This window comes from Streptomyces decoyicus (genome assembly GCF_019880305.1).
GTDB lineage: Bacteria > Actinomycetota > Actinomycetes > Streptomycetales > Streptomycetaceae > Streptomyces > Streptomyces decoyicus.
The window spans coordinates 1-230,686 of record NZ_CP082301.1 but is presented as its reverse complement, the minus strand read 5'-3'; the positions used below and the strand labels follow the sequence as shown (position 1 = coordinate 230,686).

Genomic DNA, 230,686 nt, shown 5'->3' with positions numbered 1-230,686 from the left:
GGCGCCCAGCCGCCGGTCGGGCTGCCGGACGAGCGGCCGGTCCGGGCCACCGTGCGCACTCCGTGCGCGCCCGTGCGGCCTGCTGTGCAAGGCGCGGTGGCGGCCGGGAGGGGTGCATGATGGAGGTAATCGAATAAACGCACGTGAAGAGGCGTCATTCGTGAGCGAAGGATTTCTGGAGACCGGATACGAGAGCGATGAGGCCGCCCCCGAGGGCACACGGCCCGATCGGGAGGGGCAGGCCGAGGCGTTCGACGCGATCGGCGACCGCTACGACGAGGCGTTCCCGTACAAGAAGGGGCAGCTCACCGCCGCCGAGTGGCTGATCAGGGCGCTGCCCGCCGGGTCCCGCGTGCTGGATCTGGGCTGTGGAACCGGCCTCCCGACCGCCCGGCAGCTGGTGGACGCGGGGTTCGAGGTGGTCGGCGTGGACCTGTCCCGGGGGATGGTGGACCTCGCCCGGGAATATGTGCCCCGTGCAACGTTCCACCGGCTCGACATCGCCGACCTGGGACCCGACGGCGCCCACGACCTGGGACGTTTCGACGCGGTCGCGGCCTTTTTCTCCCTGCTGATGCTGCCGCGCGCCGAGATCCCCGGGGCGCTGCGGACGATCCACGGCCTGCTGGTTCCCGGTGGCCTGTTCACCCTGTCGATGGTGGAGGCCGATGTGGACTACTTCACGATCCCGTTCCTCGGCAACACCATCCGGGTGTCCGGCTACCTGCGGGACGACCTGCGCACGGTCATCGAGGAGGCGGACTTCGAGATCGTCGAGGAGTCCTCGTACACGTACGCCCCCGCGATCTCGGACGTGCCGCCCGAGGAACAGCTTTTCCTCAACTGCTCGCGACGCGGCTGAGGCCGCCCCGCGGTCCCTGGCGCCCACCGGACGGACGAGACGAGCAATGGACCCCCGCACCCCCGATCAAGGCCCCGGCAGGCTCTCCGCCGGGACGGAGGGTCGTCGTGTGCCCGAGGACCTGGCAGTGAGCGCGGCGCCCGTGGACACGGGCGCGGCCCCGGCATCCCGGCCGCCGTCTCCCGGAAGCGGCCGTCCCGACAGCGTGCCCCCGGAGGACCCCGCCCCGCCCGGCCGCGGCACCACCCGGCCGGGCCCGGACCCGGACGCCGCCGAGCGCCCCGCGGAGGGCGTCCGGGACGAGGCGGAGCAGGCCCCCGGCACACCGACCGACCGGCTTCGGTACCTCGAAGCCGCCACGCGGCGGATCGCCCGGGGAATCGACCTGGACGAAACCCTCCGGGAACTGTGCCGGGCAGCGATCCCCACGTTCGCCGACGCGATCCTCGTCCACCTGCGTGATCCACTTCCGGCCGGGGAGGGGCAGCCGGCCGAGCCGCTTGTCCTGCGGCTGCACAGCATCGCTCAGGGGCCGGAGGATTCGGTCACCGCAGCGCCTCCGGGAGCCGCGGACTTCGTGCAGCTGACGGTCACCGGCCGGTTCGCCGAGCTACTGCTGACCGGGCGTCCCGTGTTCGGCGACGCCCCGGAGACCGCGCCCGCGGTGACCGAACTGCTGGAGCCGGTGGCGAGCATGCCGACGTCACCGTCACCCGGCCGACGGCTGATCATCGCCCCGCTGTACGGCCGCCGGCGCCTCATGGGAACCGTCGCCCTGCTGCGCGGCGCGGGGCGGATCGCCTTCACGGGGGACGACCTCCTCGTCGCCTCCCAGCTCGCCACCCACACCGCCTTCGGCGTCGACAAAGCGGCGCTCTACGGGCACGAAGCCTCGATCGCCGACGCGCTCCAGCTCACGATGCTGCCCTCCTCGCTCCCCGAGACCACGGGTGTCCGGCTGGCGAGCCGGTACCTGCCGGCCGCCGAGACCTCCCAGGTGGGCGGCGACTGGTACGACGCGATCCCGCTGCCCGGCAACCGCGTCGCGCTGGTCGTCGGTGACGTGATGGGCCACTCCATGACCTCCGCCGCGATCATGGGGCAGCTGCGCACCACCGTGCAGACCCTCGCCGGGCTCGACCTGCCGCCGGAAGAGGTCCTGCACCACCTCGACGAGCAGGCCCAGCGTCTCGGCAGCGAGCACATGGCGACCTGCCTCTACGCCGTCTACGACCCCATATCGCAGCGGCTGCTGGTGGCCGACGCGGGCCATCTGCCCCCCGTACTCCTGCACCCGGACGGGTCGGGCGAAGTACTCCGGATCCCGCCCGGCGCGCCGATCGGTGTGGGCGGCGTCCCCTTCGAATCCGTGGAGATGCCCGCGCCCACGGGAGCGACCCTGCTCCTGTACACCGACGGTCTCGTCGAGTCCCGGGGCAGGGACGTCTGGACAGGAGTGGAGCTGCTGTGCGACCGCCTGCAAGCCGCTGCCGCCGTGGTCGCCTCCCCGCCGCTGGAAATGCTCTGCGACGCGGTGCTGACCATCCTGGACCAGGACGCCCGGGACGACGATGTCGCGCTGCTCGCCGCCCGGTTCGACGGTTTTCCGCCGCGCAATGTCGCGTACTGGTTCCTCAACCCCGAGCCGCAAACGGCCGGCCGGGCCCGGCAACTGACCCGCAGAGCGCTGCACCGCTGGGGCCTGGACCCACTGCTCGATACGACCGAGCTCCTGGTCAGCGAGGTGGTGACGAACGCGGTGCGCTACGCCAACCGGCCGATCGCGCTGCGGCTCCTTCGCACCGATGTGCTCCGCTGCGAAGTGGGCGACGATTCACCGCAGGTACCCCGGATGCGACGAGCTCAGACGGGTGACGAGGGCGGACGCGGTCTGTTCCTGGTCGACCGGCTCGCGCAGCGCTGGGGAGCGACACGACTGAGCACCGGCAAGGTCGTCTGGTTCGAGCAGCCGATCCCCGAGGAATACCGCCCGAACGGACGGGATGCGCCGTAACTCCGGTCTGTTACTCCGTCCGTAACTCCCGTCTGTGGCTACCCGCGCGAGACCCCGTGGCCCCCTCTGCACCAACTCGCCTGCGCGGGCGGGCACATCGACCGGGCCGCTGCGTTTCGGTGGTGGTGTGCCGGGCACACGCTCTGTAGTCCCCGACCGGCCCCCCGTCCGGCCGGGGACGCCCCTCCGGCCGCAGCGCGCACACCATCACACTCCCGGAGGCACCGCGCGTCGTACCGGCGACAGCGGCCCCCGGAGAAGCCGTATGGACGCCGAACGGACGGGGCGGCGCGGCGGCCACACGGGCCGCCGATGAGCGCGGTTCACGGTGACTACGTGTCGGATGATCGGCCAGGTGTTCCACCGGCGCATTCGGTCCGATGCCTCGCGCGCCCGGCCGGTGGGAGGAATCTGCCGCCTAAACCTCCGCCCCGCCTGTCGCGTTTTCCCTCACGGCTCGTTGTCGCTCACATGATTCCCTGTAGCGACCCTCTCTCGGGTGCCAAGACGATGAACAGACCGATGAGCGTCAGCTGGGCCGGGCGCATCGCCCTGGTCGAGCCCGCCCCCAAGCCGGCCCGCTACGCCCGCTATCTGGCGCCCCATTGGAAGGGCATGGCGCGCCTTGACAGCAACAATGGAATCGGTGCTCTACCGGCCGCCTTCCTCCTTCTGCTCGCCGGGGCGCTGCTGTTCGGAGCCGGCGGGGCCGGCGCAGCCCTGGCGGTCCGAGCGGCCTGCGGCCGGCCCCCTCTGCTACAGCTCTGGCTGGCCTTCGACACCGCCACTGCTCTCATCCTGACCACCGCCTACTGGCTGGTGAGCCGCTACGGCCTGCGGTTCTACGACACAGAACCCGCCGACAACGAGATCTGGCGCCTGGTGACCGTGGCCAACACCGCCTGGCGTGCCCTTCCCCGCTCCCACCGCCGCATCCACCAGGCCCGGCTGCGCGCCGCCAACACCGCGGCCCGCTTGCTGCTCACCGACCACACCGATACCCGCACCCGTCAGGTCCTGGCCGCCCATACCGAGCTGCTGCGCCATCTGTCGATTACCGTTCTGCCGGACACCCAGCCGCACGGTCAGGCGGACGAAGCCCTCAGCGCCGTTCTCGCCCACCACGACGCGGACGAATGCCAGATCCTCGACGCCGCCACCCCCGCGCCGCCCACCCAGCTTCCGTCCCTGGCCGCCGCCTCGGCATAGCGCCCACGCCACACGCGTCCGTCGCCCCTCAGCTCCGCTGCCCGCGGCACTTCATGGTCACCACCGCCGCAGGTCCGTCACCGCAGGACGTGGTGTGCCGCCGGGGCGTCGCGGGCCTGCCGTGGCAGCCGAGCCGACTCCTTCACTGCCGGCCTCGGCCTCCGCTCTCCCCGGGGAGGGCTTGACGACCGCGCCGCAGAAAGTCACGCTCCGCCGCGTTCTCGGTGCGGGCGAGCGCCTTGTCGTACGCCAGGCCGGCCTCTGCGTTGCGGTCGAGGCGGCGGAGCAGCTCGGCGCGGACGGCGTGGAACACGTGGAAGCGGTCGAGGGTGAGGCTGTCGACAAGGGCGAGCGCCTCCTCCGGCCCCCGGACCTCGGCCACCGCGACCGCACGGTTGAGGGCCACGACGGGGCTCGGGTCGAAGGAGAGCAACTGGTCGTACAGCTGGAGGATCTGGCGCCAGTCGGTGACCGCCGCGGTCGGCGCGTTGCTGTGGACCGAGTTGATCGCCGCCTGGATCTGGTACGGACCCGGCTGGTTGCGTCGTAGGCACCGGCGCACGAGGGCGTGGCCCTCCGCGATGAGGCCGTGGTCCCAGCGGCCGCGGTCCTGGTCGGCCAGCAGCACGAGGTCGCCGTCCGGGCCGGTGCGGGCGGCGCGGCGCGATTCGGTCTCGATGGGGAGGGTGGTGGCACGGGCGAGCTTGCGGCCCCATTCGAGCGCGGCATCGAGATCGGGTGCCTGGATGACGGTGAAGCCGCCGATGTGCTCCTTGCCCTCGATGTACGGCCCGTCGGTCGTCAGCATCTCGTCGTCCTTCACCCGCACCACGGTGGCCGTGCTCGGCGCGTGCAGACCTCCGGCGAACACCCAGGCGCCGGCCTCCCTCAGCTCGGCCTTCAGGGCCTCGACGTCCCGCATGATCGGCTCCAGGAACTCCGGCGGCGGCGGGGTCCCGTCCCCGTCGGGCTGGTAGATGCTGAGCAGGTAGTGCGTCATGGTGGGCCTCCTCGGCCGAGCGTTCCGCCGGCGCCTTGCCGGCCTCTCACCCTCTATACGAATGACCTCGTCCCGGATCGACACCGGGAGTCGACCGGCCCGGGATTTTTTACGCCCGCTCCTACGGCGGGGGAGCGGAGGCGCCCTCACCTCCCAGCTTGAGCCCTCGGGCGAAGCACCGGGGCGGAGGGCCCGTACGGCGGCGAAATCGTCCTCGGCGGTGTTCGGAGGCCCATGGAGGGGGAGCCCCCGGGGTCGTCAGCCGTTGCCAGCCGCCTGACCCATGCCAGCCGTGCCAGCCGTCTTAACCCATGCCAGTCGTGCCAGCCGCCTGACCCATGCCAGCCGTGCCAGCCGTCTTAACCCGTGCCAGTCGTGCCAGCCGCGTCAGCCGCGCCAGTCCGGCCGGAGCCCTTCCCCTGCCGCGTGCCTTTGGGGGAATACGGGCCCGCACACGTTCGAAGAACGTTCCGGGGTGATACCACCTGGGGTATGCGCGGAGGGCGGGCGCCTGTCCCTCGCGCGGCAGGCGTCCCCCTTCCGGCCCTGGGCACGGGAGGGGTGGGAGGCGGTGGCGGCCAAGTGCGGAACCGATCCGGCAGGAAGCGCGGGCGTTCCCCCGCCGCCCCCGAGGGCAGGGCACGGCGGCGCAGGAAGAGCACGGCGCGACCGGCCCGCGGGGCGCGAGCCGTAGGCGTGCGCTGGTCGGTGGGCGAGAGGCCGGGCCGTCCGGGGGAGGCCACCGAAGTCTCTCCGACGCTGCGGGTGGCGGCGGCGTATGGCTGGCGCCTGATCATCGTGGGTGCGGCCGTCTACGCGATCTTCGCGGCGCTGGGACGCTTCCAACTGGTGACGCTGGCGGTGTTCCTGGCCATGGTGCTGACGGCTCTTCTGGAACCCCTGGTCAGTCTCCTGAATCGCTGGGTACCACGCTCGTGGGCGGTAGCGGCCGGTCTGCTGATCGGCATTGTGCTGCTCTTCGGCGTCCTGAGCCTGATCGGGGCGAATGTCGCCGGTGAGTGGCAGGGGCTGCGCCGGGAGTTCGTCGGAGGCGTGGCCAGGATCGAGCGTTGGCTCGAAGGTCCGCCATTCCGCCTGCGCCCGGGGACTCTCTCGGATGTGCAGGAGCGGGTGTCGCGATTCGTGTCGAGCCACCGTGCGAGTCTGATCAGCACCGCGCTCAGCGGCGTGAGCCAGCTCGTGGAAGTCCTGGCGGTGGGGGCGCTGTCGCTGTTCTGCTCGGTTTTCTTTCTGCATTCGGGCGACCGGATGTGGACGTGGTTCGGCAGCCAGCTGCCGCGGCGCGGGCGTCGGCCCGTGCGTGTCGCGGGGCGTGCCGCGTGGGTGACCTTCACGGGGTACACCCGCGGGATCGTGGTGGTGGCCGCGAGCAATGCGGTCCTGGTGGGAGTAGGGCTCTTCGCCCTGGGGGTGCCCCTCGCCGTCCCACTCGCCGTACTGGAGTTCTTCGCCGCATTCATCCCGCTGGTGGGTTCGCCGGTGGCGCTGGCCGTGGCCGCCGTGGTGGCACTGGCCGCGAAGGGGCCGCTGGTGGCCGCGGTCGTCGTGCTGCTGATCGTCGTCATCGGACAGATCGAAGGACATGTGCTGCACCCCCTCGTGATGAGCCGGGCCGTCCGCATGCACCCGGTGGTGGTGGCGCTCTCGGTCGTCTGCGGCAGCGTCACGGCAGGCGTGCCCGGAGCGGTCGTCGCCGTACCGCTGATCTCGGTGGCCTGGTCCGTGTACGGCGTGCTGCGTGCCCACCCGCCCCCGCCCGCGCCCTCGACCTCCCCGGGACGCTGAGCGAGCCCGCTGCCCGACGAAAGGCGGCATCTCGCACGGCAAGACGGCTGTGGGGTGCACCGGCGCGTCGGTGGACCAGCCCCCGCCGCGTCCGACGACCCGACGCTCGGCCCCGCCGTCCAGGGTCCTGCCATCCACGGTCCCATCCACGGTCCTGCCACCCACGGTCCCGCCACCCACGATGCCGGTCGGGATACCTCGTCGATCGTGTACGCAGCCGAGCGGGCGGCAGAGACTGCCGGGTGCGGTCTGGGCAGGACCGAACCGCGGAGCGGAGGACCCGGGGCACTGCGCCGCGATCGAGCAGGAACGAACAGAAGCCGCCTCGGCTTTGAAGTCCTTGCGCGCTGTGTGAAGATCGCTGGTCGCGGCTGCGGGGGCCATCAGGCAGGTCAAAGGACGAGTAGTGGGCAATTCGGTCTGGTCGGGCGCGACGGAGAACTCCGTTGCTTCGCATGAGGAGTCGGCATTGCGGCCGCGAGGACTGGTGGATCTGCGGGGCCCGGGAGACATTCCCGCGCGGTTGTCGTATCCCGCGGGGGCGGTGGTGGTGGTCTCCGGATTGCCCGGGAGCGGTAAGAGCACCCTGCTGCGACGTTGGTCCAGGGCCGCCGCGGCCGTCATAGATCCGCGAGCCGTCCACGTCGCCTGTGAGGCGGCGATGCCGGCCCGGCTGCCGTACGCGGTGTATCGGCCCTGGGTGCGGTGGAGGTACTTCCGGTGGCTGCGTACGGCGGTACGCGACGGCGAGTCCCTGCTGGTCCACGACTGCGGTGGGCGCCCGTGGATGCGCCGGTGGCTGGCCAGAAGTGCCGGACGTCAAGGACGCGAACTGCACCTGGTGGTGCTGGACGTAGGGGTGACCGAGGCGCTCTCGGGCCAGGAAGCCCGAGGCCGGTGGGCCCCGCAACGCGCCTTCGCCCGGCATCACCGGGGCCTGGACCGCTTGCTCAAGGCTCTGTCCGGACCCGGCGCGCCACAGCCACGTGCCCCATGGACGGCCGACGAAGCCGAGACTCCATCAGCATCAGCACATACCCTCGGGTTCCCGGGGCCGCCCGCACAATCGACGGACCCAGCCGCCGGCCCGGTACCAGAGGCCATATCAGTGGTCCTGCTGGATCGCGGTTCGCGGGAGCAGGTGGCGGCAGTGGAGTTCGTCTCCGCACAGGTCCAGCCGCCGGCACAGCTGTTGGGCGACAGAACAGTGCCCCGGCCGGCCTGAGCCTGCCCCTGAGCCCTCACCGGTACCGCTCCCAGCCGGTGAAGCGCCAGCGGGTCTGGCTGAAGCGCTCACCCGAACAACTGTTCTGGACAGCCCGTGCAACCTGCTCCGTGAGCTCCACATGGCGTACGGCGTGGCCCGCCGCGCACTGCGGCGGAGAGTTCCGCTGCGGCACGGCGAGGGCGACAAGCGCCACCTGACCAGCCTTGAAGGGCTCGCCGCGCTGTCCTTGGACGCGCTCAGCTCGGTCGCGTACGGGCCCGAGGCGATCGTGATCGTGCTGATCGCCGCCGGGACCGGGGCGCTGACTGCCACCCTTCCCATGACGCTGGTCATCGCCGGGCTGCTCGCGGTGTTGCTGGTCTCGTACGGTCAGGTGATCGCCGCGCAGCCCGACGACGGTGGCGCTTATGCCAGTCGTCGTGGGCAGCGCCCAACCTGTCCATGTCACCAGACGAGGTGCCAAACAATTCCGTGACGGGTGAACTTGATGACATCGGGCTGCCCCGACTCTCTGACGTGGGAGACGGGGGTGGTCCGCTCCCGTCCATGCTCCTACCCCTCGCGCTCCCGCTCCTGCTCCCACTCCCGCCCCTGGGCCTCTGTCTGTTCGGCGGTGACAGAAGAGCGTTCGAGCGTGACCGGTTCGGGGATGTTGCGGTAGACGGCTCCCCGGCTGGGGCATTCTCTCGTGTGGCATCTGCCGCACGCTTGGCGAAGGGGCGCGGCACTGGAGCGCACCACCAGCCGGGTCGGCCGTGAAGCCGCCTACGCTCAGGATCTTTCTACTGGAGAGGAGTTGACCGTACGCTGCCCGACACCTCGTCTTCACCGGCTCCGGTACCCACTGCGCTCGGGCTCCCGCTCACGGGCAGGCTCGACCGCCGGGTCGGGAATAGCGATGCATGGAGCCCACGTGGTCCACATGTACGCCACCCTTTGGCATCGCCTATGGAGTGCAAAGCCGCGATGAGGAACTTGGCCCCGGGCGTCCGGCAGTGGTTGGGTCATGAGCTGTGCGCTGCGGGGCACACGAAGGAAATGGCCCATCACAGCGACATCGCATCGGTGCCGTCCCACACAGAACCCGAAGGCCCCGTCTGGGCACGGTGGGTGTATCTGGGACTGACAGTGCTGGCCGGTGCCCAGCTTCTGGCAGCCGCGCTCGAGGAAGGTGGTGGTGAGCCGGCCGTGGTCTCCGGTCTGGTCGGCGTCATCGCATTCCCGGCACTGGCCGCCACCGCCTTCCTGCGGGCTCGAGGCCGGGGCTGCTCCTGCTCCGGCAAGCAGCAGGCTCGACCCAAGCCAACCAGGTCTGGGTCTTGAGCTCGTTCTTCAGCCCGGGACGAACGGGGACGTGAACCTCGCGCGGCCGTAGGCGTGCCAGACCAGCCGCTCGGCCGAACACGGTGCGTCCGAACAGTCCGTCCCAGCACGAGGCGAAAGACTCGTACAGGCACGTTCGGAAGCGAGACAGGCGAGGGTTCGCCTCCCGATGCGTGCGTTGGCCGGACGGCACGCACGACGACCTGCTCGCCGAGAACAGGGACCGCATTCAGCTTCTCCAGTCGGACTGGATCGCGTAGCAGCACCCCAGCTGGGCGACAGGCGTGGTGACAGTGGGATCACCGCCGCACCGCGAGGAACCCGCACCGCGAGGAACCCGCGCCGCGAGGAATCGCGCGCGCGACCTGCGCCTAGCGCACGGTGTGGTCGCCCTCGCCCGCCGGTGTGAGGGCGTCGAGGTCATCGGCGTAAGAGCGGATCTGGATGTCCCGGTGGGCGCGGGTGGCGGCGATCACGGCGGCGAACGCCGGGTATGCGTGCGGGTGTTCCTCCAACAGGCCCACGGCGGCGACGGCACCGCACTCCGCGGTGTCCTCGTCTTCCGACCGGGTCAACCGTAGGCAGATCTCCGCTGCACGGGCCGGGTCGGCCATGGCGATGAGTGTCTCTGCCAGCGGGTTGTCCGACCAGCGCCATTGTTCGCCTTCGATGACATCACCGTTGAGCACGTCGCCGTGCTCCCAGGCCTCGGCGACGGCGGTGGTCGCCTCGGCATTCCACGGTAGTCCGGCTTGGGCGATGCCCCACGCCGCGGCGGCGCGCACAGCGGGCGTGTGACGGGAGGCCAGGGCGCCGGAGAGCCACGCGGCGCGGCCGGCGACGTCGTGCCGGGCGACGCCACCGGTCATGACCGCCGCGATGAGCGGGTCCGGTTCACAGAGGACGCGCTCGCTCAGCGCGCGTACGGCGAGCTCCTCGTGGCCGGTGCGCAACCCCGACACGTAGGCGACACGGTGCCGCACTTCACGGACCGGGTCGGCGAGGAGGGGGAGCAGGCGGTGAGTTGCCCGTGCGTGGGCCGCACGGATCTCGTGGTGCACGGCTTCGGTCTCCGCGATGCCGATGGTGATGCCGAGCAGCAGGTCAGCGAGGGTTGCCCGGCCAGGTGCCGTGGGGTCGAGCAGGAGGTCCACGAGAACCGGGTACGCCGTGGCCGACCCCGCGTAGACGCTTCCCTGGTGGACCAGGCAGTTGTGGAGAACGTCAACGGCCCGCTCGGCGCGGTCCGGGTCCTCGCCGCAGGCGTCGAGAAGCCACTTGAGGGTGTCCGCTCCGTCGCCGTAGGCGTGCCCCGCCCCGGTCCAGTCGATGTCGTGTAGTTCGATCCGTGCCCGCATCGTTGCTTTCGTCCCTCCGAGGTGTGCGCACTGTCGCGCCATCGCTCGCCAAGGCTAGGGTCTTTCGTTCGGAACAGGCCCCGGATCAGGTTGGATCTGGCGATAGGGGTAGGGGTTGGGGCGAGCGGCGGCTCGGCAACCGGAGCGGTCCGGCCATGAGCAAGAGCACCAGGACGGCAGGAACGTTGCAGGAGTCCATGTCGCGGGTGCGTGCCGTCCCGTCACCCTCATCGAGATGAACCTGAACCTGGTGCGCTGCGTCGCCCGGCATTTCTCCGGCTGAATCCGAGTGGTCATGAGCATCGGTGACGTTGAGCAGCTCTCGCTTCAACCTACTGACCGCTCTGCTGGTTGAAGGCCGTTTGGTCGGCGTTTTCCTGTGTGAGGGCTTCGTGCCGGCCGGGTCCATCCGGTGGCCTGGCGCAGCCACTCGCATTCGCGCTCCAGGGTGGTGGCGGAGGTGGTGCTGGTGTCGGTGCTGATGGTGACCGGCAGTCCGTCGGCCGGGAGTGGGGTGGCGGGGTGGTTGGTGAGGCTGGGGACGGCGCCGGTCTGCACGTTGCTGGTGGGGCACACTTCCACGGCGATGTTGTCGGTGCGGAGCCGGCACAGGAGTGCGCGGTGTTGGAGGTCCAACGCGCACCGTGGCCGATGCGACGGGCACCGAGGACGTTGATCGCCTCCCACACGCTTCACGACCCGCGGCATCTCCGGCGTGTACGGGGCAGGGCAGGCCGACACGGTGGGTGAGGTCGAAGGCGACCGATGAGGCTCGGCGGTCTACAGGTCTCGTGACCGGCGAGGTCGAGGCCGGCGACGACGCCTCGGTGCCGCAGGGCGGGCTCGGCGACGGCGACGCTTTCGTCCGGACTCTGGTGGCGCATGCAGCACAGCAGCAGCCCGGGGCGCACGCCGGTGGTGACCCGGTCCTGGGCCAGTCCATCGGCCACCGCTTGGACGGCTTCGTCGGGGGTCATGCCGTGGCGGACGTGCAGTTGCGGGGTGAAGCGGACTTCGCCGTGGACGTCGCCGTCCGTCTTCCAGTCCTCGACCAGTTCTCGGGCGGTGCGGGTGCGGGTGCGGATGCGGGTGAGGGTGTCGGGAGTCGGAGTCCGTAGGACCTGCAAGGGGGGCGATGTGGGGTCGATGTGGGGCAGGAAGGTGGTCAGGCTTCCGCAGTGGGCCGACGCCACGACCAGGTCCTCGACCGGCCGGTCGAGGGCGATGCCCTGTTTGCGGGCGAGGTCGGCGACGGTGCCCGGACGGACGGAGCCGTCGAGGTGGCAGTGCAGTTCGTAGGGCGGCATCCGCGCGGCGTGGGTGCTCATGAGGTCGGTCGGGTACAGGAGGTCGGTCGGGTACAGAGGGCGGAAGGAGCTGAATCTTCGGTGCCAGGCCCAACATCGCCGAGACGGGACAACCGGTGCCGGGCTGTTACGACAGCCCGGCACCGGTTGTCCCGTCTCAGTCGATCCGGCCCGGCCTCGGTCTCACATGAACTGGTCCGCTTCGCTCGTAGCCTCAGACGATGTGGTCTGCCAGCTTGTTCGTTGTCCTGTCTGGTGAGATCGCGCGGCTGCCTCGGACGTGTCGGTGCGCAGGCCCGGACAAGGCCGGTTCGCAGGCCCGGGACAAAGCCGGTGCACAGGTCCGGTCGGGTTCAGGGCGAGGCTACGCATCGGTTGGCCGGTTGGCTGGTGGGCCGGTGCGTCACGGTCTGCGCTGTGGATTCCGCAGTGCGGGCGGTCCGAGCTTCACCCGGGCCTCATGATCCGGTGGGCTGCTCCGCGACGCTGCCGTCCTGGGCGCCGGCGGCAACGATCCGGCGCGGCAGTTTCGCGGCAACGACGATGGTCACCAAGGCGAGAGCGGCGGCGACACCGAAGGCCAGCTTCATCCCGCTCAGCTCTGCGGGCGCGGCGGCGACGCCGTCGGCGACCAGGTGACCGGTGCGCGCGGTCATCACGGTCACCACAAGCGCGGTCCCGAACGCTGCGGCGACTTGCTGCAACGTCCCGAGCATCGAGCTGCCGTGCGAGTACAGATGCGGGGGAAGCACGCCCATGCCAAGCGTGAAGACGGGAGTGAAGGTCGCCGCAAGGCTCACCATCAGCAGCGCGTGCAGTCCCAGCACTTGCCAGTACGGCATCGTCATCGAGACCTGGGTGAAACCGCCGAGGGCGATCACCATGCCGATCGAGCCGGGCAGTACCAGCGGCCGACTGCCGAACCGGTCGAACATCTTTCCCACGGTCGGTCCGAGCAGCCCCATGGCCAGACCGCCCGGCATGACCAGCAGGCCGGTCTCCAGCGGGCTGAGCCCGCGCATGTTCTGCAGGTACAGCGGCAGCAGGATCATCGACCCGAGCATCGCCAGGAAGCCGATGGATATGAGGGCCAAGGACAGGCCGAAGGTGCGGTGCCCGAGGGTGCGCAGGTCCATCAGCGGCACGCCGGTGCGTTGCAGCTTGAGCTGGCGGATCACGAAAACCGCGATTGCCGCGACCCCGGCGACGACGATGCCGATGCCGAGCCCGACCCTGCCACCGGTTTCGCCGAGGAGGCTCAGGCCGTACACCAGGCCGCCGAAGCCGAGCGCCGCCACGGAGACACTGAGCCAGTCGATGGAGCTCACCTGCGGCTCGCTGATGTTGTCGACCTTGCGCAGCCCGAACAGGGTCACCAGAGCGGCGATCGGCAGGACGGCCACGAACAGCATTCGCCAGGAGCCGACCTGGAGGATCAGCCCGGACACGGCAGGTCCGAGCGCGGGCGCCACCGAGATCGCCAGAGTGACGTTGCCCATCACCCGACCGCGGTCCTGCTCAGGCACCACGATCATCAACGTGGTCATCAGCAGGGGCATCATCACGGCTGTACCTGCGGCCTGCACGATCCGACCCAGCAGCAGCACCTCGAAGGACGGCGCGACGGCTGACAGAGCGGTACCGGCGAGGAACACGCCCATCGCGATGGCGTAGGCCTGGCGGGTGGTGACCCGCTGGAGGAACCAGCCGGTGACCGGAATCACGGCGGCCATGGTCAGCATGAACGCGGTGGATACCCACTGCGCCGACTGTTGGGTGACGTGCAACGACTCCATCAACCTCGGGATGGCGTTGATCAAGATCGTCTCGTTCAGGATCACCACGAACGTGGCCAGCACCAGCAGCCGCACCACGGTCGGTATGCGGCCCGCCTGCACGGGCGGTCGTTCTTGGATCACAGCTGACATGCAGCACCTCGCTGGGGTTCCTGGTCACAGTCGCCTCGCAGCCAGGGGCTGTCGGCACGGACGTGGGTGGTGATTGTAGGAAGAGACCGGCACTCGTAGTAAAACTCATCGGTCAGCGCGAGTGTTTCGCATCGTCGCGCCGATCTCACCCGAATTTCCCCCTGCTCACGAAGCCACCCGTCGGCGACGCCGTGGCAGACGGCCCGCGCTTCATCGACGCGTGCTACGACGCCGGGGACCTGCACCAGGGCACCTCCCGCCGCCTCGTCGTGAGGGCCATCACGTGAGGGAGAACAGTTCGAGGACGGTAAGGACGGAGAGGTTGGAGAGGACGGAGAGGCCAAGACACTCACGGATGGGGGCTGCTGGTCGTAGTGGGCCCGCCGACGCCAGTGGCGGTCCAGAAGGTTCCTGATATCCAGAAAGGGGGGCCGATGTGGTCCAGGAGGGCTGTCACAAAGGCGGACATGGCGGTGATCTCGCCCAAGGGCCGCGGCGTGCTGCTGTTCCGCCTACTCGGTCAGTGTGTGGACGGCGCGTGCGCCGGGTTTCCGGCCTTGGCGTCCGTTGCCGTCGGCCGTCGGCCGCCGGGCTCGCGGCCCCGGCCTCCTCCAGCTCCGTATCGCCGGAGTGCCGGCGCAGTGTTGCGGTGGCGATGTCCAGGAAGTCCGGTACGGGGCCCGCGCAGCTGCTCTCCGGTGCCGCCAGGCAGGTCTCGACAGGCAAGGCATCGGTCACGGGCAGGTAGACGAGGTCAGGGCGGGAGTATGAGCCCGCGACGCTGAGGGGGACGAGCGCGAGGCCCTGCCCGGAGGCGATGAGCTCGAACTTCTCCTCCAATGAGGACGTCCGCCGCGTCCTGACGTCGAGGATCGGCTCACCGTCGAGATCGGCCGACGTGAGTGTGTGACGGTCGGCCAGTGGATGCGTCACGGGCAGGCAGGCGACCTTGGTCTCGTGGCCGATGGGGACGGTGCGCAGCCCCGAATCGTCGAAGGGGTGCCGGAGGTATCCGACGTGGGCTCGGCCGTCGCGAAGCGGTGCGTCCTGCTCCCACCAGCGCAGCGGAAAGACATCGATCTGGACCTTCGGGTGGCTCGCCGTGAACGCCCGGATCGCGTCCGACACGTGAAGGCCGGGGGAGAAGGCGATGACGAGCCGCTGCTCGCCTCGATCGGCCTCGTGCACGCGCCGCAGGGCCGTGTCCACCACCGTGGTGATCCTTCGCGCTTCGTCGTACAGCTGCCGCCCCGCGGGCGTCAGTTCAACGCTGCGCGTGGTCCGCGTGAACAGCAGACATCCCAACTCCTGCTCGAACGCGCGGATCTGCCGGCTGAGGACCGGCTGCGCGATGAACAGCGCTTGTGCCGCCCGGCCGCCGCACGAACCGGTCCGCGAACTCCCGTCTCGATGGTGGGTGGCCATCTGTTGATACGGGCGACAGCAGGTGCGGCGGGAGATGTTCGGGTGAAAGCTGGGGACATGGTGAAGCAAGCCCCTCTTCATGTCTGTCCGCCCGCCAGCGACGGAGGCCGTCCGGTGACTCTCGGCGGGGTAGCTCTCGGTGTGGCCTACAGCACCACTGACGTGGTGCGGTTCCTGCGGCAGGCCGGAATCGACGACAGTCTCATCGCCCTCGATGACCATAGCCTGATCGAGTGGCAGGGCGGTGGGCCCGAGGTGTGGGATTAGGCAGCCGTACCCGATGTTCTTGGTCCCCCGTCGCGGCTGCGGAGGGCATGGGCCGTTGGTGCGCCTTCGGCTGGCGGCCCGGCTGGCCGACCCGCCAGCCCGCCACGCCCGCCAGCCGGCCAGCCGGCCGACTGGCGGACGTGGCGGGTGGAGTGCTGGAGGAGACGGCGGTGCAGCTCCATTGCGGTCGCTGTGGTCGCTGTGGTCGCCGTGGTCGCCGTGGTCGTCTCGGCTGTGTCCGGCTGTTGTCTCCGCCCCGGGTGGCGACGGCGGATGGGCCGTGCTCTCGGCCGGGCCGCGGAACCGGGCAGGGGGAGTGCCGACCGCAGATCGCCCGATGCTCTCGTGGCCGGCCCACTGATGCTGCTGTGGCCGGACGAGGCCCCGGCGCGCCTCCGAACCGGATCGGGGGGCGTTGCACCGCATGCGACCTCAGGGTCGGGGGGCCAGCAGGTCGTCCAGTTCGGCCGCGAAGAGCAGGGCGGGGTCGAGGCCCATGCCGGTGAAATGACCGGCGAGCTCCAACGACAGGACGCCGTGGAGGCGGGTCCAGAAGGTCAGGAACCGGTGGAGGGCCTCGGGTGAGGCGGGGTGGCCGGCGGCCCAGTCCCGGTGGTCCTCCAGGTAGGTGCCGAAGGGTGTCGCGGTGCCGCCCGGTGTGACCGCCGTGCACGCGTCGAGCAGGGTCGTCATGATCTCGGAGGAGATGGCCGTGGTGTCCGCGGGCGCGTGGTAGCCGGGGATGGGGGTGCCGTAGACGAGGAAGTACCGCTGAGGGTCCGCCAGGGCCCAGTCGCGCAGGGCGTGCGCCAGCCCGGCCAGGTCGGCACCGGTGGCGGAGGCCGTGCGGAGAGTTTCGGCGAGGCTTCGGTACGCCTCCCGGACGAGTTCGGTGATCAGGTCGTCGCGGCTGGCGAAGTAGCGGTACAGCGCCGGCCCGCTCATGCCCATCTGCTTGGCGATCGCGTTGAGGGAGAGCGCGGACGCTCCCGCCGTGGCGATCTGCTCCCACGCGCGTTGCGTGATCTCCGCTCGCACCTGGGTCCGATAGCGCTCCCGCGGGGTGTTCGCGCCTGTTGTCGTCATGGCCTGCCATCGCCCCCATCCATCCGGCTACATCCTCAAGGGTTGGTTAGAAGCTATCACGCACCCATTGACCTGCCGCTCCGCGCGACGTTATAACATCTAACGAACGCGTGAGCTTCTATCCGGGTGGGCTGCGCGGTGTGACCGACAGGCGTGCTCACCCCGACCGACAGAGGAGAACTCCATGTCCGGCATCCGCAGCACCAGCTTCCGCGCCGCCCTGTTCCCCATCCCGCTCGTCCTCGGCGTCCTCGGCACCGCTGCCGCACCCGCCGGGGCCGTCGGCTCCCACGCCTCCCACACCTCCCACACCTCCCACCCCGGCAAGTCCCTCACCTGCCGCGGGAAGGGCGTCGACCCCGACGCTCTCGTCCGCCACCGGACCGAGACCGTGATCAACGCCCCGCTGCGCACCGCCTGGAAGCTACAGACCGACGTGGAGCGCTGGCCGTCCTGGCAGACCCCCGTCGAGACCGTGGAACGCCTCGACCACGGCCCCTTCCGCAAGGGTTCGGCATTCAGGTGGACGATCCCGATACCCCCCAACCCCTCGACTCCCGCCACCAGCTTGGAGATCACCTCGACCGTCCAGCAGATCAAGCCCAACTCGTGCATCCGCTGGACCGGCCCCGCGATCGGCGAAGGACTGCGCATCGACGGCGTCCATGTCTGGAACTTCACCAAGGTCAAGGGCGGCGTCCGCGTGAGCACCGAGGAAACCCACACCGGCGCCCAGGTGGAAGCGGACGTTCCCACCGCGACCAAAATCCTCCGCGAGGGCCTCGAAGCCTGGCTGCGCGACGTGAAGTCCGCCGCCGAAACCCGCGCCCACAACCGGTTCCTCCAGGAACACGCGTAGGCGCGAGTACGCGTGCACGTGAACTGGCCTCTGTGCGGCCCCCTTTGAGGCCCTGGGGCGGTGCCGACGGGGCCTTCGGAGCCCCGACGGCGTGCCGGTGGGTCCGCACCGAGGCGGAGTTGGCACCGATGTCCCGGTCGATGCGGCCCTTGGCGTCGACGACGGCCCTGGATGCGCTGGAGCGGCCGTTCCCAGGTGTCGTCCGCCGACCACAACTGTTGCCGCTTGGGCACGGTCTGCCAGGGGACGTAGCGTTCCGGCAGCTCGCGCCACTGGCGGCCGGTGGTGAGCCGGTGGATGAACCCGTTGACACCTACCTGTGTTTCCGTCGCCGGCCGTACCGGTTGGTGATCTTCGGCAGCAGCGGCGCCAGCACAACCCACCCGTCGTCAGTCAGGTTTCCCCCTGCTGAGGATGACCAGAACAGCGAGCTACGGCTCGAAGGGAGATGTACTAAGGGCTGAGGGGCGGCAGCGGAAGCGGTAGCGAGGTGCGCCTGGTCGCCCTGGCCACCGCCGACCCCACACACGCCCACTGGTTCGTACACGACCTGCTCGGCCCCCTGGCCTCCAACAGCACCCGGGTAGGGGAACTGCGCAAAACCCTGTGCGTGTACCTCGCCGAGGGACGCAGCCTGCGCGCCGCCGCCGGGCGGCTGCACGTGGCCCGCAACACCGTCACCTACGGGGTCAAACACGCCCAGGAACTCCTGCCCCCGACAGCCCTCACGGACAACGCCTTGGAGCTGCGCCTGGCCCTGGAGCTCGCCCGCTCGCAGTTCGGCTGACGGCAGGCCAGGTCTTCCCTGCACCTATGCCGGTCCCGCCGGGGACGCAACGGGGGTGCCGTCAGGCCTCTCGGTGGTCGGCGCGGCGACACCCCCGGGCTTTGAGTGTCGGATCCCTCCGACTGGTCCAGTCTGCCTCCTCACCTCTCCGGTAATTGCTTCCACCACCACGGGGCCGGTTTCGTCGTCACTGGGCATGCGGCGACCGCCAGCAGGCATGCCTGCGTGATGGGTGGGCCGGGGCGTAGGAGCGAGGGAAGGTCGTTCACCGCCGTGCGGGGGCGTGGAGGCGAAGACCTGCCGATCACGCTCGGCTGTCTCATCGGTCTGCCCCGGCCGTCGAGGGCCAACTCGAGCGCGTTGCACTCGACCCGGCTGACCGGAAGCTGCACAGCACGCAGTCGGCGGTCTGGGGAGCCGGCGGCTTCGTGGCCAGGCGGTCCAGTTCCTCGACGGTAATCAGCCTCCGTGAAGCCGGATCAGGTGCCCGTCCCGTCCGTACGTGCTCAGGTGCCCGGCCGCTGCCGCATCCTCCAGGACGGCGAAAGCCTCGCGCAGCACGAGTGGCAGCACGGCCCTCTGGTCGGTGCGCTCGGGCCTTGTGGAAGAAGACGGGGAGGTCGGAACAAGCGTGGCCGAGAGCGAGCGGCACGGTGGCGCTCCACCCGGCGGCGCACCTACTCGGCCGCCAGGCTGTGCCCTACCTGAAAACCTGGTGCCTCTCCTGTGCAGGCGTTGCTAGCTTCGACCGTCGAAGATGGCGGCATCTGTCTGGAACTCGAGGGCTTCCTGAACACCGGTGCAGGTACGCGCAATCCAACTGCACGGGGCGGAGGGGCAGCAGGGGGCTCACTGGCCGCACCACTGTTCCAGCAGCGCTTGCGCTCCGCCGGCTTCAGGCTGGTGGTGCAGCCATTATCCGCCAACGCGCCCTGAGGGGCTGGCTCCGGAGCCGCGGGAGGCCGACCTTGCTGCTCTTGAGCCGGTTGTGGCTTCCACCGTGCCCCGGCCTCGCCTCGACCCCGGTTGGTGAGCCTCACCAAGAACGCCGCGGACATGGTCGCCGCGTGCACGCCCTGCCTGTGGACACGAGGATTACGTGGCAAGTCGAACTCCAGACGCTGGGTGCCGGATCGACACCCTTGCCGAGGAACAGATCACGTACCCGCACTCTTGGGATCGGAGCAGCGCCTGACGGCTCTTCAGCAGCCTTGACGGCTTCTCTCTGCACTGCACCGGCCGCGGTGGTACGGGCGGGCTGCCTGCCGCGGCCCGGTCTCGCGGAGCAGTGTCCCTTCTTCGATGCAGAGGGTGCTCTCCCCCGCGCGTCGTCGTTTCGCTGCTGCACCGGAACGCGCCTCACCACGCACACGGAAAGGCAAGGTGAGGCATGCTCGGCGACGCGCCAAGTCACCGAGGCAAACGATGAGTTGAGGGGCCGGGGGATGCCGTATGGACGTTGATGCCGCTGTATTCGATGTTTTCGGGACGATGACCGACTGGCGCTCCAGCGTGACCAGGGAGCTGGCCGATATCGGCGGCCGGGCCGGACTGGATGCCGACTGGCCCGCTGTCACCGACGCCTGGAGACGCCGCTACCGCCCGGTGCTGGAGCGGGTCCTGGGCGGAGAGCTGCCTTGGCGGCCGCTGGACGATCTGCACCGGCTCATGCTCGACGACGTCGTGGCCGAGCACGGCCTCGACGAACTCGGCGAGGCCGAACGGGACGCGCTCGTGCAGGCCTGGCACCGTCTGCGCCCCTGGCCCGACGCCGCAGCCGGTCTGGAACTGCTCCACCACACCCGTGTGATCACCGCGACGCTGTCCAACGGAGGTGTCGGCCTGCTCGCAGGCCTCACCAAACAGGCAGGGCTGCGGTTCGACTGCATTCTGTCGGCCGAGCTGGCCAGGTCCTACAAGCCCGACCCCCGTGTCTACCGCATGGCCGCAGAGCTGCTCGAGGTGGAGCCGCGACGGCTCCTCATGGTGGCCTGCCACCCCGACGACCTCGAAGCCGCCGCCGAGGCCGGGCTGCGCACCGCCTATGTCCCACGCCCGCTGGAGTGGGGGCCGGACGCCGAGCGGGTCGACCCACCCGCTGGGGTCGACCTCGTCGCCGACGACGTGATCGGCCTGGCCCGGGCCCTGGGAGCGACGGGTTGACCAAGGCCGGCCACAGGACATCCCGAGGAAGCGGGGACAGTCGGCACGGCCCGGCACGGCCCGGCACGGCCCGGCACGGCCCGGCGGTAGCGCGGCTGCCGCGGGCCGGAAGAACGCGACGGTGACGCTTGCGCCGGCTCCCCACCGGGCAAAGGAGGGCTGCGCCTACTCGCCTCCTGGGCCGCCACACAAGCAACCGGCTCGCCCTCGCAACAGGCAGCCGGCTGACCGTCCACTCAGGGAGGTCTCCGACGGCTTCCGCAACAGACACCACATCCAGGGTGAGATCGAGCGGGTCTTCCGCGACACACCCGGCCGGGCCGCGTGCCCCCGGCGTCTGGGTGCGCGTGCCCGGCGTCCGGGGCCGCGTGCCCCGGCGTCTGTAGGAACTGCGACCTTGCCCGAGCCTGCCGACTGCACAGCACCTCAGACGTCGGGCGTGGCCTGCCGCGGGAAGCGACAGGCCACGCCCGACTCGTTTCTCCATGCGGGCCTGGCGGGCAAGTGGTTCAGCGGCCGACGGCCCGGCGCAGTTGGTCCTTGTTCATGGTGGAGCGGCCTTCGATGTTCTTCTTCCTGGCCTCTTCGTAGAGCTGGTCTCTGGTCGGGCTGACGGGTCCGCGGTGGGAGCGTTCGCCGCCATGCTGGGGTGCGGATTTCGGATCGCGGATGGAGGTCTTGCTTGCGGTTTTGGCTTCGCCGGAGCGGGCGCGTTCCTTGTTCACCGTGCGGGCGGCGATCTCCTTGGCCCGCTTCTGCGAGGTGCCACGCTCCTCGGCCTGTTCCTTGATGTGCTCGTACTGCCGTTCACGTTTCTTACTGGATCCTGCGGGCACGGCTGCTCACCCTTTCTTCGGTCAGCTTTCCGGCGGCTCTGCCGGGGCAATACCAGTCCACGTCTGGTGGGCATGCGTCGCCACCCGGGCGGCGCATGCCGACGTCAGCCGGGGGAGAGGGTGCCGAGGAGGCCGCCGACCTGGGCCCGCGCAGGACGCGGGCAACATTGACCAGCGCCACCGATCCGACCGGGCGGTGCCCGTCGAGGACCGGCAGGCCGCGGACCCTGTGCCGGGTATGGAGCGCCGGAGCTCACGATCACGCGTGTCCGGAGCCAGTGTCCGCACTGCACGCAGGCTGGGTGCGCTGCGCCGCGCAGCCTCGGACGCTTGACCTTGCAGTTGCTGTAAGGGCAAACATGGCGTCATGTTGTCGATCAGTGAATTCAGCGAAATGTGCCATCTGACGCCGCAGACGCTGCGGTACTACCACTCCGAGGGTCTGCTCGTCCCGGCCCACGTCGATGAGCAGACCGGCTACCGTTCGTACCTGTTGGAGCAGGTCGAACAGGCCATGCTGATCACCGTCCTGCGGGGGACCGGGATGAGCGTCAAGCTCGTCCGGCGTGCTCTCGACGAGCCGGACGCGACCCCGGCCCTGTTGCAGCAGCACAGCGCAGAGGTAGCGCGCCAGCGGCAGGCTCAGGACGAGGCGATCCGGGACGCGCGCACGTTCTTCAACTCGTGGCCGGAGGTGCGCCGGCGCCACGCACCCGAGATGACTGTGGTGTCGAAGCCGGTGCCCGGCACGTCAGCTGGGCGCGACCAGCACGAGTGGTACGAGGCCGATGCCGCCATCGCCGCCACCGTTCAGGACATGGTCAAGACCGTGGAGTCCTGCGGAGCCGTGGTGTCGGGGCCTGCTTGGCACACCCTGGCCGGCGAGACCCCGGAGCAGAGGAGGCAGGCCCGCACCGGTGAGGGGCCGTGCTGGCTGGTGAAGGTTCCTATCACGGCGGACGAGGAAGCCCTGGCGGCGCTGCCCGGCGACGTCGAGGTGCAGATTTTCGAGGCCCGGGACGAACTGTCGATATTCATCCCGGGCAAAACCTCGATCGCCAAATACTGCACCGCGCTCTCGCGCCTGGCCCCGCGTCCCCTCGACGGCGCTTACGTCGACATCACCCGCATGCGTCACCTGCTGCACGACGACGGTGTCGAAACCACTGCGGCGATCTGCAAGCTCGACGAGATCAGCACGGACGGGTGAATCGACGAGCGGCGACCCCTGCGCACCGAGAAGCATCGAAAGTATCCGCCCACCACCCGTACCCACTTGCAGGACTGCCGAGGCTGCGGGCCCGTGAACGAGGTGACCCACTCCGGCCGGGACGCCGAGACCACCTGCACCGCGCCGTGATCGCCTGCTGCAGCGGCCACCGATCACCGAGTGGGGAGACATCCCCGAGGGCGTCGCCATGAAGAGGACCTGCTCGCTCATCCCGAGGCCATGGCCGCCCCGAGCAGGATGGCGTAGAGCAGGGGGAGCATCGCCAGGCCGAGCGCGGTGCCCGCGGCAGCCATGCGCAGGCCGCGCACGGAACGGCGGTGGGGGAGGAGCCAGGACCCGGCAAGCAGCACCATGGCGATCACGATCGCCCTCTCGATCCCGCTGGTATAGCCGTCGGCCCGGAACGTCATGTACTCCCACACAAGTGCGGGCAGACCAGGAAGCGACGCGACCAAAGGCGCCTTCCACCAGGTGGCATGGATGGGGGACTGGACGTCATCAATGACCATGCTGCCCACTCCAGCAGCAGTGCAAGGGGAACGCATCAGGTCTCGTACTCACCCCTCCGGGGAAAAGTACCCAATGCCATCCACCCACAGGAACAAGGCGGACCGGCCCACCCCAGGCGGGCTGGCACTTCGAGATGGAGACGACGGAGCAGTTCGGCTGAGACACGTCCCGCCATCCCTATCGATCGAGGGCCGCGAGCAGTGCCTCAGGATGTGCTCTCGTACGGACCGCCCCGGAAGTACAGGGCACGATAGGGCTGAGGGCGGTCCCCACGTTCATGGGCGGCATCGGACCGATCGGCGGGAGTTGACCGCTGGGCCAGCACGCGCAGCTTCTCCAGGCCGGCCAGGACATCAGAGCGGTTGTCAGACCTATTCATCCACCGTGGCAGCCGCGTGAGCATCGCCCTCTTCGGACTCGCCCCGTGCTCGCGCAAGGTGGCACCGACATAGGCCGACAGTTCGTTGACGTGCTCCTCGTTGTAGGCCCACAGGATCTGGCCGACACAGCGGGTCTGCAGCCACAGCGGCCTTCGGAAGAATGGATCCTCTGTGCCACCGGGAGCTGCTGCGGCCAGCCCGGCATCCCGAACTTCCGGCTCCCAATCAGTGACGGCACCACACCCTCGGCAGGCCAGGCGGCGTGGCTGGTACAACAACTCATTGACGTATTTGCGCTCAGGGAGGCCTGGCCGGGGAAGGACGAGAGCGCAGCCGCCGCATCGAGGACAGACCACAAGTATGTGGCCGGTGAACTGAGCCAGCCATCCTCCCCGGTCGTAGTGGCGGGCGGGACCGGTGCTCGGCTCAGAGTCCATGGCACACACCATTGCAGGTCCGCCCATGCTGTCCGCCCCCGGTCCTGCGGGCGCTGCCGCCGCCGCACTCACGCTCGGTGTCACGTTGCCGGCCTCCGCCGGCGACGCTCAGCCTTCCGCCGGGCGGTCCCACGCGGTGGCCGCCGACCACACCGCTGACCTCGGGGCATGGCCAAGAAGAAAACTCCTGCCCGGCGGGCGTGCGATAGGTTGGCCGCCATGACTGAGCTCGGCCCCGTCGCCTGGCCACCTGCCCCGATCAGGACAGCGCGGCTCGTGCTCCGTGAGCCCGAGGCCCGGGACCGTGCGGCGTTCATCGAGCTGTTCGCCACGCCAGAGGTGGGCACCTACATCGGTGGCCCTAGACCGCGTGATGAGCTCGAGCGCGCGGTGCCTGAAGTGCCCGGGCGGCGCCCTGGCCTCTTCGTGGTCGATCTCGACGGAGCGATGATCGGCATGATCACGCTCGATCGGCGCGAGGCAGCGCGTCCGGGGGACTGCCATCCGGATGCCGGGGAGGCCGGGCTCGGCTACATGTTCCTGCCGGAGGCGTGGGGATGATGCGGGTACGCCGCCGAGGCGTGCGCAGCGGCACTCGACTGGTTCACCGGCGCGCTTCCCAGCGAGCCGGTGGTGCTCTGCACCCAGACCGCCAACGACCGCTCGATGCGCCTCGCGGCGAAGCTGGGGTTCACCGAGGTGGAGCGGTTCGAGGAGTACGACGCCGAGCAGTGGTTCGGCGTGTGGACCTCGGTCACGCCGTCCGGCTGAGCTCGTGCCCGACAGCGCGACGGATCCACGAGGTTACCGATCGGTCGCCGGCCTCGGAATGGCGCCTGACCTCGTGGAACACGTCGGAGGGGGAGCGTACGGGGATGGGCAATGTCAGCCGCGCTGCGCGCTCGCCAACCAGGTTGAAAATGCCTCAGTATGGCGGGGTGTCTGATCTGCTGTGGGATGACGTTGCGTACTTCTTCGATCCTGATCTGATGGGTTCGCTGCCGGACGTGCATGTCCCGGATGCCTCGGTGGAGGACTGGCAGGCACTCCTCGATCTCGTCGGTGAGCGCGGCTGGAAGTGCCAGTACTCCGAGGGCGAGACGGTGCTGCCGTTGCCGAGGGCGGAGACGGTCCTCTCCCGCCCGGCCGACGCCGAGTTCCCTGAGCTGCGGGTCTGGCCCTCTACCGAGGTACTGGCGATCTTCCGTTTCCATGCGGCGGAGGAGATCGACTTCGATGTGGACCTGCGGGAGCTTCAGGGACAGGAACGGCTCGACGTCTTCTGCCGTTTTCTGCGGGATATCGGTCGGCGGCTGGGCAAGCCGGTGCTGATGGAGCCCGAGGGCGACGACGGTCATCCGGTGCTCGGATTCGATGTTGAAGCCGATCGTGTGGCTTCCATTACTTCAGCGACAGCTGTTGTGGATGAGTTTCAGCAGCAGTTGGCCGTCAACCTGCGCGGGAATGTTCACGAGAAGTGACGGCAATGCTGTGCCGCCGAGACGGACGGGATCGGTCGGCGTACGCGAGGAGACTCTGCTGCCCGAGTCCAGTCCACCGCGCTGCGCTACTTCGCCCGGGACAGCACCGACCACCGCAGCCACACAGAGCAAGGCAGCCTGGTCCGCCGCTACCTCATCTGGCGAAACCGACACGCCGACGACACCTCCCCCAAGCCGTCGGCTTCGCTCGAGCAGGGGGCGCCCCCTTCGTCAGGTCATCGCCCGAGCCGATGTGGCCGACCAGCGACTGCCCGAACGACCAGTCCTCAGCCCGCGGCCCTGGTTTTGATGAGTGGCACGTCCCGCGTGAACTGCCGGAACCCGACGCTGTAGTACAGCCCGCGCGCCTGGGGATGCCCCGGCGCACCCAGGCACGCGACCGTCATATGAGTGGCCCCGGCCGACCGCGCCAGATGCATCCCGTGCAGAAGCATCGCCCTTCCCAGCCCCCGACGCCGGTAGCCCGGATGCGTCCCTACCGGCTCGAACTCAGCAGTCCTGTTCGCTTCGTCGAGCCACATGATCGTTGAGGACGCCATCGTTCCGTCCGGCGCCTCCACCAGGATGTGCAGGTCGCCGCGATATGGCGCCGTCTTCCGGACGCCCTGGTAGCCCTCCGCCGTGTACGTCGACGGAGCCCAGGCGTCCAGATGGGCCTGGACCGCGGCCTTCGGCCCGGCCTCATCGGCGGTGCGGAACCGGAATCCGTCCGGCAGTACCGGCTGTTCCACGTCGGTGAGGTCCCGCTCGTTGAGCTGGGTCCAGGTCCCGGCGTCGCCGAGCGAGGCCGGGTCGGTCACGTAGTCGTGCGCCGCCCACCGCTTCAGGGCGAACTCATCGGCGGCGCTCGGCATCACCGTACGCTCGATGTCCGCCGCCGTGCCGTCGTACCAGTCGATCACCTCGTCAACCAGTCCGGCGTGGTCGGGATGGACCTGATACGCCAGATAGGCGCCGGTGACGTCCTTCACCGACCCGTCGCTCCGCCTCACCTGGTGCGGAAGACAGGCCCAGCTCCACGCCACCAGGTTCCCGCTGGAGAACCACAGTTGACGCGGCCAGCTCGCGCCGTCGCCGGCGTGCCCCTTCCCCCAGTTCCAGGCCAGCTCGCCGAACGTCGCGTCGCCGTTCACCAGGTCCGGGCGGGTGGCGGTGACACGCTGCGCCAGACCCTGCATGAGCTGCACATCAGCGGCGGTCACAAGCTCGAAGTTCGGCATAGTGCGCCACTGTGTCAGGACACCGCAAAACCGTCGAACCGTTTTCCGGGCACGCCGATCGCGGCAGTCAACAGCACAACGCCCGAAGCGCATCGTCGTGGTGGCGGAGCCGATGGCGGGCCGGGCAGCCATGCCCCTCCAGTACACCGTCCGACTGCGGACATCGACCGACGCGCGTCACGCCCCACAGAGCGAACGTTGCCTGATACGGCGCCAGTTGGCCTCGGCTACGGCTACGGCTACGGCTACGGCTGCGGCTCAGACTCGGGTGCAGGCGAGGCGGTAGGAGTCGGTGCCGGTCTCGATGATGGTGCCGTTGAAGGTGGGCCGGTCGACGATGGCCGGGCAGAGCCGGGGACGGTGAAGGTCTTCGTCCAGCCGCCGAACGACTCGTATGAGGCGATGGCGATGCTGTTCTTCTCCTCGCGTTCGGTGAGGACCGGGACGACGAATTCGGCGCCGTGGCGGTCGAGTTCCACGCGCCCGAGTTCGCCGATGCAGAGCAGGCCGACGCGGCCGTAGCGGGGGATGGTCTCGTTCAGTTGCCGCTCGTCGGCGGCCTCGACCAGCTCGTTCACCAGTTTCGTGGCGAGTGTGTAGCGGACGCGGTAGCTCCTCATCGCCGCCTCGGTGCCCCGGGCGATGAGCATGTCGGACTTGCCAGTGCCGGAGTCGCCGCGCAGGCAGAGCGGCGGGCTCTTCTTGATCCATTCGCAGCCGGCGAGGGTATGGGTAGGGGTGGCCGCATGGGGCCAAGGTGGTCGAAATCGCGGTCAGTTGCGGACTTCGAGACGCCGGACAGCGGGGGTCAGCTGTCACATCGTCGAGTTCGTGCGTCAGTAGGCCGCCGCCACCAGCAGTACACGGTCCTCCAGCGCAAGGCTCCACGGCCGGCCCTTGCGGATCGCGTCCGCGCGCTCACGCCGCGGTGCGGTCACCAACTTGGTGCAGGGCGGCGGTCCGGTTGTGCAGCGCGGCAGTCCGGGGCGGCCGCCGGATGGTGGTCAGGAGACGAAGTCGTGGAGGGCAGGCAGCGGAGCGGCCGCCTCGATCGGGCCTATGTAGACGACGGCCTCCTCGAACTGGAAGTAGGAGAGTCCTTCATGGCGTGGGCCGATGACGAGCAGGTTGTCCCCGCAACGCCAAGCTGCGTGGCGCCAGTCGCCCTCTCCCATGGCAAGGGTGCCGCCTTCGGCCGTGACGTCGTGCTCCGGTGGACCGAGCCGTTGGGTGAACGCGGCGACAGCCGCATCGATGTGCGCGTCGAAGACCTCACGTCCGGCGTCTGCCTGACTGGACCAGCCCGGCAACGTGCCCCACAAATCCTCGCCCCAGGCGTCGCCGTCCACCCAGTAGAAGTGGGCGAATGACAAGGCAAGGGCGTCCCCGAGATGGGCGAGATGCCCCTCGGCGGTGACGAATGTGTCTTCCCACGGCAAGTCGTCGCCGGCTTCGCACCAGCCCAGACGCCGCATCGCCGCCTCGGAGACTGCCCAGTCGCCCAACGGCAGTCCGGCCAGGCCGACGATCTGCTCCACCAGACGCGGGGTGATGGGGCATGCGGCGACGTGATCGGCAGGGTCTTGAGGTTCTTCGTCTGTCATGGCAGGACGATATCCGGCCGTACGTGCGTTCGGCGGTGGCCCCGCTGGACGACCTGGCCGCGACCGTATTGCGTACCGAAGGAGGCGAGCGTTCTTTTCGACGGACGCGAGCGGCGCGCACAAGCAGACCCTCAAAGCCTTTGCTCAACAGCTCGGCGAGATCATTCCCGGCCTGCGCAAGGCGCTGATCGCTTCGATCGTGTCCCACCGAGCCGTAGGCGGCGGCTGGAGCTGACGATCGAAAAGCCTTGGAGGGTGTCTCACGTGGCAAGTTTCGCGAGCTTCTTGTAGCAGGTCAGGGCGGCGGCCAGGCCGAGGAAGGCGAGGAAGTGCGAGCCGTTTCGTTCGTATCGGACGTTCGATGGATCAGCACCCACGACCGGCAGCATGCCGCACGAACATCAAGTCACGTGAGACAACCTCTAAGCCTTGATTGGTGCGGCCGACCTGGCGGCCTGCTCGATCTTCGCGCAGTAGGCTGCACGGGCTTCCTCGTCGATCTGCTTCTCGTGCTCGGCGCGCAACCCGGTCCGGCCGTCGAGGCCCTCGCGCAGGATATCGGCGTGCCCGGCATGCCGGATGGACTCGCCGAGGACGTGGACCATGATGGCGAACAGGTTCGTGTCGGCATAAGGCTCCGGCCACCACGGCACGTGGCCGGGGGCGTCGAGGGGAAGCTCGTTGATCGTCGCGTCCGAGTGTTCCCACGTGCGCCGGTAGAACCCGGTGATCTGATCGCGGGTCTCGTCCTCGGTCGCCCACAGATCGCTGCCGTTGGAGTCCTGCCACCGGGGCAGCGGTTCCGGGGAAGGGCGGTCGAAGACCTCGCCGAAGTACCTGGCCTCGACGGTGGCCACGTGTTTGACCAGGCCGAGGAGGTTGGTCCCGGTCGCTGTCAAAGGCCGGCGGGCGTCGTATTCGGACAAGCCGTCGAGTTTCCAGAGCAGCGCCTTGCGGTCCCGCCGCAGTCTCCCGTGCAGGTTGTCTTTCGCGAATTCATCGATCATGCGGCATGAGCCTGCCATGGGCTGCTCGTGGTCTCAAGATCCCGTATGTGGTCCGGAACGACTGGCAGAGCCGAGGCCTGGCCATGGCCGCCGCCCTGACCTGCTACAAGAAGCTCGCGAAACGTGCCACGTGAGACACCCTCTTAGCCCCGCCCGCGCGCGAAGTCGGACGCGTCCTGTCTGGCAGATGAGCAACGCCGAGACCCGAGTCGCCACCGAGTGCGGCTGGTCCGAAGCGGCGTGAACGGTGTGCTGGGGAGCGTGGGCACATCATGGCAATGACCCGTTCGAACTCCGCGCGCCCTCCCGGTGGTCACGGGCCGCAGCAATGATGAGCAGACCGCACGTGATCCAGGCGACTCCGCACACCTGCCCTTTGGCGGGTGGACATGCAGTGGAAGGAATTCACGTTGTTGCTTCTCATCTCCCCGGACAGCGTCGAGGAGGCCCTCGACTGCGCGAAGGCAGCGGAGCACCTCGACATCGTCGATGTCAAAAAGCCCGACGAGGGCTCGCTCGGCGCGAACTTCCCGTGGGTCATCAGAGCGATCCGCGATGCGGTCCCGGCGGACAAGCCGGTGTCCGCCACGGTGGGAGACGTACCGTACAAGCCCGGCACGGTGGCCCAGGCGGCGCTCGGTGCAGCTGTCTCCGGAGCCACCTACATCAAGGTCGGCCTCTACGGATGCACGACGCCCGATCAGGCCGTCGACGTCATGCGAGGGGTCGTCCGGGCAGTGAAGGACTATCGGCCGGACGCGTTCGTCGTCGCCTCGGGTTACGCCGACGCCCACCGGATCGGCTGCGTCAACCCGCTCGCGTTGCCCGACATCGCCCGCCGCTCCGGCTCCGACGCGGCCATGCTCGACACCGCGGTCAAGGACGGGACACGGCTCTTCAACCATGTTCCGCCCGACGTCTGCGCGGAGTTCGTCCGGCTGGCCCACGAGGCTGGTCTGCTCGCCGCCCTCGCGGGCAGCGTCAAGGTGGCAGACCTCGGAGTGCTGACCCGCATCGGCACGGACATCGTGGGGGTGCGCGGGGCGGTCTGCGAGGGGGGCGACCGCAACACCGGAAGGATCCAGCCGCAGCTGGTGGCCAACTTCCGGATGGAGATGGACCGGCATGCCCGGGAATACGCAGCCGTCGTCGCCGCGAGCTGACCGCCGGCATGGGCCCGGCTCCTGCTTCGCCCCGACGATCCTGGCCGCTGATCCCTCCGACAGCCCGGTGGTGACGCAGAAGCAGTTCGGTCCGGTGCTGCCGTACGGAAGCCTCGGCGAAGCCGTCGAGGCGGTCAACGACGCCGGCTTCGGGCGGGGCGGCTCGGTGTGGGGGACCGGCCTCGACCGGGCCGAGGCGGTGGACGTCCGGCTGGAGTGCGGGACTGTGTGCATCAACCACCACGCGGAACCGTCCCCAGCTCGGCCCTTCGCGGGCATCAAGCAGAGCGGTGTCGGCGTCGCGGGCGGGCCGTGGGGGCTCTACGGGGACCTCAGGCCGTTCGTCGTGCACCGTCCGCAGGAGGCGGGACGATGAGGTTCCATGCGGCGGTACTGCGCTCGTACGAGAGCCGGTTCGCCGTCGAGGAGGTGATCTTGAACGCGGGTCCGGCCGACGGCGAGGTCCTGGTCAAGATCGCGGGCTGCGGGATGTGCCGGACCGATCTCGCGGTCCGGCGTGCGGCGGGCCGCTCACCGCTGCCGGCGGTGCTCGGCCACGAGGGAGCCGGGGTCGTGGTGGAGACGGGCGGCCCGGACACCGGCCTGAGGGTCGGTGACCATGTCGTGCTGAGCTTCGACTCCTGCGGACACTGCCGGAGCTGCATGGGAGCGGCCCCCGCCTACTGTGACTCCTTCGCCTCGCTCAACCTCTTCGAAGGGCGCAAGGAGAACGCGGCGCGGTTCACCGACGCGGCCGGGGGCGAACTGGCCCCCCGGTGGTTCGGCCAGTCCTCGTTCGCCGAGTACGCGATGGTCCCGGCCCGCAACGTCGTCCGGGTCGACCCCTCGCTGCCCATCGAACTGCTCGGGCCGCTCGGCTGCGGCTTCCTCACCGGCGCCGGAGCGGTCTTCAACTCCTTCGGCGTCGGCCCCGGCGACACCCTCGCGGTCTTCGGCGTGGGAGCGGTCGGCCTGGCCGCGGTGATGGCGGCCACCGCCGCCGGGGCCGTGACCGTGGCCGTCGACCGGCACCCCGAACGGCTGGCCCTCGCCGAACGGCTCCGCGCAATCCCGCTGAACGCCGCCTCGTCCGACCTACCCGGCCGCATTCAGCAACTGACCGATGGCGGCGCCCAGTACGCGCTGGACACCACGGGATCGGCCCAGCTGATCAACGACGCGCTCCGGGCCCTGCGCCCGACCGGCCACCTCGGCCTGGTGGCACGGCTCCACACCGTGCTGCCGCTCGAACCGGGGGCACTGGACCGGGGCCGGAGGATCTCCCACCTCTGCGAGGGGGATGCGGTGCCGGGACTGCTGATTCCACGGCTGACCGGGCTGTGGCAGGCAGGGCGGTTTCCCTTCGACCAGCTGATCCGTACGTACCCGCTCGCCGACATCAACGAGGCCGAACGTGACTGCGACGCGGGCCGCGTGGTCAAACCCGTCCTGGTTCCGGAGGGGAGGGATCGATGAGCGAGGCGTTCAACGTCGCTCCCCATCTGATCGACTCTGATCGACCGCCATCCGGCGCCCGGCCGCGCACGCCGCACCGCCGTGGTCGGCCCGTCCGGCGAACTGCCCCACGACAGCCGGACGGAGTGATGAGCCGGGTGGCCGCAGGGCTGCGCGCCATCGGGTACGCCTCGAGGAACGGGCCGCCCAGAGCTGTGGCGTCGTGCGTTCACCGCGGATCCACCATTCGTATTCCGCGCTGTCCGGGGTCTCCGCTCGCTTTACGCTAAAGGGAGGACACATGGTCGGCACAGTCCATCGGAACACCGGTGTGGAAGACGTGGAAGGGGGTGTCGGCCTGACCGCTCTCATGGTTGCCGCGGCACGGGCGATCGAGACCCACCGCCACGACAGCTTGGCGCGGGACGTCTACGCAGAGCACTTTGTACTCGCCGCACCGGCGTCGGCGGACTGGCCGGTCCGCATGCAACAGGTACCGGACGGGGACGCGGACCCGCTGTGGGGTCGTTTCGCGCGTTACTTCGGCCTGCGGACGAGGGTCCTCGACGACTTTCTCCTCCGGTCGGTGCATACGGGCGCCCGCCAAGTAGTCCTGCTCGGGGCGGGGTTGGATTCGCGGGCGTTCCGCCTCGACTGGCCTCCCGGCTGCGTGATCTTCGAGATCGACAGGGAAGGCGTGCTGGCGTTCAAGCACAAGGTGCTCGTCGGACTGTCGGCCACCCCGAAGGCAGCGCGCGTACCCATCCCGGTCGATCTGCGCGCCGACTGGGTCGGAGCGCTGACCGACGCCGGCTTCGACACGGACGCACCGAGCGCCTGGCTGGCCGAGGGGCTGCTGTTCTATCTGCCCAGCGCCGCCGAGATGTACCTCATCGACACGGTGGACCGGTTGAGCGCGGGGGGAAGCGCCCTGGCGTTCGAGGTCAAGCTCGAAAAGGACTTGCTGGCATACCGCGACAGCCCGCTCTACACCTCGACGAAAGACCAGATCGGCATCGACCTGCTCCACCTGTTCGACGGAGAGCCGCGGCCCGACTCCGCAGGTGAGCTGGCGGGCAAGGGCTGGTCCACCTCGGTCCGTACCCCCTTCGACTTCACCCGCGAGCACGGTCGCGGCCCGCTACCCGAGCAGAACGACGCGCTGGCGGGCAACCGGTGGGTGTTCGCGAACAAGCCTTGGGCGGTGGGACACGACTGACCGGCAGAGCATCCGTCGCCCTCGCCGCCTTTGAGGGCCGGAGCATTCAGGCGCCGCCGCCGGCCGCCGCCGACGAAACGTTCTGCGACCACCAGTCATCGGGAACCTCTGAAGAGACAACGACATTGGCGTGGGCTTCAGGTCAGCACACCCGGACACTCCGAGCCGCAGGAAGCGAGCAGAGGAAGGCGAGCAGCACGTCACAGACGTACGACGTTGGGCACCGCGAAAGCACCGGCAGGACGGGTTCAGTGAGATAACTGGGCCGGCACCGTAGAGTCGAGGGCCTCTGCCGGGGCTCAGCAGGCCCACCACACACAGCCGTCAGTCCGTTGGCGCGGTGGTGGAGCGATCGCCGGGGCGGCCCGTCAGTCCTTCGGCCTCGCCGACGCCCTGGTGCAGAGGTATGGACGCGCGAGCAGCAGGCCGGTGCCGGTTATGGCGATGCCGAAGTAGACCGGCGCGAGGTGGATGAAGTCCAAGTAGTGGATCGCGCCGTGCACTACGACAGCCGGCAGGAAGCCGGCGGCCGCCGCCACGGCCAGGGTCCAGAACACCCAGGCTTCACCCCGTCGCCAGCCCCACGCGCTGAGCAGGACGATCGCCACCGCGGCGGCCATCAGGGCGCCGCCGAACCCCGCGCGGTCGTGGGCGACGAACGGCACAAGCCGAGGGCTCACGGTTTCCAGCGTCTGCGTGCTGGTGTCCAGGAAGGTCAGGTCGGTCGGCACGAAGACACCCGTCAGACCGACCACCGAGATCACTGCTCCGCCGACGAACAGCCCCGCTCCCGTGACGATCAGCAGCAGTTGGCCGACCAGCGCCCGTCGGCGCTCCGGCTCAGGCCCCTCGGGCGCCAGGCGCCACCGCGGCGCGTGCGGGGTCCGCCGGACCGCGGCCACGAACATCGGGAACAGCACGATGGCGGTGGCCGTGTGCAGGGGCTCCACGAAGTCGGTAGCCAGGAAGTAGAACAAGGTGGGGAAGCCGATCACCCCCGAGAGCAGATACACCTCACGGGCCCAGGGCCAGCCGCGTCTGATCCCGCCCACGGCAAGGCCGGTGTAGAGGGCGCCGATCGCTACCATCGTGCCGGCCATGGTGATCCGGTCGTGCTGGAGGAAGTGCACGAGGTGATGGTTGGCGGCATGCAGTTCGTGCAGCGTCATGCCGAGGTAGTCACGGTCGTACCAGAGGAGCACCGGCCCGAGTGTGATCGCCGCAGCGCCGAGTCCGGCGCCCGTCATACCGAGCCCGACCAGCAGGGCCCACCACCAGGCGGGCCAGCGGCGGGGATCGCGGCCGACCTCCCGTAGCAGCGGAGCGGGCGCGGTGGGTGTGGCTGCCTCGGTGACCCGTGCGAACCAACCGGGTCCGGCCGCGACGAGCACCCGGGGCCGGGCGAGCACCACGGCGCCTGGCTCCTCGATCGTGGCGGCCGCGGCGGTGACCGACGGGTCGGCGACACGGACTATGTGCGGATCCTCGCTGTCGGTGAACCCGTCGACATGGGGTTTGAGGGCGGTCTCGGCCTCCGGGTCGCAGGCGCGGACAACCAGCGGAATCGAGCGGCCGGCAGCGGCCTCGCGTACGGTCTCCACGTCGGCTGCCGAGACGGGCCCCACCTCGACGACACCGGCCCCGAGCGGGGACATGGCGCGTACCGTGTCGCGGGCGAGCGAGGGCGGGACGGATATGCCGAGGCGGACAGTGACGGGCACGCCGGCGATCTCGCCGGCGAGCCGCTCGGGCGGATGACGGTGGCCGAACCCTCGGGCGATCAGTCGCGCGCCGGCGGGACGGGAGCCGATCGAGGCCAACAGCCGCAGCGCGGTGCGCTGCGAACGGCGCCGGCCGAGGACGGCAGCGGCCAAGCCGCGCAGCGGGTGGTATGTCCAGTCCGGCATCAGGGTCTCTCGCTCTCCGTCGCGGTCACCGGGCTCCCGGGCGCAGTCCAGTCGAGCACCGGCGTCATGGAACGCAGCGTCGCCCGCGTCGGCATCAGCCGGGCGGCCGTGTCGCGCAGCAGCACCGCGGGCAGCCACGACAGCTGGCCGACTGCGCCGAGCCGGGCGGAGCGGCGTGTGATGGCCTGGGTCCGCGGGCGGCGCAGCAGGTCGTACGAGCGGAGCGCGGCAGCAACGTCCGGGGGGCCGTCGAGGCAGTGGGCGAGGGTGACCGCGTCCTCGAGTGCCTGGCACGCGCCCTGGCCCAGATTAGGGGTCATGGCATGGGCCGCGTCGCCCAGCAGCGCGACCCGGCCGCGGACGAAGGAGGGCAGCGGCGGCAGGTCGTACAGGTCGTGCCTCAGCACCGCGTCGGCGGGGACGGCGGCCAGCAGGGCGGGGATGGGAGCCGGCCAGGACCCGAACCGGCGCAGCAGTTCGGCGTACTCGGACGAGCCTGAGGCTGCTCCCGCCGGCAGCGACGCGGTCGCGAAGCAGTACATCCGCCTGCCCGGCAGCGCTGTGTATCCGAACCTCTCCCCGCGGCCCCAGGTCGCGGCGCCTTCGGAGGGCGGCTCGGCGAGGGGCTCGGTGACCATGCGCCAGGCGGTGTAACCGGCGTACCGGGGGCCGGCCGCGTCGGACCACAGGGCGCGACGGACCGCACTGCGCAGCCCGTCGGCGCCGACCACGAGGTCGGGCCGGGACTCGCCCTGACGGTGAACGACGACCGGACGGTGACCGTCGTCGCGGACCGCGGACACCTCGCTGCCCGACCGCAGGCTGTCGGCGGGCAGCGCCTCGGTGAGCACCCGCAACAGGTCCGCGCGGTGCAGGACCACCAGAGGATGGCCGAAGCGACGCGTCAGCTCCGCGTTGTCCGTACGGGACAGCCAGCGGCCCCGGCGGTCGCGTACGCCGCCGGTGGCCTCGACGGCGCCGAGTGCCCGGACGGCGCCGGCCAGGCCGAGCACCTCAAGTGCTTGCAGCGCGTTCGGCCACAGGGAGATGCCGGCGCCGATCTCAGTGAACTCCCGGGACCGTTCCAGCACCTCGACGCGCCAGCCCCGGCGGTGCAGGGCGATGGCCGCCGCGAGCCCGCCGATCCCGCCGCCGACGATGGTCGCGGCGCGCTGCGGCATGGGTCCTCGCTCTGGCTTCGGGTGCGCCGCCCCGGTCAAGTGGCGGTCGATTCGGTGCCCGAGCGGCATGTGCGACGCGACGCAGGTCCGGCTGAGCAGCGCCTCATAGCAACATGTCGACAGACGCCTGTCAACGTGCCGAGGGCGGACCGGCCAGGAGCAACTGGATCTCGCGGACGGCCTGGTAGAGCGTCAGGCCGGCACCGTTTCTTTTGGGGCTCCGGTCTTTTGGGGCTCCGGGCCGGTCGCTGGAGTGTGCAGAAGGCCTGGGCGGCGGAGACGAGGGTGACGTGGTGATGCCAGCCGTTCAGGTGCGGCCCTCGAAAGGGGCCAGGACCAGGGCCTGTTCCCTCTCGCGGTAGTCACGCTCGATCCGCCGGCGGAACTTGGCCAGCCGCACGAGCATAGTGAGCGGGTGCCGTCGGGCAGGTTGGAGACCCAGAACTGCACCTCCCGGTGGGCGGGCGAGGTCATCGGTGGCGCCGGCATCTCCGGCGGCAGCTACGAGCAGGACCAGCGGGTCGCAGAAGCCGCGCTCAGCTCGCTTGGCTTCGAGATCCCGGACGGTTCGGCGGCGTCCAGGAGCTGTGGTGACGGCGCTGATCTCAGCGGGGGTCTCGGCCGCGGTGAGCCCAGCCCTGGCCGGCCGGTGAGCTGTGCCGCTCAGCCGCCACACGGTGCGCCGCAGGCCCGTGCGCCTGCGCGCCCCGCTGCGTCCGGCTTGCCGGGAAGAGCCGCGAACGCGTCTGCCCATGCCGCGGACCCCGTGAGTCCGCCTCGGGGGGCCAGTAGACAGCCGGAATGAATGCCGGCAGGACCGGACGCGTTGGCTCCACCCGCTCGAACTCCACGGCAGTGTCCTCGCAGCCGACGGCGAGCTGCAGCAACGTGTTGCACTCGATGCCGCCGGCGGTGAGAGACCAACGGAGCTCACAGGACGGGAGTGTTTGCGGGCCGCTCGTGGTCGTTGCCGCGTGCCGTCGCGAACTCCGGCGATGCAGGTCACACCGTCCGCAACCGCTACGCCAAGCTGGACGTCGCCGTGCAGCGTTTCACTGAAGCGGCGGCGCGCTTCCTCGCCGACACATGACATCGCCGCCACCGCAGCCGGCCGCAGCGCCCGCGGCGGGAGCTGAGGCCGTGGCACCGGTCGTCTGAACCGTGGCACGGCCGTCGGTGGCCGTCGCTCTCGCCGCGTGACCTCGCCCTTGCGTGGCGGGCCCGGCTCCGCGTTTCGTGTGAATCAGCTGGTCGTTGGTCCTGGTGTGCCGTTAACGGATGCGCAGGGGGCGCGAATCGAGCCGTTGCTTCCGGGCCGGACGCCGAGGGGGGACGCCGGCGTGACCACCGCGAGGTGATCGACGCGATCGCCAAGTGCCAGACCGGAACGCAGTGGATCCACCTGCCGGAGAAATACGGCAACTGGCGAGGCGTCTACAACCGCCTACGGATGTGGGCCATCGACGGCAAGGGAGCGAGTGTTCACCGCGCTGATGGCCCAGGCCGACGCGGACGAGCCCTCAACTGGACCGTGTCGGTGGACTCCGCTGGAGTGACCAGTCAGCGGCCCCAGTTGCATGCGCTCCTTGGCTTGAGGTCAGGCTGGGGACGCGTGGCGTGCACGACTGCCGGCCAGGAGCGCCGCTCGGCGGACCGTGCTGGTGGAGGCGGCCAGCAACGGCATCCGGACGGCCGGGCTGGGAATGCGTTCCTGAGCATGCAGTACTCCCTTGATCACCGTCGGGTTCGGTTCGGCGAACAGGGCAGCGGACAAGCGGGCCAGATCGGCCCCGAGCCTGCGGGCAGGTGCACCGGAGCCGTGGCGCCACAACGAGATCAGTTCGGCGTAGTCGGCGGTGCGCACATTGGCCGATGCGACGATTCCGCCGTGGGCGCCCGCCGCGACGAGCGGTGATAGGACGACGTCATCGCCACCGAGCACGGCGAAGCCGGGCGGGGGAGAGGCGAGCAACTCCACCGTGGTCGCGTCGATCGCACCGGTCGCGTGCTTGATACCGACGATCCCTGGTAGTCGGCCGAGTGCTGCGACCGTGCCGGCGCTGAGAGTCTGTCCCGTGCGGTAGGGGATGTCGTACACGATCAGCGGTATGCCGCCGTGTTCGGCCAGCGCGGTGAAATGCGCCAGTGTCCCCGCTTCACCGGGGCGGATGTAGGGCGGTGCGGGAACCAGCGCCGCGGCGACGTCGCCGGTGGCCGCCAGCTCGCGCAGCGACGTGATGGCGGTGGCGGTGTCATTGGTGCCGACCCCGACGATCAGCGGGGCGCCGTGAGCTCGGCAGGCGGCCGAGCAGATTCGCACCACAGTCTGCATCTCCTCCGCGGTCAACGTGGCTGATTCCGCGGTGGTCCCGAGGGCGACGAGTCCGGAGGCGTCGGCCGACAGCGCCTCGTCCGCGAGTCGGGCCAGCGCATCGGGGGCCAAGCGCAGGTCGTTGGTGAACGGAGTCACCAAGGGGACGTACAGGCCGTTGAAGGTCGGATTGGGCTTCATGGTCCCACCCTGGCTCAACTGAACCGGTAGATCCATTTCTGATTTCTATCTTCATGCCTAAGCTGAACTTATGCTTGATGTTCGTCGTCTCCACCTGCTGCGCGAACTGGACCGGCGGGGCACGATCGCGGCCGTGGCCGAGGCGCTCACCTTCACCGCATCAGCCGTGTCCCAGCAGCTGGGTGTGCTGGAACGCGAGGCAGGCGTGGCTTTGCTGGAGCGCAGCGGCAGGCGCGTGGTCCTCACGCCCGCAGGCCGGTCCCTCGTCGCACACGCCGACGCCGTGCTGCAACGCCTCGAGCTGGCGGTCGCCGAGTTGGCCGGCGCCCGGGACGGCATCGGCGGGCCGCTACGTATCGGGACCTTCCCCTCCGGCGGCCACACCATCGTGCCCGCCACGCTGGCCGAGCTGGCCCAGCGGCATCCCGCACTGGAACCGATGGTGCAGGAAATCGACTCCGCCCGCGTCTCCGACGGCCTGCGAGCCGGCGAACTCGACGTGGCCCTTGTCCACGACTACGACTTCGTACCCGCGTCACCGGACACCACAGTGGACGAGGTACCCCTGCTGGAAGAGCCGATGTACCTCGTCACCAACACCGCGACCAAGAACACCGGCGGCAGCGACACGCTGGCAGAGCTGCTCGGCCCCTATGCCGAGGCCCCGTGGATCACCGCACGGGACGGCACGACCGGTCACGCGATGGCCGTACGCGCCTGCCAGGCGGCCGGGTTCCAGCCGAGAATTCGCCACCAGGTCAACGATTTCCGCACAGTGCTCGCCCTGGCCGCCACCGGGCAAGGGGCCGGATTCGTACCGGAAATGGCCAGTGCACAAAGCCCCACAGGCGTGGTGCTGACCAAGTTGCCGTTGTTCCGTCGATCGAAGGTCGCCTTTCGCGCGGGCGGCGGTACTCATCCGGCGATCGCCGCTTTCGTGGCTGCGGCAAGAGCGGCAGTGAGCTGCATGATTGGTTCAGAGCCGGAGGAGGAGCCCGCGATGCGTTACGCGGATTCCGCACGGGCGTTGCTGGAGCAGGTCGCCGAGTCGGACCCAGCGAGTTGACTACGAACCGTGGATCCAGGCCCATCCCTCAGTCATGAATGTGCAGGTCCTGACAGATCCGTTCGGACGGCTGCTGCGGGTGCCAGGCGCTAGGCCAGGCGGTTTCGTACCCGTTCCGCCGCTGACGATGGAAGAGATCACGATGACTACACCATTGAGCGCCGAGGAGTCTGCGGCGCTGAAGGCGATCGACGAGGAAGCGATAGTCGACACGCTGCTCGACCTGCTCGCAATCCCGAGTGTGACCGGGAGCGCTGCCGAGTCCGAGATGCAGCACCGGCTGGCCCGCCACCTCGACCGGCTAGGTCTGGAGGTGGACTTGTGGTCCATGGATCTGCCGGCACTGCGCGCCAGCCCGCACTTTCCCGGTACCGAGGTGCCGCGCGAGGAGGCATGGGGGCTGGTAGGGACCACGACGGGCGGTGGTGACGGGCCGACGGTGATCCTGCAGGGGCACGTCGACGTCGTGCCGCCCGGCGATGCGGCGCAGTGGGAAGGCGATCCGTTCGTGCCACGGGTGACGGGGGATGTCGTTCACGGCCGGGGAGCTTGCGACATGAAGGCGGGAGTCGTGGCCAACCTTGCCGCGCTCGCCGCGATCCAGGCCAGTGGCGCGACGTTGCGCGGCAAGGCGGCAGCGCATTTCGTGGTCAGCGAGGAGGACGGCGGGCTCGGGGCCTTCGGCACACTCCGGCGCGGGCACATCGGCGACGCCTGCATCATCACCGAACCGACCAGCGGCACGCTGATGACCGCGAACGCGGGCGCGCTGACTTTCCGCATCGACGTTCCCGGCAAGGCGACCCATGCCAGCACACCTGACGCGGGGTGCAGCGCCATCGACGCCTACACACCGATCCACCGGGCACTCGCCCTGCTGGAAGCGCGCCGCAACGCCGCCTCCGATCCGTTGATGGCGGAATACCGGACGCCGTACGCCCTGTCCGTCGGCACACTGCGCGCCGGGACCTGGCCGAGCAGCATTCCCGACCTGCTCACCGCCGAGGGGCGGTTGGGCGTCCGGTTGGGCGAGGACCCCGAAGCCGCACGAGCCGAATTCGAACTCTGCGTGGCCGAAACCTGCGCGGACGACCCATGGCTGCGCGACCATCCAGCCGTAGTGACCTGGCCGGGAGGCCAGTACGCCAGTGGCGCACTGCCAACCGGTCACCCCCTGCGCGATCTCGTCCGCGACGCGCACGCAGATCTCACCGGCAGGCCACCACTGCGCGAGCGCGGCGCCCCCTACGGAAGCGACCTGCGTCTGTACGCGGCGGCGGGCGTACCGACACTGCAGTTCGGACCAGGCGATGTGCGCCTGGCACACGGTCCCCGGGAACAGGTCTCCCTCCCCGAAATCGTCGACGTGACCCGCACGCTGGTTCTCACCACGCTGCGTGCCGCCGGTACCAAGTAACAGGCAGTGCATCGAACCGTCTGCCTGTCAGACATCAGTTGTCCCCGCCCAGCCGTGCCGGCCCCTGTAAGTCGGACATCCGCGGATCGACGGCCCACCCCGTAATAGCTTTCCCATGCAGTTCCGCAAGACATGTGCATGCGCCGGGGGCTGCTTCGGTGGCGCAGCCCCGTCACGCGTATCTCGCCAGCAGATTGACCTGGAGTTACGTGACGGCTCGGGCGGTCACCGCGGAGCTGCTTGTCAGTGAAATTCCAGCCTTTAAGTGAACCTCGGCAACGATGGCCGGAGCGTAGGTCATCGAGGAAGCGCCCGACCGGTAGCCGATGTCACGCCCCAAAGCCTTCAGCTTTTCCGGATTCGGCGTGCAGACCAGTTCGTCCTACTGCCTGAGGTGCTGCTGCGGAGTCGGCTTGCGGCAATTCTAAGAATTCTGGGCACCGCGCCGAAATGATGCGTTCCGCCTGAAGGGCAAGTCGTTCATGACGCCCACAAGCACGAGCGGACCACGGGCCTGCACGGTCCGTGGAGCTCGGACAGGCGTCTCGCAAGGCCCGGGACGCACCACGCACGCCTGCCGTCGAGGCAGCCGTCGATGGCACGAAACGAAAGGTGCACCACCATGACCACCCAAGCCGAGCAGCACCACGGCAGCGGCCCGAGTGCCGCCGGGAGCACTCCCAACGAGGGCTACCAGCGCGGGCTGAGCGCCCGCCAGGTCCAGATGATCGCCATCGGCGGCGCCATCGGTGTCGGCCTCTTCTACGGCTCCAGTACGGGCATCGCCACGATCGGGCCGAGCCTGATCGCGTGTTACGCCGTGGCAGGCGTCGTCATCTTCTTCATCATGCGGGCCCTGGGCGAACTGCTCACCTACCGCCCTACCTCCGGGAGTTTCGCCGACTACGCGCGCGAATTCTTCGGCCCGTTTGCGGGCTTCGCCACCGGCTGGTCGTACTGGGCCGCGTGGGTTTCCGCGTGTATGGCCGAGGTGACCGCCGCGGGCCACTACATCGCCTACTGGTGGCCCTCCGTCCCGGTGTGGGCCACCGCCGCCACCGCACTGGCCGTGCTCTTCGTCGCGAACCTGGTCTCGGTCAAGCTCTTCGGCGAGCTGGAGTTCTGGTTCGCCTCGATCAAGGCAGTCGCGATCATCGCGCTGATCGTGATCGGTATCGGCGTGCTCACCTTCGGGTTCTCCTCCGCCGGTGACACCGCCTCCGTCCGGCACCTGTGGGCCGACGGCGGCTTCGCACCCCACGGCGTCTGGCAGTCCATGCTCGCCATGCAGGGCGTCGTGTTCGCCTACCTCGGCGTCGAACTCGTCGGCGTCACCGCCGGCGAGGCCGAGAACCCCAAGCAGACCCTGCGCAAGGCGATCAACACCCTCCCGGTCCGCATCGGCATCTTCTACGTCGGCGCGCTGATCGTCCTGCTGTCGGTCTTCAGCTGGACCGAGTACACCCCCGGGGTCAGCCCTTTCGTGCAGGTCTTCGCCAAGGTCGGCATCCCCGGCGCCGCTGGAATCATGAACTTCGTCGTCCTCACCGCAGCCTTGTCCTCCTGCAACTCCGGCATCTACTCCACCGGCCGGATGCTGCGCGGCCTAGCCGTCAACGGCGAGGCCCCGGGCGCCATGAACATGCTCAGCGGACGCCAACTCCCGCTGCCCGCACTGGTGCTGTCCACCCTGGTCATGAGCATCGGGCTCATCGTCAACGTCGTTTCCCCGGACAAGGCGTTCGTCTACATCACCTCGGTCGGCACGTGCGCCGGTCTGTGGACCTGGTTCATGATTCTCGCCGCGCACCTGCGCTACCGGGCCAAGGCCCGCGCCGGACTCCTGCCCGCCGCCGACTTCCGCATGCCAGGAGCCCCGGTCACCAACTGGATCGCCATCGCCGTCCTCGTCTTCGTCGTCGTCCTCATCGCGATGGACGCCGACACCCGCCTGGCGCTGTACGTCTGGGCGGTCTGGTTCGCCCTCCTCAGCGCCGGCTACTGGATCTCCCGACGCACCCCCCGGCTCCAGCCCGATGCATGAGACGACCATGGCGCTGGATCGCAGCAGCCGACGCCGCACTCACCCTCGCCTTCACCGCCCCGGCCCACGGTGCCGATGTCAGCCATCTAGGCAGTGTCTGATGGCTCGTGTGACTGGGCAGTGATCATGTCGTTCTGGCCTGCGTGAGGCGGGGCGATCTGTCGGATACAGAGTGGACTCGGTTGGAACCACACCTGCCGAAGAACGTGGGGCGGGGCGGGCGTTGGAAGAGTCACCGCAGGGTGCTCAACGGCATTCTCTTCCGTCAGCGGACCGGTGTCACCTGGCGAGACCTGCCGCCGCGGTTCGGAAAGTGGAAGACGGTGTATGACCGGCATCGCCGCTGGTCGGCGGACGGCACATGGGAACGGATTCTGCAGGCTCTCCAGGCCGATGCCGACGCGGAGGGCCGGATCGACTGGAGCATGGTCAGTGTGGACTCGACCTCGTGCAGAGCCCACCAGCACGCCTCGGGCGCCCGTAGGACCGCACCGCGCGTTCCGGGCCGGCATGGTCGGCCTGCTCAGCACCGCCCCGACGAGGCGCTGGGACGTTCCCGAGGCGGACTCACCTGCAAGATCCATCTGGTCAGTGAAGGAAGACTCCGCCCCCTCGCGTTCCTAATTACGCCGGGCCAGTGGGGCGATTCCCCACAGCTCATCCCAGTCCTAGAATGCGTCCGCGTTCCGCGGCTGAGCGGCGGACGCCCTCGCACCCGTCCCGACCACTTGGGCGGCGACAAGGCATACAGTTCCCGCCGGAGCCGTCGCTACCTGCGGCGACGCCAGATCAAGCACACCATCCCGGAGCCGAAGGATCAGCGGGCCAACCGTCGACGCCGAGGCAGCAACGGCGGTCGCCCGACCGCTTTCGACAAGGACAGATACAGGCGCCGCAATGAAGTTGAGCGGACGATCAACGCCCTGAAGACGTTTCGGGCGGTAGCTACCAGGTACGACAAGCGGGCCTACGTCTTCCACGGAACCGTCACCACCGCAGCCATACGGCTCTGGCTCCGAGCCTGAGCCCGGGGCATACGAGCTATCGAGCAGGGTTCCCGCGTCCGACGACGCATCCGCAGAGTCCACTTGATCGACTGGCTTAGGGTTCCTGCATGACGACCACACTCTGTCTGCGGGAGATCACCCCGGCCAACTTCGACGCAGCGATCGGTCTGCGGGTTCGTCTGGATCAGGAGCACTTGGTCGCGCCGGTCGTGAAATCTCTGGCCGAGGCATATGTGTATCCCGGCATAGCTTGGCCCCGCCTCATCCTTGACGGTGACCGTCCCGTCGGTTTCCTCATGGCCTTCTTCGACATCGACTGGAGGGGCGACGGCACAGGCACCGACATCCGTTCCGGTCTCTGGCGGCTCAACATCGCAGATGGTGAGCAGGGTCGAGGTTACGGTCGCTTCGCGGTCGAGTCCGTTGCTGCTGAAATCCGCCGTCGCGGCGGCACCCGCCTGACCACCACTTGGCATCCGGGCACGGGCGGCCCCGAGGGTTTCTACCTCGGGCTCGGATTCCGCCTGACGGGTGAGACCAGCGGAGGCCAAACAGTCGGTGAGCTGGACTTGCGCTAGGACTCGACCTATCGGACGGGCCCTAATGCCGCGGCCCCATCACGACGGCCCTACGCCACCGACTGCCGCTCGCTCGTACTCAGCGGCGGCTGATCGAAGGCGAGCGGCATGGTGAGCGATCAGGAGGCACTCGCGCACTCGCCGGGCCGGACGTCACCGTGCCCACCGGATTCGTCCCGCGGTCAGGGCCCCGGTGTGCACGCCACGCCATCCCGCCTCGGGTGGATCGCATGACCCGCGCCAGGCCGGGGCAGCGCCCGACGCCGCCCCTCGGACGGGTGCGGAGGGCGGCGTCCCGCCCGCGCCGTGCGTACCGTCGGAGCCATGCGATCGCTCTGACAGGGCACGGTCGCCTTCGGCCCAGTCGCACTGCCGTGGACATCTACGCAGCGACTGAGGAGCACGGTCCACACATTTCGTGAGCGACCTTGCCTGGTCTCTCGTTCGATGTGAACAGCGCCCGCTGCGGCCGGTCGGAGAGCGGTTGCATTCGATGCGTCCAGTCATCAAGTGTGCCGGTTCGGGTGACCGGGACTTCCCGCATGGGAATCACGACATCAGCACGTGCTCGGGTGCACGGCCGTCGGTGCTTGGTGACGCCACGTTTACCGAGGACTCGCTGTTCGAGCGGTTCCGCGATGGTTCCTACAGGCTGGCCGGGGGCGTCATCGATTTGGCCACGGACAAGGGCGGTGGCGGGCTGGGCGGCGTCTTCGGCAAGGCCCGCGATGTCGGCTACCAGGCCGCCGACGGGCGGGTCGACAAAAGCGAGAAGCGCAAGGTGTACGACCAGCCCGGCGCGTACAGCTTCCTTGTGCCCGACAAGGTCACCAAGATCACGGTCTCGGCGTGGGGCGGCGGCCTGGGCGGCGGCAGCGGAGCCCTGGACCGGCCGGCACCCCCCCACACGACGGCGGAACTACCTCCGTTGCCCTCGCATGCCGCCAGGCGAACGAGCGGCAGCTGCTCACGGCCCCCGGTGGCGCCTCCCGCGACGCCACGGTCCCGCCCGCCGGCACCGGTGGCGACAGCGGCTACTGGGCCAACGGCGCGAACGGCGGACACCACGGGAACAAGGCCGGTGTCTCTGCGGGCGGCACTCAGGGTCTGCCGGGGAGGCGCCCTCAGCCGCGCAGCCGACCCCGGGCTCCTCGTCGTGGCTGCGATGGGTGGTGACAGAGCCGGTCCGGAGATACCGGTGTCCTCGTGCACAGGGTGTCGGCGGGCGGGGCGCTTCAGCAGTGGGATCGAGGTTCTGGTGACTGAGCTAGCCCGGGGGAAGTTTCCTCAGTCCCGCTGGCGCGCTGTCGTCTCTGGAGCGCTCAAGCCGACCGGGGTTCTGAGCGTGCGACCGCTGCAGTCGTGGACTCCGGCAAGCCCTATCCGGCCCGGATCGCCGTGCGTGGCTGCTCGTCGAGGAGTGTTCGGACGTCCCCGGCTTCGGCGGACCCGAGCTCTTCATAGAGGGACAGCGCCTCGCGCCAGCAGACACGGGCTCGGTCGAGCTGCCCGATGCCGTCGAGCGCACGCCCCAGGACGGTGAGCACGTTGCCGCGCCGCCACTCGCCACCGATGCCCTGCATTACCGCAAGGGATTGCTCTGCCGCCGCGGCCGCACTCCCGGGTTCGCCGTCAGCGAGGTGGACTTCTGCGATCCGGAAGAGAGTCATCCCCTCCCAGAAGAGCTGCCGAGCGTTCCGGAACACGTCGAGCGCCTCATGGAACAGAACGAGGGACTCACTGAGCGGCCCCGCTTGGGTCAGGGCGAGGCCGAGGGCATAACGCGCGTTGGCGCCGCGCACGGTGAGTCCAAGATGGTCGTAGATCTCGATGGCTTCCTGAGCGAGTTGTACGGCACTTTCCGTGCGGCCGGTGAGCAGATGCAGGCGGGACAAGTTGCACAGGACTCCGGCGACGCCGGGTTGGTTACCATCAGCCCGGAAACTGCCGATGGCCTGACGGAGATAGTCTTCCCCCTCGGCATGGCGGCCTTCGATGAAGGCGATAGTCCCACGTTCACGTCGCGCGTTGCCCGCGGCCCACGGGTCGTTGACCGCTTGGGACAGCAACATGGCCTGCCGGGCTTCCTCCTCAGCCCCCGCGAAGTGCCCCGCGACGGTGTGTACCCGGCTCAGGACCGTCCGCACGCGCGCTTCCACGCGCTTGTCGCCGGCGCGCACGGCGGCATCACGTACGGCTGTTGCAGCGGACTCGAATCGCGCCGAGCTGACGCCTGACTCGGCAAGGTCCGTGGCAGCCACAAGAAGGTCGGCCGCTCTGCCGAGCAGCCCGGCAACTGCTGCCTGCTCCACGCATGCGAGCAAGCACTCGGCTTCGGCATGGAGCCAGTCGAGCGCCGACCGGTACTCCGTGAAGGTGAGCCCCGCGCCATCGGCCACCTCCAGGTGTCCCACCGTCGTGTCCCCCGGCCGATCGATCGCGTACACGCCCGCCGCGGTCGCCAGGTAGAAATCCAGCAGCCGGGACAGCGCGGCGTGCCGGTCGCCCGGTGCCTCGTCACGCCCGGCGCACGCGCGCGCATAGAGGCGTACGAGGTCGTGGTAGCGGTATCGCCCTGGAGCAGCCGAATCCAGCAGGGAGGTGTCGACCAAGGACTCCAGGAGATCCTCGGCATCCTGCACCGGTAGCTCAAGAACGGCTGCTGCTGCGGCGAGCGGGAAGTCGGGGCCATCGGCGAGACTCAGCAGTCTGAACGCTCGGGCCTGGGCGGGCACCAACTGGCTGTAGCCCAGCTCGAAAGTGGCCTTGACGGCGAGATCGCCGGCCTGGAGCTCGTCCAGCCTCCGCCGCTCGTTGGCCAGTTTCGAAGCAAGAGTGGAGACCGACCAGTGACGGCGGGCAGCCAGCCGCGCGGCGGCGATTCGGATAGCCAGTGGCAGGAAGCCGCAGGCGGCGACAACAGCCAGGACGGCATCCTGCTCGTCGGATACCCGCTCCTCACCGACGATCCTTGCGAAGAGTTGCTTCGCGTGCTCCGGCGACATGATGTCCAGGTCCACGAGGTGGGCGGCGCTCAGATCGACCATGCGCGTCCGGCTCGTTATCAGCGTGGCGCTTCCTTGTGTGCCGGGCAACAGGGGCCGCACCTGGTGAGCATCGCGAGCGTTGTCCAGCAGGACGAGGACGCGGCGACCGTCCAAGGCGGATCGGTACAGGGCCGCGCGAGAGTCCAGGGCGTCCGGGATTCCACTGCTCGGCACTCCCAGTGCCTGGAGGAATTCGCCCAGAACATAGTGTGGATCGGCTGGTTGGGTACCGGTTCCCCGCAGGTCGAAATAGAGCTGGCCGTCAGGGAACTGTCCTCGAGCGGCATGGGCGATGCGTACGGCCAGTGTGGTTTTGCCGACGCCGCCGATTCCGGCGACGGCGGAGACGGCCATGACGTTGCCCTCGGTTGCGGACAGCCGCTGGGTGAGTTCCTCGACCAAACGTTCGGATCCGGTGTAGTCCGCAATGGCGGCCGGAAGCTGGGCCGGACGGACGGTTCCCGGTGGCCGGGTCGACCGGACGGATGCCGGGGACGGCGTACTCGGTTCCGGGGAGCCATCCAGACGCGTCAGGCTCGCTTCGCCCTGCAGGATGCGCTGTTGGAGCCCGGACAACTCAGCGCTCGGGTCGACCCCGAGTTCGTCCGCGAGCAGTCGACGGACATCGGCGTACACGGCCAGTGCCTCGCCCTGGCGACCGCTGCGGTAGAGCGCGAGCATCAGCAGTTCACGCAGCCGCTCGCGCAACGGGTGCATGGCGGTCAGAGAGGTCAGCTCGGAGACAGCTTTGGCATGGTGGCCGAGTTCGAGGTCCAGGTCGAGGCGGGTCTCCAGGAGCTGGAGCCGCCACTCCGTCAGTCGGGTGCGCTGCACCTCGGCAAACGGGCCGGCGAGTCCAGCTAGCGGCTCGCCGGCCCAGAGCGCCAGCGCGTCGCTGATGAGGTCCCGGGCACCGCTGAAGTCTCCACTGTTACGGGCTTTTTCCGCTGCCGCGGACCATCCTTCGGCAAGTGTGAGGTCGAGTGCGTCGTCGGGAATCCGCATCGCATATCCGCCGGATTCGCTGACCAGGTAGTCAGCATCCGGGCCAAGTGCCTTGCGCAACCGGGAGGCGTAAGTACGCATACCCGCCAGTGCGGCGTGCGGCGGCTCGTCGCCCCAGAGGGCATCGAGCAGTTCGGGCGCCGTGACCGTGCGACCACTGTGGAGCAGGAGTGCCGCGAGCAGGGCTCGCTGCTGCGGGGAGCCGAGCGGCAGAGCCTGATCACCGCGCCAAGCCCGCACAGGGCCAAGTACGGTGAAGCGCACGCGCGGGCCGGACGCCGGTTCCTGCTCCATCGTTCCCTCCCTCCTGGTCACGATAGCAACGCACCTATCAAACGTATACCGATCGTCTATCCCGAGTTGCAACCATCGGGCAAGCAGCGTTCCGCGACTTGCCCAGTTCGGAGCTGACGCAGGTGGGGCTCCCCGGGACTGGCATCCCGGGGCCCCAGCTTCTCGCGTTCCTTCAACTCTGGCCCGCGCACGGCACTTTGGGCTACCGTCATGCCCATCGACACGCCGCCGCGAGTGCTCCGGGCTCTCCATGCCAAGGGCCGTCGACGGAACCCTTGCTACGCGTGCCGTGAATTCCGGACTGGGCACGGTTGCAAGGAGAGAACACTGACATGCATGTGATGAGTCCATCTGTGTGGCTCACGGCCGGGGTCATCGTGACCTTGGCCTATTTCGTACTCATCGGGTACCTCGCCAAGGCCCTGAGGACGACTCAGCGGCTCCCTGTAGTGATTGCCGCTATGACGGGGCTCATTGGAGCCCTGCCTGCGATCCTCTACGCGCTCTATCAGGCACTCAACCTCACAGCCTGAAGGGCATGTTGAGCGCTTCCCCGGGGCGGCAGTCGCAAGCCCCGGGGAAGCGAAGGTGAGACCGATATTTCTGTCTTGCCGGCAAGGGTTTCCAGCTAAGGGCTGTTCCGGAACTGCTGGTCACGAGTGGGCTGCTCTTGTAGTGGCTGGTGTGATCACGGCGTCGGAGCCGTCTTGGGATGGCCCCGTTCACCGGGCGGATCTCACTGCAGTTCTGCAAGCCATGACGGGGACTACGAGTGCGCCCCTGCCCGACGCCGGGCAGGGGCGAGGCCTCGTCGTGGCTCTCAAGGCCTGTTACGTATGGCCGGCGAGTTGGAGCATCTCGACCCTTCCGTTGCCTCCGCCGTCGTCCAGGACCAGGAATGTGGCGCGTGAGCTCTGGCTCAGGCGGATCTGGAACTGATCGCCCAGCAACCTCTTGTAGTTCGTGTCTCCGGCCCTCGCGGCTGCCTGGGCGGGGTGGAGTCCCTCGCTCTGGATGGCGTTCTGGAAGGTGTCGAACGTCGCTTGCTCGGAATTGGTGAGCTGGCCGACGACTTCCAACCGGCTCTTGTCGAACGTCCAGGGCATGGCGCGCGCCTATTCCGTCGTCACGGTGATGTCCTCAAGGGTCAGGTTTTTGACGGCTAATTCGACGCCGCCGAAGGCGCGTTCGAATTCATTTCGTCCCAACCTGAGCGCGTTGACCTCGGTCGCGGATCCGCCGGCCGTCATCTCGAAGTTTCCATCGGCCTTGCAGTCGACGATCACCTTGGTCTGCCTGCCGAATCCCCAGGTAGGGATGTGTCCTTGCACTTCCTGCGGGGCGAGGCGAAAAGGACCAGCCATGGGTAAGACCTCCCGTGATTCTCGGTCTTCTTCTCGCCTGACTGGCTACCCGTCCTTGCTGTTTGCCGTCAAGGTCGCAAAGAGTCGGGCAGGTTGATTCGGACGTCCTTAAGGTGCCGAATAAGTCTGCTACGAAAAATCGTGGGGCGCTGTCCGTCAGTTGTCCGGAAGGTTTTTGCAGATTTGCGGAGGTCCCGACGTTGCGGGTCCAGGGACGCGGAACGACGGAGCCGCGGCGCCGCGGAGGCCGTTGCGGGGCCGATCGCCGCGTCCGGCTTCAGGCGGGGATCGGTGGCGGCGCAGAGCGTGGGGAAGGCGCTGGATCCGGAGGGCTGGGCGAAGAGATGGTTGGCCGATTTCGGCCGTCGCACAGGCGAGCTAGCGGTGGTACGGGTGGTGCTCGTATTCGGATCGGCGAGACGTACGTGAGGGCGTGGGCGCCGTTGGGGGCGATGGCGCGGGTGCCGGTCGTGGGCGAGGGGGCGGAGGCTGAGCGGCAGTGCATCGACGAACGGGCCGCCCTGACGGCCCGGACTCCGCGGTGGCCAACGGTGGCCACGGCGGCCACCCGCGATCGACGGCGAAATGCTCGCCATCGCCCTCCGCCGCCGCGTATCAAGGAGCCCGAGACCGCCATCGCCAAGCATCTCGGCGTTGGCGGCATCACCCTCGATCGCACCCTCGCCGCGCACGGGCAAGCCACCGCCACCGATGGCCGTCAGTGGCGCCAACGGCTGCCGCTACCTGGAGGTCGAGGCGTGCCTCGGCCGAAGACGCTCCACGACAGCGCCTTCACGCAACGAGTCCCTCATCCGAGCGGCGCGCTCAGGCGTTGTCGGCGAGGCTGGTGTGGCCCTGGGCGCGTGCACAGTGGGCGCAGCAGAAGAACTTGCCGTCGGTCTGGTGGCCGTGCCCCAAAATGCGGCAGCCGCAGTTGTCACACACGGGCGCAAGCTTATGTGCCGCACATTCGAAGCTGTCGAAGGTGTGGGCAGTGCCTGCTGCACGGACCTCGAAGGCCATCTCGTAGTCGTTTCCGCAGACCTCGCAAACAGCCATCGCACTCTCCTTCGTGAACATATGCTTGATCGAATTGCGTGTGGGAGTAGTCCCTATGGCCGCACGGATTCCGGCGGCCCGCGCGCCGCAGAGGCCAGATGGCGTAGTGGTCCTCCGCCGACGTCCGCATGGAGTTTTGGTGTCGCATCTGCCTACGGGCTGTCCTGTAATCCCTGGTGGATCAGCGCACGACGTGAGATGTACTGCATCGCTGCGCTCATTGCGTCTCGGCTCTCCATTTGCTGTACGGATGCCGAGCTGCATCGCAAGGCGGAGGGGCCCCCGGACACTGGGCGTATCCGGATGTTCCGGCAATGCGGCGTGGGAGCGCCCCCACCTCCCGGCGTTAGCCGGGGGAGTGCCGTAGCTGTCGCCGCGCGCCCGCCAGGGATGACGGGACAGCCTTTAGTAGGCACGGGACGAGCGGCCATGTCAGCCACGACGCCCTCATGTTGTCGGCGGGGTCTCGCACCCTCGCCCAATCTGACGTGACCGGTGACCGGTGACCACTTGGCCCGGAGATTGTGGGGCGAGCAGGTTTGCCGGACATTCCTGTGGCGGTGGAGGGTAGGCGCCCTGTGATGAGGGCTGCGCAACCGGAAGGAGAGCAGCTACGGCTCTGCGCCCTCGCCTGATCGTCCCCGTCGGCACCAGTTGCCGTTGCCGAGGTCCGGGCTCAAAGTAAAAAAGGACACTCATGCGAGATCGGAGCTGGCAATGGTCGTTCTCGGCATCATTCTTCTGGTCGTCGGATTCGTGACGAGCCTATCGATCCTGTCGACAATCGGCATCGTGCTCGTGGTCGTCGGCGCGATTCTGTGGCTCCTGGGAGCGATGGGGCACGCCGTCGCGGGGCGAAAGCACTACTGGTAGCGGCGTCCCGCTGTCGGCACGTTCCGCCGAGGCGGAACGTGCCGAAGATCGGCTGTGTTCCGACCACGACGCTTGGCTACACCCGCCGATCACCCATCGACCTGCTTTTCGCGTCAGAAACCGCAAGCGGAGGAACCGATGTCCACTGGGACACTCATAGGCATCATCGTGGCTGTCGTGATCGTGCTTCTGGTGTGCGCGCTGGCGGCATGGGTGACCATGCGACGCCGTCGGCTGCAATCACGGTTCGGACCGGAGTACGAACGGACCGTGGAGGCCAAAGGCGGCCGTCGGGCGGCCGAGCGCGATCTGCGCGAGCGCGAGGAGCGCCACGATGCGCTGCACATCAAGCAGCTGTCGCCCCAGGCCCGGGAGCGGTATGCCCACGAATGGGACCAGGTGCAGGAACGGTTCGTGGACTAGCCCGAGGACGCGGTCCATGAGGCCGACCGGCTGGTGACCTCGCTCATGAGCGAACGCGGTTACCCGACCGAAGGCCATGACCAGCAACTGAGTGATCTGTCGGTCGAGCACGGGCGCACCCTGGAGCACTACCGCGCAGCCCACGAGGTGAATGGCCGCAGCACGCGGCACGAGGCGACGACGGAGGAGCTGCGGGGCGCGATGGTGCATTACCGCGCGCTGTTCACGGAACTGCTGCACAACGGCCAGAACCCGCGGGAGGGCGGGGCGTGAGCCTGTGCGAGACCGACAGGCAAGTGCGGCCCTGACGGAAACGGAGGCGGAAATATGAGGCGCGGAGATACATCCGAACCTGGAGCGGGCGGCCCGTCCACCGAAGACCTGGCCGGCACGCGACAGCACATGGGCAGCGCGGCCCCGGAGCCCCCGGCCGAGGCGCCACCGACCTTCCCGGGGGAGGCCACAGCCGCAGACCGGGGGGTTTCCACGTCCGCAGGCGAAGGCCGGGACGCCTCATCGGAGAGGAACCGGGAGGCCGAGGTCCAGGAGCCGGACGCACCGCTCCTCGGGCCGGAGCAGGAGGAGTTCCGCAGCCGGTGGCAGCGGATCCAGAGCGAGTTCGTCGACGATCCACGCGAGGCGGTAGGCGCGGCGGACACGCTGGTCGCCGAGGTCATGCAGGCCCTGGCAACGACGTTCTCCGAACACAAGCAAGGACTCGAAGGTCAGTGGCATCGCGGCGAGGAGGTGGCGACGGAGGAACTGCGCGTCGCCCTCCAGCGATACCGCTCCTTCTTCAACCGCCTGCTCAACACCTGACGCCCCACCGGGCGCCCCCTGGTCGGGAGGGCACCTCTGCCGAGATCGTTCTTCTTCGACATTGCGTCCTCCTCCGTCTGGATGATGCGCTATGGCATTCGGCCCAGGGCGACGCGGCCACGCGGTCACGATCAGGCAGTCGAAGATGGCCTCCGTGGGGCGTTCCCCATGCCCTCGGCCGTGGTGGTACCTACCGGAGGGGCCCTCCGGGAGGTCGGGGTGGATCGGTCACGTCTTCAGGTTCGTACGAGTAGCTCGATCGCGCATTCGAGAGCGGGGGAGTGGAGGGCCCGGCCCTGAGGGCTTGCGCGGAGTTCCTTGCGCCTATGGTGGCGAGCCGCCGGACCAGGAGCGCATCAGCGACGCTGTCGGCACTGTCCTCGGGGCGCGGGTGAGAGCCCTTCACGATGAGTGCGGAGCAGCCGGGTCGTGTGCACCGCCCAGGGGCACACCGGCTGCTGTTGCCGGCTGGAGGGGCTTTGGAGTCTCGGGCCGCTGCTCGAAGGAGAGCGAAACTCGAGATGAATTCGGCCCCCTGAGCTCCCAGGACAAACCGAGCACGCCGTTGCCCGTCAGTCTGCCGAGTGCTGTTTGGGGCTCCCCGGGGAACACGTGGTGTTCCGGGGTTCACGGTCCCGGAGCATCCAGCGGAAGGAGACACACCATGGCCACCACCACTCCAGAGGCCCGGGCGGGCACGGCACCGATGAGCCTGCAACTACCGGGCCTCGTGCTGGGCGTGGGGATGGGCGGCTTCGTCGACGGCATCCTGCTGCACCAACTTCTGCAGTGGCATCACATGCTCACCAGCACCAATGACGACCGCATCGGCGTGAAGTACTACGACCCCCATACGGTCTCAGGCATGGAGATGAACACGGTGTGGGACGGGATCTTCCACGCTGTCTGCTGGATCGCCGTGCTGCTGGGCCTGGCAATCCTGTACTCCCGTGTCACCCACAACCGGCGCCGTGTGTGGGCCTCGCGGGAGCTCTGGGGCTGGATGCTGGCCGGCTGGGGGCTGTTCAACATCGTCGAAGGGCTCCTCGACCACCAGATCCTCGGCATCCACCATGTCCACGGCGGCCCCTACCAGATCTGGTGGGACATGGGCTTCATCTTCCTGGGCTTGCTCTTCCTCATCGGCGGCTACGTGCTCCAGCGCACCGGGCCGACCTTCGACCCCTACGCCTCCGCCGGTGGCCGAAAAGGCGGGAACGCCTGATGGGCCAGGACATGCCCATGCACGGCCACACCGCGCCCGGCGGCCTGCCCGAAGTGCTGCTGCCCGCTCTCGGACTGCTGCTCGTCGCGGTCGCCTACCTGCTGCTGGCCCACCGGGCACGCCATCGCAATCCGATCCAGGGGTGGGGGCGATGGCGGGTGATCAGCTTCCTGGTCGGGACCGCCCTGCTGGCCGTAGCCGCACTCCCGCCTCTGGCGTCTTTCGCCCACGATGACTTCCGCGGCCACATGGCTCAGCACATGCTCATCGGCATGTACGCACCGCTGGCCCTCGTCCTTGCCGCACCCGTCACCCTCCTGCTGCGCACCCTGCCCACCTCGCGCGCCCGGCAGCTGACCAACGCGCTGCATCGGCGCCCCGCCCGGGTACTCGCTCACCCGGCCATTGCGTTGCTGCTCTCCACGGGCAGCCTCGCGGTGCTGTACTTCACGCCCCTGTACAACGCGACCATGAGCAGCCTGGCCGGGCACTGGTTGCTGCACGCTCATTTCCTGTTGTCCGGCTGCCTGTTCGCCTACGCCATCGCCGGCCCCGACCCCGGGCCCTCGCGTCCCGGAGTGCGGGCTCGCCTGGCCTGCCTAGGTATCGCGATCGCGGCGCACGCGGGGATCTCCCAGCTAATGTACGGCGGCTTCTGGGTCGACATCCACGCACCCATCGACCAGGTGCAAGGCGGCGCGGAAATCATGTACTACGGGGGCGACATCGCCGAACTCCTCTTGGCCGTCGCCCTCGTCGCCACCTGGCGCCCTGCACCCCGGCCACGGCCCCGCATTGCCACAGACCCGACCCCGACCACCGGGACGCCTGCCCGGCAGTGACGCCAGCTTCTGTCCAGCGGCCGCGGCACGCAGCCGGACGCGGGGCGAGGGCCGCTCGGGGTCACGCGAAAGCGACAGAGCGGCCCAGACGAAGGGCGAGGCTCGGCGACTGATGGACGACGTCAGGTGAGTGCCCTCTGCGTTCCTCGCTCCACGGCCACCGAGGCGTCCCGCTCGTGGGCACGCACGAGGGCGTCAAGGAGGATGTCCTCGTAAGCGAACCGAGCCGCGTACGTCACGAACCAGGCCTTGCTTGGCCTCCCAGCGGGTGCGGGTGCTCTCGTAGGTGCTCAGCCGCACCGGGCCGGGGCGGCGGACAGGCCTGCGGCCAGGAGGAGTGGGACGAGAGAGCCGGAGGAGCCGGTTGCGGTGTCCGAGCGGGAAGACCCGCGCCACCCTGTTCAGCTCGGCAGTGGCCCGGTAGCGGCGGGCGCGTTCGACGCAGCCGCCCACCCGGATCGCAATGTCCTGGCCGGCGGTCCAGGGGCGTGGCTCTTGATCCGCTGCACCCAGGCCCTGTCTGTCCCCAGGGTTTCACCGTCGCCCGCGGCAGGGAGGACGCACGGAGGGGCTTTCCTACCGATCAGTGACGAATGCCTCTGCCGGCGGATCGCCCAGGCTCTTGGCTGACGCCCCCAAAGCAGCTGGTTGGCCGGGCACTTGCCCGGCCAACCAGCCGGTTCGCAGGCAGGAGGTAGTCGGCTACGCCTCGGCGAGGAGGCTTTCGCGCAGGGTTGCGTAGGTGCGGGTGAGGAGGCGGGAGACGTGCATTTGGGACAGGCCCATTTCCTTGCCGATCTCGGTCTGTGTCATCTCCGAGCCGAAGCGGAGCTCGAGGAGAGTGCGCTCACGCTCATCCAGCTGGGCCAGGTGTGGCTTGAGGGCCTGGAGGTCCTCGGCCAGTGCGAGGGCGGGGTCTTCATTGCCGATCAAGTCGGCGACGAGTCCGGTCTGCTGCTTGCTGCCGCCGGCTTCTATGGGCCGGTCGATGGAGCCGGCGTCATAGCCGTTGCAGGCGACCAGGCCCTCAATGACCTCCTCCTCGCTCAGCCCCAACTGGGCTGCGAGGTCGGCGACGGACGGCTCGGGGTTGCCGCGCCCTTCGAGCTCTTCACGGGCGCGGGCAAGGTCCACGCGCAGCTCCTGCAGGCGCCGCGGGACGTGCACGGACCAGGTCGTGTCACGGAAGAACCGCTTGATCTCACCGGTGATATAGGGGATGGCGAAGGTGGTGAACTCGTTCTCCAGCGACACATCGAAGCGGTCGATGGCCTTGATCAGGCCGATCGTGCCGACCTGCACGATATCTTCCATCTCCTGTCCGCGGCTGCGGAAACGGCGCGCGACATAGCGCACCAGAGACAGGTTCATCTCGATGAGCGTGTTGCGCGCGTACTGGTACTCCGGCGTGCCTTCCTCCAGGTCCGACACCCGCTCGAAGAACAGCTTCGACAGGCGACGTGCGTCCTGCGGGGCGACGCGCTGAGCCTCCTCCACCTGCGGGACAGATGACCGAGCAGCCTCATATGTGGCGTCCCTGTCCGAGCGGTTCACCGAAATGTGGGCTCGCGCCGCTGCCATTGCCATGGCTGCTCCTCCCTGATCTCCCCGTCATGCCGTCACGCCCTCACCTACCCGATGACCACACGCAAAACTGCCGTGAGGTAACTATTTCCGCGAGGCAACTATGGCGACAGTTTTTCGGTGACCGGCACGCCGCGAACGCCTGCCATCTACGCAGGTCAAACACCTACCGAACGGAAAGTCCGAGGTCAGAGGGGCGAGGATTTCCCTTCGTCGGGCCCGGAGTGCTGAGCACGGGTGATGCACGAGCGCAGTTGCGGGGCCCTGCTCTTCGATGTCCTCTTCGATCTCCACCAGCCCGTTGTGGTGGCGAGCAGGTCGCACGAGGAGGGTCAGCGGCACAACTCGGCTCATGTCTGCCTCCTCGCCACCCGGTTCACCACGCATGGAGGCGATACCGGTGCCCCCATCGGCCCCGGGCCGGCCCGGCCCCGGACGGCGTCCCCGGCGACGACGTGGACGGAGGCGAGACGTCGTGGCCGGCCACGACGCTACTGAAGCCCGGCCGCCAGTATCGGTAGTGAACGGCGCGGGACTGACGAGTGGAGGGGACGCGGAACGAGCGGAATGGCCTCTGATGAGTCAGCCGCCACTCGCAGCCGGTGCTGTGCCAGCGGCCGGCCCTGTCTGATTTCTATCGGCGCGCTGTGCGCGAGCGCGGCGCGCGACGGTGAACTCACCAGGGCCGTTACCCCCGGGCGCCGTCTTCGCGATCTATCGCCGGCGAGGCACGCGCTACAGACTTCGTGTGCTCCACCAGTACGCCCGAACGCCTTTTCACCCGGAGGAACTCATGGTGCCCTTACGCGCATCTGTCACAACCGTTGCCGCTGCCGGCCTGCTGGCTCTCATGCCCGGTACCGCGCTGGCGGCCCCGGTCGCGCTCGATGACGGCAGCTTCGAATACCCGACCGCGCCTGCGAACTCCTTCAGCGCGCTGACGGCGGGACAGTCCATCGGTCCCTGGACGGTCGACAGCGGTTCGGTGGACCTGATCGGCAGCGGCTTTTGGCAGGCGGCTGACGGGGCGCAGTCCGTCGACCTCAACGGCCAGGGCCCAGGCAAGGTGTCGCAGACCTTCACGACGACAGCGGGCAGGACGTACACGGTCTCCTACGCGCTGGCCGGCAACCCGGCGAGCACTCAGGGCGTGAAGACAGGTCAGGTTCTCATCGACGGACAGAACTTCCAGGACTTCTCGTTCGACACCACTGGCAAGACCTTTGCCCGGATGGGTTACGTGGGACGTCAGGTGACGTTCGTGGCCACCGGTGCCTCCACGACCTTGTCGTTCGCCAGCACCACTGCCGGCGGCGCCTACGGTCCGGTGATCGACAACGTGAGGGTCGGGTCCTGCTGCTCCTGCTCTTCCTGCTCCGGCTGAAGCCACGGCGGCTCGTCCGCGGGCGAGCCGCCGATCACGGCCGAAAGGCCGAAAGGCTGAGAGGGGGCTGAACCCGAGGAGGCGGCGCCGCACGCGAACGTGATCCTGCGGTGCGGCGTGATCGCAATCGGTTCGGCGATCCCTTACGGGGCAGCCCTTAACTAAAGGCTGTCCCGTAACGGAGAACGGCGCCTCAGGCATGCTGGTGCTTCGTTGCGGCGTGGTCCGGATCCAGGACGGGACACTGAGCGCCTGAGCTGCGCTGTGAATCGGTTCGTTGGGTGAGTGACGAGCCGTTTTCCGGCGACAGACACCCCGCGGGTCTACGACCCCAAAGGCGGCCGGCAACCCGAGCACGGCGGCGAGTTCATCTTCGGTGAATCCGCCACCTGGGAGACCGAATAGGCGGTGACGAGCACCGACACCCCGGCTCTATGGGAAGGCGACTGCGCAGGCATGGGATCGCCTGCGTCCACGGCTGACCGACTGTGCAGGCGTGGGCCCCTTGGCCTCCACGGCTGACGCGGTGAGCGGCCTGCCTCGACCACAAGGGTCCGGTCCCATCCTTGAAGGCACCGTCATCCGGCTCCGAGCGAAAAAGTTGTCGGCGGAGACTTGAACAAGCCGGTCCGGCTGTGGTGGTCGGGCACCGGCGCCACAACGGAGGGCTCGGATCGCTGCTGGCAGTCGTTCCGCCGAAGATTCGACATCGAGCACAACGTTCCGCCTGTTGAAGCAGACCCCGGGCCGGACGAAGCCGAGACTTCGTGATTCCTCGATGGTGGGGGGCGGGTGGACGTGGCTGGTGATTGCCGCACATACCCAGGTGCACCAAAAACCGCACAGCCCGGCCCGGGACGCCCGCCTGGTTCGAAGAACCGTCGCTCGGCCCCCCACCACGGCGTGGGCCGCCTGCTCGCCACCGGGGAGGCATACAGCCGACCCGCCCACCACAAACCAGGCACAAAACCCCGACGCAGGTCCGAGTAGATCAGTTCGCCAGCGAAGTCCGAATGCGGTCGATAGCGCGCAAGGCCTCGGTGCGGTTCTTCGCCCGCTTCATCCAGCCCGGTAGCCGCGCTATGAACGTCATCTTCTTCCCCGATTCGTACCAGGGAGCCCGCTCACGCAACGGTGCCTGTACGAACTGCCGGATCATTTCCAGGTGTTCCGGGTTGTAGGCCCAGATTCGGCCGTGCCGCGTCTCGGTCTGCAACCACAGCGGCAGCTGGAAATAAGGGTCAGCGATCGGCCCGGATCCCCAGGAGAACGTGAGCAGCACCCCCGAATTGTCTCTCCTCGACTGCCGGGACAGGCCGCAGCTGCGGCAGACGAGACTTCGCTGATCGAACATCGTCGGCGGCCCACTGCCCGCAGCTCGGGGCGCTGGGACTACGTGGGCAACCTTGGCACACTTCGGGCATTGCACAAGGACCGCGTCGAGGAACGAGTACTTCGAGCGCTGAGGGTCCCGAAACCGAGACGACGAAGACAACGAGACCACCACCCCAGTATGCGGTCCAGCCCCTGGCCCCGACTGCAGGGGCCAGGGGGTTAACGACTGGGTAGGCCCGCACCACCGCGTCGATGAGCTGCCTCTCCGCCGCAAGGGCTGCTTGAACAGCGCTCTTGCTCTCATCTGTCATGTCCGAACCTTACGGAAACCTCCTACAGGTCACAGCGAATGGTTGGCGGAACCTGCCCCGGCCGCGCCAGCAGCGCCGTCGTTTCTCGTGAACATTCCAGGCCGAGTTGCTCATCAACTGCCGTTGGGCCCCGTTCGGGCGCCATGGTTACTGACCGTGGCAGGGATGCCGGCGAGCTCGACGGAAGGGAAGCCGAGTCGTATCGGGCCACAGCATGCTGGGACGGGTCGTCCCCCAGCCAGCCGCCCCCAGTTGATGCACGTCCCTCTGGCATCCACGTACACCGGCCCGGCGTAGGACGCAAAGGAGCCGTGGTCCTCGTGTCTGGCGCTGCCGCTGACGGCGCGCTGGATCCAGACGCCGATCATCCAACGCTCGGATCCCTTGGACGTCACGATCTGATTGATGACGCAGTTTCCCCGTCGACGCGTTCCAGGTGAGGAACACCGTGGTGGCGTCTCCGTACGGCAAAGAGTCGACGAGCTTGTAGCCGCTTCCACAGGCCCCGTTGTAGGTGCCTGCGGCGCTGGCTGCGGGAGCGGCGATCAGCGCTCCGGCCGAGAGGGATGCGACGGCCGTGAGTATCGCCAAGATTCTCTTGGCTTGCTTCACTCTGTTGATCCCGGAGAAGGGCGGCGGCTACTGCTGCGGTCTCGACGGGGCCGACGGCCCCAACATGGCCTGCGAGGCCTGCGGCTTGCCCGTGGCGAGCAGGATCGACGACTGCTCGCTCTTGCAGGCGGTGTGGCTCGCCCCCACGCCGGCCGGCCCGGCCGCATCGGCGTACCCAGTGCCGCTGCCGTTCGGGGTGTGGCTGTGGCCGGCCTTCCCCGAGCCGTACCTGCCGTCCCCGCATCGGGCGTCATGCCCGACGGCGTCCTCCGAGACGACCCACCTGCGCCGCGCCCCCGTCACCTGTTCCGGGCCGATCCGGGGGCGTTCCAGCGCACTCTGGTCCGGCTGCCGGCCGTCCGCAGCCCATGGCTGCGCGAGATACTCGAGAACCTCACGTACTACATCCGCATCGGCCTCTTCTAGCCCGCGCCCGGTCACATGGTCGGCCGGGCCCAGGGCTACGTACCGTCCGCCGACCAGCGGCGATGCCGGTCGTATACCGTCTTCCACCTGCCGAATCGCGTGGGCAGATCCCGCCATGGGATACCGGTCCGCTGCCGGAAGAAGACGCACCGCCCCCAGCACCCCGGCCCGCACCACGGGCGAGAAGCCAGCCCCTGAGTGCACGACATCGCCGGTGAGGATGCAGCGAGTCCACCCAGGTGCGCACCACTCCCGGCCGTGGGCACCCGATGCGCGGCGATGCGGCTACTGGTGCGGACAGTTGGTCACCGACCATACGCGGAGTCGCGATGTCGTGGAGTGACGGAAGAGCATCACCCTTGCGAGGGGCCCGATCTGGGGCCGGTCCGCACCGGCAGCCCCCTGGCGGGGGCGGGATGCCCTTGCGGTCAGTCCACTCTGCCCGTGCGTACCTGGCATCCGCCGTCATCCGCCGTGTATCCAGGAAAGGTTGACAAGTCGCGCGCCAGACGAAGGATTTTCATGCACGATCACGAAAAGGCTGGAACTACCGGGACTGCCAACGTCCGTACTCCTGCCGACAAGCCTGTAGCCACCCCACCCACACCGCCGCGTGGCCTACTCCCTCTGCAGGCCAGCGCTGGAAATGCTGCCGTCGTGCAGATGCTCCGCCAGGCCGGACACTCCTGGGCCCCGCCTGAACAGCACCAGCACAACGCTGGTTGCGGACACCGGACCGAGCAGCCTGCCGTGCGGCGGTCTGTCGTCCACGACATCCTGCGTACCAGTGGCCGACCATTAGACGAGGCGACCCGCAGCGATATGGAAGCCCGGCTTGGCGCGGACTTCTCCGACGTGCGTATCCATGACGACAGTGCGGCCAAAGCCTCCGCCGCCGAGGTCGGCGCCCGCGCCTACACCTCCGGTAGCCATGTGGTGATCGGAGCGGGCGGTAACGACAAGCACACCCTGGCCCATGAGCTTACCCACGTGGTCCAGCAGCGTCAGGGGCCTGTCGCCGGAACCGATAACGGGGCGGGGCTGCGTGTCTCGGACCCCTCGGACCGGTTCGAGCGCGAGGCGGAGGCCACCGCGCGCCGGGCGATGTCGGGTTCTGTCCTGGCCGGGACGGGTGTGCAGCGCGCGGCGGCGAGTGTGAGCTCGGTGGTCGCGCCGACTGTGCAGCGGAATGTCCAGGACCACCTCACCGACCAGTACTGGCAGGAGCGGGCTTCGAATCAGAAGCCTGTAAAGGCGCCGACCAAGACGTCGAAGGGCCGCACCGGAGACGGCATCCTCCTCGATATCGGGCCCAAGCTCATCAAGGAGCTGGCCAACATGTGTGCCGGGAAGTCCGAGACCGAGCTGGACGGGATGGGACGGCTTGAGCTGTTCCGGGCGATGGAGGCAACGGAGGCCGCAGACATCGAGGAGTGGTGGGGCGGGGAGGGTCATACACCGGCCGAGAAGATAACCGCCATGAACGACTGGATCATGGCAAATCAGGGTGAGAAGAGCCTCGGGGGCGCGTTCAACAAGACATATGGCGAGACGAAGAAGACCGCGCGCGACCCCGATGCTCCGAAAGACGGCATCCTGCCGATCGGCCATCACCTCGGCGATGAGGAACAGGCCCGCACCTACTACAAGAAGCCCGCCACGCAGGTGCTGATGAAGTTCACGCTGAAGCCCGGCGCGCACGAGCTGTTGTTCCATCCGGACCATATGGCCGTCTCAGGGGAGAGCAAGGGCCGCACACCGCAGTCTCTCAGGAACCTTCACGGCGGCATGCCGCAGGCTAAGAAGGGTGAGGGGATGCTTGAGGGGTATGTCGGGATCAAGCAGGAGAATCCGCGGCAGTACGCCCAGGACGAGCAGGGGAACCGCGACCTGGTGGACGGGCGGGGGGATTTCAGCCTGGCCCTGGGCACCAAGTGGTCGCGGCTGCTGTTCCAGATGTTCGTCGAGCGCATCGAGAGAGTCCGCTGAGCTTGAGGAGCAGAGCGCATCGTCTGGTCCGGTGGCATCGAGCGGTGCGACCGGGCCCAGTCGCAAGGGCAGTCCGGTGGCATCGAGCGGTGCGACCGGGCCCAGTCGCAAGGGCAGTCCGGTGGTGGGTTGATCAGCACGTGGGCGCTGTGACGGGCCGGTGGTGCAGTTGCCCGGCGCAGGGCGGGCAGCCGAGCGATACTGCGTGACTGGTTACCCGCCGGCCGCGCAGATCTCGATCTGTTCGCTGTCCGCCGGCGCCGTCAGTGGTCTGCCTGGCCCTGTCAACCCTCAGGGCTGGCCACGTCGTTGGCTAGGAGAGCCGGCGGTCGAAGAGCTCCGGCCAGATGAACCCGGTGTAGCCCTCGAAAGATGCTGGATCGATGTCCTTCAGTTTCTCGGCAAGGCCGGCCGCCGGCTCCGTGAGTGCCCTCTCGCCGCATCGGGCACAGCTCATGGAGTTGTCACGGCTACGGGTACGGAGCCTCCGGCTGATCCGAGGTGGCGGGCGATCGCGGTGACCGGTTTGCCTCTGTCGCGGCGTCGCGGCGTCGCGGCGTCGCAGCGTGATGGCGTGCATTTCGCCGCCCAACGACAGCTCGTGTCGCCATCCGCCGACACCGAGCGCCGGGAAGCGAGGGAGCGCTCGGCGGCGCAAGAGGCGTGGCCGAGTTCGATGACCTGCTGCATGCCGAGGGCATTGGATCCGAACTGGACTACCAGTTCGCCGACCATCGCGCCGAGCGCTTCCTCAACAGGAGTCAGGGCGGTACTGACAATCTGCTCGACGTCCTGCCGCCAGACCTGGTTGATGATGCTGCGTACGGCGAGGCAGGTGGCCTGCCGAAAGCTGAGGCCGCCGCCGTCACTGACCGGCCCTCAAGCGGGCCTGAAACCGAGAACGGGCCCGGCGTGAACCGCACTTGCCCAGGAACATGGGTCGGGCGGGCGTTGGAAGAATCACCGGCAGGTCATCAACGGGACCCGGCGACGGACCGGTATCACGTGGCGGGACGTACCGACACGGTTCGGCGGCAGGCAGACCAGACCTGTTGGACCGTCGCCGGCGCTGGTCGGCAGACGGCACATGGGGAGCATCTTGTGGGCTGTACAGGCCGACGCCGACCAGCAAGGCCGGCCCGGCGGACGCGGCGACGGGAAGCACGTTCACCACCGTCAAGGAATTCAGCCTGCCGAGCCGTGCAACTGCGCAGGAAAAGGCTCAGACGACTATGACCCGGCGCCCGCGCGTGTGACCGGCATGGCTGTCGATGTGTGCCGCCGCGGCCTCGGCGAGCGTGTACGACTTCTCGACAGGGATGTGGAGCTTTCCCCGCGAGATGAGGCCGGCGGCCTCGGCAAGCGCTGCCGGCACACTCCCGGCCACGCCGGAGAACCGGACACCGAGCTCCGGCGCATCGAGATCGGCGATGGAGATCACCTTCTGCGGGTCCCCGGTGAGCTCGACGAGCTCGCGGAGCACGCCCGAGCCGGCCAGATCGAGAGCTGCGTCGACATGGCCGAGCTGCCGCACCCGCTCGACCCAGCCCGCGCCGTACGTCGTGGCGAGGGCACCCAGGCTCCGCAGATAGTCCTGGTTCGCGGCCCCTGCCGTGCCGATCACCCTGATGCCGCGGTCGCGGGCGATCTGCAGTACCGCCGATCCGACTCCCCCTGACGCCCCGCTGACCAGCAGCGTCTGCCCGGACTGCACACCGACCTGGCGGATGATGCGCAGCGCGGTCTCCACCACGGAGGGGTACCCGGCGGCTTCTTCGAACGTCAGACCCTCGGGCATACGGGCCCAGGCCGACAGCACGGCGAACTCGGCATAGGTGCTTGAGCCTTCGCCGAACACGTGGTCGCCGACCTCGACCCCTGCGACGCCCTCGCCGACCTCGTCCACCACTCCGGAGGCGTCCAGCCCGACTCCGGCGGGCAACTCGATCGGATGGGCCTTCAGGAGCTGGCCTTCCCGGACCCTCCAGTCGACGGGGTTCACGCCCGCCGCCCGCACGGCGATGCGTACCTGACCGGGGCCCGCATGGGGCTCCTCGGCGTCGATGAGTTGCAGAACGTCCGGACCGCCGAACTCGGCGAAGCTCACTTTCTTCATGCGGCCGAACATAGCACTAACGGTTAGTGTTTTGGAACAGCTCCGGATACGTACCTGGTAGCGTTAGGGCATGACCGTGCCGTCCGGGCGTCGTGAGCGCAAGAAGGCCGCGACCCGCCAGAAGATTGCCGACACCGCCCTGCGGCTCTTCCTGGAACGCGGGTACGACGCGGTGGGTATCCGTGACGTGGCCGCTGAGGCCGACGTGGCCGTCACCACGCTCTTCTCCCACTTCGCGTCCAAAGAGGCCCTGGTGTTCGAGCAGGACGCAGAATTCGAGCAACGCCTCACGCAGGCGGTCACCCGCCGGGCGCCGCACGAGCCACTCATCCCTGCGCTGCGCCGCGAAATCAAGGCCCTGGTGCGACATTGCACGGCGGACAGCGCCGCCCCGATCTGGCGCATGATCGACGAATCACCTGCCCTGCGGGAGTACGAGGACTCGATGAGGCTGCGCCATGCAGAATCGCTGGCAACGGCCATCGCCGCCGATCCCGACCTGTCACAGACCACAACGGCCTGCCGGACGATCGCGAGGTTCGTGATCGACGCCTATGCGCTGGCCCGTGAGGCGGCCGATCCGGAGGCCGCGGTGGACGAGATCTTCCGGATGATCGAGGCGGCCTGGGAGGTCACCTGCCCTTGAGGGCTGGCCGGCGGGTAACGAGCGAAGCCAGAGGCGAATGGCGGCAACGCTCACGGTGCTGTGGCAGATGTACGCCCTCTTGCCGAATCGGGTGGCTGCGGCGCGGAAGCCCTTGAGGGCGTTGACCGTACGCTCGACTTCATTGCGGCGCTTATGGATTGTCTTGAAGGCCGGCGCGGCAGGACCGCGGCTGAGTCGATGCTGCCTTTTGACGACGTATCAAGTCGTATGTCACCTCTTGTGCAGGCAGGCAATGGGGGCGGCCTGATGAACACCCGTCCGTGACACGCCTACCAGGGCAGGGTCCGGGTGCAGCTCGTAGCCCGACCGTGTGACATGCCCGCCGATATGCGGCCGCCGAGCGCGCCGGTCTGCACCGCCTGCGGTGCAGGGTGTTTTCGTCTGGGGCCGGGTATGTGACGGCTCCCGTGCCTGTCCCGGCGGGTCGCCCGACGTCCGGCCGTTCTTATGCGCGTCGGCTGTTCCCCGCAGGCGGGCCGCCCGAAACGCCGAAGGGGAGATCGTAGTGGCAGGAAAGGCCAACGAGCATCGCGAGGCGTCTGCGCAGCTTCTCAGCGGCCAAAAGGCGTTGGTGACCGGTGCGAACTCGGGCATCGGCCTGGCGACCGCCGTTGCCCTGGGCCGGGCCGGAGCGGATGTCGTGGTGAACTACGTCGTCGGTGCGGACGAGGCCGAGAAGGTCGTGGCGGAGATCCAGGACTTCGGGGTTCGCGCCTACGCCCACGAGGCTGACGTGTCCGACGAGGGCCAGGTGACCGCCATGGTCGCGCGGATGGTCGAGGAATTCGGCACCATCGACATCATGGTGGCCAACGCGGGCCTCCAGCGTGATGCGCCGGCGACGGAGATGACGCTCGCCGAGTGGCAGAAGGTCATCGATGTCAACCTGACGGGCCAGTTCCTCTGTGCACGGGAGGCCGCCAAGGAGTTCGTCCGGCGCGGCGTGGTGGAGGAGGTCTCCCGGTCGGCAGGGAAGATCATCTGCATGAGCTCGGTCCACCAGATCGTCCCGTGGTCGGGCCACGTGAACTACGCCTCCTCCAAAGGCGGTGTCGGCATGCTGATGCAGACCCTCGCCCAGGAGCTGGCCCCCAAGCGGATCAGGGTCAACGCGGTGGCACCCGGTGCGATCCGCACGCCGATCAACAAGGACGCCTGGTCCACTCCCGAGGCCGAGGCCGACCTCCTGCGCCTGATCCCGTACCGCCGCGTCGGCGACCCGGACGACATTGCCAATGCCGTCGTTGCCATGGCATCCGACCTGCTCGACTACGTCGTCGGTAGCACGCTCTACGTCGACGGCGGAATGACACTCTTCCCCGGCTTCGCCACCGGAGGCTGATCTCCGATGCAGGTCATGTCACGCCCCGCCGGGTGGTGGTCCTCGGTGGGGGGTTCGCCGGGCTGTTCGACGCCCGTGCCCTGCGGCGGTCACCGGTCGCGGTGACCGTGGTCGACCGCTGCGCCCACCACCTCTTCCAGCCTCTGCTCTACCAGTGCGCCTCCGGAACCCTGTCCGAGGGCCAGATTGCGCAACCGCTCCGCGGGGTCCTGCGACGCCACCACAACGTGGGGTGCTTGCTCGCCGAAGCCATCGACGTGAACGTCGACGCCCGGCTGGTCCACGCACAACGACCCGAAGGCGGAGCTGTCGAGCTGCCCTATGACGACCTGATCGTCGCGATCGGCATGCGCCAGTCCTACTTCGGGCATCCCGCATTCGCTGCACACGCTCCCGGGATGAAGACTCTGGGCGACGCGCTGGACCTCCGCCGACGGATCTACCAGGCGTTCGAGATGACCGAAAGGGCCGTAGACGACCGGGAAGGCACCAGTGGCTCACCTTCGCGCCCGTCGGCGGCGGGCCGACCGGCGTCGAACTCGCCGGACAGATCAGGGAGATCGCCGGCCACACACTCGACCGGGAGTTCCGGACGATCGACGCGGCCGGGTTCCGGTGGGAGGCCACTACTACGTCAGCCCGGACCGGGACGATGGCGGAACGTGGTCGTTCTCGGCAGACCAGCTCATGCAGACGGCCATCGCACTGTGGCCGGGCTCCGCAGCGTCCGGGCCTTTCCCGCCCAAAGATGCCACTGACCTCGACCTCCACACCGGTGACGGTCATTGCCACATGACCTTCTATCCAGAGGGCCCCGCGCTCGTCTTCCCTGATCAGGACCCGCTCCTCATCCCCGCCCAAGTCATTCTTGGCCTGCTTGACGCACTGGCACCCGGCACGCCGACCGTCTGGTGGACGGACATTGATGGCACCCCTGAAGATCTCGACCTGACATGTGACGCCACCGTTCTGGCAGAGGACTTCAGTTCCTGAGCGGATCCTTTTCGCCGGTGCTCGCCGAGCTTTACGAGCAACTGGAGAGAAGCCAGTGTCGGTGCTGTGCTCCCGCCGCTGTGCAATAACGCCCTCGTGTGGCTGAGCGCTCCAGTCGGCGCAACTGGCCGACTGGAGCGCTCACAAGAGCGCCTGGGCGACGCGGTCGCCGGAGGCGGTGTAGGGCCTCGGGCGTCGGTCAGCGGGCGGCGAGGAGCTCGAGCGTGTCGATCACGCGGTGCGAAAAGCCCCATTCGTTGTCGTACCACGCGACCACCTTGACGTGACGGCCCTCGACGCGGGTGAGGGCCGAGTCGAAGATCGACGAGGCCGGATTGCCCGTGATGTCGGACGACACGAGCGGATCGTCCGAGTACTCGAGGATGCCCTTGAGCGGCCCCTCCGCCGCGGCGCGGTACGCCGCAAGCACCTCGTCGCGCGTCACGTCACGGGTGACGGTTGTATTGAGTTCGACGATCGAGCCCACCGGAACCGGCACGCGGATCGAGTCGCCCGACAACTTGCCGTCAAGGTTCGGCAGCACTAGGCCGATCGCCTTGGCAGCGCCCGTCGTGGTCGGCACGATGTTGACGGCGGCGGCACGGGCGCGGCGGGCGTCACGGTGTGGCCCGTCCTGCAGGTTCTGCTCCTGCGTGTAGGCGTGCACCGTCGTCATGAAGCCGTGCTCGATGCCGGCCAGGTCGTCGAGCACCGCGGCCAGCGGCGCAAGGGCATTGGTCGTGCAGGAGGCGTTCGAGACGATCGCGTGCACGTCCGGGTCGTATGCGTCCGTGTTGACCCCCAACGCCAGCGTGACATCGGCACCCTCCGACGGTGCACTGACCAGCACCTTCTTCGCGCCGGCGTCGAGGTGGGCGCGGGCGGCCTCGGCCGACGTGAAGCGGCCGGTCGCCTCGAGCACGATGTCCACGCCGAGTTCGGCCCACGGCAGCTGCGCCGGTTCACGCTCGGCGAGTACCGCGATGCGACGGCCGCCGACGACGAGGGCGTTCCCGTCGACGGCCACCGGGCGACCGAGCCGGCCGGCCGTCGTGTCGTAGGCGAGCAGCCGCGCGAGGGTGGCGGGCTCCGTGAGGTCGTTGACCGCGATGATCTCCAGGTCGCTGTCACGTTCCAGCAGTGCACGCAGCACATTGCGTCCGATGCGGCCGAATCCGTTGATGGCGATGCGCGTCATGAATGGTGTCCCTTCGGTTCATCATCAATTTCGCGCGCCGCATCCGCTCGCGACAGCGGCGTGATCGCCAGGGTTCAAAAGGATCGCGCCAGGTGACGGTGGGCTACTCGCCCCGGGTGAAGGTGCGCCGATACTCGCTCGGCGTCGTGCCGAGGATGCGATGGAAGTGCAACCGCAGATTGGCACCGGTGCCCAGACCGACGTCGGCGGCGATCTGCTCGACATGCCGCTCCGAACGCTCGAGCAGCTCACGGGCCAGGTCGATGCGGGCGCGCATGACCCACTCCATCGGCGTGTATCCCGTGTCTTCGACAAAGCGCCGCGAGAAGGTGCGCGGCGACACCGCAGCATGCCGGGCGAGCAGTTCCAGGGTGAGGGTCCCGCCCAGCCGGTGCAGCGCCCACTCGCGGGTGGCGGCGAACCGCTCACCAAGTGGCTCGGGCACGCTGCGCGGCACGTACTGCGCCTGACCGCCGCTGCGGTAGGGGGCCGCGACCAGGCGCCGGGCCGCGTGGTTCGAAGCGGCCACTCCGAGGTCGCCGCGCAGGAGGTGCAGGCACAGGTCGATGCCCGATGCTGCGCCGGCCGACGTCAGCACGCTGCCCTCGTCGACGAACAGAACGTTCTCGTCGACCTGAACGAGTGGATGCCTCGCCGCGAGCGCCCGCGCGTAATGCCGGTGCGTCGTGGCGCGCTTACCGTCGAGCAGGCCCGTGGCGGCGAGCGCGAAGGCGCCCGTAGAGATGGCGGCGAGCCGCGCGCCCCGATCGTGGGCGGCGACCAGCGCGTCAACGACGGCCTGTGGCGGGTCGTCGCGGCCCGGGAAGCGGTAGCCAGGGACGAAGACGATGTCGGCCCACGCAAGCGCGTCGAGGCCGTGGGCGACGTAGTACGACAGGCCATCGCCGCCGGTCACGAGACCGGGTGCCGCCCCGCACACCCGCACCTCGTACGGCATGCTCGCGCGGGTGGTGAAAACCTGCGCGGGAATTCCGACATCGAGCGGCTTCGCACCCTCGAGCACAAGGACGGCAACGCGATGCAGGCGGGAGGCTGGCACAGGAAAGAGGTTACGCGGGGGCGTGACTTCGATACGCCCACCGCGTGGACCGGGCAGATCAGATGTCACCGGCCGGACCACTCCAGAGGCAGCCGCCGAGGCTACGGTTCCTCGACGCGGGGGAGCCACACCTGGAATGCGGTGTAGCCCGGACGGCTGGTCAGGGCGACGCGCCCGCCGTGCGCAGTGGCCACCGCCTGAGTGATGGCCAAGCCCAGGCCCGTGCCACCCGCACTCCTCGAACGCCCGTTGTCGGTGCGGACGAACCGGTCGAAGACCTCGGACTGCAGCTTCTCCGGCACGCCGGGCCCGTCGTCCTGGACCAGGATTTCCACCTCGTGGTCCCATTCGGTGAGGCCTACCGTCACCCGGGTGCCCGGCGGAGTATGGGTGCGGGCGTTCGCGAGCAGGTTGGTGAGCACCTGCTGAAGTCCGCGCTGATCGCCTCGGAGCACCACGGGCTCCTCGGGAAGCTGCAGTACCCAGCGGTTTTCCGGCCCGGCGGCGTGGGCGTCGCTCACCGCGTCGAGGACCAGACGGGTCAGGTCCACCGGCTCGGTCGCCAGCGGGCGTCCCGCGTCCAGCCGGGCGAGCAGCAGCAGGTCGTCAACGAGCTCACCCATGCGCACGGATTCGCAGCGGACCCGGCCGAGGGCGCGCCGCACCGCGTCCGGCACCGGCTCACGGCTGCGCAGCGCCAGCTCCGCGTGCCCGCGGATCGAGGCCACCGGGGTCCGCAACTCATGGCTGGCGTCGGCAGCGAACCGGCGCAGCCGCTGCTCGCTGGCGAGCCTGCGGGCGAGTGACTCCTCGACGTGCTGAAGCATCCGGTTGAACGCGCCGCCGACCCGGCCCACCTCGGTTCGGGGGTCGGCGTCCGGGACGCGTGGAGGCATCGCCACCTCGCCGCCGGCCAGGGGTAGTTGAGCCACCCGCGAGGCGGTGGCCGCCACCCGCCGCAGCGGGCGCAGCGACAGCCGGACCCACACCGCGCCGGCGATCCCGGTGACCAGCAGCGCGGCCCCGAACACCACCGCCTCCACCAGCTCCAGCCGGCTCACGGTGTCCGCGACGGGTTGCAGCGGCAGCCCGGTGATCAGCACATCACCGGCCGGGCCACGGACGCCCATCACCCGGTACTCGGCGAGCGTGGAGAGCCGGATACTGCGGCCCCGGGCGTCCGCCGGCACCTGTGCCAGCACCCGGCGGTCGGCGGCGGTGAGCGGCACCGGGGTCTCGGTCCGCTCGCCGACCACGGCGGCCCGGGTCACCGATCCGCCCAGCACACAGGCGCCGAAGGTGCCGGCGGCCTGTCCACGGGTGTCGGGGCCACCGTTGTTCCCGCCGGACGCCCCGGCCGGGTCCAGGCTCGCCGGGAAGTGGCCGCCGATGGCGGTCAGCTGCTGATCGAGCCGACGTACCAGGAAACCTTCGAGGGCGGCGGTGGTGGCCACGCCGACCGCGAGGCAGCTCAGCGCCAGCAGAGCCACCAGCCCGAGGGTGAGCCGTGCCCGGAGGCTGCGCAGGGCCGGCAGGGCGGGGAGTTTCATCGCGGGTCCGACTTGAGTACGTAGCCGACCCCGCGCACCGTGTGGATCAACGGGGAACGCCCGGCGTCGATCTTCTTGCGCAGGTAACTGATGTAGAGCTCGACCACATGCGCCTGGCCGCCGAAGTCGTAGCTCCACACCCGGTCGAGGATCTGGGCCTTGCTGAGCACACGCCGAGGGTTGCGCAGCAGAAAGCGCAGCAGCTCGAACTCGGTCGGCGTCAGCTCCACCACCTGTCCGCCGCGAGACACCTCACGGGCGTCCTCGTCCATCACGAGGTCGCCGAAGGCCAGCAGCTTCGTGGTGTCCGTGGACCGGGTCATGCCGGCCCGGCGCAGCAGCCCGCGCAGCCGGGCCAGCACCTCTTCCAGGCTGAACGGCTTGGTGACGTAGTCGTCGCCGCCCGCGGTGATGCCGGCGATGCGGTCCTCCACGGCGTCGCGGGCCGTCAGGAACAGCACGCACACCCCCGGCGCCTGGGCACGCAGCCCCCGCAGGACCTGGAGCCCGTCGATGTCGGGGAGCATCACATCCAGCACCACCGCATCGGGCCGAAAGTCATGGCCGGTGCTGAGCGCGTCCTCACCGGTGCCTGCGACGCGGACCTCCCAGCCCTCGGAGCGCAGTACGTCGGAGAGGATTCCGGCCAGGTCGGGTTCGTCGTCGACGACGAGCACCCGCACCGGCGTGCCGTCGGGACGGTGCAGACCGGGCGGGGCGGAGGAGGCGTCGGGCGTGTCCATGGTCCCGGCAGTATGCCGCCCCAAGCTCTGAGTTTTCTCTGAGTCCGCTTCGGAGGACTCCATGGCTCCCCTTTCAGCGGAAATCCAGAAGTTGCGCTGCCACGGTGTGCCCACCGACGGGGCCGCCGCCTGATGCAGGGCTCCGCCGGTGGCCTGATCCGTTCGCCGGGGGGAGTCCTCATGACCGCTGTCCCGCACACCCGCACCGGCAGGTACGTTCCGCGACACGCGCCACCGTCAGCCCGGCGCGTTCCGCCGGAAGGTTTCCTGGTGGTGGTCTACGGCGGTGCCGTCGCCGTGCTCGCCCTGTGGTGGCGCCACACACCGTCGGTCGTCGGCCTCGACGGCTGGTTGACCGGCGCGGGCCGGATCACCGGGCTGCTCGCGGGCTATGCCTGCGCGGTCCTGCTCGCCCTGATGGCGCGGGTGCCGGTGCTGGACCGGGTGGTGGGCACCGACCGTCTCGCCCGCTGGCATGCGACGGGCGGTCGGTACACCGTGTTCCTCGCCCTCGCCCACACCGCGCTGATCATCTGGGGCTCCTCGATCACCGCGCGAACCAACGTGTTCGACCAGACGACGACCCTGGTTTTCCAGTACCAGGACGTGCTGTGGGGCACGGTCGGCCTGCTGCTGCTCGTCGGTGTGGGGGTGGTGTCCGCCCGCGCCGCACGCCGCCGCATGAGCTATGAGACCTGGCACTATCTGCACTTCTGCACCTATCTCGCGGTGTTCCTGGCCTTCTTCCACCAACTGTCGAACGGCGAGGACTTCGTGGCCGACCGGCCGGCCCAACTCGCCTGGTACACGCTGTACCTCGGGGTGGCGGCGCTGCTGCTGTGGAACCGCTTTCTCACCCCTCTGCGGCGGGCGCTGCGGCACCGGCTGCGGGTCGCCGCGGTCCACCCGGAGGCTCCCGGGGTCGTCTCGGTCTACCTCACGGGAAAGCGGCTGGAAGAACTGGGGGCGCAGCCCGGCCAGTTCTTCCGCTGGCGCTTTCTCGCACCCGGCCAGTGGTGGACCGCCAACCCGTTCTCGCTCTCCGCGCCGGCCGGCTCGAGCGAACTGCGGATCACCGTGAAGGAGGCCGGCGGCCACAGCCGGGCGGTGGCCCGGCTCCGGCCCGGCACGCGGGTATGGGCGGAAGGACCCTACGGAGCCTTCACGGCCGCCCGCCGCAGCAGTCCGAAGGTGCTGCTGCTCGCCGGCGGCGTCGGCATCACCCCGCTGCGGCCGCTGTTCGAGACCCTGCCCGGCGAGGTGATCCTGGTGTACTTCGCCCGGCGTGCTGAGGACCTCGCGCTGCGCAACGAGCTGGAGGACATAGCTGCCGCCCGAGGCGCGCAGGTGCACTACGCACTCGGCGAAGGGGCCGGGAACTCCCTGCCGCTGACGGCGGACGCATTGTGCGACCTGATCCCCGACCTGGTCTCCCATGACGTCTACCTGTGCGGGCCGCCGGGGATGACCGAGGCCGCCAAAAGCGCCCTGCGCGGCGCCGGAGTACCGCGCCGCCGCATCCACCACGAGTCGTTCGCGTTCTGAGGAGACCGCACCATGAAGCGAGCCGTTGCCACAACCACCGCCACCGTCGCAGGTCTCTTCCTGATGCTGGCCCTGAAGCCGCACCAGGCTCCGACGGCCGCAGCCGCCCCGCCGGCCGGGCCCGCACCCAGCGCGTCACCGAGCGGCGCCCCGTCACCCCGAGAACGCGACGGGACGTCGGGGACCTTCACCGGCGACACCATCGACACCGCGCGCGGCCCGGTACAGGTGCGGGTCACCCTGATCAAGGGCAGGCTCACCACGATCGCCGTGCTCAAGGGCCAGCACGACGAGGGCGCCAGCGCCGACGCCGTACCCCGGCTCACGCAAAAGGCGCTGGCCGCGCAGAGCGCGAAGATCGACGCCGTGTCCGGTGCGACGTTCACCAGTCAGGGCTATATCTCCTCGCTGCAGAGCGCACTGGATCGTGCCCATGACTGAGCCCGGCACGGTGCGCCATGCCGAGCACGCCATGGGCACCGTGTTCTCCTTCGACATCCGCGACACACCGACCCGCGCGGTCACCCGGGCACTGGCCGACGCCGTGGCCTGGCTGCACCGAGTGGACGAGGTCTTCTCGACCTACCGCGCCGGCAGCCAGATCAGCCGCCTGGGCCGGGGCGAGCTGACGGAGCAACAGTGCGACCCCGAGGTGGCAGAGGTCCTTGAGCTGTGCCGGGCCGCCGCGCGCTCCAGCAACGGCTGGTTCTCCGCCACCCCCGGTGGCTGCCTCGACCCGTCGGCCGTGGTCAAGGGCTGGGCGGTCGAGCGTGCCTCGCAGCTGCTGTACGACGCGGGCGCCCGTCATCACAGCGTCAACGGCGGCGGCGACATCCAGACCCGGGGCGAGGCCGCGCCCGGCCGGCCCTGGCGGATAGGCGTCGCCCACCCGCTGTGTCCCGGTGACCTCACCACTGTCGTCACCGGCCGGGACCTGGCCGTCGCGACGTCCGGCACCGCCGAGCGCGGCCCGCACATCCTCGACCCGCACACCGGCCGGCCGGCCACGGATCTTGCGTCGATCACGCTGGTCGGCCGCCACCTCACCGAGGTGGACACGCTCGCCACGGCCGCCTTCGCCATGGGCGACGCCTCTCGTGAGTGGCTGCGGTCGATGGACGGGATCGAGGCCTTCGCGGTCACCGCGGACGCACAGGCGTGGTGGACACCCGGCTTCGCCGCGTACGGGCGGTGTCCAGCAGGACGATGAAGCCGTACAGCCCGACCAGGCTGATCACCGCCTTGATCCCCGTTGGCCCCCGTTGGCGATCCGGCCATCCCGCGCTTGAGGGTGTCGCGGCCGGCCGGGCAACTGCGCGTCCGCTGCCGACCGAACCGGTCAGTGCGATCATGGCGACATCCGGGTGGTCCGCCAGCCGGGAGCCGACGACCGGGCCCAAGCCCGCTACCACGTTCACGCCATCCGCCGGGAGCAGGTCGGAGACGAGCTCGGCGAATTTCAGCGTGGTCAGCGGGATCACCCGCCGGCAGAGGTGTCCGCGGTTCTGCGGCTGGTGCGGTGCCAGGCTCGGGGTGCGCGCCAGCCGAACCGCAGCGACAGCATGCGCAGCGCGAAGGCGAGCAGGGCGGCGGCGGACATGGTGGCCGCGTTCAGGGTGGAGGTGCGCAGCAGAAGTGCAACCGTGCCGGCGCCGACGATTGCCGGAACGGCGTACATCTCCCTGTCCCAGCGCAGCAGTTGGGGCACCTCGTTGGCCAGCACGTCCCGCAGCATGCCGCCGCCCGCCGCCGTGGCCAGGCCGAGCGCGACCGAGGCGGGGAGGGACAGTCCGTACTGATGCGCTTTGAGGGTTCCGGTGGCGCAGAACAGGCCGAGGCCCGCCGCGTCGAAGACCAGCACCGCGTAGTTGATCCGCTCCACCACCGGGTGGAGGAAGAAGACGAGCGCCGTGGCAAGCAACGGCGTCAGAAAGTACCCGAGATCCTCGAAGGCCGCTGGAGGCACGGAACCGATCACCACATCCCGGAACAGGCCGCCACCCAGACCGGTGGCCTCGGCGAGAGTGGCCATGCCGAATACGTCGAAGTTCTTCCGCACGGCCAACAGCGCCCCCGAGATGGCAAAGACGAAGATCCCGACGAGGTCGAGAGCATGCTGCACCGACGGGTCGAAGTACGTGTTCACAAGGCCCTTTCTACCGGGTGCCGGGAAGTGGGAGGCCGGCTGCCCCTCGTCTGCTGGGCCACGCGCAGCACTCGGCAGCACCGTCGTGCAGCTCGGACCCGACGGTGACGTACCGTACGCGGTGCCCCACACCGACCGCGGCAGCAGCTGAGTGCCTGCTCGTTTCACCAGCTTAAGAGGCCCTGAGGGAATGACCTCCCGCACCCGGGGCCCGTCTCGGCGGTGGGTACGTACCCCCAAGCGAAAGGCGTCTGAAGGGCAAAAGCCCAGTTCAGGCGCCTTTTATCTCCGGTCTCTGGCCTTCGGTCCCGAGAACGGCCTGATCTCCGGCGGGAGACGGATGTTTTGGCGGTGCCACCTCGGCACAGTGACCTTGGTCCGGTTCTTGGCGAGAGGTGTGCCGGTGTCCTCGCGGCTGTTCAACGATGACGATGTCCGTGCTCGGCTCGATGCCGGGACGGCCGTCCAGGTCGTCCGGGGTGCAACCCTGGCCCACTACGAAGGCAGGAGCTCGGGGTTCGGCGGACCGGGGCTATCGGCGCTGTCGCGGTGGATGTGGCGGCCAGGCCCGGCACGGTACGTGCGGGAATCGTGGGCGCGGGTGGGCAAGCCTGGACACAGCTGTGGGGCCTGTGCGCGGTACGGCAGGTGCCGTAGGTAGTGGTGGCGGCCCGGAGCCGGGTGCGTGCCGTGGCCTTTGCCCGGAGGGCCGCTGAGGAGTGGGAGTCAGGGCGCGTGCGGTGGCCACGGTCGAGGGACACCGTGCGGGAGCGGGATGTGGTGATCGTGGCGACGCACAGCACGGTCCCGGTCCTGGATACCGACTGGATCGCTCCCGGCACGCATGTGACGACCCTGGGCCCCAAGACCGTTTCGCGGCACGAAGTGCCCGCTGAGCTGGTCCGCCGTGCCCAAGTGATTCTCACCGACTCCCGGCCTCAGGCTGCCAGTTACTCCGAGCCGCACCTCTTCGCTGCCGATCAGATGGTTGACCTCGGTGCCGTCCCGGCCGGGGCGGCACCGGGCCGTACCACCCCTGACCAGATCACGGTTTTATGCTGGCGGGGCGGGAACAGCGGCTCACCGATCAGCTGACGGCCCTGTGTGGTGAGGAGCAGGTGGCGGAGTCCGGCCGGATCTACCAGGAGCCGACGGGTCCCGCGCCGGTACCACTTCCCTGTTCCCGGGCATCGTGGCCGAGCGCTCTCTGGAACAGGGGCTCAGTGCCGAGGACGTAGCCGCGTGGCTCCCGTCGGTACAGGCGGAGACGCCGCGCTGCCCACTGTGCGGCAGGTGACGGTCGAGGAGCTGGACCAAGGGGTGCTGACCGGCGAAGAAGAGGTCGTGGTGGTCACCGCACCGCCCACCGTGGCACCGAGTCCGAGTCCGAGATCGACGATCAACGAGGTGCGGGTGCGGGTGCGGTTCGTGAAGTTCCGCTGCGACCGCAGGTCAACCGAGCTGGGTAGCGACGAGATCTACGGGGAGCCGGGGCGGCCGGCGAGCTCCAGCCCCAGATTCTCCTGCTCACCCCCCAGTACGCCCCCATCGTCGCCGGCCTCGTGTGCTTTGACGGCGTCAAGCCGGTCATCGGGATCGGTACATCGCACAGGGTGGGCGAGCATTCCGGAGGCCGTGGCTGAAGGCGGGCAGCGGCGAGTGGGACGCAGAGCGGGGGGAGTTTCCGGTTCTTGGCATCGGGCACCTGGACAGTGAATGGCACGGGTGCACCTCTAGGGCAGCACCGACCCACCTTGTGAAGATCGACTTCTGGAGGAAACATGCAGGTCACCATGTACGGAAGTGCTGTTGGAACGCCGCCGGTCGAGCCTGCGCCACCGCCGGTGCCCACCCCGGGGAGGCCGCCCCTGCAGCCGGACCCGGATGCCCCGGAGCCCCCGCCCGGGCCCCTCGATCCCGTACACCCCGACCCGAAACCACCACCGGCTCCCGAGCCGGACACAGAACCGGAACCACAGCCTGAGCCGACCTAGACCGCCCGCCCCGTGGCGGGCCAGGCCCTTCGACCGGTACAGGCCAGGCAAGACGTGCCGGGTAGAGGGCCACCGGCCCGGGACGTACATGCCCCCCGTCGTGGATGTCCCGGGTCAACGCTCGTTCAGGGCCGCCTCACGTCGCGTCGAACGCAGGCCGCCGAGGAAGAGCACGGGCGGCTCGGCTCAGCATCTCCAGGGGACGGCCCGCAGCCACCCATGCCCCGCAGTGTCGGTCTGCGGCCCGTTCCGTCGGGCCTGTCCCGCTGCAGGTCTGGGCCACGGCCGCGCTGAATAACGCCATCGTCCGCCGCAACCCGGCGGCCGAGACCGCGTCGGATCGATCTGGCAGGACCAACACCCGCCTTCACCGACTTCGACTCCGCGGCACTCACCGCCCTGTTGGCCCTGCAAGGTCGCGGTGGCTTTGTTCACGAGAACCGGTTCTGGCTCAACTTCTGTGGTCCGTGCACGCTAAGTGACTGCTGACGCCCGTAACGGCTGCCGGGAAAAGATGCCCGAGAGTGATCAGTGACCGGCCGGGAGTGGCTGACAGTCCGGGGCCGTGCAGGATCGGGCCGGGCAAACTTTGAAGTCAGAGCTGCTGGTCCAGCCGCACGTTCATTGGGCTGAAGCCTGCGGCTTGGTAGAACGCACGAGCACCTTCATTGAAGTACCAGACGTCCGTGACGAGGCGTCGGCAGCCTGCCGAGCGTCCCACCTCACGTACGGCTTCGAGCAGTGCCGCGCCCACACCACTACGAGCAGCATCGGGGACTACGGCGATTTGATCCAGAGACACGATGACGTCTGAGTGCTCCAGAGCACTGCCGGGCCGGCTTTTGACTCGGGCGAGCGCGTATCCGAGGGCTTTGCCTTCCGTCCCGTCAGCGAGGAGCACGGTGACTGATGGATCGGCTATCTGAGCTCGGAAGAAGGCTTCGACGGCAACCCGCTCGGGGGAGTCGAGGAAGAGATCGGGGCGGTGTCGATTGTGCAGGTCATGAACGATGTGGTTGAGGGTTGCGAGCAGAGCGACATCGTCTGAAGAAGCCGTGCGAATCTGGATCACGCCACTATCCTGGGCCGTTGCCCCTTGTCGCTGCCACACGTTTTGGGGCCAGGGTCAGCGCACGTCACGTCGGCAGAGACGGGACACACGGAGCGTGATCGACCACAGAAATTGATCCAGAACCCGAGAACCGACAGCACCTGTGCACGACTTTGGGCAGCACTCGAAGCTCTGCAGAAATCGGGAAGTTCATGACTTCAGGCAGCACGGGCCCCTGCTGAGAGTTCAGCAGGGGCCCACGGTGTAGAGAGCTGCGGAGGGCCGGGACCTGTCCTCGATGAGCGGTATGCCGGCCGACTTCAGCTACCGCTGCTGCCGGTCTGACGGCTGGGCCTCACTTCAGATGTCGGGTGAAGAACTGGGCTGCGGCGTCCCCCGCGAACTGCGGGACGCCGGTGTGCCCGCCGAGATGGGCGTGCAGGGACTTCTCCTTGGAGCTGAAGGCATCGAACAGGTCCAGGGCCGCCTGCCGGTCGTTTCCTTCGTCGTCCCACTGGAGCAGGACGTGCAGTGGAATGGTGACCTGACGGGCCTCCTCGAACAGGGCGCGAGGAACGAGACTCCCGGCGAACAGAACGGCGGCCGAAATGCGAGGCTCGACCACCGCCAGCCGGATGCCGATGGAGATCACTCCCCCCGAGTACCCGACCGGGCCGCCGATCTCGGGCAGCGAAAGGAGGGCGTCCAGGGCGGCCTGCCATTCCGGGACCGCCTTGTCGACCAGCGGGAGGATGAGGGCGTCGACGATCTCGCCGCTGACCGGCTCGCCGGTCTCCATCGCCCGGCGCAGGTCGGCGCGGGCCTGCTCGGCGGCGGGCCAACGGGGCCGGTCGCCGCTTCCTGGGAGCTCGATGGTGGCCGTGGCGAAGCCCTCCGCCGCGGAGTGCCGGGCCCGGGCCACCAGTCGGGGGTACATCTTGTGCAGCCCGAGGGGAGGGTGGCCGAGCAGGAGCAGCGGCGCTGGTGCGGATGCCGATGCCGATGCGGGCTTCCACAGGATGCCGGGGATCTCACCGAGGGTGAATTCGCGTTCGAGGACGCCGTCGTCGAGGCGCTGCTCGGAAGTGAAATGCATGGTCGTGCCTTTCGGGAGTGCACTGGAACGGCGCTCCCGGACGACCTGTCTATCGCCCGACCGTGACCCCGGAGGGGAGCACCCATGTCGATACTGCGTTCACGGGTACCACCTCCTCGATCTCTCGCACGGCCTCCGGAAATGTAGCGGTGGTCGCCCTCGTCCGCCAAACGGGTTTTTGCGGAGTCTCCGTGGCGTCTTCATGGGCGCGGCCACCTGCGCCGCACTCACCCTCGGTGGCGGCGCCTGGCTCGCGGGTCTGCTGTAGCGGTGCTGAGGCGCGATCCAGGTTTTTCGGAGTCCGGCGGTCTGCGGATGTCGAGAACGTGCCACCGGCTCCGTCCCAGGGACATGAGCGGCCACCACCGGCCGCACGAGGAAGAAGGAGAAACCAGCATGGCGATTCAGCGGATGGACAACGTCGGCATCGTCGTCGAGGACATGGACGCCGCCATCGCGTTCTTCGTGGAACTCGGTATGGAGCTGGAGGGCAGGGCGGAGGTCGAGGGCCTCGTCGCCGACCAGTGCACCGGACTCGACGGCGTCCGCTGTGACATCGCGATGGTCCGGACCCCGGACGGTCACAGCCGGCTCGAGCTGGCGAAGTACCGTAGCCCCGCGGTGATCAGCGCCGGGCCGCGCAACCGGCCGCACAACATTCTGGGCACGCACCGCGTCATGTTTGCCGTCGACGACCTCGAGGACACCGTTGCCCGCCTGCGCCCTCACGGCGCCGAACTCGTCGGCGAGATCGCCCGGTTCGAGGACAGCTATCTGCTCTGCTACGTCCGCGGCCCGGAGGGCATCATCGTCGGACTGGCCGAGCAACTGCGCTGAGAAGGAGAAACCGAACCATGCAGCCGAACGAGATCAGAGAGGTTCTGAACCGCCCCCGATCAGCCTGGAGCTGCCGGCGGCCCGTGACGTGCCCCCGTCCTGCGTCGCCAAGGACGGGACCCCGCGCAACGTACCGGTCGCCTTCACCTGGAACGGGTCGCACATCGTCACGTGTACGACGAAGAACGCGCCCGAACTCCCGTGGTCACCCTCGCGCACAGGCTCCTGAAACGACGGCACCAGTAGGTGAGACACCTTTGAGAGTCTGGAGAACCGTCCCACTTTGCCTCGTAGGCCACCCAGGCCGCCGGCAACGCAGTGACCGGCGCCGCCAGCATCGGCTCGGGAACGTGTAGCACCATGCCTGACCGCTACCACCCGGCGGACCTGGTGGCACTGCCCGCCGGGGAAGTCGAGCCGGCCGAGCGGCCCTGGGCAGATCAACGAGGCAGGGCCGCAAGCGCGAACCAGCCCCCTCGCCGAGGTCTACGGGGCGTGGCCTTCGTGGCGTCGCCGGCCGTAGGTCAAGGCGCGTGCAGGCCGGATGCCCTCCATCAGCGTTCCTCGGCCGGGAGCCTTCGGGCCAGGTTGCCGGCCAGGTGCCGGGCTGCCTACGCTCCTGCGCCTGGCGCTGAGCAGTTGCAGCAGCTCGATCGTGGCGCGGGCCTCGCGCAGCGTCAGCAGCGGTAGACATTTCTCGTCGTAGGCGACGACGCTGTCGACCAGTGCCAGGAGCCGGTCATCGATGTCACTCATGAGGGGCACAACTGGCCGTGCTGGGTTCGGTCACGGCACCAGGGGAGCAGCGGTGCGGAGAGAAGTGAAGGGCATGAGCCGGTCGGCTCATGCCCTTCAGCCCCATCCGTGGGGGACGGATGTGATGGACGCACCAGCCCAACGAACGACCGGCTACGACGGTCACGCACGGGCGTTGGCGGAAGTGCTGCCGGCGCTCAAATGCGTTGTCGGCCCTGTGCTCGCCGGCCCCCTGGGCGGGAGGTGGGCACAGGGCCGCCGGCCGGTGAGGGCAGGCCGGGGCGACGGGCGCAGCACATATCGCACCCGTCGTGATCGTCCCGTCTTCTCCGTCGGGAGCGGAGATGCCACGCCCACCCCTTGATCAGGTGGGGCAATTGCCTACCTGGCAGTGTTAATGCGGCCTCTGTCCGGGAACCCGTGTTGCGTCAGCCGGAGAGGCCGGTTGCGTGGCTGAGAGGCGGTGTGCCGTGGGACATGGCGGGGATGTGGTTGCGGAGCTGACCACCGACCACCGTGAGGTCGATGAGCTCTTCGAGCAGTTCGATGACGCTCCTCCTGGTGGTGAGGACCGTAAGCGGCTGGTGGATGCGCTGACGATCGAGCTCGTGCGGCACTCGGTCGCCGAGGAGCAGTACCTCTACCCCGCCGTGCGCGAGCACTTGGAGGGGGGCGATGCGCTGGCGGACAAGGAGCTCGAGGACCACGCCCGCGTCGAGCGGCTGCTCAACGATCTCCAGCAGCGTGAGGCCACGGACGAGGACTTCGACCGGCTGGTGCGCGAGCTGCGGACGGAGGTGACGGCGCACGTCGAGGACGAGGAGAACGATCTCTTCACCCAGCTCCGTAAGGGTGTCCACCCCTATGTGCTGGAGGAGCTGGGCGACAAGATCCGCCAGGCGAAGAAGACCGCCCCCACCCGGCCCCACCCCGCTGCCCCCAGTACGCCGCCGGCCAACAAGCTGCTCGCGCCGGGGCTGGGGCTGGTGGACCGGGTCCGTGACTACGTCAGCGGCCGCGGCAAGTGAACCGCCACATCACAGACCTTCCATACACATAGTGAAAGGTAGAGATCATGCCTGTGGCACGCGACATCATGACCCCCGGCGCGGAGTGCATCGGGTCCGAGGACAGCGTCCTGGACGCCGCCTGCAAGCTCACCGACATGGGAGTGGGCGCCCTGCCGATCTGCGGCACGGACGACAAGCTCAAGGGTGTGCTGACCGACCGGGACATCACCGTCAAGGTGCTGGGCAAGGGCCGCGACCCGCAGCAGACCAAGGCCGGCGAACTTGCCCAGGGCGAAGCGGTCACCATCGGCGCAGACGACGACGCGGACGAGATCTTCGCGACCATGACCCGCCACAAGGTCCGGCGCCTGCCGGTCATCGACGGCCACCGCCTGGTCGGCATGGTGGCCCTGGCTGACGTCGCCCGCGCTCTGCCCGACCCCCAGATCGGCGAGCTCCTCGAAGCCCTCTCTAGCGATTGACTCGTCCGGCCCAGTTCTGCGGCGGGCCGTCGGCCGCTGAATTAGACGAAGGCGGCTTGCCTGCTTCGCGCGTGAAGCACGGCTGGAGCTCCTCCGCGTCAACTTTCACCTCAGCGAGCGATGCCCACCGGCCCGGGAGGACAGGAGAGCTGTCTGCCCTTCCAACATATACGTCCACATACGTCTCCTGGAGGCAATCGCCATGCCACATCAAAGCGACAAGAACGCCCGACAGGACGGGAATGCCCACCACGCCCCGGAAACGGCAGCCGACGAGGTTCTGGCCGAGTTCGAGGAAGCCGAGACGCGGGTGGGGGAGGCGGATGACCGCGGCCACCAAGGGGAAGAAGGTGACGCTCTCACCACCAACGAAGAGGCGCAGGAGGAGACGGCGAAGAAGAAGGCCGGAGGCAGCACCAGCCCATAGGCGCTCCGATCCGCGCCCGTGACCCGGCGCGGGTCGGAGTTCTCCGTCCATCGCGCCGTCCCTGGGTCGCGCGGGGGGGCGGTGTTGAGGTGAGGTGGGGGAGGGGCGCAGGCGCACGAACGCCTGCCTAGCAAGAGTCCCGGGCTGACCTCGCTCGCCGGTGGGGCCATGGTTTCCCGCCGCCCCCGCCCCATGAGGGGAAGGAGCCCTGAGATCTGTTCTGCCAGTACCCCTGGAAAGCCTGAGGCCGAAGCGAATAATCCGCCGCCCATCGCCGGCCCGCTGAAGCCGTCCCCGAGACAGGCGAGGGGGGCCGGGGCGACTACGCGTCGACGAAGCTGACACGTCTGGCTAAACGGAAGGCTCGCCAGGCCAATCGGTCTGGGGTGCGTCCTCCCGCGCCTCCCAGTGGCCTACGCCTTGGCCTTGAATCGAGCCGAGAAAGGAACGACGTCTTATGCAGATTGCCTTCCTGGTAGCGCCCGAGGGCGTGGAACAGGTCGAACTGACTGAACCCTGGCAAGCGGTTCTGAACTCGGGTGATGTCCCACATCTGGTCTCCACCCGCAGCGGGCGGATCCAGGCGTTCAACCACCTGGATAAGGCGGACACCTTCCGGGTGGACTGCGCGGTGGACGCGGCCGATGTGACGGACTATGGCGGCTTGGTCCTACCCGGCGGCGTCGCCAACCCTGATGCCCTGCGCATGAACAAGGATGCCGTCGCTTTCGTGAAGCGCTTCTTCGAGTGGGGTAGGCCTGTGGCGGCCATCTGTCACGCGCCGTGGACGCTGGTCGAGGCTGACGTCGTACGGGGACGCACACTCACCTCTTGGCCCAGCCTGCAGACCGACATTCGCAATGCCGGAGGCACTTGGGTGGACGAGCAGGTGAAGGTGTGCACGGCGGGCGACAACACGCTGATCACCAGTCGGAAACCAGCGGATCTCAATGCCTTCTGCGCCACGTTCGTCTCGGAATTTGCCCAGGCGGGAAGGACAGCCTGAGACGACGGACAACAAGCAGGAAGAGCGAGCATCGCACTTCGCTGATGACCCGGCCGCAGGACCGCTCAACATCGGCAAGGGCGTGCCGGTCCACGTCACCGACGCCTGGGGAGCACGTCCCGAATCTGATGCCGGTCGCCTCCCTGCTCTACGTACGCCGTCGCCCTGACGTGGGGGTGCCACGGCCGTCGGCAACTGACTGTCGGACGAGCGGACCTTATTGCCACCCACCGCGCGCCTTCACCGACCCAGGTGAAGCGGGCGGGAGCGCGGTGCGTCGGTGGGGCCGTTCCAGCTCGTAGCCGGAGGCGGGTCGTATGCGTGTGGTGATCGGGTAGGCGATCCACATGCCGGGTAGGTGAATCTCGGCTCTTGCGGAACCCAGTACCGATCGCGGCCGTCCGGCTGACGAAGAGGAGTCGGCGCCCTCGCCGCGAGCAGCACTCGGAAAGGAAGATCACAGTGAACGACAGGGAAGAGGCTGCACAGAACGACCAGGGCGCTGCGAAGGTCCAGGTGCAGCTCACCGGCTGCCCGCCCGAGGACGCCCACACGGTCTTCACTGCGCTCGACACCCTTTTCGTCTCCGACCGGACGAAGGACGACGCGCCCCGGGAGTTGGAGGGGGCGGGGGCGGCTGTGTGGGCCGCGACCGTTGACGTCTCCGACGGGGCGGCAGAGGCAGCACCGTGCCGGCTGACCGGATCGGTGTCGGTCACTGTTCAGGGCAGCTATTGGGCGGCCGACCGACTGCGGGCAGGCCTGGGGTCCGCCTTCACTGTCCAGGAGGTCGGGTCGACATCAGGCGACCAGGAGCAGGAGATCCAGCTGCGACTCGACAACCGCGAGGCGTAAGACGGCTCCTGACAGCTGTCAGCGCTACGGAGCAGCATCATCCGGATGGGCAGCGGCCACGACGGCATGGCCCGTGGTCGGCAGTTTCAGGCGCAGCCGACTCTCTACGCGTCCACAGCTGGGCCGATCCCCGCGGGTGTGGGGAGGAGGGACAGATCCCACACACCGGATGGTCTTCGCCTGAGGCAAACGGCTTGCTCATAACGAGCACCGTAGCGGGGCACCTGCCTGTCCCAGGCCGGAACCACGAACGAGCAACGGCGCTCACCCCATAGCGAAGGGGTGAGCGCCGTTTGCACTTCACAGGCCGTCAGACCTGTTAGACCTGTAGACCTAACGGGGCCAACTGTTTTCAGGTATCGCGCCTCCGACGGCAGGACATTGCTCGGCCACGGCAAAGGCCGGCGATGCCGAGCCGGACGTCGCCGGTCAGCCGCCGCCGGGGCCACCACCCTGTCGAAAATGGGTCTCAGGCATCCGGTTGTCGTGCTTCAAAGCCTCCTTCGTCCCCAGGCGAGCCCAGACCAAGAACGTCCCCAGGCCCACAGCCAGCAGACCGACCGGAACGAGTATCGCGAGAGCCCACTCGGGCATGCCGCCTCCCTCTTAGCGTCTCCTGACCTGCCAAGCGCCGTGCCACCACGGTAGAACCCACCACTGACAACGACGCCCAGGAAAGGCGAACGGGGACGAGACCGTGTTCTCCGGAGGGGCGAGGAGCGCACGAGCGTTCGGGGTCCGCGCCGGGCTGCTCGTGGACACGTTCCTTCAGAACTGCGACGCCGGGGGCCAGGCGCAGGCGGCGGATCACCTCGCCCGGCAGAGCGTGCAGGTGACCGGGCAGCCGGTCGGGGCGGCTGTGTGGCAGCCGTGCCCTCGACGTACCTCGTCTGCGCTCAGGGCCGTGGCACCCCACCGCGGCCGCAACGCGAGTTCGCCCGCCGGGCCGGCAATGTCGTCGAGCTCGACGCCGGGCGCCGGCTGTTCCTGTCCCAGCCTCCAGCGGGTCCGGGACCTGCTGCTGAGCCTGCGACGGTGCCAGTAGACCGTCGTGAGTGGCGGGGAAGAACTGCTGGCGAGGGCCTACTTGGCATACAACGGGCAGGGCGCCGACGGTCCGGTCCCGGCCGCGGTCTTCGCCAGAGCGGCGTCGGCGTCAGCGTCGGTGGCCTTCAGCACGGTGCGGTAGTTGCCGATCAGTGCCTCGACGATCTCCCGCTCGGCAAGCTGATCGGCCCGGACGTTCCATTCTCCTACAGTGGACGTTTACCGCTGGGCGCATCTGTCTACCGAAAGGCAGAGGCGGAAAGCGTCGTGTTCTTCGGCGGAAAGGGCAAGAAATCTCCTGGCACGGGCTGTTTGGTGGGTGGCCGGTGCCGATGCAGGCCCCGCTTCCTGCAATTTCGTTGACCGGGAAGTGGTACTTGCGGAGTAGGCCTGGTGGTAGATGTGTAGCGCGCCATGCTGGGTGCACAATGTCGCCCCGGAGCAATGGAACAGGTTGGCGCTAAGCAACGATCCGCCCGCCTAACGTCGGCCGCGCGGTTTATGGCAAGCGGCGTGGTGATGAGAACCGGCTGTTTCGTGCCCTGTTTCTGCGACGGCTCGCACCACCCTGTGCGAGAGCCACAGCAACGCGGGTGGCTAACACCTGCACGAAGCAGAGGAGATAAAGCCATGGCGAATCCATTGTCCGCCCCGCGCGGGACGCCTTCCCGAGGAAGCAGCAGCGCCGCGCTGGCTGCGGCCCTGCTGGTGGCAGTGACCCTGGCGGGCACTGTGTCACCGGCCGCGGCGGCTGACGGCCCCACCGAGGCGAAGCTGTACGCGTCCGATGAGATCGTCGAGAACGAGATGAAGGGTAAGGCGCCCGTCGCGGACTCGGAAAGCGTGATGGGCTATCCGAAGGGCCTCGACCGGGACAGCAAGGGCAACCTGGTGCCCGTCACCCAGGAGGATGTGAAGGCCAGAGTCCACTACGAGCCCGCGCAGGCGCTCACGGACGCTAAAGCCGCGGCGAAGAAGTGGTCGGAGAATACGGACAACAACTCCGACGCCAGGGAGATGATCAAGCAGCTGGCGGAATAGGTAAGGACACCCGAGATGACAACATCGCGACGGCCATGGCTGAGGTGAACTCTTCCGCGTCGTTCTGCGAAGGCGTCAATTCCGGCGGGCACCAGAACGGGGCCAAGGCCAATCCGTGCGTCTTCGTCGGCAAGCTCGACACGAAGGCAGATTCCAAGTGGCCCAAGCTGAGCACTGGCGCCGCCCTCGCGGGCGGGGGCAAGAAGACGTACAAGACGTCGGAGCAGATTACCGACGAGAGCAGCACAACCGCAGGCTGGCAGGTGGGCGGCAAGGTCACGCCCAAGGTCAGTATGGCTCCCGGAGGCGACGGTGGTAAGGGGGGCGAGTTCCCCATTGAGGGCAGCTTCACCTACAGCGTCTCCTCCACCTCCCTGAACCGGAAAATGACCTCAACGGAGGAGGATTACGAGGCGACCTTCCCAGCCGACAAGTGGGGTGAGCTGCAAGGCCGGCGCGCCGGCGCCTTCTACCTCGGCTACCTCTTGGTCGACTACAAGGCGGTTCCCGGGGCCCCCGGCACCGGTCCGGAAAAGGAACACATCAAGGCGATTCCCGCCCGGGTCTTCGTCCAGTCCCCCAAGGCAGAAGTCCCACTCGCGTACTTCAACATGCAAAAGCCCCAAGCGCAGTAGCCCCGGCCCGGCACCCGCAGACCGGTGGTGGACCGCCCGCGCCCACTACGGCGCCGGGGACCCGGGCACGATGTGGCGCCCTTCCCTCCACGCTCTCCACGGCCCGCTTCGGGCCGTGGAGAGCTTCTTCGGTCGTCGGCCGTTTTACGCGGCGCGTAGCTCGTGCGGAACAGCTCCTGAGCGCGTCGCGGCCGGCGCCGACACGTCGCTGACGGATGCCGCCGGGCGGCCCGGTGCGTTCGGCGGCCGCCCCGTCCCGGACGGACGTTCCGGGCCCGCCACCCGATCGGGGACGGCTGGCGGGACCAGTAGAAGGCATCGGCGACTTCGTCCGTCAGCTCGCCCACAACGCGACGCACAGCCTCGACGACAAGGCCGGCGAGTCGCCCCCGCACCCCGTCGAGATGCCGTCCGTTCGGAACTGGGCCCAGCAGCCGCACGGGAACGGACCGAGCATCGACTTCTGAGCCCAGCCCGGCACGCACCCGTGCGACAAGCACCCCCTAACGGGCAACACCTGGACCGACCCGATCCTGCGTGGACCGTGCATGCCGACGGCAGAGCCACTCCGCTGGCCTCGGATGTATCCGGCGGCATGCGATGCCCCCAAGGACGTTCACGAGTACCGGATTTACCACCCGGCCGTCACCGCGGCCGCCGTCGTCGACGAGCTGGGCGTCGCTGACCACCGTCATGAATTGGCTGGGCCCAGCTGCGGGGCCGGCGCATCGCCGACCTGGTCGAAGCTGCCCCCTCCTTGTCCGGGTATCCGAGTCGTGCCACCGCGGCGTCGAGGGAGCCGACGACACCCCATCGGCAAGAACGCCAGCCCCGAAGGCCAAGGGATCCGCTACCTCAGCACCGAGGTGCAGCCGAAGCCGGCCGACGTGCTGGACGCCCTCGCCGACGGCCGCCGCGATAGGAAGCGCTCGGCGAGTTAGGGGGCCGAGGAACATCGGAGCGAAAAGCGGCACTTGACCGTCTGTGACGTCTGCCGCCGATAGTGGCCCGCTATCCGTGCTACCGCTCACCGTGAGCTGCGGTTCAGGCGGTTCGATATGCACGAAGCGGACCCGTGATCTGCGGCATCGGATCCCGGAGGCCTTGGTGCACGTTTTGACGGTCGATGTTCCTCAGCCCCCAACTCCCTCATCTGGGTACACCACCGTGCTCGCCCTGTCACCATCAGAACCGTGACGGAGACACAGGCAGCGCTGTACGCCGCAGCGGTTGGCGCGCTCTCTGCGCTCGTAGTCGGGTGCATAGCCGGTTGGGCAGCACTCCGGCAGGTAACGAAGACCGCAGAAGCTCAACGAGAACAAGCCGACTGGCAGCTTCGCAGCGAGGACTACGCCAACTTCGTCCGTGCCATGTTTCGCTTCCGCGCTTCCGCAGGCCATGCTGCGGAGTCATCGCAGCTCTCTGCGGATCTCGCGAACGAGGTGCGTGCTCTATACGGGGATCTCGCCAACGTCGCAGCAACGCTCAGTATGCGCGTCGCCGCAGATCCCGTGATGGACGCCATGATGGGCTTGGTGAACTGCGCCTATGCTCTGCACTCGCGGGTCACCGACCGTAGACAGCTGTACCTGCCCTCGCGTGATGCCGCGATGGATCGGTTGCTCGAACAATTCGAGGACGCGGAATTGGCTGTACGCAAGGCCTTTCGCGACGATCTGTGGGGAGGGAAGCCTCTGCGGCGCAGCAGGAGGCCCGCGGGAACTTCGATCGATCCTTAGCGCCGGTCTCGTTCCGATGTGCCTCGACCCCCGGTTACCGGCCTGGGGTCCTACGGCGGGAGGGAGCGCTCCGATGTCTGATGCCACGATCTGGCTCCCTGAGGTAGCCAAGCTGGCCGCCATCGCGGCCGCCGGGGCCTCTCTGTGTGTGCCACGGACGCTGCTCGCCCTACGGGAGCGCGGGGAGGCGAACGCGGGCCGTGTCGGCCCACGCATTGATCCGAAGCCCGATGATCCGCACCGCGCATCCGGACGGACGCTGACGGGCGGCGGCCCTGCTGGCTTGTGCGTACCGTCGAAGCCATGCGATCGCTCTGGCAAGGAACGCTCTCTCCTTCGGCCTGGCCACACTGCCCGTGAACCTGTTCGCGGCAACCGAAGACCATGGCCCCGGCCTCCATCTCGTGCATGCCGCCGGCGGCGGCCGCATCCGCCACCGGCGGGTGTGCGAGCTCGATGGCCGTGACGTCGGACCGGAGGAGACCGCCCATGGCTGGGAGGCACCCGACGGCCGCACGGTGGGCATCCAAGACGCCGGCCTGGAGGCCCTGCCGCTGCCCACGAAGCGAGCGATCGAGGTCGCCGGATTCGTCGACGCGGACGACGTCGACCCGCTGTTGTACGCGCGTCCGTACTGGGTGGGCGCCCACGGCCCCGGAGCGCAGAAGCCGTATGCGCCTCTCGTCGAAGCCCTGGCCCGGTCCGGCCGGCTCGCGGTGTGCAAGGTGGCCCTGAGGTCGCTTCTCTGAACTGAGACCGCTGCGTGTCGCACACAGCAGGCAGGCAACGATGCTGCGGGGCTAATCACCGCGGTTAGCCGCGACCAGCGCCACCACAAGCGAGCGTGTTGTTGGCGGCCCCGCCGGTGATGGGGATCAGCGATTTTCCCCAGTGTTACTCGGGTTCCCCAGTCGATTCAGCAGTCAACTGTGGTGCCACGGATGCGAGAACCATGTCTGGCGAGGGCGAGGGCTGCGGCGGTGCAGGAGAAGCCGATCAGTGCGCCGAGGGTGTTGTTGGTGAGGTCGTTGATGTCGGCGCTGCGTCCTGATCGGGTCAGGTACTGGGTGACCTCGATTGTGAGGGAGCCGAGGAATCCGAAGAGAGCGGCCTGGTACCAGCGCACCGGGAGCAGGGCTAGCAGGAGGCCGCCGGGGGCGAACATGAGCACGTTCAGCACGGCGTCCTTGATGTCCGCCGCGTTGGTCAGGTCCAGTGGCTTCAGGTTGAGGTCCTGGCCGCCGCCGGGGGGGTCCCGAAGGTGAAGTAGACGACGCCGACTGCCCAGAACCACAGCAGCCCGAGGGCGACCCGCTGCGACATCTGCCGAGGGCTTCTGCGCCGGCTGGTGACCGTACAGAGGGCGACACCACCCAGAACGCCGATAAGGAAGGCGATCGGGAAGAACATGGCGAGACGCTATCAGTCGATCACAAGAGACTCTTTAGAAGTCATCTCATTTGGTGAGTCTGCGATAGCAGATGAGGGTGCAGGCGATGCTGGTGAAGGCGAGGAAGTGGGCGATGGGCAGTGGCCCCGGACGGGCCGAACGACGTGGAAGGCAACTGCTGCCAGGTACAACCCGACGTCGTCACGAACACGATCGCGGCCAGCACCTCCCGGTCACCGTGCCGACGCCGGCCACCAGCCCCTCCCCACATCAACCCAAACGTTCAAGCACAGGCAGTTACGCGTGCGCGCGTAAGGAAGGCTCCGGAGTCCGCCCGTTCGGTCGCCATCCAGGAAGCCGCACCGGAGCCGCCGGGGCCGTACCGGCGGCGGCGGAACACTCGTTGGACCAACTCCCAGAGCCCGGGGAATCGGTGGTGTGTCTGTGCCCGGCCCCCACGGGTGTGCTCCTCAAGCAGGGCGCGGGCCCATGAAACGCGCTGGCGCTCAACCTGCCTCCGGCGTAACGCCGTGTTCGTTGTCGGCGGGCGGGGAGGGGTCGAGCAGGGCGGTGTCGCGGTCTTTGTGAGCTGCGCGGGTAGGCGGCCCGAATCGTCCTTCGTGCTGTCCCAGGAGGCTCGCGATCTCGGCCGCTGGCCGGCCGGTGTGCAGGCAGACCACGTCGGTGATCAGATCGTTCAGGGGTGGCCAGGGCATCATGCCGTGGTCGTTGTAAAGACTGACGAGCCCGTGCAGGGCGGTCCAGAGCATGAGGCCGGCCTGTGCTTGTCGTTCCGCCGTGGGCTGCTTGCGTTCCGGGACGGCAGCGGCCGCGAGGGAGGTCACGACGGCGGTGAGCGGTTCGGCGCCGGCGCCGTGGGCCGAGCCGGGAACCAGGTCGGCGGGCATGCGGCCGCCGAAGAGGGTGCGGTAGTGGCCGGGTTGGCCGACACCCCAGTGCACGTAGGCGGCGCACCGCGCGGTGAGGTCGGCCAGGGGGGCGGGGCCGGCGACTCGTGCGGCCTCGTCCATCAGCCGGGCCAGTTCCTGGTAGCGCAGCCGTAGGACGTGCTGGATCAGTGCGCTGAGGTCGGTGAAGTGGCTGTAGATGCTGGCCGGTGCCACTCCGACCTCGCGTGCGACCTGGCGCAGGGTGAGCGTCTCGGGCTGGTCGAGCGTGGCCAGCAGCTTGGCTGCCGCGTCGACGAGCTGGGCTTTGAGTACCTCCCCCTGCCCCCGCGGATTGCGGCGGCGGGGAACGGACGGCTCCTGAGACGACACCTTGGCCCCCCTTCCTACCTGGGTGAACAGATAAACAACACACGTTCACCTTACCTGGGTCCGCGCCTTGACACCGCTAACCAACGGTTGTTTACTCAACTCACCAACAGTTGTTTAGTCAGGAAGTGGAAGATCATGCGCATCGCCATACTCGGAGCTTCGGGCCGCACCGGCGGCACCCTCCTCGACCTGGCGCTGGATCGCGGTCACGAGGTCGTGGCCCTGGTCCGCACACCGGTCCGGGTGAACGTGCCAGCGTCCCGGCAGGCGGAGAACCGGCAGGCGGACGTCACCAACCCGAACAGATTTCCCGCCCTGAGCGACATAGACGTGGTGGTCTCGGCCATCGGCATCAGCAAGGGCGACGGCCCAGGCGCACTGACTGCCGGCGCCAGGCGGCTTGCCGCAGCGGACGTCCGCACCGTGTGGCTGGGGGCCCTGGGCTCGGGTGTCTCCAGCCGGTCGGGAGGACTCATCTACGCGGGCGTGATGCGGATGTTCGTCGGATCGGAACTGCGGGAGAAGGCCGAGGCCGACGAGATCGCGCTGAAGGCCGGCGCCACGGTCTTCCACGCCCCGGACGTCACCGACGGGCCCCTCAGCTCCACCCGCCGCATCGTGCCGCTGGCGGACCTGCGCCGCCCGCTGCTGCCGCCCCGGATCTCCCGGATCACGCTGGCATCGCTGCTGCTGGACGAGGCGGAGTCAGGCAAGCAGGGAAACGGCATCGTCGTGCCCCTCGCCTGACCACCGGCCCGACAGCCCGGCACCCCCCGAACGCGGGCCGGGGACGCTCGCGACCGCAGGGGCGCGGAGAGCCGTGACGGCCGGAACGCACGCGCCACGGAGAGACAAAACCAAACCACCGCCTCCGGCGCGCGCCCACACACAAGCCGTGTCTTCGCCGTCGGCCACCGCGGAAACCCTGGTCAGATCGCCCGAGCAGGTCGGACACCGCCAGGCACAGCATCCATTGGAGGATCATGAGCAACTTCACCGGAAAGGCCGGACTCGTGACGGGCGCCGGCAGCGGAATCGGCCGTTCGGCGGCAATCGAACTGGCCCGCCAAGGCGCCGGCGTCACCGTCACCGACATCGACGAGGCCACTGCGGCCGCGACCGCCGAGATGATCCGGAAGGACGGCGGGAAGGCGTTGGTACTGCGCGTAGACATCGTCGACGAGGACGCGGTGCGCACGGCCGTAGAGCGCACGGTCGAGGCGTACGGCGGTCTCGACTTCGCCGTGAACAACGCCGGCCTGGACTCCCACCACCGGCAGCTGGACCAGATGAGCCTGGAGGAGTTCGAGCGGGTGACCCACGTCAACATGGGCGGAACCTTCCTGTGCATGAAGTACGAGCTGCCCGCTCTGGAAAGCCGCGGCGGAGGCGCGATCGTCAACGTCGCGTCCAACGGCGGTCTGTACGCGATCCCCACCGCCCCTGCCTACGTCGCCGCCAAGCACGGTGTGGTCGGCCTGACGAAGGTCGCCGCGGTGGACTACGCGCCGCGCGGTATTCGCGTCAACGCGGTCTGCCCCGGCCCGACCCGCACGCCCGGGTTCGAACGGGTCGCGGCCGGCACCGGCCTGATCGCGATGCAGGAGGCGATGACACCGCTGGGCCGGATGGCGACGCCGGAAGAGGCGGCCGCGGCCGCGGTCTGGCTCTGCTCGGACGCCGCCTCGTACATCACCGGGATCGCGCTGTCGGTGGACGGCGCACGACGGGCATAAGAAGTCATCTCATTTGGTGAGTCTGCGATAGCAGATGAGGGTGCAGGCGATGCTGGTGAAGGCGAGGAAGTGGGCGGCTTTACGTTCGTGGCGTCGGTGCAGTCGCCGACAGTCCGCGAGCCAGGCCATGGTGCGCTCCACGGTCCAGCGGTGACGGCCTAGCCGTTGCGAGGACTCAAGTCCCTTGCGGGCGATGCGGTGGATGATGCCGCGTTGACGTAACCATCGCCGCAGGTGAGCGTAGTCGTAGCCCTTGTCCGCGTGGAGCTTTTCCGGCTTGCGCCGTCGGCGTCCGCGTCGCGAACGGATCGGCGGGATGCCCTTCACCAAGGCCGGTGCTGTCGACCAAGACGATCGACTGGGACCTGATCCGCCAGCAGTACGACCAGATCGTGAAGTACACCACTGCCCTGCGCCTGGGCACCGCCGAGGCCGAGCAGGTCCTGCGCCGCTTCACCCGCGGCGGGCCCAAGCACCCCGCCTACCGCGCGATCGAGGAACTCGGACGGGCGGTACGGACGGCGTTCATCTGCGACTACCTCGCCGATGCGGACCTACGGCGCGAGATCAACGACGGCCTTCACGTCGTGGAGAACTGGAACAGCGCCAACCACGACCTGTTCTACGGCAAGGACGGCGACCTGACCGGCTCCGACAAGGAGTCCCAGGAGGTCTCCATGCTCGCCCTGCACCTGTTCCAGTCCACGCTGGTGCACGTCAACACCCTGTCCTCCAGGACATCCTGAGCGAGGAGAAGTGGCAGAAGCGGCTCACCGACGCCGACCGGCGCGCCTGTCCCCGCTGTTCTGGACCCACGTGAACCCCTACGGCCGGTTCGAGCTGGACATGAACTCCCACCTCGCCCCCGCCGCCGCAGCGGCCACGCTCCCCGGTCTCCGAACCGCGCCCGAGGCGGAAACAAATCGCGACGTCCGGTTCTTATGCTCCACCGTCCATGCCAGATGTTTCAGACGGTCAGGCCGGCGCTGACCAGCCAGATGTGTTCGCAGGTCGAGGATGCCTTTTGCAAAATCTCGCGGGACTCCTGCGAGGCGTGGTAGAAGGACCGCTCGATCATCCAGCACAGGGCGCGTGCCATCGCCGACGCTTGTTCCGGTTCGGTGCCGGCCTGAATGCCGGCTCGTTCCAGGACAGCGGTGATGGCTGTGATGAACAAGTCGGCTGTACGGCTCCACAGCTCGCCGATCTCCGGCACAGTCAGGGACAGGTCGATCGCCGTGCGCATGACCAGGCCGTGCTCGTTCCACAGTTCGACCGTGCGCCGCATGGCTGCCGCGATGGCCTGGCGCGGCTCATCGGCCTGCGCGGTGACCCGGGACCGCTCCCACAGGTGCTCAACCGTCCGGGCCACGAGCGCCGTGACCACTTCTTGCTTGGAGCCGAAGTAGAAGTACAGGGCGCCGCGTGTGATGCCGGCGCCCTGGGCGATGTCGCCGACGGTCATGGCGTCGTAGCCCTTCTGCGCCAGCAGAGCTTCGCAGGTGTCCAGAATGGCCCGCTCCCGGACATCGCCCTTGCGTTCGGCGGCGCGTCGGCTTCGCGCGGGGTGGTGGCCGGGCATCAGAGCTGAGCACCCTCGGCGAAGTCGGTCGTACGGGAGAGCGTCTCCCATGTGCGGATGTCCTCGTCCACGGCCGTGCGCGCGGCGGTGACCAGTCGTAGCGCGTCCGAGCCCAGGACGAGGTGGGCCGGCGGCTGGTCCACCGTCGTGATGTGCACGACGGCTTCCCCGGCCTTGGCCGGGTTGCCCAGTTGGTTCCCGCTTGCCTTCTGCCGCGCTTCGCGGATGGGGGTGAACAGCTCGTCGTAGTCGTCGATGGACTGCGCGGTGCGTGTCATGGACCGTCCGGCCCAGTCGGTGCGGAAGGAGCCGGGCTCGATCGCCGTCACGTGGATCCCGAACTGCGCGACCTCCTTGCCCAGCGCCTCAAGGATGCCTTCCAGCGCGAACTTGCTGCCGCAGTAGGCGGACATGCCGGGCACGGCCATGAGCCCGCCCATGGAGGTGACAGCCATCAGGTGTCCGCGGCGACGCCGGCGCATGTGGGGCAGTGCTGACTGCAGGGTGGCCACTGCCCCGAGTACGTTGACCTCGAATTGCCGCCGCACCTCGGCCAGCGGCGTCTCCTCGAAGGTGCCCTCCAGGCCGTAGCCGGCGTTGGCGATGACGACATCCAAAGCTCCGACGCTCTGCTCTACCTCTGTGATCACATTCGAGACGGCGTCGCCGTCCGTCACGTCCAGGATGCGGCCGTGAGCGTGCCCGGGTTCGAGCTCTTCGAAGGCCCGCAGGTCCTTCTCCGAGCGGACTGTACCGACGACGGTGTGCCCGGCGGCCAGGGCCGCTTGGGCGAAGGCACGTCCGAGGCCCGTGCTGACGCCGGTGATGAGCCACTTCTGTTCCTGCATTGTTCCTCCAGCTGGGACTCGGAAGGAGCCTGGTTGCTCCCTCACCTCAAATTCTACACGGCGTCGATTTTTATCATCGCCATGCAGATTCTGGTGACGCCTTACGGCTCCTCCGCCAACCACCCCATGGCGATCTCGTCCTTTGTGTGAGCAAGATCAAGAAACGGCCACCGGACCCCGTCCGCCCCTTGATCGGCTCTCAGAAACCGTTCTCACGCAAAAGCGGGACGGACCCCCTCCGAGACTTGCATTGTGCGAAAATCCGGGCCCATGAGGCCATGGCGGCCCGGCACCCCGCCGCCGGCGCCGATCGACCCGGACCTGCCGAGCGCAGACATCCGCATCGGGTACGCGAGATGCTCGACCCTTGGGCAGGAACTCGACTCCCAGCTCGACGCGCTGAGCAAGCGCGGCATCCCGAGGGACAAGATCTTCAGCGAGAAGATCAGTACCCGGGTGCGAGTCCGTCCCCGGTTCGAGGAGGCGCTGCGAACGGCGCGGGAGGTCAAGGCGCACGCTCCGCACTGCCGGGCCATCTTCACCGTGTGCGAGATGAAGCGGCCCGGCCGCGACGCCGCCGAACTCACCGCACTCGCCGACCACCTCACCGCCCACGGCCCTGCCCCACCGGGGGGCGATCTCTTGCGAGTTCCCTGGCAGGTCAGTGAGGTGTACATCGCCCAAAACCGACAGCTGTGTCCGGCCGCTGGCGGCGCTGCTGGACAAAGTGCCTTTCGCACAAGGCTGTTACAGCCGACTGCCGTACCAGAGCAGGTACCGCCTGCGCCAGGCGGTACCTGGCACGGCTGAGCCTTTGTCCAGGACCTGCGTGGTGTGCCGGCAACGGCTCCGCGCAGGGAACTGGGGTGGGCCTTCAACAAGAAATGAACAGACCGACTGCGCGGTTTACGAATGGAAACCCATCCGGCCGGCCCTCGTCGACGAGGCGGTCCGTTGGCCCCAGAGCGGGAGGGGCTGAGCAGCCACCTCCGCTCGATGTGTGCACTTGTGAACAATTCTGATCGACGAGCTCGGGTTCGGCACCGTCGACGCGGGTGGCATCGACACGTCCTGACTCCAGCAGCCCGACGCACCCCCGTCTACGGCTTGCGGGCGGGCGTCGAAGAGGTCACCAAAGCCCTGGCCGAGGTGTCCCCGGAGCGACCGAAGGCATTCCGGGCGTAGACGTAAGCGTGGGCGCGGTGAGCCCGCCGACCGCGATGGCATGCTTCACCCGCGGCGCTCTCCGCCTACCGTGGCCCGCGCGACGCCGGTGTCCGAGCTGGGTAGCCGCCACGCGAACAGGCTGAGTTCCTTCTCCCAACCGGGCATCTGGGCAAGCACGTCGGCGGCGTCAGGTGGTCGCAGGAGGCAACGGTGACGCAGGAGGTCACGCCGTTCACCGGAGGCCAACTGCGCCGCTTGTTCATTGAGGTCTCCCGGAACGTCGATGCCCACGTCTCCGGCGACATTGAGCTGCACGGACGTCGACGTACGGTAATCGAGGCGGAAGTCGGTGGCCCACTGCGAGTGGGAACCCCATCCATGGGACTCATCGACCGTCGGGCGGTAGTTGCGCCGGAAGGTCCAGTACAGCGGGAAGCGGTCGGCGACGCCGCGCTGGGCGTGTTTTCTGCCGGCCCGGACACGGACCCCGGCCCGGCTGAAGAGCAGGTCGCCAAGCATCAGCCCCGGCCACACGACCTGCGTGACCTGGATCGGGGCCGCCGGGTCGTCGGCTTGCTCGACGTCGACGATCTCATGGAAGAACGGGTCGAACCCACCATGGTCGAACGGCGTCATTCCCAGCCCGGTGAACAGTGCGAGGTACTCGAACAGGGAGACCCCTGGCCATTGGAGACGGCGGACTGGCCACGACGGCCCGGACGGAGTGTCAGCGGCAGGCTGGAACCCCAGGAGCAGCACATCGCTAGTTGCCGACCCACACTCGACCGGATCGATTCCTTATGTGACGTCTCGTTCCTCGGTGCTGCGCCTGTGCCTGGCTGTCTCGCTGCTGCCGTTGATGGGGCTCTGTCGGTGCGCACCGCCCGGCGCATCGGGGCCAATTGGCCGCACCGAGGCGCTCGACGGCGAGCTGGGCGGGACCACCGCTTCAGTGGGTGCTTCCCGTAGCGGGTGGCGAAGATCTTCCAGTCCTTCAGGTGGGCGATGGCCCGTTCGACTGCGGCCCCGAGCGTGTTGACGGAGCTCCCGTAGCCGGTTCACCCCGCTGAATGGGACTCTTCGTCCCGGTCGACGACGGCTTCAACCGCACCATGGGATTCTCGACAACATCGGTACCGGCCTCGCGCCGCGAACCACACGCCAGTTGCAGGGGAACGCTGCCGCATCGCATCCCCGCGGGCGGTTCGGAGGCATGGCCAGATACGGCCTACGTGACAGATTGGCCGATTGTAAGACCGCGACGTTGCCGGGGAGTTGGCGCGGGGGCATGATCACTGCTCGTATCTACCTGATCACTCATCCAGGAGCCGATACGTGATACGCCCCATCGCTTTCCGCGCTCTCCCTGCCGTCGCCGTGACCGGCGCCCCCGCCCTGCCCCTCGCCCAGGGAGCCCAGGCGACCGCCCCGGCCCCCGTCGCCCCGGCGACCGCCGCTGTCGGCCATCCCGGCCAGGTCCGCCGGGGCGACACCGACTTCATGCACTCCCATCCGCGCGGCGAGGTCCGCTACGGCGACCTCGGCCCCCCGGGCCGGGCCCGCGTCGTCGCCTCGGCGGCGACGCTGATGTAGCGAGGCACCGGTGCCGCCCGCCCCGGGCCGCCCGCCGGCTACCAGGTCATGACCGGCGACGGCCGCGCCGCCACCGCCGTCTCCCGCCTTTGCCGCATCTCCTTCCGCCTCGTGGCGGCGTTCCTTCCTGTCCCGGCGCAGCGACCCGGGACAGCGCGGCCGAGGTCACGGAGCGGCTGCTTACCGCAAACCCCTCATTGCGTCGTTCGCTCGTGTGCCCCGTTTCACGAGATTCCACAACAAGGGAGTTACTGATTTTCATGTACAAACGTCGTAGTTTACTCGCCTTCGCCACTGTGAGTGCGGCGATATGCACCGCTGGAGTCATGCCGTCGGTCAGCCATGCCGCCAGCGGCGGCGGGGAAAGGGAGGGGTCCTACGCCGAAACGCACGGCCTGACGGCGGAGGACGTCAAGAACATCAACGCGCTGAACAAAAGAGCCCTGACTGCGGGTCAACCTGGCAATTCTCTGGCGGAATTGCCGTCGAGCGCCAGTGCGCTCTTCCGGGCCCCCGACGCTGTCGACGAGAGGGTGACCCCTCCCGCCGAGCCGCTCAACCGGATGCCTGACGTGTACCGGGCCTACGGAGGTAGGGCCACTACGGTCGTCAACAACTACATACGCAAGTGGCAGCAGGTCTACAGTCACCGCGACGGCAACCAACAGCAAATGACCGAAGAGCAGCGAGAAGAGCTGTCCTACGGCTGCGTCGGCATCACCTGGGTCAATTCGGGCCCCTACCCGACGAACAAATTGGCGTTCGCGTTCTTCGATGAGAACAAGTACAAGAGTGACCTGGAAAACAGCAGACCACGCCCCAATGAGACGCAAGCCGAGTTTGAGGGGCGCATCGTCAAGGACAGTTTCGACGAGGGGAAGGGTTTCAAGCGGGCGCGTGATGTGGCGTCCGTCATGAACAAGGCCCTGGATAATGCGCACGACGAGGGGACTTACATCGACAACCTCAAGACAGAGCTCGCGAACAAAAATGACGCTCTGCGCTACGAGGACAGCCGCTCGAACTTTTACTCGGCGCTGAGGAATACGCCGTCCTTCAAGGAAAGGGATGGAGGCAACTACGACCCATCCAAGATGAAGGCGGTGGTCTACTCGAAACACTTCTGGAGCGGGCAGGACCAGCGGGGCTCCTCTGACAAGAGGAAGTACGGCGACCCGGATGCCTTCCGCCCCGACCAGGGCACAGGCCTGGTCGACATGTCGAAGGACCGGAATGTTCCGCGCAGTCACGCCCAACCTGGCGAAAGTTGGGTCAATTTCGACTACGGCTGGTTCGGGGCTCAGACGGAAGCGGATGCCGACAAAACCATATGGACCCATGCCAATCATTATCATGCGCCCAATGGCGGCATGGGCCCCATGAACGTGTACGAGAGCAAGTTCCGGAACTGGTCTGCCGGGTACGCGGATTTCGACCGCGGAACCTACGTCGTCACGTTCATACCCAAGAGCTGGAACACCGCCCCCGCCGAGGTGAAGCAGGGCTGGTCGTAACAGCCGGGTAGGAGGGCCGGGTCACCCGGCCCTCTCCCCCCAGCCCGCCACACGCCGGCGTCGATGCGGTCCCGGTCTTCTTCGGTCACACCCCAGCGGTTCAGGTGAGCCAGGACGAAGCGGCGTACGGTGCGCACGTGGCTCTTCTCGGCGGGCAGGGCGATCACGGCGTGCCGGCATCCTGGTTCAGGAAGCAGAAGCGGCGCCGGTGTCGATGTGCCGGCGGGGGCGCGTCCTTGGGGCCCGGGGGGACAGTCGCGGAGGGGCTGGCGTGCGCGTGGTGCATGGGGGAGACCCTTCTCCCGTCGCGACGGCGTTGTTTTCCTGACGCCGTCTTCCTTCCTTACGCTGAGGTCGGCCGCACTGTTCGTCGCACTCGCTGTCAGGGAGAGGACACATACGGCGCCTTACGACGGAGTACGGGCCGCGATGGCCAGCAGTCGTTCGGTGTCCTCGTGGCTGAGGAGCAGGGCCCGGCCGACCGTGGCCAGGGTTTGGTGCTCGCTGGGGGTGTACGGCCCGTCGGCCAGGGCGATGCGGGCGCCCTGCAGCAGGATGTCCTCGCTCCCGGCGGGGGCCAGGTGGGGGGCGAGCGGGTCGAGGACCTCGTGGAGTTCGATGGTGAGCGCGGTGCCGCTGCCATCGATGCCCTCCTTTCCGGCGGCGAGGACGGCGAGGGCGACGGTGTGCACGGCGTCGCGGACCATCGCTGAGAAGCGGGTGGTGGTGGGGTGGCCGAGGACGTCGGTCCGGAAGCAGGTTCGGCAGGCGGCGCATTCGACCACGGTTCCCGCGGTGCCGCGGGGGAGGAGGGGGATGCCGAGGAGAGCGAACCGATGGCGGCCGATGCGGCGCAAGTAGCTACGGTCGCCGCCGCAGCCGGGGCAGAAGAACTCGCCGTCGCCGACCGTGCGCCAGGTCGTGCGCACTCCCCATATGTGTGGCATCTGTCCCTCCGGCGGCTGCGTCCGATTCTCCCGGCACGGGCTGCCGTCGGCCGGTGACACTTCGGCAACGGCGCCGTGTGATCGTGACGTTGAAGATGGATTCACACTCGGGTGTCGGTTCCGGTCCGGTGCCTTCACCGCATCAGTCCTTCTGCACAAGCAGGTCCTGGACGCCGGCGCGGACCTCGTCCGTGCCGAGACCGCGGACGGCCAGCGTCGTACGGCGGCGCAGCACGTCGTCGACGGCCTCCGCCCACTCGTGGTCGCGCATAGACGACCTGTGCCCAGATCTCCGGGCCATCGGAGTGGATCCGCTCGCCCAGGGCCGGGTCCTCGCTGACCAGGTGGGCGATGTCGAAGGACAGCGACCCGTAGGGGTGGCCAGGTGGCGCCCGGTCAGCGGGTCCATCCGCGCGCCCGCCTCCCGGTGGACCAGCAGCCGGTGCGCGACCTCGTTGGGGTCGGCGAGGCCGGGCAGCGGTACCCGTCGTGGCGGGTGGGATACCGGCTTCATATCGCCGGAGAGGGAGCGGTGCAGCTGCGCCACTTTCCGCAGCACCGTACGGCCGATGTGGCGGTAGGTCGTCCACTTGCCGCCCGCGACCGGCAGCATGCCACCGCGCCCTTCGGTGACGACCGTCTCGCGTTGTGCCGACTCCACCCCGCCCGGCCCGCCGGGCAGCGCCCGCAGACCCGCGAAGGCGTACGTGGTCAGGTCGTGCGACAGGTGCTCGTCGCGTACCGACAGCGCGGCCTCGTCCACGATCTGCTGGATGTCGGCCCCGGTGGTGCGCACCTCCGCCGGGTCGCCCTCGTACGCCTCCTCGGTGGTGCCCAGCAGCAGTTGGTCCTCCCACGGCAGGGCAAAGGTGAGGCGGTACTTGTCGATCGGCGTGGCTTGGTGGTCGCCGTAGACCGCGACCGCCTTGAGGCCGTCGGTGCGCAGGCCGGGGTGGTCGGCCGCGGCCCCGGCGGGGGATATGAGTCGCCCGACGCCGTCGCCGAAGGCCGACAGCATCGAGTACGCGAAGACGCCCGCACCGAGCTTGGCCGCGCTGTGCGGGCCGCCCTTGTAGACCGGCAGGTAGAAGGTGAGCGGGTTGACCAGGTGGGGGGCCACGTCCTTGGCCGGCACCCGCCGCTCGTGGAGGTTCTCCGCGACCAGTTTGACCGCGCCGGTCTGCAGGTAGCGCAGACCTCCGTGGGCGAGCTTGGAGGAGGCGGAGGACGTGGCACCGGTGAAGTCGCCGGCGTCCACCATCGCCACCCGCAGCCCGGACTGCGCGGAGTGCCAGGCCACCGCGGTGCCCAGGATTCCGCCACCGATCACCAGGAGGTCGTACGCCGCCTTGGACAGTCGTTCACGGGTCTCGGCTCGGCCGGGACCCGGATGCGCGCCCAGGGGATGATCGCTCTGCAGGGTGCTCATACCTTTCTCAGTGCTCCTCTTCGATCCAGCCCGTGGTCCGCTTGACCGCCTTGAGCCAGAGTTTGTATGCGTGGTCGCGTTCGATCGCGTCCATCCGGGGCGTCCACTCGGCGGCGCGGCGCCAGTTGGCGCGCAGTTCGTCGGTGTCCGGCCAGAAGCCGACGGCCAGTCCGGCCGCGTAGGCAGCGCCGAGGCAGGTCGTCTCGGCGACCATCGGGCGCACCACAGGGGCGTCCAGGACGTCCGAGATGGTCTGCATCAGCAGGTTGTTGGAGGTCATGCCGCCGTCGACGTTCAGTGAGGTCAGGGCAACGCCGGAGTCCTTGTGCATCGCGTTGACGATCTCGCGGGTCTGCCATGCGGTGGCCTCGAGCACGGCGCGGGCGATGTGCTGCTTGGTGACGTAGCGGGTCAGGCCCGTGATCACGCCGCGGGCGTCGGAGCGCCAGTACGGGGCGAACAGGCCGGAGAAGGCAGGGACGATGTAGCAGCCGCCGTTGTCCCCCACCGAGCTCGCCAGCGTCTCGATCTCCGCGGCGGTGCCGATCAGGCCCAGCTGGTCGCGCATCCACTGGACCAGCGAGCCGGTGACCGCGATGGAGCCCTCCAGCGCGTAGACCGGCGCTCGCCGGCCGATCCGGTGGCCGACCGTGGTCAGCAGCCCGTTGTGGGAGTGGACGGGCCGGCGGCCGGTGTTCATCAGCAGGAAGGTGCCGGTGCCGTACGTGGCCTTGGCCTCGCCTTCGGAGAAGCAGGTCTGGCCGAACAGCGCCGCCTGCTGGTCGCCGAGCGCGGAGGCGACCGGCACGCCGTAGAGGGCTCCGCCGGCCATGCCGTACACCTCGGCGGAGGAGCGGATCCGCGGCAGGATGGCGGCCGGGATATCCATGGCGGCGAGGAGGCGCTCGTCCCACTCCAGGGTGTGCAGGTTCATGAGCATGGTGCGCGAGGCGTTGGTGACGTCGGTGACGTGGACGCCGCAGGACGGGCCGCCGGTGAGGTTCCAGATGACCCAGGAGTCCATGGTCCCGAAGAGGATCTCGCCGCGCTCGGCGCGCTCGCGCAGGCCGGCGACGTTGTCCAGCAGCCAGCGGATCTTGGGGCCGGAGAAGTAGGAGGTCAGCGGCAGGCCGGTCGCGTGGCGGAACCGGTCCTGGCCGACGTCGCCGCCGAGCTCCTTGCACAGCGCGTCGGTGCGGGTGTCCTGCCAGACGATGGCGTTGTGCACCGGCTCGCCGGTCTTCTTGTCCCAGAGGACGGTGGTCTCGCGCTGGTTGGTGACGCCGATCGCTCTGAGGCCGCGGGTGATCCCGGCTTTGTCGAGGGCGCCGGCGACGACCTCCTCGACGTTGGTCCAGATCTCGCTGGCATCGTGCTCCACCCAGCCCGGCAGGGGGAAGATCTGCTCGTGCTCCTTCTGGTCGATGGAGACGATCCGACTGTCCCGGTCGAAGATGATGCATCGGCTTGACGTGGTGCCCTGGTCGATCGCGGCGATGAACGGGCCGGCGGTTCGCGCGTGGGTCACGGTGTGCTCCTGGAGCGGCTCAATACGGTGCGGGGGCGGGGCGGCTGGGCTCGATCGACGTGGGAGCCAGCTGGTACGGGGCGGCGCCGATTCAGCTCGCCGACGCACTCCGGCGGAGACCAATCGGAGCGACTCTGCCCCGATGTCATCCACTGTTCGACAATGTCGACCGCAGGACGGCAGTTTTGCCCGCCCTGAGGATGACGTCAAGGGGTTGCCGCCCGGTAACTTAAAGTTTCGAAGATCCTTGATGCAGTGACCCAGAGCCTGCCGTGGCCGAGATCGCGCGGCACGGCGAGGGCGCAGTCCCGTATGGCAGCCGCGCCCTCACAGGTCGCCCTCCCGGAATCCCCCGGGGCGATCGAGCAGAGCTCTTCCATGTAGCCGAGCGCACTGTCGGCATAGGTCAGTAGGGGCCGGCGAGAGAGGGTGGCGCTGCTCGAGGCCCCATGGTGCGCAGGGCGATCTGGGCCGCCGCCTGCAGAGCGTCCAGAGGGCGCCACGTAACCCTGGTACTGACCGACGCAGGTGACGCCCCATCAGCGAGTGTGCGAAGCCGTCGCCCGTCCCGAAAACGGAGTGGCGATGCAGCCGCCTGCGTACGGGAGCCGTCGCGATCCGTGAGTGTGTGGGCCGCGGAACTCGCCCTGTTCAGGAGCTCATTTGCCTCCAGCGCAGTCGTAGAGGGTGAAGCTTCCGTCCGAGAGCTGACCGTAGGCCTTGGGGGAGACGGGGGTGCAGCTTCTCTTCACCCAGACCGACGCCGGTGTCGACGGGCGGCGCGTGGTGAGGAGGGCGTAGCGCAGTTGGTGGGCGGAGACCAGGTCCCTGAGCCGTGGTGCGGTCGGATAGGGGGTCAGGCCGGTAAAGCCGCCCATGACCAGTAGGGGTTGGGGGGTGGCGCGCAGCAGGGGCGAGGCGCCGTAGGCGGCTTGGGTGGCGAGTAGGTACTTCTCCCCGGAACGGTGCGCGGAGAGGTAGTTCAGCAGTGCGCTGTCCCGCCCGGACGGTTCGTTCAAAGGGTTTCGTCGGACCTTGGCCCGGTGCTGGTGCGCATCTTGGTAGCCGGGGCCGACCGGTCCGGCCAGTGGCTCTATCGGTGAGCCGGGGTAGCGCGGGTTCAGGCAGGAGGCGGCCCAGACGGCCGGCGCGAGCAGTACGGCTGTCAGGGACGCTGCCAGGACGCTGTGCATCGCCCGTCGTGTGGTGTGTGGTCCGCTGGTCCACAGGCCGACGGTCCCGCACAGGCCGAGCATCAGCACCACCGGCAGCAGCCAGGGCGCGAATTCGCTGTGCGGGCCGTCAATTGCCGCGGCCCACAGTGCCGTGAGCCCGACAGCGACGGGCAGCGCCGCCCGACGTCGGCCACCGACGCGGTACTCGGCCCACAGGAGGGCGATTCCGCCACCGGCCAGCGCGGCGAGGGCCGGGGCAAGTACGGTCATGTAGTAGCCGTGGTTGCCGTTGGAGTTGCTGAAGACCACGATGTGAACCGCCAGCCAGCCGCCCCAGAGCAGGAACCCTGTTCGCGGCCCGTCGGTGCGCGGCTGGCCGGCGCGCCACCACACGCCCAGCGCCAAGACCAGTACGGCGAGCGGCAGGAGCCAGGCGATCTGCGGGCCCACGCTCTGGTTGACCACCATGGTCCAACCCGTGTTACCGGTGGTGCGGCTGGCGGCGGTGCCGGCGACGGCGCCCAGCGCGTGCGGGTCGTTGCCGAAGCGGCTCAGCCCGTTGTAGCCGAAGACCAGGGTGAAGGGGTTGTTGTTGCTGGTCCCGTCGATGTAGGGACGGTTCGCGGCGGGGGTGACCCATACCAGCAGCAGCCAGGAGCAGGAGACGGCGAGTGCGGTGATCCCGGCGAGCAGCAGTCGCCGGGCCCGGTCCCATCGGGAACCAGGTGCTGCCAGTTGGTACACCGCGGCGAAGACCGGCAGGACGAGCCACGCTTGGAGCATCTTGGCCTGGAAGGCCAGGCCCACCCATGTCCCGCAGACGAGCAGCGGCAGCAGCCTCCCGGTGCGGACGGCCTGCTGCAGCGATCCTGCCGCGAGGACCAGCAGCAGGACGAGCAGGGTGTCGGGGATGTTGTGCCGGTTGAGCGCGACGGTGACCGGAGTGAGGGTGAGTACCAGCGCGGCGAGCAGCCCTGCCAAGGGGCCGGCCCAGGCACGGACGATCCGGTGCAGCGCCCAGACAGCGAGTACCCCCTCCAGCACCTGCGGCAGTACCGCCGCCCAGTTGTACGGTCCGAGGAGCCTGACGGAAAGGGCCTGCGGCCACAGTGCACCGGGGATCTTGTCCAGGGTGACCGAGCCGCTCGGGTCGAGCCCGCCGAAGACGAAGGCGTGCCAGTTCGCCGCCATCGACCGCACGGCCGCGGTGTAGTACGGGTGCACCGCGGCACGGTCGATGGCCCAGGTGTAGAGCACCGCGGCGGCTGCCAGGATCAGCAGCAGGGCGTAGCACTCCTGGCTGACGGCGGTCCGCTGACGGCGCTTGGCGTGGGCGCGTCCGATGCCCTGCGAGGGGCGGTGCCGGTCGGTGGCGTCCCGGGTGAGGGGGGTGGTGGCCATGTCGGGGTCTCTCCTGGGGCGGCGGGCTGGGTGCGTCGGCTTCACAGGCGGCGGGCCGTGCGGAACCCTTGGGCGTAGAAGCCATGGCCGTCGAGCGTCGCGCGGCCGGCCAGGTCGCCCATGGTGGGCCCGTTGGCCCGCGAGCGGCTGGAGTAGAAGCGCGGGCGCCCGTCCGTGTCCGGACCCAGGTACATGCCGACGTGGTCGATGTCGCGCGGGCTGCCGATGTCGATGGCGAAGAAGACGAGGTCGCCGGGGAGCAGCAGGCTGATGTCGGCGGGTGGCCGGCCGGTGTTCGGGATCAGCAGCACGCCGGGGGCCCGGGAGGCGATGGCGTAGGCGCGGCGGGGCAGGCCGGCCCCCGGGCTGTTGGTGGCGTGCATGGGGTAGCCCATGCGGTAGCCCCAGACCAGGCGCATGAAGCCGGAGCAGTCCACGTCCCCGTAACGCTCCTTCTCCGGGTGCTTGCGGATGCCGTCCGGGAAGGTCCAGGGAGTGCCGAGGTAGTCGTAGAAGTCGGACTTCTCATCGCGGTAGTCGAATGATGTCGGCGACTGTCCGGGAACGAGCGGCCCGAAGTGAGCCTTGCCGGCGTAGCGCAGACCCGATGCGGTGCGCAGATCGTGCGCCCCGTCGCCGTACTGGAAGGCCACGGCGAGGACGTCCGGACTGCGGTCGGCCAGGGCCTTGGGGAACCACTCCCGGAACCAGCGGGTTCGCTCCTTGTCCTGACTCCATGCACCGCCCATCAGCCGTACCCAGGCGTCGCTGCGCACCACCGCGCCGGTGGTGCGCGGCTCGCTCCAGGTACGGGTCGGGCCGGTCAGCAGCGCGGTGCGGGCACCGTCGGTGAAGGTGGCCAGCACGCGGTCGTCGGCGGCGCGAACCACCGTACGGGCAGGCGCGGCGCGGCGCTCGAAGCGGTAGCCGCCGGCGGGGACCGAGAAGCCACCGCCCGGTACGCCGCTCCGGAAGCGGTGCCATGCGTATCCAGTGACCGCACCTGCGGAGGCCAGACCGGCGGCGCAGGCCAGGATCTGACGGCGACTGGGGCTGCTGGGCGGGGTGGGGTTGGTGCCCATGGTGACCTCCTCTAGGCGCGGATGGGTACGGCGGATGCGTGCGGCTCGTTCAGCCGATGGGCAGTGCCCCCAGCAGCAGCCCGGCAACGAGCACCACATACGTGCCGAGGGTCACCGCGGTGGTGGAGATCACGGTGGCGGCCAGCGGTTGGCGGACCAACTGATAGGCGATGAGGCCGGGCACGATGAAGCCCAGTGTCTGGGTGGTGTAAAGGAGCGGGAACTCGTGCTGGAGCGCGAGCAGCACCGTGGTCTGGAGCAGCACTGCGGACAGCACCACGGCGGCGAAGAGCCGCTTCCCGTAAAGGATTGCATGACGCTGAAGGACCTTGGTCGCGACGAAGGTGAGCGCCGTGACGCCGATCACCATCGCGGCCCGGACCACATCGGTGACGAGGGTCAGCGCGAGCCAGCCGGGGGTGATCATGCCGCCGGGAGAGAGGTTGGTGGTCAGATAGCAGACCAGTGAGAAGACCAGTCCGAGGGCTATCCCCAGCGCGATGGTCTGCGGAGTGACGTTGACGGGGATCACAGCGGGTTCCTTGTCGGCTGGTACAGCGCGTCGGTATGGGCAGCGGCGGGGCTCGGGAGATGCGGCCCGGACGTCGGGTCGTTCAGCGACGCCACCCAGCTGTACGGCTCCGGCTCGGGCGGGGGCGCGACCGGAAGTGGCTCGTCGGCGTCGTCCGAGGGCAGCCTGCTGAGGTGCTCCAGGAACAGCTCGCCCTGACCGTGGATATTGCCGACGGCCACCAGCGAGGAATCCGGGGCCAGTTCGGCGAGGAGGGCGCGGGTCAGCTCCTGCGCGTCGCGCCGGTCGCCGCCCAGGTCCACCACCCGCCCCGACGACCAGCCCGACGGGATGCCGTCGCGTGCGCTCTTGGTCGGATGACCGATGAGAAAGACCGTGTCCGGGGCCAGGTGGGGGACGATCGCTCCCATCTGCCCATTGCGTTCGACCCGGTCCGGGCGGCAGTTGATGACCACGTTCAGCGGGCGGCGGATCGCACCGAGCTCCTCCAGCTGACGGACGTTCATCAACGTCGACTCGGGGTCGTTGGCGGCGAAGACATTGGCGAAGCGCAGCCGTTTGCCGTCCGGTGTGCGGTAGCGCTCGACGGAGAGCACGCCGGGGTCCGGTGGCGCGTCCCACATGCCGCGCAGGGCGGTGGCCCGCTCCACGCCGAGCAGTTCGGCCACTGCCAGCGCGATGGCGACGTTCTCCTTGAAGGTGAACCAGCTGAACTCGCGCAGCTCCTCGTCGGTGACCGATGCCGGATCGACCGCGATCAGGCGGCACCTCCGCTTGTCCGCTTCCTCCTTGAGGATGTGCAGCCGCTCCTGCTCGGCGGTGACACAGACCCCGCCGACCGGCATCGACCGGGACAGCGAACGGGCCACATCGTCCAGCGTCGGACCCATTTCGGCGAGGTGGTCCTCGCGGACGTTGCACAGCACGCCGATGGTGGAGCGGATCAGCTTCTCCTGGTTGACCTCTTGAAGTGCGGGCATCACCGCCATGCACTCGATCACCAGAGCATCCGGCCGGTAGGCCGCCGCGCGCCGGACGATGCCGATCTGCTCGACGACGTTCGCGATGCCGAACTTCCGGTACACCGGCTCCTCTGTGGCATCCGGGTGGATGAACCGGGCAGCGGTGCCGGTGGTCTTGGCGACGGTGACCAGGCCACCGCCCCGCAGCGCCCCCGCGCACAGCCGGGTGATCGAGCTCTTGCCGCGAATGCCGTTGACCAGCACCCGCGTGGGGATCTGTGCCAGCGCGGCGTAGTGGCGCCGCTGCTCCAGCACGCCGGCGACCAGCAGCACGGCACAGCTCAGCAGCAGGACAACATAGAGGAAAAGCACGTCGGTTGATCCTTCACTGCTACGGTGCGCTGCCGCGCTGGAACGATGGGGCAGGGACAGAGGCAACGTAAGCTCGCCCGCCGCCGCGGTCCCGCTCCACCAGCGCCTGCCGGAGCAGTTCCAGACTGCGAGTGACCGAACCGCACTCGTCGTGGTGGACCGGGTACAGCACGGTGCGGCGGTCACCGTCGGCCAGCCGCTCCGCGCATCTGGTGAGGGTGCGCAGCGGTCTGACCACCACGATGTGCAGCCAGCTCAGGCAGGCGCCCCCCGCGGCCAGGGCGAGCAGCCCGGCCAGCATGGTGCGTGACTGGACCTGATATGCCGCCAGTTTGAGCGCTGCGGCGGGTTCGGCGGAGACCACCTGCCAGCCGAGGCCGGCGGCCGGCCCCGTCTGTGCCAGTGGCGCGGCGGCCGCGACCGACGGGCCCGCGCCCGGCGCGGTCCCCGCGTGGAGGACGGCCGATGCCGGGCTTCCCGCGCCGCCGGGTGCCGCGTCGGTCCTGGCCGCCAGACGGGTGAGGGCGCGGCTGGGAAGCGATTGGAAGGCTTGAAAGCCGACGCTTGCCGCGAGCACTCTGTGGTGCTCGTCGGTCAGCCACACTCTGCCGAGCCCCGGCCGGGCAACCAGGTCGTTCAGCGCGTCAACGCCGATCTCTGCGACGACTACGGCCGAGGCGGTGTCCCCGCCTCTATCGGCGTTCTTGGCGTTCTTGGCCGTCGGGATCTGGACGTAGGCGGCGATCGCGGGGATCTTGCCTGACGTATTGACCTGGGTGATTCCGTCGCCGGTGGGACGGGCGAGGGTGCGCAGCGGCTCCTTGCCCGCTCGCAGCACGATGGCACCGGTGTGGTCCAGCATGTACAGCGATCGGTACGTGGGATGGTCGGCGTGTTCACGTCGCAGAACCTGCGCCGCCCGCTCCCGTGGCGCACCGGCGATGGCTGATGCCGTCGCCGCGAGGTCGGCGTGGCTCTGGCCGAGGGACTGCCGCACTCGGTCAGCGGTGGCTTCGGTGCGTGCCTGCTGGTCGTCGACGGCGGCTGCCGGTACGGCCTGGGCGGCCGGTACGCGATTGAGCAGGAACAGCAGCGGCACTCCCCACGCGGCGATCACGAGTGTGCAGATGAGGACCAGAGCCCGGACACCGGGGCGGCGCCGCCCCGGCCGCACAGGCTCCGGCCCCGTCTGGCCGAGCAGTTGGCGGCGTATCGACTCCAGCGCCCGGCCGACCCTGCCGGGCTCGCCGAACGCACCGGCTGCCACCGGCCGCGCCAACTCCGCGCCTACTCCGGGCATTTCGCCGGCGCCCTTGGCCAGCCGGGCAGCGGACAGGTGCAGCCGCAGCAGTGGACGCTGCACGGTGACCCACAGCACCAGAGCGACCAGCACGGCGATCACCACCAACGCGCCCGCGGCCACGATGGCGAACCCTGTGTGGTCGGCTCCGCCCTTCGCCGGAGTCACATCCCTGAGCGTGAGAATCGTCAGTCCCGGCCCGAAGGCGTCGTCCTTGCCGTCCATCGCGGCGACCGATGCCCAACCCGCGACCCTGCGCAGCCCGTCGTGACCGTCGCCGAGCATGCTGCCGGAGGCGTCACCGGTGTGCAGACCGGCGTCCGCGGCAGCGGAGGGCAGGGTGCGGTCCTTGGCGTCGAGTGTCAGGGGCTTGCCAGGGGCGGCGGTGGTGGCAAGCACCTTTCCGTCCCGGCCCACCAGTTGAGCGGTGCGCCCGTCTCCGTGGACCGCGAGGGCCGCGACCTTTTCCGAGACGACCAGCAGGAATTCGCGTTCGCCCTCGCCCTGCTCCCCCGCCAGGTCCCGTGCTTGGGCCTGGTTGCCGGCCTGGTTCCGGTCCGGAGCAGGGACAGCCACCCGGGCGAAGAACAACAGTCGCGGTCCGGCGCGCCCCGAAGTGACCAGCCTGGGCGGGATGTTGCCGGCACGGGACCGTGCCAGGGCCGCCGTGTCCACCCCGGTCAGCGGCAGCGTTTCACCGCCGGCCGCGAGCGGCTTGCCAGTGTGCGGGGCGACCAGCACGCCGCCCCGCACCAGGGGACCGGCAGGAAGGAGGGACCGCAGCGTCGCCTTCGGAGTACCGCTTGCGGGGGCCCTGACCGACGCGGCGGAACGACGCACTGCCCTGGCCCTGACGTCGACGGACGTTTTGAACGAGTCCGCGGCATCCTCGGCGATCCGGCGTTCCGCGTCGCGTACCGCCTGGGGTACCTCCTGCTCATGAACGGCGCCGACGCCGAGTGTGGGAAAGACGGCAACTGCCAGCAGCGCGCAGAGCAGGGCGGCGATCGGCGGGCGGACACCTCCGAGCAGCGGCATGTCGGCGCGGCGTCGCGCACGGTGTCGACGCGGCGCCTGGGCAACCGGGTGCAGGGCAGCCTCCTCTCGGCACATGGGGGGGGGTGAACGGGTGGCAACTCGATCTGTATCGAACTGCGTTCACACGATAATCACAAGTTCGTTCGCGGCGCTTCCCTGCATACGGACCATACGGAACCTCTGCACTCAAATCGACCGAGGAAATGGCCACTTCTGCACCTCCGCCTCATCCCGGTGGCGGCGAATTCGCCAACGCCCCGGTCGAAACTCAGCGAGCCCGAATACCGGCACGCTCGCCCCGTCGAGGTGTTCCTCCAGAGCTAATCGCCGGTTCCTGATGCCCACTCAGACATCGCATTCCGTGCCGCTATGACTGGTCACGAGGATGCCGAACGCAGGGCGCTGACCACTGGCATCCGCACACCAGGGCAGGTCTCCCGTACGTATCCCGTATTGGCGCCCGGCATGCTCAACTCCGCTGCACATTCCGCGTGTCGAAGGTCGGTCCACGTGCGTAGGGATCCACGGGAAAGGCGTGCCGTACGGCCGGCGACGGCGCAGGACACGAGACCGGCGCCGCGCAACTTCAGAAAGTCCCGACGACGTCACATCACCAACTGTGCGGTAATAAGAACTCTCCGCATAAACAAGGGATCTTGGCTTGGCAATGGCAAATCACCTATTACGATGAGCGCCAACCAACCGCCGGCCACGCGGTGTTCGCCCTCATGGAGAAGGACTGCCCATGAAACATGCACGAAGGCGTCACAGCCCGTTACGAGCCCGGGTCGCCGGCACCACTGGGGCGCTGGCCGTCATCTTGGGCGCCGGAGTCGCGCCGGCTGTCGCCGCCGGGAAGAGCACTGGTACGCCCATGACCGCGGCAGCTGCCTTGGATGACCCAGTGCAAGCCCCGGACCAGGCGGCGGAGTTGGATGCGGCGCAAGCGCCGGGCAAGGCGGCGGTGTTGGATGCGGCGCAAGCCCCGGGCAGGGTGGCGGCGTTGGATGCGGCGCAAGTCCCGGGCAAGGCGGCGGCGTTGGACGCGGCGCCGGCCCCGGGCCGGGCCGCAGCCCTGGACGCGGCGCCGGCCCCGGGTCAGCTGACTCTCCCCGCCCCGACCGGGCGCTATGGCGTCGGCACGGTCGACCTCCACCTGCGCGATGCGAAACGCGCGGATCCGTGGGTGCCCGGGCAGCAGCGCGAGTTGATGGTCTCGCTGTGGTATCCGGCCACGCACACCAGCCGCTATCCCGCCGCGCAGCTCCCGGTCAGCCAGCAGGTGCTGCCGGGCGGGGTGACCCTGCCCACCACTGCCGGACACACCGGCGCCCCGGTCGTCCGCAAGGCCGGCAAGCTGCCGGTGCTGCTGTACTCGCCCGGCGGGCGTGGGAACCGTGCGACGGGCACGGCACTGGTTCAGGACCTGGCCAGCCGCGGCTACTTGGTCGTCACCATCGACCACACCCACGACACCGGCGACGTGGTGTTCCCCGGCGGGCAACATGAGGTGAGCATGCTGCAGCCAGGCACCAAATCGCGCGACCTGATCGACGTCCGGGCGGCGGACAGCCACTTCGTCATCGACCAGCTGGCCGAGATCGCCCGCGGCCACAACCCGGATGTGGAACAGAAGCCACTCCCCGACGGGCTGGCGCGGGCCGCGAGCACAAAACGCGTCGGGATGTTCGGCGCTTCCCTCGGCGGCGGCTCGGTGGCCGCTGCCATGCAAAAGGACTCCAGGATCGACGCCGGCGTGAACCTGGACGGCCAGCTCTTCGGATCGTCGGACGACACGCCGCTCGACCGCCCCTACATGCTGTTCAGCTCCGAGCACCACAACCGCGACACCGACGGGAGCTGGGAGCGGCTCTGGGACAACCTGCACGGAGAGCGGCTCGATCTGAAGCTGCGCGGCTCCGGTCACAACTCCTTCGTCGACAACCAGGTCCTGTTCCCCCAGGCACCGGGCGCATTCGGGATAACCCCGGAAGTAATGCAGCAGGCACTCGGCACGATCGACCCCAACCGCTCCATCGAGGTCCAACGCACCTACGTCGCCGCCTTCTTCGACAAGCACCTGCGCCATCGGAACAGCCACCTGCTCGACGGCCCCTCGCGCCACTACCCAGAGGTCGACTTCATCCGCTGAACCGACCGGACGTCACCGTCGGCCACTGCCCGGCGCGACGGTATGTCCCGGCCGTACACCCGCACCGACGCCGACCTGCTGCAGACGCTCGACGGGTACCCGTGGCCCAGGCGGCAACGGACGAGCTTCGAGGGCAACCGAGCAATGTGCACGAGGGCGTGGCATGACATCCGGCTAAGGGTGCGGAGACTCCGGTTGACCGGAGTTGGCGGGCGATCGCGGTGACCGGTTCGCCTCCGTCGCGGCGCCGCAGCGTGATGGCGAGCATGTCACCGCCCAACGAGAGTTCGTGTCGCCATCCGCTGACACCGAGCGCTGGGCAGCGCGAGAGGCGCGGCCGAGGCCGCCAAGGACCCCGACTCGGTGTGCCAAACGTGCAAGGGGCTGCTGGAGAGCAGCCCGCTCGAGGACGACCCGCTAGAAGTGGATGTGCCGCCGGCCGACGGAGCGCACGGCGCGGGCTGCCGCATCAAGCTGGCCGAGCCCACCGGCCGCTTCGGCCGCGCGCCGCCTAGTGGAACGGAGACGAGCATGACCCCCGCCAGTAATGCCCGCCCAGGCGCGAGGCTGGGCAGCGCCGGATACTCAGATGCTTACTCCGGCCTGTGCTTGCTCAGGGCCGGTGAGCATCGTGGAAGTGCTCGTTGGCGAACGGCTGCTTTGTCGGGACCGGCCGCGCCCGGTACGGCAGCAGGGCCCGGACCGCGCGTCGCGGTCCGGGCCCTGCTCCGTGCGGTGCCGCCTTGCTGCGGCGGTGTGTCAGCTCTGTGCGGTGTCGTCGCCCGTCTGCCCGGCGCTCTCAGCTGCGCCTGCCTTCTCACGCATCTTGCGCACCAGCTCCGCCTTCTGGTCGGCTGCACCCTGGCGGTCGAGGTTGCGGTGCGGACCGTTGTTCTGCCGTTCGGCGCGGGACAGCCTCTTGCGCTGGCCGCCGCCCATGCCCACGGGGTTGTTGATGTTTTTGCTCACGGTCACGGGTTCTCCCGGTAGTGATGTGAAGTGATCTACGGATTCATCGGTGGGGGATGGGCGGCGACGTCGAAGGACGTCAGCAGGGGCCCATCACGCTCTCACTCGTAAATCGGCGTCTGGAAGAACATGACAAAGACGTTACCCGGTTCCGCAGGCCCCGCGCACCAACCTTTTCGCCGCCCCGGCGTGGGCCGGGCCTTCGGCGGGCGCCCGGGGTCGGCCGTTTCCTTCCGGGAATTTCAGCACAGCCGGCACCCGCCGGTGGTCGCCGCCCGCCCGATGCTGTCCGGCCCGCGAGGAGGATCGTGACCGGGTTCGGGCGGCAGCGGGCTGAGGGCTGCGTTTGGTGCAGGCGTCCGTGCGTTCGTCTAACGGTGGTTTCGCCGGAAGGGACCGCGGCGGTGCCGTACTGTCCGGTGAAGCCGTGGCGAGCTGTTCATGCTGGTGCTCTCGCGCTTGGCAGTCAGGATGGCTGGACTTGGTCGAAGAGGGCGAGGGCTTCGGCGGGGTCCGGGCTCACGAGGCGTTCCAGACCGGCCACCGTGATCTCCGCCCACCTGCCGGCCCGTGCCCACATCTGTTCCTCGAAGGCACGGACGGCCTCGTCCAGATCTCCAGGGCCGGTGGCAATGGACTCGGCGAGTTCGGCGCCTTCCAGCATCGCGAGGTTCGCGCCCGCCCCCAACGGGGGCATCAGATGGGCGGCGTCGCCCAGTAGCGTCACTCCGAAGACGTGCCTCCAGGTGTGGGAGACGGGCAGGACGTAGAGGGGGCGGTGGACGAAAGCGGTGCCGTGGCGGAGGAGGTCGAGGACGGGAGCGGCCCAGCCGTCGAACAGAGCCAGCAGGCTCGATCGCACGGACTCGCCGTCGGCCAGGTCCAGGTGCGTGTGCCAGTCCAGCGGCGCGCGGAACTGGGCGTACACCTTGACGTGGCCGCCGCTGTTGCGCTGGGCGACGAGAGCTCGGTTCACGCCGTACACGGCCACGGAACCGTCGCCGATCAACCGGGCGAGGTCAGGGTGGCGGGTGTCGACGTCGTCGAGGGAGGTCTCGACCAAGGTGACGCCGGTGTAGTGCGGCGTCACCGACGAGACTGCCGGGCGGGTCCGGGACCAGGCGCCGTCCGCGCCGACTACGAGGTCGAACGTCTCCTGTCGTCTGTCCGCGAAATGGACCAGTACGCCATCCCGGGTCCCCGGCACCACCTGGGTCACGCCCCGACCCCACTGGACGTCGAGAGGGCCGAGCAGCAGGTCACGGAGTTGCCCGCGGTCGATTTCGGGATTGGCCCGGTCATCTGGACGGGGTTGCCAGTCGCGCAGGACGGCCCCGTCCGCGTCCAGGATGCGCATGGCCTGCCCCTCGGGGCGAGACAGCGCCTGGAACTCCGCCAGCAGCCCCGCCTTGTCCAGCGCGAGCTGGCCCAGCCCTTCGTGCAGGTCCAGCGTGCCGCCCGGGGGGCGGGCGTCGGGGGCGGGATCGCGCTCGAGGACGGCGACGGGGTGGCCATGGCGGTGCAGGACACGGGCGAAGGTGAGGCCGGCAGGGCCGCTCCCGACCACGGCGATACGATGTCTCATGTCGATACACTGTATTTCCCCAATACGATGCATCGCAACGGAACGGTGTGACTATGACTGTGTGGGACCGGCCGGAGCCGCCGACTCGCCCCGTGCCGCTCGACCGGGAGCGGATCGTCGCCACCGCCATCGCGCTGGCCGACGAGGGCGGGCTGGAAGCGGTGTCGTTGCGCAAGGTCGCCGCCCGGCTGAACGCCGGCCCGATGCGGCTGTACGGATACATCTCCACCAAGCAGGAGCTGTTCGACCTCATGGTGGACGAGGTCCACGCCGAGATTGTCCCCGAGGACCAGCCCGGTGACTGGCGGGAAGCGCTGCGCCTCCTCGCCCACCGCACCAGGCAGACCGCTCTCCGTCACGAATGGCTGGCCGACCTGCTCGGCGGCCGCCCGACCCTGGGCCCGAATGGCCTCGCCGTGACCGAGGCCACGCTGGCCGCCCTCGACGGACTCGCCGACATCGACACCGTCATGCGCGCTGTGGAGACTGTCAGCGCCTACTTCACTGGCGCGATCAGGCGCGAGATCGCGAACCTGCGGGCCGAGCGCTCCACGGGCCTGTCCAAGCGTGACTGGCAGCGCGTCTCCGGCCCGCATGTGACGAGAATATTGGCCACGGGCCGCTTCCCGGCGCTGACCAAGGCCGTGTACGACGGCACGGACGTGGACGCCGAGGCATCCTTCGCGACCGGCCTGGACTGGGTCCTCGACGCCGTGGCCGCCCAACTCACCCGGCCGCCGGCGTGACGCTCAGCTCTTGCCGAATGTGAGCGAGGTCGGGGTCGGTGTCCACGGGCCGTAAGGGCTGTGCCGCCACCGATGCTCTGGATTGCGCCACTCAGGGCGTTGTCACCGCGCCGGACACGGGATGACGGTACTCGGTGTCGGCAAACGATGGCCCCTCGAGTGAGCAGACGGAGCGGAGCGAGTAGCACGACGTCCGGCATCGCTGCCGCGGCGGGCACGGTGATCAACCGACATGGTTGCCTGGGCAGCCTGTTGCGCTGCACCCGCGCCGGGGGACCGCACGCCGCCGCGCAGCCGTGCGCGAAGGACCGTACTGCCAGCGGCCCGGTCATGCGTCCGGGCCCATCGCCACCGAAGCCGCGCCGATCTCGTCGGTGCATGGCTACGGGCCGGCATGCCGGACGACGGCACTCTTGCGCACGGACTGCGCGCGGCACCCGCACCGCGTCACGCCGCCCACCCCACTGATGGGAAGCCGAGTGCCCAAGGGGCTGTTGAGCGTGGTGGTCGGAACACCCCAGCCGCTCGGGGGCTTGCGGTGGACAAGCTGGTGTGTGCGGCGCCGGTGCCGTAGTGCCGGCCGCGTCCGTCCACTGCCGGGATGACGGTACCCGGTTGTGCAACGCCTCGTCGCCGGTACCGGCGTGCCGCAGTCCATGTCGCGGGCGGCTGCCGGCGACCTCGTGGTCATACTCCGGCAGGACCTGCTGGTCGCCTCACGGCCCGAACAGGCTTCTTCCCGCGGGAGCCACATCGCTGCGAGCCACGGGCGCCGCTGCACACGAGACACGGATTGCGTGCGCGAAGGGATGCGCCATCAGGTTCCCCCACGGGCCGGGGAAGTTCAGGTGCAGTGACCGCCGGGGCGAGACAGCCACTCCGGCCCACCGACCGGGGGATGTCCGGGAGCCGCAGTTTCGCGCGTGTGTACCTCGCTGTCCGAAGTCGCAGGGAAACGGGTTCCGAAGGCTGACCGCCGGGTCATGGCATGGGTCGTTGTGCGGTGACCGTGAAGTAGTCGAGGCTGCCTTCACGGTAGGCCCGCAGGAAGTTGCGAGGCCAGGTACCGGGCTCCCACATGCGCGCCAGCCAGCGGTCCCAGCCCGGCCATACCGACGCCCCGATCGGGGTGGCGCGGACCCCGGTCAGGCCGGCCCGTTCGAGGCTGCCGGTGAGCTGCGGGATGGTGTGTGCGACGTCCAGGCCGGTGGTGTAGGTGTCGAGCAGTTCGGCCAGCCGCTCGGGTCGGGCGGGGGCGGCGTCGGGGACGAAGAAGCTGGCGATGACGGCGCGGCCGCCGGGCCGCAGCACGCGTGCGACCTCCCGGGCGAACGCGTCGAGGTCGCGGAAGTGCTGGGCGGCTTCCACGCTGTACAGGCAGTCGAACTCGCCCTCCGCGAACGGCATGTTTTCGGCTGCTCCGTGTGCGAAGCGCAGCTGTTCGGGGCGGCGGGTCAACAGATCGGCGTTGGCCTGTTCAGCCCGCTTGAGCTGCTGTGGATGGATGTCCATGCCGGTGACGTGCGCGAAGCCGTACTCCTTGAGTGCAACGGCGCAACCGACCCCCAGCCCGGAGCCGACCTCCAGGACCCGCGGCTCCTGTGCAGCCGCCAAGGTGGCGAGCACGTGGCGGTACATGGCCTGTTGGCTGCTGATCCGGTCGTGTTCGGTCAGCGGCTGGTCGAGGTCGATGTCATGCCAGTAGCCGAAGTTGATGAACCCTCCGCCGAACAGGGACATCGAGCTGAGATCGGCCGGACCATACGCTTCCTGCACTGCGGGCGGGATCGGGTACGGGGTCGCCCCGTGAGACTGGGTCATCTGCACCTCCGCGATGTAGAGCGCGCCGCCACGGGAGGCGACGGCACACCCAGCACTACCCATCAGCAGCCCGACCACCGTCAGAGTGTCTTCCACGCGAGGTAGCCGACCGCCGGGACTCGGTGTCGGGCGGGATGGGTCTGTGGTTGTCCCTACCTCATGCAGTCTGAGTGAGTGAACGGCCGGCGACGGCCTCGGTCACCGGCACAGCCGTAGGTCAACTAGCCATCGAGAGTGGCGTGTTCGCAACTGATTCCGTTGCCCGCAGGGCCGCTGCGCGTGGCACGGAATCATGCTGACTCTATGCTGACCCCTCGGTGTGAGCTTTCTTCCTGCTTTGCGTTGATTTCGCAGCCGTGCCGCGTTCAGCTGCCTCGGGCTCGTGCTGTGGGCGTTCACATGCTGTCTCTTCTCAAATGGTCTGGCCCGAAGCCGTGCTCGTGACCTGTGGCGACCGGATCAGCTGAGACGAGCAGCGGCTCGGAAGCTCAACTGATCTGGTCCGGTGCGTGTGGATGCTGCACGTCCTCTCAGTTGATCCGGTCTGCTGGTCAGCCCCTCAACTGGGTGACCTTCCCGGGGGTTCAGCAGTGGTGGGCAAAGGCTGCGGACATTGCCTTTTGCAGGACGGGGGCGGGCTTTGGGTGTGTGGGAGAGGGCGGGTAGACGGCCTGCCCTCCTTGATGGTCTCCACGACGGTGATCTCCTTGATCTTTTGCTCGGGGATCGTGAGCGGGTTGTGGCTGAGGATCACGAAGTCGGCCCAGTGCCTGTCAGCGCCCCCGCATGGGCCGAAGGCGAGAGAAATACGACCTCACGATTTCGGACGCCAGGCACGCCGCAGGGCGTAGATGCTGCGCAGTGCACTGAGTAGGCGGTCCGGTGCGATCACCAAACCGCGCCCCGAGCCCCGTGTGCCGCTGCCCCCAGACGATGCGCCGCCGAGTCTTGCCGCAGCGCGTGCCGCCCTATGCGCCTGGGGCCCTCTCACTGCGCAAGCGGCGGATGAGGACAATGAGATCCAGCATCGCGGCGAGGGCGAGCACGCCACACACCACCGCCAGTACCAGCAGCACAGGGGGACTGGGGGACTCGTGTGTCCCGGCGGACTGCGCTCCCAGCACGAGGCAAACGGTTGCCGCGGCGAAGACCACCAGCGCGGCCTGAAGCCCTGCGTGCCATAGGTCTGCCCTTGATGCCCGTGGGGGCGGCTTGCTCCTCCTGCTCCACCTCACTAGGACTTGTCCGGGCGATCACGTTCGTAGCCAGATGGTGAGGGCTGCTGCTGTCGCGGTGCCGAAGCAGACGTAGCCGCGTTTGTCGTAGCGAGCGGCCACGGCTCTGGAGTGCTTCAGCCGGTTGATCGCCCGTTCGATGGTGTTGCGTTTTTTTGAACCGCTCGTCGTCGAAGCCGGGTGGTCGTCCGTCGCGTGAGCCTTTGCGCAGGCGGGCGGCCTGGCTGTCGGTCTTTTCCGGGATCGTGTGCCGGATGCCCGGCGCCGCAGGTACTCGCGGCACGGCCGGCTGCTGTATGCCTTGTCAGCCGCGACGCTGGCCGGCTTCTTGCGGGGACGGCCCGGCCCGACTCTGGAGACCCGGATCTTCTCCAACACCGCCTTGACCTGCGTGCAGTCCGCCCGCTGCCCACCCGTGACAATCAGGGACAGCGGGCGACAGCGGCCGTCCGCACTCAGGTGGAGCTTGCTGGTGAACCCGCCGCGTGAGGGCCCAGGCCCTCACCTCCCGCACCACCTCCACCAGGCGGGCGACGAGGCTCTGCCACGGAGTCTCGTCCTGGTGTTCCACTTGCCCGGCCCCCTTTGACGCGGGGGCCGGCGGCGGGTCGGTGCGGGCGCCGGCCGCGTGCTGATGCGCCCGCACGATCGTGGAGTCCACCGACACATCCCAGTCGATCTCACCGGCCGCATCAGCCGCGGCCTGGACCTGTTGCAGCAGACGCTCCCAGGTTCCGTCGGCCGACCACAGCCGATGGCGTTCATGGACGGTCTTCCAAGGCCCGAACCGTTCGGGCAACACGCCACTGAACACCCGTCCGCACCCGGTGCAGAATCCCGTCGATCACCTGCCGGTGATCGCGCCACCTGCCGCAACGCCCGTTACTCACCGGCAGGAACGGCTGCAGCCGTTCCCACTCCGCATCACTCAGATCACCCCGCCCCATGTCCCCGCATCAACGACCTGCACGCGAGGCGGTCAATTGATCGGCCGGACAAGTCCTAGGGGGCGATGACGTCCCCGTGGGCGCTGGAAGGCAGCAGGGTGGCCGTGCCGGCGAAGGTGGCGGTATAGCCGCCGTTGAGGAGGATGAGCGTGAGGGTGAGGGTCTCGTCCAGCCGCGCGGTGCCTTGGGCGTTGGTGGCGGCGGTGCCCAGTACGTGGGTGCCGGTTTTGAAGGTGATGGTCTGGCCGGGCACGGGGAGGCCGGTGACCAGGTCGGTCAGCGTGGCCGTCAGGAACGGGAAGTACACCTGCGGCGGGAACAGTTTCGCCAGTGCCGGGGTGGCGGTCAGCGAGGTGGCGTGGCTGGGTGAGACGTAGGTGAAGCCGTTCACCAGGCTGGCGCAGCCGCCGTCGGTGGTGACGGTGACGGTCGCCGGGCCGGACGTGCCGGGCGGGGTGGTGGCGGTGATCTGGGTGCCGGCGGGGTTGACGCTGACACCGGTGGCGGGGTTGCCGCCGATGGTGACAGTGGCGCCGGTGAGGTTGGTGCCGGTGAGGGTCACCGGCGTTCCGCCGGTGGTGGGCCCCTGGTTGGGGCTGATGCTGGTCAGCGTGGGGAACGGCGGGATGACGCTCACGTCGTCCGACGTCTGGTTGGTGACGTAGATCTTGCCGTTGGGTGCGACCGCGACACCGAACGGGTTGGTGCCGACGGGGATGGGGGTGCACACGACGCTGTTGGTGGTGGTGTCGATCAACGTCACGTCGTCCGAGTTCACGTCGGCCACGTAGGCCTTGCCGTTGGGGGCGACTGCTATCCCGGTCGGGTTGATGCCGGGGGCGACGGGGATGGGGGCGCCCACGACGGTGTTGGTGGTGGTGTTGATCACCGTCACATTGTTCGAGGAGAAGTCGGTCACGTAGGCGTTGCCGTTGGGGGCGACCGCCACGCCGAACGGGTCGGTGCCGACGGGGATGCTGGGGACGGTGACGGTGTTGGTGGCGGTGTTGATCACCGTCACGTCGTTGGAGCCCACGTTGGTCACGTAGGCGTTGCCGTTGGGGGCGACCGCCACCCAGTACGGGTTGATGCCGACGGTGATGATGGGGACGATGACGGTGTCCGTGGCGGTGTCGATCACCGTCACGGTGAAGTCGCCCAGGTTGGTGACGTAAGCATTGCCGTTGGGGGCGACCGCCACCCCGATAGGGGTCGTGCCGACGGTGATGCTGGGGACGAGGACGGTGTTGGTGGCGGTGTCGATCACCGTCACGGTGTTCGAGCCACGGTTGACGACGTAGGCCTTGCCGTTGGGGGCTACCGCCACCCCGATAGGGTTGATGCCTACGGGGATGCTGGGGACGATGACGGTGTCCGTGGCGGTGTTGATCACGGTCACATCGTTCGACGCGGTGTTGGTCACGTACGCGTTGCCGTTGGCGGCGACCGCGACCCCGACCGGCTGGTCGCCCACCGGGATCGTCGTCAGTGCCAGCAGCCTGATCGGCGCTGCCGTCCGAGTCGCGGGGAGGGCGGTGGCCGAGAGCAGACCCGGCAGCCCCGGCTGAATGTTCGTATTCATGCTGACCCCTTCGGGTAGGGGCCGCCCTTGGCCTGCCAGGCCGGCCGGGGCGTCGGCACAGGCCCGCAGATCCTCTCCGGGGCATCACGGCAGCAGAACACGCCGTCAAACACAGCGAGCTGCCCACCCCGAGGAGGGTATGGGCAGCCCATCGGTTTCGTTCACCCCTGCGGTACCCGCCCCGCACGCCGGCGAAACTCCCACCCCCGCCGTACTAGGACTTATCCGGTCGATCATGTGCGGAGCCAGGTGACTACGACTGCTGCCGTTGCTGTGCCGAGGAAGAGGTAGCCGCGCTTGTCGTACCGGGTGGCCACAGCCCTGAAGTGTTTCAGCCTGTTGATCGCTCGTTCGACGGTGTTGGTTTCTTGTACCACTCCTCGTCGAAGCCGGGTGCCCGTCCGCCGCGTGATCCCTTGCGCAGGCGGGCGGCCTGGCTGTCGGTCTTCTCCGGGATGGTGTGCCGGATGCCCCGTCGCCGCAGGTAGTCACAGCAAGGGCCGTTGCTGTACGCCTTGTCGGCCGCGACGCTCTGCGGCTTCTTGCGGGGCCTGCCCAGCCCGCGCCGGGGAACACGGATCTTGTCCAACACTGGCTTCTGCGTACAGTCTGCCCGCTGCCCCGGCGTGACGAGAAGGGACAGCGGCCGACAGAGGCCGTCCGCGCTCAGGTGGAGCCTGGTGGTGAACCCGCCCCGCGAGCGGCCCAGGCCCTCACCTCGCGCACCACCTCCGCCAGCCGGCCGAGCAGTCTCTGCCATGCGTTTCGCCCTGATGTTCTGGGTGTTCGGCCCCTTTTGAGGTGGGGGCGGCGGATAGGTGCGGGCCTCCTGCAGCACACGTTCCCAGGCGCCATCAGCCGACCACAGCCGGTGCCGTTCCTACACGGTCTTCCACGGCCCGAACCCTTCGGGCAGGTCGCGCCACTGCACCCCGGGTCCGCACCCGGTGCAGAATCCCGTCGATGACCTGCCTTCGCCGCGCGTCACGCCGACCCATCCCGTCGGCGGGGCGCTGGACTGCCAGTGCGGGCGCGGGTGTGAACGGTCAGCATGTGACGCGCGACATAGGGGAGCTCCGGAACTCGGCCGTTGGGTTGCCCGACTACTGAATCGGTACGGCGCGATCCGACCGACGCCGTATGACGTGATCGGGAGACGTGGCTGATGGACGAGTCCAGGCAATCCTCCTCCGGTGCGGGGGCGGTGCTGCGGAGAATGGCGCCCCCTCCTGCCCTGTGCGGCTTCCTCTTGTTGCTGGCGCTGATGTTCGCGGTGTCGTACGCGGTCGGCGCCGCCGCCGGGCCCGTCGCGCCCGGTATGCACGGCACCGAAACGAGCCGCGGTGGCCTCGACGATGGTGGCGCGGGCAGCGGCACGGATACGGGCGGCATGGGGGGCATGCACGGAGGTGGCGGCTGATGGGCGCGGAACCGGTGGCTGTCTCCGTGACGACCGACCTGGCCATCGGCGGTATGACCTGCGCGGCCTGTGTGAAGCGTGTCGAGAAGAAGCTCGGCAAGCTGGACGGGGTGACGGCGACCGTGAATCTGGCCACCGGGCGGGCCCGGGTGAGCCACCCGCCGCAGATCAGCCCCGAGGAGCTCATTACGACCGTCGAGAAGGCCGGCTACACGGCCGCACTGCCCGAGCCGCCCAGGCGGCGGGAGCCTGACGGCGACGGCGACGGCGAGGGGGAGGCGCAGGGCGCGAAGCAGGAGCGTGACCGGCTGGTGGTCACCACGTTGCTCGCGGTGCCGGTGCTCGTGCTGTCGATGGTGCCCGGTCTGCAGTTCCGGAACTGGCAGTGGCTGTGCTTCGTCCTCGCCGCGCCGGTCGCCGTGTGGGGTGCTTGGCCCTTCCACGTGCGGGCGGTGCGGGGGCTGCGGCATTCGACGGCCACCATGGACACGTTGGTGTCGCTCGGCGTGGCGGCGTCCTTCTCCTGGTCCGTGTACGCGCTGTTCCTCGGCGGTGCGGGCGATCCCGGCATGAGGATGCCGTTCAGTCTGGTGCCGTCAGCGTCGGACGGTGTCGCGCACATTTACCTCGAAGCGGCCGTCGGCGTACCGCTGTTCGTGCTGGCGGGGCGGTTCCTGGAGGCGCGGGCCCGGCGTGGGACCGGGGCTGCGCTGCGGTCGCTCGCCCAACTCGCCGCCAAGGAAGTCGCAGTACGCGAGGACGGGAGCGAACGGCTCATTTCCATTGCGGAGTTGAGCGTCGGACACGTCTTTGTCGTGCGTCCAGGAGAGCGGGTCGCCACCGATGGCGAGGTGGCGGAGGGCAGTTCGGCAGTGGACCTGTCCCTGGTCACCGGCGAGACCGAGCCCGTCGAGGTCGGGCCGGGCTCCGCGGTGGTCGGTGGGGCCGTGAACTCCGGCGGACTGCTGCTCGTACGGGCTACCGCGGTCGGTGCCGACACGCAGCTCGCGCGGATCACCCGGCTGGTGACGGAGGCCCAGGCCGGAAAGGCGCGGGCGCAGCGGCTGGCCGACTCGGTGGCCGGCGTCTTCGTTCCGGTCGTACTGGCGCTGGCGGTCACGACCCTCGGGTTCTGGCTCGGAGCCGGGGCCGACCCGCAGGCGGCCATCACCGCGTGTGTGGCCGTCCTCGTCGTCGCATGTCCCTGCGCCCTCGGCCTGGCGACGCCGACCGCCCTGATGGCCGCGACCGGCCGGGGCGCTCAACTGGGTGTCCTTGTCACCGGCCCGCAGGCTCTGGAGGGTCTCCAGCACATCGACACCGTCGTCCTCGACAAGACCGGCACGCTCACCTCCGGCCACATGAGCGTCGCCCAGGTCACCTCCGTGCCGGGCGGGCTCGGCCGCGACGAGGTGGTGCGACTGGCCGGGGCGGTCGAGCAGGGCTCGGAACATCCACTCGGGCGGGCGATCACCGCCCATGCCCGGAGGGAGTCGGCCGAGCGGCGGCTGCCGGACGTGAGTGCATTCAGCGCCGTGCCGGGGCACGGTGTGCTCGGTCGGGTCGAGGGTCGGCTGGTCGAAGTTCTGGCCCCGGACGACGAGTTGCCAGCCGCTCTCGCGGATGCGCTGCCGGTCGCCGCGGCTGCCGCACGCACCCCGGTGCTGGTCCGGGTGGAGGGTGAGGCCGAGGCTCTGATCGAGGTCGGCGATGTCGTACGACCCGGCAGCTACCGGGCCGTGGAGCAGCTGCGGCGCCTCGGTGTGCGCCCGGTGCTCGCCACCGGTGACCAGGAGGCGCCCGCCGTTGCCGTCGCCTCGGCCCTGGGCATCGACGAGGTGCACGCCCGCCGCACGCCCGAGGACAAGGCTGATCTCGTAGGGGATCTCCAGGAGCAGGGCTGTCGCGTCGCGGTCATCGGCGACGGCGTGAACGACGCCGCCGCGCTGGTCGGCGCCGACCTCGGCATCGCCATGGGCAGCGGCACGGATGTTGCCATCGGGGCGGCCGACGTGACCTTGGTGCGCGGTGACATCGAGGCTTTGGCGGATGCGGTCCGGCTCGCCCGGCGCACGCTGGGCACGATCCGTGTCAACCTCGTGTGGGCGTTCGGCTACAACCTCGTGACCGTGCCGCTGGCCATGGTCGGCCTGCTCAACCCCATGCTCGCCGCTGCGGCGATGTCGGCCAGCTCGTTGCTGGTGGTCGGCAACAGTCTGCGGCTGCGCGTCTGGCAGCCGAATCCCGCCCGGAGGCGCACCCGATGACTGACAACCCCTGGCGTCCGTCCCGCCGTCGGCTGGTCGACGCCCTGCTCGCCGCGCTCGCGCCCGCCACCGCGTGCAGCCTCGCGCTGGGCGGCCTTGCCACCTGGGCCGCGGTCGGCAAGGCGGGCAGCCCGGCCCGGATCGCCGTCTCGTCCGGGCGGGTCCTTCTGCCGTATGCCGACGGCACGGAGACCGCCGCCTTCTTCGACATCGCGAACATCGGTGGCGCGGATGACCGGTTGGTCAAGGTGACGTCCTCCGGGACCGAAGGAGAGATCGGCCTCAGCCGTCACCGCACTACCAAGAGCGGAGCCGCCTACCGGAGCACCGTGGTCTCGGCCACGGTGGCCGCGGGCAGCGAACTGGCCATGTCCCCGCATGGACTGGACGTGACTGTGGGGGTAACACCCCCTGCTCGAGCGAAGCCGGGAGCCGGGGGGACGTACAAGGCCCGGTGGCGTGCGGGCGACCTCGTGTCGTTCACCCTGCACTTCGAGCGCAGCGGGGCGATCAAGACCCCCGCGGTGGTGATCCGTCCGAGCGACAACTCCTCGTGATCGACGCCTGCCGAGGCGGTGCGGTTACTGCTGTAGGCGCGACCGGCACCGGAGTGCAGCGCCGGTGCCGGCTGCTCAGGCCTGGTCATGGGCGCCATGACCAGGAGCATGGGCGGGCGTCGGCCGCAGACCCGCTCTCCGGGAGAAGGCAAGTGGCAAAGTCTCGGCACGCTTCGGCCCACCGCAGTGGTCTGGGCCACACCCGGCGAGGTGAATGCGCCGGCGAGGCGAATCCGTACCCCCTCATGACGACCAGAGCCTGGACACGAGGATGAGGCGCCATGACGGCAGGGTGGTGCTCTCGCACGGTACGGGCCGCGGTGTTCGCGGCCGTCTGTGTGCTGCTCGCCGCTCTGGGGCACGTCATGATGTCCGGCAGCCAGGTCCCCGGGTGGGCGCTGGCCGTCGGCCTGACCGTGACCGGTGCTGCGGGCTGGTGCCTGGCGGGCCGTGAGCGCGGGCTGCCGCTGATCGTGACGGTCGTGGTCGCCGCGCAGACAGCGCTGCACTCGGCGTTCTCGTTCGCCCAGTCGGTGACCGGAAGCACCGCCCCCATGGACATGAGCGACATGGGGGCTGTGCACATGGACATGGCGTCGATCAAGACGGAGTCCATACCCGTGTGGTTCATGACCATCAGTCACATGGGCATGAGCCACACGGATCACATGGGGCACTCTACGGACGGCGGCTCGTCGACGTTCGGCATGCTCGCCGCCCATCTGCTCGCCGCGCTGCTCAGCGGCCTCCGGCTCAGGACACCTTTCTGCGGGCGCTCCGCAGCCTCCACCGCTTCGAGGGGCGTTCGTCCGCCCGTTCCTGGCTGCTGTCCATCGCCCGCCGAGCCGTCATCGACAGCTATCGGTACAGCGCCGCTCGACCCCGGCTGTCGGACGTACCGGGCTGGCAGGTGGCTGTCGAACGGTCCCAGCCGCAGGATCTGCCCGGCTTCGACGACGGCGTCGCCCTACTCGACCTGCTGGCATCCTTGCCGGGCGAGCGCCGGGAGGCGTTCATCCCCACCCAGCTCCTGGGCCTGCCCTACGCGGAAGCGGCCGAAGTCGGCGACTGCCCGGTCGGCACGCTCCGCTCCCGCGTCTCCGGTGCTCGGGCGACCCTGATGGACCTGCTGGACGAGGCGGACGAACCCGCCGTGCCGGCCTGAGCCCATGGGTACGAGGGCGTTGCTGCCGACCGGAAGCAAGTCGGCGCCGACATCCTCGTGGTTGCCTGAAGCGGATCTCATGCGTCTGCTTTCCACTGGTCGGGAACTCAGAGCGGGTTCGCTCCGACTACTGGATCGGGTGACGGAGGTTCGCCCGCGTGCCGAGTGGATCCGGGAGTTGTTCGATGCGTTCTCGTGTGTGGGGCGGTACGGCGGCCGTCGTGCTGGGCTGCCTGCTGGCGGCGGGCTGCGGCGGTGGGGGGAAGGACACGGCGGACAAGACCGTGGGGAAGGACGGGAGCGCCGTCTCCGGTGCCCTCCCGGCGACCATCACCGACTGCATGGGCGCCAAGACCACCTTCTCCGCAGCCTCGAAGAAGATCGTCACCAGCAACGCCTCCAGCTTGGAGCTGCTGCTCCGCCTGGGTGCAGGCGACAAGGTCATCGGCACGGGCTTCCCGCCTGGTAAGGGCGCGCTGCCCGGCGAGCTGGACGGGCAGGCGCAGAAGGTGAAGGTGCTCAGCCGGAGTGTGATCCCCAAGGAGAAGCTGCTCGGTTCCGGCGCCGATCTGTACATCGACACCTTCGCCTCGATGGGGAGCATGGGCGGCGGAATGGGGGATGCGCCGACCGAGGAGGAGTTCAAGGCGGCCGGGATCAAGCACATCTACCTGAAGTCCACCGCTTGCGCCGCGACGGGCAAGAGCCCGGTCACCGACCTGTCCGCCGTCGAGGCCGACATCACGGCCCTCGGTGCGGTCACCGGCACGAGCGCGAAGGCGAAGGAACTCGTCGCCGGGATGAAGGGGACGGTCGACACCGTCCAGAAGGCGGTCGGCGGAACGGCCGAGAGCAAGCGGCCGACGTACTTCTTCTTCGACTACGACGCCGGCACCAAGCAGCCCAGCGTCACCTGCAACCGCCAGGTCGCCAACGCCGTGATCACTCTGGCCGGCGCCCGCAACGTCTTCGCCGACTGCAACGGCGACTACAAGCAGGTCGACTGGGAGAAGGTGATCGCGAAGAACCCGGACTGGATCCAACTCGGCGTTCGTAATAGGGGCAGCGAGGCCGCGAACGAGAAGGCATTCGGCGACGCCGAGAGGTGGCTGAAGTCCAATGCGGCCACCAAGGGCCTGAAGGCGGTCAAGGAGGGCCACTTCCTGCACATCGGCTCCGAGCAGACCACCATCGCCGGCGTCCGGAACGCCGACACGGTCAAGGAGATCGCCAAGTCCCTCTACCCCGGCAAGGTCGGCTAGCCGTGGCCTCCACACTGTTGCGCCGCACCGCCGCGGACGCCGCTCCGGACGCGCGCAGCGTGCCTGTCGGGCCGCTGATGGCGGTCCTGGGGGTGGTACTGCTGGCAGCGTTGACGGCGGCCGTGGCCTGGGGGTCGACGTCCATCCCGCCCGGTGAGGTGTGGGGCGTGGTGTGGCGGCGGCTCGGCGGCGAGGCACCACGTCCCGGCACAAACGACCTGATCGTCTGGCAACTGCGCGTCCCGCGAGCTCTGTTGGCGGCGCTCGTCGGGTCCGGTCTCGGTATTGTCGGTACGGCTGTACAGGCGCTGGTGCGCAATCCCCTGGCCGACCCGTACCTGCTGGGCATCTCCAACGGCGCCTCCCTCGGGGCGGTCACCGCCATCGTGCTCGGCCTGGGAGCGGGCGGCGCGCTCGGGTTGGGCCTGTCCGGTGCGGCCTTTGCCGGAGCCCTGGCCACCTTCGCACTCGTATGGGTGATCGCCCGGCGCGGTGGGGGCTTCGCGCCGCTCCGGCTGGTGCTGGCCGGGGTGGCGATCGGCCAGTTCCTTTCCGGCTTCACCAGCTACCTCGTGCTCCAGACCGGGGACGAGCAGCAGACCCACAGCGTGCTGTTCTGGCTCATGGGCAGCCTCAGCGGGGCGAACTGGGAGCTGCTCGCGGTACCCGCGGTGGCGGTTCCGGTGGCCCTGCTGTGGCTACAGGCGCGGGCCCGGGGGCTGAACGCGCTGCTGATGGGGGATGAGACAGCAGCCGGACTGGGCATCGACGTCACCCGCCTGCGCCGCGAGTTGTTCACGGTGACCAGTGTGCTGACCGGCGTCCTGGTCGCGGTCTCCGGCGCGATCGCCTTCGTCGCGCTGATGGTGCCGCACGTCTGCCGTCTCCTCGTCGGCGGCGACCACCGACGGCTCCTGCCCGTCTCCGCGCTGTTCGGCGCCCTGCTGATGGTCGTGGTCGACATTGTCTGCCGTACGGCCATGGACTCACAGGAGCTGCCGGTCGGCGTCGTCACCTCGCTCATCGGGGCTCCGGCCCTCCTGTATCTGCTGGACCGGCGCCTGGGGAGCGGAAGTTGAGGATCGACATTGAGGACCTGCACATCGGCTATGCCGGCCGTACGGTCGTGGCCGGCGCCCACTTGGTGGCGGTCGAGGGCGAGATCACGGGCCTGGTCGGGCCCAACGGCAGCGGCAAGTCCAGCCTCCTGCGCACCGTCTACCGGCACCTGAAGCCCACCGCCGGGAGGGTGTTGCTGGGTGGCACCGACCTGAGCGAGTTGCCCCCGCTCCAGTCGGCGCGGCACGTTGCGGCCCTGCCGCAGGAGCGGGGGAGCGACTTCGAGCTGACCGTGCGCGAGGTCGTCGCGATGGGGCGCACGCCCTACAAGCGGGCCTTTGCCGGGGAGGATGCCACCGACCGGGACATCGTTGCGAAGGTCCTGTCCGACGTCGGCATGGAGGGCTGCGCCGGACGCCGCTTCACCGCCTTGTCCGGGGGCGAGCGCCAACGCGTTCTGCTGGCCCGCGCGTTCGCCCAGGACCCGGACGTCCTGGTGCTGGACGAGCCGACCAACCATCTCGACGTCCGCCATCAGGTGGAGCTGCTCGCCCTGCTGCGTGCGCAGTGCCGTACGACACTGGTGTCGCTGCACGACCTGAACGCGGCCGCGTCGGTCTGTGACCGGCTGCACGTGCTGCATGCCGGGGCTGTGGTCGCCTCCGGCAGACCGCGTGACGTCCTCACGCCTGAGCTGATGGCCGGTGTCTTCGGAGTGCGGGCGGCCGTGGTCGACCACCCGCTGACCGGCGACCCGCTGATCGCATTCGACCATCGGGCACCGGCCGACGCCGGGGCGGCCATGGCGGTGGAGAGCCGCGGATGACGGAGGGGGCGGAGGGCGGGCGGGGCGGCGGTTCCGCCCGCCCTCCGTCAGCAGCAAGGTCAGGCGGCGATCGAGTCGTCGACGCCGTACCCGGCCTCGACGATGGCAGCACGCAGCCGCTCGTCGTCGAGGTCAGCGCCGTGCACCGTGACGGCGCCCGCGGCGAGATCGACCACAACCTCGCTCACACCGGGCACCTCCGAAACCTCTTCTTTGATGCTCGCCACGCAGTGCTCGCAGCTCATTCCGGTGACGTGGTACTGCTTCTGGGGCATGGCACAACTCCTGGATTTCGGTGCGGCTTTGACGTGAGGGTTCGGATCCGCAGGGGCGGGGTGTTCAGTCCAGCCCGGCACCTCAGTAGTCGGCTGATCGGTGCTCGAAGTTCCCCAGCTGATGTGCCGATTCCGACGCCCGGCACCAGCGCCCGGCTCACGAGACCCCATCCGACTCGGGTGATCGGTGCAGAGGTCTTCGTCTGATCGGTATGTTTTTCGGGCGGGCGTGGGAACTCACCGCCGTCTCCTTCCGACTTCTTGTTCGAGGCTGCCATCCCGGCAGCCCGCGTCGGTGAGGGGGAAGGGTGACACTCGACGATTCCGGGTCGGAACAGCCCGGTCGCAAACCCGTCAGTGAGGATCGCTGGCTGCTGGTGGCCGTGGCGGGGGTGTTGGCCTTCGTGGCGATGCTCGACATGAACATCGTCAACGTGGCACTTGCGGACATCGCCGACGGCCTGCACGTGTCCGCTGCGACCGCCCAGTGGGCGGCGCTGGCATATCAACTCCCGGTGGTGGCACTGCTGTTGCCGGTCGGTCGGTGGCTGGACGGCGCGGGGCTGCGCTCCGCAGTGTCGGCAGCGATCGCAGGCTTCGGCCTGTGCAGTGCCCTGGCCGCTTGCGCCCCCTGGGCGGCCTGGTTGATCGCCGCCCGCTTTGCGCAGGGCGCGTTCGCGGCGGTGTTGTTCGTGCTGATGCCTGTGCTCGCGATGCGCTCGGTACGGCCGGAGCTGCGGGGGCGGGCGATGAGCGTTCCTGCGACCTTGGGGCCGCTGGGGGCGGTGACCGGACCGGCCGTGGGCGGCCTGCTGCTGGACCACTTCGGCTGGCCCTCCGTCTTCCTCGTCAAGATTCCCTTTTGTGCGCTCGCCCTGGTCGTGGCGTGGAGGACGATGCCGCGGGACGGTCGGCTGCGGTGGCCCGACCGGCGATCGCTGGTGGATGCGCTGCTGGTGGCCACGGGTGTGGCGGCGCTGTTGCTGACACTGACCCTGGCGTCGAACGATCCGGGGTGGCTGGTGCTTGTGCTCGCTGCCGTTCCGCCGCTGTGGTGGTGGCTGCGTGGTCCGGGGTGCCGTCCGGACATCGGCGTGCTGCGGGTCCCGGGACTGTCCCGGGCGCACGGAGCGGTGCTCGCCCTGGCCGCCGGATTCGCCGCCATGCACTACGTCGTCGCCCTGCACCTCCAGCGCGACGACGGCGTCAGTGCCACCACCACCGGGCTCACGGTGCTCGCCTTCCCGCTCGGCATGGGCCTGGCCGGGCCGCTCGGCGGGCGCCTGGCCGACCGGTACGGCGCGCGGCCGGTGGCGGCCATCGGGGCCTTGCTCACGGCCGCCGGTCTGCTGCTGCTCGTCCCGCTGGGCAATGGCTGGTCATCGTGGGAGGTGGCCTGGCGGCTGGCACTGGCCGGTATAGGCATGGGCCTCAACGGCGGTCCCACCCAGGCCCTGGTCATGGGTGCCGCCCCACCGGATCGGATCGCCACCGTCGGATCCACGGTGCAATTCGCCCGCAGCCTCGGTTTCACCCTCGGCCCGGCCCTGGCCACCGCGGTCTGGGGCCTTGCCGGACCCGGTGATGGCGTACACGCCGGGCTCGCCCTGGCAGCCACCGGCGCCTGTCTCGCGGTACCGCTGCTGGCACTGCCCGGCCGCCGCCGGGCCGATGCGCCCGAGAAGACCACCGACGCGGCGCCCGCCGCCCATACCTGAACAAGGAGCGGCCCCCTATGTGCGGAATCACCGGCTGGGCGTGCTTTCACGGCGACGCCCGTACTCAGGCCCCCGTCATCAAGGCCATGACCGCCACCCTCACGCCACGCGGTCCCGATGCCGGCGGCGTCTGGCTCGGCGAACGGGCCGCGATCGGTCACCGCCGCCTGGCCGTCATCGATCTCGAAGGCGGGGTGCAGCCGATGACCGACCGGCCCGACGAGCCGGACCTCGTGCTCGGCTACAGCGGCGAGGTCTACAACCACCACGAGCTGCGGGCCGAGCTGCGCGGCCGAGGACATGCCTTCCGTACGCGCAGCGACACCGAGGTGGTGCTGCGTGCGTACGCGGAGTGGGGCGAGGACGTCGCCGACCACCTGGAGGGCATGTTCGCTTTCGCCGTCTGGGACGAGCGTGCCCAGCGGCTGGTGCTGGTGCGCGACCGGCTCGGCGTCAAGCCGCTGTTCTGGGCGGTCGTCGACGGTGGTCTGGCCTTCGCCTCCGAGCCCAAGGCACTGTTCGCCCACCCGGAGATACGGCCCCGCGTGGACGCCGACGGTCTGCGGGAGGCGTACAGCCTGCTGTTCAACACCGGTCCGACGGTGTGGTCCGGGGTGCGGGAGGTCGAGCCCGGTGGCCTGCTCGTCCTGGACCGGAAGGGCATCCGCGAGCGCCGCTACTGGCAGCTGGAGGCCGACGTACACAACGACGACCGGGAAACGACCGTGGAGCGGATCCGTGAACTGGTCGGCACGGCCGCCCGCAGCCAGCTGGAGGCCGACGTCCCGCTGTGCAGCCTGCTGTCCGGCGGCATCGACTCCACCGTGCTGACCGCCCTACTCGCCGACGAACTCCGGCTGCGCGAAGGACCGGGCGCCCGTATCCGCTCCTATGCCGTCGACTACAGCGACCAGGCTGCGCAGTTCACCGGTGACGTCCTGCGCACCGGTCACGACACCCCTTACTCCATCGAGGCCGGCGCCTTCATCGGCACCGACCACAGCACGGTCGTTCTCGACCCGCGCGCCCTGCTCGACCCCGAGCACCGCAAGGCGGTCGTCGTGGCGAGGGACTCGCCGATCGGCGTCGGCGACATGGACACCTCGCTCTACCTGCTGTTCGGCGAGATCCGCAAGCACTCCACCGTCGCCCTGTCAGGTGAGGCCGCGGACGAGGTCTTCGGCGGCTACCCCTGGTTCCACAACCCGAAGGCGCTCGCTGCCGAGACCTTCCCCTGGCTGCTGGTGACCGGCGACGAGGCCGCCATGCCGCTGAACCCCGAACTCGGCCTTCGCATCGGCGAGTTCCGCGACGACACGTACCGCAGCGCGTTGGCCGCCGTACCACATCTGGACGGCGAGACGCCCACCGAGCACCGGCAACGCGAGATGCAGCACCTGTCCCTGACCCGCTGGCTACGCCAACTCCTGCACCGCAAGGACCGGTTGAGCATGGCCCAGGGTCTGGAGGTCCGCGTCCCGTACTGCGAACACCGCCTCGTGGAGTACGCCTTCACCACCCCCTGGGCCCTCAAGAGCTTCGACGGCCGCGAGAAGAGCCTGCTGCGCGCGGCCGGCACCGGACTCGCCCCCGATTCCGTGCTGCACCGCCCCAAGAACCACTACCCGGCCACCCACCACCCCGACTACAACCGCGGCCTACAGGACATGGCCCGTGATGCCCTGTCCGTCGATCAGGTCCGCGCCCTGGCCGACGAGACCCGCATCAAGCCCTGCCTGGACACGCCGCCCGACCAGTTGGAGTGGGGCCATCGTCTGCGCCTCGAACGCGTCGTCGACCTCGCCCTGTGGCTGGACCACTACCAGCCCGAACTCGCCCTCTGAGGAGCCCGCATGACCCTCCAGGAACCCCGGCCGGACATCGAGCCGAAGCCCCGGCCCGAGCCCCTGCCCGATCCGGTCCCGCTGACGGGCTGCCCCTACAAGGCCAACCCGTACCCCCTGTACGAGCAGATGCGCGAGGCCGGGCCGGTCCACCGGGTCCTCTTCCCCAGCGGGGTACAAGCCTGGCTCGTCACCGGCTACGAAGCCGCACATTCCGCGTTGAACGACGACCGCCTGGGCAAGAACCACGAACGTGGCAATGACCGCTGGCGCTCCCGTGCCTCGATCATGCCCGAACCCCAGCACTCCCAGCTCCAGGTCCACCTCCTTCACCAGGACGCGCCGAAGCACACTCGCATGCGGCGCTTCGTCACCGACGCCTTCACCCCACGCCGCATCGAGCAGCTCCGCCCCCGCTTCCAGCAACTGGCGGACGCTCTCGTCGATGCACTGCCCGAGACCGGCCCCGCCGATCTGGTCGCGGCCTTCGCCGCCCGCTTCCCCTTCCAGGTCCTCGCCGAAGTGATCGGTCTCCCGCAGGAGCTGGCCGACCGCTTCGACCGCGACTGGGGCAAGGTCGTCCAGCCGGTCGGCCCCACCGACCCCGGACGACCGCGGTACGAAGCCCGCCTCCACGGCCTGCAGAGTTACATCGCCGAGGTAGTCGACCACAAGCGCGAGCACTGGGAGGACGACCTGCTCAGCCGCCTCGTTGTGGCCCGCGATCGCCGCGAACTGTCCCCGGAAGAGCTGGACTCCATGATCTTCCAGCTCCTCGTCGCCGGCCAGGAACCGGTCACCAACCAGATCACCACCGCCCTGATCGCCCTCTTCCGCCACCCTGACCAGCTCACCCGCCTACGTGACCACCCGGACCTCCTGCCCCGTGCGGTCGAGGAACTCCTCCGCTACGACAGCGCCTTCGAACTGACCACCTGGCGCTTCTTCGACCAGGACAACGACCTGCACGGCACCGAAGTCCCGGCCGGCGATTCGGTGATCGTCTCCCTCTGCGCGGCCAACCGCGACCCCCGTCGCTTCCCCGACCCCGACACCCTCGACCTCGACCGCACCCCCAACCCCCACCTCGCCTTCGGCCACGGTGTCCACTTCTGTCCCGGCGCCGCTCTCGCCCGCACCGAACTCCAGATCGCCCTCGGCACCCTGCTCACCCGGCTGCCCGGCCTCCAGCTGGCCCTCAGGGACGAGGACATCGAGTGGATCCCAGCCGTCCTCGGCCGCGGTACCAACCACCTGCCCGTCGACTACGACCGCCGCCTCTGATGCCGGCCTCCGACTGACCGGGACCGGCTGCGTGTCCTCACCGGACCCCAGCTGACCTGCCCACTGACCACCGGCGCCCGGCCCTCCGCCACGGCGCCATTCCGACGTGCCCCCATACGCTCCGGAGGAATGACATGCCACTGACGACCGCGCCGGACACTTCCCCCACGAGCATCGGCGCCACGATCCTGAAACTGCTCCTGCCCCATCACCGCACGACCGACCGGGCCCCGGCGACCGCGGAGGCATTCCCCCACCAAATTCACCGAATGGCTCATTACGTGGGCCGCGGTGCCCCCATTGTCTTCACCTTGCCCGGCTTTCCCTGCAAGTCTCCCAACCCGGCCAAGGTCCTCGGCCACCTCCCCGACCAGGGAGAACGTCTCTCCCTCACCTTCCTGGACACCCTGTGCGCCGAGATCGAGCGGATCTACCCACCCGGCGCCCGCGTCATCATCTGCTCCGACGGCCACGTCTTCGGCGACCTCATCCACGTCTCCGACGAGCACATAGACGCCTACGCCGACGAACTACGCACACTCATAGCCCGATGGGGGCTTCAGAGACTCTCCGTCTTCGACCTGCGCGACGTTCTCGGCGACCTCCCGCACGACACGAAGCGCGCACACGTCCACCAGCGCTACGCCCCCACCCTGGACGCACTGCGTGCCGAGATCCGCGCCGACGCCCAGGCCCTCGCCCTCTACCGCGGCATCACCCGCTTCCTCGCCGAGGACACCGCCGACCACGCAGGGACCCGGTCCGCCCTCCAACGCGCATGCCGGCAACGCGCCTACGGCGTGATCCAGCGCAGCCGCGCCTGGGGTGACCTGATCGCCGAACACCGCCCCCACGCCGTACGCCTGTCCATCCACCCCCAGCCCATCGGCGCCCCCAAGTTCGGCATCCGCCTCCTCGACGCCCCCGACGTCTGGACCACCCCCTGGCACTCCGCCGCTCTGCATCGCACCGACGGCACCTGGACCCTCATGCCCCGCGCAAGAGCTGCCCAGCTCGGCAGACTGGTACGGCAAGACGGCAGGGCCAGCCACTTCGCACAGAGCTGATCGGGTCACTCTGCGGTCAAGGGCTGGACCGCGCGGAGTCCGTCGGAGACTCTGGTCACCTCGTCTGCCGCAGCCGTCAGGCGTTCCGTTTCCCTCACGGCGCCGAGACGAGGAAGCGGCCCGCAACCCTATGCAACGAGAGGCCAGTTGGCCGGGGCGCCGGATGAGGAGGTCGGCAACGGGCATCCTGCCGACCGATCGGCCCAGGCCCAGTCTTCGGTCGAGTGCGAGCGATGGAGTCCTTGTACCACCCGCCAACCCGGTGTCCGGCCGCGACCTGGCCCAAGCCGGGTTCCCCCGCACCGGCACATCCGACCGGCCCGCCGAGGACGGAACCGCCGTGCCGTCCCAGGTGTACGCCTTGCAGAACCCGTGAAATGCCTGCCTCGCCAGACCAAGGCCAGGCGCCTCATGCCTGCCAGTCACCCGCCCCGGCCGGCGGGGACTCAGGCCCTCCGCGCCGAAGCGGCGTCCCCTGCGGTGATCGTCCGCCTGGGCTCGGTCACAGCAGGCGCTGTGACCGAAGGTCCGCCACGTACTTGGTGATCAGGTCCTGCGAGAGATGGGGGATGTCGTTTTCCTTGTTGAGGGCGGCAGCCCGTACTCCCGCGCGGAATTGGTCCGCCGGCAGGGCGGAGCCGGACAGGGGCTTCTCCGGCCTGGCGAAGGCGTGCAGCAGGGGGAGCAGCGAATGTTGCCGCTGGCGGTCGGGCAGGCCGCGCAGGGCGGTCTCGAAGCGGTCGAGCCACTCCTGTTGGAGCCCCCTCGTGGGGCGGCATCGAGGATCGGGTAGTTCCGTTCTTCTCCGGGCGGGCGGCGGTCGAGCGGATTCGGGAGCAAGGGGGCGTCGTGCGCGAACCATTCACAGGTCTTCCGCACCCCGCGCCGGTTCATCGTCTGCCGATTCGTCGGACAAGACAGGCCGGCAGCGGTCGACTTCCTCGGCAATGGCGCCGGTGCCCCACCACCACAACCAGACAGGCTCGTTCGCACCTCGATTGATGAGCAAGACCCGGTTCAGCCTCCGAGACGGCGCGCAAGGTGGAGCAGGTCTGGCAGCACCCGTCCGTCGAATCCTGGGAGGGAGACTTGGAGCAGCTGTGTGCAGGAGCGCGGATCCATACGGCCCGTAGAACGCCCCGCGAGTTCTCCGGTTACCGCGGCAACGGTGTCCGTGTCAGGGCTTAGCGGAGGAGGGCGGAGCAGGCTCGCACCCTGGGCGAACGTTTCCGCCATCCGGCTTGTGGGAGGTGTGCGGGCTGTCCGGGACGCCTCCGGACAAGGGCCCTGGCCAGCCCGGACACGAAGCCGGCTGTCCGGGAGGGCTGATGCTGTTGTCACCTCTTGCCCGTGGTCGCGACACTTCAGCCCTCTGGTCAGCCCGCTCGCCTGAACGCGCCGGTGCATCCGCGCTGGGGGATGGACCGGCCGAATCACTCGACTCGGACTGCTGCTGTGCACCTCCGCCTGGTACGAGTTCGCCTGCTGCCTGCTCCAAGGCTGCCTGGTGAAGGTCACCGCCCTCGATCAGGTACTTGTCTGGGAGCCGCCGGGCCGACACCCCCCCAGGCACCAGCCCGGGTCCGCACCGATGTCGCGGCTGACGACGACGACCTCGACCGGGGCGACAGCCTGCTGCAGACGCACTGCCGAGGCCACCAACTAGTCGTCCGGCACAGGGAGGTGAGCGTGCCCCGGCTCATCTGCTGCGATCAGTACCGCTGTCCCGTCGTCCGCCTTCCCTCCCTCGGATCTCTCCTCCAGTACCGACTCCAGCAGCCGGAAGACCCCGCGCGCCCGCTTCGAGATCTTCTTGTCCCCCGTCTGGTAGCTCTTGGCATCGATCTCATCGACCACGACGTGCGGGATCACCACGGTGGTCCCTTCCCGAACTCCTTTTGCCAGGGAACCTTGCGGTCGGTCAGCCGGGTGTGACGAGGCATCAGGATCAGACCGCAGAGGTGCTGCGCATCCGGGTCGGCAGCCCGGCCGGCTCAGTCGATCGTCTTGATCACCCGGGCGGGCACTCCCGCGACCACGGTGCCGGCAGGAACATCACGAGTGACCACCGCGCCTGCAGCGACCACCGCACCGGCACCGATGGTCACTCCCTGCGTGATCACGGCAGCCGTCCCGATCCAGACGTCGTCTTCGATGGCGATCGGGGCGAAGGAGAGGTACTCGCGGCGCTCGGCCAGGGGCAGTGGATGGCCTCCGGTGATGAGGCTGACCTTTGGGGCGATCATGACGCCGTTGCCGATACGGATGCCTCCCTTGTCCATGAAGGTGCATCCCTGGTTGACGAAGACGTTCTCCCCGAACGTCGTGTTCAGCCCGTACTCCGTAAAGAACGGCGGGTAGATCATCACCGACTCCGGCAGCGGGCCACCGAACACAACGGAAAGCAGTTCCGCGCGACCTTCGCTGTCGCTGAACGGAAGCCCGTTCAGTCGAGACGTCGCATCGGTCACCTCCACGATCCGCTCCGCATGACGCGCGAACTCAGGCGTCTGGACATACATGACCTGCTCTGTGCGGGTAGACATGCGCTGATCCCACCACCGCGCAGAACACTCGAGCAAACAACCCTGCACCACACCAGACACAACCCATGGTTGTGTAAGGAGGGTGGAAGCGTGGATGTTGAGCGCTGCGGACGTTCGTGACCGTCGCCGAGACCGGCCAGTTCCAGGCTGCGGCCGACGAGCTGGGGATCAGCCAGCAGGCGGTCTCCAAGCGGAGCGCGGCCCTGGAGAGGCACATAGAGGTCACGCTCCTGGTGCGGACCTCCCGAGGCTCCCGGCTGAGCCTGGACGGGGACGCGCTGGCCGACTCGGCCTCGCTGGCCACCCTCGTCGGCAGCGGGGACCGGTACCTGTGGCCCCAGACCCACGACCTACGGTGCATCCCGTTGCACGACCCGACCCCGGTCTACCCGCACGTGCTGCTGTTCCGCAGCGGAGACCAGCACCCCGTGCCGACCGCGCTACGCGACCGTCTGCGCACCGCAGGCCCGCGAACCCCGCACGACGTGTGGGCGCCGGACTGGGTAGACCGCTGACCGGACGACCGAATTAACAGACAGGCCCTAGTACTTCAGTGAGGCCGCTGGCCCTCTTCCGGGCTAAGTGCGTGCCTGAAAACTTCCTCGCCCGCTGGCGCCTGAAGCACTTGCCCGGCCAACACCGGACCCGCCCCGTCCCGGGAGCGTCAATCGGACCGGGCGAACTGCGGATGCAGCTAACACCTCGGTAGAAGCCCTGACGTGCTTCGGCTCAGCGGGGCGGGCCGCTCAGCCGAAGCACGAGAGTTGTCACAAGGACAGGCTTACTGTCACGAAGGGATAGCGTTGCGGCAGGACATCAGCGCCGACCCGGTCCCCGCCGTAGCCGTAGCCGCTGTACCGCTGCTCACTCCGTGCGCCCGAGGGCAGTATCCGAAACACGATCATGCACTCGACAACCAGTGGTAGAGGCCCGCGCACCGAAGCAGGTCCGCACACCGAAGCAGGCCCGCACACCGAAGCAGACGGAGACACGCCCGACCTGAAGTGACATATCGGCGCCGTAGAGGGCGAGTTGTCGGTGCGGGAAGCGGTGCAGCCAGCGGCACACGGTTTCCTGCCGCAGCGCACCTCATCCGCGATCGTCGGCACCCGCAGTCCGGCTCAGCTCAGGTCCACCATCCGCGCCTGCCACCAGGTCCCGCGGAGCCTTCCGCGGCCGTGCCGATCGCCGGATCACCGCAAGCTCGTCTTCGTCACGGCCCGGCCCGTCGGGGCCCTGCCGTGCCGCCGGGCTGCCCTTACAGGTCGAGTTCGGCGACGAGGGCGGCGTGGTCGGAAGCCTGGTCGCCGGGTCCGGTCACGGTGTCGAACGGGGTGCCGAACTCGAAGATCCCACGCCGCTCTACCTCGACCTTCTCCACCTTGGCGAACAACTCCGGCGAGAACATCAGGTAGTCGATCTTGTCGTTGGAGGACGTGCACTTCCCATGGGTGCCGGGCGGCCCCTCGTAACTGTCGTGGGTCATCGCGTCCTTCAGGCTGGTGGCCTCGAGGAACGTGAGCGGCGGGCTGCCCGGGGTGTCGTTGAGGTCCCCGGCGACTACGACATGGGCCGAGCGCTCGAGCGCGGCCTGGTAGAGCTGGGCGACGCGCTCGCCCTGGAGCTTGCGCTTGTCGCCGCCTCCGCCGATCTTGCTCTTGAAGTGGTTCCCGAGAAGCCAGAGCGGTTCGCCATGGAGGTCGATCTCGAATTCCGGACAGTCCCGGCTGAAGATGTCCCGGGAATCCTTCTTGTCGAAGATGTGCGAGCGTACGGAGGTGATTGGGTGCCGGCTGAACAGCCCCACGTCGATGCCGCGAATGTCATTGCCGTCGATCAACATGTTGAACGGATACGGACCCGCATCGAACTGGCCCGCCAGCACCTGTTTGTTGAAGCGGTGCAGGGTGAGCCGGTCCTCGACTTCGACCGTCAGCAGTATGTCGGCGTTCACCTCGGCGATCACCCTGGCGGTGTTCTTGACGGCGTCCCAGCTGAGGTCGTCCTTGACCAGTTCGGCCCAGCCGACCCAGGCGGACCGTCCCGTGACCTCGGCCCTGACCTCGATGTTGCTGCCCACGCCCTTGAGCAGCCGGGCTTGTCCGCGCGGCTCGTTCACCCGGATCGTCTGGGTGGAGATTTCCTGGGAGACATCGACGCTGTGCTTCTTGAGAAGCTCGATGATTTTTGTCTTGTCGTTGGCCGTATACGTGTCGTGATCGAGGATTGCGACAAGTTCCCTGAAGTCCTCGAGCACGGCGTCGCGAATAGGGTCGTTCCCGCTACTGAAGACGATGGGTCTCCGGAAGAGGTTTTCGCAGTTGAAAGCGGCTATGCGGATGCTCATGGTCCCTCCTTACACACTTCCGATTCTCCGGCGGCGCGCCATGGCTGTCGAACGGAGCAGGGCCGCTCCCGGGGAGCAGCCCTGGGGCGTCAGCAGCGGAGCGGGCCCTGCCAAGGGCAGTCCTCCTACCCGACGGGCGATGATGACCGAAGGCGACATCCGCCGACCCTTCTGACAGTCTCTGGCGCGCACCCAACAGCCGCTCGGGGTTCGACGGGCACCGAGCGTGATCACCGCGCGGGTGAGGATGCCTTCCAGGGGGCGAACGCGTTGTTCACCGACTTCATGGACGAACGCAGTTCGGGGAAGTGCCGCAGCAGCACGCTGACCATGCTGTTGTTCTCGACCCAGTCCAGTCCGGTCTGCGTGTACACCTGAGGCGTGTAGTCCTTGGTGAGGAAACGGTCGCTGTTGAGCCGGCGGGACGCCATGAGGACGAAGATCCGGAAGGCCGTGTCGCTGAAGGCGAAACCCTTCGGCCGGGGCTCGGCGAACATGCCCACCATGAGGTCGACGCGTTCGAGGTCGCCCTCGTACACCCGACGCAGCTCCTCGGCCCAGCCCGGGTCGTCCGTGAGCGAGTCGAAATTCTCCGCCGGGGGAAGATGCAGCAGACGCCTGAATTCGTTGTACCGCGGTACGCCGAGTTCCCGGATGCGCAGGATGTCGACCGCCCCGAGGTCCATGAGCTTGCCGTCGGGGCGCTGGAACTCCTGCAGGAACTTCGGGTAGTTGTGCAGGGTCACCAGGCCCGGGTGCGAGGTGCCGAAGGAGTAGAACAGATCCGACAGGGTGTGTTTGCCGAGGATCTCATAGGCCTGCCGCCCGGCCAGATCCCGGAACGTCGCTTCCTGCAGCAGAGAGTCGTCCGCAGCCGAGCGGAAGTTCCAGTCGTCGGGGACCAGGGGATGCATCCGGTAGACGGCCACGAACTCCTCGGTCAGGGAGTAGGGGACGCCGAAGTGGTCGGTTCGCCCGCCCACGATGCCGCTGAGCACCTCGCTCGAGCTGATCCGGCCGAGCAGCCGGTGCACCCGCTCACCGAGGACACCGAACCAGTTGACGCGCATTCCGGTGACCATCGTCGGATGGCTGATGACCGCCGGAGTCCATTCGATGGTGTGAATCTTGGCGATGAGTGCCGCTGTGATCAGGCGTGCCCGCTGGAAGAGCTCCTCGTCCGACCAGCCGGGGTATTCGCCGCGCAGCCTGTCGCAGATGGCGTTGTGCTCCAGGATGAACAGGGTGTGCATCATGGCGAGGCCCACCCAGAACCCGGGCACGCTCGCCGGGTCCCGTTCGGGGTCGTCTGAGAATGGCGATCCGTTCCGGGGGACCTTGAGTTTGCCGTCCTCGCCCGTGCGCAGCTGCCGCTGGGCGGCCAGGTCGTCGCCGTAGAGCTGGGACGCGTCCCACCAGTGAGATTTCTCGTTGAGGTACGTCGGCGGCAGCCCGTCGTCACTGTCCGGGCGGGTCGGGTCGGCGGGCGTCCGCGGCACGAGCATCGGTCGGGCGGGCCAAGGGTCGTCGTCGACCAGCTGGATGTGCCAGGGGACGTCCATCCTGCCCTGCCCATGGCTGACCCAGTCCCGGATCATGAACTGCAACCACGCTGCGACCAGGGCGTTGACGGACTCCGCGGGGACGAACTCACGCCTCGTGAGGAGGGCGCGACTTACCTCACGTGGGCTCGGAGACATGATCTGCGGCTCGGTTTCGGGGAGGTTCCGCTCCGGCGGGGCGTTGCGGCCGAAGCGCGAACCGGCCATGCCCATACGAGGGTTCGCGAGGTCATTGTACGTACCGTCGCCTGTGCGCTCGGTGAGGTGCCGCGGTTCCGACGGCCCGATCGGTGGCAGGTTCCGTGTCGGGTAGGTGCTGGTGTCGAAGAGGTTCTTCCGGCGCAGATTGTTACGGAGACCGATGAGGGTCAGCATGCCGAGCGACTTCGGCAGGTTCTGCCAGCCGACCTTGTGGTCGAGGGCCAGCGCCAGCTTGTTGTGCAACTGGACGAACCAGGACGCGGTTCCGGTCTCGTCGGCATTTCGCGATGTCGTGCGGCCCGCTGAGTCGTCGTGAGCTCTACCCATCGTGGAATTCCTTCCGGTGTCCGGTGCGGGTGTTCATGACGGCATGGTCAGCGCGTGGCCGGACGGCAGCAGTTCCGACGCTGGGCCAGAAAAGTGAGGGCGACGTTGACCGTCGAGATCACCGTGGAGGATCGCTTCGCGCAGCTGGGCCTCGTTCAGGATCTGCCGCCGTCCCCTGCCGACGTTGTTGACGTAGAAGGCCGCGCATGGCACGCAACGCGACTGCAGCCAAGCGATCCGCTCGCTATCCGAAGCCCCGCCCGCCAGGTATCCATCGCGGCATGCGAACACTGTGCTCTGCGCACAAGGTCGGCGAGGTGGGCGGACGGCGATACGTCCACCCCACCCCCCGCAGACGATTCCCAGAGAGGGACGGGGGCCGATCTGGCGAATCTCGTCACGTATCCAGTGCGCGACAAGCGAGGTGCGGGAACAGTCCAGGACAATGCTTTCGCCGCCGTCCAGCAGGCTCTTGTCCCGGTAGCCTTCGCGCGTATCGCGCGGATGCCGAAGGGCGTGACCCTGTTGCGCAGTCCGCCGCCGTCGCGGCCAAAGATCTTCCCTGTCTTGCACACCTTCGCACCGCGCGCCGTGGCCACGGTGCCACGTCCCTCACCTCGACGTATCTCCCCGGGATGACTGGCGCGGAACAGCCGGTCGAGCTCCGGCCGCGACATGGTCAGCAGCTCGTCGACGTCCGCACCCGTGTCGTGGCTCATCGCACACCTCCAGGGCGGTCCCAGGCGTCACACCAGCGTATTTCGGTTCGCTTTTCCCAGCATCTCAGGGCCACGGCGAGGCCGGTGCGACCAGCCGGGCCGGTCGAGCTGGCATCAGACGCGTGAGGCGGCAGATCTCAAGGTGATTGCGGACACGTGAGGAAGTGGCATGCATGGTTCGTTGCCCATCGGCTGGAGGGTCTGACGGACATGCCGCGGCCTGGCTGACGCAAGGACGAACTGGTCAGCCGGTGCTGCCGGGCATGCCTGAAGGGCGGACCCATGACTCTCTGGGGCACGGCACCACCAGCCTGTTCGCCGCGTTCATCATCGCCGATCGAATCGTGGAAAGAGAACCCCAGGCCCTTCACCTGGGCCAAGACCGCCAACGAGATCCTTAACTCCCTCGCCGGATACCTCGCTAAGGTCAGACCTCCGCCTTCCGATGCTGGAGCGGGACGGCGGCCCGTATGAGCCGTACGGCTACGAGCAGTTGATGGCGGCCTACCGACATCACGGTGACGACGATGCGGCCCGGCTCGTCCAACTCGCTGAGCAGCGCCACCGACGCACCACGGCTTCCGCCCGTTGCGCGCGGCCGTCTGGCCGCTGTCTCTCATGGCCATCGGATCATCGCGTATGGCCTGGACCACCGGTGGATCCAAGTTAGGGGCTCAGGCGGCGACAATGAACCCGTGCCGGCTGCCGAGCGTAGTGAGGGTGGACTTGCCCGGGATGCCGTCGGCGTCCGCTACGGGGAGCCCCTGGCGGCGCTGGTAGGCCGCGTAGGCGTCGACAGTCCGGGAGCCGAATGACCCGTCGTCACCGAGGCTCGGGTCCAGCAGCCCCTCTGCGACCAGGGCGGCCTCCACGGGTCTGACGTCGGCAGGGAATGTGGTGTGCCCCTGGGCGGCGTTCGGGTCGCTGCGTGCGGCAGTGATGACGTGGGAGAGGCTGATCCTGATGCCGGTATGTGGGGGCGGGGACGGGGCACCGCCGGGCCGTGGAGCGCCCTTCTTCACCCACGCGTGGAGCGGTTCGCCAGGGCATTCGGTGGCGAAGCCATCGCGGTGACCTTCGATCTCCGCTCCGGCGCCGCCCTTCTCTCGCAGAAGGTCGATGGCGTCGCGGGTGCCGTCCAGTTGAGCATTGGTCGGATGGGTGAGGCCGGAGTCGCCCACCATGGCGCACACCGAGTAGTGGTTCAGGTTGAGCTGGCGGTTGCCATTGGCACCTTGGAGTTTGTGCAGGCCACGGCCCTCGAAGACATGACCGTGCGGGCAGACCACGAAGCTGTAGGCGATGTCGGAGTAATTCTCCTTGCGGTTCGCCAGATGATCAGCCTGGATGGCCCGCACCCGGCCGGCGCACTTGGGGTGGTTCTCCGGTTTGGCGAGATCGGCCGGGACGGGAGCGCCCTCGTAGTGGACCTTCACGCCCCGGGTGGACGCGATGTGCACGAGGGGCGAACGAGGCGGCTTGGCCCCCCAATCAGCGCGAGTGACGAGGTGCATTCCGCTCTCCCTTGCGAGTTGCAGGTTGACGCCGTCGCATGACGGCACGAAATCCGTGGGCTGAGCTTCCGAGAGGGCTCGGCACCGAAGCACGAATCGAGTCGGCTTGTCCGCCGAGCCTGCCGACCAAGGGGCTCGTCGATTCTCGACCGACGGTCGATCAGGCCAACCGTCACGGGCTCGTGAATGGACGAGTGTGTTCCTCCTGGGCTTAGCGACTGGGGTATAGCCACGGACGGGAGGCGCGCCGTTTTGGGCCCCTATGTCTTACCGATACGCGAGAGCGGCGGGCGTCACCCAAGTCGGGCCGGTGAAGGCCCGAGCAAATGCGATCTCGCCAGCCCTGCGAATCTTCACTGTAGACGCGTGTGCGATGTGCGCGGCTTTGCCAGCACACAGCACACATGTAGCGTCTTTATCAGCGTGCATCTGCACACTTGGGGAAGTCAAGCAATGTGGGCGGCGGCTGGAAGTCCCCCGGATCTTTTCTGTGCAGAGCACCGGAGGATCGCCGAAACGCGATCATGAGTCTGCCGAGAGGAACAAGCGTCCGCGCGGCGTACGTCGAGCAGATCAGCGGGCTCGCGTTCCGCCATGGCCGGCGAAGTGCCGGTCTGCAAACCGTATTACAGCGGCTGGCGCTGCTGCCGGCCAGCCGGGCGGATGCCCGAGTGGCTGCTCGGCCGCGGTCACGCCAGAATCTCCTCGACAGCGGATCTTCGGCCTGACGGTTCGTAGGCCGGCCCACAACCCGGCCTGGGCTCCGTTTGCCCCGTTGGTGACACTGCCATACGCTCGAAGTAACTGATCTTTCTGTAACTGATCTTTCTCGCTGCGCAATGCGGAGTCCAGGGGGCGAGCCAGCCGCTGTCGGGGGCGAGGGTCTGGCCGACAACAAATCCTTCCTTCGGTCTCTTTCAGATACGTTCCCTCAGGCACCCGGAGCGGTTCTCCCCAACCGGACGCGCTCAGGATTCCCGGAAAGCTCAAGGACCCTCTCTACAACGCCAAGACAGCAAAGGCCATCAAGGACGAACGGGGTCTATTGCCAGCGCATGGATGGCGGCTCCGCAAAGTTCGAGCCGTTCCCTGGTGCTTCGTTCTTCCACACGGGGCAGAAATCGCCGGTGATCGCCGCGATGCACAAACGGCTTGTCGCTGAAGGTTGCAATCGATACGAGTCCAGCTGTGACGCCGACGTGTGGGGCCGGGGCGATGTGAAGTCCTAAGCCGCCTGGCAGCAAAAGCTCCACTTCTCGGCCCGCCGGCGATGCCGACGGCGTCCCCGGAAGGTTCAGTTGGGACAGGCTGCACGTCCCCAACGTCTGACGGACCGTGCCGGAAGAGCCGCTGTGGGCATCCTTGTGGGCCGGGTAACAAGCGGCTCCTTCGTCGATGTTGACATCGCCGCCTTGCAGTAGACGGTGAACCTCACTGAGGGCCCGTCCTTCCCCACCTTCTAGCGCATGACGGGAAGCCCCTCGCTGCCAAGCTCTAAGTGCTCGTGGCCCTGGGAGATTTCGGTGTCCGGGGGAGCCACGGGCCTTCGTGCACCGCACGCGCCGTGCTGCGCTTGCGGTGAACGTGCCCTGGATGGACCAAGGGTGCGGCCCGGGTATCCCTATGCGATAAAGGGATTATGGCGGATACGCTGAAGAACGCCGATGTGGAAGTCAAGATCATCTTCTCTGGTGAGGCGGCAGCGTCCGCGTGCCGGATGCTCGGTCTGGAGGCCGACGACGGCAAGGGCCTGACGATTTACTTCTGGGACAAACCGTGGACGAACGGCGAGGATATCCGCCTTCCCCTGGCGGAGGCGGGAGTTGTTATCCGGCTACGGAAGCCCACGAAGGGCGATGCGGACGACCTGACCGTGAAACTGCGGCCGTGCGACCCGGATGTACTGCCTGTCGACTGGCGGGGGAGTCGTGACGGGAAGGACTGGGAGTTCAAGATCGAGGAGGATTGGACCGGTCGCAACCGCGTCTGGGCTGCCTCACTGAAGGTGGAAGACGACTTCGACCGGCCCACCGCCGATGGAGGGGGAGGGGACTCGCGTCTTCCCCGGCTGACCCGGGACCAACAAGGGCTGCTGGCGAGCGCCGAGGTCACGGACAACGACTTGGCGGACCTTGTGCCACTCGGCCCGGTCCAGGCCGTCAAGTGGAAGCCCTCCCGCCGCGACCTGATTCACCCGCTCACCGCGGAATTCTGGAGCGTCGCCCCCGACCTGCGCTTCTTGGAGATGTCACTCCGGGCCCATCCCGCGGAAGCCTCCGGCGCACAGGACCTGCTGGAACGCGCCCTCCTGGACTTGGGCCTCCAGCCTCCCTCGCCTCAGACGTCGAAGACCCGCAGCGTCCTCACCACCCTTGCCCGCGCGCACCTGACCCGGTAGCGAGGCGGTCGGGAGGGGCGGTTCGTGCGGCCGGGTCAGGAAGCACGTACCTTCAGCAGTTTGTCGTCGCACTGCAGGATCTCGAGCCGGCGGTCGGGCCGGGCCGCACCCGGAAAGCTGATGGCGAGTGACCGTCCGTCCGCCGTCGACCAGTGGCCGGGGATGACGTCGGGTACGTCGGCACCGCCGATGGCGTGGTCGATGAAGATTCCGTCCGCGGCGATATCCATACCCCTGCGGCCACGAGCGGGTGGAAACGGGTAGTCGGCCGGACGGTAGACGGCTACGCCCTCGGTGTCCTCCTCGTAGGAGTGGGTCCACTGCTGGAACAGTTCGGCGGGCAGCTCGCTCATTGTCCCGGCCTTCCGTCGGAAGCACCTTTTGCCCCGGATCGCACCAAATGATACCGTTTTGTGGGTTAATTTATTCGCATGCCAGGGCTTATTTACCGGAATGCGGTAATGCCTCACCCGGCCACAGCCGCGTCCCGCGACGGAACGTGGAGGTGTGATATGTCCGAGAACGACGAGACCACCGCTCCTGCCCGCCGAGGTTGCGGCACGATGCCGGTGCATCATCTGCTGATGGCCGAGAATCCGGCATACGCCGCGAACCGTGTCCAGATCGAGAACCAAGCCTTCGCCTACGAGACCGGCGCAGAGGCAACGGCCCGTGTCGGCATGACCCGCATCCCGGTCGTCGTGCACGTGGTGTTCAACACCGCCGCACAGAACATCGGCGAGGACCAGGTCGACAGCCAGATTGAGGTACTGAACCAGGACTTCCGGGCTCTCAATCCGGACATCGACAGGGTCCCCGCGGTCTGGAAACCGCTCGTGGCCGACAGCCGCATCGAGTTCCACCTCGCCACGCAGGATCCGCAAGGGCAGCCCACCGACGGCATCACCCGCACACAGACCCAGACCACGAAATTCAACATACGGACCAACGCCGTCAAAGGCTCGTCGAGCGGCGGCCACGAGGCCTGGCCCGCTGACCGCTACCTCAATCTCTGGGTCTGCCCGCGCATCTTCGACCCTGGGGACCCCAACGAGATACTCGGCTATGCCCAGTTCCCGGGTGGTCCCGCAGCTACGGACGGGGTGGTCATCGGCCACCGGTTCTTCGGTACGACCGGCACCGCATCCGCTCCCTTCAACGGTGGGCGCACGGCGACCCACGAGGTGGGGCACTGGCTCAACCTGCTGCACATCTGGGGCGACGACGACGGCGGCTGCAATGGCAGCGACCTCGTCGCGGACACCCCGAACTCCAGCGGTCCCAACTTCCAAGCCCCGACCTTCCCTCGGCTGTCATGCAGCAACGGGCCGGACGGCGACATGTTCGTCAACTACATGGACTACACCGACGACGAGGCCATGTTCATGTTCACCAAGGGCCAGGTAGCCCGCATGGAAGCCACCCTTGACAGTGCGCGGTCGTCCTTCAACGGTGCCTGACGGGCATGCAGCCCTGAGACGATCTCGGCGTGGCTGTTGTGATCACGGCGTCGGAGCTGTCTTGGATGGCCTCGTTCGACGGGGTGAGCCCTCGTCAGTCAGCCCTGGTAGGGCTTGACGATACGTCAATTTCCCTTGTCGTACGGTGACTCGAAGGCGGCGGCGCGCGTCGAGCAGCGCCCCGTCCGGATCAGCGATCACCGCGGTCCCCTGCCGGCCATGCAACCAAGGCTCCGCTTCCGCAAGGACACTGTGCTCATCGTGGACGCCTCCCTGGTCCCCACCCGCGACCACGAGGTTGCCGGGACAGTCCAAGAACTATCGATACTCCACCCACCGTTAGGCCGTCAGCGACACCGCCACCCGCCTCGTTGTCGCCGTAGGTCGTCGCCCCCTGCCCGGCAACCGCAACGACTGCAGGGCATGGGAGGAATCCGGCGCGAAGGCCGCCGTCAGGAACACGGTGACGATCGCCGACGGAGGGCAGCTACCGGCCTGGAAGAAGGAGCACACTCGGGCGCACAAGCAGGTCCGTGCTCGTGATTTCACGGCCACTTCGTCTCACCCCGTACCGCGCGGAGCACGGTGTCGAAGGCCGGGTCGTGGACCTCGGCGTGCCTGTAAACCTCGTCGACCATCGCGGCTGAGGCTCACCCTCCGGCATGGGGGCGCGCAAGGCCGACGGTGGTTCTGGCGCCTGCGGTCGCGCTCCGGACGGGCAGGTTGATCCAGATGCCACAGTCGAGGCGCAGCGCGAAAATGAAGATGAACCATGACTGTTCCGGGAGGGTTCCATCACCGCCATCGACAAGAAGTGGGGGCAGATCCCCTGGGTCGGTGCACCGGTGGACGCCGGCGCCGGCAGCCAGGAAGGTCCGAACCCGCACGGGCAGGCCGTCACGTGACTCCCAAGGGCAGCTCACCATGGCCGCGCCCAGGACGGCCGCCCGGATCTCCCCGGCCCGCTGTGCCACGGCGTCATCGGCAAGGACGGACGCGTCTACATGCTGGGCAACGGTCGCACGAACCACGTCGGCCGGGGTGACGACGATGTGCTTCGGGCCGTCTTCGACGAGAGGCCGCTGCCTCGTGACAATGAGCAGAACACCGACGGTAACGCGAGGGTCTACGGATTCGAATGCGAGAGCCTCGGCGACGGAACCCACCCCTGGCCGGAGGATCAACTCGAGGCGATCGAAAAGGCAGCAGCCGCGATCTGCCGCACATACGGCTGGCACGTCGGCAGCGTGATCGGCCACCTGGAGTGGCGGCCCGGCAAGATCGATCCCAAGGGATTCACGAGGGATAGCATGCGCGCGAGGATTGCCAGGCGCCTCGCCGCCACCTGAGGAGCTGACCATGACCATCAAAGGAATCGATGTCTCGTCATTCCAGCCGGAGAAATACCGCACCGACGGGTTCGCCTTTGTATTCATCAAAATCACGGAGGGAACCACCTACACGAACCCCAAGTGGGCCGCTCAACGTAAGACCGCACGAGACGCCGGAATGGTGACTGGCTTCTACCACTTCGCCCGTGCTGGATCCTTTGAAGCCCAGGCCGACTTCTTCCTCTCCAATATCAAGCTGGCGGAGGGGGATATTCTCGCCCTCGACTGGGAGGACCATCGCGTCTCGAACTCCTTCAAGGACAACTGGATCAAGCGCGTGCAGCGCCGCGCGCCCGGTCACAAGACGGTGCTTTACTGCAACCGGGATTTCTGGCTGCACCGTGACAGTACGTCCTTCGCCGGGGACGGCCTGTGGATAGCCCAGTACAACGGCAGCCCCGGTCGGCCCGGCATTCAGCACCCGTGGATGTTCCACCAGTACACCGACCACCCGATCGATACGAACGTCGGAAACTTCAAGGACAAGGTGGCACTGCGCGCCTGGTCCTCACACCGGCAGCTGGCTCAGTTCGACTGAGCCGCGCGCTGCTCATGCCTGACGGTCGGCAGCGTCGGACGGCCAGCCGCACCTCTGCACTGATCGGCCAGACCGCCGAGCAGGCGGACTGGCGTCGGGCGAACTGCTTCACTAGCGAGCCGAAGACTTCGGAGACCGACTCGTTGAGGGCACCGGACTGCTCCTGACACACCAGTCCCGCGGTGAACTGGGCAACGGCATGGGTGAGTTCGTGAGCGACGATATCGTGCGAGATGGTGAAGTCGTTGAAGACCTGGCCGTTGCCGAAGACCATGCGTTCGCCGTCCCAGAACGCGTTGTTGTAGCTACGGCGGTAGGGGACGCCGGCTTCCAGCGGCAGGTTGGCGGCGTCGATCGAGTGCCGGCCGTACATCTCCTTGTAGAAATTGAACGTGAGGCCGAGGCTGTCGTAGGTGCGGTTGACGGTGCCGTCCGCGACCCGGGTGACCCCGTCGGGCCTGACACGGCGCCGGGCAGACCGAGGCTGCTGCGGTGGGTGTCGAAGATCGTCCGCTCGAGGTGCGTCTCGGCGGCTCGAGCGGCGGGCGCCACCAGGCTGGGCGATTCGGCCCGGCAGGACCGGAACGTGGTCTCGGCATAGGCCTGGAGAGCCATGGCTGGCGGCGCTGTGTTGCGGGCCTTCGCGCCCAGTGAGACGGTATACGGGGGACAAATCCGACAGCCTGGCAATGGACAGCCTTGCAGGCGACGGCACTACGCGTCGATACGCGACTGATCCGCGCCCCACCATCCCTGGCGCCTGACACCCCGTGAATCGGCGCGCTTCCACGAATCGGCAGCGCACAGAGAGCGGGAAATTCAATGGCGAACGGACCCATGGACAGGCGCACCTTCGGCGAGCATCCCGGTCAGCCCAATGGTCCCGGCACGGGCCAGGGCACGGAGTACACAGGTCGATACGTGGTCCTGCTCGACCCGGGTGACGAGGAGAGCGGGCTGAACGCACTGCGTTCCTCCGCCGACATCGCGTCCGTCGAACGTGTCCGGGGAACCGAGGCCGCGAACGTCGCCGAACTCCTCGAGCGCCCTGACGTCTCGGTGCTCTTCGAGGAACTTGGCGCCGCCGTCGTCGAGGTCCGGCCCGAGCAGCGCCACGCGCTGGTGACCACGGCCGAGGCGGAATCCTCGATCATCGCGGCAGAGCCGGAGCGCATGGTCTACGCCTCGCCGATCACCGCCCCCCAGCAGGCGCCGACCGAGTTCTTTCCGGCCTACCGCAGCGACGAGGAAGTGGTCGCCCATCACACCAGAGCCGAAATCGCCGCCGCCCAGGGCCCGGCCACGGACGAGCAGAAATGGACCTGGGGCCTGCAGGCGATCCGGGCCAATCTGTCCAGCCTGACCGGACGCGATGTGAAGATCGCCGTCCTCGACAGCGGCGTGGACACCGACCACCCGGACCTGGCCGGGCGCATCGAGGCGACGGTCTCCTTCGTACCCGGCGAGACCGTCGAGGACGGGCACGGCCACGGCACGCACTGCATCGGCACCGCTGCCGGTCCGGCCGACCCCCGGCAGGGGCCCCGTTACGGTGTGGCCTGCGAAGCCCGGATCCTCGCGGCGAAGGTGCTCAGCAACGCAACGGGCAGTGGCTCCGACGGTCAGATTCTGGCGGGCATGGCCTGGGCCGTTGCCCACGGTGCGCGGGTGATCTCCATGTCGCTCGGCGCTCAGGTCCGACCGGGTGAGCTCTTCCCGCAGACATACGAGAAGCTGGCCCAGCGCGCGCTCGAACGCGGGACGTTGATCGTCGCTGCCGCGGGCAACGACAGTCATCGGCCCCCGGAAATCCGGCCCGTCAGCCGGCCCGCCAACTGCCCCTCCATCCTCGCGGTGAGCGCGCTGGACAAGGCACTCACGCCGTCATTCTTCTCCAACGGCGGCATCAACGGACAAGGCGGCGAGGTCAACATCGCCGCGCCCGGCAGGGACATACACTCGGCTGCCCCTGGTGGCGGGTACAAGAGCATGAGCGGCACCAGCATGGCCACGCCGCACGTCGCGGGTGTCCTCGCCTTGCTCGCCCAGGCAAACCCCAAGGCTTCTGCGGCCGACCTCAAAATCAGCCTGATGTCCGGTGCCTTCCCGCTGACACAGCCCGCCAGGGACGTCGGCTCGGGACTGCTGCAGGCGCCGTGACCGAGTCGTCCCAGTCCGCGCCGGTCGGGGTCATCCTCGCGGTCGACCCCGACCGGTTCGCGGAAGCGGTCGAGGCCTTGCGACGGGCCGGGCTGACGGTTACGGGCGAGCAGGCGACCCTCGGCACGCTCTCCGGCACTGTCGCGGAGGACCGGATTCCGGCCCTGGAGACAGTCGACGGCGTCGAATCCGTCGACCGGGAGCGCACCATTCAACTGCCCCCGCCCGACTCCCCAATCCAGTAAGACTGAGAAACGCCCCGGGCCTGAGGCCGGAGCGTCTTTCTCCCGGATGAGCTCCATCGAGTGGGAGAAAGTGCCCCTCACTAGAAAGTGCCCCTCACTTGGGGAAACTCTCGTCAGGAGCGACCCCACGGCCCCGGGCGCGTCGGGAAGTCCAGTTTCACCAGGGCAGGCACAGTGAGCGAAAGGCGTCGACCAGTTGGGCGGCATCCTGGCGGAGCCGCCCGGCCGGGGTTTTGACTTCAACAAGCCTCGTCACTGACCCGAAAAGGTGCCGAACGACGGCCGATTGGCCTCGGCAGTCCGGTTGCGGGGCATGCGGGTGAGAGTAGCCTGGAGTTGATGTGCTGCCGGTTCTGGAGGTAACGATGTTTCTCCGATTGCTGCGGCGCCGTAAGCCGCATCGGCTCGTTTTTCTCGGTGACGGCCGTCTGATCCGCGGCTTCAGCGGCGGATTCTATGACGGTCACGGATATCAGCACTGACACCGTTCACGGTGGAATCCTGGAGGATATGCGGTGGCAGAGGATATCGATGCCCTGGAAGCCATGGCAAGGATCCTGTCACCGCATTGCCGTGTCACCCGGATGTCCGACGGAGTGCTGATCGCGGACTGGAAGCGGACGCGTTTTCTCGGGTTGGCGATGACGGAAGTCCGGAAATTCGCCTCCGGAAGCCCTGAGGAACGCGCCGAACTTGTCATCGGTCTCATGCGTGCCGGGTGCGCGACGGGCCGCCGGAAAAAATACCCGGACGTCGGCGTCGGGCTCTGGCTGGGTGGAGTGCACCTGCTGATCCGGACCCTTGGATTCGGGCGCGTCCTCCGGCTGCTGTCCTTGGCCGCCCCGGGTTACGCCCGTGCGGACCTCCCCTCCGCGGAGGAGCTCGGACGGCTGAAACGAGTAGTGCAGTCACACAGCAGCAGAAGCTGGTTCGTCAACGGCGACTGCAAGTCCGAGGCGGTGACGGCCTTCGTCCTGCTGCGGCGGTGTGGCCTGAAAGCCGTACTCCATGTCGGCGTGCGTGAACACCCGTTCGCCCTGCACGCGTGGACCGTCTCGGGCGGCCTGTGCATCCCCGACGCCGATCCGCGAGGACACGCCTTCACACCAGTCCTCTCGATCGACAGCGGAGGACTCTGACATGGAAGCGCTCCGCCTCGATTGGGCCGGGGGCGCACCGAGGCTCCGGCCCAGCGAGGCCATGGCGCGTCAGGGACTCGTGACGACGGTCTCTTCGCGGGCCGGGACCGCGGCCGTCGTCGGCTGGGTCGGCTCGGCCCGTGACCGGGCGGCGGGCGTGCGGGCCCTCCTCGACGACTCCGGCAGGCAGGGGGCCGCCCTGCCCGTGCCGGCCGGCGACTACGCAGCTGTTCTGGTGTACGGCGACCGCATTCTTCTGTCGCGCGACGAGCAGGCACGCATCCCGCTGTTCTTCCGGGAGTCCGGGGGCCGCGTGAGCGCCGTGAGCACCTCGGTCCGCTGCCTGGGGAGCGTCACAGAGCTGGAACCCCGCTACTTCTGCCGTTACCTCACCGGGAACATGGCACAACCGCACTCGGACCTCACCCCTTTCGCCGGGGTGCACCGCGTCCTCGGCGGCGAGGTGGTCGAGCTGTCCCTCACCGGGCAGATGCGCAGTCGTACGCTGCGACGGACCCGTCGGGCCACCGACCCGTCCGAGCCGACCGCGGACGGCTCCTGCCTCGATGAGGCCGCGCAGGAGTTGCGCCGCGCGCTGGAGACCGCGGTCGGACGCCGCATGGGCACGACGACGGCATGCCATGTCTCGGGCGGCACCGACTCCACCAGTGTCGCGCTGCTCGCCGCACGCCTGCTGGCCGCGGAACGGGACGGCGCCGGGGACCTGGTCCTGCTCGCCGGGCGTTTCTCCCGCGGGGAGCTGGTCGCGGAGCGGCCGTACCTCGACGTCGCGATGGAGGCGATCCGCCGTCACACACCCGCGGCCCGTCCCGTGATCGTCGATGCCGACGACGTAGCCGACTTCGACGACTTCCAGCACCACGCGGGAGACGCCGACGAGCCCTATGCGCATGCCTTCCGCGCCCCCTTCTGGGCCAGACTTCACGCCGCGGCCGCCGAACTGGGCTGTGACACGCTCCTGACCGGCTGCGGGGCCGATCCGGTCGTGGACGCCAACCCGTACCACCTGCACAGGCTGGCCCGCACGGGTCAGCTCCGGCAGATGACCGAGCAGGCACGTGCCTGGGCCGCGGGAAGCGAGCGGGGCTTGCGGGACATCGTCCGCGCCTACGTGGTGCAGCCGGCCTTTCCGCTGGCAGCCGAACGGATCGCCGCGCTCCGCGGCGGCGGAACGGTGCTCGGCGGCCTCGGCACCTTCAACCGCCCCCGATGGCTGCGATCCGGATTCGCGCGCGCTCACGGCTATCGGGATGCGGGCATCGCGGAGAGCCGGTTCGTGTTCGGCCGCAAGCCGGAACAGGCGCTCTACGACGCCGCCAACTACGTCGCCGCTCCCGACCTGCTGTCGTGGCGGCGCGCACGACGGGACGGGTTCTTCCTCTCGCACCCCTTCCTCGACCCGGAGGTCGTCGCGACGATGAGCCGGCTTCCTGCCGCAGCCACGTTCCGGCCGGGCCGTCCGAAGGCCGTGCTCCGTGAGGCCATGGCGGATCTCCTCCCTGCCCCGATCCGCGGCAGGGCGGTCAAGGTGCCCTTCAACGATCTCTATGCCCGCGGCCTGCGGATACACGGCGACGAACTCATCGCCCTGTGCCGCTCCGCCCGACATCCGCTGATCGCGGAGATGTTCGACGTCGAGATGCTGTGCAGGGCCGTGCGGGAGGCCCAGCTCGGCCTGGGGGACTCGTACTCCTGGGATCGCGTGAACAGCTCGCTCGCCCTGGTGGCCTGGCTGGAGCGCCTGGGCCGGCGTTCCGGCGTGCCCGGCGCGGCGGTGCCCGTCACCGCTGGCTCTTGATGTCCCACAGGGTCCGCTCGACCGGGCCGGTGTAGAGGTCGACGAGGCCGTACCGGCTCACCAGCTCGCGTACGTCCGCCGGGGAGGGGATGCGGCTTTCCTCGCCTTTTCGCGCAATGGATGTCTGCACGCTCGCGCCGTGCGTGCCGAACTTCCAGTAGACAGTGACGAAACGCGGGTCCCTCGTGCGTTCGTCGAGCGCATTGTTCTCGTGCACCCTGGCACGGTAGATGAGAGAGTCAAGACCGCTCTTCTGTTGCTCCTTCACCCATCCGGGGACTTTTTCCCTACCCCAGGAGTACGCCACGAAGTTGATCGGTGGCTGCAGCACGAGCCGGTCCTTGCGCGCGAGGCTCGCGGTGGCATAGAACGCCACCTGGTCGTACGGCGTGTCCATGGGCAGTTGCACCACCACTCGCGTGGCGAAGGTGTCGTTCGACTCAACCCATTGTCCATCGGGCATCCACGGTTTCGCCTCGACCAACTCGCCGGGCTGGTGCATCTCCCGGCGGGAGAGCGGGTTCACTTCCGAGGAGTTGAGCCACTGCTCGGCATCGCCTCGCCACTGCTGGCGGAGCCGGTCCTTCGGGCTCAGCGGCACCTGTTTCCCCATGGCGTGGACCTCGGTGCCGAGCACGTAGAAACCCACGTCGCCGTGGTTATGGAGGGTGATGTCGACCGGTACGGCGAATGCCGTGCGGTCCTTGCTCAGCACCGGCTTTCCCATGGACAATGTGATGAGAGGCCTGGTTTGTCGCTGGTACGGCTGATAGAGGTTCTGGTAGCCGAAATTGGCGATCGCGATGACCGAGGAGACGATCAGCGCGGCGGCCACCCGCTTCGGAGCGGGGATCACGACCGACGTCCGCCACACCGCGAAGACAGCGCCTGCCGAGCCCGCCGTGAGCGCGCCGAACAGCGCCGGGTAGGCCACGGAATCGCCGTTCTTGAGTGTCTGCACCAGGAGCATGGCGTTGGTCAGAAAGGCCGCGAACGTGCCGATCAGCGCGACCAGGCCGGAGTAGGCGTAGCTCTGCCGGATCCAGTGGTCCAGGACCGCGGCGGCGCCCACGAGCGTGGTGAACGAGACCACGAGAAGGACGGCACCGGTGAGGCGACCGGCGAAGGTCAGATCATGGGCGAAGTCATCGAGGCCGAACCGAGCCAGCAGCACCGTGGTCATAAGGAGGACCAGCACGATCACTGTCAGGGCCACCCGCGACTGCCAGGTTCGCAGCGAGGGCCGTCGCGTTTTCGGCTGCGAGCGGGGGCGCGGCCTTGGGGGAGTCCGCACGTGATCACCTCCTGAGGCCGCCGGTCGTGCGCTACACGTGTGCAGCGCGGACTCAGGAGATCTGCCGCCGCGCCGAGGGTTCGAGCACCATCGTCCGTGGCGATCCGTCGGGTCGCCATCCGAATGCCCCCGGACGTGCGAGCCGGTGGTTCGCCAGGTGGGCTTCGCGACGTCGCCATAGGTCCAGCCGCGGCCCTTGGACAGGTGGGGCCCAGTTGGCGTTGCCGGTGGCCCCGGCCTTGCCGAGCTGCGGGTCGGCGGTGACCTTCTGAGCGCCGTTCACCTGCCGCTGCGACAGACGGCAGAGGTGTAGAGACCTGATCGGCAGCGGCTTTTGGCAGGCGGCTGACGGGGCGCAGTCCGTCGACCTCAACGGCCAGGGCCCAGGCAAGGCGTCGCAGACCTTCACGACGACAGCGGGCAAGACGTACACGGTCTCCTACGCGCTGGCCGGCAACCCGGCGGGCACTCAGGGCGTGAAGACAGGTGAGGTTCTCATCGACGGACAGAACTTCCTGAATCAAGACCTGAAGGACCAGGCCCGGCCCTTCAGAGGGACCAAGACCCCAGACCAGATCACCGACCGCATCTGCCGCTACTGCGACAGGCTCTCCGGACCAGCTCACTAGGCCGAATACCGTGCGGTGGCGTGCCGGGAGCGGCACGCTGAGCGACTCTGGCCGGGCTGGACACGAGCGGTCCGAGCTGGAGGAGCGAGGGCATGGATGTGAAGCAGGTTGGTGCGGACACGCAGGAGATCCGTATCGCCACCGCGATGACGGGAGGTGTGAGCCTCGCGATCTGGATGGGGGGTGTCGCCCGCGAGCTGAATCTTCTCCAGCAGGCGGCCTGGCGGCGGTACCCGGCGGCCGACCATCCGTTCGAACCCGAGCTTGGGGTGTCGACGCGATGCGACGGCAGGGTGAGAGACCTCTATGTCCGCCTCCTCAATCTGCTCGACGTCACGGTCAGCATCGACATGCTGTCCGGAACGAGCGCGGGAGGAATCAACGGGGCGCTGCTCGGGCTGGCACGGGCGAACTCGCTCGATCTGGGCGACCTGCGCGACTTCTGGCTGGCATCCGGCTCCTTCGAGACCCTGCTGCGGGACCCGAAGGAGTCCAAGCCGCCCTCGCTGCTGCAGGGCGACGGCGTGCTGTTCAAGGATCTGCTGGAGGGGATCGGGCAGCTGAAGGCGGCGGATCGGCACTTCAGATCGCCGGCCCTTCTCGACGGAACCGCACGGAAGACCAAGGTCTTCATCACCACCACCCTGCTCACGGGGGAGACGAGCCGGTTCACCGACAGCCTGGGGACCCTGGTCCAGGACGTGGACCGGCGAGGTCTGTTCGTATTCGACGAAGAGCAGCTCACGGGCCCCGACCGCAACGACCTGGTGGCCCTCGCGGCGCGCTGCAGTGCCTCCTATCCCGGCGCCTTCGAGCCCGCGTTCGTTCCATACGAGAAGGAGATTCCCGCTTCCGGCGCCAAAGTCCCCAGGCACCCCGCGATGGGGAAGTTCGCCAACATCACTCGTGATCACTGGGTGGCCGACGGCGGCCTGCTCGCGAACCGCCCGATCGGCCCGCTGCTGCAGTCCATCTTCGACCGCCCGGCCGAACGCCAGGTCAGACGGGTGCTCCTGTACGTCGTCCCGTCCCCCGGCGAAACACCCGACCCGCGCGAAGCGCCTCGGGAGAAGGAATCCTTCGACGCCCCCTGGACCTTGGGCGACGCGCTGCTCAAGGACCTCGGCAGCGTTCTCGACCAGAGTATTCAGGCGGACCTGACAGCCCTGCGCCGCCACAACGAGCGGGTCGATTCGATCCGTGACACCCGGCTGCGCATGGCGGAGATCGGCGTGCGGTGCCGCTCCATCGGCCGCCTGCTCACCAAGGAGATGCTGACCGATTACCGCGCACGCGAGGCCGTCTGGCTCGTCCGGCCTGTCATCGCCTCACTCATGCGGGCCGTGACGACAATGCCGAAGGAACGGATGCCGAAGACCTGGCTCAAGGCGCTCGAACCGGGGCTCAGCGCGGAGCAGGACTGCCGGGACGCGGCGGCGGAGGCGGTCTCCGCGGAGTGGATCTATCCCCGCCCGGGAGACAGTGCCCGGCTGGCGAAGTTCGGCCGACCCGCATTCGACGGTGCCAAGGCCACGGTCCTGGCGATGCTGCAAGCGGCGTACATCAGCAGGACGGACGCCTGGGCCCAACTGTCGGCACTGACCCGCCGGACACACGAAGCCTTCGTCACCGAGGCGCGGCCGGACACCGACGCTCTCGTCGACGAGACGCTCAGGGCCCTTGAGGGGGCCGGCTGGCCCGCTCTCCCCGAGGTGGCCAAAACCGTTGCCCAAAAGTACGAAGCACAGCTGAGGGCACCTGCCAATCCCTCCGAGGGATCTCTCCAGGACGGCTGGGGAAAGCTGGCCGCGATCGTGGGCGATCTGCGCTTGCTCATCGGCGGCGACGACGGTGCGCCGCGGGCCACGGAGAGTCCGTTCGGCCGGAAGACGGCAGCGGAGCGACAGCGGCGCGCCTCGCAGGAGCTCAGATGTTACCTGCAATTCCTTGGCGAAGACCTTGGAGCCGTTCCGACCTACCTGTTGGACTTGCACGTCGCCACGCGTTCCGTGCTGCCCGTCGGTGTGGAGGTGGAGCAGTCTGTCGAGCTCATCCAGGTGAGCGCGGACACCCGCAGCATTCTCGCCCCGAATCGTGTCACCGCGGCCGCCAAGCTCAACGGAATGCAGCTGCATCACTTCGGAGCCTTCTACAAGCCTTCGTGGCGGGCGAACGACTGGACCTGGGGCCGACTGGACGGCGCCGGCTGGCTCGTCCACATGCTGCTCGACCCTCGGCGTGTCCTTCAGCTCGCCGAACAGTCGCCCGCCCTGCGAATGGAACGGAGCCGCTGGTTCTACGAGGAACTGCGCCTGAAGGTGCTCGACGGCATGGAGCCGGCGGGCTGGCCGGTGCAGAGCTCGGGCGAGCCCGAGATCCTGCTCACCGCCGACAAGGTCCGGGATGAGCTGAAGTATCTCGACGACCCCGCCCAGCCCGTGCCGGCCAGCCTCCCGTTGACGTCCCTATGGGTGGCACTGCGCTGGCAGGAGTGGATCGCCGCGAACGAACTGCCGGTCGTCGCACAGCAGATGCTCAGCACGCCCGCCACCCGGCACGACCCATGGGCCAGAAAGGTGCTCGATGAGGCCGGGAGCCTGGACATGGCTTTGGCGGCGGCCCAGGCAGCCACCTCGGCCGCCGTGAGCCGCAACTGGAGTCGGCAGCAGCGGAAGCTGATCGATTCCGCGCGCGAGCCCGGTGCGGCAGTAGAGCCCGTGAACGCGCAGGCGGTGGCCGCGGCACTCGCCACCTGCCCGGTCCCGGACGAAACACTCGCCAAGGAGCTGGGCCAGCCGCTCTTCACGCGCACGGTCACCAAGGCCCTGGCCACGGCGACCGGCGCCTTCACCGGATTCAAGGAGCCACCGAGGTCGGTCAAACCCTTTTTCTCGTCCGCCCGCACCGTCACCATGGTGGCCTACCGGGCGGCCGGCCTCACCAGCGGCTCGCCCCGGGTGCTGACGGTCCTCGGCCTGGCCTTTACGGCCTTGGCCATCTGGGCCATGAACGGGGCCGGCGCCCTCCTGGGGCTCACTGCGGTGGTACTCCTGGCCATCGGATTCCTGCTTTTCGCTCTGGCCGCCTGGGGCCTGAGCAGACGGCTGCTACCCGCCTTCCTGACGTTGATACTGGCCGCTCTGATCGTGATCGGGGCGACAGTCAAAAGGTCATGGCTGTTCGGGAAGAAGGCCGAGGAGCCCTCTTGCTGCGGCGCTGAGCCGAACGCCGACGTCGGCTGGGTCGGGAGGAATGTGCTCCCCTGGCTGCAGGAGTCTGCATGGCATCCCCTCATCGCCTTCGCCGGGCTGATCGTGCTGAGCGTGCTGATCAGCGGTGCGATCGGCAAACTGGCGAAGATCGTCTGGCGATGGCGGAAGGAACGATGACGAAGTCCCCGGCATTCCGGCGCAGAAGGCGGCTGCACGTGCAGTCATTGTCGGACGGCAGTAACAGGGGCGGTGCCATCCACTTGTCGCGCAGGCTCCGGCCGGACGCACCACCGGATTTCCGCCGCTGCCCGCGTGCGCCGCCAGTGCATCCAGCTCGTCGTTCGAGACGGGATCCCGGCTGCCCATGAAAGGCGCACCGGCGGTAACTCCTTGGGCTGGCCCCTGTCCGACAAGTCCGGCCACGGCTACCGCTTCGGCAACGTCCGCCTCAACGGCCACAGTCAGATCCGTGTCTACACCGGCATCGGCCACGACAACCGCCGCGACGTCTGCCAGGACCGCCGCGCCTACGTCTGGGACAACGCCGGCGACACCGCCACCCTGCGCAACGAACACCCGGCGTCGTCGACGCCGAAAGCTGGGGACGCCAGTAGACCGTCTCGTCCGGTGCGTTGAACATGCCGGGGGGCGGAGCGCGCATGAGGCAGTAGGTGCTCGATGAGGGCCGCATGAGCGCTGTGTTCAGAGCTGGGGTCGGGCGGCACCGAACCGGGTGTCCTCGCCCAGCGCGGTCTCCTGCGCGAACGCGGCGTACGAACTCGGGTTCACCAGGGCGTCGGAGGTCGGGATGGTGCTGTATCGAGGCATGGTGACACCGTTGATCACGGCCAGGCCCTGCGGCACACCGGCGACCACCTCGCCCGACCACTCCGGCACGTCGACGCCGGCGTCGAAGAGGAAGTGGCTCGCCTCGTGGATCAGCGCCGCCGCCCGTCCGTTGGGCCCGTGCAAGGTCGAGAACTCGTCGCCGATTTGGGTCAGTACGCCCGGGTTGGTCGCGGCCGCAAACCCCAGGCCCGCGGTCCACTTGAACCGGTCGGGAAGCTCGGTGAGCCGCTCGCGGATCTGCCGGAGCCGGTCGCGGACCGTGTTGACCACGGTCGCGTCCGGGGACCCGGTCATGAAGTGATGCCCGAACGCCGTCAGGGTGGCGGGGGCGAGCGGCGTTGCGGCGGCCGCCGTTTCGGCCGCGCCGATCCAGGCCAGGCCGAGCTCGATGGCGGGTCCGGCATCCAGCAGCGGGAAGAGGCCGTTCCACTGGCCGACGACGTCGGCCGGATCGGTAACGGTGTTGTCGACGACCTCCCCGTTGAAGTCGTAACGGCAGTAGACCGGAGCATTCACGACGAAGCCACCGCTCGAGACCCGTCGGCCGTCCCTGTTCACCATGGTGGTGATGGTCCGGAACAGGTACGCCTTGGTGCGGAAGCCCCGCAGGCCGGTGATCTCGCCGTCCAGGTCGCGGGTGAAGTCGCCGCTGGTGTGCCAGTTCGGGCCGATTGGCTTCGGGTAGCCGGTCGAGGCGGCGTTGGCCGGCCAGTCGAAGCGCATGTAGTCCGGGCCGTGGAAGAAGTAGGCGAAGCCGTTCTTCACCCCACCGCCCGGGAAGACGGCGTCCAGCGCGGTCCAGTCGGGCGGCAGGAACCAGTTTTCCGCCGTCGAGGCGGAGTCGCCGTCCGGCTGCAGCCCGACCAGCTTGATCCGTTGGTAGTTGCCCCCCTGGAAGATGTACTCGAAGTCACTGAAGCTTTGTTGGCCGAGCAGCGCGCCGTCCAGGTCACGGTCGAACGGTGAGGGGAAGAGCGGCTGCACCGGCGCACCCGCGGTGACCACGTGGTCTGCCGCCCAGTCGTAACCCACCGACCAGCCGCCGGCGAAGACGACGCTCAGACTCGGGTCGGCGTCCGGCGTGGGCAGCGCGCCGGCGATGCGAACGGTGGAGGACATAGCGATCCGCCTGAGAGAGAAAGGGGCAGGAGGGGCCGGGACGTCGTCCGGAACACGAGCGGCACGGCGGCTCCCTTCCCACGCTAGCCCCCCGGCTGCCGGCCCGCACCCGGTCGCCGATTGCGGTCGCCGGCAACTCAACGGGCTGTCACCGGGGTTGGATCAGGTCGCAGTCGGGCTCGGACGCCGCCGGGGGTCCGCAGCGCACGCGGCGTGCGGTTCGCGGCCCAGCAGACGGTCCTGATGGACAAGATGACGGCACTGGTGACCTCGCTGGAGCGTGACGACGGCGCGGTGGACGTCGGTGACGACGACGCGGCGGGCACCCATGCCGATGCCGTGCAGCAGAACGCCGACGCGACGGCCGTCGCCCAGAGGACCTCCAGGACCTGGCCTCCGGCCTCAACGACGCCTGGAGGGACTACACCACCCAGCCCCTCGGACTTCGTTTCGGTGATGCTCGATGACTCCAAGCAGTGGTTCCTGGACCACGGGGGCGGCCCGCCCGACAACCCGGCGCAGTCCCCTTCGTCGTCGTCCCAGAGTCTGATCGCGGCCGTCACGGGCGCGGCTGACGACGTGTTGTCCCCGTTCGACGTCGGTATGCCGCACTCCATCCTGGAGGCGGACGAGGTCCCGGGCGGGACCTCGTCGCTGACCGGGGACGCGTACCCGGCCGCTCCGGCCGATGCGGCGACGGAGCTGTCCGGCCTGGTTGTCGAGGAGGGGTGCCGGCGACCGGGGCGAGGCACCGCGGCGTCGGCCGCTGCCGTTCCGCTCCCCAGTGGCGGGCGTACGCCACCGGAGTGAGCATGGAAGAGAGGTGAAGGTGCCTTCCCCGCACCGCACCGTCGGCACGACTCTTCATTCATATGAGCTCGGGTGAGGCGTTGTTCATGTCATTCCGTACCCGCCGTTCTGTCTCTCTGAGGCTCGGGGAAGAGCTGCGCAACCATCCCGGTGAGGGTGAGGGGCAGCACGATGACCACGGCGGTGACCGCGGCGGCCGCGCCGGCGGTGGAGGGTTCGGGGGCGGAGGCCCTGGTAGGCCGCCGCACGGCCCGCATCCCGGTCCGCCGCACCATGGCCCCGGCCCCGACCGACCCCCGGAACCCCCGCCGCCGCACGAGGTGGACGTCGCGGAGGGGCCGTTCCGGGTGGTGCGGCCCGCGGACATGCTCGTCGTCGACATCGCGCTGGTCAACCTGCGCTTCGACGGCCGCCGCCTGGTGCGACGGGACCGGGCCCAGCCCGCGTTCGTCCTGGCCGGGCTGCCGGCGCAGCACGTAGTGGAAGAGGTCCCCCTGAATCTGAACGCCGTCACTGCTCCCATAAAGGCAGTCACCGCCGACTCGGCCCGTCTGGCTTTCGCAGTGCCGGAGAGCATCGACGGCTTGGACCTGTCGCTGGACGCGCTGCTCGACTGGGCGCGTCTGGTGCCGATGACGGTGCCGGTCGGCCCGCAGAGCCCGGACACGCCGGGATCGTCGGTCTTCCAGGGCCTCCCCAGAAGTGTCATCGAGTTCCCCACCCGGCTGCTGATCACCTACGACGCCCCCGTGGACTGGGTGGGGGGCACAGGACCCCAACAGCTCGACGGCCGCGTCGCGTTGTGGCACGCCCGGTTGCACGGTGAACGGGACGGCGACGTTCAGCTGCGGGCCTTCGCGACGGCCACGGGCCGGGGTGCTCTGCCAGGGGGTGCCCCAGTTGCCGGCGCCACCCTGGAAGACCTCGTCACCCTCACCAGCCGGGTTGAGTTGCCCGGAGGGCCAGGTGGGCCCCTCGAAGTCCACAGCGCGCCCCTGCACGCGGAGCAGTTCCTCGTCACGCCCCTAGGGGCCTCGGCCCACTTGCACGGCGCCTGGGAGCCGCTGTCGCAGCCGGCCATTGACCGCTACACGTTGGTCGGCCGGCGTGCCCCGAGCCTGGTGGCCTATGACCACATCACGGGCCTGGGGCGTGACCAGTACGTCCGCGTCGTCAATCACGGCCGCTTGTGCACCGGTCATGAAGCCCTGGACGTGACGGAGACCCGGCGCGTGTTCGTTGCTCGGCCGAACGACGGGATCGTCGCCTACCTGCAGCAGGAGGAGTACATCGTCGTCAAGCAGCCGGAGGTCGAGTACGGGGCGAGCACCGGCTTTCCGCATGCGGGACGCGAAATGCCCTTCCGTACGCTGCGTATCACCGATCGCGTCACCCCACTGATTCGACCGCCCACTACAAAGCCCGATGCCTTCTGGGTGGTTCTCCGTGACTCCCTCAAGGACTTCGAGTTCACCCTGATCGGCACGGACAGCGAGGGCCGAAAGGTCAGTTTCACCATGCCGCTGGTGTTCGTGGCGGACGGAACGCCCAATGAACAGGGGCGTTTGACGGAGCTGTACGACAAGAACAAAGAACCACAGCTGGGCGATCGCCTGCAACGCCCGATGAACGGCCAAGTGATGGCCATGGCGCAGCCGCCTGCCGGGGCCCCCGGCAGCACCAGCCACGCAGTGGGCACCCTGACCTTCGGGCTCGGCCCGAAGGGCGGCATCCCTGTGGTGGGCCAGCCCTGTGTGCACGAGGCGGCGGTACGTGTCCCCGCCGTTGAGCAATTCACCCCCAACGGCGGTGATCTCAAGGTCGTGTTCAACGATACATATCTGCGGCAGACCATGGAGGGACACCCGGCGGGCGCGTACCTGGATCTGCAAAAGCCGCTCAGCCTCACCTTCGGGGCCGAGCAGGCCGGTGGACTTTCCAGCCCTGATTCCGCGGTGAAGACGATCACCAGTCGGGCAGGCGTTGTCCCGGACGTTTTCGCCACGGACGCCAGTGGGGCGGTCGTCGGGGCGAATGACATCGACACCATCAGGAATGCCTTCGGCGGGGCCCAGCTGCTCGGCATCGACCTTGGCAAGTATCTGAAGAGCCTGGTCAAGGACAACTTCGACACATTGCGTCAGCTCGGCGACGACCAGATCGCGGCCATACTCAACGACGCGAAAGGCCAACTGCCGGCGCCCGTGCTGCGCATCCGCGACCTGGCCGACGGCCAGGGCAAGGAACTGCGGTATGTGTGGAAGCCTCCGTTGGATCCGCCCAAGACGCCCGACAACAAGCCGGACCCGAACGCCCTTATCGATGTGTCCAAGGCCTCACTGATCCTGGACGCCCGCACCGTCCGTTCCAAGGATGCCGTCGACAAGGCCACCGTGGACGGCAAACTGAGCCACTTCGCGATGAACTTCTTCGGTATGGCCCGAGTGGAGTTCGAGGAATTGAAGTTCAGCACCGGCCCGGGAAAGAAACCCGATGTGACGGCCTCCGGCGTGGAGCTCAAGTTCAGCAATGAGCTGGAGTTCCTGAACAGCCTGCGCACCGCCTTGCCCGCCGACGTCTTCGGTTCCGGCGCGTTCCTGGACATCCAGCCCAGCGGTATTCGTGTCGGTTACAAACTCGCGCTTCCGGCCATTCCGCTCGGCGTTTTCATGCTGTCGAACCTCGCCCTGTCTGCGGAGGTGGCGATCCCCTTCGACAACAAGCCGGTTTCCTTCCGCTTCTCGGTCTCCGAGCAGAAGCACCCCTTCAACGTCACGGTCTCGCTGTTCGGGGGCGGCGGCTACTTCTCGATGCTGGTCGACACCAGCGGTGTGAAGGCGGTCGAGGGCGCCCTTGAGTTCGGCGGCAGCGCAGCACTGGACCTGGGGGTCGCGAGCGGCGGCGTGTCGGTCATGGCCGGCATCCACTTCCTGTTCGCGGACGGCGACATCACCCTGGGCGGATATCTGCGGTGCAACGGCTTCCTCACCGTCCTGGGCATCGTCACGGTCTCCGTCGAGTTCTATCTGGAACTCAGCTACGAAAAGCACGACGGCCAGTCAGTGGTCCGCGGACGGGGCACCCTCACGGTCAGCGTGCGGATCGCCTTCTTCAGCAAGTCCGTCAAGCTCGAACTGGAGCGGAGCTTCTCCGGCGCGCCGGGCGACCCGACCTTCGCCCAGTGCATCTCGAAAGAACATGACTGGCGTGAGTACTGCGCGGCATTCGCCGCGTGAGCCGCGGGGAGACAAGAATGGACTTCGAACAGCACATCAACTGGACCGTTCTCCCCGCCGGTCTTTCGAAGGACGGTACGCAGCTCAGGGTGTCGGTGTTCATCGCCCCGCGACTGGTGACATCCGACAGGACGACGAAGCGCACTACGCTGGGACCGAACTTCCCCGATTTCCTTTCCTGGCCGGAGAAGGTCAAAGCGGCCACCTTCGATTTCGGTACCGGGGACCGTACTTCCGCATCCTCGACGCCCTTCATCAGCGGTCTGAAGCCTCTGGGCCCACCCCCCGGCACCGATCTGTGGAACAGCCTCTTCGGCAGGGAGACGCCGCTGGACCCCTACGTCTTCGAAAGCCACACCGACCCGGACACATTCCACACCTACTCGGCGAACGAAGTCGGCACGTTCACCAAGGAAAGGTATGTGGAAGCGGCCAAGATGTCGCCCGAGACACCGCCCTCCACAAGGGCGCTGCTGCGCTCAGCGAGTGACACCGCAACGGGCACCAGGGACGTGGCCACAGCGACCGGCGACGCCGCCGCGGACGGCGAGCCCCCCATGCCTCCGCAGTTGGCCGGGCTGAAGGGCTTCCACGCGCTCGACATGACCCCCGCCCCAACGCTCGCCAACGGAGAACCGATCCGGCGGCCGCGACCGCCCAAGCAAAATCCCGACTTCCACCAGATGCTCACCTCGCTCGGCGACCATCCCAAGTTGCTCCGGGCCCTCGGCCTCGTCCTGGACTTCGTCCTGCCGGCCGACCTGCTTCCCGTCTCCTCGGGCCAACGGATCCTGAGCGTCACCCCCCACTGGGCGCCGGCACTGGGGGACCGTTCGCACGATGTTGCCCCTCGCACTCGTTACGTCTTCCTTCCGGACCGTCATGCCTTCGTGCCCGCGGGCAGGGCCCTCACGGACGAGGAGCCGCTGCCGCCGCCGTCCCGCGGCCTCGTGGCGGTGACAAAGAATTTCGCCGTCGAGCAGGCCGACATCGACGGCGCCGCGCGCAAGATGATCTCGCCCCCCAAGGACGCCACGGGACTCTCCCCGGTGCGTACCCATGGGATCTCGCTGGTCAGGAGCGAGCGCCTGGACAGTCTTACGGACGAGTTCACGCGGGCGGTCGAGCATGACGGCGCCTTCGCCCGCGTGATCGAGCAGCAGAGGAACGGGCAGGGGGCGGAGCCGGGCCCGCAGCCTCCGGGGGCAGTCGCCCCACACGAAGCGCAGGAGCCCGAGGCCGCCCCTGAACTGATCGCCGAGGACCTGATCCGCGGCCACCGGATGGACATCTGGGACGACGAACGACAGAGATGGTTCTCACTGCACGAGCGCGTCGTGGAGTACCGGCAGCCACGCGACGGGCCGGTCCTGCTCACGGCCTCGGACGAAGGTTTCTTCCAGGCCCATCTGGCCTCACCGCCGAGCGACGCCAAAAACCCCGACCACCTCTACGTGCCCGAGCAGTTGGTCACCTGGGACGGGTGGTCGTTGTCCGCGCCCCGCCCGGGCCTGGTACTGGACATCGACGAGGGGTCCGTCAAGGATCACCGTCCTCCCAACCTCCCGAAGCCGCTCAACAACGCGGCACAGACGCAACTGCCGCTGGAGATCATGGTCAAGACACGGCCCGGCTCGCTGCCCAGGCTGCGGTTCGGCCACCACTACCGCCTACGGCTGCGTACTGTCGACCTGGCGGGCAACGGTCTTACCAGGGAGGAGGCCGACGCCGTCCTGCAGGCGGAATCCGCCGCCGCGCCGAACGACGCAGCGGCCCTGATGCTCCCCGGCGGGGCCGGACTGCAGCCCTTCCAGAGGTTCGAGCCCGTCCTTGCCCCGGCCACAGTGCCCAGATTCGCCTTCGAGGAAGGTTCCTCGGCCTTCCGGATGGTGATCCGGAGCAGCCCGGGGGCCGGCCCGCCCCCGGCCGGGACCGTGCGGACCGTGGCCCTGGTCAACGTCACATTCGGCAAGCGCAACGAAGACGTCCGCATCGTCCAGCAGGCCCTGATGGACCACGGACACGCACACTTGCTCCCCCACGGCGCGGACGGAATCTTCGGCAACGAGACCAAGGCCGCGTACGCCGAAGAGCAGCGCGCCCAGGGCTTCACGGGCAGCGGTGCCGACGGTGATCCCGGCTGCAAATCCCTCACCAGCCTTGGCCTCAAGAGCGGCTTCGCCGTCGACTGCGGCGCGGGCGCGGGAACCGGCACCGGAGGCGGCCGGACAGCCGAGCAGTACGCCGCGGAATTCAACCGGTCGTCCCTGGTCACCGCGGAAGGGCACGGACCGTACCGGGGGACCGACGAACGTCATGTGGTGGCACCGAAGGCGTCGCTGCGGTGCGTCGAGTGGCACGGACTGCTGGACGAGGCCATCGGATCCACGGACCGGACCATGCAGGACGCGGTCTACGATCTGGCCACCCGGGAGAGCGGCTCGTTGAGCGACACCTCCCCGTCTCAGCCGGAGGTTCAAGTGGAGCCGATCAAGTCTTCGGCGGCGGACCCCAACAACCCCGTGAACACCGTTCTGCACACCGGCGTGCAGGTCGAGCTGCCCTACCTTCCCGATCCGCTGTCCACGGGCGCGGTCTTCCTGGATCTGCCGGGCATGCCCGACGGGGAGCCCTTCCCGGTTTCCTGGGACGGCGAGGTCTGGCACCGTCCCCGGTCCCTGCGGCTGCGGCTGGCCGAAGGCACTGCCCCGCCGCGCTTCGACGAGGCGTCCCGGGTGCTGACCGTATCGCTGCCGAAGGGTGTCGTGGCGACCGTCCGGGTGTGCTCCAGGATCGACTTCGACGAGAAAGTCATGGGCGTGGCCGGGTGGTGTAGGGAGCAGCAGGACTCGGTACCGAGGCTGGCGTCGGAGACGGCGGGGGACGCGGCGACGCGAAGAGCGGCAGAGGCGCGACGCACCGACGACACGCTGGCGCTGGCCGCAGCCAGTCGGCACTGGATGTTCACCCCCTGGCAGGAACTGACACTCGTCCATGCGGTGCAACAGCCAATGAAATCACCGGTGTTGGCCCTGCCGCCGCCAACGGTCCCCCGTGCCTCTGGAGCGACGGCCGAGCACCTAATCGGCTCCGTCGCGCTGGACGAGGGCACTACGGACCGGATCGACCTGATCGCCGAGTGGACCGAGGTGACGGACGCCGGCCTCGCGGGCCGCAACACTCGCGAGATGGCCGCCCCGGTGTTCGCTCTGCTGACGGCGTGGGCGGCGGGGCAGAACGGCGTCCCGGGCGCCGAACCCGCCCTCCTCCAAAACGGCGTCCTGACCTTCAATACCCAGGCGGCCGAGGACAAGGGGAAAGCGGACGCCGCGGCTGCGGCGGCGCACCCCGCCGACCCCCAGGGCAATCAGGACGACAAGCCCCACCCTCACCCGCCCACCCCCGCGAAGCATGAATTCGGCGACACCAAGCACCGGACGGTGCGCTACCACCCGGTGGCCGGCAGCAAGTTCGCCGACTACTTCCCACCGAAGTTCGCCACACCCGGCCGGAACCTGCTGACCGTAGAGGGGAAGGCGCAGGAGTACTCGGTGCCGAGCAGCAAGCCCCCCATGGCGCCACGGCTGCTGTACTGCGTGCCCACGCTCACCCTGGAGCACGTCGGCGGGCCGCCCGGTCCCATCGTCCACCAACGGCGCGGTCGCGGAATCCGGGTGTACCTGGACCGTCCCTGGTTCTCGTCCGGAGACGGCGAACTGCTCGGTGTCGTTCTCGGCGAACCGCCGGGGGGCGATCCGAAGTCCGTACGGGACGCCTGGGTCACCCTGATGGGCCGCGACCCCATCCACCGTTCCGCGCCGGTCTTCGCCCCCACCCCGGAGATGTTCACCAACGCGGAGCGGCAGTCCGGCAAGCTCTCCCTCTCCACACCGTCGGGCCCCCTCCCGGTCACGGTCGTCGGCTTCACCCCGCAGTTCGAAGCGGGCACTCCGAAGTCCGATGCGGACAAGGACACGGCCGGCCGCTGGTTCTGCGACCTGGATCTGGACACCGGCGATGCATGCCTGCCCTTCGTCCGGCTCGCCCTGGTCCGCTACCAGCCGGATTCCATCCCCGGAGCCGAGATCTCCTCCACGGCCGTCCTCACCGACCTGGTGCGCACCCTGCCCGACCGCGAACTGAGGGTCACGCCTGGCGATCCGCTGTCGGTCAGCCTCACCGGCCCTTCCTGGGACCCCACAGGCTCTCTGCCGCCGCGCATCACCGCCACGCTGCAACGCCGGAACAGCTTGGTCGACGATGATGACCTCGGCTGGGTGACCCTCGAAGACACCACCATCCAACTCACCTCCATCGACGCGGAGTCCTCCCGAACGCCCTTCTACACAGGCCAGATCCCGATACCGCCCGGACGACGCAGAGGGCCGTTGCGCCTGATGATCCTGGAAAGCGAGGGCATCCGCTCCGACGGCCCTACCCCGCCCACCACACCCGGGCCGGTGATCTACTGCGACACCGTCACCTTCTCGCGAAGGCCGGGTGGCCCGGACGACGGCCATGACGGCCATGACGGCCATGACGGCCATGACGGCCGTGACGGCCATGACGGCCGTGACGGCCATGACGGCCCCCATGGGCCGGGTGATCACGGCGGTGGGTTCGGTGGCGGGTTCGGCGGGTTCCCTCACCGTTGACCTGCGGTGACACGGCTAAGGCGACCCGGAAGCGCATCGCCGCCGCGTCGCCAGTACCAGCAGCGCCTGGCGGCGTCCTGTGGGCAGTCGGCTCCACCGCGTGCCCTGTGCACGATGCCGTGCAGCCGGCTCGCGGGTGAGGGAGCGCAGGGTCGAGGTGGACGGATCTATCCCCGATGGGGAGACAAACACGCGGAGGCTCCTGGCTGGACAGCTGATCTCGACGATCACCCGGCTACCAGGAGCTTCTCCACATGGGCACCGCGTCCGACTCAACTCCCGCCGCATGCGGTCAGGTTGAGGTGGCTGTCCGTTTCCGGGGTCAAGAGTGGGATCGAGCTGCTGATCAGCCGTCTGTGGCGGGCGAGGCAGGGCCTTACTCGGCCTACGTGGCTCCGCGGGACGCGGCAACCGCGAGGTCGTCGCGGGTCGAACGCCGTACCCTCGCCGATCGCAGCCCCAGGAACACCAGCAGCCGCCCTGCTCGGCAGTCCCGATCGTCGTGTCGGTCGGTTACCTCGATGGTGCTGACTGCTCTGGCCCGCTCACCCGTCATTTCGTATCAGCCGCCCATCCAGGACGATTGGTCGGCCGATGCCAGGGTGCGCATCTCGCAGGGGTGTCAGCGTGAACCGTTGCCCGCCACCAAATATGCAGTGAATGCGGAGAACCGTAGCGCAGTACCCATGCCGCAAAGCGAGCAACCAGCAATCCTTGCCGGCTTGGAAATCGCCATGAAGTGGGGGCAGGTACTCGGTGGGCCGGAACAACTCAAGATTGCCCTGGACGCGATTGAGCCGCAGCTGATTCGGGATCACGAGGCCCGCGTGCAACAGCTGAGTATGCAGGAGAAGGCGGACGAACAGAGGGTTCGGGCCGCGCGGGAGAGGCAGCAGCTTCAGTTCCGGACGACGAGTTTGATTGTCGGAGCGGTCCTGAGCGTCGCCATGCTCGCAGCTGGCGTATACGTCGCCCAGGACGCTTGGTGGCTCGCGTCTCTTCTGTGCGGCCCGAGTCTGATCTCCATGGCTGCCATCACCGTCCTGCGACGCTACGACAAGGCCATGAAAGCCGTGGCGGACGCAGCTAAACGGGCCACAAGCGCGGCTTCACGGACACCAATTCCTTAGTACGCACAGCCGGCCGATGGTCCGCTGACGCCTACATCAAGTACGACATCGACAGCGACGGCGAGGGCGCCGAGACCTGGCGCCTGCACGGCTCACCCAAGATCCGCTGAGCACCCGCGGGACCGGCGACCTCGGCCGCGCACTCGCGCGGCCACGGCTCTCGGCAGCGCACTTGTGCTGGGCGTCTCGGTCGGGCCGGCGCTTGTCACCTCTGCCGCACGGTGGTCGAGTTGAATCGAACGGGCTCGGGCGCGTACAACTGCGACAACAGGGCCTCCTGGAACCGCTCGGATGGGGTCGGACCCCCGAGCTACCAAGAGGCCCTGCCATCATGCCTCGCCCACCGAAAGATCACCCGACCAGGACCCTTTTCGGTCACCACGCGGCTGAACAATGGCTTCTTATCAGATCGCGGATTCACCTGCGCTCCACAGCGTGTAAGCCCCCCATATCGGTGAGCTTGCGGGCTGCGTCCAGGACGCTGCCCTCTGCCCCGATGCACTCCGCGCCGGGGGTCATGATGTCGCGTGCCACAGGCATGCTTTTTTCGCCTTTCGTATGTGCATAGGGCTGTGAGGCGGCGGACTACTGGCCGCGCCCGCTGACGTAGTCACGGACCCGGTCCACCAGCCCCAGCCCCGGCGCGAGCAGCTTGTTGGCCGGCGGCGTACTGGGGGCAGCGGGGTGAGGCCGGGTGGGGGCGGTCTTCTTCGCCTGGCGGATCTTGTCGCCCAGCTCCTCCAGCACATACGGGTGGACACCATTGCGGAGCTGGGTGAAGAGGTAGTTCCCCTCGTCATCGACGTGTGCGGTCACCTCGGTGCGCAGCTTCACCACCAGCCGGTCAAAGTCGAGATCACCAGCGTCGCGTTGTTGGAGGTCTTTGAGCAGCCGCTCGACGCGGGCGTGGTCTTCGAGCTCCTTGTCCGCCAGCACATCGCCCTCCTCCAGGTGCTCGCGCACCGCGGGGTAGAGGTACTGCTCCTCGGCAACGGAGTGCCGGACCAGCTCGATCGTCAGCGCATCCATCAGCTGCTTGCGGGCCTCGCTGCCGGGAGGAGCGTCATCGAACTGCGCGAAGAGGTCGTCGACCTCACGGTGGTCGGTGGTCAGCTCCGCAATCACATCGCCGCCATGCCCCACGGCACGCCGCCTCTCGCTCCGGCAGCCGGCTTCTCCGGCTGTCGCATCACGGGTTCCCGGACAGAGACCGTATTAACACCACTGTGTGCCCAATTGCCCGACCCGCTGAAAGGTTGGGCGTGGTGCCCACACGCCCGGCCCGGAAGCGGGACGATCACGGCGGGTGCGGTGCGTGCTGCGCCCATCGTCCCGGCCTACCCTCACCGGCCGGTGGCCTTTTGCCCGCTTCCGTTCCACGGCACCCGGCGGGCACAGGGCTGAGGACGCCTTGGCGGCGGAGTCGGCTCAGCGACGAGGTGACCGCTTGCTGAGGAACCCAATCGCCTCTCAGGATCGGACAGATCAGCGCGTCAGGATGCGTGATGTCCGCAGCCCCCGGTCCCGGCAGCGTCCGGTGGTCTTCAGCGAGCGGATCGGCCAACAGGCCGCGGTTGGTTCGGGTGAGCGCCAGCGGCTCCCGTCGCGAGGCCTCACCTGCGAGCCACCCCTGCCGCATGAGGTGAGGTACGGCTACGACAGCAGTCGAAACCCGTCCGGCGCAGCATCGTTTGATTGGGCGCGTACACCGTCCCCCGCGGAGACGCGACGGCTCGGATCGGTGACGGATTCGAGCCCGCCCTCATGTCGTCGCGTCGGTCGCAGTGGCGCACTTTGTCCTCGGCATGCACGGCACGACTACCAGCACTACCGGCCGGGCTTCACGACCCCTCAAGGAAGCGGGGGCCGGTCAAGGAAGCGGGGGCCGGCCTGAACCATCGCTTGCGCACCGGGGAGAGAGGAGCTGCTCCTCGGCGACGGTTGCCGCATCATCTCCCTCGTCAGCCCTCCAGCAGACGCCTGCGGCCTGAGTTTGCCCACACGAGCTCAGGCGGTGCGGCGCTGATCTTGCGTGGTGGCGCTGGTGATGACCTGCAGGCGTCCGCCGGCAGCGGCTTCGAGCAGTCCAGGGCGGCGGGGAAGGCGAGCTGCACTTCGAGGCGTTCGGTGGCCAGCCGCACGGCGCGTTGGCACCAGCGGCCCCCCGTCGCCGACGATGCACGCTTGTCGCCGCCCAGGTGATCGGGGCGGGCCCGTGGGTGTCCGCCGGCCGGACGTGGCGCACGAATGCGTTCGAGGACCGGAATCAGTTGTGGGGCACCGCCCCACTGGACGGGGGTGATGACGAACGCGAGCGGACGGTCGCCGCCCTCACCGGCCAGATGGATCTTGCAGGTCCGCCCGCCACGGGAACGTCCCAGGGCCTCATCTGAACGATGTTGAACAGGTCGACTGCGTGTCAGGGATACGCGGCGCGTCGATACGGGCGCCCGCGGCGTGCTGAGGGGCTCGACAGGAGGTCGAGTACACGCTGACAACACTCCAGTCAATCCGGCCTTCCGCATCGGCATAGGCCTGGACGGCCCGCAGGACCCTCTCCCACGTGCCGTCCGCTGACCACCTGCGGTGCCTGTCGTGCACGGTCTTCCACTTCCCGAACCGTGATGGAAGATCACGGTTCGGGACACCGGTCCGCTGCCGGAAGAGAATGCCGTTGAGCACCCTGCGTTGGCTCTTCCAACGTCCGCCTCGTCCCACGCTCTTCGGCAAGTGCGGCTCCAGCCGAGCCCACTCTTGATCCGCCAGATCGCCCCGCCCCACACTCGCCGGAACGACCTCAGCTCGGGCAGGTCACCTGACCCATCGGACAGGGTCTAATCCACCGTGAGATCGCCCGTCTCCGCGAGGGGCTGCATGCGTGCGATGAGCACGGCAACATCATCCGGGTCGGCGGGAAGCCGGAGTTCGCGAAGGAGCCGGTCGCAGGTTTCCTCCAGGGTGCGGTCGGGTGCGTCAAGCAGGCGGAGGAGGGTGTCGAGGCGTTCGTCGATGGAGTGATGACGGACCTCGACGAGTCCGTCGGTGTACAGGACCAGCCGATCACCAGAGCCGACGGGGAAGGTCGTGGTCATGAAAGGGACACCGCCGACTCCGAGCGGGGTGCCGGTGGGCAGGTCGAGCAGTTGCGGGTGCTTGCCGTTGCGGATCAGGACGGGGGGCAGATGGCCTGCGGTGGCGATGTGGCACTCCGCGCTGTGTGGATCGTAGACGGCGTAGACGCAGGTGGCGATGTACTGCTCAAGCCCTGAGGTGATTTTGTCGAGGTGGTGGAGGACCTGGGCGGGGTTGAGGTCGAGGTCGGCGAAGTCGCTGGTGCCGGTGCGCAGGCGGCCCATGGTGACGGCGGCGTCGATGCCACTGCCCATGACGTCGCCCACGACCAGTGCGGTCTTGTCGCCGTCGAGCGGGAGGACGTCGTACCAGTCGCCGCCGACCTCGTAGGCGGCCTGTGCGGGCCGGTAGCGGGAGGCGACCTCCAAGCCGGGGAGGTGGGGCGGGTGGTCAGGGAGCAGGCTGCGCTGAAGCGTCTCGGAGGCGTTGCGCACCGTCTGGTGTGAGCGGGCATTGTCGATGCACACGGCGGCGCGGGAGGCCAGTTCGCCGGCGAGGGCGAGGTCGTCCTCGGTGAAGGGCTGCGGGTTGCGGGCGCGGCTCAGGCCCAGGATTCCGAGGATCTGGCCGCGGGCGGTGAGCGGGAGCAGCATGTAGGAGTGCACGCCGGCGCGGGTCAGCACCGTGGCGGCGCGGTCGTCGCGGGCGATGCGGGCCAGGGCGGCGTCATCGATGTGGGAGATCAGGATCGGTCGGCCGGTGCGTACGCATTCGGTGGGGAGCCGGTCGGCGTCGTAGGAAGCGATCTGGCCGGGCGGGTCGGCGGCCTGGATGGCTTCGGTGGCGTAGGCGGCGTGCACCGCGAGGGCGCGGAAGACCGCGGGGCCGTCACCCAGGGGCGGGCGGTGCTCGTCGAGGACGGAGTCGAGGACGTCGACCGTGGCCATGTCGGCGAGCTCGGGAACGGTGACGCCGGCCAGCTCTCGGGCGGTCTGTTCGACCTCCAGGGTGGTGCCGATGTGTGCGGAGCCGTCGGCGATGAGCGCCAGACGCCGGCGGGCCTCGGCGGCCTCCGTGGCCGCCTGGTAGCGGTCGGTGACGTCCACCACCAGGTCGGCCACCCCGAGCACGCGCCCCTGGGAATCGTCCAGCCGGTACAGCGAGATCGACCAGGCGTGCATGTGCGGGTCGGCGGGGGTGTGGCCCACGATGGTGTACTCGTCGACCAGGGGAACCCCGGTCTCGAGGACCTGCCGCATCCCGGCCTCCGGCCCCTCGAACTTCGCCGACGTCATGATCTCGCGGTAGTGCCGGCCCAGATGGTCTTCCGCGGGAATGCCGTGCATCCGCTCCAGAGCGGGGTTGACGGCCACGTACCGAAGATCGGTATCGAGGATCGCCAGCCCGATGGGCGACTGGGAGATCAGCCGGGTGGACAGGGCGAGGTCCCGTTCGACGTTCCGAAGCCTTGACCTGTCGGTGGCCATGCCAAGGGCGTAGAAGTCGCCGAGGTCGTCCAGCAGCCGCATGTTGCGGAACTCCACCGAGCGAGTGCTGCCGTCCTTGTGCCGGATGGGGAACGCCCCGGCCCACCGCTCCCCGGTGTCCATGACCTCGGCGAACAGCTCGATTATCAGATCCCAGTGCTGTTCGTGAACGAGTAGCGGCGCAGCGTACTGCCCGAGCGCCTCCTCGGCGGTATAGCCGAACAGCTCCTCGGCCTCCGGGCTCCACAAGACGATCCGCCCATCGGCATCCAGCAGCACCGCGGCAACGCCGAGAAGGTCCATCAGCCCGCTCGGCTGCGACGATTGCTCCTCCGGCCGGCCGGCGTCAGCCGGACGCCCATCGGCTGTGCTCACACGGGCACTCCTTCCATACGCCGGACCACAAGGGCCTCTGCTCGCGCCAGTCCGTGGCCCTGGCCCGTACCCATGGAGTGCTTTGGCTTCCATGGTCCACCTTGGAGCGGCCGACCGCTCACGCGCTGGAGCAGGATGGCCCCCCGCCCTTTTCCAACTTGATCATTCGTCGTGAGCGCTGCCTGGAATCGGCGGCGCACCTGGTAGGTGGGGCGCTGCTCCGGGTGAGGGTCTGGGCCGCTCGCGCGGCGGGCCTCCAAGGTCCACCTCAGCGCCGACGGCCGGTGCCGCCCGCTGGTGATCGCACCCGGACAGCAGGCCGACTGCACCCGGTTCGAGCCGGTCACGGAGAATCGGGTTTCCGTGGCAGCGCGTGAGCTCCGGGTCACGTCTTTGCTGGCTCTTTACAGGCTGACGAGGGGCGCATCGACCTGGCGGAACCGGCGCGGAACCGAGCTTGGGCAGCAACGTGCGGCACTGGCGGCCCGGAGTGCTCCAGACCTGCAGGGGCCACCTCTGGACCGGAGTCAGCCCGGCCAGGACCAGGAAAGCGACGCCGACCGCATGGGCGAAAGAGAGCGTGCCGAACAGGCCGTACGCGGTGCCCATGCGTTCACCGTGGATCGTCACTTGTCGCCCACGGTCCGGCCACTGCGGGGGACAGGTGTCCACGGCGCCACCATGTGCTCCAAGCGGTCGACGAGCATCTCTACGCAACGCCGGTCCTCTTGCCGACTCATGTCTGTCCGGCATCCCGCTCTTGGCCGGACTCAACGCGCGAGGCGGTAAAAGCTGTTGCGACCGGGGAGTCCTTCGCTGTAGGCCGGGGGTCGTCCGGTCAGGGCCGCACCAAGTGACCACGCTGCTCGGTACACCCTGGTCAGTGCTTGCCCTTGCCTCCGTGCTTCCCCGCTGCCTTGGGGCTCTTCTTGGCGTCGGCCGGTGCCGCCGTCTCCGCGTCGGGGGTCTGCGCAGCGGATGAGGAGAGCGAGGGTGTGGGCGAAGGTGATGGAGCCGTCCCATTCGTTGCCGGGGGCGGTGAGATGGAAGGGTTCACGAGCGCGGACGGCTCAGCCTGCGGCACTTGCGCCGTACCGGTCTCGGGCGAGAACCACGTCAAGCCGGCGAATAGCGCTACGAGGAACAAGGCGGCACCGCCCAGCAGCGCCATCAGGCGGGAACGGCGGGAGATCGGCAGGCGAGGGTGGTGCGGCGCGACCCGGTGCACCGTCGTCTTCCACTCCGTTTCCGCTGCCGGGACATAGACGCCTCCTACAGAGGGTGCAGGTACGGCGGTGCCTGGTATTGGGGGGCCGGGGACGGCGGCGTCCGGGCCGGTGATGTGCGGCCCGCGCACGGTGGAGGGTGCGGGCCCGCGGCCCTGGTCCGGTAGTTCCTGCGGCAGGGGCTCCGGCGCCCCGCGCCAGGCTCCGCGCCCGAACCAGTCCGCCACCTGATGGGCCGTGGGCCGGTCCTCGGGCTGCTTGGCCAGGAGCCCGAGCAGGTAGCTCTCGAAGGCAGGCGGGAGGCTGGTGCCGAGCTGCCGGGGTGGCACGGGGGAGGCGTCGAGGTGCTGGTGGAGGATCGCGAGGGCGGTGTCCGCCTGGAACGGCGGCCGTCCGGTGAGGAGTTGGTAGAGCACGCAACCCAGCGCGTACACGTCCGAGGCAGGGCCGGCGGGCCGGCCCAGGGCGCGCTCGGGCGCGAGATAGAGGCTGGTGCCGACGATCTGTCCGGTGGCGGTGAGGGCGGCACCGGGATCGTCGACGAACCGTGCGATACCGAAGTCGCCGATCTTCAGCGCGCCGTGGGTGTCCAGCAGGAGGTTGGCAGGCTTGATGTCCCGGTGGACAATGTTTTGCCGGTGGGCCGCGGCAAGCCCGGCGGCGGCCTGCGCAGCGATAAGGGCCACGCGCTCGGCAAGCAGCGGGCCGGAACCGGCGAGCCGGGCAAGGCTGTCGCCCTCGACCAGTTCCATCACCAGAAACAGACGGTCCTCGTGCTCGCCGAAGTCGAGGACACCGACCACGTGCGGGTGGTTGAGGCATCCGGCCGTTTGCGCCTCCAGGCGGAAGCGGGAGGCGGCGCTGGGGTCGGCGCCCTGGGGGAGCAGCAGTTTCACCGCCACCGGTCTGCCGAGCGATTCATCGAAGGCCCGCCAGACCTCCCCCACCGCTCCCCGACCGACCACGTTCTGCAGCCGATACCGGCCCGCTATCAGCACCTGTGTTTCATCCTCATGCCATGAGACGTCTCGACCACCGCAGGCCGTAACTCACCACGTGGGTGAGGGTGGGAGGTGCCGCAGCAGCCCCAGCATACCGGCCCCCGCAGGTCCCCCTTCTCGGCCCAGCACTCCTGCCGGAGACCGTGTGCCGGCACCGCTCCTCGCGTCGCAGTAGTGTTCTGGTCGGCTATCCGGCCCTGCGCGGTGGTCTGCGACAGCATCCTCATGTGCAAGTGAGGGCACGTGAGGCTGAGTGTCACCAGGCCGCCGCGGGCCTACAGCCCCGGCCGTGGTGCTGGAGGTGGTCAGTCGGCCACCAGGGTCAACTGCCGGGTGTTGAGTTCTGGGAAGCTGTGGCTGACAACCACTTTGCTATCTCTGTCGGGTACGCGTAGGGGTGGGCGTTCGCGTAGATGGGGCCGGCTGAGCCGGTGATGCGGCTCCCGTCGGGCGCGGCCCAAGTACTCCTCGCCGCTGGCGGGGTGGTGACATGCTGGGCCGTTTGGTGGCACGCTCGAATGCCGACTTGCAGCGCGTGATCGACCGGATGGGGGGATTCGATGGCATTGTGCGGGCCTCGACGGCGATCACGTTGGAGAATCCGGTGCCGCTCCGGATCACTCCAACTGGTGCGCCAGGAGTCGTGGCAGGCGCTGTATGGACCGCTGACCGCTGGAGGACCGACCTTGAGGCAGAGCCCGAGAAGTGACCTTCTGGGAGTACCTGGGCGCACGCTGCCAGCAGCTACTGGTGGACCTGGTCTCCTCCGGCATCACCAACCAGCGCATGCCGGTGCTGGTGCTCGGCTCCGTACTGACGGTCGCCATGGCGCTGATCATGGACTGGGTGGGGGCGCTCGTCGAGTTGCTGCTATGCCCACGCGGCCTGGAGGTGGACTGATGCGCCTGGCCCAGGTACGGACGGCCGTCGCGGGCGCCCTGCTGCTCGCCGCCGCAGGGCTGAGCGGCTGCGGTCTGACCAGCGGCAGCCCGCTGGCCGACTCGGTGCAGCCCGGCTCCATCGGGAAGGGGCGACCGCTGGAGGGCGCCCAACTGACCGTGACCTCAAAGGAGTTCACCGAGCAGATCATTCTGGGCCAGATCATGGGGCTGGTCTTCAAAGCGGCCGGCGCGGAAGTCCTGGACCGGACGAACATCCAGGGCTCGATCGGTGCCCGCGAGGCGGTCAAGTCCGGTGCGGCGGACGGGATGTACGAGTACACCGGCACGGCCTGGATCACCTACCTCGGTCACACCAAGCGGGTCGTCGACCCGTCCGAGCAGTGGGAGGCCGTACGCGAGGAGGACCGCCGCAACGGCATCACCTGGCTGCGCGCCGCCCCGCTCAACAACACCTACGCGCTGGTCGCGAACCAGGCGAATGCGCAGAAGTACCGGCTGCGCACACTCTCCGACGTGGCACGTCTGACGAAGAAAGACCCGGGCGCGGCGACGATCTGCGGCGGGAGCGAGTTCTCGGTGCGCGAGGACGGCCTGCCGGGCGTGGCGAAGACGTACGGATTCGCCCTCCGGCGCGGGAACTTCAAAAAGATGGACGACGGCGTCGTCTACACCCAGGTCGCCGAGGGCGCGGCCTGCGCCCTCGGTGTGGCGGCCACCACCGACGGCCGCATTCCCGAACTCAAGCTGAAGGTGCTGGAGGACGACCGGCACTTCTTCCCCAATTACAACGCGGCACCCGAGATGAACAGCGCCACAATGAGGAAGTACCCGGCCATCGCCGACCTCCTCGCCCCGATCACCAAGCGGCTGACGGGGGCGGAGGCCCAGCGGCTGAACGCGCGGGTGGACGTGGGCGGGGAGGACCCGCACGAGGTGGCGAAGGACTGGCTGGTGCGGGAGGGCTTCATCCGGGAAGGCTGACAGCCGGATTCGCACGAGGGCCCGACGAGCAGGAGGAGAGCGCCCTGCCGCTCGCGTAGACGCTGCCGTCCGGAGGGCCGGGACACCATGATCCGAACGACGCGCATAGCGGCTGAGGGCTGGGTTTGCACGGTCAAGGGGCTCCGGCGATGAAGTTGTCGGAGCCCCGCCTGCGGGCTACTGCCGGCCGGCCGGTCAGGCCGTCATTCTGCCGTCGGCCGTGTGCGGTCAAGGAATACGTGCCGACGGCTTTCTCGCTAGCGGATCAGGCGTCGCCGCGCCGCGCGGCCTGACAGCGTTGCGGTGTTCGGCGTTGCTGCGCTGGGCTTCTTCGAGCTGGTCTTCGAGGATGATGATGCGGCAGGCGGCCTCGATGGGGGTGCCCTGGTCGACGAGTTCCCGGGCGCGGGCGGCGATGCGCAGCTGGTAGCGGGAGTAGCGGCGGTGGCCGCCCTCGGAGCGGAGCGGGGCGACGAGGCGGGCTTCGCCGATGGCGCGGAGGAAGCCCTGTGTGGTGCCGAGCATGTCGGCGGCCCGGCCCATGGTGTAGGCGGGGTAGTCATCGTCATCGAGACGGCCAAACGAGTCGACTGCTGTCATCTCACCTCTCTGTGGAACGCGTGGAGGGGCCCTGGTGCCATTGGCACCAGGGCCCCGAAGGAACTGCTACACCATCTGCCGACCCTGGTACTGCGCCGGCCTTCTGTTTCCGCAGACCCGACCTAGATACTGTCGGGTGCGCGGGGATCGCGGTTGCTTGACCGGAGACCACCTCACTGTCGATGTCCTGCGGTACCCGGGCTCAGTGATTCCGCCCGGGCGATCCTGATGGCGCTCAACTCCTCCGTTCTTCCCTCTTGATCAACTACTTACTAACGGGGACTGCGTACTGCTTGTACTACTGGTGATGCGAACTGCTGGTGACCTGATCAAGCGCCACTCTTCGGCAGCCAGCCCCGTCGCCCATCCTGCGTCTGCTCTGGCTCAGAACCCCACTGCCGAACCTCCCGGTACGCGCGCCCGCAGCCGACGCCTTTACCGAGGAACTACTGACAACCGCACTGCTGGTACTGCGAACTGCACTTACTGAACTGCCACTGCGGTACTGCTCACGGCAGCCCCTGATCACTGCGGGCCACCCGGTCCGGCCGTCAGTCCCGTCGCCTTCCTGCAACCGCTCTGGCTTCGGAACTCCACCACCGCACCGTCCTGCTCACTGCAACTGCGTGTACTGCTGCCCGCCAGTTCGTCTCTGCCGGGCCTCGCTGATCTCGGCTACGAGAGAAACCATAACCACACCACCACCCAATGTCTACTTCAGCCGACATAGATTTTCGTGTGTTCGACGGTGAGGTAATCGGGACCTGTCGGGTTAAGAGGGCGCCGGGCGGGGCGCGAGGGACGGGTAGGCAGGACCGGGCATTGACGAGCCAGAGGCCAGGGTGAACCTGACGATGTGCGTCGACGCCACGACCATCCGCTCCGCGACCGCCGTCGCCGATGCGCGTGACACCACCCGGGCCTTCCTCGAAGCCCTCCGGCAGCCGGCCGTCGCTTCAGAACCGGCCGACACCGCTGTCCTGGTCGTCTCCGAGCTCGTCACCAACGCCCTACGCCACGGCGGCGGCACCTACACCCTCTGCCTGGCCGCCCACCCCGACACCGTCGAGGTGGCCGTCGACGACCCCAGCTTGCAGGCGCCACGCATGCCAACCCCCGGCCTGAACGACGGCACCGGAGGCTTCGGCTGGCCCATGGTCAACCGCCTCGCCCGCACCACCGCAGGGACCCGCTGGCCGTCCGGCGGCAAGACCGTAAGCGCCCTTCTCCCCCGGTAGCGCCAAGGCGGCGACACTGACTGCGCTCACCAACCCCGGGGCCCGGCCGTGGGGACCGACGGGGCAGCGGATGGCGGTAGTGCTGATCTTGTTGAACCGGGGATCACGTCCCGGACGGTGCCCGCCCGAAGTGGAAGCGGTGGCGGCTGGAAGTACGTCGGAGCGGAAAGGCCGCGGATACGCGAGTGGACGGCCCAAGGGCCGCTGCGCACTGGCCTTACCCACGAGGTGGCGAACCTGCCCGAGGACCCCAAGGTCACCGACCGCGAGCGCGCACGAGAGGTTCGAGCATCCACGGTGGCGAGGAGCCGCCGAGCGAGCGGGTTATGGCCGAGCACGGCGCCATGTTCGGCCGCGAATACCGCGTGCAGACCGAAAGCGACCACCCGACCCTGCCATGCGCGACAAGTGAGGTACGGGCATAGGAGCGAGCTTCAGACCCCCCGGCCGGGGACGACCAGGCTCCCGACACCGACGTGGTCGCCCTGCTCATGCGCCAGCACGGCGACATCCGCAACCTCTTCGACGAGGTCGAGGCTGCGGCTGGTGACGAACGTCGCGACGCGTTCCGCCGTCTCGTGCGCCTCCTCGCCGTTCACGAGACGGCGGAGGAGGAAGTCGTCCACCCCTTCGCCCGCCGCAGCGTGCCGGGCGGTGAGCAAGTCGTAAAGGATCGTCTCGCCGAGGAGAAGGCGGCCAAGGAAACCTTGGCGGCGCTCGACGACCTCGATACCGACGACCCGAGGTTCATGCCGCAACTGATGAAACTTCGCACGGACGTCCAGAAACACGCCCGCGCCGAGGAACGCTACGAATTCACCCACATTCGCCGCAGCACCGACGACGCCAATCTTGCCGCGATGGCCAGGGCCGTGAAGGCCGCCGAGGCCATGGCCCCCACCCGGCCGCATCCCGGAGTGGAGTCGGGGGCGGCCAACGTTGCTCTCGGGCCCGTGGCCGCGCTGATGGACCGAACGAAAGGCGTCGTCCGTAAGGCAATGGAGAAGAACGGCTGATCGCGATGGCAGCTCGGGCGGTCGGCCGGCTGTGCGGTGAGGGTGACGGTGGGGTTCGGGACGGTGCCAGCCAGATGCCGCGCGCAAGGGCGCCCGCCCGCCGACGCGACTTGCCAGATCGTCGTCCTTGCCGGAAGGCCGACGCGGACGACGGGACATGGAGCGGCTGATCGGGCGCGCCGCCCCGTTCGTTTGCGGGACTGCGGTCCATGGGTTCATCTCCGGCGACGGCCTGCGCGTCAGCTGCCGCAGACGCATCCTTCGGCGAGCCCGGTTGTGGACTCACTGCCACTTGCGGGTCCGCTGGCACTGACCAACCCCGGCTCCTGGAGTCGCGCCCCGGCCGGGTACGGCGTAGACAGGAGAAACCGGAGCAAGGAGGTGCCATGACGGTGAAGGTCATCGAGGGTCTCGGTGTCACCGCCTGTTCGCTGGGATTCAGGGCCGCAGCAGGCCCGAGCTGGAGTCGGCGGGCCTGCTCGAACGGGCATTTCCCGGGTCCTCCCCACGGCCGCCGGTCCGGAACGGCGGCCGAGAACTGGCGGGGACCGGAGGGACGATGAACAGCGGGCCGCGCCCCGGAGTGGGGCCGGCGGGCCGCGCCCTGGCTCCGTTGCTGGGCGTGGAGGAAGAGTTCTTTCTCATCGATCCAGGCAGCCGGGCGGTGGCATCGCTGGGCAGCCGGGTGGTGGCGCGCGCCCGGGAGACGGTGGGTGACCTCGTCTCGGGGGAATTCGATGAGTGTCAGATTGAGGTGAAAACGCCTCCCTGCCGGGAGGGCGCCGACCTGTACGGCGCACTGCTCGCGGTGCGAGGGGCCGCTGCGGCAGCCGCGCGGGCCGAAGGGCTCGGTATCTGCGCTTCCGGTACACCGGTCATTGGGCGCGAGGGCCCGGCAATCGTTGGGGACCATCCGCGCTACCGGGCGGGCCTGGATCAGTTCGGGACCTTGCTCGATGGATTCGCCATCTGCGCCGCGCACATCCATGTGCATGTGCCCGACCGAGAGATGGCGGTGCTGGTAGGTAATCACTTGCGGCCGTGGCTGCCGCTGCTCGTGGCGATGAGCGCCAACTCGCCCTTTCTGGACGGGCGTGACATGGGGTATGCCAGCTGGCGCACCGTTATCAGAGGCCGCTTCCCAGCCCTCGGAGCCCCGCCGCATGTCGAGTCCTTGGGCCACTATGAGCGGCTTACCGCCGCCCTCCAGGAGTCCGAGGCGATGCTGGATGGCGCCATTCCGTTCTGGGACGTGCGGCCCAATCCCCGGCTCCCCACTCTGGAGATCCGGGCCATGGATGTTCCAGCGGAGGTGGCGGACACCGTCGCACTGGCGGTTCTGATCCGGGCGCTCGTGGTGACCGCCAGTGCGTTGGTACAGCGCGGCCACACCGGCCCCGAGACTTGTAGCGAACTGGTGCGGGCCGCTTACTGGCGAGCGGCGCGCGACGGCTGGCCTGGCAAGGGGGTCGATGCGCTGACGGGCCGGGTCCTGCCCTGTTCCGTGCAGGCCACCCGGCTCGTCGAGCATGTCCGCTCCGCGCTGGAGCAGCACGGGGATCTCGACCGGGCCATGGGGCTCCTGCGCCGGCTCGGCGAGCGGGGATGCGGCGCTCAGCGTCAGCGGGCCTCGTGGCGCCGTCGTGCACACCTGACGGACGTAGTGGACGATCTCGAGCGGCTGACGTCCGGCCGACGCGGAGAGCCGTCGGGAGGGCGTCCGGGACGCGCCACTGTCAGGCCGGCGTGAGTGTGGTGACCAGCACGTCCCTGTGCGCGGGCCGGGACGGATCCAGCGGGCGGATGGGTGACACGCCGTGCAAGGTGTGGCGATCGTCCGACAGCAGCAGACTCGCGGGTTCGTTCAGAGTGGCCGAGAGCAGTTCCGGCCCGTCCGGAGCGAAGACGGTGCTCCGGCCCCCGCTCGCATTGTTACGGCTGACCAGCAACGAAGACACCAGCGTCACTCCGTCACGGTGCCGGCCCTCCGGAGTCGGCTGCCCTTCGCCGCCGGCCCTGGCGACGACCCGGAACGGATGCACCTTCGCGATCCAGCATGCGGCGGAGTCCAGGGCGCCCGCGACGTGTCCGAGAAGCGACACGACCGAGCGGAGCAGTGGGTCCGCCACAAAGGCGTCGGTCAGCGGTTCGAAGTGACGGTTGACGTCCACGTAGAGCAGGTTGCTCCGATCCGGCTGCACGAAAGGGGTGTCCGGTAGCTGGGTCATCTCTCCGGTGGCGGGGGTGAGCGAGAACTGTCCGTAACGCCGCAGTCGGCAGGTGCCCCGTTCGGCGGCATACCGGTCCTGGGAAAGGTCCTCCCAGTGCATGGCGAAGCGCGCCCACTCCTCCTCTCCGGTGCCAAGGTGTGATCTCACGGTGGCTGCCGGTATGAGGTGGACGCCGACCGATCCCAAGGACTCGCGCGCCGCCGCCACCGCGGGCGGAGGCTTCTGGAAGACCGTGGGCTCCGCCGAAGCCCAGAAGCTCTCAGAGTTCTCGTCCATCACACCCTCCTGCCATTCTCTCGCCGGTCCCACAGAGAGGAGGCCTCACCTGTCCTCACGTCTCGCTCCGTGCGGGCTTGCGGGCACGGACGTGCGGCAACGGGGCCGGCAGTGCGCTACGGTCCTCCCGCCAGGCGGCGAGCAGATATCCGGCAAGTCGGCTGTCGAGAAGTCCGGTGGCACCGATGCCGAAGGCGACATCGGGTTCCAGATCCGGCTCGTCCTTCAGCAGACCGTCGACCACTTCTCTGCGGACAATCTGTTCATGGACGGCGTCGGCTTCGACGTGCTCGTCGTAGAACCTCTCCGCAGCGGGGCCGGCACCCGTGCGGCGCATGGCTTCCGCGAGGCGTCGTGATCCTGGCGACGAGGTCACCTCGACCGCGGCGAAGTGACCGACCAGCGCCCCGCGCAAGGACCGATGCAGTCCCAGTAGGGACATGAGATTGACGATGGCGAGCGTCTCGGCGGGCGCCACGTCTACGTAGTGCCCGTACGCGGTTTCCAGGGCGAGGTCTGCCATGAGGTCGGCGAAGAGCTGGGCGTGGATGTCCTCGGCCCGCCCGGCACCGAACTCGTCGAATTCAATGGCGGCCATCCCGGCCTTGGCGCGGCCCCGCAACCGAGGGAGGACCCAGGCGTGCGGGTCGGCTTCCTTGAGGTGGTACAGCGAGCGGAGGGCCGCGTACTCCCTCAGCTGCCACAGTCGGCCTTCACGTTTCAAGTAGTGGCTGACGCTGTTGCCATCGTCGGTGGCGGGCTCGGTCAGGAGGCCGGCCATCGCCTCCTGCTCGCCGAGCGCCGGGACGTCAGCCCGGAGGGCCCGGAGGAACGCCTCCTCCAGGTAGCGCCGCACCGACAGCAGCGTGGGAGCCCATTCGCGGTCGTCGTCCACGCCGTCGAACCCCTGATAGTGCAGCTCGTACAGCACGTAGAGGGCTAGCTGGAGATCCGCCCCGTACGGGCCTGTGCGCTGGATCTCCTCCCGAGTCGGCAAGGGTCCCTCCCCGGTGCGGAGCCACGAGATCACCGCGTCGGACAGGTAGCCGCGCACTTGCGGAAGCTGCGGCCCGCCGGGCCGGGCGGCTCCGAGGTCGTCCTTCATCACTGTTCTCCTTCGCAGACGGCGTCCGCTGCCGGGCAACTGGCGCTGTCTGCGGGGTCGGACGTGTGCTTCGAACGGTTGCGGTGACTGGTGTCGCACCAGGGGTAGCTGCGGCTGCGTCGGCACATGCAGATCGCGACGGTGAAGCGTCGGGAGACGGCTATGGCACCGTCGTCACCGACCACTTCCACCGGCCCCTCCACCAGGAGCGGGCCGTTTCGGACGAGGGTGACGCGGCGTGGACGCTCAGGAGTTCTCGGCACGGATGATCACCAATTCCTCTGTGTCCTGAACCTCGTTCAGCAGGCCTTGGCACCGCAGCCAGGCCAGCCGGGAGCGCAGAATCGGACCGAACGGTATGACCGCGCGGTCGCTGACCGTCGCCCGCAGCCCCGCGGATGTCAGGCGCTCCAAGGTGTCCTGGGTGCCGCACAGTCCGGAATGGACCATGAGCAGGACGCCTCCGGGGCGGAGCGCGCGCGGCGCGGCGTCGCAGATGCGGTCGACGAGCAGCCGTCCGTCGCGTCCCGCGTCCCAGGCGCGGGCCGGCCCCCGGCGCGGGTGGTTGCCAGGTGCGGGGACGTAAGGCGGGTTACTGACCAGCACGTCGAAGGAGCGGCCGCGGACAGCTGCGGTCAGATCGCCGCGACGCACGGTGACCTGCTGCCGGGAGAGCCACGCGTTGATCCTCGTGGACAGCACGGCCTGCCAGGAGATGTCCACGGCCGTGACGAGAGCGCCAAGCCGCGCCGCTCCCACCGCGAGGACGCCACTGCCCGAACCGAGGTCCAGGAGCTCGGTGCCGGCGCCCACATCTTCGCGATACAGGGCGCGCAACAGGAGTCGTGTGTCGTGCTGCGGCAGATAGACACCGGGGAGCGTCACCAGCGGACGTGGTCGGGCGAGCGTGGCTGGCCATGTGCTCATACGGCACCTCCGCCCCGAGAGCCGGGAACGAGGATCTGGATGGTCCGCGTGTTTTCTTCAGCCTGCTAGCTATCCGATGCACCGACCACTCGGGCGCGGTGTGTGGTCAGTGCCTACCCCCAGTCGGGCCTGGCTCGGTCGCGGCGGGAGAGCCGGTCGTTCACCGCCAGGGCTTCGTAGTGGCGCGCGGCAATTTCTTCAACCGCTTACTGAAGACGCGACGGTCTTTCCGTGGCGTTCATCGCGGGTGCCGTTATGGGGCTGGAGTGCCAGTCACGAGCAGGGCAAACCGGACCTGGGGCTGTCGCATCGCGCGCAAGGTGCTGAAGGAAAAGGCGCCCGGTGGTGCCTGCGAAGGGATGGGTGCAGCCTGAGAACAGCGCTTTCGGAAAATTGCCAGGAGTTCGTCATGATTGTGATTCTCGGAGTCATCCTTTTGATCGCTGCGGTAGTCGTCGGTGTCGCCGCAGTTGTGGCCAACCTGGGTGGCGCACACGAGTTGACATCAGCATTCAAGGTTTTCGGTTACCACATGACCGGATCCACCGGCACGTTGTTCCTCTTCGGTGCCATCGTCGGCGCGGTGGCAGTGCTCGGGTTGAGTCTGCTCCTCGGCGGCATGCGCCGAACCGCTCGCAGGAAGCATGCAATGCGTCAGGGGGGCAGGGGGAAGCGCCGCGATGCAACCGCTGTACGCACGGGCCACGACGACCGCGTCGACCACCCTGACACGAGCGACCCGGTAACAGCCGCACAGCGGGACAGCGCCTCTCCTCGGGGTGGCCGATCCGACGGCGATGGGCACCGCCACAAGCGACACCTGTTCGGACATCGGCCTGCCCGGCGGTAGGTCATGAGCCGGCCCAGCCGGGCGTCATCGCGCACGCTCTGACGTCTGCTGGGACAGGCGGGTCACGTATGCCGACTACAGCGCAGTGCCTGTTGCGGTTTCGTGGGGCTTTATGGCATGGGCATAACACACGGTGCATTTTGTCTGCCGAGTCGAGCCACTCGAATGCAATGTGTGCGATTATTGCTTCTAGTAGCTGGGCGCGAGAAAGAGGCGAATCGTGAGCGCGAGCGAAAAGGCGAAGGCGAAGGTCGAGCAGGTCAAAGGCACAGCGAAGAAAGAGGCCGGTCGATCCGTCGGTAATGAGGGCGCGATTGCCAAAGGTCAGGCGAAGCAGAGTAAGGGTGCTGCCCGTGAGGCCAAGGAGAAGGCCAAGGACACTTTTAAGAACAGAGGCTGATTGCATGGAACGGTAGGTAACGCTCCGAAACTCTGTGTTGCCGCCGACGGTCACGCATTCGTTATCAGCCCGCATGGTGGGGTGCCGGGCGGCTGGTGGACGGAGGGGGACCGGGCGCACAGCTTCCGGGTGAGTTCGTCAGAATCCGACCTAGCTGGCAGGGCCGCTCCAGGCGACGCAGTGGTCTTGTGTGTCCGGGCGAGGATGTCATGGGAGATCTGAGGCGTGCCCGGACATCCTCACAGTTTGCGGGTGTCGCGGGGCTCGGCGTAGGGCTCGTCGCCTGGAGGATGGCCGCTGTCAATGGCACGTCCGCGCTCGAGTTCGGCGTTGAACTCCAGCCCGAGCAGGATTGCGATGTTGGTGAGCCACAGCCAGATCAGCGCGACGATAGGGGTGGCGAAGGTGCCGTAGGTCTTGTTGTAGCTGCTGAAGTTGGCGACGTAGAGGGCGAACAGTGCAGAGGCGATGAGCCAGAGGACAACGGCCAGGACGCCGCCGGGCAGTACGCGCCGGATTCGGCGTCTGACGTTCGGGGCTGCCCAGTACAGCACCATGACACTCAGAGCGACCAGGATGAGCATGACGGGCCACTTGGCGACGTTCCACACGGTCACTGCCGTGTCGCCCAGCCCCAGGATCGACCCCATCTTCTTGGCCACGGTGCCGGTGAACACGACCCCGACCGCGGTGAGGGCCAGGAGGATCACCACGGCTACGGTGATGCCGAGACGGACCCACAGCGCCTTCCACACAGGCCGGCCCTCACCGATGTCGTAGACGACATTGGACGCGCGCATGAAGGCGGCGACGTAGCCGGAGGCCGACCACAGAGCCAGGGCAACACCGATGATCAACGCGAGCAGGGCCTTGCCCTGACCGCCCTTCAGCTGCTCCAGCACGGTGGTGAGGATGCTGCGCACGGACCCGGGCGCGATGCTGGAGAGGTTCTTGATCAGTGAGTCGATGGTGGAAGGACCCAGCAGTCCCAGAACGGACACCAGAGCCAGCAGGGCAGGGAAGATCGCCAGCACTCCGTAATAGGTCAGGGCAGCCGCCCAGTCCGTGAGATTGTCCTCCTTGAACTCCCGCAATGTGCGCTTCACGACGCCCCTCAACGAACCACCGTCCGCGGCACCTTTCCGGGAGGGGCGACCGGTATCGCCGTCGCCGCCCTCGCCGACGTGGGAGCGACTCGCACTGCCACTGTCGCCGCTCAGGCGCCTGTGAGCGCCACCACCGTGGTCAGCGCCGTCGGCGTCGTGGCCTGCGCGGTCCGGGCCATCAGAGGGGGGCGTTGCCACCATGACTCCTTCCTCGTTGCAGCGTCGGCAGTCGCGACGGCCGACGCGCTCAACGCGCTCTGCTTCGCACGTTGAGACGGTCGACAGGCAGCACCCCCATCACACCCGCTGAGCTGGATGCCGGCGACTGGATGGCACCCACTTGGACCAGCTGACCCCACCCACAGGTGGAATGGAGCACCGCGCAGCGGAACCTGTGGCCGACGATCTGACCGGCCCACAGTTCCGCGTTCACAGGTCGCCGGGTGATTGCCCCTGAGGTTCGGCTAGGTGCTTTGTCGTGCAGGCTGTCAGCGGTCGCCGTCCCTCCAGCTCCAGGTGTTGCGGGTGTGGCGGCGGCGGAGTCCGCCACCAGTGCTGCACCTGTGATCCGTTAACGACGGCCGCACCGCACAGATCGCACAGAGCGGGTAGTTCCTCGTCTGGATCACGCTCGTTGCTCACGCGGCGGTTTTGGTCCCGCCCGGGCGCTACTGCCTTGCGGGGCACCGGCCCGGAGTGAACCGCGGCGCCCTGCATTCGTGAAGTTCTCGCTGAGCTGCTTGTGGCTCAAGCGGTGTCGCGGGCCCTGTGCCCGCCGGGCGCCCCGGGAGAGGGGTGGGGCACAGGGCCGCCGGCCGATGGTGGCCAGGACGATCACGGCGGGTGCGGTGCGTTCTGTGCCCATCGTCCGCGCCGCCCGTGCGGGAGACGTGGGCGACACGCCCGGCCCTCGGGCTGGTGCGCACTCCGTCGCCGAGGAGCAGTACCTCTGCCGATGAAGCTGTCGGCGGCGGCTGCACAGACAGCCGGGGGGCGGTGTAGCGGCTGTGGCTAGTGCATAACGGCCCAGTGCGACGCCTGCGACCGGGCACGCCGCAGCATTCCGCGGATCTGCTCCGCGGGGCGCTGCTGTTCACCGTGCAGGGCGTTAAGAACGATCAGGCCACCGGTAAGCGCCGGGACCGCCCACTGCATGCAGGCGAGGTGTTGCTGGGCTTTGTCGGTGTCGAGGGGGTGCTGCGCCGCCTTCTCCACATCGTCGGGGCTGTCGGAGGAGGAGAGCTCAATCTTTTTGCCGAGGATGCGGGCGTAGGCGGTGGCGGCCAGGGCGGCGCCGGTGAGAGCTGTTTTGGCAATGGTGGAGGCGGCCACACCCTGTTGGGTGGCGACCCGGGCCGCGTTGGCGGCCAGCAGTCCGCTGCTGCCGACCAGGTGAACGGCGATCGCCGCGGCGTTGACCGGCGTCCATTTCGCCCATCCCGCGCTGGCGATCCGGGCGGTGTTCCGCCACGTGCCGCCCTCAGCCTGAGCCGCACTGTTCACGCCGACCGCTCCCATCAGGGAACCACCGAACCACGCGGCCAGCCCCAGATCGTGCATACTGCGCAGCCCGGTATTGCGTTCCGACATCTGTTCGCTCCCTCACGATGCACACCCTGGCCGGCAAGGTGCCGACGTTCACACCGTCGCCCGCCCCACAGCGGCGTGCATGCGGAAGGGGTGCGAACGGATCACTTACTCCTTCCGCCAGTCACCACCGATCCCGCGCCCCAGCGGATGATCCGCAGCAACCGCTGCCCTCTTCCTCACCCATCACATGAACCCGCACTCGCTCGGCCCCCAGCACAGCGTCCCGCCGGACGGGCGGCTCTGCTCGGACAAGCCCGGCTCGACGAGACTGCGCGACCTGCCGACCGGCCTCAATGAGTGGGCGGGGCACCCCAGTTCGGGAAGCCCTGAGATGCAGGCTGTCGACAGCGGCTGGCCCGTGCGCGGACGGCCTACGAGTTCCTGACATCGTCGCCCCGGCCCATGACCTTCTGCGGCAGGAGGGCATTGTCGTGATCGACTACGGAACGATCCAGCAAGTCTGGTCCGAGAACACCGGCTCCCGATGATTCGCCCCGGCCCGTTGCCTGCGCGAGCGACGGCCCGCTGAGCCGCCCCGACGATCAGCCGGTCTGTGCCGCTGTTCGGCCCCCGCGCGAGCCGTGGCGAGGCGGTAGGAGTCGGTGCCGGGCCATATGACGATGCCGTTGAAGGTGGGCCAGTCGACGATGGCCGCGCGGAGACGCGGATCCGTGAAGGTCTTCGTGAGGGTATTTCGCTGGCCCTCATAGTCGCCGAAGCCTTGGTGAACAACGTGCGCCGAGGCACCCCAAGTCGCTACGAGGCTGACTGGAAACGCGCGACCCGCCGCCATCGGCTGCTGACGGAACTTCTGGTACGGGCCCGACAGCAGCCCGTGCTTGCACCGCGCATCGTGCCCACGGCCGAATGCATCCCGCGGGCCTTCGCTGCCGCAGTGAACGCCCTGATGTGAACCCTCCTCTTCTTGAAGGAAGGCGTTTCTCGCCCTTCAGAGCGATCCGACCGAAGGCCACCCCGCGGGCCCGAACGACTACGCACCTAGGAGTTGGGGAGCGTCCGAGTGCGGGGCTTTGGAGCCCCCTTTTCGGGCCCCGGCGGCGTGCTGGTGGGCGCGGACGACGGTGGAATCGACGGACACGAGCCAGTCGATGTCCCCCGTCTCGTCCGCCCTGGCCTGGGCGGCCTGGAGCATTCGCTCGAAGGTGCCGTCCAGGGCCCACCGGCGGAAGCGGGTGTGGAGTGTGGCCCACGGGCCGTACCGCTCGGGCACGTCCCGCCAGGCCGTGCCGGTCCGGAACTTCCACACGATCCCGTTGAGCACGGTGCGGTCATCCAGCCGCTTCCGGCCCCGCAAGGATTCGGGCAGCAGTGGCCGGACGAACTCCCACTCAGCATCAGACAGTTCATGGCGACGTATCACCCGACCATGATCCACCACCCGAGATCATTTGAAGACACCCTAGTGCCGCATCAGGCAAGGTTTGCCCTGTGGAACACAGCACGTGAGCGTTCGTCGTTGGTGTGGCGGTTTCGCCAGATGATGTAGCGACGGATCATGCTGCCCTGTTCTTTGTGGCTGGGATGGCCGGTGCCGTCGAGGGCGAAATAGCGCAGGGCGGTGAACTGGGCCTCGATGCGGTTCAGCCAGGTAGCGGCAGAACTCCAGGAACTTCGACCGGTTCTTGGTTTTCTTGATGTGGCCGTAGAGCTTGCCCTTGGCGAGGTCGTAGGCGGCGGAGAGGTGCCGGACCCCGTGGGGGGCGAGTGCAGGTTGCCCGCCGCCTGGACCTGGGCTTGCGCTCGGGATCCTTGTACCTGCCGCCGCGCTCGGCCCACTGCCGGCCCGGGTGCGGCTGGAGGTTCAGCGGACCGAACTCATCCAGGCAGAACACCACCTCGGTCTCACCGTCCTCGGGTATGACCTCGCCGTCGGCGATCGCGTACAGGTGCTCCACCCGCCCCTTCTTGGCCGCGTAGACCGGGTCGCGGTAGGTCTTCCAGGCCTTTATGCGTGGAAAGGAGATGCCTTCTCAAGAAGCGAAGTGAGGATCGACTCGGAATGTGTCCACAGCAGCGCGCCGCCGATCCCCGGTACGACACGGTGATGAGCACCGGGTATACGGGTAGCGAGCAGTGCTCCGTTATCGGGCGAGTGGCTGGCGTCCCGTTCGCCGTACCAGATCTCGACCGGGACAGTGATCTCGTCGAGGGCGAACGGCCACCGCCCCATGGACAGGACCGTGTCGCGGGCGTAACCAGCAGCACCTTGAACAAAACCCTCGTCCAAGGCCCTGCGGTAAACAGCCGCGAAATCAGGATCCTGATACACGGCGAGGTCGCACCCTGGACTCCCGGCCATGACCATGTCCCACATCGCATCCGCAGTGAAGCCCGCGAAAAACTCCTCGGCGCCGACCGGGTCGCACGCGGTCCGCTCAACCAGGCCACGCAGGTCCGCAGCCAGAGCGGAAGCGAACTCCGGCGCGGCGACCTCATCCGCGCCGGAGACGACAGCCAGTACCGAGGCCACACCCTCCTCAGCGCAGGCGAGAGCGAACGGCGCGCCTTGTGAGTTCCCGACCACAGCCGGATGCCCCAGCCCTCGCAGCACGCAGAGTTGCCGAATGTCACCAGCGAAGTCGGAGAAGGTCCGGCCGGGCGCAGGTGTTGAGGCACCGAGTCCCGGGCGGTCCACAGAGACAAGACGCACTCCAAGCGCCTCAACGACCCCTGCGCCGAAGCCGAGCCACCGGCTCGTAGCCGCACCCGGAGACAACAGAACGGGCACCCCGTCCAACGGCCCCCACTCGGCCCAACCAAGCAACCGTCCATCACACAGACGACTCTCACCGAGCCGGGCAGGATTGTCGACGTACACAGTCATGATCCACATCATGGCCATGGAGCAGGGCGTCTCGCACTCGGCTTTCGCCGTAACCCCGTACAGGGCAAACGTTTCCTGATGCGGCACTAAGGGCTGTCCCGTAATCCCTGGCGCCCGCCAGGGATTACGGGACAGCCCTTAGATGCCTTCGACGGCCCACATCCGCAGCCGGTTGGAGAGGCTTCTCCAGTTGCCGTACTCCACCAGCAGGTGGGGCCTCCTGGTCACCGGTTGCAGATGTCGCAATCCGCACCGAGCCAGAAGGCCCTCGTCCCGTTTCGGTCCGCTCACGGCGTGTCGGCAGTCACCAAACTCCGCGCGCCAACTGAACTAGACCGGGCCGTCCTTGCCGCACAGATTCTTGACTTCGTCGGCAGTCATGTCTTTGGACTGGAACCTGATGATCTTGTAAGTGATGTCCGACTCGACGTTTTGGAATTCGCGCGGCCCAACGGCGGTGTACTTGTTCGCCTCGCTGAAGGGGTTTGTATTATCGACGCCTGCGATCTTCCAAGTCCCCTTCGCCTTCTGGGTGACGGGAACCTCCTCGAACCAGCCGGTTTGATGGGGGGTCAGTGTGCCGGTGAGCGCACTGCTCACGGTGTTCGACTTGAACCAGCTCTGCTCGACTTTCGCTGTCGCCCCAAGGCCTTCGATCGACAGGCCGACGGTGGTCGATTGGCCGGTGGTCTGAGCCTCCTCGTACTTCTGTGGAGCCTTTTCGGTGGCGGAGCAGTTCTGACTCGGCGTCCCCACCCTCGTCGCCGTACCGTAACTCGGCTCCCCGACCTTTTCGAGGGGCACGAAGGTGCACGTCTCCCCGCAGCCGGAGAGGTACTTGGCGAGCCCCTCGGGAGTGGTCCAGTCGTCGGTGGTCTCGGGGACGGAACCAACCCCGGAGTCCGGCATCAGACTGCCGCCGCCGCCAGGCGAGTCTGCCTGCGCCGGGGTGATGGTCAGACACAGCGCCGCCATGACGCCCGCTGCTCCCACCGTGGCCGCCTTCAGCCGCCGGCTGCGTATTCTGCTGCTCATGTTTGTTTCCCTTACCTTCCACCTGAAGTGCGGATTGCGTCCTGCGATTCCGTTCACGACTCCGGGCGAGGCCGTCCAGGCAATGCGGAGCCCGTGGTGAGCGAGGTGTGCATCAGCTCCGAACCCTCCGGGAACGGAGTGCTGCCGCCGGCCACGCAGCAGAAACGGGTTGCCACCGCGACCGGCACAGGACAAGGCTCTGCCACGTCGCTCACGATCGGCTCATGCCACGCTCATGCGGCGTCGGCGGCCTGATCCGCAGCGCACCCCCCTGGCGCGCACCGCGCGGCGGCGATCACCGGCGTCGGCCCTCTGCTGGCTGTCACCAGGAGAAGGCGGGTGAGGACAGCGTCCGACGGGTGTGGACCGCCATCGCCCTGCACAACACCCCGGGCATCCCCGAGTTCATGGAACCGGAGGTGGCGCTGGTAACCGCAGGTGTGGAGTACGAAGTCCTCGGCATTGGCTACCACCACATCGACGAGGCGGCCCGCACCGCAGTCGTCGCGACGGCCAGCGCCTCGTCACCTACCAGGCTCCGCCCGGCACCCCGGACCACGACGCGATGCTGCTCCTCGACATGGCGAGCCCCGAGGAGGCTGCGCTGCTCGAGGGGGCCGAGCGGTAGGGGGCGCGCCGCCCGCCCGCACCCGATCCGCCCGTCCGTCCAGGAGGCAATCCTCCTGGACGGATGGGCGGATTCGTTTTTCGCACCGGAATACGGAAAACCCGGCACTTGTCGGCGCGGTGCAATTCAGCGAAGGCCGCCGCCGCGGTATCGGCGGGCGTGGCGCGGCGTTCGTTGTGCAGCTAGGTGCACAACAGCTTGCTGCACGCGGTGTCGCACGGGAGGTCGGGGCGCAGGTCGCGGCCGGCAACACGGACATCCGCGGCGTCAGGCTGGAGGGCTTGCTGATCTCCGGGCGCCAGGAACTCAGCCTCGAAGAGCCCGTGTTCGGCCAGAGCGTCACCGATGCCTGCATGGGCCGGGACGCCACCGTGGCCGTGCTCCACGACCTCGCGGCCGAGACCCGTCAGCGCCGTGCCGTGACGGCCGCGGCGCGCTGACCCCCTGATCACCGTCCGCCCCGTGACTCGCCGGAAGGAAAGGAGAGCGAGCATGCTGGATATCCCCGCGCTGGGCCCGACCGGGCCCTACCGGACGCGGAACCGCACCACCGTGCCGGACGCACCTGATACGCCGGGAGGTCCCGTCCTTCCACAAGCCGGTTGCGGCGCCTTGCGCGCAGCTTCTGGGCCCACCGTCGGGCTTGCTGAGCCTCCTCGGTTGCAGCCTCGGGGGTTGCGCTGGCCGGCGCCGCTCCAGTTGAAGGCGTTCTGAAATTTCTCGTGGCCGTCCCAAAACTTTCCGTTCCAAGCATCGAAGGTCCAGGACGGGATCGCCCCCAAGCGCTGTCGCCGGTCCTCTGCGAGCTTTCCCTGTCGGTGGGCGGCCCGCTGTGAGTAGCACCAAGTACGCAGGTCAACACCCTGGATGAGGATGCCGTCCGGGACGCGGCAGTGCCCGAAGCGTGCCTGGAAGCTCTCCAGGGTGGCGTGCATCCGATCCCATTTGTCGCTGACGGTATCGCGCTCGGCTTTGGCAAAAGCGCTGCCGAGGCGCTCGGCTATCCAGGCATCCGACAGTTCTTTGGCCTGCAGGGCACCTGCTTGAACGTAAGTCTCAGCGGTGGTGGCAGAGATGAAACCGAGGAGCACAAGGTGCTCGACCACTGCGACCGCGACCTTGTAGGGGTGGGCGTCCTTGTCGACGGTGATGTCGAAGCCAGGGTCGACCTTGGTGAGGCCGTGCTCCCGGACGGGGACGACGGTCCAGCCCGAGTCCCTGAGGTGGCGGGTCTTCGCAATGTCGCGCTCCAGGCCGCCGGGGCGGCCGTGGAAATATGCGCCGTCGAATTCGACGACGAGCCGGCGCCCCGGGTCTGCGATGTCGACCTCTTCCCGCGCTCCGCCGTCGACGAGTGCCTTGTTCGGTTCCGGATCGACGGTCAGGAAACGGCTCAGCTCGGCCTTGAGCCGCAGTTCGGGGCGAGAGGTGCGGACGAGCGAGCAATCAGGGCAACCGGTGCCCTCCCTCGTTGCGCTTCCGACGCGGTCGGAGACGGCCGCGGGCCAGGACGGATGCCCGGGATTGTCGAGGCAGTCCCAGATGACGGTCTTGCTGCTGGCCAGCGACACCTGTTCCGGAGTGAGGGGAAGGTTCCGCTCCTTGTTCCACGACCGGACCAGGTCCGGGCGGTGGATGGACAGGCGGTTCTCATCGGTGACCCGGAAGGCGAGCATCGGACGGCGCGGGCACTCGGGGCACTTCGCCGGAAACCTCTCGCGGGTGCGTGTACTGACTTTCGATGGATAGGAGGGATGACTGCCTGTCGGACACTTCCCGAACCACGCCCTCGCGCTTGAGCTGACCGAGACGTCATCAGGGGTGTGCGGGTAGTTCTTGCCGTAGTCCCGGTCCTCGGCCACGTCCGGACGACACATCGCGAGGCGGTTCCCGTCGTGCAGGTGTGCCGTCGACGGAGGGTCCGCATCTGACCGAGGCACGAGCACCCGCTTTCGTGCCGGGCACTCCGGATACTTCAGCGGATTCTTGCGCGTGCGCTGTTCGATTTTACGCTCGAAGGAAGGGTGCCCCGCTCGCTCTCACGCTGCTGGCGCAGGGCAGCAATCCTCCGACCGTGGCCGCAGAGCGGTGGCCACCCGCTCTGACTCATACGGTCCCACCTGGCACAGGTCGTAACCCGTGTCCTGGGGCGTCCAGCCGAACCGGTGAATGGCTCCCAAGGCCATGTCGGAGCCCTGAATCCGGGGGCGTCCACACAGTCTGTGAGACGCGTGTGAGAGCACGTGAGACGAGAAGCCCCGCCGGAATGGTCCGGCGGGGCTTCTACGCGCGGCGGGCAGGCCATCGCAGACCAGGGCGATCTTTCTGGGGTCTTCGCTTCGAGCCCGAAGGGCAGGCAGCGGAGCTGCGTTGTTTGGATGCCTACAGTGTGCGGGCCCAGTCGGCGCTGGAGTCGACCGACGCGAGCTGAACGGCTAAGCCTTGACGGAGACGACGGCGCTGCACCTGCGGGTGCGGCGCCTTCTCCGTGTCCACACCCCTGTGCCGCTGCCGGTCGGGCACCGGTGGGACTGGGTGCCATGGTCGACCCTGGCCGGCGGCGCCGCCCACCTCATGCCCCCGAGCGACGAGGGCGCTTCGAGGAGGCTCTCGCGACGAAACTCCCCTGGCTGGGGATCTGCTGGTCCGAATCGGCGCGATCACGTTCCTAGTTGGCGCAGCGGCCACTCTCGCCACGGTGGCGCCGCTGTTCCTCGGGACCGAACCGCTGCCGTCCGTCTTCTACTGGGTGTGCATGCTGATGGTCTCGTTTTTCTGGTCGCCGCGGCTGGAGTGGTCCGTTCCGCCACGGCTCAGCGCCGTCAGGTGGCGGCGTCGCCCCCGTCCGCCCCTTCCGCCACATAGCGCGCCAGCCAGGACGGGAACTCCGTCAGGTCCGCGAGCACCACCTCGGCACCGGCGTTGCGCAGTTCCGTGGCGTCGCACGGGCCGGTGGCGACCGCGACGGACAGTGCGCCCGCGGTGTGCGCCCCGACGATGTCGCCGATGTGGTCGCCGACGTAGATCTGCGCGTCGTGCTTGCGCAGCGCCTCGGCCTTGCCCTTCGCCCACAGGGAGCCGAAGAGGGCGTCCACGTCGAGGCCGAGGTGTTCCAGGTGCAGCTTGGCGTTGGGCTCGTACTTCGCGGTCACCACGATCGCCCGGCCGCCCGCCGCGTGGATCGCGTCGATGGCCTCCCGGGCGCCGGGCAGGGCGGGCGTCGCCGCGACCGCGTACTGCGGATACAGCTCGCGGAAGAGAGCGGCGGTCTCCGCCACCTGCTCCTCGGGGAACCAGTGGCGGATCTCCTGCTCCAGCGGGGGCCCCAGCCGGCTCGCCGCGAGGTCGGCGTCGATGAAGGTGCCGGTCCTGGCCGACAGCTCCTGATAGAGGGCCTTGATTCCCGGGCGGGAGTCGATCAGGGTCATGTCGAGGTCGAAGCCGACCGTCAGGGAGTGTGCAGCCATGCCTGTCATTGTGCCTGCGGCGGCATCCCCGGTCAGGGAGGCACGACCCCGGCCCCCTCGGCGGGGCACCCGCCGCATCCGCCACACCAGGAACAACGCCGAGGCGACCGCCGCCACCCGCACGATCCCCGGCAGCCCCTCGGCCATCTCCTGCCCCAGCCGTCCCTGGGCGATGGGCTCGCCCCACCGCCCGTCGAACCGGCCCCACAGCCACACCACCATGCCGCCGACGACGATCCCCGGCACGCCGAGCGCCGCGAACTTGGCCTCGGCCCGGCTCAGCCGCCGTGATACGTAGGCGAGCCCCCAGCCGCCCGCCAGCGCGAGCCACGACCCCAGCGCCGCACCGGCGACCAGCAGGAGGACGGCCGGCGTCAGGACACCGACTGGCCCGGCACGGACCGAGGCTCGCTCACGCCGGACCCGCGGACGAGATTGCCTTCCTGGGCCCGGTGTTCATGGACGAGTCGGACGGCTATGGCGCCTTCCCCCGCGGCGGAGGCGACCCGCTTGACCGACCCGCTCCTGACGTCACCCGCGGCGAAGACACCCGGCATCGTGGTCTCCAGCATCAGTGGCCCGCGCCCGAGCGATTCCCAGATGTTCTCGTCGGCCACTGCCCGGGCGTCGGCGCCGGTGAGCACGAACCCCGGTCGGTCCAGCGCGACCACGTCCTTCAGCCACTCGGTGTGCGGCCGGGCGCCGATGAACACGAACAGGGCGTGGGCCGGCAGTTCGCGACGGTCGCCGGAGGCGTTGTCCTCCACGGTCAACGACTGCAGGGCGCCCTCTCCGTTGACCTGGCGCACTTCGGTGTGGGTCAGCACCTCGACCTTCGGATGGCGTGTCACCTGGTCCACCAGATAGCGTGACATGTCCTTGCCGAGGTCGCCGCTGCGGACGATCAGATACACCTTGGGTGCGTATTCGGCGAGGAAGAGCACCGCCTGGCCTGCGGAGTTGCCCCCGCCGACCACGGCCACGGGGTCCATCCGGCACAGGTTGGCTTCGTGGAGGGTGGCGGCGTAGTAGACGCTGGAGCCTTCCAGCCGGTCGATGCCCGGGACGTCGAGCCTGCGGTAGCGCACTCCCGAGGCCAGGACGATGGTGGCGGCCCGGATCTCGGAGCCGTCCGCGAAGGTGAGGGTGTACCGGCCGTCGCGCGGTTCGAGCGAGGTGGCCTCGGCGGGAACGGTGAGCTGTGCGCCGAATTTGCGGGCCTGGAGCACCGAGCGTTCCATGAGTTCGCCACCCGAGATCCCGGACGGGAAGCCCAGATAGTTCTCGATGCGCGAGGAGGTGGCGGCCTGGCCTCCGGTGGCCATGGCGTCGACGGCTACGGTGACGAGGCCGTCGGATGAGCCGTAGACCGCGGCGGCGAGCCCGGCCGGGCCCGCGCCGATCACCACCAGGTCGAATTCACCGTCGCCGTGCGCAGAGGTGGGGAGTCCGATGAGGCGGGCGAGGTCCGCGATGCTGGGATTGCGCAGTATTTGCTCTCCCTTCCACATGACGACCGGGGTCTCGTCCGGACGGATGCCGAACCGGCGCAGCAGCGCCTCGGCTTCCTTGTCCTTCTCCAGGTCGATCCATCGGTGTGGTAGCCGGTTGCGGGCGGCGAATTCACGCAGTCGCAGGGTGTTGGGCGAGTAGCACGAGCCCAGGATCCGGAAGCCGGCGCCTAGGCCGATGAGCAGGGACCGGCGGCCGAGGTAGGCGCGCAGAATCAGGTCCCCGAGGGCTGGATCGCGTGCCACCAGGGCCCGCTGGCGCTCCACCGGGACCGCGAGGACCTGGCCGGGCTTGCGTACGACCGCGGTGTCGAACGCCGTCTGCCCTTCGAGCAGACCGAGTTCCCCCAGAAAGCGGCCGGGGCCGTGTACCGCCACGGTGCGTTGGTCGGGACCGCCGTAGTCGTGGATGACCTCGACCATCCCGCTGACGATGGCAAGGAACTCCTCGCACGGTTCGCCCTCGCGGAACAGCACCTCGCCCCGCCGCGCGGGGCGGTACTCGCCGTACTGGGCCAGCGCATCGAGCTGTTCCGGCGTCAGCCGGGGGTAGGCGCCGTGCTGGTCGGGGGTTTCGGTGGGTATCCCGTCCGGACCCGCGGCAGTCATCAGACCACGGCCTCGTGGACGTAACACCAGCGCCAGTTCTCTCCCGGCTCGAGGGGCTGCACGATGGGGTGGCCGACGTTGGCGGCGTGCAGACGGGCGTGCTTGAGTGGCGAGGAGTCGCAGCATCCGACGTGTCCGCAGGTCAGGCACAGCCTGAGGTGCACCCAGGGAGAGCCGAGGCGCAGGCACTCCTCGCAGCCCTCGGGGGTGCGCGGCGTTACCGGGCGCACGAGCGACAGGTGCCAGTCGCTTTCGGTAGTCATGATGGTCGTCCTTCCTTGGCGGACGGGCTCAGCGGCGACCCGCGATGGTCTCCTCGACCCATTGGCGCAGCACGTGGGCGGGGGCGGCGCCGGCCTGTCGCGCAATCGCCTCTCCCTGGTCGAGAAGGAGCAGGGTCGGCACGGCCTGCACCTGGAATCGCTGGGACAGCCTGGGGGCCTGGTCGACATCGACCTTGACGAGTTTGATCTTTCCGGCGAGCTCGCGGGCGACCTGTTCCAGTGCGGGGCTGACCATGCGGCAGGGACCGCACCAGGTGGCCCAGAGGTCGACGAGGACGATGGGCGCCGCTTTATCGGCGATCTCCGCGAAGTCGTCATCGCCGGCATCGACGATCCAGGGCAACGGGGTACCGCAGTTTCCGCATTTGGGGCGCCCGTCCCCCGCTGCCGGCACCCGGTTCTTGCGGCCGCACGACTCACAGACGACCGTCTTGCTCCGGCTCGTTGTCACTGTGCTCACGCAGCCATCCCGTGGTCGGCCTGGGCCGGCCTGTCGTACGTCACGACCAGTTCACCGTTCTGGGCGTCGACCCGGATCGTCGAGCCGTCCTGTACATCGCCGCGGATCAGGGCCCGTCCGACGAGTGTTTCGACCTCGTGCGAGATGAAGCGGCGCAGCGGCCGTGCCCCGTAGACGGGGTCGAAGCCCTGCTGGGCGATGAGCTCGCGGGCCTGGTCGGTGAGCTCGACGCTGATCTGACGTTCGGCCAGGCGCCGGCGCAGGTCGTTGAACTGCAGCTCGACGATGCGCTTGATCTGGTCCATGCCCAGCGGCTTGAACAGCACGACGTCGTCGACGCGGTTGAGGAACTCGGGGCGGAAGTGGCTTTGCAGTTCGCCCATGACCAGGGCCCGTGCCTCGGGTTTGATCTCGCCCTCGGGGGTCACCCCGTCGAGCAGATGGGCGGATCCGATGTTGGAGGTCATGATGACGACGGTGTTGCGGAAGTCGACGGTACGGCCTTGGGCGTCGGTGATCCGGCCGTCGTCGAGTACCTGCAGCAAGGTGTTGAAGACATCGGCGTGTGCCTTCTCGACCTCGTCGAACAGGACCACGGAGTAGGGCTTGCGGCGTACCGCCTCGGTGAGCTGGCCGCCCTCCTCGTAGCCGACGTATCCGGGCGGCGCTCCGACCAGTCTGCTGACGGTGTGCCGTTCCTGGTACTCGCTCATGTCGAGACGGACGATGCTCTCCTCGGTGTCGAAGAGTGCCGCGGCGAGCGCCTTGGCCAGTTCGGTCTTTCCGACGCCGGTGGGGCCGAGGAAGATGAACGAGCCGATGGGACGGCGCGGGTCGCGGATGCCGGAGCGGGCCCGGATGATGGCATCGGTGACCAGCTTGACGGCCTCGTCCTGGCCGATCACCCGCTCGGTGAGGATCTCGTCGAGCCGCAGCAGCTTCTCCCGCTCGCCTTCCTGCAGCCGGGTCACCGGGATGCCGGTCCAGGCGGCGACGATCTCGGCGATCTCGTCCTCCGTGACGACCTCGCGCAGGAGCCGGGTATCGCCCTGCTTGGCGGCGAGCGCCTCCTCTTCGGCGGCCAGCCGGCGTTCGAGTTCGGTGAGTGTGCCGTAGCGCAGTTCGGCGGCGCGGTTGAGGTCGTAGTTGCGTTCGGCCTCCTCCGCTTCCTGACGCACCTGTTCCAGTTCCTGGCGCAGTTGCTGGACCCGCCGGATGGCCTGGCGTTCGGCCTCCCACTGGGCGTTCATGGCGTCGGCCTCGGCGCGCAGGTCGGATAGTTCGCGCCGGAGCTCCTCCAGCCGCTTACGGCTGGCGGCGTCGGTCTCCTTTGCGAGGGCCGCATCCTCGATCTCCAGACGGGTCACCCGGCGGGTGATCTCGTCGAGTTCGGCCGGCATGGAGTCGATCTCGGTGCGCAGCCGGGCGCAGGCCTCGTCGACGAGGTCGATGGCCTTGTCCGGCAGGAAGCGGTCGGAGATGTAGCGGTGGCTGAGGGTGGCCGCGGCGACCAGCGCGGTGTCCTGGATCTTCACGCCGTGGAAGACCTCGAGACGCTCGCGCAGGCCGCGGAGGATGGAGACGGTGTCCTCCACGCTCGGCTCGTCCACCATGACCTGCTGGAAGCGGCGTTCGAGGGCGGCGTCGGACTCGACGTGCTTGCGGTACTCCTCCAGCGTGGTGGCGCCGATCATGTGCAGCTCACCGCGGGCGAGCATCGGCTTGAGCATGTTGCCGGCGTCCATGGCGCCCTCGGCGCCGCCGCCGGCGCCGACGACGGTGTGGAGTTCGTCGACGAAGAGCAGGATGCGCCCCTCGGCGGCCTTGACCTCGCTCAGCACGGCCTGCAGTCGTTCCTCGAACTCACCGCGGTATTTGGCGCCCGCCACCAGCGAGCTCATGTCGAGGGAGAAGATGGTCTTCTCGCGCAGCCCCTCGGGGACGTCGCCGCGGACGATCCGCTGTGCCAGGCCCTCCACGATGGCCGTCTTGCCGACGCCCGGATCGCCGATCAGCACGGGGTTGTTCTTCGTCTTGCGGCTGAGGATCTGGGTGACGCGGCGGATCTCCGCGTCCCGGCCGATCACCGGGTCCTTCTTGCCGCTGCGCGCCTCGGCGACCAGATCACGGCCGTACTTCTCCAACGCCTCGTACGCGGCCTCGGGCGTCGCCGAGGTGACCCGCTGGTTGCCGCGGATGCGGGTCAGCGCGGAGAGGAAGACGTCCTTGGTGATGCCGTGTTCCTTGAGCAGACGTCCCGCCGCGGTCCTGGAGCCCTCATCGGCCAGTGCCAGGACGAGGTGCTCCACGGACACATATTCGTCCTTGAGCCGCTTGGCCTCCTGCTCGGCGGTGTCCAGCAGCTTGGCCAGCCGCTGGGTGACGTACACCTGGCCGGGTGTGGCGCCGGGTCCGGTCACCTTCGGTCTGCGTGACAGCTCGTTCATGAGCGAGGCGCGCAACGCCTTGGTGTCGGCGCCCGCTTGGTCGAAGAGCCGCGGCACCAGCCCGTCCGGCTGGTCGAGGAGCGCGAGCAGCAGATGCTCACCGTCGACCTCGGTCTGGTCCATCCGGCCGGCGATCGTCTGCGCTTCCTGAAGGGCTTCCTGGGACTTCTGGGTGAGCCGGTTCATATCCACGATTCATCACTCCTCGAGCCGGCGTTGCTGCGTCTCAACGCGGCCTCCAGCTCGCTGATCCGGTCGAGCAGGTCGAGCACCAGACCGAGGGAGGCGTAGTTGAGGGGGAGCCCGGCCCGTAGCCGTTGGATGCGGGCGAGAGTTGCGGGCGCGCCCGGGTCGAACCACAGCCGGCCGCTGTGGTCGCGGGTGGCGTCGACCAGGCCGAGGGTGACGAACCGCCGGACGAGATCGGGGTGGAGTCCGGAGCGCCGGGCCACGACGTCCAGGCTGAGTCTGTCGACGGGCGCGAGGGCGTAGTTGCGGACAACGACGTTCAGGGCCCGCTGCTTGTCCGGCGCCGTCGGCCGGCGATGCCCGGCCTCCGGCCCGGCGGCAGCGCGCCGTGGATCATGGGTCATCCTGGCTTCCTCGGGTCGAAGGTGGACACGGCAGCCAGCTCCTCGAAGAGCTCACGCTCCCGGTCGCCGAGTTCGGGCGGCACCATGATCCGGACCTCCGCGTAGAGATCTCCGTTGGCGCCACGGGGGTTGGGCATGCCCTCGCCGCGCAGCCGCAGCCGGCGGCCGCTGGACGAGCCCTTGGGAACGGTGACTTTGGCGGTGCCGCCGGGTGTGGGTACCGGTACCGTCGCGCCGAGCGCCGCCTCCCAGGGCGTGACGGGAAGCGCGACGTGGATGTCCCGGCCCTCCAGGCGGAATCGCGTATCGGGCTTGATCCGTACGCGGAGGTACAGATCTCCCGGGGGACCGTCGTCGCTGCCCCTGCCGCCTTCCCCGGCCAGCCGGATGCGCTGTCCGTCGACCACGCCACGCGGGATGTTGACGTCGTAGGTCCGCTGTCCGCCGGGCCCGGCGAGAGTGATGCTGCGATGGCCGCCGTGGTAGGCCTCCTCGACACCGAGCTGGATCTCGGCCTCCTGGTCGGCCCCGGGAACCGGGCCCCAGCGTGCGCCGCCTCCGCCGCGGCCGTACATCCCGCCGAACAGGTCCTCGAAGTTGATGCCGGAGCCGTCGAATCCCTCGCCGTAGTCGGTGAACCGGACCCGGCCGCCGCCGGTGGACCGGCCGCGGCCTCGGGCTCCCGCCCCGGCCCCCACGCCCGCGCCCACCCGTTCTTCCCAGTCCTCCGGGATCTGCCGGAAGTCCTCGCCGAAGCGGTCGTAGCGCTTGCGCATCTTGGGGTCGGACAGCACGCTGTACGCCTCGTTGAGCTCCTTGAAGCGCTCCTCGGCCTGCGGGTCCTTGTTGATGTCGGGGTGGTGCTTGCGGGCCAGCTTGCGGAAGGCCTGCTGTATTTCGTCGGAGCTCGCGCTGCGCTGCACCCCGAGCACGTCGTAGTAGTCCCGTGCCATGGGGCGTCACTCCTGCCGCTTGCTGACCATGACGGCCGCGGGGCGCAGCTGCCGGCTCCCCTCGCCGTAGCCGGGACGCACCACCTGCACGACGGTGTTCGGCTCGGCATCGGGGTCGTCGACGGTGCCGACGACCTCGTGCACGGCCGGGTCGAACGGCACTCCGGTCTCCTCGTAGCGGGGATACCCGAGCCGGCGGAGCACGTCGACCGCCTGGTCGCGTACGGCCTTGACGCCTTCGACCACGGCGGACGGATCGGATCCGGCATGTGTGAGCGCCAGGTCCAGATTGTCGACCACCGGCAGCCAGGCCACCGCGGTGCGGGCGCGTTCCTCGTTCCGTACGGCGTCCAGTTCCTTGGCATGGCGCTTGCGGAGGTTGTCGAGGTCCGCGAGGGCCCGGCGCCAGCGGTCCTGGAGCTCGTCGAGGGCCGCGGCGTGGTCGTCCACCTCCGGCTGCTCCGGGGGCAGGGCCTGGCTCAGCTCGTCCTGGGGCGTCGTCGGCTCCTGTTCGGTGGACATCGCCGCACCTCAGCTCTTGTCGAATTCGGCGTCGACCACGTCGTCGTCGGATCCGGCGGAGCTGCCCGAAGCACCGCCTGCCCCGGCGTCCGCCGTGGCCCGCTCCTCCGCGGACGGGCCCGCGCCTGCCTGGTGGGAGGCCAGCGAGGCGTGGATCTGCTGGAGTTCGGAGGTCAGCGACCTGACCTTGTCGAGCGGCGCTTCTCCCTTGACGGCTTCCCTGGCGTCGGTGACGAGCATCTCGGCGCGGGCCTTCTCGTGCGCGGGCGCGGCGTCGCCCAGCTCGTTCAGCCGGCGTTCGACCTGGTAGGCCACGGCGTCCAGCTCGTTGCGGGCGTCCACCGCCGCGCGCAGCGCCTGGTCCTCGCCGCGGTGCGCTTCGGCCTCCTGGACCATCCGCTCGACCTCGTTCTGGTCGAGGTTGGAGCCCTCGCTGATGGTGATGCCCTGCTCGGCGCCGGTGTCCTTGTCACGCGCGGTGACGTTCAGGATGCCGTTGGCATCGACATCGAAGGTGACCTCGACCTGCGGCTCGCCACGGGGCGCGGGGCGGATGTCCTTGAGCTGGAAGCGGCCCAGGACGCGGTTGTCCTTCGCGAGCTCGCGCTCTCCTTGCAGGACGACGATGTCGACGGCTCCCTGGTTGTCCTCGGCGGTGGAGAAGGTCTCCGTGCGCCGGACCGGGATGGTGGTGTTCCGCTCGATGATCTTGGTCATCACACCGCCGCGGGTCTCCACGCCCAGCGACAGCGGGATGACGTCGAGCAGCAGCACGTCCTTGACGTCGCCCTTGAGCACTCCGGCCTGGATCGCGGCGCCCATGGCCACGACCTCGTCGGGGTTGACGCTCATGTTCGGGTCCTTGCCGCCGGTAAGCCGGCGGACCAGGTTCTGGACGGCGGGGATACGGGTGGAGCCGCCCACGAGGATGACCTCGTCGATATCGCTCTCGCTGATCTTGGCGTCGGCCATCGCCTGCTTGACCGGTTCCATGGTCCGCTCGACCAGGTCGGAGGTGATCTGCTCGAACGTGGACCGCATGACCGTCTCGGTCAGATGCTTCGGGCCGGCGGCGTCCGCGGTGATGAACGGCAGGCTGACCTGCGTCTGGGTGACCGAGCTGAGTTCGGTCTTGGCCTTCTCCGCGGCCTCGAAAAGCCGTTGCAGGGCCTGCGGGTCGTTCCGCAGATCGATGCCGTTGTCCCGTTGGAAGTTGTCCGCCAGATGGTCCACCAGCCGTCGGTCGAAGTCGTCGCCGCCCAGGTGGCTGTCGCCCGCGGTGGACCGGACTTCGACCACCCCGTCGCCGACGTCGAGCAGGCTGACGTCGAAGGTGCCGCCGCCCAGGTCGAAAACGAGCACGGTCTCGTGCCCCTTCTTGTCCAGCCCGTAGGCGAGCGCCGCCGCCGTGGGCTCGTTGATGATGCGCAGGACCTCCAGGCCCGCGATGCGCCCCGCGTCCTTGGTCGCGGTGCGCTGGGCGTCGTTGAAGTAGGCGGGGACGGTGATGACGGCCTCCGTCACCTTCTCGCCCAGCTGCTTCGCGGCATCGTCGGCGAGTTTGCGCAGCACCAGAGCGCTGATCTCCTCCGGCGCGTACAGCTTGCCGCGTACCTCGAAGCGCGCATTGCCATGGTCGTCGGCGACCACGTCGAAGCCGACGGCCTTCGCCTCGTCCGAGATCTCGTCGAAGCGGCGGCCGATGAAGCGCTTTGCCGAGTAGATGGTTCCCTTGGGGTTGAGGATCGCCTGGCGGCGGGCCAACTGGCCCACGAGCCGCTCGCCCGTGTCGGTGAACGCGACGACCGAAGGGGTCGTGCGGCTGCCCTCGGAATTCGGGAGAACCGTCGCCTCACCGCCCTCCCACGCGGCGATCACCGAGTTGGTGGTTCCGAGGTCAATGCCGACTGCCTTAGCCATGGGGATACTCCTTCATCGAAAGCCACGGAAGCGTTCGCGCGCCCTGTGCCGCGGGGTCTCACTTCTCGGTGGCGGTCGTGCCGGCCGCCGCGCTCCCGAGCCGGTTGAGCAGCTTGGCGGCCTGATCGGCCACCTCGGCGTCCGCCACGACCTCGTACCGGGTCGGCTGCATCGTGCTGACCGAAGCGAAGTCGCGGCGCCCGCGCTGCACGCTGTACAGAAGCAGTCCGAGCAGCGCGCCGATCAGCGCACCGAAGATCAGCCCGTAAAGGGCCAGCAGCAGCGACGACAGCACCGGGTTGAGCCAATTGAGCAGACCGAAAAGCCAGCCGATCAGAGCGCCGGGGAGAGCACCGGACGCGGCCCCGCTCAGCGCCGCCCTCCCAAAGCCGACACGGCCGACAACTTGTTCGACGAGTTGCAGATCGTGGCCGATGATGGCGACTCGTTCCACCGGGAATTCCTGGTCGGACAGGTAATCGACGGCGCGTTCCGCCTCCGCGTAGGTGGGGTAGGACGCGATGGTCCGACGGTCCCGCTGGCTCATGTCCCCTCCTCCCGGCGCACGCCGCTGCTACTGGTTCACGGCTGACCGCTTCAGTCTCGCCATCGCAGGCGACCCGGGGCCTGCGCCTGCGAGGCCGAAATCCGTAGGCAATCTCGGTCTGCCAGGGTGAGCTGATCGAAGCCGACATATCGGACAAGATCTGCGTCATTGGGTAGTGTGGATCCCGGGCGAGTCCCTTAGAAAGGCCCGTGATCCCACCATGGCCACGACATCGGGCGCGACGGGCCGGTCCCCCCGGAACAGCTGGGGCCGCGAGCACCTGGCGAACCTGTACAGCCTTATCGTGCTCTCGATGATCATGAATGACGCGCCGGACGAGAGCGATGTCCTGACGCGGGCCGTCACCGCCGTTGGCACCCTCGGTCCGTGCCGCGCCGAGGCCGCCTACCTCACGCTCGACAACGGCCTGGCCCGCATCCCCGCCGACTGGCCCCACGCCACCCCCCACCTCGATGCCCAGGTCCGGAGACTGGGCGGTCAGGGTGGGCCGGTCACGGTGCCGGACCGGGAATGGGGCTGGAGCCTCGCGCTGCACAGCAAGGCGGACGCCGTCGGCCACCTGGTGATCAGCGCACCGTCCCAGCCCACCGATGACGAGTACTTCCTGCTGCGGGTCCTGGCTCAGCACACCGCGGCGGCCCTGACGCAAGCCCTGGCCCGGCGCACGGAACGCGACCGTACGCAGCGGCTTCGGCAGGTCAACGATGACCGGGCGGCCACGAACGCCCGGCTCACCACGTCCGTCTCCGAACTGGAGCATCAGCGCTCCGTCCACGAGATGCTCAGCAACGCCTCCGCGAACGACGACGGCGTACAGGGCATCGCCGGGGCCCTCCACCGGCTCACCGGATACCCGGTCGCCATCGAGGACCGCTTCGGCAATCTGTGGGCCTGGGCGGGCCCGGGCCGCCCGGACCCCTACCCCAAACCCGAGGCGACCCCGCACGAAGAGCTTCTGCAGGATGCGGCCCGCCGGCAGCGGCCGGTGCGGGTGGCGGAACAGGTCATCGCGCTGGCCCAGCACCGCGGCGAGGTCCTCGGCACCGTGGCCCTGATCGACCCCGAAGCAGGCGCCGGCGAGGAAGAACGGTTCGCCCTCGATTACGCCAGCGCTGCGCTGGCCCTGGAACTGGCCCATCTGCGCAACCTCGCCGAGGTGGAACTGCGGCTACGACGCGAACTTGTGGACGACCTGATCACCGGCACCGACGACGCGAGCGCCTACGCCAGGGCCGCCGCCGTCGGCCATGACCTGCACGGTCCGCACTATCTCGCCGCCGTGCAATGGGCGGGCCGGCCGGCCGACGATACCTTCGTGCAAGCGGTCGGCAGGTCGGCAGCCGGGCTGCGGATGCGGTCACTGCTGGCCAGACGGTCCGGGATGGCCGTCCTCGTACTGCAAGGCCGTCCGCAGGCGAAGGCCCTGCACGAGGCAGTGGGCCGTGAACTCGGCTCGCCCACCGGCTCGATCGGTGTGGGCGGCCGCTGCGACACCCCGAGCGAGATCCCCCGCTCGTTCCAGGAAGCGCTGCGCGCCCTGGAGGTCCGCCAGCGCTCTCAGTCCCCCCACGGCACCACGACCTTCGACGAACTGGGTCTCTACCGCATCCTGGGGTCGGGCGGCGGCTACCGGGAGGTCGAGCAGTTCGTCCGTGAGTGGCTCGGCCCGCTCCTGGACTATGACGCCGCACACCACTCGGACCTGGTCCAGACCCTCTCCCAGTACTTCGAGTGCGGCGGCAACTACGACGCCACGGCAGCCGCCCTCCCCATCCACCGCAGCACCCTGCGATACCGGCTCCAGCGCATCCGCGAGGTCAGCGGCAGCGACCTCGGGGACGTCGACAGCCGGCTGAACCTGCACGTGGCCACCCGGGTGTGGAAAGTCCTGGGCGGCTGCCCCTGACCAGGAGGCGAGCGATGCACCGGCGGACAGCGGACACTCCCGTGGCCGCTGTCGCTCACCTGGGCGGAGTACAACTGACTCCCGGCGACCACATCTGTGCCCTGTACTGGGGGCGTGCCGAGCGGGACCAGCTCATGACCCCCTTCTTGGCGGAGGGCCTGAGTGCAGGGCACATCTGCCTCCTCTTGGGCACCGAGGGCGACGGCTGTACTTTTCGCGACGTCTTGGCCTCTCACGCCCCCGCGGTGGGCCGGGGCGGCAACAACCTCCAGATCAGGGGCCCGGATGAGTATCTGCGGGACGGGACCTTCGACGGAGACCGCACACTGGCCCGGCTCTCCGCATGGTCGGACGAGATGTTCCCGTCCGACAACGACACCTGCGCCCGGCTTGCCGCCGATATGAGCTGGGCCCAGCCCTTGGTGCAGCCCGCCTTCGTCCAGGACCTGGTCCGCTACGAGATGCACGCGACCCGGTGGCTGCGGTCGCATCCCCAGGTGGGGATGTGCATGTACGACCTGGAGCTGTTCCACAGTGACCTGATCGTCCCACTGATCAAGGCCCATCCGAAGGTCTGGCTGAACGGCATGATCATGGAAAATCCGTACTTCCTCGATCCCGATGAGGAGACCGGGCCACCGGCCTCCGGGGAGACCTGACACCCCTCACGGCTCCGGGCGTGCGCACATCCCGCCGTCCGGTTCCGGCACGAAACCCCGGCTTGCCGCACGGAACGCGGCGCTGCCTATCCGACGTCCTTGGGTGGCGGAGCCGAGCCGTCACCGCGCCGCCGCCGGAGTTCCTGCTCCTCTTCCGCATCTGCCCCCTCTTCCTCCGGTGCCGGTCGCTCCTGTCGGTCCTCCCGCGCCTCCCGGACCGACTCGACATCCCGTTCCAGCGGTGTCGTGCCCAGCGCAGCCGTCAGCTCCTCCAGGGCTCCCAGCAAAAGTTCCGCGCCACGCCGCACCACCGGATCATCACCGCCGTCCGCGCCCTCCCAGGCGTCGAGCGCCGCCGCTACCCGCTCCCACCCCGGGGCCCGCCGCTCGCGTACGTCCCGCGCCGCACGCGCGGTGTCCGCCCGCAGAGCCGCCGCGAACAGTGCGGCCTCCGGGACGGGCCGCACCCCTCGTCCCGGCAGATGGGCCTCCAGAAGCATCGCCGCCCGCCCCATCGACTTGAGCGCCTCATACGCCTCCTGGGCCGCACTGCGGGTCAGTCCACGATGCTTCACCGGCTCTTGATTGGACCGCTCGAAAGCCTCGTCCCACGCGGCCTCCTTCTTACGGGCGGCAAGCAGTGCCTGCCGCACTTCCGCGCGATGCCCGCCGCCGGGATCCGCGTAGCTGCCGACCACCGCCGCCGCGTACCGCCCGTTCGCGGCGAGCCAGTCCGCGAGACGGTCCAGCAGCCGCGGGGTCTCCCAGGCCGGGAAGACCACATAGGCCAGCATCGCGAGCGCACCGCCGAGCAGGGTCAGCAGCACTCGGTCCCGCACCGTCTGGTGCCACTCCTCGCCCCCCATCCCGAGCAGGAAGACGACATACGCTGCGGCGAAGGACTGCGAGACCGCGTACCCGGTGCGCATCAGCAGGTACATCAACCCGGCCGAGACCACGGCCAGCCCGCCGGACAGATATGCGCCCGGGTGCGCCAACTGCACCACTCCGGTGGCCAGCCCGACGCCGACGAGAGTGCCGGCGAACCGGGCCACAGCACGGGAGTAGGTCTGGTGGAAGTCGGGCCGCAGCACCATGACGGAGGTGATCGGCACCCAGTAGCCGTGGCCCAGCGGAAGCGCATTGCCGAGCAGGTAGCCGAGGCAAGCCACCCCGGCGAGACGTACAGCGTGCCGGAGAACAGTCGAGTCCCAGGCCAGCTCGCGGAACATCGCACGCAGCACGACCGGCACCATCCGGAACATGGTCGGACGCACCAGTGCCGGGGCCTTAGCCGCCTGAGTGTCGCCGCTGTCCGCGGTCTCCACGACCTCGCGAAGCAGATCGAACAGCCGCACCGCTGCCAGCCGCGCCGGCCCCCGCAGCACCTCCTCCTCCCCGCTCCAGAGGACCTCCATGGCTTCGGAGGGCACCCGGACCGGGGTACCGCGGCGGATCGAGTGGGCAGCGGCGTCCAGCACCTCGCCGGCCGCCTTCAGGATTTCCCGCGTCCGGTCGCGTTCCGGCCCCTCCGCCGGAGCGCCGACCCGGGGGTCGGCGAGGGAGGCGAGGACCGGGCGGATGCGCTCGGCCAGGCCGCGGGGGCCGTGCAAGGCGGCGGGCCGCCGGCGCGCCTGCCACGGCGTGACCGCCGCGGCGTCCCGGGCCGTCATCATCGGTTCCGGGGCGAAGGGGGCCACCGGGTCGTGCCGCAGCCGTCGGGCGTAGTCGGCCACGGCGGCGAGGGCGTAGGCGAGCGCGTCCCGGTGCGCTCCCCAGCGGCGGATCGGGAACAGCAGGATCAGCGTCGCTTGCACCACACCGCCGAAGGCGATCACCGCGCTGTGCTCCAGCGCCTGCACCACGGTGGTCGGCAGGGTGATGGTCACCAGCATGATGCCGATCGTGGTGGCCGCGACGATCCCGGCGGTCGAGCCCGCGGCCCAGGCCATTCCGGCGCCGAAGGACCACACGGCGAGCAGCAGGAGGAACGGCACGGGGTGCGCCCCCGCCAGATATCCAAGGAAGGTGCTGAGCGCCAGGCCCGCGCCGGCGGCCAGCGCGAGCACCTTGCGCGGGCGCCAACTCCGCTGGAACGTGGCGGTGCCGGCCGAGAAGGCTCCGAACGCGGCGGACGTGGCATAGGCCGGGGAGACGAGCCACAGCGCGAGCCCGATCACGGTTGCCACTCCGGCCGCGGCGCGCAGTGCGACCAGCGGCTCGAGCCGGGTCCTCTCAATCGTCAGCCCGGAGCGCACGATCAGCCCCAGCGCCCGCAGCCACGTCACGGCGCCGAGCTTAGGGCGAGGCCGGGGCCGTCCGCCGTCAGCCGCACCGTGCAGCCGCCCACGTGAGGTACCTCGCGGTGTCGGAGCGAACCGAGGAGTCCGGCTGGAACGCCGGCCACCAGAAGGGGCGGATCCAGGTGCCGCTGTCACGGGCGCCGGCCCCGCGGCATCTCGATGTGTGGCGGCTGCGCTCGGGTTCCGGGAGCCGGGCAGCCAGCTGAGTGTTCGCCTGGGCGAGTGAGAGCACCTACTTGGGATCTTCTCCATTCGGTCGTGTGATCGTCTTCATGAGGCGGGGCAGGGGGATGAAGCCGTCCGTCGTTCCGAGTTCTCTCGGGGTCGGTATGGCGGGTGTGGGGGGGGCCGCGAGGCGTTCGGCGAGAGCGGTGAACGCTTCGCGGTCTCCTTCGAGGCTTCGCGTTCGTCGTCGGTGAGGTCGAACTGCTGGAGCATCTGGTCGATGCGGTCCTTGACGGCTAGCAGTTGGCCGCGGGTGGAGTGCTTGGGACGTAGAACGGGCAGCGTGCGCAGGCCAGCCGGCGCGGACACTTGGCGAAGAAGTCGTCACTGCAGTAGCGCTCGCCGGCCATTGCTGCAGGTCGTTGAGGGTTAACGGCTCGCGGGCGTTGAGAAGGTGGGAGGCGATGGTGGCGCGGGCCCGCTGGCTGGTGAGCGCGTCGCGCGAATCGGACTGGGGGACACCGATGCCCGGCTTCGGGTTCGGAGAGGCACGGTAGGACGGGGAGCGGTTGGCTGCTCCCGAACTGCCGCCGGTGCCCGTGAGACCGCGGGGCGGGTGCATTGGCACAGGGCGGTGCGGGGACGGCAGGCGGGGCGTGAGTCTGGCTCAGGAAAGTTCTTCCAGCATTCCGTGCACATGAGCCACGGCAACCTCTATGTCGGTGTGCTTGTACTGCCCGGCGCGTGACTCCGCGGAGAGGACTCCGCAGCGGTGCACCTTCTCGAAGTCGCCATAGGGGAACTTGTACCGGCCTTTGTTCTCTTCGTTCTGTTCGTCGTCTTCGCCGAGGTACCACTTCCGGTATTCGGCGAAGCCGTGCTGCTCCAGGTAGCGGTTCTCCTCCTCGGCCGAGGGGCGGTGTTCGCTCCACTCGTCCCGGTCGTCGAGTACCACCTGCCGTTCCTTGACCAGCTTCTTCGCGTGATCAAAGGCTCGTGCGTTCAACTTCACCACCACGAGGTTCACACCTCCCACGCGTTGCCGTGCCACGGGTCTGCGGGAAAGCCTCCGGGAATGACGCTCACCGGGGGGAGGGGATAACGCTCGATTGCCTGACTGTGTGCCCCTGTATCCGCGGCGGATGATCCGCCGGTCCGGAGCGTCCATGGCTCATGCGGCGAGGTAACGCTTCGCGTCCTCTTCTTTACGCCCATCCTACGCCGCCGACGGGCCGCTCTCACGGCCAATTCCGGGAACTTTCCGATCGCTTGGCCTGTCAGGTGAAATAAGCGCCACGGCTTCGGCCTGGCATGCGCAGGCGTGCCCCGGAGGTGCCTGGAATCCTGGAACTGGGAATTGCCCGCCGGTGCGCGGACAGTCGCCGGTGTGGGGCAGTCACCGAGGGCGAGGAGGCGAAAGGCATGACCGTGATGGGCGTGTCCAGGTTCGAAAGGTTCTTCCGTGCCGCCGCAAGTCTCGATGTGGACAAGAACGATCTGAAGCGGTACAGCGACTTCGTCGACGGCAAGCTCTACGACCTCCTGCTCGTCGCCCAGGCCGCGGCCAAGGCGAACGACCGGGACATCGTCGAACTATGGGATCTACCGATCACCAAGGGGCTTCAGGAGAGCATTCACCGGTTCCGGCGGCTGGACGAGGAGGTCGAGCTCAAGCCGATCCTCGAGCAGTTGGCCGCGCACCCCCTGCTCGACCGGGCACCCAGTGAGGAGACCGAGGCCCGGTACCCGGAGATCATTGGCGGGCTGAGCCTGGCACTCGCCGAAACCTTCAAGATCATGTACCCCGGCGTCAAAAACCCCCAGACCAAGCACTGGGAGGGCGCGACCGCCATCTTCGACCTGCTCCTGTAGCCGGCCCTGCCCGGATTGTGCAGGTCACCCCTCCAGGGGCCAGAGCCACCCGCCACGTTCCTTGATCTCTCCGGAGATGACCAGTTCCTGGCCGCTGACCTCGACATCGATGTCCTTGCTCTTCATTCCGGGGAGCTCCACGTCGACCTGGTAGCTGTCGTCGGTTTCGGTTACATCCGCGAGCGGGATCCACGTCGGCATGGCTGTGCTGGGCACGCCTCCCACGGTGACTCGATCAGCCCGCCCATCTGGTTGATGAGTTCGTCGAACTCCGCCAGCGGGTTCCGCGTCCGGTAGGTCTGCCGCTCCATCGTTCCACTCGTACGCTGTCGTCGGATGGGTGAGGTCATCACCCATCACCTCCGTCCTCTCCTGTCTTCGGGGTCTTTCCGGGTCCTTCGCCGTGGCCGGCGGCCCGGCCCGGCGGACCGTAGAGGTCATCCGGCAGGTTCTTCGCGCGCGACTCCCGGACGGCCTCGTGCAGGGCGTTTCGGAAGCGGCCGGGGCCCCACGACCGTCCGTCGACGGTCCGCTCGAGCTCGTCGCGCCGGGTCGGGCCGTGCTCTGCGAGGGCTCGGGAGACCTGCTCGATCTCGTGGTCGAGGGACCGCTCGGCCATGGCCGAGGTGCGGCTCGCTGTGCCGGCCGTGCCGGCCATGCCCGGTGAGTAGAGCGAACTGCCCGTTCCCGGACGGTACCGGCGTACCCCGGTGCGCTCGCGTTCCCGGCGACGGGCCGTGCGGTCGGCGATCCGCCGCTCCCGCTCGCGGGCCGCCTGCCGGACGCCCTCGGGGCGGGCGCGTTCGCGGACGGCGTCCGGAGAGGGCTCGTTGCGCCAGTCCGCCTCGGCCTCCCCAGCGGTGAGTGGTCTGGCGATGTTCTCCAGGGACTGCTGCTCGGCCCGGACACCGAAGAACACCTCGGCCAGTCCGCCTAGGGCCATGGCCGCGGCTCCGATGAGGAAGCCCAGGGCCACCAGTCCGGTGTGACCGCTGTGAATGAAGTTGCCGAACAGCAGCGGCCCGGTGATACCGCCGACGGCCGTACCGACCGCGAAGAACAGGGAGATGGACAGCGCGCGGGTCTCCATGGGGAAGACCTCACTGACCGTCAGGTAGGCCGAACTCGCTCCCGCGGAGGCCACGAAGAAGGTCACCGAGATCAGCGCGAAGAACGACCATGCCGTCAGCGAGCCGGTGATCAGCAGGACGGCGAGGGCAACGGCGACGGCCGCCGAGCCGAAGTAGGTGCCCGCAATCATCGGCTTCCGGCCGATGGTGTCGAACAGTCGGCCCAGGAAGAGCGGTCCGAGGAAGTTGGCGACCGCGAAGATGGCCAGGAAGTACGGGACAGAGCTCGACCCCACACCGAAGAACCCGCTCAGTACGGTGCCCAGGTCGAAGATGATCGCGTTGTACAGGAACGCCTGTCCGACGAACAGCGCCAGTCCGAGGATCGCGCGGCGTGGATACCGCTGCAGGGCCACCCGGGCGATCTCCGTGAAGGGGATGACATCGCGCTGCCGGATGGTGATGGCCTCGCCCGGTTTCGGCAGGTCCTGGCCCCTCTCCGCGCGCACTTCGGCCTCGATCCGGTCGACGACGCGCTCGGCCTCCCCCTCCCGTCCGTGGATGAACAGCCATCGCGGGCTCTCCGGGACGTGACGGCGTACCAGCATGATGCCCAGGCCGAGGACGCCGCCGAGGCCGAACGCCAGCCGCCAGCCGAGGTTCGGCGCGAGCAGATGCGTGTCGAGCAGGACCAGTGAGACCAGGCCCCCGAGCGCCGCTCCGACCCAGTAGCTGCCGTTGATGGCCAGGTCCACCTGACCCCGGTTGCGCGCCGGAATCAGCTCGTCGATGGCCGAGTTGATCGCGGCGTACTCGCCGCCGATGCCCATGCCGGTGATGAACCGGGCGAGGAAGAGGTACCAGGCGTCCTGGGAGAACGCGGTGGCGACGGTGGCGAGGATGTAGATCCCCAGCGTCACCATGAACAGCTTCTTACGGCCGAAGCGGTCCGTGAGACGGCCGAACAGGAGCGCTCCGAAACAGGCTCCCGCCACATAGATCGCGGCGGCCGTGCCGATGTCGGCGCTGGTGAGGGAGATGCCGCTGCCCGGCTCGGTCATACGGGCCGCCACTGCGCCGACGATCGTCACTTCGAGTCCGTCGAGAATCCAGACGGTCCCGAGGCCGATCACGATCCGCCAGTGAAAGCGGGACCACGGCAGTCGGTCGAGTCGGGCCGGGACGCGGGTGGTGACTGTAGTCAGTTCGGTGCTGGTGGTCATGGTGTTCCTCCGCGTACTCGCCATCAGCAGTTCAGTGGAGGAGCGGGCGGGCGGGCCGGATCGCCTGGCTCCGCGTAGGGTGGATCTCTATGTTGCGCTGTCGCCTTCTCGGACATCGCTTCCGCTTCCTCAGCGAAGGCGACACGATGCGCTGGCACTGTGCGCGCGGATGCGGGGCGCAGGGCGCCAAACGGTATCCGGCGGCCGAGGATGCCCGGCGCTATGCACGGGCCTTCGACCACGAGGACCAGGAGGACCTGGGGCGTCGGGCGCCGCTCGTCGGGCTGTTCCCGCTGCGGCTGCTGCGTGCGCTGCGCGAGCACCGTGCGAAAAGAGCCGGTACGGGGCCCGGTGTCACGCCTCCGCCACGCTGACCGGCCGGGCCCGGCACTCCCGTACGGGCGGGCGGCACGACGCTGGCGGGCCCCACGGTGGTACGCAAGCGCGGCAAGCGGGTCGGCAGCCATGCCCTCACCTCGCGCTCTGATCGGCGCTTAGTTGCGGTCTGGGGTCCGCGTGGGACCGGCCTGGGACCGCGTCGTACGGAGGTGACGGCCGGTCTCCAGTGTATTCCCGTGGGGCAGACAAAGGAGAGCCGCGCCGGAGGGCGGTGGACAGCAGACGTACCCAAGGCCCCCGGTTGCCCGCGCCGCAGCCCACCTGCGCTCGGAGGTCGAACGGTGGGGAGGGCTTTCACCCCGCAGGCGGAGGTGCGAGGCCGGTGCGCTTGCGAGGGTGAAGGCAGCGACACGCAAGGACGCTGTCTGCGATCGGGCCGGCCGGCGCAGTGACGGCCAGCATCAGGACGCCGACACGGCGCTCGGGTGCGAGCGGCGGGCGGCCCGGTCGCTCGGGTGGCGGAGCAGGAGCGCGGCGCAGGGACGTGTGAGCGCCGTGCACCGGTCACGGTCGGGCTTATCGGCCCGTGGCCTCGGCCACCGGCGCGGTGTAGCTACGGCAGGATCTCCTCCCAGGTGCCCGCCGATCTGCCAGGACGTACGGTGCGGTCCGCGGCGCGGGACATGTACCCAAAGCACATCTGCGGGCCGCTGCCCGCAGCGAGCAGAACGAGAAGCTCACGACCTGGAGGAGCAGCTCGTCGGGCTGCTGCCGGTCACCGGTTCGTCAATGCGGACCACTGAGTTCGGACGGGTCTGTCAAGGAGCAGACCACGGCCCGTGGCGCCTCCGCCCTCTGCACTGTGTCGGTCACCGAATGTCCGCTGACCGAGGGGTACTCGTCACGTCGGCGGCAACGACACGATGCACTGCAACTGGTACACCGGCAGCAGCTTGGCCACCGCCAGCCTGATCCCTACCAGGGCCTTCAAGACCTCGCCGCTCCGGCACTCGCCTTCCACGAAGGAGAGCTCCACCTTCTGCTCGCGGGCACCGACCGGCGGCTGTGGCACACCGCTTACTACAACGGAGCGTGGGGCCCCGCTACAGGCGTGACCTTCAAGTTCGGCGGGGCGAAGAGGCGCCATGCCTTGCAGGTTCGGGGAACCAATGGGCCTCCGTGATGACAGAACTTGATGGTGTGCCACTGGGGGCGCCGTCACGTGAGTGACGGGGTCACAGGTCCAACTGGAGTTTGAGCAGGCATACGACTACGTCGGTGCGGGAACTCAGCAGGCCGGCCATGAGAATGCCCCGTTGGTTCTGGAGAATCCGGTAGCGGCCGTGCAGGGGTTCCACCTGGGGGATGAGTACGGCGACCTGCCTGCCGTTGCGGGCGACCTGCTCGACGTAGCCGATGACTGGATGGACCAGGGAGTGCTGGGGGCTGTCGATGATGTCGAGCCGTGGGCCGGGGTTCCATCGCGCCCAGTCGGCGCGCATGGCGTCTGCTTGCGTCCGGTCGTCGAAGACGGCGACCACGACGACCTCATCGCCCAGTGAGGACGCGGCGTTGAGGGCGGCGGCGGCGACCATGTCGACCCTGCCCAGGGGGACGATGACCAAACTGTGGGTTCGTGTGGGGCGTGGCGGGGTGCCGTCCAATCCGAGTTGGTCGCGAGCGCGCGTGTAATAGCGCTCGATCCGGGAGAACAGCTGCATCAGCAGCGGCACGATGAGGACGACGATCCAGGCACCGGCGAGGAACTTGGTGGCGAGCAGGACGATTCCGGCGACGGCGGTCAGCACAGCCCCGACGCCGTTGATCAACGCCCGGGGCAACCAGCCGTCGGGGCGTTGCATGCTCCAGTGCCGGACGAGGCCGATCTGGCTGATGGTGAAGCCGACGAAGACGCCGATGGCAAAGAGCGGGATCAGGCGTTGGGTGTCGGCACTGACGACGACCAGCATGACGCCGGCCAGCACCGCCAGGGCCACGACGCCCCAGCGGTGGACGGGCCGCTCCGAGCGGAGGGCGAACAGATGAGGGAGACGGTCGTCCTTGGCGAGGACGCTCATCAGGACCGGGAGGCCGCCGAAGCTGGTGTTCGCGGCGATGCCCAGCACGAGAGTGACGATGAGGCTGATGGCGTAGTAGGCCCAGCCGGTCCCGAAGGCTCCGGCGGTCAGCTGGGCCAGCAGCGTCACACCGCCGCGTGGCACCACGTGATGGCGGCGGATCAGCAACGACAGCCCGATGAGCATGGCGCCCAGCAGCAACCCCAGCATCAGCTCGGTGTGTTGCGCCCGCTTGACGCGTGGTTGGCGGAACATCGGAACGGCGTTGGCGATGGCCTCCACCCCGGTCAGCGCCGAGCATCCCGCGGAGAACGCCTTGAGCACCAGGAGCACGCCCAGCGCCTCGACGGCGGGGAAGGACTGGGACGTTCCGACCGTGGCTGCGGGATGGGCCCGAAACAGCCCCACGACGATGACACCGATCACGCTGACGATGAACAGCACTGTGGGCAGCATCAGCACCCGCGCGCTGTCCGCGATGCCGCGCAGATTGACGACGGTGAGGACGAACAGCGCGATCAGGCATACGGCCAGAAGATGATCGGAAAGCACGGGAAACGCCGATGCGAGGCTCGCGGCGCCGGCGGCGAGACTGACGGCGACGGTGAGGACGTAGTCGATGATGAGGCTGGCCGCGGCCATCAGACTGACCGCTCTGCCCAAATCCTTCTTCGCCACCGCGTAGGCTCCACCGCCGTCCGGGTGCACGGCGATCACCTGGCGGTAGGAGACGACCAGGACGGCCAGCAACCCGGCGATGACCAGGGTGATCGGCAGCATCGCCGTGAGCGCGCCCGAACCGGCGGCCACCAGCACGACGACGATGGCCTCCGGGCCGTACGCGACCGAGCTGAGGGCGTCCAGTGATAGGGCGGCCAGCCCCTGGATCACGGTCAGGTGGGACTTTCCGCCCTCGCCATGTCGCCGTGGGACCTTGGGGTGAGGTTTCTTGAGCGCAAGCCCGAGCGTCACGTGAAACTCACTCGTTCATTTGGCGGATGCACCCACCCATGCCGGGCCGTGGCACAACGGCAATGCTCATGATGTCTCCATTTCGGTGAGAGGTAACCGCCTGATCCAGCTTCGGAGAGTCTCCGGGGTCCTGCACGCCCACCGCGCTGGACGGGTGCGACGTGGAGGACGCACCAGGCGCAGGTTCTGGACCTGGCGGACATCCAGGGCACGGTGCTGCGGCAACGGCCCTCGCGCTACACCGGCGCCTACTTCCTGCTACGCATCGACGACCCGGCGGACGGCCGCCGCATGCTGCGGCGCCTGGCACCCCAGGTGGCCACAGCGGCCAACTGGTGGGGCCCCGGAGCGGGCCTGGCTGAACGTGGTCCTGAGCTATTCCGGGCTGCGTGCCCTGCGCGTCGCGAGTCATCATTGGAGAGCTTTCCGGCGGAGTTCCGCGAAGGGATGGCGCTCAAGGGGTTCGGCCGGGTGGCGATGCTCATGGAGAGCCACGTCCTGCGGGCCGACAGCCGTTTCGTCCCCGAGGCGGAGCGGTTCGCCGAGGCCCAGGAGGCGGACACCACGCAGGCGGCAGTCGACGTGCGCCGGCACAGGAATCCGGTCTGGGGGCGCGTGGAGGGAGTGCTCCACGCGTGGGAGGACGCAGCCGCCGGGGACCGGAGCCCGGTGGTGCGGGGCGCGGGGCGCGGGGCGAGACTGCAGAAACGGGCCTTGGAGGACCTCGCGACGGCCGTGAGCCGCACACCCCTGGAACGGGACGTCGGCTCTGCTCGCGAGGAGCAGCGGGTTCGGGCGGCCGTGGAGGCGGAAGGTGACGGATCAGGACCCGCGCACCGGGGTGGATGACGGGGCCGGCGACGGGGAGCGCCCCGCCTCCTGGAGCGGGAAGTAGTCTCCCGGCCGCGTCGAGCGCCGCCACACGTACGCCGCTGTCGCCATCACGAGGATCAGCCCCGCCAGGATCAGCAGTTCGATCCCCTCGACGTTCCACCGGAAGGTCTTCTCCGCCTCGGCCGTCACGATGAGCACCTTGCGGATGCCGGCAATCAGGCCGACGACGAGGAACGGCTCCGCGTCGAGGGTCTGGTTCCTGATGGTGAGGCGGACGGTGTGGAGCAGCTCGGCCACGATGAACAGCACAAGGCCGTTGTCCAGGGCGGAGAGAACGACCGTATCCTCGCGGTACGGCCCCTGGATCGACCTGATGATGTCGTGGACGACCCCGACGGTCAGGAGCCCCGCGAGCAGTACGAGGAGCGTCGCGACGACGAGGTGGATGCCGTCCTCGATGAGTTGCAGGAGGCCCTGTACCCGGCCGCCCTCGATCTTCGGAAGAATGGGTCGCACAGTCAGCACCCTAAGGGTGCCACGGCCCGCAGGCGCGGCGTGCTGTCGAACGGGTGAACGGGTGGACCCTCCCTATGGTGGCAGCCTGGGGAAAGGGACGAGGCGCGACATCACCGAGGCCTACCTGGCGGCAGGACGCGTGTGTATGAGGCGGCCCGACGCGGACACGAACGGCAGGAACCTGCGGCTCGTCCTGGTCGCAGGGCCGGGCCTGCCCTCCGAGATCGCCCGGGACCTGCCCCCGCCTGCCGGAGGGATCTGCGCCGCCGCATCGCCAGGGGCATCCGCTGGCGGGCGGGCACCGTGACGGCGCCCCTGGTGGCGGACGAGCCGGTCGACGTGTCCGACGTGGCCGAAATCGTCGGCACCCGTCTGGAGGACGGCGACTGGGACACCGGGGTCTTCCTCACCGACCTGCCGAGCCGGGCGGAGCGCAATCCGGTCAGCACCGAGGTCGACCCTGAGCACAGGGTCGCACTGATCTCACTGCCCGCCCTCGGCTCCCGGCGTCTGCGGCGCCGGGGGCGGCAGGCGGTGGTCGGCGTCGTCAGGCAACTGGCCGCGCAGGACGAAGAGCCGCTGGCTTCCGCCGTCGTCGGCCGTCCGGCACCCGGGGAGATTCCAGGCGCGAGCGCCCCGCGGTGCGGGGCCTGGGCGGCCACGTCCGCCTGGTCCAGGGCAGGGTGTGCGCCAACCGCCCCTGGGCGGCTGTGCACGAGCCTGTCCCGCGCCCTGGCGGGCGTCTTCGCCGCCACCTTCAACGCCCCGCTGGCCGAGGGGAGCTCCGGGAGGCGTTCAATCGTGAGGCTGCCCCTCCCTCGTACTGCGGGATCTGTACTCAGCGCGGCATCTGAGAGCAGGTGGAGGTGCCAGTACAGGTGCAGTCGGCCTTCGGCCGTTGGATCTCGCCGCCGGTCGGCTAGGGCGCGAGGACGGGCGCGGGATCGTCGAGACCGAGACGCACGCGAGGCGGCCGAGGTCGGACCGTTCGTCTCCGAAGATGGTGGGTCAGAGATAGGAGACCGGGGCTGGCTGAGGCCGTGTCCCGTGCGCGAGCGCGGGTGTCCCGCCCTGCACACAAAGACGGCTCCAGCGCTGCGAGTTCCCTATGCGCTTCCGTGCGCCCCCGCGTTGCGGCTGCTGTGCTGGGAGCATGGGTGGGTGCTGTCCCGGGTCGGGGTCTGACTCATGAGAACTCTGACCGCGGTGTCTTACTCACGCTGTGTCGACCGCTGGCCGGGGATGGTGCATTGCCGGCACCGGGCCGGCCGGGGGTGTCCCGATAGGGGCCTGCCGACCAAACAGGCTTATTCACAGTTCTGACCGTCCGGGCGGTCCGGTGCCGGCACGCGGTGCGCCAGCGGGTGGGAAGGTGAACGAACATGACCGATTCGTCCTTGACCCCGCGTACTCGCCGACGCCGGCCGACGGGGGAGGTGGTCCTTGGCGTGGACACGCACCGGGACGCTCATGTGGCTGCCGTGCTCTGCCTGGTGGGGGCGGTGATCGGTACCGAAGAGTTCCCGGCCACCGCGGCCGGGTACCGCCAACTGCTTCAGTGGGCCAGCGGCTTGGGCACGGGGCGGCGGGCCGGGTTGGAGGGGACCGGCTCCTTCGGGGCGGCCCTGTCCTGCTGGCCCAGGGCGTGGAAGTGCTCGACGTTAACCGGCCCGACCGGACCGACCGCCGTCAGCGCGGCAAATCGGACCCGCTCGATGCCCAGAACGCGGCCCGGGCGGTG

181 protein-coding genes and 36 pseudogenes are annotated in these 230,686 nt (G+C 68.7%); 109 read left to right on the top strand and 108 right to left on the bottom strand.

Annotated elements, in window-relative coordinates:
* Positions 1–160: 160 nt before the first annotated feature.
* The 3 genes from K7C20_RS01025 to K7C20_RS01015 all read left to right on the top strand — a co-directional run bounded on the left by K7C20_RS01025 (position 161) and on the right by K7C20_RS01015 (position 4,085).
* A complete protein-coding gene (locus K7C20_RS01025; RefSeq protein WP_030075070.1) occupies positions 161–862 on the top strand; it encodes a class I SAM-dependent DNA methyltransferase in 702 nt (233 codons plus the stop codon).
* A gap of 109 nt (positions 863–971) precedes the next feature.
* Positions 972–2,876, top strand: coding sequence for a SpoIIE family protein phosphatase (locus tag K7C20_RS01020; RefSeq protein WP_246655285.1), 1,905 nt, complete (start codon positions 972–974; stop codon positions 2,874–2,876).
* A 522-nt stretch (positions 2,877–3,398) separates the two neighbouring features.
* Positions 3,399–4,085 (top strand): hypothetical protein, encoded by a 687-nt coding sequence (locus K7C20_RS01015; protein WP_053209369.1) that lies wholly within the window; start codon positions 3,399–3,401, stop codon positions 4,083–4,085.
* Positions 4,086–4,227: 142 nt separating this feature from the next.
* On the opposite strand, the gene K7C20_RS37990 is transcribed toward K7C20_RS01015, so the two are convergent.
* Positions 4,228–5,007 carry a DUF6596 domain-containing protein gene (locus tag K7C20_RS37990; RefSeq protein ID WP_245171283.1) on the bottom strand — a complete coding sequence of 260 codons (780 nt, stop codon included), beginning with the start codon at positions 5,005–5,007 and terminating at the stop codon, positions 4,228–4,230.
* A gap of 786 nt (positions 5,008–5,793) precedes the next feature.
* Here K7C20_RS37990 and K7C20_RS01005 point away from each other — a divergent pair.
* The 3 genes and pseudogenes from K7C20_RS01005 to K7C20_RS39390 form a co-directional block, all read left to right on the top strand.
* Positions 5,794–6,891 carry an AI-2E family transporter gene (locus tag K7C20_RS01005; protein ID WP_048828537.1) on the top strand — a complete coding sequence of 366 codons (1,098 nt, stop codon included), beginning with the start codon at positions 5,794–5,796 and terminating at the stop codon, positions 6,889–6,891.
* 406 nt (positions 6,892–7,297) lie between these two features.
* Complete coding sequence (locus K7C20_RS01000; protein WP_078953241.1) at positions 7,298–8,116, top strand: AAA family ATPase; 819 nt, start codon at positions 7,298–7,300, stop codon at positions 8,114–8,116.
* Positions 8,013–8,531, top strand: a pseudogene (locus tag K7C20_RS39390) (hypothetical protein); the annotation flags it as partial. The gene K7C20_RS01000 and the pseudogene K7C20_RS39390, both read left to right, overlap by 104 nt.
* 1,282 nt (positions 8,532–9,813) lie before the next feature.
* Here K7C20_RS39390 and K7C20_RS00990 read toward each other — a convergent pair.
* The 6 genes from K7C20_RS00990 to K7C20_RS00965 form a co-directional block, all read right to left on the bottom strand.
* A complete protein-coding gene (locus tag K7C20_RS00990) occupies positions 9,814–10,800 on the bottom strand; it encodes a hypothetical protein (RefSeq protein ID WP_030075078.1) in 987 nt (328 codons plus the stop codon).
* A gap of 327 nt (positions 10,801–11,127) precedes the next feature.
* Positions 11,128–11,508: a hypothetical protein gene (locus tag K7C20_RS39385; protein ID WP_409351292.1), complete on the bottom strand. Its 381-nt coding sequence runs from the start codon at positions 11,506–11,508 to the stop codon at positions 11,128–11,130.
* A complete protein-coding gene (locus K7C20_RS38930; protein WP_209443943.1) occupies positions 11,493–12,128 on the bottom strand; it encodes an amidohydrolase family protein in 636 nt (211 codons plus the stop codon). Before K7C20_RS38930 ends, K7C20_RS39385 begins: the two co-directional genes overlap by 16 nt.
* 437 nt (positions 12,129–12,565) lie before the next feature.
* Positions 12,566–13,981: an MDR family MFS transporter gene (locus tag K7C20_RS00975; RefSeq protein WP_245171249.1), complete on the bottom strand. Its 1,416-nt coding sequence runs from the start codon at positions 13,979–13,981 to the stop codon at positions 12,566–12,568.
* A gap of 507 nt (positions 13,982–14,488) precedes the next feature.
* Positions 14,489–15,460 (bottom strand): LysR family transcriptional regulator, encoded by a 972-nt coding sequence (locus tag K7C20_RS00970; RefSeq protein ID WP_078953242.1) that lies wholly within the window; start codon positions 15,458–15,460, stop codon positions 14,489–14,491.
* A gap of 699 nt (positions 15,461–16,159) precedes the next feature.
* Entirely contained in the window at positions 16,160–16,813 is a 654-nt protein-coding gene (locus K7C20_RS00965; protein ID WP_030075082.1) for a TetR/AcrR family transcriptional regulator, read from the bottom strand.
* A 184-nt stretch (positions 16,814–16,997) separates the two neighbouring features.
* Here K7C20_RS00965 and K7C20_RS00960 point away from each other — a divergent pair, with 184 nt between their 5' ends.
* Entirely contained in the window at positions 16,998–17,672 is a 675-nt protein-coding gene (locus tag K7C20_RS00960) for an SRPBCC family protein (protein WP_030075083.1), read from the top strand.
* 197 nt (positions 17,673–17,869) lie between these two features.
* Here K7C20_RS00960 and K7C20_RS39380 read toward each other — a convergent pair.
* Positions 17,870–18,055: pseudogene (locus K7C20_RS39380) on the bottom strand (transposase); the annotation flags it as partial.
* A 107-nt stretch (positions 18,056–18,162) separates the two neighbouring features.
* Between K7C20_RS39380 and K7C20_RS00950 the strand changes: the two are divergent.
* Entirely contained in the window at positions 18,163–18,459 is a 297-nt protein-coding gene (locus K7C20_RS00950) for a helix-turn-helix domain-containing protein (RefSeq protein ID WP_030075084.1), read from the top strand.
* Between the two features lie 1,452 nt (positions 18,460–19,911).
* Entirely contained in the window at positions 19,912–20,622 is a 711-nt protein-coding gene (locus tag K7C20_RS00945; protein WP_030075085.1) for a haloacid dehalogenase type II, read from the top strand.
* 509 nt (positions 20,623–21,131) lie between these two features.
* On the opposite strand, the gene K7C20_RS00940 is transcribed toward K7C20_RS00945, so the two are convergent.
* Positions 21,132–21,458 carry a hypothetical protein gene (locus K7C20_RS00940; RefSeq protein ID WP_053209370.1) on the bottom strand — a complete coding sequence of 109 codons (327 nt, stop codon included), beginning with the start codon at positions 21,456–21,458 and terminating at the stop codon, positions 21,132–21,134.
* A 370-nt stretch (positions 21,459–21,828) separates the two neighbouring features.
* Here K7C20_RS00940 and K7C20_RS00935 point away from each other — a divergent pair, with 370 nt between their 5' ends.
* Positions 21,829–22,668, top strand: a complete 840-nt coding sequence (locus tag K7C20_RS00935; RefSeq protein ID WP_222892553.1) for a MerR family transcriptional regulator — start codon at positions 21,829–21,831, stop codon at positions 22,666–22,668.
* Between the two features lie 227 nt (positions 22,669–22,895).
* On the opposite strand, the gene K7C20_RS00930 is transcribed toward K7C20_RS00935, so the two are convergent.
* Positions 22,896–23,198: a hypothetical protein gene (locus K7C20_RS00930; RefSeq protein WP_030075089.1), complete on the bottom strand. Its 303-nt coding sequence runs from the start codon at positions 23,196–23,198 to the stop codon at positions 22,896–22,898.
* Positions 23,199–24,235: 1,037 nt separating this feature from the next.
* On the opposite strand from K7C20_RS00930, the pseudogene K7C20_RS00925 reads away from it, so the two are divergent.
* The 3 genes and pseudogenes from K7C20_RS00925 to K7C20_RS39180 form a co-directional block, all read left to right on the top strand.
* A pseudogene (locus tag K7C20_RS00925) lies at positions 24,236–24,787 on the top strand (GNAT family N-acetyltransferase).
* Positions 24,788–24,954: 167 nt separating this feature from the next.
* Positions 24,955–25,497, top strand: coding sequence for a hypothetical protein (locus K7C20_RS00920; protein WP_245171287.1), 543 nt, complete (start codon positions 24,955–24,957; stop codon positions 25,495–25,497).
* Positions 25,498–25,566: 69 nt separating this feature from the next.
* Positions 25,567–25,680, top strand: a pseudogene (locus K7C20_RS39180) (IS630 family transposase); the annotation flags it as partial.
* 104 nt (positions 25,681–25,784) lie between these two features.
* Here the strand turns inward: K7C20_RS39180 and K7C20_RS00915 are convergent.
* The 4 genes and pseudogenes from K7C20_RS00915 to K7C20_RS00900 all read right to left on the bottom strand — a co-directional run bounded on the left by K7C20_RS00915 (position 25,785) and on the right by K7C20_RS00900 (position 28,342).
* Positions 25,785–26,738 carry a GNAT family N-acetyltransferase gene (locus K7C20_RS00915; protein WP_030075092.1) on the bottom strand — a complete coding sequence of 318 codons (954 nt, stop codon included), beginning with the start codon at positions 26,736–26,738 and terminating at the stop codon, positions 25,785–25,787.
* A 258-nt stretch (positions 26,739–26,996) separates the two neighbouring features.
* A pseudogene (locus K7C20_RS00910) lies at positions 26,997–27,469 on the bottom strand (ATP-binding protein); the annotation flags it as partial.
* Positions 27,470–27,483: 14 nt separating this feature from the next.
* Positions 27,484–27,718: pseudogene (locus K7C20_RS00905) on the bottom strand (IS5/IS1182 family transposase); the annotation flags it as partial.
* 24 nt (positions 27,719–27,742) lie between these two features.
* Complete coding sequence (locus K7C20_RS00900; protein ID WP_030075093.1) at positions 27,743–28,342, bottom strand: hypothetical protein; 600 nt, start codon at positions 28,340–28,342, stop codon at positions 27,743–27,745.
* Here K7C20_RS00900 and K7C20_RS00895 point away from each other — a divergent pair.
* Complete coding sequence (locus K7C20_RS00895; protein ID WP_150127251.1) at positions 28,341–28,577, top strand: hypothetical protein; 237 nt, start codon at positions 28,341–28,343, stop codon at positions 28,575–28,577. The genes K7C20_RS00900 and K7C20_RS00895 overlap by 2 nt on opposite strands.
* Positions 28,578–28,602: 25 nt before the next feature.
* Here the strand turns inward: K7C20_RS00895 and K7C20_RS37980 are convergent.
* Positions 28,603–28,695 (bottom strand): annotated as a pseudogene (locus tag K7C20_RS37980) (IS5/IS1182 family transposase); the annotation flags it as partial.
* Positions 28,696–28,764: 69 nt separating this feature from the next.
* Positions 28,765–29,349 carry a DinB family protein gene (locus K7C20_RS00890; protein ID WP_030075094.1) on the bottom strand — a complete coding sequence of 195 codons (585 nt, stop codon included), beginning with the start codon at positions 29,347–29,349 and terminating at the stop codon, positions 28,765–28,767.
* Between the two features lie 5 nt (positions 29,350–29,354).
* Between K7C20_RS00890 and K7C20_RS38925 the strand changes: the two genes are divergently transcribed.
* The 5 genes and pseudogenes from K7C20_RS38925 (at position 29,355) to K7C20_RS00870 (ending at position 33,186) form a co-directional block, all read left to right on the top strand.
* Positions 29,355–29,483, top strand: a complete 129-nt coding sequence (locus K7C20_RS38925) for a hypothetical protein (RefSeq protein ID WP_259670628.1) — start codon at positions 29,355–29,357, stop codon at positions 29,481–29,483.
* A gap of 255 nt (positions 29,484–29,738) precedes the next feature.
* The gene (locus tag K7C20_RS00885; RefSeq protein WP_030075095.1) at positions 29,739–30,512 is read left to right on the top strand and encodes a (5-formylfuran-3-yl)methyl phosphate synthase; all 774 of its coding nucleotides are present in this window, start codon (positions 29,739–29,741) and stop codon (positions 30,510–30,512) included.
* Positions 30,505–30,888 (top strand): annotated as a pseudogene (locus K7C20_RS00880) (aldehyde dehydrogenase family protein); the annotation flags it as partial. The gene K7C20_RS00885 and the pseudogene K7C20_RS00880, both read left to right, overlap by 8 nt.
* Entirely contained in the window at positions 30,885–31,988 is a 1,104-nt protein-coding gene (locus tag K7C20_RS00875) for an NAD(P)-dependent alcohol dehydrogenase (protein WP_053209371.1), read from the top strand. The pseudogene K7C20_RS00880 and the gene K7C20_RS00875, both read left to right, overlap by 4 nt.
* Before the next feature lie 280 nt (positions 31,989–32,268).
* The gene (locus K7C20_RS00870; protein ID WP_030075099.1) at positions 32,269–33,186 is read left to right on the top strand and encodes a class I SAM-dependent methyltransferase; all 918 of its coding nucleotides are present in this window, start codon (positions 32,269–32,271) and stop codon (positions 33,184–33,186) included.
* A gap of 368 nt (positions 33,187–33,554) precedes the next feature.
* On the opposite strand, the gene K7C20_RS00865 is transcribed toward K7C20_RS00870, so the two are convergent.
* The 3 genes and pseudogenes from K7C20_RS00865 to K7C20_RS00855 form a co-directional block, all read right to left on the bottom strand.
* Positions 33,555–35,093, bottom strand: coding sequence for a hypothetical protein (locus K7C20_RS00865; RefSeq protein WP_053209372.1), 1,539 nt, complete (start codon positions 35,091–35,093; stop codon positions 33,555–33,557).
* Positions 35,093–36,274 (bottom strand): FAD-dependent monooxygenase, encoded by a 1,182-nt coding sequence (locus K7C20_RS00860; protein ID WP_030075101.1) that lies wholly within the window; start codon positions 36,272–36,274, stop codon positions 35,093–35,095. The genes K7C20_RS00865 and K7C20_RS00860 overlap by 1 nt, the downstream gene beginning before the upstream one ends.
* A gap of 215 nt (positions 36,275–36,489) precedes the next feature.
* A pseudogene (locus tag K7C20_RS00855) lies at positions 36,490–36,724 on the bottom strand (IS701 family transposase); the annotation flags it as partial.
* 682 nt (positions 36,725–37,406) lie between these two features.
* Between K7C20_RS00855 and K7C20_RS39375 the strand changes: the two are divergent.
* Positions 37,407–37,733, top strand: a pseudogene (locus K7C20_RS39375) (transposase); the annotation flags it as partial.
* Between the two features lie 138 nt (positions 37,734–37,871).
* Here the strand turns inward: K7C20_RS39375 and K7C20_RS00845 are convergent.
* A complete protein-coding gene (locus K7C20_RS00845; RefSeq protein WP_030075102.1) occupies positions 37,872–38,786 on the bottom strand; it encodes a 4-hydroxy-tetrahydrodipicolinate synthase family protein in 915 nt (304 codons plus the stop codon).
* A gap of 70 nt (positions 38,787–38,856) precedes the next feature.
* Here K7C20_RS00845 and K7C20_RS00840 point away from each other — a divergent pair, with 70 nt between their 5' ends.
* The 5 genes from K7C20_RS00840 (at position 38,857) to K7C20_RS00820 (ending at position 44,898) form a co-directional block, all read left to right on the top strand.
* Entirely contained in the window at positions 38,857–39,852 is a 996-nt protein-coding gene (locus K7C20_RS00840; protein WP_048828514.1) for a LysR family transcriptional regulator, read from the top strand.
* A gap of 142 nt (positions 39,853–39,994) precedes the next feature.
* The gene (locus K7C20_RS00835) at positions 39,995–41,269 is read left to right on the top strand and encodes an ArgE/DapE family deacylase (RefSeq protein ID WP_030075104.1); all 1,275 of its coding nucleotides are present in this window, start codon (positions 39,995–39,997) and stop codon (positions 41,267–41,269) included.
* 622 nt (positions 41,270–41,891) lie between these two features.
* Entirely contained in the window at positions 41,892–43,313 is a 1,422-nt protein-coding gene (locus K7C20_RS00830; RefSeq protein ID WP_030075105.1) for an amino acid permease, read from the top strand.
* Positions 43,314–43,456: 143 nt separating this feature from the next.
* Positions 43,457–44,338 (top strand): IS5 family transposase, encoded by an 882-nt coding sequence (locus K7C20_RS00825; protein WP_078953245.1) that lies wholly within the window; start codon positions 43,457–43,459, stop codon positions 44,336–44,338.
* A gap of 89 nt (positions 44,339–44,427) precedes the next feature.
* Positions 44,428–44,898: a GNAT family N-acetyltransferase gene (locus K7C20_RS00820; RefSeq protein ID WP_030075106.1), complete on the top strand. Its 471-nt coding sequence runs from the start codon at positions 44,428–44,430 to the stop codon at positions 44,896–44,898.
* Between the two features lie 1,379 nt (positions 44,899–46,277).
* Here the strand turns inward: K7C20_RS00820 and K7C20_RS00815 are convergent.
* A complete protein-coding gene (locus K7C20_RS00815) occupies positions 46,278–49,244 on the bottom strand; it encodes an AfsR/SARP family transcriptional regulator (RefSeq protein WP_053209373.1) in 2,967 nt (988 codons plus the stop codon).
* A gap of 332 nt (positions 49,245–49,576) precedes the next feature.
* Between K7C20_RS00815 and K7C20_RS00810 the strand changes: the two genes are divergently transcribed.
* Entirely contained in the window at positions 49,577–49,777 is a 201-nt protein-coding gene (locus K7C20_RS00810) for a hypothetical protein (RefSeq protein WP_030075108.1), read from the top strand.
* A 297-nt stretch (positions 49,778–50,074) separates the two neighbouring features.
* On the opposite strand, the gene K7C20_RS00805 is transcribed toward K7C20_RS00810, so the two are convergent.
* From K7C20_RS00805 to K7C20_RS00795, 3 genes are all read right to left on the bottom strand, one after another.
* On the bottom strand, positions 50,075–50,350 hold the full coding sequence (locus tag K7C20_RS00805; RefSeq protein ID WP_030075109.1) for a hypothetical protein: 276 nt from the start codon (positions 50,348–50,350) through the stop codon (positions 50,075–50,077).
* 9 nt (positions 50,351–50,359) lie between these two features.
* The gene (locus K7C20_RS00800) at positions 50,360–50,608 is read right to left on the bottom strand and encodes a hypothetical protein (protein ID WP_127148888.1); all 249 of its coding nucleotides are present in this window, start codon (positions 50,606–50,608) and stop codon (positions 50,360–50,362) included.
* A gap of 825 nt (positions 50,609–51,433) precedes the next feature.
* Positions 51,434–51,667, bottom strand: coding sequence for a hypothetical protein (locus K7C20_RS00795; RefSeq protein ID WP_030075111.1), 234 nt, complete (start codon positions 51,665–51,667; stop codon positions 51,434–51,436).
* A 717-nt stretch (positions 51,668–52,384) separates the two neighbouring features.
* Here K7C20_RS00795 and K7C20_RS00790 point away from each other — a divergent pair.
* The 5 genes and pseudogenes from K7C20_RS00790 (at position 52,385) to K7C20_RS00770 (ending at position 55,849) form a co-directional block, all read left to right on the top strand.
* The gene (locus K7C20_RS00790; RefSeq protein WP_167352516.1) at positions 52,385–52,540 is read left to right on the top strand and encodes a DUF6131 family protein; all 156 of its coding nucleotides are present in this window, start codon (positions 52,385–52,387) and stop codon (positions 52,538–52,540) included.
* A 138-nt stretch (positions 52,541–52,678) separates the two neighbouring features.
* Positions 52,679–53,236: pseudogene (locus K7C20_RS00785) on the top strand (hypothetical protein).
* Positions 53,237–53,290: 54 nt separating this feature from the next.
* Entirely contained in the window at positions 53,291–53,782 is a 492-nt protein-coding gene (locus K7C20_RS00780; RefSeq protein WP_053209374.1) for a hypothetical protein, read from the top strand.
* A 664-nt stretch (positions 53,783–54,446) separates the two neighbouring features.
* Positions 54,447–55,007, top strand: a complete 561-nt coding sequence (locus K7C20_RS00775; RefSeq protein WP_030084081.1) for a DUF2243 domain-containing protein — start codon at positions 54,447–54,449, stop codon at positions 55,005–55,007.
* Entirely contained in the window at positions 55,007–55,849 is an 843-nt protein-coding gene (locus K7C20_RS00770; protein WP_048829749.1) for a cytochrome c oxidase assembly protein, read from the top strand. The genes K7C20_RS00775 and K7C20_RS00770 overlap by 1 nt, the downstream gene beginning before the upstream one ends.
* 702 nt (positions 55,850–56,551) lie before the next feature.
* Here K7C20_RS00770 and K7C20_RS00765 read toward each other — a convergent pair.
* Positions 56,552–57,436: a SigB/SigF/SigG family RNA polymerase sigma factor gene (locus K7C20_RS00765; RefSeq protein WP_053209375.1), complete on the bottom strand. Its 885-nt coding sequence runs from the start codon at positions 57,434–57,436 to the stop codon at positions 56,552–56,554.
* A gap of 790 nt (positions 57,437–58,226) precedes the next feature.
* Here K7C20_RS00765 and K7C20_RS00760 point away from each other — a divergent pair.
* Entirely contained in the window at positions 58,227–58,817 is a 591-nt protein-coding gene (locus tag K7C20_RS00760) for a choice-of-anchor C family protein (protein ID WP_053209376.1), read from the top strand.
* A gap of 991 nt (positions 58,818–59,808) precedes the next feature.
* Here K7C20_RS00760 and K7C20_RS39175 read toward each other — a convergent pair.
* Entirely contained in the window at positions 59,809–60,099 is a 291-nt protein-coding gene (locus K7C20_RS39175; RefSeq protein ID WP_342452579.1) for a hypothetical protein, read from the bottom strand.
* A 974-nt stretch (positions 60,100–61,073) separates the two neighbouring features.
* Here K7C20_RS39175 and K7C20_RS37975 point away from each other — a divergent pair.
* Positions 61,074–61,501 (top strand): annotated as a pseudogene (locus K7C20_RS37975) (hypothetical protein); the annotation flags it as partial.
* Between the two features lie 41 nt (positions 61,502–61,542).
* Here K7C20_RS37975 and K7C20_RS00740 read toward each other — a convergent pair.
* Positions 61,543–61,647, bottom strand: a pseudogene (locus tag K7C20_RS00740) (transposase); the annotation flags it as partial.
* Between the two features lie 376 nt (positions 61,648–62,023).
* On the opposite strand from K7C20_RS00740, the gene K7C20_RS39370 reads away from it, so the two are divergent.
* Together K7C20_RS39370 and K7C20_RS37965 are read left to right on the top strand one after the other, a co-directional pair.
* A complete protein-coding gene (locus K7C20_RS39370) occupies positions 62,024–63,490 on the top strand; it encodes an eCIS core domain-containing protein (RefSeq protein ID WP_048829753.1) in 1,467 nt (488 codons plus the stop codon).
* 923 nt (positions 63,491–64,413) lie between these two features.
* Positions 64,414–64,628 (top strand): annotated as a pseudogene (locus K7C20_RS37965) (transposase); the annotation flags it as partial.
* Between the two features lie 84 nt (positions 64,629–64,712).
* Here K7C20_RS37965 and K7C20_RS00730 read toward each other — a convergent pair.
* A complete protein-coding gene (locus K7C20_RS00730; protein ID WP_030084101.1) occupies positions 64,713–65,606 on the bottom strand; it encodes an NADP-dependent oxidoreductase in 894 nt (297 codons plus the stop codon).
* Between the two features lie 70 nt (positions 65,607–65,676).
* Between K7C20_RS00730 and K7C20_RS00725 the strand changes: the two genes are divergently transcribed.
* Complete coding sequence (locus tag K7C20_RS00725; RefSeq protein ID WP_030084103.1) at positions 65,677–66,252, top strand: TetR/AcrR family transcriptional regulator; 576 nt, start codon at positions 65,677–65,679, stop codon at positions 66,250–66,252.
* 21 nt (positions 66,253–66,273) lie between these two features.
* Here K7C20_RS00725 and K7C20_RS00720 read toward each other — a convergent pair.
* Positions 66,274–66,459: pseudogene (locus K7C20_RS00720) on the bottom strand (IS5/IS1182 family transposase); the annotation flags it as partial.
* Positions 66,460–66,778: 319 nt separating this feature from the next.
* Here K7C20_RS00720 and K7C20_RS00715 point away from each other — a divergent pair.
* Genes K7C20_RS00715 through K7C20_RS00705 form a run of 3 tightly spaced genes read left to right on the top strand, consistent with a single transcriptional unit; the run spans position 66,779 to position 68,608 of the window.
* The gene (locus K7C20_RS00715; protein ID WP_030084105.1) at positions 66,779–67,615 is read left to right on the top strand and encodes an SDR family oxidoreductase; all 837 of its coding nucleotides are present in this window, start codon (positions 66,779–66,781) and stop codon (positions 67,613–67,615) included.
* 32 nt (positions 67,616–67,647) lie between these two features.
* Positions 67,648–68,373, top strand: coding sequence for an NAD(P)/FAD-dependent oxidoreductase (locus tag K7C20_RS00710; protein WP_343236125.1), 726 nt, complete (start codon positions 67,648–67,650; stop codon positions 68,371–68,373).
* 34 nt (positions 68,374–68,407) lie between these two features.
* Positions 68,408–68,608, top strand: coding sequence for a hypothetical protein (locus K7C20_RS00705; RefSeq protein WP_078953246.1), 201 nt, complete (start codon positions 68,408–68,410; stop codon positions 68,606–68,608).
* A 199-nt stretch (positions 68,609–68,807) separates the two neighbouring features.
* Here K7C20_RS00705 and gap read toward each other — a convergent pair whose 3' ends face one another.
* The 4 genes from gap to K7C20_RS00685 all read right to left on the bottom strand — a co-directional run bounded on the left by gap (position 68,808) and on the right by K7C20_RS00685 (position 73,159).
* On the bottom strand, positions 68,808–69,806 hold the full coding sequence (gene gap, locus K7C20_RS00700; RefSeq protein ID WP_030084111.1) for a type I glyceraldehyde-3-phosphate dehydrogenase: 999 nt from the start codon (positions 69,804–69,806) through the stop codon (positions 68,808–68,810).
* 103 nt (positions 69,807–69,909) lie between these two features.
* The gene (locus K7C20_RS00695; protein WP_030084113.1) at positions 69,910–70,866 is read right to left on the bottom strand and encodes a GlxA family transcriptional regulator; all 957 of its coding nucleotides are present in this window, start codon (positions 70,864–70,866) and stop codon (positions 69,910–69,912) included.
* A gap of 101 nt (positions 70,867–70,967) precedes the next feature.
* Complete coding sequence (locus K7C20_RS00690; RefSeq protein WP_053209378.1) at positions 70,968–72,416, bottom strand: sensor histidine kinase; 1,449 nt, start codon at positions 72,414–72,416, stop codon at positions 70,968–70,970.
* Positions 72,413–73,159, bottom strand: coding sequence for a response regulator transcription factor (locus tag K7C20_RS00685; RefSeq protein ID WP_030084117.1), 747 nt, complete (start codon positions 73,157–73,159; stop codon positions 72,413–72,415). Before K7C20_RS00685 ends, K7C20_RS00690 begins: the two co-directional genes overlap by 4 nt.
* Before the next feature lie 180 nt (positions 73,160–73,339).
* On the opposite strand from K7C20_RS00685, the gene K7C20_RS00680 reads away from it, so the two are divergent.
* The 3 genes from K7C20_RS00680 to K7C20_RS00670 are packed head-to-tail and all read left to right on the top strand — an operon-like array spanning position 73,340 to position 75,914.
* On the top strand, positions 73,340–74,704 hold the full coding sequence (locus tag K7C20_RS00680; protein ID WP_053209379.1) for a ferredoxin reductase family protein: 1,365 nt from the start codon (positions 73,340–73,342) through the stop codon (positions 74,702–74,704).
* A gap of 12 nt (positions 74,705–74,716) precedes the next feature.
* Positions 74,717–75,145, top strand: coding sequence for an FMN-binding protein (locus tag K7C20_RS00675; RefSeq protein ID WP_030084123.1), 429 nt, complete (start codon positions 74,717–74,719; stop codon positions 75,143–75,145).
* Complete coding sequence (locus K7C20_RS00670) at positions 75,138–75,914, top strand: FAD:protein FMN transferase (protein ID WP_030084125.1); 777 nt, start codon at positions 75,138–75,140, stop codon at positions 75,912–75,914. The genes K7C20_RS00675 and K7C20_RS00670 overlap by 8 nt, the downstream gene beginning before the upstream one ends.
* Here K7C20_RS00670 and K7C20_RS00665 read toward each other — a convergent pair.
* Both K7C20_RS00665 and K7C20_RS00660 read right to left on the bottom strand, forming a co-directional pair.
* On the bottom strand, positions 75,844–76,185 hold the full coding sequence (locus K7C20_RS00665; protein ID WP_280922003.1) for an aldehyde dehydrogenase family protein: 342 nt from the start codon (positions 76,183–76,185) through the stop codon (positions 75,844–75,846). The two genes, K7C20_RS00670 and K7C20_RS00665, sit on opposite strands and share 71 nt — an antisense overlap.
* Entirely contained in the window at positions 76,182–76,850 is a 669-nt protein-coding gene (locus K7C20_RS00660) for a trimeric intracellular cation channel family protein (protein WP_053209380.1), read from the bottom strand. Before K7C20_RS00660 ends, K7C20_RS00665 begins: the two co-directional genes overlap by 4 nt.
* A gap of 549 nt (positions 76,851–77,399) precedes the next feature.
* On the opposite strand from K7C20_RS00660, the pseudogene K7C20_RS00655 reads away from it, so the two are divergent.
* Positions 77,400–77,945, top strand: a pseudogene (locus tag K7C20_RS00655) (hypothetical protein).
* A 1,494-nt stretch (positions 77,946–79,439) separates the two neighbouring features.
* On the opposite strand, the gene K7C20_RS00650 reads toward K7C20_RS00655, so the two are convergent.
* Both K7C20_RS00650 and K7C20_RS00645 read right to left on the bottom strand, forming a co-directional pair.
* Positions 79,440–79,916 carry a GNAT family N-acetyltransferase gene (locus K7C20_RS00650; protein ID WP_160328725.1) on the bottom strand — a complete coding sequence of 159 codons (477 nt, stop codon included), beginning with the start codon at positions 79,914–79,916 and terminating at the stop codon, positions 79,440–79,442.
* A gap of 334 nt (positions 79,917–80,250) precedes the next feature.
* The gene (locus tag K7C20_RS00645) at positions 80,251–80,991 is read right to left on the bottom strand and encodes a dienelactone hydrolase family protein (RefSeq protein ID WP_030084130.1); all 741 of its coding nucleotides are present in this window, start codon (positions 80,989–80,991) and stop codon (positions 80,251–80,253) included.
* A 396-nt stretch (positions 80,992–81,387) separates the two neighbouring features.
* Here K7C20_RS00645 and K7C20_RS00640 point away from each other — a divergent pair, with 396 nt between their 5' ends.
* Positions 81,388–81,828 carry a VOC family protein gene (locus K7C20_RS00640; protein WP_030084132.1) on the top strand — a complete coding sequence of 147 codons (441 nt, stop codon included), beginning with the start codon at positions 81,388–81,390 and terminating at the stop codon, positions 81,826–81,828.
* 486 nt (positions 81,829–82,314) lie between these two features.
* On the opposite strand, the gene K7C20_RS00635 is transcribed toward K7C20_RS00640, so the two are convergent.
* Entirely contained in the window at positions 82,315–82,584 is a 270-nt protein-coding gene (locus K7C20_RS00635) for a hypothetical protein (protein WP_167352515.1), read from the bottom strand.
* Positions 82,585–83,054: 470 nt separating this feature from the next.
* Between K7C20_RS00635 and K7C20_RS00630 the strand changes: the two genes are divergently transcribed.
* The 9 genes from K7C20_RS00630 to K7C20_RS00590 all read left to right on the top strand — a co-directional run bounded on the left by K7C20_RS00630 (position 83,055) and on the right by K7C20_RS00590 (position 91,575).
* Positions 83,055–83,612: a hemerythrin domain-containing protein gene (locus K7C20_RS00630; RefSeq protein WP_053209381.1), complete on the top strand. Its 558-nt coding sequence runs from the start codon at positions 83,055–83,057 to the stop codon at positions 83,610–83,612.
* Between the two features lie 47 nt (positions 83,613–83,659).
* Positions 83,660–84,076 carry a CBS domain-containing protein gene (locus K7C20_RS00625; protein ID WP_030075474.1) on the top strand — a complete coding sequence of 139 codons (417 nt, stop codon included), beginning with the start codon at positions 83,660–83,662 and terminating at the stop codon, positions 84,074–84,076.
* Positions 84,077–84,278: 202 nt separating this feature from the next.
* The gene (locus K7C20_RS00620) at positions 84,279–84,503 is read left to right on the top strand and encodes a hypothetical protein (protein ID WP_053209382.1); all 225 of its coding nucleotides are present in this window, start codon (positions 84,279–84,281) and stop codon (positions 84,501–84,503) included.
* A 457-nt stretch (positions 84,504–84,960) separates the two neighbouring features.
* The gene (locus tag K7C20_RS00615) at positions 84,961–85,509 is read left to right on the top strand and encodes a type 1 glutamine amidotransferase domain-containing protein (RefSeq protein WP_030075473.1); all 549 of its coding nucleotides are present in this window, start codon (positions 84,961–84,963) and stop codon (positions 85,507–85,509) included.
* Positions 85,510–85,971: 462 nt separating this feature from the next.
* Positions 85,972–86,364 carry a hypothetical protein gene (locus K7C20_RS00610; RefSeq protein ID WP_030075472.1) on the top strand — a complete coding sequence of 131 codons (393 nt, stop codon included), beginning with the start codon at positions 85,972–85,974 and terminating at the stop codon, positions 86,362–86,364.
* Positions 86,365–88,041: 1,677 nt separating this feature from the next.
* Positions 88,042–88,452, top strand: a complete 411-nt coding sequence (locus tag K7C20_RS00605) for a hypothetical protein (protein ID WP_150127252.1) — start codon at positions 88,042–88,044, stop codon at positions 88,450–88,452.
* Positions 88,453–88,487: 35 nt separating this feature from the next.
* The gene (locus K7C20_RS00600) at positions 88,488–89,087 is read left to right on the top strand and encodes a hypothetical protein (protein ID WP_030075470.1); all 600 of its coding nucleotides are present in this window, start codon (positions 88,488–88,490) and stop codon (positions 89,085–89,087) included.
* Between the two features lie 1,193 nt (positions 89,088–90,280).
* On the top strand, positions 90,281–90,826 hold the full coding sequence (locus tag K7C20_RS00595; RefSeq protein WP_209443944.1) for a hypothetical protein: 546 nt from the start codon (positions 90,281–90,283) through the stop codon (positions 90,824–90,826).
* A gap of 275 nt (positions 90,827–91,101) precedes the next feature.
* Positions 91,102–91,575 carry a Ku protein gene (locus K7C20_RS00590; RefSeq protein WP_078953249.1) on the top strand — a complete coding sequence of 158 codons (474 nt, stop codon included), beginning with the start codon at positions 91,102–91,104 and terminating at the stop codon, positions 91,573–91,575.
* Between the two features lie 167 nt (positions 91,576–91,742).
* On the opposite strand, the gene K7C20_RS00585 is transcribed toward K7C20_RS00590, so the two are convergent.
* The 4 genes and pseudogenes from K7C20_RS00585 to K7C20_RS00570 form a co-directional block, all read right to left on the bottom strand.
* On the bottom strand, positions 91,743–92,006 hold the full coding sequence (locus K7C20_RS00585) for a VanZ family protein (protein WP_052414230.1): 264 nt from the start codon (positions 92,004–92,006) through the stop codon (positions 91,743–91,745).
* 41 nt (positions 92,007–92,047) lie between these two features.
* Entirely contained in the window at positions 92,048–92,236 is a 189-nt protein-coding gene (locus K7C20_RS00580) for a hypothetical protein (RefSeq protein ID WP_052414229.1), read from the bottom strand.
* Between the two features lie 41 nt (positions 92,237–92,277).
* Positions 92,278–92,472, bottom strand: a pseudogene (locus tag K7C20_RS38920) (transposase); the annotation flags it as partial.
* Between the two features lie 250 nt (positions 92,473–92,722).
* Positions 92,723–93,496: a TetR/AcrR family transcriptional regulator gene (locus K7C20_RS00570; RefSeq protein ID WP_078953251.1), complete on the bottom strand. Its 774-nt coding sequence runs from the start codon at positions 93,494–93,496 to the stop codon at positions 92,723–92,725.
* A gap of 135 nt (positions 93,497–93,631) precedes the next feature.
* Here K7C20_RS00570 and K7C20_RS00565 point away from each other — a divergent pair, with 135 nt between their 5' ends.
* On the top strand, positions 93,632–94,243 hold the full coding sequence (locus K7C20_RS00565) for an NAD(P)-dependent oxidoreductase (RefSeq protein ID WP_030075464.1): 612 nt from the start codon (positions 93,632–93,634) through the stop codon (positions 94,241–94,243).
* Between the two features lie 236 nt (positions 94,244–94,479).
* The gene (locus K7C20_RS00560; RefSeq protein ID WP_030075463.1) at positions 94,480–95,232 is read left to right on the top strand and encodes an SDR family NAD(P)-dependent oxidoreductase; all 753 of its coding nucleotides are present in this window, start codon (positions 94,480–94,482) and stop codon (positions 95,230–95,232) included.
* Positions 95,233–95,241: 9 nt separating this feature from the next.
* Here K7C20_RS00560 and K7C20_RS00555 read toward each other — a convergent pair.
* Positions 95,242–95,562: pseudogene (locus K7C20_RS00555) on the bottom strand (transposase); the annotation flags it as partial.
* Between the two features lie 5 nt (positions 95,563–95,567).
* Here K7C20_RS00555 and K7C20_RS00550 point away from each other — a divergent pair.
* On the top strand, positions 95,568–95,978 hold the full coding sequence (locus K7C20_RS00550) for a Tn3 family transposase (RefSeq protein ID WP_209443945.1): 411 nt from the start codon (positions 95,568–95,570) through the stop codon (positions 95,976–95,978).
* A gap of 221 nt (positions 95,979–96,199) precedes the next feature.
* Here K7C20_RS00550 and K7C20_RS00545 read toward each other — a convergent pair whose 3' ends face one another.
* Together K7C20_RS00545 and K7C20_RS00540 are read right to left on the bottom strand one after the other, a co-directional pair.
* Entirely contained in the window at positions 96,200–96,814 is a 615-nt protein-coding gene (locus K7C20_RS00545; RefSeq protein ID WP_030075462.1) for a TetR/AcrR family transcriptional regulator, read from the bottom strand.
* Complete coding sequence (locus K7C20_RS00540; protein WP_030075461.1) at positions 96,814–97,662, bottom strand: oxidoreductase; 849 nt, start codon at positions 97,660–97,662, stop codon at positions 96,814–96,816. Before K7C20_RS00540 ends, K7C20_RS00545 begins: the two co-directional genes overlap by 1 nt.
* 270 nt (positions 97,663–97,932) lie before the next feature.
* On the opposite strand from K7C20_RS00540, the gene K7C20_RS37960 reads away from it, so the two are divergent.
* Together K7C20_RS37960 and K7C20_RS37955 are read left to right on the top strand one after the other, a co-directional pair.
* A complete protein-coding gene (locus tag K7C20_RS37960) occupies positions 97,933–98,472 on the top strand; it encodes a recombinase family protein (protein WP_245171253.1) in 540 nt (179 codons plus the stop codon).
* A gap of 208 nt (positions 98,473–98,680) precedes the next feature.
* A pseudogene (locus tag K7C20_RS37955) lies at positions 98,681–98,847 on the top strand (NADP oxidoreductase); the annotation flags it as partial.
* A gap of 45 nt (positions 98,848–98,892) precedes the next feature.
* On the opposite strand, the gene K7C20_RS00530 reads toward K7C20_RS37955, so the two are convergent.
* Positions 98,893–99,465, bottom strand: coding sequence for a hypothetical protein (locus K7C20_RS00530; RefSeq protein ID WP_048828620.1), 573 nt, complete (start codon positions 99,463–99,465; stop codon positions 98,893–98,895).
* 699 nt (positions 99,466–100,164) lie between these two features.
* Between K7C20_RS00530 and K7C20_RS00525 the strand changes: the two genes are divergently transcribed.
* Together K7C20_RS00525 and K7C20_RS00520 are read left to right on the top strand one after the other, a co-directional pair.
* Positions 100,165–100,422, top strand: coding sequence for a hypothetical protein (locus K7C20_RS00525; protein WP_030075458.1), 258 nt, complete (start codon positions 100,165–100,167; stop codon positions 100,420–100,422).
* Positions 100,423–100,682: 260 nt separating this feature from the next.
* Positions 100,683–101,936 (top strand): protein-glutamine gamma-glutamyltransferase, encoded by a 1,254-nt coding sequence (locus tag K7C20_RS00520; protein WP_030075457.1) that lies wholly within the window; start codon positions 100,683–100,685, stop codon positions 101,934–101,936.
* A gap of 407 nt (positions 101,937–102,343) precedes the next feature.
* On the opposite strand, the gene K7C20_RS00515 is transcribed toward K7C20_RS00520, so the two are convergent.
* The 8 genes and pseudogenes from K7C20_RS00515 to K7C20_RS00480 form a co-directional block, all read right to left on the bottom strand.
* The gene (locus K7C20_RS00515) at positions 102,344–102,883 is read right to left on the bottom strand and encodes a TerB family tellurite resistance protein (RefSeq protein ID WP_030075456.1); all 540 of its coding nucleotides are present in this window, start codon (positions 102,881–102,883) and stop codon (positions 102,344–102,346) included.
* Positions 102,884–103,025: 142 nt separating this feature from the next.
* Positions 103,026–104,312: pseudogene (locus tag K7C20_RS00510) on the bottom strand (FAD-dependent oxidoreductase).
* 7 nt (positions 104,313–104,319) lie between these two features.
* Positions 104,320–105,840 (bottom strand): glycerol kinase GlpK, encoded by a 1,521-nt coding sequence (gene glpK / locus K7C20_RS00505; RefSeq protein WP_030075455.1) that lies wholly within the window; start codon positions 105,838–105,840, stop codon positions 104,320–104,322.
* A gap of 659 nt (positions 105,841–106,499) precedes the next feature.
* Positions 106,500–108,416, bottom strand: a complete 1,917-nt coding sequence (locus K7C20_RS00500; RefSeq protein WP_030075454.1) for an ArnT family glycosyltransferase — start codon at positions 108,414–108,416, stop codon at positions 106,500–106,502.
* A gap of 41 nt (positions 108,417–108,457) precedes the next feature.
* Entirely contained in the window at positions 108,458–109,498 is a 1,041-nt protein-coding gene (locus tag K7C20_RS00495) for an NlpC/P60 family protein (RefSeq protein ID WP_030075453.1), read from the bottom strand.
* Between the two features lie 49 nt (positions 109,499–109,547).
* The gene (locus K7C20_RS00490) at positions 109,548–110,030 is read right to left on the bottom strand and encodes a poly-gamma-glutamate biosynthesis protein PgsC/CapC (RefSeq protein ID WP_030075452.1); all 483 of its coding nucleotides are present in this window, start codon (positions 110,028–110,030) and stop codon (positions 109,548–109,550) included.
* Positions 110,027–111,364: a poly-gamma-glutamate synthase PgsB gene (gene pgsB, locus K7C20_RS00485; RefSeq protein ID WP_030075451.1), complete on the bottom strand. Its 1,338-nt coding sequence runs from the start codon at positions 111,362–111,364 to the stop codon at positions 110,027–110,029. The genes K7C20_RS00490 and pgsB overlap by 4 nt, the downstream gene beginning before the upstream one ends.
* A gap of 19 nt (positions 111,365–111,383) precedes the next feature.
* Entirely contained in the window at positions 111,384–113,702 is a 2,319-nt protein-coding gene (locus K7C20_RS00480) for a HAMP domain-containing protein (protein WP_053209385.1), read from the bottom strand.
* A gap of 874 nt (positions 113,703–114,576) precedes the next feature.
* On the opposite strand from K7C20_RS00480, the gene K7C20_RS00475 reads away from it, so the two are divergent.
* The gene (locus K7C20_RS00475; protein WP_245171255.1) at positions 114,577–115,854 is read left to right on the top strand and encodes an alpha/beta hydrolase family protein; all 1,278 of its coding nucleotides are present in this window, start codon (positions 114,577–114,579) and stop codon (positions 115,852–115,854) included.
* Positions 115,855–116,613: 759 nt separating this feature from the next.
* On the opposite strand, the gene K7C20_RS00470 is transcribed toward K7C20_RS00475, so the two are convergent.
* On the bottom strand, positions 116,614–116,829 hold the full coding sequence (locus tag K7C20_RS00470) for a DUF6243 family protein (protein ID WP_030075446.1): 216 nt from the start codon (positions 116,827–116,829) through the stop codon (positions 116,614–116,616).
* Positions 116,830–117,289: 460 nt separating this feature from the next.
* Positions 117,290–118,408 carry an FAD-dependent oxidoreductase gene (locus K7C20_RS00465; RefSeq protein WP_030075445.1) on the bottom strand — a complete coding sequence of 373 codons (1,119 nt, stop codon included), beginning with the start codon at positions 118,406–118,408 and terminating at the stop codon, positions 117,290–117,292.
* A gap of 53 nt (positions 118,409–118,461) precedes the next feature.
* On the opposite strand from K7C20_RS00465, the gene K7C20_RS00460 reads away from it, so the two are divergent.
* Positions 118,462–119,154 (top strand): TetR/AcrR family transcriptional regulator, encoded by a 693-nt coding sequence (locus tag K7C20_RS00460; RefSeq protein WP_048828618.1) that lies wholly within the window; start codon positions 118,462–118,464, stop codon positions 119,152–119,154.
* 981 nt (positions 119,155–120,135) lie between these two features.
* Here K7C20_RS00460 and K7C20_RS00455 read toward each other — a convergent pair.
* The 5 genes and pseudogenes from K7C20_RS00455 to K7C20_RS39365 all read right to left on the bottom strand — a co-directional run bounded on the left by K7C20_RS00455 (position 120,136) and on the right by K7C20_RS39365 (position 125,737).
* Positions 120,136–121,071, bottom strand: a complete 936-nt coding sequence (locus K7C20_RS00455; RefSeq protein WP_245171257.1) for a class I SAM-dependent methyltransferase — start codon at positions 121,069–121,071, stop codon at positions 120,136–120,138.
* Positions 121,072–122,228: 1,157 nt separating this feature from the next.
* Entirely contained in the window at positions 122,229–122,633 is a 405-nt protein-coding gene (locus K7C20_RS37950; RefSeq protein WP_245171295.1) for a transposase, read from the bottom strand.
* 183 nt (positions 122,634–122,816) lie between these two features.
* Positions 122,817–123,157: pseudogene (locus K7C20_RS37945) on the bottom strand (IS5 family transposase); the annotation flags it as partial.
* Between the two features lie 55 nt (positions 123,158–123,212).
* A complete protein-coding gene (locus K7C20_RS00445) occupies positions 123,213–124,739 on the bottom strand; it encodes a YncE family protein (RefSeq protein WP_030075441.1) in 1,527 nt (508 codons plus the stop codon).
* 233 nt (positions 124,740–124,972) lie between these two features.
* Positions 124,973–125,737 (bottom strand): annotated as a pseudogene (locus tag K7C20_RS39365) (IS5 family transposase).
* Between the two features lie 167 nt (positions 125,738–125,904).
* On the opposite strand from K7C20_RS39365, the gene K7C20_RS00435 reads away from it, so the two are divergent.
* The 8 genes and pseudogenes from K7C20_RS00435 to K7C20_RS00405 all read left to right on the top strand — a co-directional run bounded on the left by K7C20_RS00435 (position 125,905) and on the right by K7C20_RS00405 (position 133,295).
* A complete protein-coding gene (locus K7C20_RS00435; RefSeq protein ID WP_030075440.1) occupies positions 125,905–126,159 on the top strand; it encodes a hypothetical protein in 255 nt (84 codons plus the stop codon).
* Entirely contained in the window at positions 126,159–128,426 is a 2,268-nt protein-coding gene (locus K7C20_RS00430) for a heavy metal translocating P-type ATPase (RefSeq protein WP_030075439.1), read from the top strand. Before K7C20_RS00435 ends, K7C20_RS00430 begins: the two co-directional genes overlap by 1 nt.
* Complete coding sequence (locus K7C20_RS00425) at positions 128,423–128,983, top strand: copper chaperone PCu(A)C (protein ID WP_030075438.1); 561 nt, start codon at positions 128,423–128,425, stop codon at positions 128,981–128,983. The genes K7C20_RS00430 and K7C20_RS00425 overlap by 4 nt, the downstream gene beginning before the upstream one ends.
* Positions 128,984–129,264: 281 nt before the next feature.
* Positions 129,265–129,738 (top strand): annotated as a pseudogene (locus tag K7C20_RS37940) (hypothetical protein); the annotation flags it as partial.
* A pseudogene (locus K7C20_RS00420) lies at positions 129,735–130,148 on the top strand (sigma factor-like helix-turn-helix DNA-binding protein); the annotation flags it as partial. The pseudogenes K7C20_RS37940 and K7C20_RS00420, both read left to right, overlap by 4 nt.
* A 185-nt stretch (positions 130,149–130,333) precedes the next feature.
* Positions 130,334–131,410: an ABC transporter substrate-binding protein gene (locus tag K7C20_RS00415; protein ID WP_030075435.1), complete on the top strand. Its 1,077-nt coding sequence runs from the start codon at positions 130,334–130,336 to the stop codon at positions 131,408–131,410.
* Positions 131,411–131,487: 77 nt separating this feature from the next.
* A complete protein-coding gene (locus K7C20_RS00410) occupies positions 131,488–132,489 on the top strand; it encodes a FecCD family ABC transporter permease (protein WP_234341211.1) in 1,002 nt (333 codons plus the stop codon).
* The gene (locus K7C20_RS00405) at positions 132,486–133,295 is read left to right on the top strand and encodes an ABC transporter ATP-binding protein (protein ID WP_030075433.1); all 810 of its coding nucleotides are present in this window, start codon (positions 132,486–132,488) and stop codon (positions 133,293–133,295) included. Before K7C20_RS00410 ends, K7C20_RS00405 begins: the two co-directional genes overlap by 4 nt.
* A 59-nt stretch (positions 133,296–133,354) precedes the next feature.
* Here the strand turns inward: K7C20_RS00405 and K7C20_RS00400 are convergent, their stop codons facing one another.
* Entirely contained in the window at positions 133,355–133,570 is a 216-nt protein-coding gene (locus tag K7C20_RS00400; protein ID WP_030075432.1) for a heavy-metal-associated domain-containing protein, read from the bottom strand.
* 308 nt (positions 133,571–133,878) lie between these two features.
* On the opposite strand from K7C20_RS00400, the gene K7C20_RS00395 reads away from it, so the two are divergent.
* From K7C20_RS00395 to K7C20_RS00380, 4 genes are all read left to right on the top strand, one after another.
* Positions 133,879–135,288, top strand: a complete 1,410-nt coding sequence (locus tag K7C20_RS00395) for an MFS transporter (protein WP_053209386.1) — start codon at positions 133,879–133,881, stop codon at positions 135,286–135,288.
* Between the two features lie 17 nt (positions 135,289–135,305).
* On the top strand, positions 135,306–137,132 hold the full coding sequence (gene asnB / locus K7C20_RS00390; RefSeq protein ID WP_053209387.1) for an asparagine synthase (glutamine-hydrolyzing): 1,827 nt from the start codon (positions 135,306–135,308) through the stop codon (positions 137,130–137,132).
* A 9-nt stretch (positions 137,133–137,141) separates the two neighbouring features.
* Entirely contained in the window at positions 137,142–138,416 is a 1,275-nt protein-coding gene (locus K7C20_RS00385; protein WP_030075428.1) for a cytochrome P450 family protein, read from the top strand.
* Positions 138,417–138,550: 134 nt separating this feature from the next.
* Positions 138,551–139,483: an L-tyrosine/L-tryptophan isonitrile synthase family protein gene (locus tag K7C20_RS00380; RefSeq protein WP_030075427.1), complete on the top strand. Its 933-nt coding sequence runs from the start codon at positions 138,551–138,553 to the stop codon at positions 139,481–139,483.
* Positions 139,484–139,985: 502 nt separating this feature from the next.
* Here K7C20_RS00380 and K7C20_RS00375 read toward each other — a convergent pair.
* The 3 genes from K7C20_RS00375 to K7C20_RS00365 form a co-directional block, all read right to left on the bottom strand.
* A complete protein-coding gene (locus K7C20_RS00375) occupies positions 139,986–140,345 on the bottom strand; it encodes a hypothetical protein (RefSeq protein WP_209443946.1) in 360 nt (119 codons plus the stop codon).
* An 800-nt stretch (positions 140,346–141,145) separates the two neighbouring features.
* Positions 141,146–141,358 carry a PIN domain-containing protein gene (locus tag K7C20_RS00370; RefSeq protein WP_053209388.1) on the bottom strand — a complete coding sequence of 71 codons (213 nt, stop codon included), beginning with the start codon at positions 141,356–141,358 and terminating at the stop codon, positions 141,146–141,148.
* A 119-nt stretch (positions 141,359–141,477) separates the two neighbouring features.
* The gene (locus tag K7C20_RS00365; protein ID WP_030075424.1) at positions 141,478–142,005 is read right to left on the bottom strand and encodes a DapH/DapD/GlmU-related protein; all 528 of its coding nucleotides are present in this window, start codon (positions 142,003–142,005) and stop codon (positions 141,478–141,480) included.
* A 140-nt stretch (positions 142,006–142,145) separates the two neighbouring features.
* Here K7C20_RS00365 and K7C20_RS00360 point away from each other — a divergent pair, with 140 nt between their 5' ends.
* Positions 142,146–142,544 carry a helix-turn-helix domain-containing protein gene (locus K7C20_RS00360; protein WP_048828615.1) on the top strand — a complete coding sequence of 133 codons (399 nt, stop codon included), beginning with the start codon at positions 142,146–142,148 and terminating at the stop codon, positions 142,542–142,544.
* Positions 142,545–143,287: 743 nt separating this feature from the next.
* Here K7C20_RS00360 and K7C20_RS00355 read toward each other — a convergent pair.
* From K7C20_RS00355 to K7C20_RS00340, 4 genes are all read right to left on the bottom strand, one after another.
* Entirely contained in the window at positions 143,288–144,376 is a 1,089-nt protein-coding gene (locus tag K7C20_RS00355; protein WP_030075422.1) for an endonuclease/exonuclease/phosphatase family protein, read from the bottom strand.
* Positions 144,377–144,606: 230 nt separating this feature from the next.
* Complete coding sequence (locus K7C20_RS00350) at positions 144,607–146,466, bottom strand: peroxidase family protein (RefSeq protein WP_048828614.1); 1,860 nt, start codon at positions 146,464–146,466, stop codon at positions 144,607–144,609.
* A gap of 1,146 nt (positions 146,467–147,612) precedes the next feature.
* On the bottom strand, positions 147,613–147,750 hold the full coding sequence (locus tag K7C20_RS39360; RefSeq protein WP_160328726.1) for a hypothetical protein: 138 nt from the start codon (positions 147,748–147,750) through the stop codon (positions 147,613–147,615).
* A gap of 109 nt (positions 147,751–147,859) precedes the next feature.
* Positions 147,860–148,699 (bottom strand): peptidoglycan-binding domain-containing protein, encoded by an 840-nt coding sequence (locus tag K7C20_RS00340; protein ID WP_048828613.1) that lies wholly within the window; start codon positions 148,697–148,699, stop codon positions 147,860–147,862.
* A gap of 1,639 nt (positions 148,700–150,338) precedes the next feature.
* Between K7C20_RS00340 and K7C20_RS00335 the strand changes: the two genes are divergently transcribed.
* The gene (locus tag K7C20_RS00335; RefSeq protein ID WP_030075419.1) at positions 150,339–151,097 is read left to right on the top strand and encodes a hypothetical protein; all 759 of its coding nucleotides are present in this window, start codon (positions 150,339–150,341) and stop codon (positions 151,095–151,097) included.
* A gap of 35 nt (positions 151,098–151,132) precedes the next feature.
* Here K7C20_RS00335 and K7C20_RS00330 read toward each other — a convergent pair whose 3' ends face one another.
* Positions 151,133–151,450 carry a hypothetical protein gene (locus K7C20_RS00330; protein WP_053209389.1) on the bottom strand — a complete coding sequence of 106 codons (318 nt, stop codon included), beginning with the start codon at positions 151,448–151,450 and terminating at the stop codon, positions 151,133–151,135.
* A 159-nt stretch (positions 151,451–151,609) separates the two neighbouring features.
* Between K7C20_RS00330 and K7C20_RS00325 the strand changes: the two genes are divergently transcribed.
* From K7C20_RS00325 to K7C20_RS00315, 4 genes and pseudogenes are all read left to right on the top strand, one after another.
* Positions 151,610–152,557 (top strand): zinc metalloprotease, encoded by a 948-nt coding sequence (locus K7C20_RS00325; RefSeq protein WP_030075418.1) that lies wholly within the window; start codon positions 151,610–151,612, stop codon positions 152,555–152,557.
* 29 nt (positions 152,558–152,586) lie between these two features.
* Positions 152,587–153,098: pseudogene (locus K7C20_RS37920) on the top strand (transposase); the annotation flags it as partial.
* Positions 153,099–153,513: 415 nt separating this feature from the next.
* A pseudogene (locus K7C20_RS00320) lies at positions 153,514–153,906 on the top strand (N-acetylmuramoyl-L-alanine amidase); the annotation flags it as partial.
* A gap of 10 nt (positions 153,907–153,916) precedes the next feature.
* Positions 153,917–154,486, top strand: coding sequence for a glycoside hydrolase family 25 protein (locus K7C20_RS00315; RefSeq protein ID WP_030075415.1), 570 nt, complete (start codon positions 153,917–153,919; stop codon positions 154,484–154,486).
* On the opposite strand, the gene K7C20_RS38915 is transcribed toward K7C20_RS00315, so the two are convergent.
* Positions 154,425–155,237, bottom strand: coding sequence for a M4 family metallopeptidase (locus tag K7C20_RS38915; RefSeq protein WP_078953255.1), 813 nt, complete (start codon positions 155,235–155,237; stop codon positions 154,425–154,427). The genes K7C20_RS00315 and K7C20_RS38915 overlap by 62 nt on opposite strands.
* 86 nt (positions 155,238–155,323) lie before the next feature.
* On the opposite strand from K7C20_RS38915, the gene K7C20_RS00305 reads away from it, so the two are divergent.
* The 4 genes from K7C20_RS00305 to K7C20_RS00290 all read left to right on the top strand — a co-directional run bounded on the left by K7C20_RS00305 (position 155,324) and on the right by K7C20_RS00290 (position 159,849).
* Complete coding sequence (locus K7C20_RS00305) at positions 155,324–156,646, top strand: S8 family peptidase (RefSeq protein ID WP_245171263.1); 1,323 nt, start codon at positions 155,324–155,326, stop codon at positions 156,644–156,646.
* Positions 156,643–156,891 (top strand): hypothetical protein, encoded by a 249-nt coding sequence (locus tag K7C20_RS00300; protein WP_030075412.1) that lies wholly within the window; start codon positions 156,643–156,645, stop codon positions 156,889–156,891. Before K7C20_RS00305 ends, K7C20_RS00300 begins: the two co-directional genes overlap by 4 nt.
* A 515-nt stretch (positions 156,892–157,406) precedes the next feature.
* Positions 157,407–158,030, top strand: a complete 624-nt coding sequence (locus tag K7C20_RS00295; protein WP_030075411.1) for a lasso peptide biosynthesis B2 protein — start codon at positions 157,407–157,409, stop codon at positions 158,028–158,030.
* Between the two features lies 1 nt (position 158,031).
* The gene (locus K7C20_RS00290; protein WP_030075410.1) at positions 158,032–159,849 is read left to right on the top strand and encodes an asparagine synthase-related protein; all 1,818 of its coding nucleotides are present in this window, start codon (positions 158,032–158,034) and stop codon (positions 159,847–159,849) included.
* Here K7C20_RS00290 and K7C20_RS00285 read toward each other — a convergent pair.
* Positions 159,833–161,053 (bottom strand): hypothetical protein, encoded by a 1,221-nt coding sequence (locus tag K7C20_RS00285; RefSeq protein WP_245171266.1) that lies wholly within the window; start codon positions 161,051–161,053, stop codon positions 159,833–159,835. The two genes, K7C20_RS00290 and K7C20_RS00285, sit on opposite strands and share 17 nt — an antisense overlap.
* A 404-nt stretch (positions 161,054–161,457) precedes the next feature.
* On the opposite strand from K7C20_RS00285, the pseudogene K7C20_RS00280 reads away from it, so the two are divergent.
* The 3 genes and pseudogenes from K7C20_RS00280 to K7C20_RS00270 all read left to right on the top strand — a co-directional run.
* Positions 161,458–161,658: pseudogene (locus K7C20_RS00280) on the top strand (DUF642 domain-containing protein); the annotation flags it as partial.
* Between the two features lie 206 nt (positions 161,659–161,864).
* Entirely contained in the window at positions 161,865–165,161 is a 3,297-nt protein-coding gene (locus K7C20_RS00275) for a patatin-like protein (RefSeq protein WP_053209390.1), read from the top strand.
* Between the two features lie 213 nt (positions 165,162–165,374).
* Positions 165,375–165,620, top strand: coding sequence for a lamin tail domain-containing protein (locus K7C20_RS00270; protein ID WP_053209391.1), 246 nt, complete (start codon positions 165,375–165,377; stop codon positions 165,618–165,620).
* Positions 165,621–165,686: 66 nt separating this feature from the next.
* Here the strand turns inward: K7C20_RS00270 and K7C20_RS00265 are convergent, their stop codons facing one another.
* Positions 165,687–166,952: a hypothetical protein gene (locus K7C20_RS00265; protein ID WP_053209392.1), complete on the bottom strand. Its 1,266-nt coding sequence runs from the start codon at positions 166,950–166,952 to the stop codon at positions 165,687–165,689.
* 213 nt (positions 166,953–167,165) lie between these two features.
* Here K7C20_RS00265 and K7C20_RS00260 point away from each other — a divergent pair, with 213 nt between their 5' ends.
* The 4 genes from K7C20_RS00260 to K7C20_RS00245 all read left to right on the top strand — a co-directional run bounded on the left by K7C20_RS00260 (position 167,166) and on the right by K7C20_RS00245 (position 176,783).
* Positions 167,166–167,762, top strand: a complete 597-nt coding sequence (locus K7C20_RS00260; protein ID WP_053209393.1) for a hypothetical protein — start codon at positions 167,166–167,168, stop codon at positions 167,760–167,762.
* 365 nt (positions 167,763–168,127) lie between these two features.
* Positions 168,128–170,998, top strand: coding sequence for a hypothetical protein (locus K7C20_RS00255; protein ID WP_150127254.1), 2,871 nt, complete (start codon positions 168,128–168,130; stop codon positions 170,996–170,998).
* A gap of 17 nt (positions 170,999–171,015) precedes the next feature.
* On the top strand, positions 171,016–175,653 hold the full coding sequence (locus tag K7C20_RS00250) for a peptidoglycan-binding domain-containing protein (protein WP_053209394.1): 4,638 nt from the start codon (positions 171,016–171,018) through the stop codon (positions 175,651–175,653).
* A 521-nt stretch (positions 175,654–176,174) separates the two neighbouring features.
* The gene (locus K7C20_RS00245) at positions 176,175–176,783 is read left to right on the top strand and encodes a hypothetical protein (RefSeq protein WP_245171269.1); all 609 of its coding nucleotides are present in this window, start codon (positions 176,175–176,177) and stop codon (positions 176,781–176,783) included.
* Between the two features lie 585 nt (positions 176,784–177,368).
* On the opposite strand, the gene K7C20_RS00240 is transcribed toward K7C20_RS00245, so the two are convergent.
* The 4 genes and pseudogenes from K7C20_RS00240 to K7C20_RS00225 all read right to left on the bottom strand — a co-directional run bounded on the left by K7C20_RS00240 (position 177,369) and on the right by K7C20_RS00225 (position 183,890).
* A complete protein-coding gene (locus tag K7C20_RS00240; RefSeq protein WP_053209395.1) occupies positions 177,369–177,926 on the bottom strand; it encodes a hemerythrin domain-containing protein in 558 nt (185 codons plus the stop codon).
* 1,001 nt (positions 177,927–178,927) lie between these two features.
* Positions 178,928–179,564, bottom strand: a pseudogene (locus K7C20_RS00235) (IS5 family transposase); the annotation flags it as partial.
* 53 nt (positions 179,565–179,617) lie between these two features.
* Complete coding sequence (locus K7C20_RS00230) at positions 179,618–181,717, bottom strand: SpoIIE family protein phosphatase (protein WP_030075397.1); 2,100 nt, start codon at positions 181,715–181,717, stop codon at positions 179,618–179,620.
* 880 nt (positions 181,718–182,597) lie between these two features.
* Entirely contained in the window at positions 182,598–183,890 is a 1,293-nt protein-coding gene (locus K7C20_RS00225) for a serine/threonine-protein kinase (protein ID WP_245171272.1), read from the bottom strand.
* 538 nt (positions 183,891–184,428) lie between these two features.
* On the opposite strand from K7C20_RS00225, the pseudogene K7C20_RS37905 reads away from it, so the two are divergent.
* From K7C20_RS37905 to K7C20_RS00215, 3 genes and pseudogenes are all read left to right on the top strand, one after another.
* Positions 184,429–184,653, top strand: a pseudogene (locus K7C20_RS37905) (hypothetical protein); the annotation flags it as partial.
* 38 nt (positions 184,654–184,691) lie between these two features.
* Positions 184,692–184,844, top strand: a pseudogene (locus K7C20_RS00220) (ABC transporter permease); the annotation flags it as partial.
* Positions 184,844–185,827 (top strand): glycine betaine ABC transporter substrate-binding protein, encoded by a 984-nt coding sequence (locus K7C20_RS00215; protein ID WP_030075394.1) that lies wholly within the window; start codon positions 184,844–184,846, stop codon positions 185,825–185,827. The pseudogene K7C20_RS00220 and the gene K7C20_RS00215, both read left to right, overlap by 1 nt.
* Positions 185,828–186,055: 228 nt before the next feature.
* Here the strand turns inward: K7C20_RS00215 and K7C20_RS00210 are convergent, their stop codons facing one another.
* Positions 186,056–186,427, bottom strand: a complete 372-nt coding sequence (locus K7C20_RS00210; RefSeq protein ID WP_245171275.1) for a MerR family transcriptional regulator — start codon at positions 186,425–186,427, stop codon at positions 186,056–186,058.
* A gap of 854 nt (positions 186,428–187,281) precedes the next feature.
* Between K7C20_RS00210 and K7C20_RS00205 the strand changes: the two genes are divergently transcribed.
* The 3 genes from K7C20_RS00205 to K7C20_RS00195 all read left to right on the top strand — a co-directional run bounded on the left by K7C20_RS00205 (position 187,282) and on the right by K7C20_RS00195 (position 190,431).
* The gene (locus K7C20_RS00205) at positions 187,282–187,665 is read left to right on the top strand and encodes an ATP-binding protein (protein WP_030075392.1); all 384 of its coding nucleotides are present in this window, start codon (positions 187,282–187,284) and stop codon (positions 187,663–187,665) included.
* A 491-nt stretch (positions 187,666–188,156) separates the two neighbouring features.
* Complete coding sequence (locus K7C20_RS00200; protein WP_078953272.1) at positions 188,157–188,681, top strand: hemerythrin domain-containing protein; 525 nt, start codon at positions 188,157–188,159, stop codon at positions 188,679–188,681.
* A 622-nt stretch (positions 188,682–189,303) separates the two neighbouring features.
* Complete coding sequence (locus K7C20_RS00195) at positions 189,304–190,431, top strand: carboxylate-amine ligase (RefSeq protein WP_209443948.1); 1,128 nt, start codon at positions 189,304–189,306, stop codon at positions 190,429–190,431.
* Here the strand turns inward: K7C20_RS00195 and K7C20_RS00190 are convergent.
* The 4 genes from K7C20_RS00190 to K7C20_RS00175 all read right to left on the bottom strand — a co-directional run bounded on the left by K7C20_RS00190 (position 190,418) and on the right by K7C20_RS00175 (position 193,220).
* Positions 190,418–191,188: a 2OG-Fe dioxygenase family protein gene (locus K7C20_RS00190; protein ID WP_078953259.1), complete on the bottom strand. Its 771-nt coding sequence runs from the start codon at positions 191,186–191,188 to the stop codon at positions 190,418–190,420. The two genes, K7C20_RS00195 and K7C20_RS00190, sit on opposite strands and share 14 nt — an antisense overlap.
* A 55-nt stretch (positions 191,189–191,243) precedes the next feature.
* Positions 191,244–192,293, bottom strand: coding sequence for an iron-containing redox enzyme family protein (locus tag K7C20_RS00185; RefSeq protein WP_053209396.1), 1,050 nt, complete (start codon positions 192,291–192,293; stop codon positions 191,244–191,246).
* Positions 192,293–192,478 (bottom strand): CDGSH iron-sulfur domain-containing protein, encoded by a 186-nt coding sequence (locus K7C20_RS00180; RefSeq protein ID WP_343236134.1) that lies wholly within the window; start codon positions 192,476–192,478, stop codon positions 192,293–192,295. The genes K7C20_RS00185 and K7C20_RS00180 overlap by 1 nt, the downstream gene beginning before the upstream one ends.
* 61 nt (positions 192,479–192,539) lie before the next feature.
* Positions 192,540–193,220: a HemK2/MTQ2 family protein methyltransferase gene (locus K7C20_RS00175; protein WP_053209397.1), complete on the bottom strand. Its 681-nt coding sequence runs from the start codon at positions 193,218–193,220 to the stop codon at positions 192,540–192,542.
* Between the two features lie 409 nt (positions 193,221–193,629).
* Here K7C20_RS00175 and K7C20_RS00170 point away from each other — a divergent pair, with 409 nt between their 5' ends.
* Positions 193,630–194,070: a hypothetical protein gene (locus K7C20_RS00170; protein ID WP_078953261.1), complete on the top strand. Its 441-nt coding sequence runs from the start codon at positions 193,630–193,632 to the stop codon at positions 194,068–194,070.
* Between the two features lie 220 nt (positions 194,071–194,290).
* Positions 194,291–194,470: a CsbD family protein gene (locus tag K7C20_RS00165; RefSeq protein WP_078953262.1), complete on the top strand. Its 180-nt coding sequence runs from the start codon at positions 194,291–194,293 to the stop codon at positions 194,468–194,470.
* Positions 194,471–194,709: 239 nt separating this feature from the next.
* On the opposite strand, the gene K7C20_RS00160 is transcribed toward K7C20_RS00165, so the two are convergent.
* The 7 genes and pseudogenes from K7C20_RS00160 to K7C20_RS00135 all read right to left on the bottom strand — a co-directional run bounded on the left by K7C20_RS00160 (position 194,710) and on the right by K7C20_RS00135 (position 201,046).
* On the bottom strand, positions 194,710–195,576 hold the full coding sequence (locus K7C20_RS00160) for a YihY/virulence factor BrkB family protein (RefSeq protein WP_342452580.1): 867 nt from the start codon (positions 195,574–195,576) through the stop codon (positions 194,710–194,712).
* A 1,011-nt stretch (positions 195,577–196,587) separates the two neighbouring features.
* On the bottom strand, positions 196,588–197,166 hold the full coding sequence (locus tag K7C20_RS00155) for a hypothetical protein (protein ID WP_030088119.1): 579 nt from the start codon (positions 197,164–197,166) through the stop codon (positions 196,588–196,590).
* A 556-nt stretch (positions 197,167–197,722) separates the two neighbouring features.
* Positions 197,723–197,851 (bottom strand): annotated as a pseudogene (locus K7C20_RS00150) (IS21-like element helper ATPase IstB); the annotation flags it as partial.
* 306 nt (positions 197,852–198,157) lie between these two features.
* Positions 198,158–198,547: an IS5 family transposase gene (locus tag K7C20_RS00145; protein WP_030088120.1), complete on the bottom strand. Its 390-nt coding sequence runs from the start codon at positions 198,545–198,547 to the stop codon at positions 198,158–198,160.
* A 50-nt stretch (positions 198,548–198,597) separates the two neighbouring features.
* Positions 198,598–199,157 (bottom strand): annotated as a pseudogene (locus K7C20_RS39170) (IS630 family transposase); the annotation flags it as partial.
* Positions 199,133–200,011: an alpha/beta fold hydrolase gene (locus K7C20_RS00140; protein WP_209443949.1), complete on the bottom strand. Its 879-nt coding sequence runs from the start codon at positions 200,009–200,011 to the stop codon at positions 199,133–199,135. The gene K7C20_RS00140 and the pseudogene K7C20_RS39170, both read right to left, overlap by 25 nt.
* Before the next feature lie 330 nt (positions 200,012–200,341).
* A complete protein-coding gene (locus K7C20_RS00135) occupies positions 200,342–201,046 on the bottom strand; it encodes a hypothetical protein (protein ID WP_030088124.1) in 705 nt (234 codons plus the stop codon).
* A 341-nt stretch (positions 201,047–201,387) separates the two neighbouring features.
* Here K7C20_RS00135 and K7C20_RS37900 point away from each other — a divergent pair.
* The 3 genes and pseudogenes from K7C20_RS37900 to K7C20_RS00130 form a co-directional block, all read left to right on the top strand.
* Positions 201,388–201,555: pseudogene (locus tag K7C20_RS37900) on the top strand (diguanylate cyclase); the annotation flags it as partial.
* Positions 201,546–201,674 (top strand): annotated as a pseudogene (locus tag K7C20_RS39355) (transcriptional regulator); the annotation flags it as partial. The pseudogenes K7C20_RS37900 and K7C20_RS39355, both read left to right, overlap by 10 nt.
* 119 nt (positions 201,675–201,793) lie before the next feature.
* Positions 201,794–202,114, top strand: a complete 321-nt coding sequence (locus K7C20_RS00130; RefSeq protein WP_030088126.1) for a DAHP synthetase I family protein — start codon at positions 201,794–201,796, stop codon at positions 202,112–202,114.
* Positions 202,115–202,201: 87 nt separating this feature from the next.
* Here the strand turns inward: K7C20_RS00130 and K7C20_RS00125 are convergent, their stop codons facing one another.
* Complete coding sequence (locus K7C20_RS00125) at positions 202,202–203,536, bottom strand: zinc-ribbon domain-containing protein (RefSeq protein ID WP_160328728.1); 1,335 nt, start codon at positions 203,534–203,536, stop codon at positions 202,202–202,204.
* A 764-nt stretch (positions 203,537–204,300) separates the two neighbouring features.
* On the opposite strand from K7C20_RS00125, the pseudogene K7C20_RS37895 reads away from it, so the two are divergent.
* Positions 204,301–204,539, top strand: a pseudogene (locus K7C20_RS37895) (hypothetical protein).
* On the opposite strand, the gene K7C20_RS00120 reads toward K7C20_RS37895, so the two are convergent.
* From K7C20_RS00120 to K7C20_RS00075, 10 genes are all read right to left on the bottom strand, one after another.
* Positions 204,497–205,141: an HAD family hydrolase gene (locus tag K7C20_RS00120; protein ID WP_053209405.1), complete on the bottom strand. Its 645-nt coding sequence runs from the start codon at positions 205,139–205,141 to the stop codon at positions 204,497–204,499. The pseudogene K7C20_RS37895 and the gene K7C20_RS00120 overlap by 43 nt on opposite strands.
* Positions 205,142–205,515: 374 nt before the next feature.
* On the bottom strand, positions 205,516–207,261 hold the full coding sequence (locus K7C20_RS00115) for an FAD-dependent oxidoreductase (protein WP_030082445.1): 1,746 nt from the start codon (positions 207,259–207,261) through the stop codon (positions 205,516–205,518).
* Positions 207,261–207,524 (bottom strand): UBP-type zinc finger domain-containing protein, encoded by a 264-nt coding sequence (locus tag K7C20_RS00110; protein ID WP_030082447.1) that lies wholly within the window; start codon positions 207,522–207,524, stop codon positions 207,261–207,263. Before K7C20_RS00110 ends, K7C20_RS00115 begins: the two co-directional genes overlap by 1 nt.
* Positions 207,525–207,552: 28 nt before the next feature.
* On the bottom strand, positions 207,553–207,996 hold the full coding sequence (gene trxA / locus K7C20_RS00105; RefSeq protein WP_030082449.1) for a thioredoxin: 444 nt from the start codon (positions 207,994–207,996) through the stop codon (positions 207,553–207,555).
* A gap of 5 nt (positions 207,997–208,001) precedes the next feature.
* A complete protein-coding gene (gene clpB / locus K7C20_RS00100) occupies positions 208,002–210,644 on the bottom strand; it encodes an ATP-dependent chaperone ClpB (protein WP_030082451.1) in 2,643 nt (880 codons plus the stop codon).
* A complete protein-coding gene (locus K7C20_RS00095; protein ID WP_078953265.1) occupies positions 210,635–211,045 on the bottom strand; it encodes a chaperone modulator CbpM in 411 nt (136 codons plus the stop codon). The genes clpB and K7C20_RS00095 overlap by 10 nt, the downstream gene beginning before the upstream one ends.
* Entirely contained in the window at positions 211,042–211,998 is a 957-nt protein-coding gene (locus K7C20_RS00090) for a DnaJ C-terminal domain-containing protein (RefSeq protein WP_030082457.1), read from the bottom strand. Before K7C20_RS00090 ends, K7C20_RS00095 begins: the two co-directional genes overlap by 4 nt.
* A gap of 6 nt (positions 211,999–212,004) precedes the next feature.
* Positions 212,005–212,520 (bottom strand): nucleotide exchange factor GrpE, encoded by a 516-nt coding sequence (locus K7C20_RS00085; protein ID WP_107083421.1) that lies wholly within the window; start codon positions 212,518–212,520, stop codon positions 212,005–212,007.
* A gap of 9 nt (positions 212,521–212,529) precedes the next feature.
* Complete coding sequence (dnaK, locus tag K7C20_RS00080; protein WP_053209398.1) at positions 212,530–214,440, bottom strand: molecular chaperone DnaK; 1,911 nt, start codon at positions 214,438–214,440, stop codon at positions 212,530–212,532.
* A 58-nt stretch (positions 214,441–214,498) separates the two neighbouring features.
* Positions 214,499–214,987, bottom strand: coding sequence for a general stress protein (locus K7C20_RS00075; RefSeq protein ID WP_053209399.1), 489 nt, complete (start codon positions 214,985–214,987; stop codon positions 214,499–214,501).
* Between the two features lie 313 nt (positions 214,988–215,300).
* Here K7C20_RS00075 and K7C20_RS00070 point away from each other — a divergent pair, with 313 nt between their 5' ends.
* Together K7C20_RS00070 and K7C20_RS00065 are read left to right on the top strand one after the other, a co-directional pair.
* Complete coding sequence (locus tag K7C20_RS00070; RefSeq protein ID WP_245171277.1) at positions 215,301–216,914, top strand: PucR family transcriptional regulator; 1,614 nt, start codon at positions 215,301–215,303, stop codon at positions 216,912–216,914.
* Between the two features lie 14 nt (positions 216,915–216,928).
* Positions 216,929–217,573 (top strand): MEDS domain-containing protein, encoded by a 645-nt coding sequence (locus K7C20_RS00065; protein WP_048829556.1) that lies wholly within the window; start codon positions 216,929–216,931, stop codon positions 217,571–217,573.
* 86 nt (positions 217,574–217,659) lie between these two features.
* On the opposite strand, the gene K7C20_RS00060 is transcribed toward K7C20_RS00065, so the two are convergent.
* Entirely contained in the window at positions 217,660–219,861 is a 2,202-nt protein-coding gene (locus tag K7C20_RS00060) for an FUSC family protein (protein WP_053209401.1), read from the bottom strand.
* A 77-nt stretch (positions 219,862–219,938) separates the two neighbouring features.
* Here K7C20_RS00060 and K7C20_RS00055 point away from each other — a divergent pair, with 77 nt between their 5' ends.
* Complete coding sequence (locus K7C20_RS00055; RefSeq protein ID WP_160328730.1) at positions 219,939–220,082, top strand: hypothetical protein; 144 nt, start codon at positions 219,939–219,941, stop codon at positions 220,080–220,082.
* 626 nt (positions 220,083–220,708) lie between these two features.
* Here the strand turns inward: K7C20_RS00055 and K7C20_RS00050 are convergent.
* Positions 220,709–221,059 carry a hypothetical protein gene (locus K7C20_RS00050; protein WP_030082472.1) on the bottom strand — a complete coding sequence of 117 codons (351 nt, stop codon included), beginning with the start codon at positions 221,057–221,059 and terminating at the stop codon, positions 220,709–220,711.
* A 404-nt stretch (positions 221,060–221,463) separates the two neighbouring features.
* Between K7C20_RS00050 and K7C20_RS00045 the strand changes: the two genes are divergently transcribed.
* Positions 221,464–221,913: a DUF1931 family protein gene (locus K7C20_RS00045; RefSeq protein WP_030082474.1), complete on the top strand. Its 450-nt coding sequence runs from the start codon at positions 221,464–221,466 to the stop codon at positions 221,911–221,913.
* Positions 221,914–221,937: 24 nt separating this feature from the next.
* Here K7C20_RS00045 and K7C20_RS37890 read toward each other — a convergent pair whose 3' ends face one another.
* Both K7C20_RS37890 and K7C20_RS00035 read right to left on the bottom strand, forming a co-directional pair.
* Entirely contained in the window at positions 221,938–222,129 is a 192-nt protein-coding gene (locus K7C20_RS37890; RefSeq protein ID WP_245171279.1) for an Hsp20/alpha crystallin family protein, read from the bottom strand.
* Between the two features lie 133 nt (positions 222,130–222,262).
* Positions 222,263–224,206, bottom strand: coding sequence for an MFS transporter (locus K7C20_RS00035; RefSeq protein WP_030082476.1), 1,944 nt, complete (start codon positions 224,204–224,206; stop codon positions 222,263–222,265).
* A 146-nt stretch (positions 224,207–224,352) separates the two neighbouring features.
* On the opposite strand from K7C20_RS00035, the gene K7C20_RS00030 reads away from it, so the two are divergent.
* Positions 224,353–224,580, top strand: coding sequence for a hypothetical protein (locus K7C20_RS00030; protein WP_209443950.1), 228 nt, complete (start codon positions 224,353–224,355; stop codon positions 224,578–224,580).
* 866 nt (positions 224,581–225,446) lie between these two features.
* Here the strand turns inward: K7C20_RS00030 and K7C20_RS00025 are convergent.
* A complete protein-coding gene (locus K7C20_RS00025) occupies positions 225,447–225,617 on the bottom strand; it encodes a hypothetical protein (RefSeq protein WP_160328731.1) in 171 nt (56 codons plus the stop codon).
* Positions 225,618–225,780: 163 nt separating this feature from the next.
* Positions 225,781–227,595: an APC family permease gene (locus K7C20_RS00020; RefSeq protein ID WP_030082479.1), complete on the bottom strand. Its 1,815-nt coding sequence runs from the start codon at positions 227,593–227,595 to the stop codon at positions 225,781–225,783.
* 450 nt (positions 227,596–228,045) lie between these two features.
* Here K7C20_RS00020 and K7C20_RS00015 point away from each other — a divergent pair.
* Positions 228,046–228,444: pseudogene (locus K7C20_RS00015) on the top strand (FUSC family protein); the annotation flags it as partial.
* On the opposite strand, the gene K7C20_RS00010 reads toward K7C20_RS00015, so the two are convergent.
* Positions 228,418–228,945 (bottom strand): phosphate-starvation-inducible PsiE family protein, encoded by a 528-nt coding sequence (locus tag K7C20_RS00010; RefSeq protein WP_245171281.1) that lies wholly within the window; start codon positions 228,943–228,945, stop codon positions 228,418–228,420. The pseudogene K7C20_RS00015 and the gene K7C20_RS00010 sit on opposite strands and share 27 nt — an antisense overlap.
* Positions 228,946–230,500: 1,555 nt before the next feature.
* Positions 230,501–230,686, bottom strand: a 186-nt coding sequence (locus K7C20_RS00005) for a hypothetical protein (RefSeq protein WP_222892550.1), incomplete at its 5' end; no start/stop codon positions are given.

Bases quoted from the DNA above. Each gene is read 5' to 3' on its own strand.
- K7C20_RS01015 (WP_053209369.1), top strand. From the start codon at position 3,399: ATGAGCGTCAGCTGGGCCGGGCGCATCGCCCTGGTCGAGCCCGCCCCC.
- K7C20_RS37990 (WP_245171283.1), bottom strand. From the start codon at position 5,007: ATGCGGGACGTCGAGGCCCTGAAGGCCGAGCTGAGGGAGGCCGGCGCC.
- K7C20_RS00990 (WP_030075078.1), bottom strand. From the start codon at position 10,800: ATGCGGGCACGGATCGAACTACACGACATCGACTGGACCGGGGCGGGG.
- K7C20_RS39385 (WP_409351292.1), bottom strand. From the start codon at position 11,508: ATGCCGCGGGTCGTGAAGCGTGTGGGAGGCGATCAACGTCCTCGGTGC.
- K7C20_RS38930 (WP_209443943.1), bottom strand. From the start codon at position 12,128: ATGAGCACCCACGCCGCGCGGATGCCGCCCTACGAACTGCACTGCCAC.
- K7C20_RS00970 (WP_078953242.1), bottom strand. From the start codon at position 15,460: ATGGCCACCCACCATCGAGACGGGAGTTCGCGGACCGGTTCGTGCGGC.
- K7C20_RS00965 (WP_030075082.1), bottom strand. From the start codon at position 16,813: ATGACGACAACAGGCGCGAACACCCCGCGGGAGCGCTATCGGACCCAG.
- K7C20_RS00960 (WP_030075083.1), top strand. From the start codon at position 16,998: ATGTCCGGCATCCGCAGCACCAGCTTCCGCGCCGCCCTGTTCCCCATC.
- K7C20_RS00945 (WP_030075085.1), top strand. From the start codon at position 19,912: ATGGACGTTGATGCCGCTGTATTCGATGTTTTCGGGACGATGACCGAC.
- K7C20_RS00930 (WP_030075089.1), bottom strand. From the start codon at position 23,198: ATGGTCATTGATGACGTCCAGTCCCCCATCCATGCCACCTGGTGGAAG.
- K7C20_RS00915 (WP_030075092.1), bottom strand. From the start codon at position 26,738: ATGCCGAACTTCGAGCTTGTGACCGCCGCTGATGTGCAGCTCATGCAG.
- K7C20_RS00895 (WP_150127251.1), top strand. From the start codon at position 28,341: ATGGCAGGACGATATCCGGCCGTACGTGCGTTCGGCGGTGGCCCCGCT.
- K7C20_RS00900 (WP_030075093.1), bottom strand. From the start codon at position 28,342: ATGACAGACGAAGAACCTCAAGACCCTGCCGATCACGTCGCCGCATGC.
- K7C20_RS00890 (WP_030075094.1), bottom strand. From the start codon at position 29,349: ATGATCGATGAATTCGCGAAAGACAACCTGCACGGGAGACTGCGGCGG.
- K7C20_RS38925 (WP_259670628.1), top strand. From the start codon at position 29,355: ATGAGCCTGCCATGGGCTGCTCGTGGTCTCAAGATCCCGTATGTGGTC.
- K7C20_RS00885 (WP_030075095.1), top strand. From the start codon at position 29,739: ATGCAGTGGAAGGAATTCACGTTGTTGCTTCTCATCTCCCCGGACAGC.
- K7C20_RS00875 (WP_053209371.1), top strand. From the start codon at position 30,885: ATGAGGTTCCATGCGGCGGTACTGCGCTCGTACGAGAGCCGGTTCGCC.
- K7C20_RS00870 (WP_030075099.1), top strand. From the start codon at position 32,269: ATGGTCGGCACAGTCCATCGGAACACCGGTGTGGAAGACGTGGAAGGG.
- K7C20_RS00865 (WP_053209372.1), bottom strand. From the start codon at position 35,093: ATGCCGGACTGGACATACCACCCGCTGCGCGGCTTGGCCGCTGCCGTC.
- K7C20_RS00860 (WP_030075101.1), bottom strand. From the start codon at position 36,274: ATGCCGCAGCGCGCCGCGACCATCGTCGGCGGCGGGATCGGCGGGCTC.
- K7C20_RS00845 (WP_030075102.1), bottom strand. From the start codon at position 38,786: ATGAAGCCCAATCCGACCTTCAACGGCCTGTACGTCCCCTTGGTGACT.
- K7C20_RS00840 (WP_048828514.1), top strand. From the start codon at position 38,857: ATGCTTGATGTTCGTCGTCTCCACCTGCTGCGCGAACTGGACCGGCGG.
- K7C20_RS00835 (WP_030075104.1), top strand. From the start codon at position 39,995: ATGACTACACCATTGAGCGCCGAGGAGTCTGCGGCGCTGAAGGCGATC.
- K7C20_RS00830 (WP_030075105.1), top strand. From the start codon at position 41,892: ATGACCACCCAAGCCGAGCAGCACCACGGCAGCGGCCCGAGTGCCGCC.
- K7C20_RS00820 (WP_030075106.1), top strand. From the start codon at position 44,428: ATGACGACCACACTCTGTCTGCGGGAGATCACCCCGGCCAACTTCGAC.
- K7C20_RS00815 (WP_053209373.1), bottom strand. From the start codon at position 49,244: ATGGAGCAGGAACCGGCGTCCGGCCCGCGCGTGCGCTTCACCGTACTT.
- K7C20_RS00810 (WP_030075108.1), top strand. From the start codon at position 49,577: ATGCATGTGATGAGTCCATCTGTGTGGCTCACGGCCGGGGTCATCGTG.
- K7C20_RS00805 (WP_030075109.1), bottom strand. From the start codon at position 50,350: ATGCCCTGGACGTTCGACAAGAGCCGGTTGGAAGTCGTCGGCCAGCTC.
- K7C20_RS00800 (WP_127148888.1), bottom strand. From the start codon at position 50,608: ATGGCTGGTCCTTTTCGCCTCGCCCCGCAGGAAGTGCAAGGACACATC.
- K7C20_RS00795 (WP_030075111.1), bottom strand. From the start codon at position 51,667: ATGGCTGTTTGCGAGGTCTGCGGAAACGACTACGAGATGGCCTTCGAG.
- K7C20_RS00790 (WP_167352516.1), top strand. From the start codon at position 52,385: ATGGTCGTTCTCGGCATCATTCTTCTGGTCGTCGGATTCGTGACGAGC.
- K7C20_RS00780 (WP_053209374.1), top strand. From the start codon at position 53,291: ATGAGGCGCGGAGATACATCCGAACCTGGAGCGGGCGGCCCGTCCACC.
- K7C20_RS00775 (WP_030084081.1), top strand. From the start codon at position 54,447: ATGGCCACCACCACTCCAGAGGCCCGGGCGGGCACGGCACCGATGAGC.
- K7C20_RS00770 (WP_048829749.1), top strand. From the start codon at position 55,007: ATGGGCCAGGACATGCCCATGCACGGCCACACCGCGCCCGGCGGCCTG.
- K7C20_RS00765 (WP_053209375.1), bottom strand. From the start codon at position 57,436: ATGGCAATGGCAGCGGCGCGAGCCCACATTTCGGTGAACCGCTCGGAC.
- K7C20_RS00760 (WP_053209376.1), top strand. From the start codon at position 58,227: ATGGTGCCCTTACGCGCATCTGTCACAACCGTTGCCGCTGCCGGCCTG.
- K7C20_RS39370 (WP_048829753.1), top strand. From the start codon at position 62,024: ATGCACGATCACGAAAAGGCTGGAACTACCGGGACTGCCAACGTCCGT.
- K7C20_RS00730 (WP_030084101.1), bottom strand. From the start codon at position 65,606: ATGAAGAAAGTGAGCTTCGCCGAGTTCGGCGGTCCGGACGTTCTGCAA.
- K7C20_RS00725 (WP_030084103.1), top strand. From the start codon at position 65,677: ATGACCGTGCCGTCCGGGCGTCGTGAGCGCAAGAAGGCCGCGACCCGC.
- K7C20_RS00705 (WP_078953246.1), top strand. From the start codon at position 68,408: ATGACCTTCTATCCAGAGGGCCCCGCGCTCGTCTTCCCTGATCAGGAC.
- gap (WP_030084111.1), bottom strand. From the start codon at position 69,806: ATGACGCGCATCGCCATCAACGGATTCGGCCGCATCGGACGCAATGTG.
- K7C20_RS00690 (WP_053209378.1), bottom strand. From the start codon at position 72,416: ATGAAACTCCCCGCCCTGCCGGCCCTGCGCAGCCTCCGGGCACGGCTC.
- K7C20_RS00685 (WP_030084117.1), bottom strand. From the start codon at position 73,159: ATGGACACGCCCGACGCCTCCTCCGCCCCGCCCGGTCTGCACCGTCCC.
- K7C20_RS00680 (WP_053209379.1), top strand. From the start codon at position 73,340: ATGACCGCTGTCCCGCACACCCGCACCGGCAGGTACGTTCCGCGACAC.
- K7C20_RS00675 (WP_030084123.1), top strand. From the start codon at position 74,717: ATGAAGCGAGCCGTTGCCACAACCACCGCCACCGTCGCAGGTCTCTTC.
- K7C20_RS00670 (WP_030084125.1), top strand. From the start codon at position 75,138: ATGACTGAGCCCGGCACGGTGCGCCATGCCGAGCACGCCATGGGCACC.
- K7C20_RS00645 (WP_030084130.1), bottom strand. From the start codon at position 80,991: ATGCATTTCACTTCCGAGCAGCGCCTCGACGACGGCGTCCTCGAACGC.
- K7C20_RS00640 (WP_030084132.1), top strand. From the start codon at position 81,388: ATGGCGATTCAGCGGATGGACAACGTCGGCATCGTCGTCGAGGACATG.
- K7C20_RS00635 (WP_167352515.1), bottom strand. From the start codon at position 82,584: ATGAGTGACATCGATGACCGGCTCCTGGCACTGGTCGACAGCGTCGTC.
- K7C20_RS00625 (WP_030075474.1), top strand. From the start codon at position 83,660: ATGCCTGTGGCACGCGACATCATGACCCCCGGCGCGGAGTGCATCGGG.
- K7C20_RS00620 (WP_053209382.1), top strand. From the start codon at position 84,279: ATGCCACATCAAAGCGACAAGAACGCCCGACAGGACGGGAATGCCCAC.
- K7C20_RS00615 (WP_030075473.1), top strand. From the start codon at position 84,961: ATGCAGATTGCCTTCCTGGTAGCGCCCGAGGGCGTGGAACAGGTCGAA.
- K7C20_RS00605 (WP_150127252.1), top strand. From the start codon at position 88,042: ATGGCGAATCCATTGTCCGCCCCGCGCGGGACGCCTTCCCGAGGAAGC.
- K7C20_RS00600 (WP_030075470.1), top strand. From the start codon at position 88,488: ATGGCTGAGGTGAACTCTTCCGCGTCGTTCTGCGAAGGCGTCAATTCC.
- K7C20_RS00580 (WP_052414229.1), bottom strand. From the start codon at position 92,236: ATGTTCTTCCCGATCGCCTTCCTTATCGGCGTTCTGGGTGGTGTCGCC.
- K7C20_RS00565 (WP_030075464.1), top strand. From the start codon at position 93,632: ATGCGCATCGCCATACTCGGAGCTTCGGGCCGCACCGGCGGCACCCTC.
- K7C20_RS00560 (WP_030075463.1), top strand. From the start codon at position 94,480: ATGAGCAACTTCACCGGAAAGGCCGGACTCGTGACGGGCGCCGGCAGC.
- K7C20_RS00545 (WP_030075462.1), bottom strand. From the start codon at position 96,814: ATGCCCGGCCACCACCCCGCGCGAAGCCGACGCGCCGCCGAACGCAAG.
- K7C20_RS00540 (WP_030075461.1), bottom strand. From the start codon at position 97,662: ATGCAGGAACAGAAGTGGCTCATCACCGGCGTCAGCACGGGCCTCGGA.
- K7C20_RS37960 (WP_245171253.1), top strand. From the start codon at position 97,933: ATGAGGCCATGGCGGCCCGGCACCCCGCCGCCGGCGCCGATCGACCCG.
- K7C20_RS00530 (WP_048828620.1), bottom strand. From the start codon at position 99,465: ATGACGCCGTTCGACCATGGTGGGTTCGACCCGTTCTTCCATGAGATC.
- K7C20_RS00520 (WP_030075457.1), top strand. From the start codon at position 100,683: ATGTACAAACGTCGTAGTTTACTCGCCTTCGCCACTGTGAGTGCGGCG.
- K7C20_RS00515 (WP_030075456.1), bottom strand. From the start codon at position 102,883: ATGCCACACATATGGGGAGTGCGCACGACCTGGCGCACGGTCGGCGAC.
- K7C20_RS00500 (WP_030075454.1), bottom strand. From the start codon at position 108,416: ATGGCCACCACCCCCCTCACCCGGGACGCCACCGACCGGCACCGCCCC.
- K7C20_RS00495 (WP_030075453.1), bottom strand. From the start codon at position 109,498: ATGGGCACCAACCCCACCCCGCCCAGCAGCCCCAGTCGCCGTCAGATC.
- K7C20_RS00480 (WP_053209385.1), bottom strand. From the start codon at position 113,702: ATGCCGCTGCTCGGAGGTGTCCGCCCGCCGATCGCCGCCCTGCTCTGC.
- K7C20_RS00475 (WP_245171255.1), top strand. From the start codon at position 114,577: ATGACCGCGGCAGCTGCCTTGGATGACCCAGTGCAAGCCCCGGACCAG.
- K7C20_RS00465 (WP_030075445.1), bottom strand. From the start codon at position 118,408: ATGAGACATCGTATCGCCGTGGTCGGGAGCGGCCCTGCCGGCCTCACC.
- K7C20_RS00460 (WP_048828618.1), top strand. From the start codon at position 118,462: ATGACTGTGTGGGACCGGCCGGAGCCGCCGACTCGCCCCGTGCCGCTC.
- K7C20_RS00445 (WP_030075441.1), bottom strand. From the start codon at position 124,739: ATGAATACGAACATTCAGCCGGGGCTGCCGGGTCTGCTCTCGGCCACC.
- K7C20_RS00435 (WP_030075440.1), top strand. From the start codon at position 125,905: ATGGACGAGTCCAGGCAATCCTCCTCCGGTGCGGGGGCGGTGCTGCGG.
- K7C20_RS00430 (WP_030075439.1), top strand. From the start codon at position 126,159: ATGGGCGCGGAACCGGTGGCTGTCTCCGTGACGACCGACCTGGCCATC.
- K7C20_RS00425 (WP_030075438.1), top strand. From the start codon at position 128,423: ATGACTGACAACCCCTGGCGTCCGTCCCGCCGTCGGCTGGTCGACGCC.
- K7C20_RS00415 (WP_030075435.1), top strand. From the start codon at position 130,334: ATGCGTTCTCGTGTGTGGGGCGGTACGGCGGCCGTCGTGCTGGGCTGC.
- K7C20_RS00410 (WP_234341211.1), top strand. From the start codon at position 131,488: ATGGCGGTCCTGGGGGTGGTACTGCTGGCAGCGTTGACGGCGGCCGTG.
- K7C20_RS00400 (WP_030075432.1), bottom strand. From the start codon at position 133,570: ATGCCCCAGAAGCAGTACCACGTCACCGGAATGAGCTGCGAGCACTGC.
- asnB (WP_053209387.1), top strand. From the start codon at position 135,306: ATGTGCGGAATCACCGGCTGGGCGTGCTTTCACGGCGACGCCCGTACT.
- K7C20_RS00385 (WP_030075428.1), top strand. From the start codon at position 137,142: ATGACCCTCCAGGAACCCCGGCCGGACATCGAGCCGAAGCCCCGGCCC.
- K7C20_RS00380 (WP_030075427.1), top strand. From the start codon at position 138,551: ATGCCACTGACGACCGCGCCGGACACTTCCCCCACGAGCATCGGCGCC.
- K7C20_RS00375 (WP_209443946.1), bottom strand. From the start codon at position 140,345: ATGGTTCGCGCACGACGCCCCCTTGCTCCCGAATCCGCTCGACCGCCG.
- K7C20_RS00365 (WP_030075424.1), bottom strand. From the start codon at position 142,005: ATGTATGTCCAGACGCCTGAGTTCGCGCGTCATGCGGAGCGGATCGTG.
- K7C20_RS00355 (WP_030075422.1), bottom strand. From the start codon at position 144,376: ATGAGCATCCGCATAGCCGCTTTCAACTGCGAAAACCTCTTCCGGAGA.
- K7C20_RS00350 (WP_048828614.1), bottom strand. From the start codon at position 146,466: ATGGGTAGAGCTCACGACGACTCAGCGGGCCGCACGACATCGCGAAAT.
- K7C20_RS00340 (WP_048828613.1), bottom strand. From the start codon at position 148,699: ATGCACCTCGTCACTCGCGCTGATTGGGGGGCCAAGCCGCCTCGTTCG.
- K7C20_RS00335 (WP_030075419.1), top strand. From the start codon at position 150,339: ATGGCGGATACGCTGAAGAACGCCGATGTGGAAGTCAAGATCATCTTC.
- K7C20_RS00330 (WP_053209389.1), bottom strand. From the start codon at position 151,450: ATGAGCGAGCTGCCCGCCGAACTGTTCCAGCAGTGGACCCACTCCTAC.
- K7C20_RS00325 (WP_030075418.1), top strand. From the start codon at position 151,610: ATGTCCGAGAACGACGAGACCACCGCTCCTGCCCGCCGAGGTTGCGGC.
- K7C20_RS00315 (WP_030075415.1), top strand. From the start codon at position 153,917: ATGACCATCAAAGGAATCGATGTCTCGTCATTCCAGCCGGAGAAATAC.
- K7C20_RS38915 (WP_078953255.1), bottom strand. From the start codon at position 155,237: ATGGTGGGGCGCGGATCAGTCGCGTATCGACGCGTAGTGCCGTCGCCT.
- K7C20_RS00305 (WP_245171263.1), top strand. From the start codon at position 155,324: ATGGACAGGCGCACCTTCGGCGAGCATCCCGGTCAGCCCAATGGTCCC.
- K7C20_RS00290 (WP_030075410.1), top strand. From the start codon at position 158,032: ATGGAAGCGCTCCGCCTCGATTGGGCCGGGGGCGCACCGAGGCTCCGG.
- K7C20_RS00275 (WP_053209390.1), top strand. From the start codon at position 161,865: ATGGATGTGAAGCAGGTTGGTGCGGACACGCAGGAGATCCGTATCGCC.
- K7C20_RS00265 (WP_053209392.1), bottom strand. From the start codon at position 166,952: ATGTCCTCCACCGTTCGCATCGCCGGCGCGCTGCCCACGCCGGACGCC.
- K7C20_RS00255 (WP_150127254.1), top strand. From the start codon at position 168,128: ATGCTCGTCGTCGACATCGCGCTGGTCAACCTGCGCTTCGACGGCCGC.
- K7C20_RS00250 (WP_053209394.1), top strand. From the start codon at position 171,016: ATGGACTTCGAACAGCACATCAACTGGACCGTTCTCCCCGCCGGTCTT.
- K7C20_RS00245 (WP_245171269.1), top strand. From the start codon at position 176,175: ATGGTGCTGACTGCTCTGGCCCGCTCACCCGTCATTTCGTATCAGCCG.
- K7C20_RS00215 (WP_030075394.1), top strand. From the start codon at position 184,844: ATGCGCCTGGCCCAGGTACGGACGGCCGTCGCGGGCGCCCTGCTGCTC.
- K7C20_RS00210 (WP_245171275.1), bottom strand. From the start codon at position 186,427: ATGACAGCAGTCGACTCGTTTGGCCGTCTCGATGACGATGACTACCCC.
- K7C20_RS00205 (WP_030075392.1), top strand. From the start codon at position 187,282: ATGTGCGTCGACGCCACGACCATCCGCTCCGCGACCGCCGTCGCCGAT.
- K7C20_RS00200 (WP_078953272.1), top strand. From the start codon at position 188,157: ATGCGCCAGCACGGCGACATCCGCAACCTCTTCGACGAGGTCGAGGCT.
- K7C20_RS00190 (WP_078953259.1), bottom strand. From the start codon at position 191,188: ATGGACGAGAACTCTGAGAGCTTCTGGGCTTCGGCGGAGCCCACGGTC.
- K7C20_RS00185 (WP_053209396.1), bottom strand. From the start codon at position 192,293: ATGAAGGACGACCTCGGAGCCGCCCGGCCCGGCGGGCCGCAGCTTCCG.
- K7C20_RS00175 (WP_053209397.1), bottom strand. From the start codon at position 193,220: ATGAGCACATGGCCAGCCACGCTCGCCCGACCACGTCCGCTGGTGACG.
- K7C20_RS00170 (WP_078953261.1), top strand. From the start codon at position 193,630: ATGATTGTGATTCTCGGAGTCATCCTTTTGATCGCTGCGGTAGTCGTC.
- K7C20_RS00155 (WP_030088119.1), bottom strand. From the start codon at position 197,166: ATGTCGGAACGCAATACCGGGCTGCGCAGTATGCACGATCTGGGGCTG.
- K7C20_RS00140 (WP_209443949.1), bottom strand. From the start codon at position 200,011: ATGACTGTGTACGTCGACAATCCTGCCCGGCTCGGTGAGAGTCGTCTG.
- K7C20_RS00135 (WP_030088124.1), bottom strand. From the start codon at position 201,046: ATGAGCAGCAGAATACGCAGCCGGCGGCTGAAGGCGGCCACGGTGGGA.
- K7C20_RS00120 (WP_053209405.1), bottom strand. From the start codon at position 205,141: ATGGCTGCACACTCCCTGACGGTCGGCTTCGACCTCGACATGACCCTG.
- K7C20_RS00115 (WP_030082445.1), bottom strand. From the start codon at position 207,261: ATGACTGCCGCGGGTCCGGACGGGATACCCACCGAAACCCCCGACCAG.
- K7C20_RS00110 (WP_030082447.1), bottom strand. From the start codon at position 207,524: ATGACTACCGAAAGCGACTGGCACCTGTCGCTCGTGCGCCCGGTAACG.
- K7C20_RS00095 (WP_078953265.1), bottom strand. From the start codon at position 211,045: ATGACCCATGATCCACGGCGCGCTGCCGCCGGGCCGGAGGCCGGGCAT.
- K7C20_RS00090 (WP_030082457.1), bottom strand. From the start codon at position 211,998: ATGGCACGGGACTACTACGACGTGCTCGGGGTGCAGCGCAGCGCGAGC.
- K7C20_RS00085 (WP_107083421.1), bottom strand. From the start codon at position 212,520: ATGTCCACCGAACAGGAGCCGACGACGCCCCAGGACGAGCTGAGCCAG.
- dnaK (WP_053209398.1), bottom strand. From the start codon at position 214,440: ATGGCTAAGGCAGTCGGCATTGACCTCGGAACCACCAACTCGGTGATC.
- K7C20_RS00075 (WP_053209399.1), bottom strand. From the start codon at position 214,987: ATGAGCCAGCGGGACCGTCGGACCATCGCGTCCTACCCCACCTACGCG.
- K7C20_RS00070 (WP_245171277.1), top strand. From the start codon at position 215,301: ATGATCATGAATGACGCGCCGGACGAGAGCGATGTCCTGACGCGGGCC.
- K7C20_RS00065 (WP_048829556.1), top strand. From the start codon at position 216,929: ATGCACCGGCGGACAGCGGACACTCCCGTGGCCGCTGTCGCTCACCTG.
- K7C20_RS00045 (WP_030082474.1), top strand. From the start codon at position 221,464: ATGACCGTGATGGGCGTGTCCAGGTTCGAAAGGTTCTTCCGTGCCGCC.
- K7C20_RS00035 (WP_030082476.1), bottom strand. From the start codon at position 224,206: ATGACCACCAGCACCGAACTGACTACAGTCACCACCCGCGTCCCGGCC.
- K7C20_RS00030 (WP_209443950.1), top strand. From the start codon at position 224,353: ATGCGCTGGCACTGTGCGCGCGGATGCGGGGCGCAGGGCGCCAAACGG.